Source organism: Curtobacterium sp. TC1, assembly GCF_019844075.1.
Classification (GTDB): domain Bacteria; phylum Actinomycetota; class Actinomycetes; order Actinomycetales; family Microbacteriaceae; genus Curtobacterium.
Genome location: NZ_CP081964.1, coordinates 2,105,455 through 2,336,140, shown reverse-complemented (window position 1 = coordinate 2,336,140; position 230,686 = coordinate 2,105,455). Strand labels below are relative to the sequence as shown.

Sequence of the window (230,686 nt, the reverse complement as noted above, 5' to 3'; positions counted from 1 at the left end):
TTCCGCGGTGACCGCGACCGCTGGAACCCGGAGGAACTCGTCGTCGCGGCGTTGGCCCAGTGCCACATGCTCAGCTACCTGCACGTCGCGGTCACCCAGGGCTTCACCGTCGTCGACTACCGTGACACGGCCACGGCGTCGCTGAACCTGAACCGCGACGGCTCGGGCGAGCTCACCGGGGCGACCCTGCACCCGGTCGTGACGATCCTCGAGGCCGACCGCGTCGCCGATGCCGAAGCCGCGCACGCCACCGCCAACCAGCTCTGCTTCATCGCGCGTTCCGTCGCCTTCCCGGTGCACCACGAGGCCGAGACGGTCGTCCGTGCCGCGACATTGGCAGGGGACTCTTCGGCACGTGGGGCAGACTAGGGTCCCGTGAAGCGTCTGCGCCTGCTCCCGATCGCCCTCGTCCCCGCCGTCGTGCTGGGACTCGCCGCATGCTCCGGCTCCGGTTCGGACGGGTCCACGGCGTCGCCGACCCCGACCGCCAGTGCCACCGCCTCGGCGATCACGTCCTGCCCGGACCCGGGCAAGTCGTCCGACGCGATCCGTGCGACCGGCTCGTTCGGCGGCGCGAAGGCCCCGACGGTCAAGTTCGAGGCCGGCCTGTCGGCGAAGACCCCGCAGGCCACCAAGCTCGTGACGGGCAAGGGCGCGTCGCTCGACGAGGGCGACTACGCCCAGGTGTCGTACACGGTCTACGAGGCGTCCGACGCCAAGAAGCTCGGTACCGTCGGCTTCGACGAGGGCAACCCGCAGGTCCTGTCCGTCGGCGGCTCGGGCTTCGGAGCCCTGCTCGCCTGCTCGAAGGTCGGCGACCGCGTCGCCGCGGTCGGCCAGTCGTCGGCGCTCGGGTTCAACACCGGCGGCGAGATCGTCGTGGTCGCGGACGTCGTCGCACAGACCCCCACCAAGGCGAACGGCACCCCGCAGGACCAGGATCCCGGCCTGCCGACGGTCAAGGACAAGGCGTCCGGCGAGCCGGAGATCACGATCCCCGACGGCGTGAAGGCCCCGACCAAGACGACCGTCGAGGTCCTCAAGCAGGGCGACGGCGCGTCCATCGCCGACGGCGACACCGCCCTCGTGCAGTACAAGGGCGTCGTCTACAGCACCGGCAAGGAGTTCGACTCCTCGTGGTCGAAGGGCGCCCCGACGACCTTCACGGTCTCCGAGAGCGCGCTCATCAAGGGCTTCGTCACCGGGCTCGTCGGCCAGAAGGTCGGTTCCCAGGTGCTGATCGTCGCCACGCCGGAGGACGCCTACGGTGCGAACCCGCAGGAGGGCTCGGGCATCCCGAAGAACGCCACCCTCGTCTTCGTGGTCGACATCCTCGCGAAGGGCTGACCGTGGCGCGGCGCCGCATCGTCGTCCTCGGCAGCACCGGCTCGATCGGCACGCAGGCGCTCGACGTCGTCGCCCGCAACCCCGACCGGTTCGAGGTCGTCGGCCTGACCGCCGGCAGCAACCGCGACCTGGTCGCCGAGCAGGCCGCCCGGTTCGGCGTGCGCGACACGGCGTTCGGGGCGCAGGACTCCGAGCAGCTCGTCCGCAGCGTCGAGGCCGACGTCGTCCTGAACGGCATCACGGGCTCGGTCGGCCTCGGGCCGACGCTCGCCGCACTCGAGACCGGCGCGACGCTGGCGCTCGCGAACAAGGAGAGCCTCATCGTGGGCGGTTCCCTGGTGCAGCAGGCTGCAGCGCCGGGCCAGATCGTCCCTGTGGACAGCGAACACTCGGCGATCGCGCAGGCGCTCCGCTCCGGTGCCGACACCGAGGCGCAGCGCCTCGTCCTGACGGCGAGCGGCGGACCGTTCCGCGGCCGCACCCGCGAGCAGCTCCGCGACGTCACCCCGGCGCAGGCGCTGGCACACCCGACGTGGCACATGGGACTCGTCGTCACGACGAACTCCGCCACGCTCGTCAACAAGGGCCTCGAGGTCATCGAGGCGCACCTGCTCTTCGGCGTGCCCTACGACCGCATCGACGTCACGGTGCACGCGCAGTCGATCGTGCACTCGATGGTCGAGTTCGTCGACGGTTCCATCATCGCCCAGGCGTCACCGCCGGACATGCGCCTGCCCATCGCGCTCGGTCTCGCCTGGCCCGACCGGGTGCCGGGGGTCGGCGTCCCGCTCGACTGGACCACGGCGAGCACCTGGACCTTCGAGCCGCTCGACACGGACGCGTTCGGCGCCGTCGCGCTCGCGAAGCGCGTCGGCGAACTCGGCGGGACCTTCCCGGCGGTGTTCAACGCCGCGAACGAACAGGCAGTGGCCGCGTTCCACGCGGGCGCCATCGGGTTCCTGGACATCGTCGACACGGTCGAGCGCGTCGTCGAGGAGCACACTGCGGGGGAGCCGTCACTCCACGGCGTGCTGGCTGCCGAGCATTGGGCCCGCGCCGCGGCGGACCGCGCGCTGACCCGCTGACGCGATCCGCGCCTCCCGTCGGTCGCTTGGTCACCACGTGACGGACTGGGCCCACACCGCCGGTCCCGGCGCGACGCGCCAGCGGCGGGACGGCCGTGCCGGTGGGGAGAGGCCCGTCCCACCTCTCAGACGGCGCTCGGCTCCGTCATGGCAACCGTCCCGTACCCTTTCCCGGTGACCGTCGAATCCGTCCTGCTCTTCGTCCTCGGCGTGGTCGTCTTCATCATCGGCCTGCTGGTCTCGATCGGACTCCACGAGCTGGGGCACCTGTCCTTCGCGAAGCTGTTCAACGTCAAGGTGACGCAGTACTCGCTGGGGTTCGGCAAGGCCATGTGGTCGTTCAAGCGGGGCGAGACCGAGTACGGCATCCGCCCGATCCTGCTCGGCGGGTACATCTCGATGGTCGGCATGCTCAAGCCGCGTGCCTCCGGCCGTCCGAGCGCGATCACGAACACCGGCATGTACGGGGCGTTCGTGCAGGACGCCCGCCAGGCCAGTGCCGAGCAGATCGCGGACTCGGGCGGCGACGACTCCCGCGCCTTCTACCGACTGACCCCCTGGAAGCGCATCATCGTGATGGTCGCGGGCCCCGCGATGAACCTGGTGATCGGCATCGTGCTGTTCGGCGTGCTGCTGTGCGGCTTCGGATCACCGACCACGACCTTCACGTCGAGCGTCGACTGCGTCCTGCCGACCAGCCAGGCGACCGAGTGCACCTCGGGCGACGCGGAGTCGCCCGCGAAACAGGCCGGCATCGCGTCCGGCGACGTCGTGCTCTCGGTGAACGGCGAGCAGGACCCGACCATCGCGCGGGTCTCCGAGGTCTTCCAGGAGTCCGCCGGCGAGCAGGTCACGGTCGTCGTCGAGCGCGACGGTGCTCGGAAGACGCTCGAGATCACCCCGACGACCGCCACCCGTGACGTCTACGACGCCGAGGGCAAGGTCGTCACGAACGACGACGGCACCACGAAGACCCAGCGGGTCGGTGTCGTCGGCGTCAGCATCGGGCAGTCGCTCGTGCGGCAGTCGCCGGCCGAGGTCCTGCCCGCGACGGGTGCGCAGATCGCCGCGTCGGCGCACCTCATCATCGACCTGCCGCAGCGCCTGGTGGCCGTCTGGAACGCGGCGTTCGGCGCACAGGAGCGGTCGCAGGACAGCCCCGTGTCGGTCGTCGGTGTCGGCCGCGCGATCGGCGAGGTCTCGTCGATGAGCGGCGTGCCGGTGGTCGACAAGGCGTACACGATCCTCGGGCTGCTGGCCTCGCTGAACATCGGCCTGTTCGTGCTGAACATGGTGCCGCTGCTGCCGCTCGACGGCGGGCACATCGCCGGCGCCCTGTGGGAGGCGATCAAGCGACGGTCCTTCACGCTCGTCGGCAAGGCGGACCCGGGCCCCATCGACCTGGCCAAGACGATGCCGCTCACGATGGTCGTCGTGGTGCTGCTGGCGGGGATGAGCGCGCTGCTGATCTACGCCGACATCGTGCGGCCCGTGAACCTGTTCGGGTAGTCGCTGCGGCGCTACGCTCAGCGGATGAGCACAGCGCCCACGAACTCCGGGCCCACCACCGCCGCGCCCGAGGTCCGCACCGTCGAACGGCAGGGTCTCGACGTCATCGCCGAGTCCGACCGCAAGGGCACCCCGCGGGGACTGTTCTGGCCGTGGTTCGCGGCGAACATCTCCGTCCTCGGCATCGCCTACGGGTCCTTCGTCGTCAGCTTCGGCATCTCGTTCTGGCAGGCCACCGTCGTCTCGGTCATCGGGGTGGTGTTCTCGTTCCTGCTGTGCGGCGTCGTCGCGATCGCCGGCAAGCGGGGGTCGGCTCCGACGATGGTGCTGAGCCGCGCGGCCTTCGGGGTCCGCGGCAACCGGGTGCCCTCGTTCCTCAGCTGGATCCTCACCGTCGGGTGGGAGACTTCGCTGGCCGCACTGGCGGTCCTCGCGACCTCGACGGTCTTCACCGAGCTCGGCTGGGACGGCGGGGTGCTGACGAAGGTCGTCGCCCTCGTCGTGGTCGCCGCGCTCGTGGTCGGGGCCGGCGTCGCGGGCTTCGACGTGATCATGCGCCTGCAGACCTGGATCACGGTCATCACGGGGGTGCTCACCGTCGTCTACGTCGTGCTCGCCGTGCCGTCCATCGACTTCGCCGCGGTCGCCGCGATGCCGACGGGCAGCAGCCAGCAGTTCATCGGTGCGCTCGTGCTCGTGATGACCGGCTTCGGGCTGGGCTGGGTGAACGCCGCGGCCGACTACTCGCGGTACCTGCCTCGGTCGTCGTCCACCGGGGGAGTCGTCGGGTGGACGACCTTCGGCGGTGCCCTCGCACCGGCGATCCTCGTGGTCTTCGGTGTCCTGCTCGCCGGGTCCTCGCCGGACCTGAACGTGGCGATCGGTGCCGACCCGATCGGCGCGCTCACCACGATCCTGCCGGTGTGGTTCCTGATCCCCTTCGCCCTCGTCGCGATCCTCGGGCTCGTCGGCGGCGCGGTGCTCGACATCTACTCGTCGGGCCTCGCGCTGCTGAGCGTCGGCGTGAAGATCCCGCGGCCGGTGGCCGCCGGGGTCGACGGTGTGTTCATGGTGGCGGGTGCGATCTACATCGCGTTCTTCGCGAAGGACTTCGTCGGTCCGTTCCAGGCGTTCCTCATCACCCTCGGCGTGCCGATCGCGGTGTGGGCCGGCATCTTCGTCGCGGACGTCCTGCTGCGTCGCGCGGCCTACGCAGAGGGCGAGCTCGACGACCGTCACGGCCGGTACGGCGACGTCCGGTGGGGCGCGATCGCCCTGGTCGCGGTCGGCACGGCGCTCGGATGGGGCCTCGTCACGCTGGCGTCACCGGCGTGGCTGTCGTGGCAGGGCTACCTGCTCGGGCCGTTCGGGCTCGGCGGACGCGACGGTGCCTGGGCCTACGCGAACCTCGGTGTGCTGGTCGCCCTGGTCGTCGGGTTCCTCGGCACCCTGCTGTTCGCCCGGGGCTCCGTCCGGCGCCAGGAAGCACAGCGGTGAGCGGAGCGGTGAGCACGTCGGGGAGCACGAGCGTCCCCGACGACGCCTGGCTCGTCGTCATCGACATGCAGCAGGTCTTCACGGGGGAGTCCCCGTGGGCGGCGCCGCGGTACGACCACGCCGGGGTCGGCATCGAACGCCTGCTGCCCCGGTTCACCGGACGCACGGTGTTCACCCGGTTCGTCGCGCCCCAGCGCCCGCGGGGCGCCTGGGTGCCGTACTACCGCGAGTGGCCCTTCGCCCTCGTGCCGGACGCCGACCCGCTCTACGCGCTGACCGAGCCCTTCGCGAGTGCGGCAGGGGACCGGAACGACCCCGTCGTGACCGAGCCGACGTTCGGCAAGTGGGGCACGGGCCTCCAGGCCGTCGTCGGTGACCACCCGCACCTGGTGCTGACGGGCGTGTCGACCGACTGCTGCGTGCTGTCGACCGCCCTGGCGGCGGCGGACGCCGGAGCGACCGTGACGGTCGTGGCGGACGCGTGCGCCGGGGCGAGCGACGCGGACCACGAGCGCGCGCTGGACGTGATGCGGCTGTACGCGCCGCTCATCACCGTGGTGGACGGCGCCTCGCGGCTCTGAACGTCCGGTGTGACCGGGGCTGGCCGATCAGAGCGAGCGCGTAGAGTGCTCACGTGCCCGCTGTGAACCTCGGTATGCCCAAGTCGCCCGAAACCCTCGCCCCCCGACGCAAGTCGCGCCAGATCCGGGTCGGCAAGGTGCTCGTGGGCGGCGACGCTCCGGTGTCCGTCCAGTCGATGACCACGACCCCGACGACGAACATCAACGCGACGCTGCAGCAGATCGCCGAGCTCACGGCCTCCGGCTGCGACATCGTCCGGGTCGCCGTGCCGACGCAGGAAGACGCCGACGCGCTGCCGATCATCGCGAAGAAGTCGCAGATCCCCGTCATCGCCGACATCCACTTCCAGCCGAAGTACGTGTTCCAGGCGATCGACGCCGGCTGCGCCGCGGTCCGCGTGAACCCGGGCAACATCCGCAAGTTCGACGACCAGGTCGGCGCGATCGCCGCCGCAGCGAAGGCCGCCGGGGTGAGCCTGCGCATCGGCGTCAACGCCGGGTCGCTCGAGCCGAGCCTGCTGCAGAAGTACGGCAAGGCCACGCCCGAGGCACTCGTCGAGTCGGCCGTGTGGGAAGCCAGCCTGTTCGAGGAGCACGACTTCCACGACTTCAAGATCTCGGTCAAGCACAACGACCCGATCGTCATGGTCAAGGCCTACCGACAGCTCGCCGCCGCCGGTGACTGGCCGCTGCACCTCGGCGTGACCGAGGCCGGCCCGGAGTTCCAGGGGACGATCAAGAGCGCCACCGCGTTCGGCATCCTGCTGGCCGAGGGCATCGGCGACACCATCCGCGTGTCCCTGTCCGCGCCGCCCGCGCAAGAGGTCAAGGTCGGCCTGCAGATCCTGCAGTCCCTCAACCTGCGCGAGCGCAAGCTCGAGATCGTCTCCTGCCCGAGCTGCGGCCGGGCCCAGGTCGACGTCTACCAGCTGGCGAACGACGTCACCAAGGGGCTCGAGGGCATGTCCGTCCCCCTGCGCGTCGCCGTCATGGGCTGCGTCGTGAACGGCCCGGGCGAAGCCCGCGAGGCCGACCTCGGCGTGGCGTCGGGCAACGGCAAGGGCCAGATCTTCGTCAAGGGCAAGGTCGTCAAGACGGTGCCGGAGCACGAGATCGTGCAGACGCTCATCGCCGAGGCGAACCGCATCGCCGACGAGATGGGCCCCGAGGCCGCGCTCGGCAGCCCCGAGGTCATCACCACCCCGTAGCGCGCTCCGGCACGGTGCGGATTCCGCCACCGTGTGCCGGGTTGACGGCTCGGTGCGGGGTCAGAGGGCGGCACGGTGCGGCTGAGGCCGCACCGGTCGGTGAACCTCGCACGGTGCGCGTCCGGCTGCGACGAGCGTCGCGGGCGTCCCGGACGGGAGGCCCGTGGCGGCGTGGCACCGGACGTCCCGGACGGGAGGCCCGTGGCGGCGTGGCACCGGGCGTCCCGTCCGCACCGTGCAGACTTCGCGAACCCGTGACGGGTCAGCAGTCCGGTGCGCGCCTGTGACACCGCACGGTGCGGCAGGCGCCGCACCGTGCGGCGAAGCTCGCACGGTGCGTGTCCGCCCGTGCCTCGCACCGTGCGGCGAACCTCGCACGGTGCGCGTCCGCCCGTGCCGCGCCGTCGGCGCACGCCGCTAGGCTGGCCCCGTGGTCACACGGCTTTCGCATCTGTTCCTCCGTACGCTCCGCGACGACCCCTCCGACGCCGAGGTGACGAGCCACAAGCTGCTCGTCCGCGCCGGGTACGTCCGTCGCCAGTCCCCGGGGATCTTCGCCTGGCTGCCGCTCGGTCTCCGGGTGCGCGCCAAGATCGAGGGGATCATCCGCGACGAGATGGTCGCCGCCGGTGCGCAGGAGGTCCTGCTGCCGGCGCTGTTGCCGCGCGAGCCGTACGAGGCGACGAACCGCTGGACCGAGTACGGCGACGGCATGTTCCGTCTGCAGGACCGCAAGGGTTCCGACTACCTGCTCGCCCCGACGCACGAAGAGATGTTCGCGCTGCTGGTGAAGGACCTGTACTCGTCGTACAAGGACCTCCCCGTCACGCTGTTCCAGATCCAGGACAAGTACCGCGACGAGGCCCGTCCCCGCGCGGGCTTGCTGCGCGGTCGCGAGTTCACCATGAAGGACGCGTACTCGTTCGACCTCACCGACGAGGGCCTCGAGCGCAGCTACCAGGTGATGCGCGACGCGTACGAGAAGATCTTCGCGCGCCTCGGCCTCGAGTACGTCATCGTCAAGGCGGACGCCGGCGCGATGGGCGGCTCCAAGTCCGAGGAGTTCCTGCACCCGATCGGCGTCGGCGAGGACACCTTCGTCCGCAGCGCGAACGGCTACGCGGCGAACGTCGAGGCCTACGTCACGCCGGTGCCCGCGTCGCTGCCGATCGAGGGCCAGCCCGACGCGGTGCTCCTGCCGTCGTCGGACACCCCGACGATCGACACCCTCGTCGCGCACGTGAACGAGGTCGCCCCCCGCGACGGCGCGCCCTGGACCGCCGCGGACACGCTGAAGAACGTCGTCCTCGCCCTGACCCACCTCGACGGCACGCGCGAGGTCGTGGTCGTCGGGCTCCCCGGTGACCGCGACGTCGACCTGAAGCGTGCCGAGGTCGCGTTCGCCCCGGCCGAGGTCGAGGCCGCAGGCGACGACGACTTCAAGAAGCACAAGGCCCTGGTCAAGGGGTACATCGGCCCGCAGGTCCTCGGTGCCGACAGTGCCACGGGTCTCCGGTACTTCGTCGACCCGCGTGTGGTCGACGGCACCGCCTGGATCACCGGCGCCAACGAGCGCGGCGTGCACGTCTCCGGCCTGGTCGCCGGCCGTGACTTCGTGGCCGACGGCGTCGCCGAGGTCTCCGACGTCCGTGCGGGGGACCCGTCGCCCGACGGCTCCGGCCCGCTCGAGACCGCCCGCGGCATGGAGATCGGGCACGTCTTCCAGCTCGGCCGCAAGTACGCCGAGGCCCTCGGCCTCAAGGTGCAGGACGAGAACGGCAAGCTCGCGACCGTCACGATGGGCTCGTACGGCATCGGCGTGACGCGCATCCTCGCGATCCTGGCCGAGGCCCACAACGACGAGAAGGGCCTGGCCTGGCCGAAGAACGTCGCGCCGTTCGACGTGCACATCGTCGCGACCGGCCGTGACCAGGTCGCCTACGACCTGGCGACGTCGATCGTCGCCGACCTCGAGGGCGAGCGGTTCGACGTGCTCTACGACGACCGTCCGAAGGTGTCGCCGGGGGTGAAGCTGCGCGACGCGGAGCTGCTCGGCATGCCGATCGTGGTCGTCGCCGGCCGCGGCGCCGCCGACGGCGTCGTCGAGCTGTGGAACCGGGCCAGCGGCGAACGCCGCGACGTGCCGGTCGCCGAGCTGCTCGACGCGGTCCGCGCGATCTAGCGGGTCGCGTCCTGGACGTGAGCACCTGACGGACGGGAGGCCCGTGGCGACGCCGCCACGGGCCTCCCGTGCATCCGTGCTCGGGTCCGCGAGCCGCAGTGCGGTACGCTTGTGGCCGACTTCTGCGACGGTTCCATCCGCAGGAGCGACTCATCTGAATACGGAGGCACCTCGGTGAAGATCGATCTCGCAGTCCTGCGACTCATGGAGCGCGAGCGGGAGATCCCGTTCGACGAACTGGTCCAGATCATCGAATCTGCCATCCTGACCGCCTACCAGAAGCACGCCGAGGAGAACGGCGAGCCGGCCCACGCGCAGTCGCGTGTCGAGCTCGACCGCAAGTCCGGCGAGGTCAGCGTCTACGTCCCCGAGCTCGACGACGAGGGCACCGTCATCGGTGAAGCCGTCGACCAGCCCAGCGACTTCGGCCGCATCGCGGCGTTCGCGGCGAAGCAGGTCATCAACCAGCGCCTGCGCGACATCGGCGACGACAAGATCCTCGGCGAGTTCCGCGGCAAGGAAGGCGACATCGTCGCCGGCGTGGTCCAGCAGGGACCGAACCCGCGCATGGTGATGGTCGACCTCGGCACGGTCGAGGCGATCCTGCCGCCGGAGGAACAGGTCCCCGGGGAGTCCTACGCCCACGGTTCCCGCATCCGCGTGTACGTGACGAGCGTGGCCCGTGGCAACAAGGGTCCGCAGATCACGGTGTCGCGCACGCACCCGGGCCTGGTCCGGAAGCTCTTCGCTCTCGAGGTGCCGGAGATCGCCTCGGGCGTCGTGGAGATCACGTCGCTCGCGCGTGAAGCCGGTCACCGCACGAAGATCGCGGTCAAGGCGAACGAGCCCGGCGTGAACGCGAAGGGTGCCTGCATCGGCGAGCTCGGCGCACGCGTCCGCGCCGTCACGAACGAGCTCGGCGCCGAGAAGGTCGACATCGTGGACTGGTCCCCGGACCTGTCGGCGTTCGTCGCGAGCGCCCTGTCGCCGGCCAAGGTGACGAGCGCCTTCGTGCTCGATGCATCGACCAAGGCCGTCCGCGCGCTCGTGCCCGACTACCAGCTGTCGCTCGCGATCGGCAAGGAAGGGCAGAACGCCCGCCTCGCCGCCAAGCTCACCGGGGCCCGGATCGACATCCAACCGGACTCCATCCTGGACGGCGACGACTAGGACGATTTCGCCGCCGGCGTGCCCAGAAGGGCGCGCCGGATCGCGCACGTCCGAGGCAAGGAGTAGAGTGGTTCCCGTCAGAACGTGCATCGGCAGTCGTCGTCGCGCTTCCCGATCCTCACTCCTCCGAGTCGTCGCCCTGAGCGATGGCCGCGTCGTGGCGGATCCGAAGGCAGTCATGCCGGGCCGGGGAGCATGGCTCACACCGACCGTCGATGCCTACGATCTGGCCGTCAAGCGCAGGGCTTTCCGCCGTGCGCTCCGGTTGGATCGCGATCCCGACACGTCCGCGGTGCTCGACCACATCGTCGGTCTCCCACAGGAGTCGACCGAGCGCCCGGACATGACAGAACAGGCTGAACGGCTTATGGACAACTGATGAGCGGCTCGAAATGAGACCCGTCATCCATTGAGTCCTGCCCTTTACGGGGTGGGACCCGTGAAGGAGAACAGTGGCTAAACCACGCGTACACGAGATCGCAAGCGAACTCGGCGTCGACAGCAAGACCGCACTCGAGAAGCTCAAGGAGCTCGGAGAGTTCGTCCGGGGTGCCAGCTCGAGCATCGAGCCCCCCGTCGCCCGGAAGCTCCGTGCCGCCCTGCAGGCGGACGGCGTCCCGGCGTCCAAGCCCGCAGCCTCGGCCCCCGCGCCGAGCACGCCGGCGAAGAGCAGCACGCCCGGGTCCGGCGCGCCGAAGCCCGGTGGCCCGCGCCCCGGCCCGGTCCGTCCGGCACCCGCTCCCGAGCCCGAGGTCCAGGCAGCACCTGCTGCCGAGGACGTCCCGACCCCGGCAGCACCGAAGTCCGTCGCCCAGCGACAGGCTGAGGCCGAGGCCGCACAGAAGGCCCGTGCCGAGAAGGCCGCCGCCGAGCAGCAGGCCGCCACGCAGCCGGCCGAGTCCGCCGGTGACGAGCCGAAGACCGACGCGGTGAAGCCCGGCTCGAGTGCCAAGCCCGCCGCTGCCGGTCCGAAGCCCGGTGGCCCCAAGCCCGGAGCCCGTCCGGGCAACAACCCCTACGCGTCGAACCAGGGCATGGGCTCGCGCCCGCCGCGCCCCGGCAACAACCCGTTCGCCTCGAACCAGGGCATGGGCCAGCGCCCTGCCGCTGGTGCCGGCGGAGCGGGCATCCCGCGTCCGCAGCCCCCGCGTCCCGGCGTCCCGCGTCCGGGTGCACCGCGTCCGGGTGGACCCGGTCAGGCGAACCGTCCCAACGGCTTCGGGCAGCGCCCGGGTCAGGGTGGCGGTCGTGGCGGCCCCGGTGGCGCCCGTCCGGGTGCCGGCGGCGGTGCTGGTGGCGGCTTCCCGCGTCCGGCCTTCAGCGGCCCGCGTCCCGCCGGTGGCGGTGGCCGTGGTCGTGGCCCCGGTGGCGGTACCGCTGGTGCGTTCGGTCGCGGTGGCGGCAAGAGCCGTGCCCGCAAGTCGAAGCGGACGAAGCGCGCCGAGTACGAGATGCGTCAGGCCCCGTCGCTCGGCGGTGTGCAGGTCCCTCGTGGTGACGGCAACACGGTCGTCCGACTCCGTCGCGGTGCGAGCATCTCGGACTTCGCGGACAAGATCGACGCCATGCCCGGCAACCTGGTCACGGTGCTGTTCCACCTCGGTGAGATGGCGACCGCGACCGAGTCGCTGGACGAGGCCACGTTCGAGGTCCTCGGTGACGAGCTGGGCTACAAGATCCAGATCGTCTCGCCCGAGGACGAGGACAAGGAGCTCCTCGAGGGCTTCGACATCGACATCGATGCCGAGTACGCCGACGAGGACGACTCCGTCCTGCAGGTCCGTCCCCCCGTCGTGACCGTCATGGGTCACGTCGACCACGGTAAGACGCGACTGCTCGACGCGATCCGGAACTCGAAGGTCGTCGAGGGTGAAGCCGGTGGCATCACCCAGCACATCGGTGCGTACCAGATCGTCACCGAGCACGAGGGCATCGAGCGTCCGATCACGTTCATCGACACCCCGGGTCACGAGGCCTTCACGGCCATGCGTGCTCGTGGTGCGCAGGTCACCGACATCGCGATCCTCGTGGTCGCGGCGGACGACGGCATCATGCCCCAGACGATCGAGGCGCTGAACCACGCGCAGTCGGCCAACGTGCCGATCGTGGTCGCGGTGAACAAGATCGACAAAGAAGGCGCGAACCCGGCCAAGGTCCGCCAGCAGCTCACCGAGTACAACCTGGTGGCGGAGGAGTACGGCGGAGACGTCATGTTCGTCGACGTCTCGGCTCGGCAGAACATCGGCATCCAGGAGCTCCTGGACGCCGTGCTGCTCACCGCTGACGCCGGGCTCGACCTGCGTGCGAACCCCGACAAGGACGCCCGCGGCGTCGCGATCGAAGCACGGCTCGACAAGGGCCGTGGTGCGGTGGCGACCGTCCTCATCCAGTCCGGAACGCTGCACGTCGGCGACGCCATCGTGGCGGGCACGGCCTACGGCCGAGTCCGTGCGATGACCGACGAGAACGGTGTCGCGGTCAAGGCCGCGACGCCGAGCCGCCCGGTCCAGGTGCAGGGTCTGTCCTCGGTGCCCCGCGCCGGCGACACGTTCCTCGTCACCGAAGAGGACCGCACGGCACGTCAGATCGCCGAGAAGCGTGAGGCCGCCGAGCGCAACGCCCAGCTGGCCAAGGCCCGCAAGCGCATCTCGCTCGAGGACTTCACCCGTGCACTCGAAGAGGGCAAGGTCGACTCGCTCAACCTCATCATCAAGGGTGACGTCTCCGGTGCCGTCGAGGCACTCGAGCAGTCGCTCCTGGACATCGAGGTCGACGACAGCGTCCAGCTCCGCATCCTCCACCGCGGTGTCGGTGCGATCACGGAGTCGGACATCGACCTCGCCACGATCGACAACGCCATCGTGGTCGGCTTCAACGTCCGTCCGGACGTCAAGGCCCGTGAGCGTGCGGCGCGCGAAGGCATCGACGTGCGCTTCTACTCGGTCATCTACAACGCACTCGACGACATCGAGCAGTCCCTCAAGGGCATGCTCAAGCCCGAGTACGAAGAGGTCCAGTCCGGTGTCGCCGAGATCCGAGAGGTCTTCCGCTCCTCGAAGTTCGGCAACATCGCGGGTGTCATCGTCCGCTCCGGCACGATCACGCGCAACGCCAAGGCGCGCGTCATCCGTGACGGTGTGGTCCTGGCCGACGGACTGGCGATCGAGTCGCTCCGTCGCTTCAAGGACGACGTCACCGAGGTCCGCACGGACTTCGAGGCCGGTATCGGTCTGGGCAAGTTCAACGACATCCAGATCGGTGACGAGATCGAGACCACCGAGCTCGTCGAGAAGCCGCGCGACTGATCGTGTGACCACCCTGGGCCCCGGCCTCCCCGTGCGGGAGGTGCGGGTCCAGATGGGCCCCGGCCTCCCGTTCCGGGAGGTCGGGGCCCGACCCCTTTCCACGCAGAACCACCGGCGGGAACCGTCCCGCCACTGCCTCAGGAGGCACCCATGGCCGATCCGCAGCGCGCACGCAAGATGGCGGACCGCATCAAGGAAGTCGTCGCACGCCGTCTCGACAAGGGTCTGCGCGACCCTCGTCTCGGGTTCGTGACGATCACCGACGTCCGCGTGACCGGAGACCTGCAGCACGCATCGGTCTTCTACACCGTGTACGGCACTGACGAGGAACGCGCCGACTCCGCTGCCGCGCTCAAGGCGGCGACCGGCATGCTCCGCTCCGAGGTCGGCAAGAACATCACGGCGCGGCTCACCCCGTCGCTCGAGTTCATCGCCGACGCGCTGCCGGAGACATCGGCGCACATGGAGGACCTGCTCGTGCAGGCCCAGGTGCGTGACGAGCAGGTGCGTGCCGCCTCGGTCGGCGCGACGTACGCCGGCGACGCCGACCCGTACAAGCGTGACGAGGACGAGGACGACGAGTCCGACGACGAGCAGGACGCCGAGCGGGCCTAGTCAGTGCGTGTCCGAACGCCCCGCTGCACCGCGTGCAGCGGGGCGTTCGTGCGTCCGGCGACTGTGGCCGGGCGGTCGTGCGTCAGGCGTCCGGCAGCCGGTACCCGGTGGTGTCGTCTCCGACCGCCAGCCCGTCGCGCAGCAGCGACGCGAGCGCCCGGCCCCGCTGCTCGGCGTCCGGCCAGACCAGTTCGATCTCGGACCGGGCGACCGGCACGTCGCTCGCCCGCAGCTCGGCCATGACGAGGCCGCGCACCTGCCTGTCGCTGCCGGCGAACTTCGCCTGCTTCGGGGCACGCGGCCCGTCGTGGTCGGGGTAGCCGGCGGCTCGCCAGGCGCAGCGGTCGGCGATCGGGCAGGCGTCACACGCGGGGGAGCGGGAGACGCAGACGAGCGCACCGAGTTCCATCACCGCAGCGTTCGTCGCAGCGGCGTCGTCGCGGTCGGCGGGCAGCACGGACTCCATCAGCGGCAGGTCGTCCTTCGCCTTCGCCGGCCCGGGTTCGCCCTGGCCGAGGAGCGCGCGCTTGAGCACCCGCCGCACGTTGACGTCCACGACCGGGTGCCGGTCGCCGTACGCGAACACCGCCACGGCGCGTGCCGTGTAGTCGCCGATGCCGGGCAGTGCGAGCAGCGCATCGACGTCCCGCGGCACGACGTTGCCGTGCTCGTTCGCTATCACGGTCGCGGCTGCGTGCAGCGCGAGCGCGCGTCTCGGGTAGCCGAGCCGGTCCCAGGCGCGCACCGCATCCGCCGGGGGTGACGCCGCGAGGTCCGCAGGCGTCGGCCAGCGGGTGAGCCACGCCTCCAGTCGGGGGACGACGCGCGCCACCTGCGTCTGCTGCAGCATGATCTCGCTGACCAGGGTGCCCCAGGCGGGGAAGCCGGGGCGACGCCACGGCAGGTCGCGGGCCTCCTGTCGGAACCACGCGACGAGCGGGGTCGCGATGTCGGGTCGGTCCCGCAGGCCGTCTCGCGTCGCCGGGTTGTCCACATTCTGTCTGGAGGCCCGACTCGCGTTCACCACGACAGCCTACGGTGGACGCATGGCACGCTGGGCACCCGAAGAGACCGACACGATGGCCGCGATCGCTGCGGAGGCGATCGCGCAGGTCGGCACGAACCGAACCGTGATCGGCCTCGACGGTCAGGACGGCACCGATCTCGAACACGTCGCCGCCGCGCTGGTGGCCGGGTTCCAGCAGCACGGGGTGTCCGCGATGGCCGCCGCCGCGCCGTCCAGCGACCCCGACACGCTGCGCGCCGAGGTGGTGACCCCGTTCCGCACCACCGGTGCCGGGGACGGCGTGCTGGTCGTGCACGGGCACGGCCTGTTGGCTCCCGGTGTCCGCGGTCTCTGGCGCTGGTCGCTGTGGGTCGAGCAGGAAGCGGGTCGGCTGGAACGCCGGGCGGACGTCAAGATCGCCGCCTCCGCCGTCCTCGACGTCACCGATCCCGAGCACCCCCGTCGCGAGTGGAACGACGCCTGCTGACCGGCGCTGGTAATCTCCTCTGGTGCTCGAAACCGTGCCGGACGGCATCCTCCTCGTCGACAAACCGCAGGGGATCTCCAGCCACCGCGTCGTGTCGATCGCCCGTCGCCGCCTCGGTCTGAAGAAGGTCGGGCACGCGGGGACCCTCGACCCGATGGCGACCGGGCTGCTGCTCCTGGGCATCGGGCACTCCACGCGGCTGCTCACCCACCTGGTCGGCCTCGGCAAGACCTACACCGCCACCATCCGGCTCGGCGTGTCCACGGACTCCGACGATGCCGACGGCACCCCGACCGCCGCGACCGGCGTCGCTGCCGCGGACGTCACGGACGAAGCCGTCGAACGTGCCGTCGCCCAGCAGCGCGGCCAGATCGACCAGGTCCCCTCCACCGTCAGCGCGATCAAGGTCGACGGGCGCCGTGCGTACGACCTCGCGCGCAAGGGCGAGACCGTCGAGCTGCAGTCCCGCACGGTCACCGTCTCGCGGTTCGACGTCACCGGCCGGAACGACCGCACCGTCACGGTCGACGGCGCCGAGGTGCCGGTCGTCGACCTCGACGTCGTCGTGACCTGCTCGTCCGGCACGTACGTCCGGGCCCTCGCGCGCGACGTCGGCGCGACCCTCGGCACCGGTGCCCACCTCACCGCGCTCCGCCGCACCCAGGTCGGTCCGTTCGACGTGGCCGACGCGATCGACCTCGAGGACGACGCGGTCGACGTCCGCGCTGCGCTCGCGCGTCCGGCCGACGTGGCGCGTCGCCTGTTCTCCTCGGTGTCGCTCGACGCGGCCGCGGCGAAGGACCTGACGGACGGCAAGCGCGTCGCGGCCGACCACCCGGACTCGGACGACCCGGTGGCCGCGGTGGCCGCCGACGACGACCGCCTCGTCGGACTGGTCTCGGTCCGGCGCGGACTGCTCCGGGTCATCACGAACTTCCCGGCGCCGGCTGCCGCTCCTGCGCCGGCTCCGCAGAACGGGGCGCACGCGTGATCGAGTGGTTCATGTGGGTCCAGCTCGTCGTCGCCGTCCTGGCCGGTCTGTTCGCCGTCGTGGTCGGGTTCATCGGCTGGAAGCCCAACGACTGCACCGTCGGGTCCCTCGCGCTCATCGAGGTCCTGCTCCTGGCGCAGGGCGTCATCTCGATCGTGCTCCCCGCGACGGGCAGCCCGCCGGACGGCAATGCCCTCGAGTTCGGGGTGTACGCGGTGTCGGTGCTCCTGGTGCCGCCGGCTGCCATCGTCTGGGCGCTCGTGGACCGCACGAAGTGGAGCACCGTCGTCCTCGGCGCCGGTGCGTTCACCGTCGCGGTCATGGTCTACCGGATGTACCAGATCTGGTTCGCCCTGAACTGACCCCGAGCGTCATGGTGGTCCCCGCACGTCGGTAGAATCGGTGCAATGGCGACCAGATCCTCACTCGCGACCGGCATCGGCCGCGTCCTCATCGCCGTGTACGGCATCCTCGCCCTGGCGGCGACGGGCCGGAGCGTCGTCCAGATCATCGAGAAGTTCTCGTTCGCGCCGTTCGCCTACACGGTGAGCGCCATCGCCGCCGTCGTGTACATCGTGGCGATGATCGCCCTGATCGTGCCCGGACGCTCCTGGTACCGGGTGGCCTGCGTGACGATCGTGTTCGAGATGACCGGTGTGCTCGTCATCGGCACGTTGTCGCTCTTCGACCGGCAGCTCTTCCCCGACGACACGATCTGGTCGTACTACGGCATGGGCTACGCCTTCGCACCGCTGGTGCTGCCGATCGCCGGTCTCTGGTGGCTCCGCAAGCACCACCGCACCGCGTCGGCCGAGCCGGTGGCCGCATCGACCACCGCCCCCGTGGGCGAGTAGGAGCAGCCGTGCAGTTCTACGACGACATCGCCGACGTGGCAGAGGGCTTCGGCCCGAGCGCCGTCACGATCGGCAAGTTCGACGGTGTGCACGTCGGGCACCGCGCGGTGATCGCGCACCTCGAGCGCGCCGCCCACGAGCAGGGCCTGGTCGCCACCGTGGTGACGTTCGACCGGCACCCGCTCAACGTCATCGACCCGCAGCACGTCCCGCCGGCGCTCACGAGCACGGCGCAGCGGCGCGAGCTCCTCGACGACGCCGGTGTCGACGCCACCCTCCTGCTCCGCTTCGACGAGCAACTGCAGTCGAAGTCGCCCGAGGCGTTCGTGTCCGAGATCCTCGTCGACACCCTGCACGCCCGGCTCGTCTTCGTCGGCAGCGACTTCCGCTTCGGGGCCAAGGGCGCCGGCGACGTCACCCTGTTGCGCGCCCTGGGGGAGCAGCACGGCTTCACGGTCGAGCTCATCGACGACGTCGACCTGGTGGACGATGTCCGACCCGACGGCGAGCGACGCGTCTCGTCGACGTGGATCCGCGAGCTCCTCGGCGAAGGGCGGGTGGCCGAGGCCGCTCGGCTGCTCGGTCGTGAGCACGCGGTCCGCAGCACCGTCGTACACGGCAACCAGCGGGGCCGGGCGATGGGGTACCCGACGGCGAACCTCGACCAGGCCTTCGAGGGCTTCGCGCCGGCCGACGGCGTCTACGCCGCCCGGGTGCTGCACGACGGCACGGTGTACCCGGCGGCCGTCTCGGTCGGCAACAACCCGACGTTCGAGGGCGTGCCGGCCAAGCAGATCGAGGCGCACCTGCTCGACGTCGACCTCGACCTGTACGGGGACCGCATCTCCGTGCTGTTCGTGTCCTACGTGCGCGGCATGGTGAAGTTCGACTCGATGGACGAGCTCGCCACGCAGATGCGCCAGGACGACCTCGACATCCGGTTGCTGCTGGGCCTGCCCACGCCGGTCTGACCTGCGACGCCACGCGCCGCGACTCCACGCCACGCGCCGACGCCCCCGTGACCGATCGGTCACGGGGGCGTCGTCGTCCGTCGATCAGCTGCCGAGGGCGTCGAGCCAGATCTTGCGGGCGTCGAGTGCTTCCTGCGCGTCCTTGATCTTGCGTGCGTCACCGGAGGCCTGCGCGTCGGCGAGCTCGGACTCGAGCTTGCCGATGGCGTCCTCGAGCTGGCTCGCGAGTCCGGTCTGCCGGGCCTTGCGCTCCGGGTTGGACTCCTTCCAGTGCGCGTCCTCGAGCCCACGCACGTGGTCCTCGATCGCCCGCAGGCGGTCCTCGATGCGGCGGACGTCCCCGCGGGGGACCTTGCCGATCTCGTCCCAGCGCCGCTGGATGCCGGTCAGGGTCTTGCGGGCGGCGACGCGGTCGGTCGCCGTGAGCAGCGGCTCGGCCTCGGTGAGCAGGGCCTGCTTCGCCTCGAGGTTGCCGGAGAACTCTTCGTCCTCGGCTGCGCTCTCGGCGTGGCGCTGCTCGAACAGGACGTCGCCGGCGGCCTTGAACCGCGCCCAGAGGGCGTCGTCGTGGCGCTTGCCGGCGCGCCCGGCGTTCTTCCAGTCGTCGAGGAGCTGACGGTAGTCCGGGATCGCGTCGGACCCGCGTGACGCGAGTGCCTCGGCCTGCGACACGAGCTCCTGCTTGCGGGTGCGGGCGTCGCGGTGCTGCGCGTCGAGCTCGGAGTAGAACGCGCGGCGGTGCTGGTCGACGGTGGACCGCGCTGCGCGGAACCGCTTCCAGAGTTCGTTCGCCTCGTTCTTGGGGATGCGCGGCCCGTCGTGCTGGTGCTGCTGCCACCGGGCGAACACGTCGTCGAGCTGCGCCGTGATCTGCTTCCACTGCGCGCGCGCCGGGTCGACCGCCGCGAGCGCCTCGGCCTCTTCGACCAGGGCGGCGCGGTGTGCCAGGGCGTCGTTCAGCGCCTGCTGCGCCTGCTCCGCCTGCTCCTTGGTGAGCGAGCCGAGCTGCTCGGTGAGCGCACCCACGCGGGTCTCGAGCGACTTGATGTCGCCGACGACGCGGGCTTCGGCCACCAGGGTCGTCAGGTGCTCGACCGTCCGGGCGACGTCGTTCGCCGACGCACCACGCTGGACGCGCTGCTCGGCGATCTTCACCTGCCCCTCGAGGTCGGCGTACTTCCGCGCGAAGTAGGCGAGGGCTTCTTCGGGGGTGGCGTCCGGGTACTCACCGACAGCACGTTCGGTCTCTTCGTACCGGACGTACACGGTCCCGTTCTCGTCGACCCGCCCCCAGGTCGTTGCTTCGTCAGATCCCACAGGTCTCGCCTCGATCGTGGTCGTGCATCGCCGACGTCACCGTCGGCACGGTCAGGTCGTCAGCCTATTGCACGGACGGGCTCCGCGGCCCGCTGTGCGCGTCGGCTTGTGGACTACTTCTCCTGCGCGATGGTCGCGTCGGTGATCTTCGTCGCCACCTTCGGCTCGCCGGTGCCGTCGTCACCGGGTGATGCGATGCCCTTGTCCGCGATCTTCGACTCGAGTTGGGACAGGCCGCTCGTGACCTTCCCGACGACCGTGTAGCCGCCGGTGGAGCCGTCGAGCGTGGTGTCGCCGTAGACGATGAAGAACTGCGTCGACTGCGAGTACGGCGAGCTCGACCGCGCGATCGCGATGGTGCCCTCGTCGTAGAGGCCGTCCTCCGGCACGTTCTCGAGCGGGCCGTACTCGAACCCGGCGTCGCCCGTGCCGTCACCGTTCGCCGAACCGCACTGCAGGAACTTCAGCCCGTCACTGTCGGCCAGCCGGTGGCAGGTGGTGCCGTTGTAGAACTGCTCCTTGATCAACGAGATCTCGACGCTCGCCGCCTGCGGGGCCTTCGCGCCGTCGAGCTCGATGCCGAGGTCGATCGACCCGTTGAGCGTCAGCGACCCCGTCCAGGTCGCGCCCTTCGCGATCTCCTTGCTCGGCACGTCGCCCGTGTTCGCCGCCGTGGCACTCGCCGAAGGCGTCGGTGTGGCCGTGGCGCTCGCACTGGCGTCCGCCGACCCGTTCCCCTGCGAGCCCGCGAAGGCGAGCTGCGACCCGGTGGCCAGTGCGGCGACCAGCACGAGCGCACCGGCGCCGACGAGGTTGTCACGCACCCGCCGGCGGCGCTGCCGGGCGTGGAGCCCCTGGCGGGCCTGGTAGAGACGGAGGCGCTCGCGCGCCTCGCGGTTGTCGCGCGCTGGGTTCTTCGGTGCCACGGTGCTGTTCTGCCCTCTCGTCGCAGTGTGCGACGAGCGTATCCGAGTCGTCACCGTCAACGGCCCGGGAGGCGCGGGGCTGTCAGCGGGTCGGCCTACGATTGCTGCATGGCAGCGGACCGTTCGAGCATGCGTGCGCCCACGACGGGCGGTCGCGCCGGGCTCGCGCAGGGGTCCGTCCCGCTCGCGGTCCGGATGCGCCCCACCAGTCTCGACGAGGTCGCGGGCCAGCAGCACCTGCTCGGTCGCGGTTCACCGCTCGTGCAGCTCGCCACCGGCACCCGCGACAACCCGGGTGGCGTCTCGGTCATCCTCTGGGGTCCTCCCGGCACCGGCAAGACGACGTTGGCGCAGGCCATCGCCCGTCAGTCGGGGCGCGAGTTCGTCGAGCTCTCCGCGGTGACCGCCGGCGTCAAGGACGTGCGCGAGGTCATGGAGAAGGCCCTCACCCACCGCGACCTCTACGGCTCCACGACGGTGCTGTTCCTCGACGAGATCCACCGGTTCAGCAAGGCACAGCAGGACGCCCTGCTGCCCGGTGTCGAGAACGGGTGGGTGATCCTCATCGCGGCCACCACCGAGAACCCGTCGTTCTCGGTCATCTCCCCGCTCCTGTCCCGGTCCCTGCTCCTGACGCTCAAGCCGCTCACCGACGCCGACCTCGGCATGCTCGTCGACCGTGCGGTGGAGGACCCACGCGGTCTCGGTGGTGCGGTCGTCCTCGGTGACGAAGCACGCGGGGCCATCGTCCGGTTGGCCTCCGGTGACGCCCGACGCGCCCTCACCGCGCTCGAGGCGGCTGCGGCGTCGGCCACCGCGGCCCAGGACGACGAGGACGACACCGTGCCGGTCGTCGACGCGGACACCGTCGCCGCGGCCGTCGACCGTGCGCTGCTGCGGTACGACCGACAGGGTGACGAGCACTACGACGTCATCAGCGCCTTCATCAAGTCGGTGCGGGGGAGCGACGTCGACGCCGCACTGCACTACCTCGCGCGGATGATCGAGGCGGGCGAGGACTCGCGGTTCATCGCGCGCCGGATCATCATCTCGGCGTCCGAGGACATCGGCATGGCCGACCCGCAGGCGCTCCCCATCGCCGTCGCGGCGGCGCAGGCCGTGCAGCTCATCGGGATGCCCGAGGGGCGCATCCCCCTGGCCGAGGCAGTGGTGTACCTGGCGACCGCGCCGAAGTCGAACGCCGCCTACAACGGCGTGAACGCAGCGATGGCGGACGTCAAGGCCGGCCGGATGGGCACCGTGCCGATGCACCTGCGCGACGCGCACTACGCCGGGGCCAAGCGACTCGGCCACGGCAAGGGGTACGTCTACTCGCACGACGCCGAGCACGGGGTCGCCGAGCAGCAGTACCTGCCCGATGCGCTCGAGGGCACCGAGTACTACACCCCGACCACGAACGGGTACGAGCGCGAGGTCGGTCCACGGCTCGAACGACTCCGGAAGATCACGCGCGGTCAGTAGGAGCAACGTCGAGTTCCTGCTAGCATTGCCGGGCCTACGTCCTGGTCCTCGAGCACGGCTGCGTCGAGGACAGAGTGCCACTCCGGTGGTACGGGGGCAGAGGTTCGGACTGTAGCCGTCCGATCCCACAGGCTCATCCCTCTGGATCCCGTCGTCGGGGCCACCAGCACTCGCGTGCCCGGCCTCCGGTGAGTATTCAGTTCGAACAGAGAAAAGGACCCTGTGTCTACCAAGTCACGTACCCGCAGCAAGACCCGCCTCTCGCGCGCACTCGGCATCCCGCTGACGCCGAAGGCGGCCCGTTACCTCGAGAAGCGCCCCTACGGCCCCGGTGAGCACGGCCGTACGCGCCGTCGTGCGGACAGCGACTACGCCGTCCGCCTCCGAGAGAAGCAGCGTCTGCGCGCCCAGTACGGCATCCGCGAGAAGCAGCTCCGCATCGTCTTCGAAGAGGCCCGCAAGACGAAGGGCCTGACCGGTGAGAACCTGGTCGAGCTCCTCGAGCAGCGCCTCGACGCCCTCGTGGTCCGTGCCGGCTTCGCCCGCACCACCGCGCAGGCCCGTCAGCTGATCGTGCACCGTCACCTGCTGGTCGACGGCAAGCTCGTGGACCGCCCCTCCTTCCGCGTCAAGGAGGGCCAGCTGATCCACGTCAAGCCGAAGTCCGAGTCGATGGAGCCCTTCCAGGTCGCCGCTGCCGGTGGCCACCAGGAAGTCCTGCCGAAGGTCCCGGGTTACCTCGAGGTCGAGATCGACAAGCTCCAGGCCCGCCTCGTGCGTCGCCCGAAGCGCGCCGAGGTCCCCGTGACCTGTGAAGTGCAGCTCGTCGTCGAGTACTACGCAGCTCGCTGATCCACTGATCACACCCGAACGGCGGGTCGTCCTCTCGAGGACGGCCCGCCGTTCGGCGTTCCGGCCCCGAAGTGCCCGGCGACTAAGCTTGTCCGGGCATGCACCGCCAGGGTGCACAGAGGGAGAGGCACCGTGAAGCAGCTGTTCTTCGTCGCGGTCGGCGTCGTCATCGGGTTCGCCGTGGCGCACCAGGTCGCCAGGACCCCCGGAGGCGCACGGCTCTTCGCCGTCGTCGACGCGAGCACGAAGGCCTTCACGGGCGCGGTCGCCGACGGGTACCGGTCCCGCGGGGCCGAGCTCCGCACCGACGTCTGAGTCGTCGAGCTCCACCGCGGTCCGGCCGCACCGTCGTCCCGCCTCCACCTCCCACCTCCGAGCTGAACCCAGGAAGCACCATGCAGACCGCAGAGATCCGCCGCCGTTGGCTCCAGTACTTCGGTGACCGCGGCCACACCGTCGTCCCGTCCGCGTCCCTCGTCTCCGACGACCCGTCGCTCCTCTTCACGGTCGCCGGTATGGTGCCGTTCATCCCGTACCTGACCGGGCTCGTCCCCGCGCCGTACCCCCGTGCCACGAGCGTCCAGAAGTGCATCCGCACGAACGACATCGAAGAGGTCGGCAAGACGCCTCGCCACGGCACGTTCTTCCAGATGAACGGCAACTTCTCGTTCGGCGACTACTTCAAGGAGCAGGCGATCCAGTTCGCCTGGGAGTTCCTGACGAACCCCGAGTCCGACGGCGGACTCGGCTTCTCGCCCGACGACCTCTGGGTGACGGTCTACGAGGACGACGACGAGGCGATCGCCTTCTGGAAGCAGCACTCCTCCCTGCCCGAAGAGCGCATCCAGCGCCTCGGCAAGGACACGAACTACTGGTCCACCGGCCAGCCAGGACCCGCCGGACCCTGCTCGGAGATCTTCTTCGACCGCGGGCCCGAGTACGGCATCGACGGCGGCCCGGCCACCGACGACGACCGGTACGTCGAGATCTGGAACCTCGTCTTCATGCAGTACCAGATCGCGGACGTCCGCTCGAAGTACGACTTCGAGATCACCGGCGAGCTGCCGAACAAGAACATCGACACCGGCATGGGGCTCGAGCGCGTCGCCTTCATCAAGCAGGGCGTCGACAACATGTACGAGATCGACCAGGTCCGCCCGGTCCTCGACCGCGCATCCGAGATCTCCGGCCGCCGCTACGGCGCCGTGCACGAGGACGACGTCCGCATGCGCGTCATCGCGGACCACGTGCGGTCCGCGCTCATGCTCATCGCCGACGGCGTGAGCCCGTCGAACGAGGGCCGCGGGTACATCCTGCGTCGTCTGCTGCGCCGCACGGTCCGTGCGATGCGCCTGCTCGGCGTCGAGACCGCGACCTTCCCGGAGCTGTTCCCGGCGTCCCGCGACGCGATGCGCGACGCCTACCCCGAGGTCTCCTCCGACTACGACCGCATCGCGCGGATCGCCTACGCGGAAGAGGAGACGTTCCTCCGCACGCTCGCGCAGGGCACCACGATCCTCGACGTCGCCGTCGAGCGCGCGAAGCAGGACGGTGCACCGTCCATCGGCGGGGACACCGCGTTCCTGCTGCACGACACCTTCGGGTTCCCGATCGACCTGACGATGGAGATGGCCGAGGAGGCCGGGGTCCACGTCGACCGGACCGCGTTCGAGACCCTGATGTCCGAGCAGCGTGCCCGGGCGAAGGCCGACGCGAAGAGCAAGAAGACCGCGATCGCCGACCTGAGCGTGTACAGCGCGTTCCGGGCGAAGGGCGAGACGGTCTTCCTCGGCTACGACGCGCTCGAAGCCGAGACGAACGTGCTCGGCATCATCGTCGGCGGCGTCAGCGTGGACCGTGCCGTGGCGGGCGACATCGCCGAGGTCATCCTCGGCGAGACGTCGCTGTACGCCGAGTCCGGCGGGCAGGACGCCGACCAGGGATCGATCGTCGGCAACGGCTTCGACCTCGAGGTCCTCGACGTCCAGCGTCCCGTCGCCGGCCTCTGGAGCCACACCGTCCAGGTCCGCTCCGGTGAGGTCGGCGTGGGCGACGCGGCGAGCACCGTCGTCGACGCCGAGTACCGCCGCGGCGCCACGCAGGCGCACTCCGCGACGCACCTGGTGAACGCCGCGCTCCGCGACATCCTCGGCCCCGAGGCTCTGCAGGCGGGGTCGTACAACAAGTCCGGGTACATGCGCCTCGACTTCTCGTGGTCGCAGCCGATCTCGCTCGCGACCCGTTCGGAGATCGAGGAGGTCGTCAACACCGCGATCCGCACCGACCTCGAGGTCTCGACCCGCATCATGCCGATCGACGAGGCGAAGGCACTCGGCGCACAGGCGCTCTTCGGCGAGAAGTACGGCGCCGAGGTCCGCATGGTCGACATCGGCGGACCGTGGTCCCGCGAGCTCTGCGGTGGCACGCACGTCGCGTCGAGCGCCCAGATCGGGCTCGTCAACCTGGTGGGGGAGTCGAGCGTCGGCTCGACCAACCGCCGTGTCGAGGCGCTCGTCGGGCTCGAGGGCTTCCGCGACCTCGCGGTCGAGCGGACCATCGTCTCGCAGCTCTCCAGCGCGTTGAAGGCGCCCCGCGCCGACCTGCCCACGCGCGTGCAGTCGCTCATGGAGGACCTCCGGACCGCGCAGAAGAAGATCGCCGAGTACGAGTCGGCGAACCTGCAGCAGCGGGTCCCGTCGATCGCGCGCACCGCGACGACCGTCGGGTCGACCACGGTCGTGGCCGAGACCGTCGACGGCCTGCAGTCCGGCGACGACCTGCGCTCCCTGGCGACCGGGGTGCGCGCGCAGCTCGGTGACGGCGCTGCCGTCGTCGTGCTCGGCGCCGTGGTGAGCGGGAAGCCGATCGTCATCGTGGCGACCAACGACGCGGCGCGCTCCGCCGGTGTCCAGGCGGGTCCGCTCGCCAAGGAGGCCGCCGGCGTGCTCGGTGGTGGCGGCGGCGGCAAGCCGGACCTGGCGCAGGGTGGCGGGACCGACCCGGCCGCGCTCCCGGCCGCGCTCCGTGCCGTGACCGCCCGGATCGCGGGCTGAGCGTGGCGATCCGGTCCGGGCGGCGGCTCGGCGTGGACGTCGGCCGCGCCCGGATCGGGATCGCCGTGTGCGACCGCGACGGGTTGCTGGCGACGCCGGTCGAGACCGTGCGTCGTGACGCCCCGTCCGACCTGCAGCGGATCCTCGAGATCGCCGACGAGTACGACGCCCTCGAGCTCGTCGTCGGACTGCCCTTGTCGATGTCCGGCGGCGACACCCCGTCCACGGACGACGCTCGGGCGTTCGCGGCCCGGATCGCCGAGCACCGTCCGGTCCGGCTGGTCGACGAACGGTTGTCCACCGTGACCGCCCAGCGTGGTCTGCACCAGGCCGGCAAGAACACGAAGAAGTCGCGCTCCGTGATCGACCAAGCGGCCGCTGTTATCATTCTGCAACACGCGCTCGACCACGAACGCAGTGCCGGTGCCCCTCCGGGCACCACGCTTCCCTGACAGGGCGACCCGCCGCGACCCGGCTGCCCTTCCGTCACCCGAGGACGACGGTGCCCAGGCGGAGTTCCCGACCGAGAGACCGAGAACCGTTGGCAGACGATCTGGACTGGAACGCGATCATCGCGCCCGGCAACGAAGCCGAGCGGCGGAAGACGACTTCCGACCGCGCAGCAGGTACCGATGACCGTGACGACTCCGTGCGGGTGGCCCCGCAGCCGGACCGTCCGATGTCCCGCCGCGAGGCCCGTGCACTCGAGGCGGAACGTGCTCGTCGCGACGCCGCCGCCGCGGGGGTCGAGCAGCCGGCGCCGGAGCCCGCGTCGCCGGAGCCCGCGTCACCGGAGCCCGCGTCACCGCAGCAGGCGGCCCCCGGACTCCACCCCGAGGTCGCCGCGCTCCTGACCGGCGAGGTGCCGTCAGCGGCCACGGCCGGCGGAGCCGGGTCCGACGGGCCCGACCGTACCGACGACGCCGGGCGCACCGGCGGCGGTGGAGCCGCGGGAGGCGGCGGCCGGGGCGGGCATGGCGGACGCGGTGGAGCCTCCAGGCCGCCGCGCGAACCGCGCCCGAAGCGCCGACGCGGGCCGCTCATCGCCGGCATCGTGATCGTCGCGGTGGTCGTGGCCGGCGGGGTGAGCGCGTACGCGTTCGCCGCGCCGAAGATCCAGCAGATCGTCGCCGCGGTCAGCGGGTCGAGCGAACCGGACGACTACACCGGGACCGGCAAGGCGAAGGTCACCATCACGATCAAGCAGGGCGACATCGGCGAGAACGTCGCCGCGACGCTGCAGCGCAGCGGCGTCGTGAAGGACTCGAAGGTCTTCTACAAGCTGCTGCTGGCCTCACCCGACGTCCAGTTCCAGCCGGGCTCGTACTCGCTGAAGAAGCAGATGAGTTCGAAGTCGGCGCTGGCGGCGCTGCAGGACGAGGACAACCGCGTGCAGGCCTCGATCGTGATCCCCGAGGGCACCGCGCTGGCGGACATCGAGGCCGGCATGGTCTCGAAGGCCGGCCTGACGAAGACCGAGGTCGCGAAGGCCGCGAAGAACCTGTCCGCGTACGACCTGCCGTCCGGCGTGACGACGCTCGAGGGCTGGCTGTTCCCCGCGACGTACCCGATCAACCCGGGCTGGAGCGCGGAGCAGTACTTCGGGTCGATGGTCGACACCATGAAGGAGCACCTGGCGGCCGCCGGCGTCAAGGAGGCCGACCAGGAGCGCGTCATCGTGTTCGCGTCGCTCGTGCAGAAGGAAGCCGGCCTCGCCGCCGACTACCCGAAGGTCGCACGGGTGTTCCAGAACCGGCTCGACCAGGGCATGCGCCTGCAGTCCGACGCCACGGTCGCCTACGGCACGGGCAACACGCACACCGTGACGACGACGGACGCCGAGCGCGCCGACGAGTCGAACCCGTACAACACCTACGTGCACGAGGGACTGCCGCCGGCACCGATCTCGAACCCCGGTGACATCGCGATCAAGGCCGTCACGAACGAGGCGCCGGGCAAGTGGCTCTACTTCGTGACGGTGAACCTGGAGACCGGTGAGACGGTGTTCTCGGACACCTACGACCAGCACCTCGTCGCCGTGGACCAGTTCCAGGCCTGGCTCCGGGCGCACCCCGACTACCAGTAGGCCGGCGACGTCGCACGTCGGTGCGCTGTGGGAGGATTGCAGCATGCTTCGTTGGTTGACTGCTGGTGAGTCCCACGGACCCGAACTGATCGCGATGCTCGAGGGCCTGCCCGCGGGTGTCCCGGTGTCGTTCGAGTCCATCCGCACCGATCTCGCGCGCCGCAAGCTCGGCTACGGTCGTGGCTCGCGCATGAAGTTCGAACAGGACGAGCTGCACGTGTCCGGCGGTGTCCGGCACGGGTACTCGCTCGGCAGCCCGATCGCGATCCGGATCGGCAACACCGAGTGGCCGAAGTGGGTCGAGGTCATGAACCCCGAGCCGGTCGAGTCCACCGAGATGTCGCGCGGCCGCAGCGCCCCGCTGACGCGCCCCCGCCCGGGCCACGCGGACCTGGTCGGCATGCAGAAGTACGGCTTCGACGAAGCCCGCCCGATCCTCGAGCGCGCGAGCGCCCGTGAGACCGCGGCCCGCGTCGCACTCGGCGCCGTCGCCAAGTCCTTCCTCGCCGAACTCGGCATGCGGTCGGTGGCGCACACCCTGCAGGTCGGTACGGTCCGCGTGCCGGACGGCACCGACCTGCCGCTGCCCGACGACGTCGACCGTCTCGACGACGACCAGTTGCGGTGCTTCGACGCGGACACCTCGGCCCGCATGGTGACCGAGGTCGAGGCCGCGAAGAAGGACGGCGACACCCTCGGTGGCGTCGTCGAGGTCCTGTTCTACGGCGTCCCGCCGGGGCTCGGCTCGCACGTGCAGTGGGACCGACGGCTCGACGCGCGTCTGGCCGCCGCCATCATGGGCATCCAGGCGATCAAGGGCGTCGAGGTCGGTGACGGCTTCGCGACCGCCGGTCGTCGCGGCTCCGCCGCCCACGACGAGCTCTACCGTGAAGACGGCGAGATCTACCGCACGAGCGACCGGGCCGGTGGCACCGAGGGCGGCATGTCCACGGGGACCGTCCTGCGGGTCCGTGCCGGCATGAAGCCGATCGCGACCGTGCCGCACGCGCTGCACACCGTCGACGTCGTGTCGGGCGAAGACGCCTCAGCGCACCACCAGCGTTCCGACGTCTGCGCGGTCCCGGCCGCCGGCGTCGTGGCCGAGGCGATGGTGGCCCTCGTGCTCGCCGATGCCGTGCTCGAGAAGTTCGGCGGCGACAACGTCGTCGAGACCAAGCGCAACCTCGACGCCTACCTCGCGTCGATCCCGGAGACGCTCCGCACCCGTCGGACGGAGCCGTCGGCACCGGCCGACGCGTCGTGACCGCGCGCGGCGGCGGTGCTGCGACCGGCGGCCCAGCACCCCGCGACGCTGCATCCGGCGGCGCGGCGCGGGGTCCAGCTGCGCCCGTCGTCGTGATCGGCCCGATGGGAGCCGGCAAGTCCAGCGTCGGCAAGCGCGTCGCCAAGGCGCTGGGGGTGCCGTTCACCGACACCGACCGGGTGATCGTCCGCGAGCACGGGCCCATCCCCGGCATCTTCGCTGACCGCGGTGAACCCGCCTTCCGCGCCCTCGAGGCCGATGCGGTCCGCACCGCACTCGGCACCGGGGGCGTCATCGCCGTCGGCGGGGGAGCCGTGACGCACGCCGCCACCCGCGAGGCACTGTCCGGTGCCCGCATCGTCCTGCTCACCGTCTCGCCCGAGGCCGTCGCCGAGCGGATCGCCGGCTCGGACCGGCCGCTGCTCGCCAGCGGCGGGATCGACGCCTGGCAGACGATCATGGACGAGCGCGCGGCGACCTACGCCGAACTCGCGCACGTCGTGGTCGACACCTCGCGCCGTCCGATGTCCCGGGTCGTCGACGAGGTCGTCACCTGGCTGCGCAGCGACAGCAGCGACAGCAGCGACAGCAGCGACGACACCAGCACCACCACCGAAGGAGCACCGTGACCGACCCGATCCTGCCTGCAGGGACCACCGAGATCCGCGTCGGCGGTGACGACGGCTACGTGGTGGCGGTCGGCTCGGGCCTGCTCGGCTCGCTCCCCGCGATCCTCGGCCCTCGCGTCGCCAAGGTCCTGATCGTGCACGCCCCGACCCTCGGTGCGCGGGCGAACGACCTGCGCGACCTGCTCGTCGACGCCGGCCTCGAAGCCCTCATCGCCGAGGTCCCCGACGCCGAGGGCGCCAAGCGCATCGAGGTCGCGTCGTTCTGCTGGCAGATCATGGGCCAGTCCGACTTCACCCGCACCGACGCGGTCATCGGCCTCGGCGGCGGCGCAGTCACCGACCTGGCCGGCTTCGTCGCCGCGACCTGGCTGCGCGGCGTGCCGTACGTGTCGGTGCCGACGAGCGTGCTCGGCATGGTGGACGCCAGCGTGGGCGGGAAGACCGGCATCAACACGAACGAGGGCAAGAACCTGGTCGGCGCCTTCTCCGCCCCCCGCGCGGTCGTGGCCGACCTCGACCTCGTCCGGACCCTGCCGCGCAACGAGATCCTGACCGGTTTCGCCGAGATCGTGAAGGCCGGGTTCATCGCCGTGCCGGAGATCCTCGACATCGTCGAGGCGGACGTCGACCGCGTCACGGACCCGACGACGCCGGAGTTCCGCCGGGTGGTCGAACTCGCCATCGCCCTGAAGGCCGAGGTCGTGTCGGACGACTTCACCGAGCAGGGTCGTCGCGAGATCCTGAACTACGGCCACACGCTCGGACACGCCATCGAGCACGCGGAGCGGTACCAGTGGCGCCACGGTGCTGCGGTGTCGGTCGGCATGGTCTTCGCCGCGGAGCTCGCACGTCTGACGGGGCACCTCGACGACGCGACCGTGGACCGGCACCGGGCGATCCTGGACTCCCTGGACCTGCCGACGTCGTACGGGATCGGCCGGTGGCAGGGGCTCCTCGCCGCGATGCGCCGCGACAAGAAGGCCCGTGCCGGCATGCTCCGGTTCATCATCCTCGACGGGGTCGGCAAGCCGGTGGTCCTCGAGGGGCCGGAGGACCACCTGCTCTTCACCGCGTACCAAGAGGTCGGCGTCTAGCACTTCCGCACCCCCAGGTGGTCGCGCAGGTGCTCCCCGGTGTAGTCGGTCCGGTGCAGCCCACGGCGCTGCAGCTCCGGCGCGACCTGCTGGGTGAAGTCCTCGACCTCGGCGGGGATGTGCATCGGCGTCCCTGACTGGCTCCGCGACGCGCACGCCCACGTCGGGCAGCGGCGCGTGCTGGTCGTGAACACCCAACCGCCCGGCGTCAGCGCAACACCCGCCGCGTCCGTCGCCACCACCACTTGACCTGCATCGACACGGTGAGGACGCCGGTCCGCTGCCATTCCCGGAACTCCGCGATCGTGGCACCGTTGTCCCACGCGAAGAGCACGTCGTCGTCCGCGTCCACGTCTGGCGCATCCGGCAAGGGTCGCAAGATCGGCATCAGGTGGGCTCCTCTTCCTCAGGGGGACGTGATCGGCGACGGTTCGCCTCCGGAGTGCACGAGCGGCGAGCCGTCGGTCCGCCTTCGACCACCACCGTACGGTTTCGAGTTCCCGGAGCACAGTCCTCGAAATGTCGTATGCACAGCCCCCTCGTGGCTGGGCGATCGACCACGTGAACCGCTTCCAGGCGTGCTCTCGATCGGTCGTCCGTCGGCTCTGGAACGCCGCGAACCAGCTGACGACCGCCGCCACGATCGCTGCGCCGGCGGCGATGCACGCCGCGACCAGTGCTGTCTCCATGGGGAGAGCCTGCGGCAGTGGGCGCAACCCGACGCGACACGCGAGGCGATCTGTGGATGCCGGACCGCGCCTCCCGGCCTGTGCAGGAGGACGCGTCCACCCGGCGGACCCAGCAGCGGGGAGCAGACTGACGACGTGCCCAACCCACCCCGCCTGAGCGACCTGTCCGGCTCGCAGGAGGCCGACACCGGCACCCTCCGGTCCCGCGGCCGCCGGTTCACCGAACTCCTGTCGATCGCCCGGCGCCACCGCCTCGTGCCGTTCCGCCGCCTCGACTTCTCGCACGACCCCGCCACCTCCGACCTGCGACGAAGCCAGGCCGAGCACCTGCGGCGTGCGCTCGAGGAGGCCGGCGGCGGGTTCGTGAAGATGGGGCAACTGCTGTCCACGCGCGACGACCTGCTCCCCGAGGAGTGGACCGAGGGACTCGCGCACCTGCAGCGCAACGTCACCGCCGCTCCCGCCGACCAGGTGCTCGCCCTGCTCGAACGGGAGCTCGGCGCCCCGGTCGACCAGGTGTTCGCCTCCTTCGACCCGGTGCCCGTCGCGGCGGCCTCGATCGCCCAGGTCCACCGCGCCCGCCTGCCCGACGGCACCGCGGTCGCGGTCAAGGTGCAGCGGCCCGGGATCGACGCCGCGGTGCGTCGTGACGTCGACATCGCGCTCCGCGTCGTCCGCTTCCTGGCGCGGTGGTCGACCGAGGCCCGGCAGGTCGGCGTGCAGGACGTGGCCGCGCAGTACGCCGACGACCTGGTCCGCCAGGTCGACTTCGTCTCCGAGCTGCGGAACCTCACCGCGCTGCGTGCGGCGCAGGCACGCAGCGCCCGTCCCGACGAGGTCCGGTTCCCGGACCCGTACCCCGAGCTGTCCGGACGCCGCGTGCTCGTGATGGAGTTCCTGGAGGGCGACACGCTCAGCGCGATCCGCGCCGAGCGCGCGGACCGCGACCTGGACGGCCCGATGCGCGCGATCCTGCGCGCGTTCCTGCGCCAGGTCGTCTTCGACGGCCTGTACCACGCCGACCTGCACCCGGGGAACGTCCTGGTGCTGCCCGACGGGCGGCCCGCGTTGATCGACTTCGGATCGGTCGGGAGGCTCGACCCGACCCTCAGGGACACGGTCCAGGACCTGCTGGTCGCCTACCTGCAGGACGACACGTCACGGATCGCCGATGCGGTCCTGCGGATGGCACCGGTGCGCGACGCGCACGACGAGCCCGACTTCCGTCGGGACATCGCGCGCTTCGTCGCCGACGAGCTCGGACCGGGCGCCCGCATCGGGGTCGAGACCGTGGACGACGCGGTCGAGGTCTTCGGGCGCTACCGGCTCAAGCCGCCGCCGGACTTCGTCGCCGCCGCGCGGGCCCTGGCGATCTTCGAGGGCACCCTCCGGACGCTCGCACCGTCGTTCGACCTGCTCGAGGAGTCCCGCGGGCTCGCCCGTGAGCAGATCACCGACCAGTTGCGCCCCGGCAAGCTCCGCGACCTGGCAGCCAAGGAACTCATCGGTGTCGTCTCCGCGGCACGACGGCTGCCGCGCCGGGTCGACCGGATCGGCGAGGCGATCGAGACCGGCAAGTTCACCGTGAACATCCGGCTGTTCGCGGACCGCCGCGACCGGGAGCTCGTGTCCGGCATGGTCCGGCGCATCCTGCTCGTGCTGCTCGGAGCCGGTGCCGGCATCCTGGCGATCGTGTACCTGGCGCTGCCCGCCCGACCCGACGCGGCGATCTCGACCGGGGTCGCCGGAGCCCTGCTCGGGGGAGCGGCCGTGGTGCTGCTCGGCTGGGCGGCGATCGACGCCTGGCGCGCCCGACGGCGACGCTGATGGCGACGGGCGGGCGTCCGCTACACTCGTCCGGGGCCGAGCGCGGCCCGAAGACCTTTCACAACACGACCGAACGGGACACCGAAGACTCATGGCCAGTACCACTGACATCAAGAACGGCGCCGTTCTCATCATCGACGGCCAGCTGTGGTCGGTCGTGGAGTTCCAGCACGTCAAGCCCGGCAAGGGTGGCGCGTTCGTCCGCACCAAGCTGAAGAACGTCGTCTCCGGCAAGGTCGTCGACCGCACCTTCAACGCCGGCGCGAAGATCGACACCGCCGTGGTCGACCGCCGTGACTACCAGTTCCTCTACGAGGACGGCGACTCGTACGTGTTCATGGACACCGACACCTACGACCAGATCCCGGTCTCGGCGACGGTCGTCGGCGACGCGAAGAACTACCTGCTCGAGTCCGCGATGGTCACCATCGCGATGAACGAGGGCAACCCGCTCTACGTCGAGCTCCCGACGTCGATCGTGACCGAGGTCGAGACCGAGCCGGGCCTGCAGGGCGACCGTTCCTCCGGTGGCACCAAGGACGCGACCATCATCGCGACCGGTCACCGCATCCAGGTTCCGCTCTACCTCGAGAGCGGTACCACGGTGAAGATCGACACGCGCGACGGCAGCTTCCTCGGCCGCGTCAACTCCTAGGCGACGTCCGTATGAGTGCTCGTTCGAAGGCCCGCAAGCGCGCCCTCGACATGCTGTACGTGGCGGAGGTGCGTGAGCTCCCGATCGCGGACGTGCTGGCCACCGAGACGGTCCGCCACCTGGACCAGCCCGAGCGCGCCTCGAGCTGGGACTACGCGCGGCAGATCGTGACGGGTGTCGACGACGCCCGTCACGAGATCGACTCCGTCATCGTCGACCACGCCCAGGGGTGGTCGATCGCCCGGATGCCGGTCCTCGACCGCTGCATCCTGCGGATGGCCGTCTGGGAGCTCCGGTTCAACCCGGAGGTGCCCGACGCGGTCGCGATCGCCGAGGCCGTCGAGCTCGCCCAGTCGCTCTCGACCGAGGACTCCGCGGGCTTCGTGAACGGTGTCCTCGGAGCTGTCGCCGGCGGCCGTGCACCGTCCGGTCGGACGGTCGCAGGGGACCAGGAGTCCCGCTAGGCTTGTCCCCGTCAGCATCCTTTAATGCCGTCCAGTGAGGCGGGGAAGGGGGTCGACGTGGGTACCAGAACGGTCCTGCAGCAACCCGACATCACGCGCGCTCTGACGCGCATCGCACACGAGATCCTCGAGGCCAACCACGGCGGCTCGGACCTCGTGCTCCTGGGGATCCCGACCCGCGGCGCGGTCCTGGCGGAACGGCTCGGCCGGATCCTGGCCGACATCGAGCCGGAGTGGGCCTCGGCCGCCGGCGGCATCGGGACCGAGCGTGTCGGCACGCTCGACGTCACGATGCACCGCGACGACCTCGGCCACGGCATCGGCCGCGCACCGCACCGCACCGTCATCCCCGCCGGCGGCATCGACGGCAAGGTCGTCGTGCTCGTCGACGACGTCCTGTACTCGGGCCGCACGGTCCGGGCAGCGCTCGACGCCCTGCAGGGGATCGGCCGCCCGCGTGCCGTCCGGCTCGCCGTGCTCGTCGACCGCGGCCACCGCGAGCTGCCGATCCGCGCCGACCACGTCGGGAAGAACCTGCCGACCGCGTCCGACGAGCGGGTCACCCTGCACCTGTCCGAGACCGACGGCGACGACACCGTGTTCATCGAGCAGGGGGTGGCGTGATGCGGCACCTGCTCTCCACCGCCGACCTGTCGCGCGACCAGGCCGTGCACATCCTCGACGTCGCCGAGGAGATGGCCGAGGTCAACACGCGCGAGGTCCGGAAGCTCCCGGCGCTGCGCGGCAAGACCGTCGTGAACCTGTTCTTCGAGGACTCGACGCGCACGCGCATCTCGTTCGAGGCCGCGGCGAAGCGCCTGTCGGCCGACGTCATCAACTTCGCGGCCAAGGGCTCGAGCGTCTCCAAGGGCGAGTCCCTGAAGGACACCGTGCAGACCCTCGGCGCCATGGGCATCGACGGGATCGTGATGCGGCACGGCTCGTCCGGTGCCCCGCGCGTGCTCGCCGACGCCGACTGGATCGACGTCCCCGTGGTGAACGCCGGCGACGGGACGCACGAGCACCCGACGCAGGCGCTGCTCGACGCCTTCACCATGCGCCGCCGCCTGCACGGTGCGGGGTCGCGCGGACAGGGCCTCGACGGCGTCCGGGTCCTGATCGTCGGCGACGTGCTGCACAGCCGCGTCGCCCGGTCGAACGCGTGGCTGCTCCGGACCCTCGGGGCGAGCGTGACCTTCGCTGCGCCGCCGACGCTGCTGCCCGCGACGACGACGCCGTTCGGGGCGGCCGTGCACCACGACCTCGACGCCGCACTGGCCGAGGACCCGGACGTCGTGATGACGCTCCGCATCCAGCAGGAGCGGATGAACGACGCGTTCTTCCCGAACCCGCGCGAGTACACGCGGCACTGGGGCCTGACGGCTGCGCGGTTCGCGCGACTGTCGGAGCGCACGCTGATCATGCACCCCGGTCCGATGAACCGCGGGCTGGAGATCGCGGGCATCGCGGCCGACGACCCGCGCTCGACGGTGGTCGAGCAGGTCGAGAACGGCGTCTCGGTCCGCATGGCGGTCCTCTACCTGGCCCTGACCGGCAGTGACGCGACCACCACCGAAGCGAAGGAGTCAGCCGCATGACCGCTCACCTGATCCGCGGCGCGCAGCTGGTCGACGGCTCGCGCGCCGACATCCGTCTGCAGGACGGCCGCATCACGGCGGTCGGGTCCGGTGTGGACGCGGGCGGCGCGACGGTCGTCGACGCCGACGGGCTCATCGCCCTGCCCGGCCTCGTCGACCTGCACACCCACCTGCGCGAGCCCGGGCACGAGGAGTCCGAGACGGTCCTGACGGGTTCGCGCGCCGCCGCGGCCGGTGGCTTCACCGCCGTGAACGCGATGGCGAACTCGAGCCCGGTCGCCGACACCGCCGGTGTCGTCGAGCAGGTCCAGGCGCTCGGCGACGACGCCGGCTACGTCACCGTCCGCCCGATCGGCGCGGTGTCGCAGGGGCTGCAGGGCACGCACCTGTCCGAGATCGGTGCCATGGCGACCTCGCGGGCGAAGGTCCGGGTGTTCTCGGACGACGGTTCCTGCGTCGCCGACCCGCTGCTCATGCGTCGCGCGCTCGAGTACATCAAGGGCTTCGGCGGTGTGCTCGCGCAGCACGCGCAGGAACCCCGCCTGACCATCGGCGCGCAGATGAACGAGGGCCGGCTGTCCTCGGAGCTCGGGCTCGCGGGCTGGCCGGCCGTGGCGGAGGAGGCGATCATCGCCCGTGACGTCCTGCTCGCCGACCACGTGGGCGCACGACTGCACGTCTGCCACGTGTCGACCGCCGGCAGCGTCGAGGTGATCCGCTGGGCCAAGTCCCGCGGCATCGACGTCACCGCCGAGGTCACGCCGCACCACCTCGTGCTCACCGAGGACCTCATCGCCGGGCACCACGGCGCCCCCGGGTACGACGCCCGCTACAAGGTGAACCCGCCGCTCCGCGCCCGCGAGGACGTCGACGCCCTGCGCGCGGCCCTGGCCGACGGCACCATCGACATCGTCGCGACCGACCACGCACCGCACACCGCCGAGGCGAAGTGCTGCGAGTGGCCGGCGGCGGCGAACGGCATGGTCGGCCTCGAGTCGGCGCTCAGCGTCGTGCAGTCCGCCGTCGTCGCGTCGGGCCAGCTCGACTGGGCCGACGTCGCACGGGTCCTGTCCGAGGCGCCCGCCCGGATCGGCCAGGTGGAGGGCCACGGCCAGCGACTCGCCGAGGGCGCACCCGCCGAGATCACGCTCTACGACCCGTCGGCCAGCCGCGAGTTCGCGGTCGCCGACCTCGCCGGACAGTCGCAGAACTCGCCGTACCTCGGCATGACCCTGCCCGGCCGGGTCGTCGCGACGTTCCACCTGGGCGCGCCGACGGTGCTCGACGGCCGCCTGGTGGACGCCGACACCGTGGCCGCGCACGCCGCGGCGCTCCGGACGGGGGCGCGCGCATGAGCGGCGACGCCGCGCGCTGGCTGCTCGGCGGGGTGATCCTGCTCGCGGTCGCCGCGCTGTTCGTCGCCATGGCGCGCACCTGGCGGACGCGGACCAGGAAGCAGGCGGAAGCCGTGCCTCCCGTCCCCGTCCCGACCACGGTCGGACCGGCGGCCGGGTCCTGGGACGGCTTCTCCGTCGCGACGACCCGCGCCGACCAGCCGCTGGAACGCATCACCGCCGGCGGACTCGGGTTCCGGGGCCGCGGTGGCGTGACCGTCCACGAGACCGGTGTGGTCCTGCGACTCGCCGGGGCGGACGACCGGTGGATCGAACGTGCTGCGGTCCGCGGTGCCGACCGCTCGACGTGGGCGATCGACCGGGTCGTCGAGCCCGGGGGACTGGTCCGTCTGCGATGGACGGCGACCGGCGCCGCAGGTGCGACGGACCTCGACACGTACTTCCGGTTCCCGGAGGGCGACGCAGCCGCGCTGCTCGCCCTGCAGGGACTGACCGAGACCGGGCCGCAGGCGACTGCGGCCGATGCCCCGCGAACCGCGGGCGAAGGGAAGAAAGCATGACACGCGAACGGGCCGTCCTGGTCCTCGAAGACGGCACCCGGTACGACGGCTGGGCCTACGGCGCCCGTGGGCGCACGCTCGGCGAGGTGGTCTTCGCGACCGGCATGACCGGGTACCAGGAGACGCTGACCGACCCCTCCTACGCCGGCCAGATCGTGGTGCAGACCGCGCCGCACATCGGCAACACCGGTGTGAACGACGAGGACCCCGAGTCCCGTCGCATCTGGGTCGCCGGGTACGTGGTGCGCGACCCCAGCCGCGTGGTGTCGAACCACCGCGCGAACGCGTCGCTCGACGACCACCTCGTGCGTGACGGCATCGTCGGCATCTCCGGGATCGACACCCGCGCCCTGACGCGCCGGATCCGCGACGCCGGGGCCATGAAGGGCGGCGTCTTCAGCGGTGCCGACGCGGCGCTGCCGGAGTCGGAGCAGCTGGACGCCGTCCGGTCGCAGGCCACGATGGCGGGTGCGAGCTTCTCGGCGATCGTGTCCACCCCCGAGACGTACGTGGTGCCGGCCGAGGGCGAGCAGATCGGCCGGCTGGCCGTGCTCGACCTGGGCGTGAAGGCATCGACCACCCGCTACCTCGCCCAGCGCGGGTTCGAGGTGCACGTGGTGCCGCAGGACATCAGCGCCGCCGACCTGGAAGCCCTGGCACCGGACGCGCTCTTCTACTCGAACGGCCCAGGGGATCCGGCCGCGTCGGACGCCCAGGTCGAACTGCTGCAGGAGAGCCTGCGGACCGGGCGCCCGTTCTTCGGCATCTGCTTCGGCAACCAGCTGCTCGGCCGCGCGCTCGGCTTCGGCACCTACAAGCTGCCCTTCGGTCACCGCGGCATCAACCAGCCGGTGCTCGACACCACCACGGGCAAGGTCGAGATCACGAGCCAGAACCACGGCTTCGCGGTCGACGCGCCCCTGGGGCAGGTCCTCGAGTCGCCGGCCGGCTTCGGCCGCGTGGAGGTCTCGCACTACTCGCTGAACGACGACGTGGTCGAGGGCCTGCGTGCGCTCGACGTCCCCGCGTTCAGCGTGCAGTACCACCCCGAGGCCGCCGCCGGTCCGCACGACAGCATGTACCTCTTCGACCGGTTCGCGGACCTGGTGCGCGCGCGACGTGACGGGGAGCCGCTCGACGCGGCCACCGCCGACGCGACCACTCCCGCAGCAGACATCACCAAGGAAGCGAACTGATGCCCAAGCGCGCAGACATCAACTCCGTCCTCGTCATCGGGTCCGGCCCGATCGTCATCGGTCAGGCCGCCGAGTTCGACTACTCCGGCACCCAGGCGTGCCGCGTCCTCCGTGCCGAGGGCGTCCGGGTCATCCTCGTCAACCCGAACCCGGCGACGATCATGACCGACCCCGACTTCGCCGACGCGACCTACATCGAGCCGATCACGAACGCGTGCCTCGAGGAGATCATCCGCATCGAGAAGCCGGACGCCGTCCTGCCGACGCTGGGCGGTCAGACCGCCCTGAACGCGGCGATCGCGCTCGACGAGGCCGGCATCCTCGCGAAGCACGGCGTCGAGCTCATCGGCGCCAAGGTCGAGGCGATCCAGCGTGGTGAGGACCGCCAGCTCTTCAAGGAGCTCGTGCTCGAGTCCGGCGCCGACGTGGCCCGCAGCCACATCGCCCACACGCTGGAAGAGGCGAAGGAGTTCGCGAAGGACCTCGGCTACCCGCTGGTCGTCCGCCCCTCGTTCACCATGGGCGGTCTCGGTTCGGGCTTCGCGTACGACGAGGCCGAACTCGTCCGCTTCGTCGGTGACGGGCTGCAGTCCAGCCCGACGACCGAGGTCCTGCTCGAGGAGTCGATCCTCGGCTGGAAGGAGTACGAGCTCGAGCTGATGCGCGACAACTACGACAACACCGTCGTCATCTGCTCGATCGAGAACGTCGACCCGGTCGGGGTCCACACCGGCGACTCGATCACCGTCGCTCCGGCGCTCACGCTCACCGACCGCGAGTACCAGAACATGCGCAACATCGGCATCGACATCATCCGTCGCGTCGGCGTCGACACCGGTGGCTGCAACATCCAGTTCGCCGTCGACCCGTCGAACGGCCGCCTGATCGTCATCGAGATGAACCCGCGTGTCTCCCGCTCGTCGGCCCTGGCGTCGAAGGCCACGGGCTTCCCGATCGCGAAGATCGCCGCGAAGCTCGCCATCGGGTACCGCTTGGACGAGATCCAGAACGACATCACGAAGGTCACGCCGGCCAGCTTCGAGCCGACGCTCGACTACGTCGTCGTGAAGACCCCGCGCTTCGCGTTCGAGAAGTTCCCCGCGGCGGACGCCACGCTCACCACGACGATGAAGAGCGTCGGCGAGGCGATGGCCATCGGCCGCAACTACGCGACGGCACTGCAGAAGTCGCTGCGCTCGCTCGAGAAGCGCGGGTCGAGCTTCCACTGGGACACGCCGGCGGCGGAACTCGACAAGGACGCCCTGCTCGCGAAGTCCTCCGTCCCCACCGACGGCCGGATCGTCACGGTGCAGCAGGCCCTGGTCGCCGGCGCCACCGCGGACGAGGTCTTCGAGGCCACGAAGATCGACCCGTGGTTCATCGACCAGATCGTGCTCATCAACGAGGTCGCGGCCGAGGTCGCTGCCGCCGAGGAGCTTGACGCGGACACCGTCCGCTGGGCCAAGGAGCACGGTTTCAGCGACACCCAGATCGCGGCGCTCCGCAGCACCCCCGAGCACCCCGTCAGCGAGCAGCAGGTCCGCGACGAGCGGCACGCCCTCGGCATCCGCCCCGTCTTCAAGACCGTCGACACCTGTGCCGGCGAGTTCCCGGCCCTGACGCCGTACCACTACTCGTCGTACGACGCCGAGACCGAGGTGGCCGCGAGCAACCGCAAGAAGGTCGTCATCCTGGGGTCCGGCCCGAACCGCATCGGTCAGGGCGTCGAGTTCGACTACTCGTGCGTGCACGCGTCGTTCGCGCTGAGCGACGCCGGGTTCGAGACGATCATGATCAACTGCAACCCCGAGACGGTCTCCACCGACTACGACACCTCGGACCGCCTGTACTTCGAGCCGCTCACGGCCGAGGACGTCCTCGAGGTCATCGAGGCCGAGGCGGCATCGGGGGAGCTGGTCGGCGTCGTCGTGCAGCTCGGCGGCCAGACCGCCCTGGGCCTGGCGAAGCCGCTCGAGGCCGCGGGGATCCCGATCCTCGGGACCAGCCCGACGGCGATCGACTCGGCCGAGGAGCGCGGGCAGTTCTCCGCCATCCTCGACGCCGCGGGGCTGCTCGCACCGCGCAACGGCACCGCCCACGACCTGGCGAGTGCGACCGCGGTGGCCGAGGAGATCGGCTACCCGGTCCTCGTCCGCCCGTCCTTCGTGCTCGGCGGCCGCGGCATGGAGATCCTGTACGACTCCCCGTCGCTCGCCGACTACTTCGACCGCATGGCAGACCAGGCGATCATCGGCCCGGAGCTCCCGCTCCTCGTCGACCGGTTCCTGGACGACGCGGTGGAGATCGACGTCGACGCGCTCTTCGACGGCGAGCGGCTCTACATCGGCGGCATCATGGAGCACCTGGAAGAAGCGGGCATCCACTCCGGCGACTCCGCGTGCACGCTGCCCCCGGTCGGCCTCGGCCGCGCCGAGATCCAGGGCGTCGTCGACGCGACCGAGAAGATCGCCCGCGGCATCGGCGTGCAGGGCCTGCTCAACGTCCAGTTCGCCATCGGTGCCGGTGTGCTCTACGTCCTCGAGGCGAACCCGCGCGCCAGCCGCACGGTCCCGTTCGTCTCGAAGGCGCTCGGCATCCCGCTGGCGAAGGCCGCGTCCCGCATCATGACCGGCACCAGCGTCGACGAGCTCGTCGCCGAGGGCATGCTGCCGGCCCGCGACGGGGCGTTCGTCCCGATGGAGGCCCCGGTCGCCGTCAAGGAGGCCGTGCTGCCCTTCCGCCGCTTCCGCACCCGCGAGGGCCAGGTCGTCGACTCGGTGCTCAGCCCCGAGATGCGCTCCACCGGCGAGGTCATGGGCATCGACCGTGACTTCCCACGGGCGTTCCTCAAGTCGCAGGACGCCGCGTACGGCGGGCTGCCGACCAGCGGCACGGTCTTCGTGAGCGTCGCGGACACCGACAAGCGCGCCATCGTGCTGCCGGTGCACCGTCTGCAGCAGCTCGGCTTCACGATCATCGCGACCGAGGGCACGGCGGAGATCCTCCGTCGCAACGGCATCGAGGTCGGCATCGTCGGCAAGTACAGCCAGGGCGGCGAGAGCGTCGTCGACCTGCTGACGCGCAACGAGGTCGACATCGTCATCAACACGCCGTCGGGTGCCGCCGGTCGTGCGGACGGGTACGAGATCCGTGCGGCCACGGTCGCCGCGGACAAGCCGTTGTTCACGACGATCGCGCAGATCGGTGCGGCGGTCGCGGCGATCGAGACGATCGGCACGCCGCTCAACGTCCGCAGTCTGCAGGACTACGCGCGGGAGCGCGCGACCTGGTGAGCGACGGACGGTCGGGAGGCCCGGCCTCCTTCGGCGATCGGCTCGCGTCCGCGATCGGCGAGCGTTCACCGCTCTGCGTCGGCATCGACCCCCACGCCACCACTCTGGCGGCGTGGGGGCTCGGCCGCGACGAGCAGGGGCTGACCGCCTTCGGCGCGGCCCTGGTCGACGCGGCCGCCGGCCGCGCGGCGATCGTGAAGCCGCAGATCGCCTTCTTCGAGGCGGCCGGGGTGGCGGGCTACCGTGCGCTCGACGCGACGATCCGTCGGGCACGCGATGCGGGCCTCCTGGTCGTCGCCGACGTGAAGCGGGGCGACATCGGGACCACCGGTGACGACTACGCGCTGGCGTGGCTGAACCGTGACGGGCCGTTCGCGGCCGACGCCATGACGGTGTCGCCGTACCTGGGGTACGGCTCGCTCCGGGGCACGATCGACGTCGCGCGCCGGAACGGTGCCGGGGTCTTCGTGCTCGCCGCGACGAGCAACCCCGAGGCCCGGGTGCTGCAGACCGCGGTGCTGGCGGAGGGACCGCGTACCGGCCGGACGGTCGCGGCCGGTATCGTCTTGGACGTGGCAGACGACAACCGGTCCGTGGGCGACCAGGCCCTGGGCGACGTCGGGCTCGTGCTCGGCGCGACCCTTCACCTCGACGACTTCGGCATCGACGCGGACGCGATCGGCACCGCACCGGTGCTCGCCCCGGGCTTCGGTGCCCAGGGGGCCCGGATCGAGGACCTCCGCGCGTTGTACGGCTCGCGTGCCGAGCAGGTGCTCGTGAGCGAGTCGCGGGGTCTGCTGACCGACGGTCCGGACGGGGTCGCAGCGCTCGTCGCCGACCGCGCCGACCGCATCGTCGCCGCACTCGGAGCAGCGGCATGACCGCTGACGGCACGGACCGTGGCGACCAGCCGGCCCACCGCACCCCACCGGAGGTCGACCGTGTCGCGGCCGCCCAGGCCGCGGTCGCCGCGCGACGCGCCCGAGCCGCTGTGAAGGCCGCGATCGCGTCGGAGGAGCGGTCGGCGCTCGAGGTCGCACGCTCGGCGTGGGACGACGCCCTGGTCGAGACGACCTCGGCGGAACGCTCGCTCCGCGTCCGCGACCTGCTCGTCAGCCTGCCCGGCATCGGCCCGGCCCGTGCCGAGTCGATCATGGGATTGCTGCGCATCGCGCCCTCGAAGCGTCTCGGGGGCCTCGGCAGCAGGCAGCGCACGGCCCTGGCCGACTGGCTCGCCGCTCGCGGTCGCAAGCGCGGTGCGTCGAAGCTCGTGGTGCTCGCCGGACCGACGGCCGTCGGCAAGGGCACGGTGAGCGCGTACATCCGCGAGCAGTACCCCGACGTCAACCTCAGCGTCTCCGCCACGACCCGCAAGCCCCGCCCGGGCGAGGTCGACGGCGTGCACTACTACTTCGTCGACGACGCCGAGTTCGACCGGATGATCCGCGAACGCGAGCTGCTCGAGTGGGCCACGGTGCACAACTCGTACCGGTACGGCACCCCGCGGCCGCCGATCGACCGCGCGCTCGACGCCGGCGAGCGGGTCATGCTCGAGATCGACCTGCAGGGTGCTCGTCAGGTCCGTGACGCCATGCCCGAGGCCGTCCTCGTGTTCCTGCTGCCCCCGACGTGGGAAGAACTGGTGCGCCGGCTGATCGGCCGCGGTACCGAGTCGCCCGAGGAACAGGCGCGTCGACTCGACACCGCGAAGGTCGAACTGGCCGCCCAGGACGAGTTCGACGTCCGCATCGTGAACTCCGATGTCGGCACCGCGGCACGACAGGTCGTAGACTTGTTCTCTGCGCCCTGACGGGTGCACCGACGACGAGGAGACTCCATGGCCAACCCCCAGGGCATCATCGACCCGCCCATCGACGACCTGCTCAGCAAGGTCGAGTCGAAGTACGCGCTCGTCATCTTCGCTTCCAAGCGCGCGCGCCAGATCAACGACTACTACGCCGACCTGCACGAGGGCTCGCTCTTCGACAACGTCGGCCCGCTCGTCGACTCGACGATCGACGACAAGCCGCTGTCCGTGGCTCTGCACGAGATCAACGAGGACAAGCTCACCGTCACCAAGCAGCAGCAGCCCTCCGACTGATCCCGGTGACTGCAGCTGCTCTGCGCCTCTTCACCTCCGAGTCGGTGACCGAGGGGCACCCCGACAAGATCTGCGACCAGATCTCGGACAGCGTCCTCGACGCGCTGCTCACGGTGGACCCGAACGCTCGGGTCGCCGTCGAGACGATGGTGACGACCGGCCTCGTGCACGTCGCGGGCGAGGTCACGACCTCGGGCTACGTCGAGATCCCCAAGCTCGTCCGTGACGTCATCACGGGCATCGGCTACAACTCGTCGGACGTCTCCTTCGACGGCGCCACGTGCGGCGTCGAGGTGTCGATCGGCGCGCAGTCGCCGGACATCGCGCAGGGCGTCGACGAGTCGCTCGACTCCCGCACCGGCGCCGTCGACCCGCTCGACCGCCAGGGCGCCGGGGACCAGGGCATCATGTTCGGCTTCGCGACGAACGAGACCCCCGAGTACATGCCGGTCGCGATCTGGCTGGCACACCGCCTGGCCGAGCGGCTGGCCGCCGTCCGCAAGTCCGGCGAGCTGTCGTTCCTGCGCCCGGACGGCAAGACGCAGGTCACCATCGGCTACGACGGCGTCGTGCCGAAGACCGTCGAGACCGTCGTGCTCTCCACGCAGCACTCGCCGAGCGTCACGCTCGACGAGCTCACCGCGGCGATCACCGAGCACGTGATCCGTCCGGTGCTCGACCTCGTCGACCTGGACTCGTCGCACGTCGACGTCATCGTGAACCCGACCGGCCGCTTCGAGATCGGCGGCCCGCAGGGCGATGCCGGACTCACCGGCCGCAAGGTCATCGTCGACACGTACGGCGGGGCCTCCCGTCACGGCGGCGGCGCGTTCAGCGGCAAGGACCCGTCGAAGGTCGACCGTTCGGCTGCGTACGCCCTCCGCTGGGTCGCGAAGAACGCGGTCGCCGCGGGGCTCGCCGACCGGCTCGAGGTGCAGGTCGCCTACGCGATCGGTCGCGCCAAGCCCGTCGGGCTCTACGTCGAGACGTTCGGCACCGGGCACGTCGACGACGCCACGATCGAAGCCGCGATCCGCCAGGTCTTCGACCTGCGTCCGGCCGCGATCATCCGCGACCTCGACCTGCTCCGTCCGGTCTACGCGCAGACCGCGACCTACGGGCACTTCGGTCGCGAACTGCCCGGGTTCACCTGGGAGCAGCTCGACCGCGTCGAGGAGCTCCGCGCCGCCGCAGGGCTCCTGACCGCCGCCGTCTGAGGCACCGCGTGACCACCGTCGCGCGCGTCGTCCTCGACTCGCCGCTCCCGCAGTTGGACCGTCTGTTCGACTACCGAGTGCCGGCCGAGCTCGAGGACGACTGCGTGCCGGGGGTCCGCGTGAAGGTCCCGCTCCGAACCGGGGCCCGGATGTCCGACGGCTACGTCGTCGAGATCGTCGACGAGGGCGACTACCCGGGCGAGCTCAGCGCGATCGAGACCCTGGTGTCACCCGTCCCGGTCCTCGCGCCGGAGATCTGGAAGCTCGCCCGCGCCGTGGCCGACCGCGCCGCCGGTGTGGCGTCCGACGTCCTCCGCCTGGCCGTGCCGACACGGCAGGTCCGGGCCGAGAAGGCCTGGCTGGCGCGCGACCCCTCGTGGTCGCCGCCGCCGGTGTCCGCCCCGCCGGTGACCGGCTACGCCGAGGGCATGCTCGAAGGGCTGATCGCGGAGCACGACCGCGCTGCGGTGGCCGCCGTGCCGCACCCCGTGGCGCTGCCCGGGCCCTCCGGCGAAGAGGGCGACGGCGATGGCGACGCGGACCCCGTCTGGGTTCCCGGGTGGGCCGCGACGCTCGCCCAGGCGGCCGCCCACACCCTCGCGGCCGAGCAGTCCGCCGTCATCGCCGTCCCGGACTTCCGCGACGTCATCGACCTCGAACGCGCCCTGCTCGCGGTGCTGCCACCGGAACGCGTCGTGCGCTTCGACGCCAAGCAGACGAACGGGCAACGGGCGAAGGCCCTGCTGCAGGCGCGCACGCACCCCGTCGTCGCCATCGGCAACCGCACGGCGGTGTACGCGCCGGCCACCGACCTCGGGCTCATCGCGATGTGGGACGACGGCGACGCCTCGTTCATCGAGCAGCGTGCCCCGTACGTGCACACGCGCGACGTCGCGCTGGTGCGCGCTGCGCAGTCTGGTGCTGCCCTGCTGTTCGTCTCGCACGCCCGCAGCACCGACGTGCAGCGGCTCGTCGAACTCCACTGGCTGCAGGACGTCACGCCGTTCCGGGTGAAGACCCCGAAGGTCATCCCGACCGTCCAGCAGACCTCGGCAGAGGGGTACGCCGCACAGGCACGCATCCCGAGCTCCGCCTGGCGTGCGGCGCGCGAGGCCAGCCAGCACGGCCCGGTGCTCGTGCAGGTCGCGAGCCCCGGGTTCGGCACCGGACTCGTCTGCGCCGAGTGCGGCGAACGGGCGCACTGCCGGATCTGCGGCGGCCCGCTCGGCAGTCCGCACCGCGGTGCCACCCCGCAGTGCCGCTTCTGCGGTGCACTCGCGGTCGGCTTCCGCTGCCCGACGTGCGGCAACGGCACCGTGAAGCCCGTGGGGCAGGGCGCCCAACGCACCGCGGACGAACTCGGGCGGGCGTTCCCCGGTACCCGGATCGTGGTGGCCGACGGCTCACGCCCGCTCGACGAGGTCCCGGCGAGACCGTCCGTCGTCGTCGCGACCCGTGGTGCCGAGCCGAGCGTGCCCGGTGGGTACGCGTGCGTACTGCTGCTCGACGGCGAGAAGATGCTCGCGCGCGAAGGGCTCCGCGTGCAGGAGGACGTGCTCCGGTTCTGGACCAACGCCGCCGCGAAGGGCGCTCCCGGGGCCGAGGCCTACCTGGTCGGCATCGGCGGCAAGCTCGCGACCGCGATGGCCCTGTGGCGGCTCGACGGCCCGGCGCACGACGAACTCACCGACCGCCGCGAACTGCACTTCCCGCCGGCGGTCCGCGTCGCGACGATGACCGGCACCGACGAGGCCGTGACCGCCGCGGTCGAGGCCCTCGAGGGGGCGACCGCCGGTCCGGTCCTCGGTCCGGTCCCGGTGGAGGACGATGCCCTGCCCGGCACGGTCCGGGCGATCGTGCGGTTCCCGTACGCCCACGGCGCCGAGGTCGCGGCGACCCTGAAGGCCGAGGTGATCCGACGCTCGTCGACCCGCCGGGTGCTCAAGGGCGGCAACCGGCGTCGGGCGGCACCGACGCTGCGGGTCCGGCTCGACGACGCCGAGCCGTTCAGCGAGGTCTGACCCGCCGGGTGCCGGACGGGACCTCCGCGGGGGAGCGGCGCCGCGCCTCCCGGACCGCATGCGTTCGCATCTTGCGACGTTCCACGCGTCGATCTCCTCGTGTTCTGTCGGCCGATGCGCACGCAACCGATGCGTGTGCACCTTCCGACGAATCACGTGTCGATCAACGAGTGGTTCGTCGGGAAACTCGCCCGCACCAGGGCCCGCCCGTCAGGCGCCGACCGGGCGAGGACGCTCGCGCGGGAACACCACGCCGAGCGCGACCATGCCGACCGCGAGCACGAGGTGCAGCCAGTTGTCCGCCCAGTTCAGCGGCACGAAGTTCGCGCCGCTGGAGTGCCCGGCCGTGAAGAGCCCGTAGACCCAGAGCACGAAGTAGACGACCCCGCCGAGCACCAGGTACATCCTCGAACCGGTGGCGTACCCGGCGGCGAGCACGCCGACGACCCCGAACAGCAAGTGCACGATGTTGTGCAGCACCGACACCTGGAAGAGCCCGAGCAGCATCGCCATCGAGCCGTGGCCGGCACCCCCGAGGTCGCCCGTGGTCAGCCCCGGCACGAAGCCGGCGATCCCGACGAGCAGGAACACGACGCCGACGAGCAGCGCGACCTTCTGGATGCTGGACCCGGCGAAGCGGTTGGTGGACGTGGTGACGTCGGACATGGGAACCCCTCTCGTGCTGTGCCGCAGACCGTACCCACCCGGCCGAGGCCCGGTTCGGGTCAGTCCGGCGAGCGCGCTCGTGGGAGGATCGAACCCATGCGTCTCGTCGTCGCCGGCAGCCCCGCTGCGGCCGTCCCCACCCTCCGTCGCCTGGCGGCGTCCGACCACGAGATCGCCGCGGTCCTCACGCGTCCGCCGACACCGCAGGGCCGGAAGCGCGTGCTGACGCCGACACCGGTCGCGCAGGTCGCCGCGGAGCTCGGACTGCCCGTCATCGAGGCCAGCCGCGTCGACGGCGCGGTGACCGCGCGCATCGCCGACCTCGACGTCGACCTCGGCGTCATCGTCGCGTACGGCGCGTTGCTCCGACGCCCCGCGCTCGACGCCCCGCGCCTCGGCTGGGTCAACCTGCACTTCTCCGACCTGCCGGCGTACCGCGGCGCCGCGCCGGTCCAGCGGGCCGTGATGGCGGGGGACACCCGCACCGCCGCGTCCGTCTTCCAGCTCGTCGAGGCGCTCGACGCCGGTCCGGTGTACGCCGCCGACCCGTTCGACATCGACCCGGAGGCGACCTCCGGCGAGGTCCTCGCCGCCATGGCCGAGTCCGGCGCCGAGACCGTCGCCCGGGTGGTCGACGACATCGCCGCCGGCGCGGCCGTCGCGACCGAGCAGGTCGGTGCGCCGACGCTCGCGCCGAAGCTCACGATCGACGACGGGCGCATCGACTTCGGTGCTCCGGCGACCGTCGTGCACGCCCGCCTGCGCGGGGTCACCCCCGAGCCCGGCGCGTACGCCCACCTCGGCGAGACCCGGGTGAAGCTGCTCCGCAGCAACCGGCTGACGGGAGGCGCGGGGGACCCCGCCCCGCAGCTCGCGCCCGGTGCGCTGGCTCTCCACGGCGGCCGGCTGCTGGTCGGGACCGCCGACACCCCGCTGGCGCTGCTCGAGGTGCAGCCGGCCGGCAAGAAGGCGATGGACGCCGCAGCCTGGGCCCGCGGCCTGGGTGAACTGGACGGGAAGGTCCTCGCATGAGCCAGCCGACGAACACCCGGGGCGCCCGCCGCGGCCCGCGCCCCGCGAACGCCCGACGTGTCGCGTTCGACGTGCTCCGTGCCGTCCAGGTCGACGACGCCTACGCGAACCTGCTGCTGCCGACCCGCATCCGCCGTGCCGGCCTCACCGCCCGCGACGCCGCGTTCGCGACCGAGCTCACCTACGGCTCGATCCGGATGCTCGGCCGCTACGACGTCATCATCGCGCTGGCCTCCGGTCGTCGGCCCGAGAACATCGAGGCTGACGTCCTCGACGTCATGCGGCTCGGCGCCCACCAGCTGCTCGCGATGCGCACCCCGACGCACGCCGCGGTCGACGCCACGGTCGAGCTCGCGCGCGAGGTCGGAGCCCGCCGCGCAACGGGCTTCGTGAACGCCGTGATGCGCAAGATCGCGGCGCGCACCGACGCGGAGTGGGACGCGCAGATCACCGCGGGCCGTGGTGGCGACGCGCTGCTCGCCACCCGGTGGTCGCACCCGGTCTGGGTCGTCTCGGCACTGCGCGACGCCCTGGCCGCCGAACGCTCGCGCGACGAGCTCGCCGCCCTGCTCGCCGCCGACAACGCCGCGCCCCGGGTGCAGCTCGCCGCGCTGCCCGGGCTCGCCACCGACGAGGACGTCGCCACCGCGACCGCGCGCACGGTGCCCGACGCCGACGAGGACGCCGATGCCGCGTTCGTCGACGCGACCGGTACGGACGACGTCCCCGCGGCCCTGGTGCCGGCCGACGACGAACCGGAGGCCGACGGCGCGACCGGCACCGTGCCTCCCGTCCGGACCGCCGACCCCGTGCCGGACGCCGACGCCCTGCCGGTCTCGCCCGTCGGGATCCGGGGCATCTCCGGTGACCCCGCTCGCGTGCCGGGCGTCGCCGCCGGTCGCCTGCGCGTGCAGGACGAGGGCTCGCAGCTCGCCGCCCTCGCGCTGAGCCGCTCGTCCGAGGTCCGCGCGGGGGAGCGCTGGCTCGACATGTGCGCCGGCCCCGGCGGCAAGGCCGCGCTGCTCGCCGCCGAGGCGCAGCAGGGCGGGGCGACCCTCGTCGCGAACGAGCTCGTGCCGGCGCGCGCCGGACTCGTGCGGAACGCGCTCGGCGTGTTCGGCGACCACGTCCGCGTCGTCGAGGGCGACGCGAGGCGCTACGGCCGTGACGGCACCGGGATGACGTTCGACCGCATCCTGCTCGACGCGCCGTGCACCGGCCTCGGCGCCCTGCGTCGTCGGCCGGAGGCGCGCTGGCGGAAGACCCCCGAGGACGTCCAGGAGCTCGCGGCGCTGCAGACCGAGCTGCTCGACGCCGCGGTCCGGGTGCTCGCACCGGGTGGGACGCTCGCGTACGTGACGTGCTCGCCACACCTGGCCGAGACGCGCGGGCAGGTCGACGCGCTGATGGGCCGGCACGGGGGAGTGCTCGAGCAGCTCGAGACCGCGTCGATCGTCCGCGGGGTCGCCGCTCGCGACCCGGAGATCGCGGACGGGAACACGGCGCAGCTCTGGCCCCACCGGGTCGGGACGGACGCGATGTTCATCGCGTTGTTCCGTCGTGTCGGCTGACCGCCCCGCCGACCGGGACGGGGCTCAGCGCGACCGTCGGTAGGCACTGCCGTCGCACGTGTGCACGGCCGTGTCGTCGAACAGGGTGCGCAGGTTGTACGCGGCGCAGTCCCGGAAGGTGCCGATGCTGATCCACCGCGCCGAGCGGCGCAGCTCGCCCTTGGAGGGGCCGTCCGAGCCGATGCCGGCGCGGTGGACCGTCCAGGCGATGTCCCGCGCCTCGGCGTCGAGGTAGCGCATCACCGACTCGTTGTCCGCGTGCTGCCCGATGTACTCCCGCGCGAGCGTCGACCGGACGAGGCGGAGCACGGGCGCGAGCCGCTTGCCGGGAGGCGCACTCAGCCCACCGGCCTGGTACAGCAGCCGCCGGGTGCCGCTCCGGCGCATGGCCGGCACGAGCGTGCGGACGAACGCGGTGTTGACCGGTCGCTCGCGCTGCGCGGCGACGTCCCCGAGCATCACGACCACGCCCGTCACGCCGTCGAGCAGCGCGTCGAGGTCGAGGCCGTCGGTGACCGAGCCCTGCACGACCTGCAGGTCGTCGTGCTGGACCGCCAGCTTCGACGGTGTCCGGACGACGGCGCGGACGCGGTGTCCGGCATCGAGCGCGAGCCGGGTGAGGTGCTGGCCGGTCTGTCCGGTGGCGCCGAACACGAGCAGGTGCTGTCGAGGTGTCATCCGCCCAATCTAGGCAGTGACTAGAAAATAGGCAATGCCTAGGGTCGCACTAGGCTGGTGCCATGCCGGAGCGTCCCTTCCACCACGGGAACCTGCGGACCGTGCTGCTCGACGAGGCCGTCCAGGTCCTGCGCGAGGACGGCGTCGACGGGTTGTCCCTCCGTGACCTGGCGCGGCGGGCCGGGGTCAGCCACGGTGCGCCGCGGAGCCACTTCGTCGACCGCCAGGCACTCCTCGATGCCCTCGCCGTGCTCGGCTTCGAACGACTGACCACCGCGGTGCGCCGGGCACTCTCCGGGTCTGGCGACCTCGACGACCGGTTCCGCCGGGTCGCCCTGGCGTACGTCGACTTCGCCGTCGACGACGCGGCGCTCATGGACCTCATGTTCCAGGCGTCGACGGCCGGCCGGTCGGGGCCCGTGCAGACCGCCGCCGAATCGCTGTTCGCCGTGCTCGACGGCGCGCTCGGTGCGTCCGCGCCGGAGCCCGGCGAGGACGCCCGGACCGTCTTCAAGCTTTTGTTCGCCGCGACCATGCAGGGGATCGCGGCCCTCGTCGTGGCGCGCCGGATCGACCGCCCCCAGGGCGAGCGGCTGGTCGACGCCGCCCTCGGGACGATGCTCCGGTCCGACCTCGGCACGCGCGCCCTCGGCGACGGCTGACCCCGCCCCCGGACGGCGCCACGCGCACCCGGGCAGCGCAGCCGGGCAGGCGCACGCCGGTAGGATCGTCGGGTGACGATCCGCATCTCGCCGAGCATCCTGTCCGCCGACTTCGCGAACCTCGAGCGTGAACTCCACCGCATCGAGACCGCCGACCTGGTGCACGTCGACGTGATGGACAACCACTTCGTACCGAACCTCACGCTCGGCCTGCCGATCGTCGAGCGCCTGCAGCAGGTGTCCCCGGTGCCGCTCGACGTGCACCTCATGGTGACCGACGCCGACGTCAACGCGCCGAAGTACGCCGAGACCGGTGCGTCGAGCGTCACGTTCCACTTCGAGGCAGCCGACGACCCGGTGGCGACCGCCGCCGCGATCCGGTCGAACGGTGCCCGCGCGGCCGTCGCCGTGAAGCCCGGCACCCCGATCACGCAGGTGCTGCACCACCTCGACGCCTACGACATGATCCTGCTCATGACCGTCGAGCCCGGGTTCGGCGGCCAGTCGTTCATGCCGTCCGTCATGCCGAAGCTCGCCGATGCCCGCGCGGCCGTCGACGCCTCCGGGCTCGACGTGTGGCTCGAGGTCGACGGCGGCATCTCGGTGGACACCGTGCCCGAGGCCGTGCGCAGCGGCGCCGACACGCTCGTCGCCGGGTCGGCCGTCTACGGCGGTGAGCCCGCCCAGCGCATCACCGACCTGCGCGAAGCGGCCGCCCGGGCGCGGGCATGAGCGCGACCCGTCCGGACGGTACGTCGGAAGCGTCAGCGGAGACCGGTAGCCTGGACCGCGTGAAGACGTTCGACGACCTGTTCCAGGAGCTCACCGAGAAGGCGCGCACGCGCCCCGAGGGCTCCGGCACCGTCGCCGAACTGGACGCCGGCGTGCACCAGATCGGCAAGAAGATCGTGGAAGAAGCGGCCGAGGTCTGGATGGCGGCCGAGTACGAGGGCGACGAGCGCACCTCGGAGGAGATCTCCCAGCTGATCTACCACCTCCAGGTGCTCATGGTCGCCAAGGGGCTCACCCCGGCGGACGTCTGGCGACATCTCTGATCCGCTGATCAGCCGCCGACACCCCTCCCAGAAAGCAGACCTCCTGATGCTCCGCATCGCCGTGCCCAACAAGGGTTCCCTGTCCGAGACCGCGTCCGACATGCTGCGCGAGGCCGGGTACGCCGGTCGGCGTGACCCGAAGGCACTGCACCTGCTCGACGAGCGCAACGGTGTCGAGTTCTTCTTCCTCCGCCCGCGGGACATCGCGACCTACGTCGGTTCCGGTGCGCTCGACGTCGGCATCACCGGGCGCGACCTGCTGCTCGACTCCGGATCCGAGGCGCACGAGGTCGACGCGCTCGGCTTCGCGGACTCCACCTTCCGGTTCGCCGGTACGCCGGGCCGCTTCAGCACCCTGCAGGACCTCGACGGGGTCCGCGTCGCGACGAGCTACCCGGGCCTGGTGGGGGACTTCCTCACCCGCCACGGCGTGACCGCCACGCTCGTCAAGCTCGACGGCGCGGTCGAGAGCGCCGTGCGCCTCGGGGTCGCCGACGCCGTGGCCGACGTCGTGTCGACGGGCAGCACGCTGCGACAGGCCGGCCTCGAGATCTTCGGCCCGGTCATCCTCGAGTCGACGGCGCTGCTGGTGTCGACCGACGAGACGATCCCCGGCATCGACGTGCTCCGTCGTCGGCTGCAGGGCGTGCTCGTCGCCCGCGGCTACGTGATGCTCGACTACGACATCCCGACCGCCCTGCTCGAGCAGGCGACGGCGGTCGCCTCCGGCATCGAGTCGCCGACGGTGTCGCCGCTGCACGGCCGCGACTGGTCCGCGGTGCGCGTGATGATCCCGCGCGACGACGCGAACCTGATCATGGACGCCCTGTACGACCTCGGCGCCCGTGCGATCCTCGTCAGCCCGATCCACGCGGCCCGACTGTGACCGCGGCAGCCACGGCGCTCGGCGGCGTGGCCGTCCGGGTCATCCCGTGCCTCGACGTCAAGGGCGGCCGGGTCGTCAAGGGCGTCAACTTCCTCGACCTGCAGGACGCCGGTGACCCGGTCGAGCTCGCCGCCCGCTACTACGAGCAGGGTGCCGACGAGCTGACCTTCCTCGACGTGGGCGCCACGGTCGAGAACCGCGCGACGATGTACGACACGGTCACCCGCACCGCCGAGCAGGTCTTCATCCCGCTCACGGTGGGCGGCGGCGTCCGCTCCGTCGACGACGTCTCCCGCCTACAGCAGTGCGGCGCGGACAAGATCGGCGTGAACAGCGCCGCGATCGCCCGGCCCGACCTGGTCGGCGAGATCGCCGACCGCTTCGGCGCGCAGGCCGTCGTGCTGTCGCTCGACGTCAAGCGCTCCGACCGGACCGCGTCCGGTTTCGTGGTCACCACGCACGGCGGCCGCACCGAGACGGACATCGACGCGATCGCCTGGGCGCGAGACGCCGTCGAGCGCGGCGCGGGCGAGCTGCTCGTCAACTCCATCGACGCGGACGGCACGAAGAACGGGTTCGACCTCGAACTCGTGACCGCGGTGCGCTCGGTCGCGCGCGTCCCGGTGATCGCCTCGGGAGGCGCGGGTCGGGTCGAGCACTTCGCCCCCGCCGTCGACGCGGGTGCGGATGCCCTCCTCGCCGCGTCCGTCTTCCACCGTGGCGAGATGACGGTGGGCGACGTCAAGGCCGCGCTGCGCGCGACCGGTCACGCCGTCCGCTGAAGCGCCGAACCGCCGCCTTCCGCCGATCCGCCGCCGTAGGCTAGGAGTCTCATGACCGACAGCACCAGCACCAGCACCGACACCGAGGCGGTCCTCGACCGCGCACGTTTCGGTGCGGACGGGCTGCTCCCCGCCATCGTGCAAGAGGAGTCGTCGAAGGACGTCCTCATGCTCGGGTACATGGACCGGGAAGCGCTCCGCCGCACCCTCACCGAGGGGCGCGTGACCTTCTGGTCGCGGTCGCGGAACGAGTACTGGCGGAAGGGCGACACCTCGGGGCACGCCCAGTACGTGCGCGGTGCCGCTCTGGACTGCGACGACGACACGCTCCTCGTCACGGTGCAGCAGGTCGGGGCCGCGTGCCACACCGGTGCGCACCGGTGCTTCGACGTCGACCCGCTGACGCCCGTGACCGCGTCTGCGCCGACGGACGCGACCGCGTCTGCCCCGGCCGAGACGGCAGTGGAGGCGACCCGATGACGACCGCGACGATCTCCGACGCGCCGCACACGACCTCCCGGCCGGAGTTCGACGCCCTGCTGGGCGACCACCGTGTCGTCCCGGTGGTGCGCGCGCTCTACGCCGACAGCGAGACGCCGGTCGGCGTCTACCGCAAGCTCGCCGACGGCCGTCCCGGGTCGTTCCTGCTCGAGTCCGCCGGCCAGGGCGGCCTCTGGTCGCGCTGGTCGTTCGTCGGCGTGCGGAGCTTCGGCGTCCTGACGCAGGACGGCGACCGCGCCGCCTGGATCGACACCGGCATCGACGCCGAGCGCGCCGTCGGCTCGCTCGACGGCGAACCGCTCGAGGTCCTCGCGCGCCTGCACGAGCGCTGGGCCACTCCGCGGGTGCCCGGCTCGCCGCCGCTCGTCGGCGGGACCGTCGGGTTCATCGGCTGGGAGGCCGTCCGCCAGCTGGAGCACCTGCCGAACGTGCCGCCGGCCGACTTCGACGTGCCCGGACAGGCGCTGTCGTTCGTCTCCGAGCTCGTCGCGCTCGACCACCGCACGGGGCTCGTCCTGCTCGTCGCGAGCGTGCTCAACGACGGCACCGACGACGCCGACACCCTGTGGGCCGACGCGCAGCGCCGCCTCGACCGCCTGCAGGCCGACCTGGTGCAGCCGAGCGTCGCGACCGTCGCCGAGGCCTTCGAGATCGCGGAGCCGACGCCGACGCACCGCTCCACGCCGGACGAGTACATGGCCGCGGTCGAGCGCTCCAAGGAGTTCATCCGCGACGGCGACGTGTTCCAGGTCGTCGTCTCGCAGCGGTTCGACCACGAGGTGACGGCCGACCCGCTCGACGTGTACCGCGTGCTCCGGACCCTGAACCCGAGTCCCTACATGTACTTCCTCGCCCTGGCGGACACCGCCGACGAGCGCTACTGGATCGTCGGCGCCTCGCCCGAGGCGCTGGTGAAGGTGCAGTCCGGCCGCGCCATCACGCACCCGATCGCCGGGTCGCGCCCGCGCGGTGCGACCCCGGAAGAGGACGTCCGGTTCGGCGACGACCTGCTCGACGACCCGAAGGAGCGCGCCGAGCACCTGATGCTCGTCGACCTGGCCCGCAACGACCTGCAGAAGGTCTGCGAGCCCGGCAGCGTCGCGGTCACCGAGTTCATGACGGTCGAGCGGTTCAGCCACATCATGCACCTGGTGTCGAGCGTCGAGGGTGCGGTGCGCCCGGGGATGACCGCCATCGACGTGTTCCGGGCGACGTTCCCGGCGGGCACGCTGTCGGGCGCGCCGAAGCCCCGCGCGCTGGAGATCATCGACGAGCTCGAGCCGGCGAAGCGCGGTGCCTACGCCGGGGTCGTCGGCTACTTCGACTTCGCCGGCGACGCGGACATCGCGATCGCGATCCGGACCGCCCTCATCGAGGACGGCGTGGCCCGCGTGCAGGCGGGCGCCGGCCTGGTGGCCGACTCCGACCCCGCGACCGAGCACGAGGAGACCATCAACAAGGCGGCCGCACCGCTGCGGGCCGTGGCCACGGCGAACCGGATGCGCGAGGTGCGCTCGTGAAGCGCTCGCGTCCGATCGTCGTCGTCGCCGGACTGCTCGTCGCCGGCGTCGTCATGCTCTCGTGGACGCAGACCTGGTTCACGGTGGACCTGCACGACGGTGCTGCGGTCACCTCGACGGTCGACGCCGACGGAGCCGCGGTGGTGCCGCAGTACACCGCCCTGGCGATCGCGAGTCTGGCGCTGTTCCTCGCGATGACGATCGCGGGCCGGGTCCTGCGCGTCGTGCTCGCGTGCGTCGAGATCCTGCTGGGCGTCGGCGTCGTGGTCAGCGGCATCACCGCCCTCGGTGACCCGATCGCCGCCGCGAAGGGTGCGGTCGGCGAGGTGGCCGGGGTCAGCGACCTGGCCGCCGTGCGCCGTGTCGTGTCCGGAGTGGACGTGTCGCTCTGGCCGGCCGTCGGGATCGTCGGTGGCGTGCTCGCCGTGCTGCTCGGCGTCGTCGTCATCGTGGTGCAGCGCGCCTGGCCAGGCCCGAGCCGGAAGTACGGCGCGGCCACGGCCGGCGCTGCGGCCGACGCCCGCGCGAAGGCACCGGTCGAGCGTGACGCCGTCGTGGACTGGGACGACCTCAGTGCTGGGGTCGACCCGACCGCCGGCACGGTAGGATCGGATGGGCGTCGGTCGACCGACGACGCCGGAGCAGAACGAGGAGCACCGTGAGCAACACTGAGCCCGCAGAACTCGGCGAAGGCCACTCGCCGGCCGCCTGGACCGCCGTCGTGATCATGCTGATCGGATTCGCGGCAGGCACGCTGTTCTTCTGGTTCGACCAGGCGTGGGGCGTCTGGGCCTCTGCTGCGGTCGTCGTCATCGGGCTGGTCATCGGCGCGGTCATGGCGAAGGCGGGCTACGGCGTCAACGGTCCGAAGTACGTCGCCAAGCACCACGCCGAGTAGGACTCGCATGCCGAACGTGCTCGAGACCCTCGTCGCGGGCGCGCTCGAGGACGCCGCCGCCCGTCGTGTCGACCGTCCCTACTCGGACGTCGAACGCGACCTCGACCGGGTGGCGTCGTCGCTCGACGCCCTCGCGTTCCTCGCCCCGGGCGACCGGGTGAAGATCCTCGCCGAGGTCAAACGCGCCAGTCCGTCGCGCGGCTCGATGGCCCCCATCGAGGACCCGGCCGCACTCGCTGCCGACTACGAACGCGGTGGCGCGTCGACGATCAGCGTCCTGACCGAGGGGCGCAAGTTCCTCGGCAGCCTCGCCGACCTCGAAGCCGTCAAGGCCCGTGTCGGCGTCCCCGTCCTGCGCAAGGACTTCATCGCCGACCCGTACCAGGTCGTCGAGGCACGGGCTGCCGGCGCCGACGTGGTGCTGCTCATCGTGGCGGCACTCGAGCAGCAGCAGCTGGTCGAGCTCCACACGCTGGCCGAAGAGCTCGGCATGCGTGTGCTCGTCGAGGCGCACTCCGCCGACGAGGTCTCCCGTGGCCTCGACGCCGGCGCGCGGATCCTCGGCGTCAACGCGCGCGACCTCACCGACTTCTCGCTCGACCGCGACCTGTTCGGGTCCCTCGCCGACCGCATCCCCGACGGGGTCGTGCGTGTCGCGGAGTCCGCCGTGGCGGGTCCCGACGACGTCGCCCACTACCGCGCCGCGGGTGCCGACGTCGTCCTGGTCGGGGAAGCGCTCGTCACCGGTGCCGACCCCGCCACCACCCTCGCGTCGTTCATCGAGGCCGCCGACCGCGGCTGAACGTTCCACCCGTCCGACCGCCGGCCCAGCCCGGTGCGTCGGACTCGTCCCGGGAAGACCCATCGTGACCTCACTCCGCGACCTGCACGGCCCCTACTTCGGTGACTTCGGGGGACGCTTCGTCCCCGAGTCGCTCGTCCTCGCGCTCGACGAGCTCGAGGCAGCCTTCCGCGCGGCCTGGGCCGACCCGGCGTTCCGTGCGGAACTCGACGAGCTCCAGCGCGACTACACCGGGCGTCCGTCGATCATCACCGAGGTGCCGCGGTTCGCGAAGCACGCCGGCGGTGCCCGGGTGATCCTCAAGCGCGAGGACCTCAACCACACCGGTTCGCACAAGATCAACAACGTGCTCGGCCAGGCGCTCGTGGCCCGACGGCTCGGCAAGACCCGCCTCATCGCGGAGACCGGTGCCGGCCAGCACGGCGTGGCCACCGCGACCGCCGCGGCGCTGTTCGGCATGGACTGCGTCGTGTACATGGGCGCCGTGGACACCGAGCGTCAGGCGCTCAACGTCGCCAGGATGCGGTTGCTCGGTGCCGAGGTGATCCCGGTCGAGACCGGATCGCGCACCCTCAAGGACGCCATCAACGAGGCACTCCGCGACTGGGTGGCGAACGTCGACTCGACCCACTACCTGCTCGGCACGGTCGCCGGCCCGCACCCGTTCCCGGAGATGGTGCGCGAGTTCCACAAGGTCATCGGCGAAGAAGCCCGCCAGCAGGTCCTCGACCGCGTCGGCCGTCTGCCGGACGCCGTCGCCGCGTGCGTCGGTGGCGGCTCGAACGCGATGGGCATCTTCGAGGCGTTCCTCGACGACGAGTCCGTCGCACTGCACGGCTTCGAGGCCGGCGGCGACGGCGTCGAGACCGGTCGGCACGCCGCGAGCATCACCCTCGGACGCGAAGGCGTCCTGCAGGGTGCGAAGTCGTACCTCATGCAGGACGAGGACGGCCAGACCATCGAGAGCCACAGCATCTCCGCCGGGCTCGACTACCCGAGCGTCGGGCCGGAGCACGCCTACCTGGCGTCGATCGGTCGTGCGAAGTACGCGCCGATCACCGACACCGAGGCGATGGAGGCGTTCCGTCTGCTCAGCCAGACCGAGGGCATCATCCCCGCGATCGAGTCGTCGCACGCCCTGGCGGGTGCGATCAAGCTCGGCAAGGAGCTCGGCCCCGAGGGCGTCGTGCTCGTGAACCTGTCCGGCCGTGGTGACAAGGACGTCGCGTCCGCCAGCCGCTACTTCGGCATCCTCGACGAGAACGCGGTGCAGCTGTGACCACGAACCAGACCGTCGCCACGACGATCGACACCGCCAACGCCGAGCGTGCCGGCGCCGTCGTCGGCTACCTGCCTGCCGGCTACCCCGACGTGCAGACCAGTGTCGACGCCGCCGTCGCCCTCGCCGAGAACGGCGTGGACGTCATCGAGCTCGGCCTGCCGTACTCCGACCCCGTCATGGACGGCCCCGTCATCCAGCGTGCGGCGGAGGAGAGCCTGGCGAACGGCTTCCGGGTCGCGCAGGTCTTCGACGCCGTGCACCAGATCACCGAGCGCGCGGACGTGCCGGTGCTCGTGATGACGTACTGGAACCCGGTGCTCCGCTACGGCGTGGACCGGTTCGCCGACGACCTCGTCGCCGCGGGTGCCGCCGGCCTCATCACGCCCGACCTGATCCCCGACGAGGCCACGGAGTGGATGTCGTCGTCGGAGCGGACCGGACTCGACCGTGTGTTCCTCGCGGCACCGTCCTCCTCCGACGCCCGGATGCAGCAGGCGGTGGCGGCGAGCCGCGGCTTCGTCTACGCCGTGTCGACGATGGGCGTCACCGGAGCGCGTGCCGGCGTCGACGTCGCTGCGCGCACCGTGGTCTCCCGACTCCGCGACGCCGGCGTCGCACGCACCTGCGTCGGGCTCGGCATCTCGACCGCCGAACAGGTCGCCGAGGTGCTTGAGTACGCGGACGGTGCGATCGTCGGCTCGGCGTTCGTCCGGGCCCTGGCCGACCTCGGCGTGCAGGGGGTCGCCGACCGTGCCGCCGACCTCACCACCGGCGCCCGCCGCTCCTAGTCCAGTTCCTGGCGGGCCCACGACCCGCGCTACAGTGAGCGGGGCCGACGACACGTCGACACCGCGCCCCGTCAGTTCCGAAAGGCGACCGTTCCTCCATGCCCCTCCTGAGCATCCCGAGCCCGAGCACCGCCTGGCAGTACTTCGACCTGACCGCCTGGCTGCGCGACGCGTTCGGTTGGTCGCTGCCGCTCGACTTCCGCATCCACGCCTACGCGATCTGCATCCTGCTCGGGATCGTCGCTGCGGTGCTGCTCGCCAACCGCCGCCTCAACGCACGCGGGGTGGAGCGCTGGATCATCATCGACATCGCGATCTGGGCGGTGCCCGCCGGGATCATCGGTGGTCGGCTCTTCCACGTGTTCACCCACGTGTCCGACTACTTCGGCCCCGGCATCGACCCGCTGTCCTTCCTGTACATCTGGGAGGGCGGGCTCGCCATCTTCGGTGCCCTGATCCTCGGGTCCGTCGGTGCGTGGATCGGCTGCCGACAGGTCGGTCTGCGCTTCACGTCCTTCATCGACGCGGTCGTGCCCGGGGTGCTGCTGGCGCAGGCGTTCGGCCGGCTCGGCAACTACTTCAACCACGAGCTCTTCGGCATGCCGACCAGCCTGCCCTGGGGCCTGCAGATCGAGTCGACCAACGCCGCGTTCCCGAAGGGCCTGCCCGAGGGCACGCTGTTCCACCCGACGTTCCTGTACGAGATCATCTGGAACGTCCTGGGCGTCGTCGTCATCCTGCTGCTCGACCGCAAGTTCACGCTGCAGTGGGGCAAGGTCCTCGCCCTGTACCTGATCTGGTACGGGGTCGGCCGGTCGTTCCTCGAGTCGATCCGCGTCGACACCAGCGAGACGTTCGCGGGCATCCGCACGAACGTCTGGATGTCGTTCGCCGCCATCCTGCTCGGCATCGTCGTCTTCATCGTGCAGTCCCGTCGGCACACCGGCAAGGAGCCGAGCCCGTACCTGCCCGGTCGCGAGCCGCGTCCGAAGTCCGATGTAGACTCCGACGACACCTTCTCGGAGCACGAGGGCGACGACGACGACCTCGTGGTCCAGGGCTCCGGAGCGGTCACGACTCCCACTGATCGCGCCTAGGAGCACCCTCCCCGCCACAAGCGGGGCACGGGCACCAGTCCCGCCCCGTCCGGGCGGAACGCACCACCGGGCCACCGCTGTCCCTGTTCCACTTCCTCGTGAGGACGGTTCCCCCATGGCGCTCCAGCCACTCCAGCCCTCGGCACCGAAGAACCTCGTGCCGGCGCACCGTCGGTTCTCGGCGATCCCCGACGCCACCGGCATGTACGACCCGGCGAACGAGAAGGACGCCTGCGGTCTCGCGATGGTCGCGACACTGCGCGGGACGCCCGGCCACGACATCGTCGACGCCGCGCTCGGCGCCCTCCGCAACCTCGAGCACCGCGGTGCCGTCGGCTCGGACGCGGGCACCGGCGACGGCGCAGGAATCCTGTGCCAGGTGCCGGACGAGTTCCTGCGCGCCGTGGTGCCGTTCGACCTGCCGGCGGCGGGGGAGTACGCGGTCGGCACCGCCTACCTGCCGAAGGACGAGGGCGACCGGCACGCGGCGAAGGGCGCCGTCGAGCGGCTCGCCCGCGAAGAGGGCCTGAAGGTCCTCGGCTGGCGCGAGGTCCCGGTGCGCCCCGACGTGCTCGGCACCCTGGCCCGTGCCGCCATGCCCGCGTTCGAGCAGCTGTTCGTCGCCTCGGTGCGGCACGACGTGCACGGCGCGTCGTGGAGCGGCATCGCCCTGGACCGCCAGACCTTCCGTCTCCGCAAGCGCGCCGAGCACGCGAACGACCTGTACTTCATGTCGCTGTCGAGCCGCACCATGGTCTACAAGGGCATGGTCACGACGCTGCAGCTCGAGCCGTTCTACCCGGACCTCAGTGACGATCGCTTCGCGTCGAAGCTCGCGATCGTGCACTCGCGCTACTCCACCAACACCTTCCCGTCGTGGCCTCTCGCCCAGCCGTTCCGGACGATCGCGCACAACGGCGAGATCAACACGGTGCGCGGGAACCGCAACTGGATGCGCGCACGGCAGTCCCAGCTCGAGAGCGAACTGCTCGGCGACATGGCTCCGCTGCTGCCGATCGTGAGCCCCGGTGCGAGCGACTCGGCGTCGTTCGACGAGGTCCTCGAGCTCCTCACCCTGACCGGCCGGACGTTGCCGCACGCGGTGTCGATGATGGTGCCGGAGGCCTGGGAGAACCAGGTCGGGATGGACCCGCAGCTCCGCGCGTTCTACGAGTACCACTCGATGCTCATGGAGCCGTGGGACGGTCCGGCCGCCATCACGTTCACCGACGGTTCGCTCGTCGGCGCGACGCTCGATCGCAACGGGCTGCGCCCCGGACGCTTCCTCGTCACCGACGACGGCCTCATCGTCATGGGGTCCGAGACCGGTGTCATCGACGTGCCCGCCGCGAAGGTCGTCCGCAAGGGGCGTCTGCGCCCCGGCCGGATGTTCCTGGTGGACACCGAGGCCGGCCGCATCATCGAGGACGACGAGGTCAAGCAGGGTCTGGCGTCGTCCGGGCCGTGGGGCGAGTGGCTCGACGAGGGCCGCATCAACCTGAACGACCTGCCCGACCGTGAGCACATCGTGCACACCCCGGCATCGGTCACCCGTCGGCAGCGTGCGTTCGGGTACACCGAAGAAGAGGTCCGCATCCTGCTCCGCCCGATGGCGCAGGCCGGCGCGGAACCGCTCGGCGCGATGGGCTCCGACACCCCGATCGCCGTGCTCTCCCAGCGGCCGCGGCTGCTGTTCGACTACTTCACGCAGCAGTTCGCGCAGGTGACGAACCCGCCGCTCGACTCGATCCGCGAGCAGGTCATCACCTCGATGGGCATGGGCCTGGGTCCGGAGCGCAACCTCCTGTCGGCCGGGCCCGAGCACGCGAAGCAGATCACGCTCGACTTCCCGGTGATCGACAACGACCAGCTCGCCAAGGTGCAGCACTTCGAGACCGAGTCGGGTCGGCACCTGACCGTCACGATCAAGGGCCTGTACCGCGTCGACGCCGGCAAGAAGGCGATGCAGAAGCGCATCGCCGCGGTGTGCGACGAGGTCGACGCCGCGATCGAGTCGGGCAAGCAGTTCATCGTGCTGTCCGACCGCGACGGCAACGCCGAGCAGGCACCCGTGCCGAGCCTGTTGCTCCTCGCGGCCGTCCACCACCACCTGATCCGCACCGAGCAGCGCATGAAGGTCGGTCTGATCGTCGAGGCCGGCGACGTGCGCGAGGTCCACCACGTGGCCACGCTCATCGGGTACGGCGCCTCTGCCATCAACCCGTACCTCGCGATGGAGACCTGCGAGAACCTGGTCCGGGCCGGCATGATCACCGGGATCACCCCGGAGCAGGCCGTCAAGAACGTGATCAAGGCGCTCGGCAAGGGCGTCCTCAAGATCATGTCGAAGATGGGCATCTCGACCGTGTCGAGCTACGCCGGTGCGCAGGCGTTCGAAGCAGTCGGGCTCAGCCAGGAGTTCGTCGACAAGTACTTCACCGGCACGTCGTCGATCCTCGGCGGCGTCGACATCGACGTCATCGCGAAGGAGAACGCCGAGCGGCACGCCCAGGCGTACCCGCAGGACGGCGCGGTGCTCTCGCACGAGCGGCTGCAGACCGGCGGCGAGTACCAGTGGCGTCGCGAGGGACCCCCGCACCTGTTCAACCCGGACACCGTCTTCCGGCTGCAGCACGCCACCCGTGCGCGCCGCTACGACATCTTCCGCGAGTACTCGAGCGCCGTGGACGACCAGTCCGAGGAGCTCATGACGCTCCGTGGGCTGTTCCGGTTCAAGCACGGGCTCCGCAAGCCCGTCGCGCTCGACGAGGTCGAGTCGATCGAGTCCATCGTCAAGCGCTTCAACACCGGCGCGATGTCGTACGGCTCCATCTCGAAGGAAGCCCACGAGACCCTCGCCATCGCGATGAACCGTCTCGGTGGTCGCTCGAACACGGGCGAGGGCGGCGAGGACGTCGACCGGCTGCTCGACCCCGAGCGCCGCAGCGCGATCAAGCAGGTCGCCTCCGGACGGTTCGGCGTGACGAGCATGTACCTCACCCACGCCACCGACATCCAGCTGAAGATGGCGCAGGGTGCGAAGCCGGGCGAGGGCGGCCAGCTGCCCCCGCAGAAGGTGTACCCGTGGGTCGCCCGTACCCGGCACGCCACGGCCGGCGTCGGCCTCATTTCGCCGCCGCCGCACCACGACATCTACTCGATCGAGGACCTCAAGCAGCTGATCTTCGACGTGAAGCGCGCCAACCCGGCCGCCCGCGTGCACGTCAAGCTCGTGAGCCAGTCCGGCATCGGTGCGGTCGCGGCCGGCGTGACGAAGGCCCTGGCCGACGTCGTGCTCGTGTCCGGCCACGACGGTGGCACGGGCGCGTCCCCGCTCAACTCGCTCAAGCACGCCGGTACCCCGTGGGAGATCGGTCTCGCCGAGACGCAGCAGACGCTCATGCTCAACGGGATGCGCGACCGCGTCGTCGTGCAGGTCGACGGTCAGATGAAGACCGGGCGCGACGTCGTCGTGGCGGCGCTCCTCGGCGCCGAGGAGTACGGCTTCGCCACGGCCCCGCTCGTCGTCGAGGGCTGCATCCTGATGCGGGTCTGCCACCTCGACACCTGCCCGGTGGGCGTCGCGACGCAGAACCCCGAGCTCCGCAAGCGTTTCTCCGGCAAGCCCGAGTTCGTCGTGAACTTCTTCGAGTTCATCGCGCAGGAAGTGCGGGAGCTCCTCGCCGAGCTCGGGTTCCGCACGCTCGACGAGGCGATCGGCCAGTCCGACGCGCTCGACGTCGACCGTGCCCTCGAGCACTGGAAGGCGTCCGGGCTGGACCTCGCCCCGGTGCTCGCGGGCCCGCACTTCGAGGCCACCGAGCCGCGTCGCCACCAGCGCGAGCAGGACCACGAGCTCGAGCAGCACTTCGACGTGAGCCTGATCCAGCAGACCGCCGACGTGCTCGACCACGGCGGCTCGATCGCCCTCGACCTGCCCATCCGCAACACCGAACGCGCGGTCGGCACGATGCTCGGCCACGAGGTCACGAAGCGGTACGGCGAGCACGGGCTGCCCAGCGGCTCGATCGACGTCACGCTGCGCGGTTCAGCCGGACAGTCGCTCGGCGCGTTCATGCCGGCCGGCATCACGCTGCGACTCGTCGGTGACAGCAACGACTACGTCGGCAAGGGCCTGTCCGGCGGCGAGATCATCGTGCGCCCCGACGCCGGCTCCGGCTTCGACCCGGCGCAGAACGTCATCGCCGGCAACGTGATCGGCTACGGCGCGACCCAGGGCAGCATGTTCATCCGCGGCATCGTGGGCGAGCGGTTCCTGGTGCGCAACTCGGGCGCGACCGCGGTGGTCGAGGGTGTCGGCGACCACGCGCTCGAGTACATGACCGGCGGCCTCGCGCTCATCCTGGGCGAGACCGGCCGCAACCTCGGCGCCGGCATGTCCGGCGGCACCGCGTACGTCCGCGGTCTGCGCGAGGAGCACGTCAACACCGACGCGCTCGCGACCGGGGAGCTGCGACTCGAGGCACTGGACAGCGCCGACGTCGAGATCGTCACCGACCTGCTCACCCGGCACGCCGAGGAGACCGGTTCGACGCTGGCATCCGACCTGCTCGAGTCCGGCGACCTGAGCGACTTCGTCAAGGTGCTGCCGCGGGACTACGCAGCGGTGCTCGAGACCCGCCAACGCGCCGTCGACGAGGGGCTCGACCCCGACGGCGACATCGTGTGGAACCGAATCATGGAGGTGACCGGTGGCTGAGCGTCACGCACGTCCGGAACAGGCAGCGCCCAACACGACCTCGGAGGTGACCGGTGGCTGACCCCAAGGGATTCCTCAAGGTCCAGGAACGCGAGCTCCCGGCACGGCGACCCGTGCCCGTCCGGCTCATGGACTGGAAAGAGGTCTACGAGCAGCAGGAGTCCGGCGCCCTCAAGCGCCAGGCCGGCCGCTGCATGGACTGTGGCGTGCCGTTCTGCCACCAGGGCTGCCCGCTCGGCAACCTGATCCCGGAGTGGAACGACCTCACCTGGCGCGGTGAGGGCCGGCAGGCCATCGAGCGGCTGCACGCGACGAACAACTTCCCGGAGTTCACGGGCCGGCTGTGCCCCGCCCCGTGCGAGTCCTCGTGCGTGCTCGGCATCAACCAGCCGCCGGTGACGATCAAGCAGGTCGAGGTCTCGATCATCGACGACGCGTTCCAGAACGGTTGGGTCACCCCCCACCCGCCGGAGCGTCTGACGGGCAAGACCGTCGCCGTCGTGGGGTCCGGCCCCGCCGGGCTCGCCGCCGCGCAGCAGCTCACGCGCGCCGGGCACACCGTCGCCGTCTACGAGCGCGACGACCGCATCGGCGGGCTGCTCCGCTACGGGATCCCCGACTTCAAGATGGAGAAGCGCCAGATCGACGCGCGCCTCTCCCAGATGCAGGCCGAGGGCACCCGCTTCCGTGCGGGCGTCGAGATCGGCCGCGACATCACCTGGGACGACCTGAAGTCGCGCTACGACGCGGTCGTGGTCGCCACCGGCGCCACGGTGCCGCGTGACCTGCCCATCCCGGGGCGCGACCTCGAGGGCGTGCACTTCGCGATGGACTACCTCGTCCAGCAGAACAAGGCGAACGCCGGCACCCGGGTCGACAACCAGCTGACCGCCGAGGGCAAGCACGTCGTCGTCATCGGCGGCGGTGACACCGGGGCGGACTGCATCGGTACCGCACACCGACAGGGAGCGCTGAGCGTGACGAACCTGGCGATCGGCAAGCAGCCGCCGCTGGAGCGTCCGTCCGAGCAGCCGTGGCCGATGTTCCCGACCGTGTTCGAGGTCACGAGCGCCCACGAAGAGGGCGGCGAGCGGCACTTCCTCGCCTCGACCGTCGAGTTCCTGGCGAACGAGGCCGGCGAGGTCCGTGCCCTCCGTGTCGCCGAGACCGAGTACCTCGACGGCCGTCGCGTGCCGAAGGCCGGCTCCGAGCGCGAGATCCCCGCAGACCTCGTCCTCGTCGCGATGGGCTTCACCGGCCCCGAGGCGGACACGATCGAGCCGCAGCTCGGGCTGCCGACCACGGTGTCCGGTGCGCTCGACCGCCGTGCCGACTACACGACGAACGAGGCGGGCGTGTTCGTCGCCGGCGACGCCGGTCGCGGGCAGTCCCTGATCGTCTGGGCGATCGCCGAGGGGCGAGCCGCGGCGGCGAAGGTGGACGAGTACCTCGAGGGCTCGACGATCCTGCCCGCGCCGGTGAAGGCGACGGACCGCGCGATCTCGATCTCGTGACCGAGGGGCCACCCGCACTCGATAAGGTGCTGGTGGCCTCGCTTCGTTCCGCGCGGCCCCACAGCGCGGAAACCCAAGCACCATCCACCACCACGAAGGAATCCATTGAGACGCGCAAAGATCGTTTCGACGCTCGGACCGGCAACGTCGGACTACGAGACCGTCAAGGAGATCATCGAAGCGGGCGTCGACGTCGCCCGACTCAACCTCAGCCACGGTGACTACAGCGTCCACGAGGCCAACTACGTGAACGTCCGTCGCGCGGCCGAGGAACTCGGCAAGCCCGTCGCGATCCTCGTCGACCTGCAGGGTCCGAAGATCCGTCTTGCCAAGTTCGCCGACGGCCCGCACGACCTCGCGGTCGGCGACGTGTTCACCATCACGACCGAGGACGTCCCCGGCTCCAAGGAGATCTGCGGCACGACGTTCAAGGGCCTGCCCCAGGACGTCAAGCCCGGCGACCCGCTGCTCATCGACGACGGTCGCGTCCGCCTGCGCGTGCTCGACACCGACGGCGTCCGCGTCCGCACCGAGGTCGTCGTCGGCGGCACGGTGTCGAACAACAAGGGCATCAACCTGCCCGGCGTCGCCGTCAACGTCCCCGCACTGAGCGAGAAGGACGAGGCCGACCTCCGGTGGGCGATCCGTCAGGGCGCCGACCTCATCGCGCTGTCGTTCGTGCGCAACGCCGCCGACGTCGACCGTGCCCACGAGATCATGGACGAGGAGGGCAAGCGCCTGCCCGTCATCGCCAAGGTCGAGAAGCCGCAGGCCGTCGACGCGCTCGAGGAGATCATCGACGCCTTCGACAGCATCATGGTCGCCCGCGGTGACCTCGGCGTCGAGCTGCCGCTCGAGGCCGTCCCGATCGTGCAGAAGCGCGCCGTGGAGCTGTCCCGCCGCATGGCGAAGCCGGTCATCGTCGCGACGCAGATGCTCGAGTCGATGATCTCGTCGCCGATCCCGACGCGCGCGGAGACCTCCGACGTCGCGAACGCCGTGCTCGACGGCGCGGACGCCGTCATGCTCTCGGGTGAGACGAGCGTCGGTGAGTACCCGGTGCAGACGGTCCGCACGATGGCCCGCATCGTCGAGTCGACCGAGGACCACGGCCTCGAGCGCATCGCGCCGCTCGGCACCAAGCCGCGCACCCTCGGCGGTGCGATCACGCTCGCCGCGGTCGAGATCGCGGAGTTCACCGAGGCCTCGTACCTCTGCGTGTTCACCGAGTCCGGCGACTCCGCGCGACGCATGTCGCGTCTGCGCCACGCCCTGCCGATCATCGCCTTCACGCCGAACGAGGCCACACGTCGCCGCATGGCGCTCACGTGGGGTGTCCGGTCGTTCCTCGTCGAGCGCAAGACCCACACCGACGAGCTCTTCTCGCAGGTGGACGACGTCCTGCTCGAGAACGGCCTGGCCGCCCCCGGCGACCGCGTCATCGTGACGGCCGGTTCCCCTCCCGGGATCGAGGGCTCGACGAACGACCTGCGCGTGCACCGGGTGGGCGACGCCCACGCCGAGGCCGCTCCGGCCTACGTGCGGGACTGATCCGCAGGATCCCGACGCCGACAGGGCGCGGACGGGAGGCCCGGCGCACGAACACGCGTCGCCTCCGGTCCGCGCCCTGCCGCGTTCCCCCGGGCCGTGGTGGTGACCGCCTGTCGGCCGGAGGCGGCAGGATGGCTGCTGTGAGCCTCCCGTCCGCATCCACGGCGCCGCGCGCCGACGTCCGCCGCTGGCGCCGCTACCTGGCCGACGAGCGTGCGGAGGCGGCGGTCTACCGCAACCTCGCCGCGCGGCGGTCCGGCGAGGAACGCGAGATCCTCGCGGCGCTGGCCGAGGCCGAGGGACGGCACGAGCAGCACTGGCTCGACCTGCTCGGCGACGACGTCGGGCGTCCGCAGCGCGGCAGCCTGCGCACCCGCGTCCTCGCGACGCTGGCCAAGCGGTTCGGATCGGTCTTCGTCCTCGCGTTGATGCAGCGCGCCGAGGACCGCTCGCCGTACGCCGACGACGACGATGCGACCGCGAGCATGGCGGCCGACGAGCGCATCCACGGCGAGGTCGTCCGCGGGCTGGCGAACCGCGGCCGCATGCGGCTGTCCGGCACGTTCCGCGCGGCGGTCTTCGGCGCCAACGACGGACTCGTGTCGAACCTGGCGCTCATCATCGGCATCAGCGCCTCGGGCGCGGACCGGCACTTCGTCCTGCTGAGCGGCATCGCCGGCCTGCTCGCCGGCGCCCTCTCGATGGGCGCGGGGGAGTACGTCTCGGTCCGGTCGCAGCGTGAACTGCTCGAGGCGTCCGCACCGCACCCCGAGGCGGGACGTGCCGTGGCGGACCTCGACGTCGACGCGAACGAGCTGGCCCTGGTGTACCGGGCCCGCGGCATGTCCGAGGCCGAGGCGACCGAGCACGCCGCCCACATGCTGTCCGGCTTCGGCGAGCGTCGTCCGGCGACCGGCCCGGTGCCCGTCGCCGACGACCACGAGGCGGTCGGGAACGGCTTGAGCGCCGCGGTGTCGAGCTTCCTGTTCTTCGCCTCGGGCGCGATCATCCCGGTGTTGCCGTTCCTGTTCGGCATGCAGGGGTGGGCGGCGATCGCGGTGGCCGGCACGCTCGTCGGGCTCGCGCTGCTCGGTACCGGAGCGGTCGTCGGGGTCCTCAGCGGGGCGCCGCCGGGCAAGCGGGCGTTCCGGCAGCTCGCGATCGGGTTCGGTGCCGCGGTGGTGACCTACGCGCTCGGACTGCTGTTCGGGACGGGTGCGGCCTAGCGGCGGAGGGCGGCGCGTGGTGGCAGCAGCAGCAGGGCCGCGGCGCCGACGACGATGAGGGCGATGCCCGCGAAGACCATGAACACGGTGAGCGCGAGGCCCGGCGAGACGAGCACGACCACACCGCCGAGGATCGAGAGCACTCCGCTCACCAGGGTCGGCACGCGGGACGAACCCGGGTGGCCGACGAAGCCCCCGACGATCGAGACGATGCCCTCGACGACGAAGCCGACCCCGGCGAGCACGGCGTAGACGACCAGGGGGATCGCCGGATCGAGCAGCGCCACCAGACCGGCGACCGCGACGAGCGCACCCACCACGCCGGACGTCCACCGCCAGACCGTCGGCGTCCCGTGCCCCCGCACCGACGCCACGACCCGCAGGGCGCCGGCGACGACGAGGTAGACGCCGAACAGCAGTGCGACGACGACGAGCGACGGCCGCGGCCACGCGATGGCGACGATCCCCAGGGCGATCGCGACGACCGCGGTGACGACGACGAACACCCGGAACGTGCGGACGGCACGAGAATCCACGGACACTCCTCCTGATCGGACCCGCTGGAGTCCCGAACGCTACCCGGCCGTCGGCGAGCCGGTGCAACCGGATGCAACCCCCGCCGACGTACCGTGCGAGCAGGCACGCGATCCGAACGTGCCCCGACAGCGTCGTCGAAAGGCCATCACCATGACCATCGCACCATCGCCCACCACCTACGCGGCACCCGGTGAACCGGGTTCCCTCGTCCAGTACCGGTCGCGGTACGACCACTTCATCGGCGGCGAGTACGTCCCCTCGGCGAGTGGGCAGTACTTCGAGAACCCGACCCCCGTCACCGGCAAGGTCTTCACCGAGGTCGCCCGCGGGGACTCCACCGACGTGGACCGTGCGGTGGCAGCGGGCTGGAAGGCGTTCCCGAGCTGGGGGAGGACGAGCGCCGCCGAGCGCGCGGTCGTCCTCAACAAGATCGCCGACCGGATGGAGGAGCACCTCGAGATGCTCGCCGTCGCCGAGACGTGGGAGAACGGCAAGCCGATCCGCGAGACCCTCGGTGCCGACATCCCGCTCGCGATCGACCACTTCCGCTACTTCGCCGGGGCGATCCGCGCGCAGGAGGGCTCGGCCGGCGAGATCGACCACGACACCGTGGCGTACCACTTCCACGAACCCCTCGGCGTCGTCGGACAGATCATCCCGTGGAACTTCCCGATCCTGATGGCCGTGTGGAAGCTCGCGCCGGCCCTGGCCGCGGGCAACTGCGTCGTGCTGAAGCCCGCCGAGCAGACCCCGGCCTCGATCCACGTGCTCGTCGAGCTCATCCGCGACCTGCTGCCCGCCGGCGTCCTCAACGTCGTCAACGGGTTCGGCATCGAGGTCGGTGCGCCGCTCGCCCAGCACCCGGACATCCGGAAGATCGCGTTCACCGGCGAGACCACCACCGGTCGCTTGATCATGCAGTACGCCTCGCAGAGCCTCATCCCGGTGACGCTCGAGCTCGGCGGCAAGAGCCCGAACGTGTTCTTCCCCGACGTCGCCGACGACAAGGACTCGTTCTACGACAAGGCGCTCGAGGGGTTCACCTTCTTCAACCTCAACCAGGGCGAGGTCTGCACGTGTCCGTCCCGGGCGCTCGTGGCGAAGGAGATCTACGACGGGTTCGTCGCCGACGGCCTCGACCGGGTGCGCGCCGTGAAGCAGGGGCACCCGCTCGACCTCTCCACGATGATCGGCGCGCAGGCGTCGAACGACCAGCTCGAGAAGATCCTGAGCTACATCGACATCGGCAAGCAGGAGGGCGCGAAGCTGCTCACCGGCGGGGAACGCGCGGACCTCGGTGGCGAGCTGTCCGGCGGGTACTACGTCACGCCGACGGTGTTCGAGGGCGTCAACTCGATGCGGATCTTCCAGGAGGAGATCTTCGGTCCGGTCCTCGCGCTGACGTCCTTCAGCGGCTACGACGACGCGATCGCCACGGCCAACGACACCCTGTACGGACTCGGCGCCGGCGTGTGGAGTCGCGAGGCCACGACCCTGTACCGCGCCGGTCGGGACATCCAGGCCGGACGGGTGTGGTCGAACACGTACCACCAGTACCCCGCGGGTGCGGCCTTCGGCGGGTACAAGCAGTCCGGCATCGGGCGGGAGAACCACAAGATGATGCTCGACCACTACCAGCAGACGAAGAACCTGCTCGTGTCCTACGCGGACGGTCCGATGGGCTTCTTCTGATGCCCGACACCGCACGCGTGGCGGTCACGCCGGCGGCGGGGGAGCTGCTGCGCACCCTCGCCGCCCGGCACGGCCCCCTGATGTTCCACCAGTCGGGCGGCTGCTGCGACGGATCGAGCCCGATGTGCTAGCCGGTCGGCATGTTCCGGACCGGTTCCGGCGACGTGTTGTTGGGGGCGCTCCAGGTGGACGGCATCGACCCCGTCGAGGTCTACATGTCGGTGTCGCAGTTCGAGTACTGGAAGTACACGCACCTCACCATCGACGTCGTCGACGGGCGCGGCGGCGGGTTCTCGGTGGAGAGCCCCGAGGGCAAACGGTTCCTGACCCGGTCGCGGATGTTCGACGACGCCGAGCTGGCGGATCTCGGCCTGGTCCCGGTCGCACACCGGACGTAGGCTGGCCGTACTCGTCGCGACGGTGCGGCGAGTGGGGTCGATCGGAGGACGCATGCGCGCACCCGACCGGCTCCGGCCACTCGTCGCCGCGTCCTGGCGTCGGTCCGCGGCGGTCGACCCGGACGCGGTCCCCGCACTCGCCCTCGGCGACGACGAGCTCGACGCCGCCCGCCGTGACGGCCCGCTGGCCACCCTGCTGCCCGTCGTCCGGCACCTCCTGCTCGACGACACCCGCTCCGCCGGGTGCGTCCTGGCGGTCGGTGACGCCTCCGGCCGGCTCGTGTGGGTCGACGGCGCGCGGACGGCCCGACGAGCGGCAGAGGACATGGGCTTCGTCCCCGGGGCCGACTGGGCCGAGGACCGCGTCGGCACGAGCGCACCCGGCACCGCCCTGCGTCTCGACCGGCCGGTGCAGATCCGCTCCGACGAGCACTACGCCAACGCCGTGAAGCCGTGGTCGTGCACCGCCGTCCCCGTGCACGACGCCCACGGGTCCATCGTCGGTGTGCTCGACCTGACGGGCGACGACCGGGCGGTCGAACGGCACACCCTCTCGCTCCTCGCCGCCACGGTCGCCGCCGCCGAGGCACGGCTCGCCCTCGCCGAGAGCCGGATCCCCGGACCCGCCGTGTCGACGCCGGCCGCGCCCGGCGCGGAACTGACGGTCCTCGGCACCGACACCGCCGTCCTGCGCATCCGCGACCGCCGGGTGCAGCTGTCCGCGCGGCACTCCGAGCTCCTGGTCGTCCTCGCCGCCCACCCCGACGGGTTGGCGGCAGCCGACCTCGCGCAGGCGGTGTACGGCGACGCCGGTGCCGTCGTGACGCTGCGCGCCGAGGTGGTGCGGCTCCGTCGGGTCCTCGCGGAGCACGCATCGGGCGTGACCGTGACGTCGCGTCCGTACCGGGTGACGGGGATGGCGACCGACGTCGACACCGTGCTGTCCGCGCTCGACCGCGGGGCGCGCCTCCAGGCCGTCGACCGGTACACCGGGCCGGTCCTGCCGGGGTCGGCTGCGCCGGGGGTGGACGCCGTGCGCGACCTGGTGCGCGGTCGGTTCCGCGAGTCGGTCGTCGCGGACGGCAGTGTCGAGGCGCTGCTCGCGTGGGCACGGACGCCCGACGGCGCAGCGGACGGCCGCGTGCTCCGCGCGCTGCTCGCGGTCCTGCCGCGGCGGTCGCCGCGGCGGGCTGGTCTCGTGGCGGCGATCGAGGCGCTCGAGGGTCCCTGAGTCGGTCGGGACGACCCGGCCTGGAGGCGCGCCCCGCGCGGTCGAGATCGCCGACGGCGCGCGCCTCCCGGCCTGGTGATCAGGAACCGGAGGTCGGCGCCGGCGTGGTGGTCGCGTCGGGCGCCGGCGGGGTGGGTGCCGTGCCCTTCGCACCGTCCTTCGGCGGGGTCGGTGCCGTGCCCTTCGCACCGTCCTTCGGCGGGGTCGGTGCCTTCCGCTCGTCGCCCTTCGGCGGCGCCGGCACCGTCGCGTGCTCGCCGGCCTTCGGCGGTGCCGTGCAGCCGGGCGCCGTCGCGGGGCCGCCCTCGGGCGGTGCGGGCACCGTCGCGGTGTCGCCGTCCGACGGAACCGGGGCCGGTGTGGCCGCGCCGGTCGACGCGCCGGTCGGGGCGCTCGGCGCCGGGGTGGTCGTCGCGGCGTTCGCCGTGGCGATGCCGAACCCGCCGAGCACCAGCACCGCGGCCGCGGCCGTGCCGATCCCGACCCGTCGCAGGAGTGCGCCGCGTCGCGGGGTGGTGGTGGTCGAGTCGTCTCGTTCGTCGAACATGGTGGTTCCGTTCCGTGACCGGGCAGATCCGGGTGATCCGCCGCTGGAGACGACGCTCGAGTCCGAATCTGAAGCATGCCTGAAGCACAGGGGTTCTCCAGCGTCCTCCATGCTCGGTGGCTGCCGGAGCGCCCTACGGTGTCCGCCGTGCCTGTTCCCGCTCGAATCCTGGTCGTCGACGACGACGACTCCATCCGGACGTCCGTCGCGACGACCCTGCGTGCCGAGGGCTTCACCGTCGCCGAGGTGTCCGACGGACGCGACCTCGTCGAGGACCTCCGCCGCGCCGCACCCGACCTCGTCCTGCTGGACTGGATGCTGCCCGGGCCGAGCGGCATCGTGCTCGCCGGACGGGTGCGCTCCACCTCGGACGCCGCCGTCGTGATGATGACCGCGCGGGACGAGCTCGACGAGCGGTTGCGCGGCTTCGCCGAGGGCGCCGACGACTACGTGGTGAAGCCGTTCGCGATGGCCGAGTTGGTGGCGCGGGTGACGGCGGTGCTCCGGCGGCGGGGGCGGATCCCGTCGGTCGTCGAGGTCGGCGACCTCGTCCTCGACCCGGACGCCGCCACCGCCCGGCGTGCCGGGGTCCTGCTCGACCTCACCGCGACGGAGTTCCGCCTGCTCCGGTTCCTCGCCGAGAGCCGGGGTCGTACCGTGTCGAAGGGGCAGATCACGACGCAGGTGTGGGGCTACGACGACGTCGCGGCGAACGTCGTCGAGGTCCACCTCAGCGCCCTCCGACGGAAGATGGAGGCGCACGGGCCGCGGCTCGTGCACACCGTCCGCGGCATCGGGTACCGGCTGAGCGACGAGCGGACGGCGGCGTGACGGGCGACAGCGGCCCGCTCCGGACGACCTCGTTGCGGCTGCGCACGGTCGTCGCGATCGTGGTCCTGCTCGCGGTCCTGCTCGCCGGACTGGCGGTCGCCGTCGAGGTGCTGCTCGGCATCCGGCTGCGCGCCCAGGCCGAGGACCGGCTCCGCGACCGGGCATCGGCCGCCGCCGCACTCGTCGGGACCGTCGACGCCGAGGACCTCGCCGACCGGCTCTCCGCGCAGGGGCTGTCGGTGCGCATCGTCGGGCCGGACGGCGGGGCCGTCGACGCCGGTCCGACGCCGGACCAGCTGCGGACGGGCCCGCCGGATCCAGGCGGCCTGCCGGCGACCGTACCGCGCGGCAGCGGACTCGTCGGTGGGACCGCGCCCACGGCCGCGGCGACGCCGACGACCACCGCGGACGGCGCCACGATCTCGTCGTCGACCGTGCGCGAGGGCGACGGGGTGCTCACCCTCGTGAGCCGGCTCGACGACGGCACCCGCATCACGCTGACCGTCGGCACCCGCGACGTGCAGGACACCCTGGTGCAGCTCGGCTGGGTGATGGGCGGTGCCTCCGCGGCGTTCCTCGGGGTCGCCGTCCTCGGTGTGGTGCTCGTCGTCCGTCGGTCCCTGCGGCCGCTCGACGAGATGGCGACGACCGCGCGGTCGATCGCGGGCGGCGACCGCGGCCGGCGACTCCGACCCTCGCGGCAGGACACCGAGATCGGTCGCGTCGCCGTCGCCATGGACGAGATGCTCGACGCCGTCGAGGGCGCGGAGCGCGAGGCCGTCGCCGCTGAGGGACGGGTCCGCTCGTTCCTCTCCGACGCCGCGCACGAGCTGCGCACGCCGGTCGCCGGGGTCCGTGCGGCGGCCGACACGCTCGTGCGCGGCGTCGGCGACGTCGCCACGCGCGAGGTGCTCGCCGTGCACGTCGTCCGCCAGGCAGACCGCGCCGCGCGGCTCGTCGAGGACATGCTCACGATGGCCCGGCTCGACCGGGGGATCGAACTCGACCGACGACCGGTGGACCTCGGCGCCGTCCTCGTGGCGGAGGGCGACCGGCTGCGGTTGCGGCTGCCGTCCGTCGCGCTCGAGGTCGTGGTGCCCGAGCGGCCCGTGTGCGCCGACGTCGACGCCGAGCGGCTCGCCCAGGTCGTCGCCAACCTCGTCGACAACGCCGCCCGCGCTGCCGGACCCGCGGGCAGGATCGTCGTCTCGCTCGACGACCGGGGAGCGGGCCCCGTGGTCCGGGTGGAGGACGACGGTCCGGGCATCCCGGTGCAGGACCGCGTGCGGGTCTTCGACCGACTCGTCCGGCTCGAGGCCGCTCGCGACGCCCGTTCCGGCGGGGCCGGACTGGGACTGCCGATCGCACGGGGCATCGCGGAGGCGCACGGCGGGTCCCTGCAGCACGCCGAGGACGGCGGAGGCCACGAGGTCGGCCTGCTCGGCGGTGCGGTGTTCGAGCTGCGGCTGCCGGCGGCGGTCGAGGGGCGGGGGTCCTGCTAGCCTGGAGGCCTCGCGAGTGTGGTGGAATCGGCAGACACGGGGCACTCAAAATGCTCTGCCTCACGGCGTGCGGGTTCAAGTCCCGCCACTCGTACAACGCATGCTCACGGCGCGCGGGGCTGTTCCGGCCCCGTGTCCCGCCACTCGTACAACGCAACATCCGGCGTCTAGTAGGCTTGCCGCTGTGAGTGACACAGAAGCAACTGCAACAGCACCCCGTCGCGTCGTCGTCGCCGAGGACGAGTCGCTCATCCGCCTCGACATCGTCGAGATCCTGCGCGACAACGGGTTCGACGTGGTCGGTGAGGCCGGCGACGGCGAGACTGCCGTGCAGCTCGCCACCGACCTCCGCCCCGACCTCGTCGTGATGGACGTCAAGATGCCCCAGCTCGACGGCATCTCCGCAGCCGAGAAGCTGTCCAAGAACCACATCGCTCCGGTGGTCCTCCTCACGGCGTTCAGCCAGAAGGACCTCGTCGAGCGTGCCACCGAGGCCGGTGCGCTGGCCTACGTGGTCAAGCCGTTCACCCCGAACGACCTGCTCCCCGCGATCGAGATCGCCCTCTCGCGGCACCAGCAGATCATCACGCTCGAGGCCGAGGTCGCCGACCTGGTCGAGCGCTTCGAGACGCGCAAGCTCGTCGACCGTGCCAAGGGCCTGCTCAACGAGAAGATGGGCCTCACCGAGCCCGAGGCGTTCCGCTGGATCCAGAAGGCCTCGATGGACCGCCGCCTGACCATGCACGACGTCGCCAAGGCGATCATCGAGCAGCTCAGCGCCAAGAAGTAGCACCACCCGTCGCTCACACCAGCGCCGCCGGACCACGGTCCGGCGGCGCTGCTGCGTTCCCTGGCGCCTGGGGCACTCGGTGCGTGTGCATGTTCCGACACGACACCGGTCGATCGACGCGTGTTCCGTCGGAGTGTGCGGGCGCATCGTCTGCGTGTGCATGTTCCGACACGACTCCGGTTGATCGACGCGTGTTCTGTCGAAGTGTGCGGACGCATGTGCTCGTGAGGACGAAGGGTGGGGCGGTGGAGGCGACCACCTGGCAGGCTGGACCCGTGGACGACGTGGTGATCCGGGCCTCCCGGCCTGACGACATGCCGGTGGTGGCCGACCTGCGGTGGCGGTGGAGCGTCGGCGAGGGTGGCGCCGAGCCGGCTGCGACGCCGGACGACTACCGTGCGGCGATGGCGGCCTTCGCCCTGGAGCACCCGGACACGCACCGGTGCGTGGTCGCGGAGCGCGACGGCTCGGTGCTCGGGATGGCGTGGCTCGGACTCGTCGCCCGGCCGCCGACCCCGGACCGGCCGGGGCGACGCCTGACCGCCGACGTGCAGACCGTCTACGTGCACCCCGACCTGCGCGGGCTCGGCGTCGCCGGACGACTCGTCACGGCACTGCTCGACATCGCCGACGACCTCGGTGTGGAGCGGACCTCGGTGCACTCGAGCGTCGACGGCGAGCGGCTCTACCGGCGCCTCGGCTTCGGCGATGCGCGCCTGTTGCTGCAGCGTCCGCCCGAGGACTGACGACGGTTCAGCGTGCCTCGCGGATGAGGTTGGTGATGCGGACGGTGGAGCAGCGCCGCCCCTGGTCGTCCGTGATGACGATCTCGTGCGTGGTGAGCGTGCTGCCGAGGTGGATCGCGGTGCAGACGCCGGTGACGGTGCCGGACGTGGCGCTGCGGGTGTGCGAGGCGTTCAGCTCGATGCCGACGGCGTAGCGGCCCGCGCCGGCGTGCACGTTCGCGGCCATCGAACCGAGGCTCTCGGCGAGGACGACGTAGGCGCCCCCGTGCAGCAGGCCGACCGGTTGGCGGTTGCCCTCGACCGGGATGCTGCCGACGGCACGGTCGGCCGACATCTCGGTGATGACCATGCCCATCTTGTCGGCGAGCTCACCCATCCCGCGGGCCGCGAGGCGCTCGTCGACGTTCCCGGTGATGGTGGCTTCGTCGGTCACGCGCTCGAACTCCCGTGTCGGATGGCGTCGGTAGGCTGTCCGGGTGTCGGACTCCGCAAAGCCTACCCTCATGGTCATCGACGGCCACTCGCTCGCCTTCCGGGCCTTCTACGCACTGCCGGTCGACAGTTTCGTGAACCGCGACGGGCAGCACACGAACGCCATCCACGGCTTCATCTCGATGCTGCTCATGCTCCTGCAGCGCGAGAAGCCGACCCACCTGGCGGTCGCGTTCGACATCTCCCGGTTCTCGTTCCGCACCCGTGAGTACGAGGCGTACAAGGGCACCCGCTCCGAGACCCCGGCCGAGTTCAAGGGCCAGATCCCGCTGCTGCAGCAGGCGCTCGAGGCGATGGGCATCACCACGGTGACGAAGGAGGACTACGAGGCCGACGACATCCTCGCGACCCTGTCGTCCCAGGGTGCCGCGCAGGGGTACCAGGTCTACGTGGTCTCCGGCGACCGCGACGCGATCCAGCTCGTCAACGACGACGTCACGCTGCTCTACCCGTCGGTCCGCGGCGTGTCCGAACTGACCCGGTACGACCGCGACAAGGTGTACGAGCGCTACGGCATCGAGCCGCACCAGTACCCCGACATCGCGGCCCTCGTGGGCGAGACCAGCGACAACCTGATCGGCATCGACAAGGTCGGCGAGAAGACCGCGGTCAAGTGGGTCACCCAGTACGGCTCGCTCGATGGCGTCCTCGAGCACGCCGACGAGATCAAGGGCGTGGTCGGCAACAACCTGCGCGAGCAGCAGGACCGGGCCGTCCGGAACCGCCGGCTGAACCGTCTGGTCACGGACGTCGAACTGCCGGTGGGCCCGGCCGACGTCGCGCTCCGGCCCCTCGACGAGGCCGCCGTGCGTGAGCTGTTCGCCAAGCTGCAGTTCCGCACGCTGCTCGACCGCGTCTTCAAGGTCGCCGGCTCGGGCGAGCCGTCCGAGCAGCCGGCCGAGGGCGGGGTGACGGACGGGGCCGCGACCCCGCCGTCGGTCAAGACCCTGATCGACGAGGAGCTCGGCTACTGGCTCGAGCGGCGCAACGCGTCCGAGGCGGCGAACGGCTACGGCGTCGCCGTCGAGGTCATCGACGGCCGGCTCAGCACCATCGGCATCGCGACCCACGACGACGCCGTCCAGGTCCCGGGCGGCAGCGGCGCGAAGGACTACGAGCAGCTGTCGGCGTGGTTCGCCTCCGACGCCCCGAAGCACTTCCACGACGCCAAGGCGGCGATCAAGGCGCTCGCGACCGCCGGCTTCGTGGTGAACGGCGTCGCCGGTGACGCCCGCATCACGGGGTGGCTCGCCCAACCCGGCAAGCAGGGGCAGCCGCTGGCCGACCTCGTCTACCAGGAGCTCGGCGAAGAGCTCCCCACCGCCGACCCGAACCAGCTCGTGCCGGAGACCGACCCGGTGAACGTCGGGGTGCACGCGTGGTTCGTCCTGCGGGTCACCACGGCGCTCCGTGCCCGGCTCGACGAGTCGTCGCTCACGGTCCTCGACGACATCGAGCTCCCGCTAGTGTCGGTGCTCGCGAGCATGGAGACCATCGGCGTCGGGATCGACCGTCCGGTGCTCACGGGGCTGTCGAAGGAACTGGGGGAGCGTGCCGCCGAACTGGCGCAGCAGGCGTTCGCCGAGATCGGACACGAGGTGAACCTCGGCTCCCCGAAGCAGCTGCAGGAAGTCCTGTTCACCGAGCTCGCGATGCCGAAGACCCGCAAGACGAAGACCGGGTTCTCGACCGACGCCACCAGCCTGGCGGACCTGCAGGAGCAGCACCCGCACCCGTTCCTCGGGCTGCTGCTGCAGCACCGCGACGCCACCAAGCTCCGCCAGATCGTCGACACGCTCGACGCGGCGATCGTCGACGGGCGCATCCACACCCGGTACGAGCAGACGGGCAGCAGCACCGGCCGCATCTCGTCGACCGACCCGAACCTGCAGAACATCCCGGTGAAGACCGCCGTGGGGCGCCGGGTCCGGTCGGCGTTCGCCGTCGCGGAGCCGTACACGACGCTCATCACGGCCGACTACTCGCAGATCGAGATGCGCATCATGGCGCACCTGTCGGGCGACCCGGGGCTCATCCAGGCGTTCAACGAGGGTGAGGACCTGCACCGGTTCGTCGGCGCCCGGGTGTTCGGCGTCGAGCCGGCCGAGGTGTCCGCCGAGATGCGCACCAAGGTCAAGGCGATGTCGTACGGCCTGGCCTACGGGCTGAGCGCGTTCGGGTTGTCGAAGCAGCTGCGGATCGAGCAGTCCGAGGCCCGGACGCTCATGACCGAGTACTTCGCTCGGTTCGGCGCGGTGCGCGACTACCTGCGCAACGTCGTCGAGCAGGCGCGCGAGGACGGCTACACCGAGACGATCTTCGGCCGTCGCCGCCCGTTCCCGGACCTGAAGAGCCCGAACCGCGTCCTGCGCGAGAACGCCGAGCGCGCCGCGCTGAACGCGCCGATCCAGGGCTCGGCTGCCGACATCATGAAGATCGCGATGCTCGGCGTCGACGAGGACCTGCGCGACGGCGGCCTCGAGTCGCACCTGCTGCTCCAGGTGCACGACGAGCTCATCCTCGAGGTCGCGCCCGGCGAGCAGGAGCGCGTCGAGGAGATCCTGCGCACCCGGATGGGCAACGCCGCCGAGCTCACCGTGCCGCTCGACGTCTCGGTCGGTGTCGGCGCGAACTGGGAGAGCGCGGCGCACTGACCGCGTGCCGGAGGGCGCTGGTGGATAGGGTCGGAGCATGAGCGAAGCGCGTCCCGTCCGTCAGCAGACCGCCGTCGACCACGTGGCCGAGGGATGGGTCGCCACCCTCGTCGACCTCGACCCGACGACGGCGACCTACATCGGCGTGCCGGGTCGGACGGGGGAGTACGGCGACACCTCGCCCGCCGGAGCAGCCGCCCTGGCCGACGCGGCGCGGTCGACGAAGCGCGCCCTCGACGCCGCTGCGGCGGTCGACCCGGTCGACGAGGTCACGAAGGCCGACCTCGGCGCCGAACTCGACCTCGTGCAGGAGTCGTACGAGCGAAAGCTCCACCTGCGCGACCTCAACGTGATCGCGAGCCCGGCGCAGTCCGTCCGCGAGATCATCGACCTGATGCCGACGGCGACGGAGGCGGACTGGCAGGACGTCGCCAGCCGGCTGCACGCGCTGCCGGACGCGCTCGAGGGCATCCGCGAGACCCTGCTCGAGGGCACACGCGAGGACGTCACGCCGGCGAAGCGGCAGGTCGCCCTGGTCGCGGAGCAGGCCGCCCGCAACGGCGCGGAGGACGGCTTCTTCCGCCGCCTGGCCGAGGGCGCGGCGTTCGACGACGGCTCTGCCGTGCCGGACTCGCTCCGCGCCGAGCTGACCCGCGGCGCCGAGGTCGCGTCGGCCGCGTACCGGAGCCTCGGGCAGTTCCTCGAGCACGAACTGCTGCCGCTCGCCACCCCGGTCGACGCCGTCGGGCGCGAGGCGTACGAGCTGCACTCCCGCCGGTTCCTCGGCGCCGTCGTCGACCTCGACGAGACGTACGCGTGGGGCCTCGAGGAACTCGCCCGCATGCGCGACGAACAGGAGCGCATCGCGGACCGGATCGAGTCGGGCGCGAGCGTGGCCCGGGCGATCGAGGTGCTGGACACCGATCCCTCCCGGATCCTGCACGGCACGGACGCCCTGCAGCGGTGGATGCAGGAGACGAGCGACGCTTCGATCGCGGCGATGGCCGGCACCTACTTCGACATCCCGGAACCGATCCGCCGCCTCGAGTGCCGGATCGCCCCCACGCAGGAGGGCGGGATCTACTACAGCGGTCCGTCGGACGACTTCTCGCGCGCCGGCCGGATGTGGTGGTCGGTGCCCGAGGGCGTCACCGAGTTCGGCACCTGGCGTGAGAAGACGACGGTGTACCACGAGGGCGTCCCCGGTCACCACCTGCAGATCAGCCAGGGCGTCTACAACCGCGGCGAGCTCAACACGTGGCGCCGCCAGCTGTCCGGCTCGTCGGGCCACGTGGAGGGCTGGGCGCTCTACGCTGAGCGCCTGATGGAGCAGCTCGGGTTCCTCGACGACGACGGCGACCGGCTCGGCATGCTCGACGGGCAGCGCATGCGTGCCGCCCGCGTGGTGCTCGACATCGGTGTGCACCTGCAGAAGACCAACCCGGACGGCGGCGGCTGGACGTGGGAGTACGCCCTCGACTTCATGCGCGAGAACGTGAACATGGACGACGCGTTCGTGCAGTTCGAGGTCGCGCGGTACTTCGGGTGGCCCGGCCAGGCGCCGTCCTACAAGGTGGGCCAGCGCGTGTGGGAGTCGATCCGCGACGAGGTCGCCGCCCGCGAAGGCGCCGACTTCGACCTGAAGGCGTTCCACCGTCGTGCGCTCGCGCTCGGCAGCATCGGTCTCGACACCCTGCGCAGCGCCCTGCTCCGCTGACGCGCCGCCGACACGCCCGGTTGTGGGGGCTCGGCCGGTGCGGTTAGACTTGTGCGGCGCAATCCGCGCCACTCAATCAATCGCCACGGCGGAGCACCACGGGGGTCTCGACTCCCCGCACGCCACGGCCCGACTCATGTCCGTTCGGAGCAATCTCTACATGACAACCACTACGACCAAGGCTCCTAAGCAGGTCGCCATCAACGACATCGGTTCGGCTGATGACTTCCTGGCCGAGGTCGAGAAGACCCTGAAGTTCTTCAACGACGGTGATCTCATCTCCGGCACCGTCGTGAAGATCGACCGCGACGAGGTCCTCCTCGACGTCGGTTACAAGACCGAGGGCGTCATCCCCTCGCGCGAGCTCTCGATCAAGCACGACGTCGACCCCAACGAGGTCGTCAAGGTCGGCGACGAGGTCGAGGCCCTGGTTCTCCAGAAGGAGGACAAGGAAGGCCGCCTCATCCTGTCGAAGAAGCGTGCGCAGTACGAGCGCGCATGGGGCGACGTCGAGAAGATCAAGGAGTCCGACGGCGTCGTGACCGGCACGGTCATCGAGGTCGTCAAGGGCGGCCTGATCGTCGACATCGGTCTCCGTGGCTTCCTCCCCGCGTCGCTCATCGAGCTCCGTCGCGTCCGCGACCTCACGCCGTACCTCGGCCAGGAGATCGAGGCGAAGATCCTCGAGCTCGACAAGAACCGCAACAACGTGGTCCTGTCGCGCCGTGCGCTCCTCGAGCAGACGCAGTCCGAGTCCCGGACCACGTTCCTCAACAACCTGCACAAGGGCCAGGTCCGCAAGGGCATCGTCTCCTCGATCGTCAACTTCGGTGCGTTCGTGGACCTCGGTGGCGTCGACGGTCTCGTCCACGTCTCCGAACTCAGCTGGAAGCACATCGAGCACGCCAGCGAGGTCGTCGAGGTCGGTCAGGAAGTCACCGTCGAGATCCTCGAGGTCGACCTGGACCGCGAGCGCGTGTCGCTCTCGCTCAAGGCGACGCAGGAGGACCCGTGGCAGGTCTTCGCCCGCACCCACGCGATCGGCCAGATCGCACCGGGCAAGGTCACGAAGCTCGTCCCGTTCGGTGCCTTCGTCCGCGTTGCCGACGGCATCGAGGGCCTGGTGCACATCTCGGAGCTCTCGAACAAGCACGTCGAGCTCGCCGAGCAGGTCGTCTCGGTCAACGACGAGGTCTTCGTCAAGATCATCGACATCGACCTCGACCGTCGCCGCATCTCGCTCAGCCTCAAGCAGGCGAACGAGGGCGTGGACCCCGAGGGCACCGAGTTCGACCCGGCGCTCTACGGCATGCCGACCGAGTACGACGACAAGGGTGACTACAAGTACCCGGACGGCTTCGACCCGGAGACGAACGAGTGGCTCGAGGGCTACGACACCCAGCGCACCGAGTGGGAGGGCCAGTACGCGGCCGCCCAGGGTCGTTGGGAAGCCCACAAGGCGCAGGTCGCGAAGACCATCGCCGACGAGGAAAAGGGTGGCTTCGACCTCCCGGCCGGCGCGTCGTCGTCGTCCGCTTCCTCTTCGTCGTCGTTCTCGAGCGAGACCGGTGGCGCGAGCCCCCTCGCCGACGACGCTTCGCTGGCGGCGCTCCGCGAGAAGCTCAGCTCGACCAACTGATCGAGCGAGTCGCACTGACCGGAAGCCCGGCATCCCCCAGGGGGTGCCGGGCTTCCGGCGTTTCCACGCCGCGGGTCGTTAGCCTGTCCGCGTGCGCATCATCGGTCTCACGGGCGGCATCGCCGCGGGCAAGTCGACGGTCTCCAGGCGTTGGGCGGAACACGGCGGGATCGTCGTCGACGCCGACCGGCTCGCGCGGGACGCCGTCGCGCCGGGCAGCCCCGGTCTCGCGCAGGTCGCCGAGCGGTTCGGCCCGACGGTGATCGCAGCGGACGGTTCGCTCGACCGTCCGGCGCTCGGGGCGATCGTGTTCTCGGACTCGGCGGCCCGGAAGGACCTCGAGGCGATCACCCACCCCGAGGTCTGGCGGCTCGCCCAGCGTGCCTTCGACGCGGCCGAGACCGCCGATCCGGACGCCGTCGTCGTGTACGACGTGCCGCTCCTCGCCGAGGCCCGCGGATCCCGCCCGCTCCGGTTCGACGCCGTCGTGGTGGTCGACGCCCCGGCCGCACAGCGCATCGAGCGGCTCGTGGCCCACCGGAACATGCCCCGGGACGAAGCCGAGCGCCGCGTGGCCGCACAGGCGAGCGACGCCGACCGGTTGGCCCTCGCCGACCACGTCGTCGACGCGACGGGTTCGCTCGACCAGACCGTTCGATCGGCCGACGAGGTGTGGTCGCGGATCACCTCGTGAAGCACCGTCTGCTGCTGGTCCTCGCCGCGATCGTGCTCGTCGCGATCAGCGGCGGAGCACTGGTCGCCGCGAACCTGCTCGGCGCCCAGCGCATCGAGGACGAGGGGCGGGCACCGACGTCCGATCGTTCGCACGCCGACGAGGCACCGTCGGGCGACGAGCGTGGCCCCGACGGGGAGTTCCACCGGTTCCGACTCGGCACCGTGAACGGCGAGCGGCTCACCCCCAACCGTGACGACTTCGCCGCCCGCACCTCGGTCGACGGCCCCCTGCTGCTGTTCCTGCCCGCGACGCGGTCCCGCCCGGCCGAGTACCAGCGGTTCCTCGGACAAGCTCTCGCGGACGGCTACCACGTGCTCGGGCTCGACTACTGGAACCTCGGTCGCACCCTGTCCGGTACCTGCGAGGCCGACGCCCGCTGCTACGGCATGGTGCAGCGCAACCGGTTCGACGGCACCCGTCCGTCCGAGTTCAGCTCCGTGACGCCCGCCGGGTCGATCGTGTCGCGCTTCCGCGACGCCGTCGCGTACCTGGACGACCACGACCCCGACGGCGGATGGGGCCGCTTCGTGCAGGGCGACGACGACATCGCCTGGCAGGACATCGTCGTGGCCGGACACTCCCAGGGCGGCGGCGAAGCGGCGTACATCGCGCACATCCGGTCCGTCCGCGGGGCGCTGATGTTCTCGTCGCCGGTCGAGTCGCGGGGGCCGTCGCACGCGGCGTGGATGGACCGCCCCGGCAAGACCCCCGTCGCACGGATGTACGCCGTCGACGACGTCCGCGACGCCTTCGGGCCGCGGATCACCGGGTCGTGGACGGTGCTCGGGCTCGACGGCGTCGACGGACCCTTCCGGACGGACACCGCCCCACCGCTCGCCGGCGCAGACCCGCACGCGATCCTGACCGACGTCCGGGGCCGGGGGAAGGCGCACTCGCTCATCATCAAGGACTCCACGCCGCTCGGACCGGACGGCGAACCCCGGATGTCGGCGCTCTGGCAGTGGATGCTGCACCGCTTCCCGACGACGGCCGGGAGCGCTGCTCCCTCCGACGGCGCTGCTCCCTCCGACGGCTCATAGGCTCCCGCAATAGCCTCTGCTGGTGCAGCCCGTCGACGGAGAACCCGACCTGCGCTCGCTCATCCGCGATCGTGCGGCGGAGAGCCCCGAGCGCCCGTACCTGGAGGACGCCCGCTCCGCGCGCGTCCTGAGCTACCGCGCCCTCGAGGACGCGGTGACCGCCTGGTCCGCAACGTTCGACGCGATCGGCGTCCCGGCTTCCGGAGCCGTCCTCGTCGACGTGGGCGACCCCCTCTGCTTCGCCGTGGTGCACCTGTCCGCAGTCGCGACCGGGCGGCGGGCGGTCCCGGTGGACACCGGTCAGCCGGCGACCGAGCCGGCCCGGCTCGCGGACCTGATCGGCGGGGCGTCGATCGTGGTGTCGGACCGTGCCGTGGAGGGGGCCGTCCCCGGGGCGCCCGCGAGCGGGATCGACGCGGCCACGTTCCTCCCGGCCGCCGTCCGCGACGGTGACGTGCCCACGCAGAGCCCGGACGCACCGGGCGAGGGATCCGTGGTGCTGTTCACGTCCGGGTCGACCGGCGCGCCGAAGGGCGTCGAACTGCCGGAGTCGCAGCTGCTGTTCGTCGCGCGTGCCGTCGCACGGCACAACGGGTTGACCGACCGCGACCGCGGCTTCAACTCGCTGCCGCTGTTCCACGTCAACGCCGAGGTCGTCGGCCTGCTGGCGACGCTCGTCGCCGGGGCGACGCTCGTGCTCGACCCGCGCTTCCGGCGGACCGGGTTCTGGGAACTGCTCGCCGAACGGCGCGTCACCTGGCTGAACGCCGTGCCGGCGATCCTGGCCGTGCTCGCGAAGACCGGCCCACCGGACTTCCCGGAGGGCCTCCGGTTCGTCCGGAGCGCCTCGGCGCCGCTGCCGGACCCGGTACGCGCGGCGCTCGGGGACGTCCCACTCGTCGTGAGCTGGGGGATGACCGAGGGGGCGTCCCAGATCACCGCGACGCCGTTGGACGCGCCTGCCCGCCCTGGGACCGTCGGCGTGCCGGTCGGGTCCGAGGTGCAGGTGCGCGACGAGGACGGCACCCCGCTGCCCGCCGACGAGGTCGGTGCGCTGTGGGTGCGCGGGCCGGGGATCGTCGGGCGCTACCTGTTCGGGCGTGCGGCGGACCGCTTCGACGCCGACGGGTGGCTCAGCACCGGCGACGTGGGGTCCGTCGCAGCGGACGGGTGGGTCTCGCTCGCCGGACGCTCCGACGACGTCATCAACCGGGGCGGCGAGAAGGTCTACCCCGCCGAGGTCGAGGACGTCCTGCTCGGTGACCCCCGGGTGCTCGAGGCCGTGGTCGTGGGGCGGCCGGACGACGTGCTCGGGGCCGTCCCGGTGGCGTACGTGATCCTGCAGCAGGACGCAGCAGCGCCGGTCGACGCCGCCGCGCTCGTCGCTGACCTCACCGCGCGCGCCGAGGCCCACCTGACCCGCTTCCGCCGACCCGTCGAGATCATCGTCGTCCCCGACCTGCCGCGGGCTCCCACCGGCAAGGTGCAGCGGGCGAAGGTCCGGACGATGGCGCAGCCGTCGTGACCGGCGCCCAGCCGCAGGTCCAGACCCCGACCCGCACCGCGGCGGGCAAGCCACGCCACCTGTACGAGGTCGACGTCCTCCGGATCCTGACCTTCGCCTGCGTCATCGGCGTGCACACCACGAGCCACACGGCCGCGTCCGACGACGTCGGCCTGAACGCGCTCCTCGCCCTGCTGCACTTCACCCGGCTCGTCTTCTTCTCGTTGACCGCCTTCGTGCTCGTCTACAGCTACACGGTGCGTCCGCGGCCGATGGCGCAGTTCTGGCCCAAGCGGTTCCTGCTCGTGGGGGTGCCGTACCTGGCGTGGTCGTTCGTGTACGTCGGGTCCAGCTGGCTCCTCAGCAGTACCCGTCGGGGTGACGTGCCCGACCTGGTGCGCACCCTCGCGGAGGGCATCGTCACCGGCACGTCCTGGTACCACCTGTACTTCCTGCTCGTGACCATGCAGGTGTACCTGCTGCTGCCCGTCATCGTGTGGCTCGTCCGGAAGACCCGTGGGCACCACGTGACGACGCTCGTCGTGGCGCTGGTGGTGCAGCTCGTGGTGTTCGCCGGCTACAAGTACTTCCCGGCGAGCGACGCCTGGTTGCACGGCTACCAGAAGCAGTTCTTCTTCTCGTACGTGTTCTTCATCGTCTCCGGGGCGATCGCCGCCGACCACGCCGATGCGTTCCTGCGGTTCATCCGGGTGCACCGACGGGCCGTGCTCTGGGCCTTCGCCGGCGTCGGCGCACTGACGCTCGGCGTCTGGGCGCTGCAGGGCGCCCTCGGCCAGTCGCTCTACGCCGCGGGGACGCCGCTGCAGCCGATCGAGGCCGTGTGGAGCACCGCGGTCTTCGTCGGCTTCCTGGCGATCGGTGCGCGTTGGGCGGATCGTCGGCGCCCCGGCAGCCCGGTCGCGCGGTTCGTCGACTACGCCTCGGACCGGTCGTTCGGGATCTTCCTCAGCCACCCGTTCCTGATCTGGATCCTGCTCTACGGCGACAGTTGGCTCGAGGCCGTGGTGCCGCGGCCGTGGCTGACGCTCGTGACGTACCTGCTCGTGGTGGTGCTGTCCGTGGCGGTGACCGAGGCCTTCCGGTGGACCCCGCTGAGCGTGCCGCTCACGGGCCGGCCGTCGCTCGCGTCGCGCGTGAGACGTCAGCCGCGCAGCCAGCAGCGCTGACCCCTGCGTTCCGGGCGTACCTGGTCGCTTCTTCCGACCAGGTACGCCCGTTCCTGCTTGCTGTGCGCGGCGGTGGACGCGTGGTGCGGCGGACGGGAGGCGCGGGGCGGGCTGGACCCGGGCCTCCCGTCCGGCGGGTGGGGACCACCAGGGCCCCGCACGCGCCCGGCGGTTCGAACCGCGTGCGTCAGGCGGCGCGCTGCTCCGCGGCGGGGGTGCCGACCTCGAGGACGCCGTTCGTCGACGTGAGCCGCTGCGGCTTCATGCACCACGCGACGACCGCCGCGGCACCGAGCAGCACGCACGACAGGGCGAAGGGCAGCTGCCAGCCCGACGCGTCGATGAGCAGGCCGAAGACGATCGGGGAGACCACGCCGGCGATGCCGAAGCCGGTGTTCATGAACCCGGACGCGGTGCCGGACCACTGTGGGGCGACGTCCATCGGGATCGCCCAGAGGTTCGCGTTGCAGAGCTCTAGGAAGAAGAACGACAGCGCCAGCGAGATCGTCGCGACGAGCAGGCCCTGCCCGATCACGAGGGGGATGAGGCAGACCAGCGAGCCGCCGAGTCCGATCACCAGGACCGTCCGGCGGGCGTTCCGGGTGTTGCCGCCGCGGTGGATGATCCGGTCGCTCAGCATGCCGCCGACCGTGTCCCCGACGACGCCGGCGAGCAGGATGAGGGTGGTGAACAGCGCGAAGTCGCCGATCTCGAGCCCGTACGTCGAGCTGAGGAAGGTCGGCAGCCAGGTGAGGAACACCCAGAGGGTCCAGCCGTAGCCGAAGTCGACGAACGTCACCGGCAGGATCTGCCGCGCCATCTGGCGCCACGGCACCGGCGGGCGGGTGGCACGGGTCTCGACGGGCGGGAGCTCGTCGATCTCGACCTGCGTGATGCCCTTCGTGGACTCGGGCCGGTCGCGGAACCAGACGAACCAGACGATGCCCCAGGCGAAGGACAGGACCGCCGTGGCGAAGAACGCCCACCGCCAGCTGCCCGTCGAGCCGATGACCCAGGCGACGAGCAACGGAGCCAGTGCGTTGCCGAGCCGGGCCGCGGAGTGCACGACGCCCTGCGCGAAGCCGTTGCGGTCGCGGGGGATCCAGCGGGTCATGGCCTGGGTGGCGGTCGGGAACGCCGCGGCCTCGCTGAGCCCGAGGAGCGCACGGGCGGCGAACAGCGTCCAGAAGCCGACGGCGAAGCCGGTCCACAGCGTCGCGACGCCCCAGACCACGGTGATGACGAAGAGGGCCTTGCGCGGCCCGAACTTCTCGCTGATCGTGCCGCCGAACACCTGCAGCAGGGCGTAGGGCAGCGAGAACGCGGACACGATCAGGCCGGCGGTGGCCTCGTTGAAGCCGAACTCCTCGGTGATGTGCGGCAGCGCGGTCGAGATGTTCGTGCGGTCGATGTACGAGATCGCGTACATGCAGCAGAGGAGGACGAGCACTCGTCCGCGGATGCGACCGCGGAACGGGGTGCCCTTCGTCGCTGCGGCGGGGGTCGCCGTCGTCATGGGGCCTCTTCGGGTGTGGCTCGTGCTGGCTCGTCGGGGACGTGCGGAGCGATCGGGTTGCTGAACGGACCGGACGCTATGCCCGCTGGTTATCAGCGGACTTGGAGGCTGCTTGGCGAGGACGATACGCCGAGGGCGAGCAGTGGCGCCGGTGTCAGGGGTGCCGACTACCGTTGCGGACATGGGTGTTGCGATCGAACCGACCCGAGCGGTACGTCCGTTCGAGGTCATCAGCGAGTACACGCCGAGTGGCGACCAGCCCGCGGCCATCGCGGAACTCGCCGGGCGGATCAACGCCGGTGAGACCGACGTCGTGCTGCTCGGTGCGACCGGTACGGGCAAGTCGGCGACGACCGCGTGGCTCATCGAGCAGGTGCAGCGGCCGACGCTCGTGCTCGCGCACAACAAGACCCTCGCCGCGCAGTTGGCGAACGAGTTCCGCAGTCTGATGCCGAACAACGCGGTCGAGTACTTCGTGTCGTACTACGACTACTACCAGCCCGAGGCGTACGTCCCTCAGACGGACACCTTCATCGAGAAGGACTCCTCGGTCAACGCCGAGGTCGAGCGGCTCCGGCACTCGACGACGAACTCGCTGCTCAGCCGGCGCGACGTCGTCGTGGTGTCGACGGTGTCCTGCATCTACGGCCTCGGCACGCCCGAGCAGTATATGAACGCCTCGGTGGCGCTGCACGTGGGGCAGACGATCTCGCGCGACCAGCTCGTGCGCAAGTTCGTCTCGATGCAGTACCAGCGCAACGACGTCGACTTCGCCCGCGGCACCTTCCGCGTGCGCGGCGACACCATCGAGATCATCCCGATGTACGAAGAGCACGCCATCCGGATCGAGATGTTCGGCGACGAGATCGAAGCGCTCTCCTCGCTGCACCCCCTGACCGGCAACGTGATCGACGACCTGCCGGCCGTGTCGATCTTCCCGGCGTCGCACTACGTCGCGGACACCGACGTGATGCACCGCGCGATCGCCGACATCAAGGTCGAACTCGCCGAGCGCCTGGCCGAGCTCGAGGGACAGGGCAAGCTGCTCGAGGCCCAGCGGCTCCGCATGCGCACCACGTTCGACATCGAGATGATGGAGCAGATCGGCTTCTGCTCGGGCATCGAGAACTACTCGCGCCACATGGACGGCCGCGTCGCGGGCGAGGCCCCGCACTGCCTCATCGACTACTTCCCCGACGACTTCCTGATCGTCATCGACGAGTCCCACGTCACCGTGCCGCAGATCGGCGCGATGTACGAAGGCGACGCCTCGCGCAAGCGCACCCTGGTCGACCACGGGTTCCGGCTGCCGAGCGCGCTCGACAACCGTCCGCTGCGGTGGGAGGAGTTCCTCGACCGCGTCGGGCAGAAGGTCTTCCTGTCGGCGACGCCCGGTCGGTACGAGCTCGGCATCACGGACAGCGTCGTCGAGCAGATCATCCGCCCGACCGGCCTGGTCGACCCCGAGATCGTGGTGAAGCCGAGCGACGGCCAGATCGACGACCTGCTCGAGGAGATCAAGCAGCGCGTCGACAAGGACGAGCGTGTGCTCGTCACCACCCTGACGAAGCGCATGGCGGAAGAGCTGACCGACTTCCTCGGCAACGCCGGCGTACGGGTGCGCTACCTGCACTCCGACGTCGACACCCTGAAGCGCGTCGAGCTGCTCACCGAACTGCGACAGGGCGTCTACGACGTGCTCGTCGGCATCAACCTGCTGCGAGAGGGCCTCGACCTGCCCGAGGTGTCCCTCGTGGCCATCCTCGACGCCGACAAGGAGGGCTTCCTGCGGTCCTCGACGTCGCTCATCCAGACGATCGGTCGCGCGGCCCGCAACGTGTCGGGCCAGGTCCTCATGTACGCCGACAAGATGACCGACTCGATGAAGACCGCGATCGAGGAGACCGACCGCCGTCGCGAGAAGCAGGTCGCGTACAACCTGGAGCGCGGTATCGACCCGCAGCCGCTCCGCAAGAAGATCGCCGACATCACCGAGGTGCTGCAGCGCGAGAACGACGACACCAAGGCGCTGCTGCAGGGCCGTCCCGGTGCCGACGGTCGCCGCTCGCCCACGCCGAACCTGAAGCGCGGCGGCATCGCGGGCGAGGGCGCGACCCAGCTCGGGGCGACGATCGGCGACCTCAACGACCAGATGCTGCAGGCCGCGGCCGAGCTGAAGTTTGAGCTCGCCGCGCGCCTCCGTGACGAGGTGCAGGACCTCAAGAAGGCGCTGCGGCAGATGGAGTCGGCCGGGCATGTCAGCTGACGGTCGCCGCACGGTCGTCGTCACCGGGGCGAGCGCGGGCCTCGGGTACCACGCGGCCGAGCAGCTCGCCGCGTCCGGGCACCGGGTCGTGCTCGCCACCCGCGACCGTGCTCGGGCGGCAGCGGCGGAGCAGAGCATCCGCCGCCACGTGGACGGTGCGTCGTTGGCGCACGTGCACCTCGACCTCGCCGACCTCGACTCCGTCCGTGTCGCCGCCGCCGAGCTCGCGGCCCTCGAACCGGACGGCGTCGACGCGGTCGTGAACAACGCCGGGGTCGTGGGTGCCTCGACCGCGAGCAGAACCGCACAGGGCACCGAGCTGCAGATCGGCACGAACCACCTCGGGCACTTCGCCTGGACGGCGCTGACGATGCCGCTGCTCGAACGGCGTGCCGGCCGCGTCGTGCACCTCGGGTCCATCGCGCACCGGTGGGCCCGGCTCGACCCGGCCGACCCGTTCCGCGTCGGCCGGTACTCCAGCTACCGGCAGTACGGCCGCAGCAAGCTCGCCGTGATGCTGTTCGGCTTCGAACTGGCCCAGCGGCTGGCGGACGCCGGCTCGTCCGTCGCCAGCGTCGTGGCGCACCCCGGGCTGTCGCTCGACGCGCTCTCTCCGGAGCGACCGGACATCGCGCCGTCCCGTCCGGAACCCGCGTGGACCCGGCCGGCACAGCGGCTGTACGCGCAGGGGAAGGACGCCGGCGCCGAACCCCTCGTGCACGCCGCGGTCGCCACGGGTGTGCGCTCAGGGGAGTACTGGGGCCCGGCCGGGTGGATGCAGCTGCGCGGATCCGCAGCCGTGGTCCGTGCCGAGCCGCGCGCGCACGACCGGACCGCTGCAGCGCAGCTCTGGACGGCCAGCGAGCGTCGTTCCGGGGTCGCGTTCGCTCTCGACGCACTCGTCTGACCACCGACTCGCGGGCGGATGTCGGACCCCTTTCGTACAATCGACGGCGATGACAATCACCTCTGACCGCGGCACCGCGACCTCGGGCCGGAACGCCTTCGGCGAGCCGACCGACCCCCCCCTCCCCGGCGTGACCGTCCCGACCGGCTCCTCGACGCTCAGCGTCCGCGGGGCCAGGGTGCACAACCTCCGGAACGTCGACCTCGAGATCCCCCGTGACTCCCTCGTGGTGTTCACCGGCCTGTCCGGATCCGGCAAGTCGTCGCTGGCCTTCGACACGATCTTCGCCGAGGGGCAACGACGCTACGTCGAGTCCCTGTCCGCGTACGCGCGACAGTTCCTCGGCCAGGTCGACCGCCCCGACGTCGACTTCATCGAGGGGCTGTCGCCCGCGGTGTCGATCGACCAGAAGTCGACCAACCGCAACCCGCGGTCGACGGTGGGCACGATCACCGAGGTCTACGACTACATGCGTCTGCTCTGGGCGCGCATCGGGGTGCCGCACTGCCCGACGTGCGGCGAGGTCATCAGCAAGCAGACCGTGCAGCAGATCGCCGACCAGCTCATGGAGTTCGAGTCCGGCACGCGCTTCCAGGTGCTCGCCCCCGTCATCTCCAAGAAGAAGGGCGAGTTCGTCGACCTCTTCCAGGAACTCGCGGCCTCCGGCTACGCCCGCGCGATCGTCGACGGGGAGCGGATCCAGCTCAGCGACCCGCCGAAGCTCAAGAAGCAGGTCAAGCACGACATCTCGGTGATCGTCGACCGTCTGGTGTCGAACGACGACATCCTCGGTCGACTCACCGACTCGCTCGAGACGGCACTGCGCCTGACCGGTGGCACCGTCGGCATCGACCTGGTCGACCACGACGGCCCCGGCGCCGTCCGCACTTACTCCGAGAACCTGTCGTGCCCGAACAACCACCCGCTGGCGCTGACCGAGATCGAGCCCCGCACGTTCTCGTTCAACGCACCGTTCGGCGCCTGCCCGGAGTGCTCCGGGCTCGGCACGCGGATGTCGGTCGACCCGGACCTCGTGCTCGGCGACCCCGACGCCTCGCTGCGCGACGGCGTCCTGCTGCCCTGGACCGGAGCGAGCGGGCTGTACTCGTACTTCGAGAAGCTCCTCGCCGGCCTCGGCAAGGACCTCGGCTTCACGCTCGACACCCCGTGGAGCCAGCTCGACGCCTCGGTGCAGGCCGCGATCCTGACGGGCAAGGACTTCCAGGTGTCGGTGTCCTGGCGCAACCGGTTCGGCCGCGAGATGCGCTACACCAGCGGGTTCGAGGGCGTCATGCCGTACATCGAGCGGAAGTTCGCCGAGGCCGAGTCGGACTCGCAGCGCCAGCGGTTCCAGGGCTACCTGCGCGAGGTCCCGTGCCCGGTGTGCGAGGGCACGCGCCTCAAGCCCGAGGTCCTGGCGGTCACCGTCGACGGCCGCAGCATCGCCGACGTCACCGACATGTCGCTCGACAACGCGTACTCGTTCATGGACACCCTGACGCTCACCGACCGCGAAGCGCACATCGCCGCAGCGGTCCTGCGTGAGATCCGGGCGCGCCTCGAGTTCCTGCTCGAGGTCGGCCTGAACTACCTGACGCTCGCGCGCGGTGCCGGCGGGCTCTCCGGCGGCGAGGCACAGCGCATCCGTCTGGCGACCCAGATCGGCTCCGGTCTGACCGGCGTGCTGTACGTGCTGGACGAGCCGAGCATCGGTCTGCACCAGCGGGACAACCGTCGCCTCATCGACACCCTGGTCAAGCTCAAGGACCTCGGCAACACGCTGATCGTCGTGGAGCACGACGAGGACACCATCCGCACCGCCGACTGGGTCGTCGACATCGGCCCCGGAGCCGGCGTGAACGGCGGCAACGTCGTGCACTCGGGTTCGTACGAGGGCATCATCGCGAACCGCGAGTCGGTGACGGGGGACTACCTCGCCGGCCGTCGTGCGATCGAGGTCCCCGCCGAGCGACGCAAGGTCAACCTGAAGCGCGCGATCACCGTGCAGGGCGCTCGGGCGAACAACCTCAAGACGATCGACGCCGACTTCCCGCTCGGGGTGTTCACCGCGGTCACGGGCGTGAGCGGGTCGGGCAAGTCGACCCTGGTCAACGACATCCTGTACAAGGTGCTCGCCAACCAGCTCAACGGTGCCCGGCACATCGCCGGCAAGCACACCCGTGTGAAGGGCCTCGACCAGCTGGACAAGGTCGTGCACGTCGACCAGGCGCCGATCGGCCGCACGCCGCGGTCCAACCCGGCGACCTACACGGGCGTGTTCGACCGGATCCGTCAGCTGTTCGCCGAGACGCCCGAGGCGAAGACCCGCGGCTACCAGCCCGGTCGGTTCAGCTTCAACGTCAAGGGCGGTCGGTGCGAGAACTGCTCCGGCGACGGCACGATCAAGATCGAGATGAACTTCCTGCCCGACGTGTACGTCGCGTGCGAGGTCTGCGGCGGTGCGCGATACAACCGCGAGACCCTGCAGGTCCACTACAAGGGCAAGAGCATCTCCGAGGTCCTGGACATGCCGATCAGCGAGGCGGCCGAGTTCTTCGAGCCGATCTCGGCGATCCACCGCTACATGGCGACGCTCGTCGACGTGGGCCTCGGCTACGTCCGTCTCGGCCAGAGCGCGACCACGCTCTCCGGCGGCGAAGCGCAGCGCGTCAAGCTCGCGACCGAGCTGCAGCGGCGCTCGAACGGCCGGACCGTGTACGTGCTCGACGAGCCGACGACGGGTCTGCACTTCGAGGACGTCCGCAAGCTGCTCCTGGTGCTGCAGAGCCTGGTCGACAAGGGCAACACCGTCATCACGATCGAGCACAACCTCGACGTGATCAAGTCGGCCGACTGGGTCATCGACATGGGGCCAGAGGGCGGCGCCGGCGGCGGGACGGTCCTCGCCACCGGCACCCCGGAGCACGTCGCCGACGTCCCGGAGAGCCACACCGGTGTCTTCCTGCGCGAGATCTTCGACGCCCAGGACGCCCGCGTCGGCAAGCAGCAGGCGGTGGAGGCCCGCACGGCGAGCCAGCCGGGGAAGTCGACCAAGCAGAAGGCGGGTGCACGGTAGGTGGCGGACACCGTTCCGTGGCGTCCGAAGGCAGGGGAGATCCCGACCGACCCGGGCGTCTACCGATGGCGTGACGAATCCGGGCGGGTGCTCTACGTCGGCAAGGCGAAGAACCTCCGCGCCCGGCTGAGCAACTACTTCGCGCCGCTGCCGACACTGCACGAACGCACCCGTCGGATGGTGCTGACGGCCCGCAGCGTCGAGTGGACGACGGTCGGCTCCGAGATCGAGGCACTGCAGCTCGAGTACACCTGGATCAAGGAGTTCGACCCGCCGTTCAACGTCAAGTTCCGCGACGACAAGTCGTACCCGTACATGGCGATCACCATGGCGGACGAAGCGCCTCGGGTGATGGTGACGCGGAACCGGAAGATCAAGGGTGCGAAGTACTTCGGGCCGTACCCGAAGATCTGGGCGGTGCACGACACCATCGACCTGATGATCAAGGTGTTCCCGATCCGCACCTGTTCGGACTCGTCGTACAAGCGCGCGATGCAGACGGGCAAGCCCTGCTTCCCCGGGCAGATCGGCAAGTGCGGCGGGCCGTGCTCGCAGCGCGTCACCATCGAGGAGCACCGGGCGCTCGTCGAGGAGTTCGTGCGGTTCATGAACAGCTACGACCGCCGGGTGATCACCGAGCTGCGCCAGCGCATGGGGGCCTCGGCCGACGCCATGCAGTACGAGCAGGCCGCGAAGTTCCGCGACCAGGTCGAGGCGCTCGAGGCCGTGCTCGAGAAGTCCGCCGTGGTGCTCCGCGACTCGGTGGACCTCGACCTGTTCGGCATCGCCGAGGACGAGCTCGCCGCCGCCGTGCAGCTGTTCTCGGTGCGTGGCGGACGCATCCGCGGTGTCCGCGGGTGGGTGGTCGACAAGGAGCTCGACATCTCGACGGGTGACCTGGTCGAGCAGATCGTGCAGGGCGTGTACGCCGACAACGAGCTCACCCCGGCCGCCGTCGCCGAGGAGCCCCCGCGCGAGGTGGTCGTGCCGACCCTGCCCGAGGACGCCGAGGCGCTGCAGCAGTGGCTCAGCGAACGGCGGGGCGGCCGCGGCACGAAGCTCAGCACGGCGCAGCGCGGCGACCGGGCCGGTCTGGCCCGGACGGCGGCGCAGAACGCGGCCCAGGCGCTGATGCTCTACAAGACGAAGCGCTCCGCCGACTACACGACGCGCTCGGCGGCCCTCGCCGACATCCAGGACGCCCTCGGCATGACCGAGGCCCCGCTCCGCATGGAGTGCTACGACATCTCGCACCTGCAGGGCACGAACGTCGTGGCGTCGATGGTGGTGTTCGAGGACGGTCTGCCCCGCAAGGACCAGTACCGCCGCTACACGATCGCCGAGACCACGGACGACACCGACAGCATGTACCAGGTCCTCACCCGGCGTCTGGCGCGTCTCGACGAGGACGCCGACCTGCCGGACGTCCCCGACGTCACGAGTGACGAGGTGGTCGAGGGCTCGAAACCCTCGAAGCGGTTCGCGTACCGCCCGCAGCTGCTCATCGTCGACGGTGGACAGCCGCAGGTGCAGGCGGCGAAGCGCGCGTTGGACGAAGCCGGCGTGCGGGACATCGCATTGGTCGGCATCGCGAAGCGGCTCGAGGAGCTCTGGCTGCCCGACGACGACTTCCCGGTGATCATGCCGCGCAACTCCGAGGCGCTCTTCCTGATCCAGCGGATCCGCGACGAGGCACACCGCTTCGCGATCACGCACCAGCGCACGCGGCGCAAGCGCGACGTGCGGTCCAGGCTGTCCGAGATCCCCGGGCTCGGGCCGAGCCGTGTGAACGCGCTGCTGAAGCACTTCGGTTCCGTCGCGCGTCTGCGTGAGGCCACCGCCGAGGAGATCAGCGAGGTCAACGGCGTCGGGCCGGCGACCGCTGCGGCGGTCGTCACGAAGCTCCAGCAGACCCCGACCAGCGCGCCGGACGCCGAGACGGACGCTGCGGACGCCGAGCCGGTCCCAGGAGGCCCGGTGCGGGTCCCGGAAGTGACCCACGACGGTCCGCAGCTGCCGTCGTGACGCATCCCGTGCCTCCCGACACGTGTCGGGCGATACCCTGGACTCGCAGCCGAGACCTCCCCGGGCGACGCGCCCGGGCCGCCACGACGGAGCCCACTCCCAGATGACCGACAGCGCCACGACGACCCCGCACGGGTCGCAGCACGACATCCTCATCGTCACCGGCATGTCCGGGGCCGGGCGCTCGACGGTCGGCAAGGCCCTCGAGGACCTCGGCTGGTACGTCGTCGACAACCTGCCGACGCAGATGCTGGCCCCGCTCACCGAGCTGGCCGACCGCGCCGGCGAGAAGATCCCGAAGATCGCCACGGTCGTCGACGTCCGCGGCGGACGGTTCTTCACCGACCCGGAGCACGCGGTCGAACAGGTGCGGTCGACCACGTCCGCGCGGGTCCGGGTGCTGTTCCTCGAGGCCACCGACGCCGTCCTGGTCCGGCGCTTCGAGCAGGTCCGGCGACCCCACCCGCTGCAGGGCGAGGACACCCTGCTCGACGGCATCGCGCGCGAGCGGACGCGGCTGGCCGGACTGCGCGAGGCGTCTGACATGGTCATCGACACCTCGGACCTCAACATCCACCAGCTCGCCAACACCGTCACCGAACAGTTCGCCGACGATCACTTCGTGGGTGTTCAGGTGACGCTCATGAGCTTCGGGTTCAAGTACGGACTGCCCGCCGACGCCGACATGGTCGCCGACGTCCGGTTCCTCCCGAACCCCTACTGGGTCCCGGAACTCCGGGCCCACACGGGCCTCGACCAGCCCGTCTCGGACTACGTCCTGGCCCAGGCCGGAGCCCGTCCGTTCGTCGACCGGTACGTCTCCGTGCTGGAGCCGGTGCTCGAGGGGTACCAGCGCGAGAACAAAAGACACGCTACGATCGCCATCGGCTGTACCGGCGGGAAGCACCGCTCGGTCGCCATCGTCGCCGAGTTGGCGAACCTCCTCCGCGGGATGCCTGGCGTCGCCGTGCGTGTGAAGAACCGAGATCTCGGCCGGGAGTGACCGTCCCTCCGGCCGCTCCCCACGCACGTGCCGCCGGAATCGCGGGACCACCAGATGAACGTTAGGAATGATGCTGTGCCGTTGACTGCCGAGGTCAAGGACGAACTGGCCAGGGTCGCCGTGAACCGCAACACGGTCCGCGCCGCCGAACTGGCCACGATCCTCCGGTTCGCTGGTGGCCTGCACGTCATCTCGGGCCGCATCGCGGTCGAGGTGGAGCTCGACACCCGGATCATCGTGCACCGGGTCCGCAAGGACCTCGCCGAGCTGTACGGCGTCCGCAGCGAGGCGTCGGTCGGGTCGTCGGCGTCGTCCCGTCGCGGCACCCGCTACCTGGTCCGCGTGCTCGAGGCGGGGGAGACCCTCGCGCGCCAGACCGGTCTGATGGACGCCCGTCGTCGCCCCGTCCGCGGCCTGCCGAACCGGCTCACCACGGGCAACCGCGAGGACCTCGCCGCGATCTGGCGCGGTGCGTTCCTCGCCTCCGGCACCCTGACCGACCCGGGCCGGGCCGCCGCGCTCGAGGTCACCTGCCCCGGCAACGAGGCCGCCATGGCGCTCGTCGGTGCCGCGTCCCGCCTCGGAGTCGCCGCGAAGGGCCGCGAGGTCCGTGGCGTGCACCGCGTCGTCATCCGCGACGGCGAGGCCATCGGCCAGATGCTCACGGTGATGGGTGCCGCCCGCACCACCGCCGACTGGGAGGAGATGCGGCAGCGTCGCGAGGTCCGTGCGACCGCGAACCGCCTCGTCAACTTCGACGACGCCAACCTCCGCCGTTCGGCGCAGGCCGCCGTCGCCGCCTGCGCCCGGGTCGAGCGCGCGCTCGAGATCCTCGGCGACGAGGTCCCCGACCACCTGCAGTACGCCGGCGCGCTGCGCCTGCAGCACCGCGACGCGTCCCTCGACGAGCTCGGCCAGCACGCGGACCCGCCCATGACGAAGGACGCCATCGCCGGTCGCATCCGCCGGCTGCTCGCGATGGCCGACAAGCGGGCGTCGGACCTCGGGATCCCCGGGACGGAAGCGAGTGTCCCCGAGGAGCTCGAGGGCGTCTGAGACGGGTCGTCCGACCTGCCTGACGGGAGGCGCGGTGCCAGCCGGCACCGCGCCTCCCGTCCGTTTCCGGACCCGTTCTCGGACCCGTCCCCGGCCTGGTCGGTGACCGTCCGGACGGACCGTCATCCCGCGCGGTCTGGCAGTGTCCGACTGCTAGGGTCGTTACGGCGACGTTACGGGGCGTATCGTCCACCACACGCGGGCCCGCCAGGGTGCGCGACTCCCGAAAGCAGCGCCCCCTGGGCGCTCCACACTCACCAGGAGATCCATTGACCGTCAAGATCGGTATCAACGGCTTCGGCCGTATCGGCCGCAACTTCTTCCGGGCCGCCCTCGCGAAGGGCTCGGACCTCGAGATCGTGGCGGTGAACGACCTCACCGACAACGCCGCACTGGCGAACCTGCTGAAGTTCGACTCCATCACGGGTCGTCTCGGCGTCTCCGTCGAGCTCGACGGTGACAACATCGTCGTCGACGGCAAGGCGATCAAGGTCCTGGCGGAGCGCGACCCCGCCAACCTCCCCTGGGCTGAGCTGGGCGTCGACATCGTCATCGAGTCGACCGGGTTCTTCACCAAGGCCGCCGACGCGCAGAAGCACATCGACGCGGGTGCCAAGAAGGTCATCATCTCCGCCCCGGCCACCGGTGACGACGTCACCATTGTGCTCGGCGTGAACGAGGACCAGTACGACCCGGCGAACCACAACATCATCTCGAACGCGTCGTGCACCACGAACAGCCTCGCGCCGCTCGCCAAGGTCTTCCACGACAAGTTCGGCATCGAGCGTGGCCTCATGACCACGGTCCACGCCTACACCGCCGACCAGAACCTGCAGGACGGCCCGCACAAGGACCCCCGTCGTGCCCGCGCGGCCGCGCTGAACATCGTCCCGACCTCGACCGGTGCAGCCAAGGCCATCGGCCAGGTCATGCCGGAGCTCGCCGGCAAGCTCGACGGCTTCGCACTCCGCGTCCCGGTCCCGACCGGCTCGATCACCGACCTCACCCTCGAGACCAAGTCCGAGGTCACCGTCGACGAGATCAACGCCGCCTACAAGGAGGCCGCAGAGGGCCCGCTCAAGGGCATCCTGCTCTACAGCGAGGACCCGCTGGTGTCGACCGACATCACGACGGACCCGCACTCCTCGATCTACGACTCCGGCCTGACCAAGGTCATCGGCGGCCTCGTGAAGATCACCTCGTGGTACGACAACGAGTGGGGCTACTCGAACCGTCTGGTCGACCTGACCGAGTACGTCGGCGAGCGTCTGTAGCACATGGCTCTCCGCACCCTCGAGGACCTCGGCGACCTCGCCGGCAAGCGCGTCGTCGTCCGTTGTGACCTGAACGTCCCGCTCAAGGACGGCACGATCACGGACGACGGCCGCGTGCGGGCGTCGCTGACGACCCTGAACACCCTCATCACCGCCGGCGCGCGCGTCATCGTGATCTCCCACCTGGGCCGCCCCGACGGGGAACCCAAGCCGGAGTTCTCCCTCGCGCCGGTCGGCCAGCGGCTCTCCGAGCTGCTCGGCAAGGAGGTCACGTTCGTCGGCGAGACCGTCGGCGACGAGGCGACCGCGGCCGCTGAGGCCCTCGAGGACGGCGACGTCCTGCTGCTCGAGAACCTCCGGTTCAACCCGGAGGAGACCTCGAAGGACGCCGCCTCGCGCAGCGCGTTCGCGGACCGCATCGCGGCACTCGGCGACGCCTTCGTCTCCGACGGCTTCGGTGTCGTGCACCGCAAGCAGGCCTCGGTCTACGAACTCGCGTCCGCGCTGCCCAGTGCAGCCGGTTCGCTGATCGAGACCGAGCTGCGTGTGCTCGAGCGTCTGACCACCTCACCGGAACGGCCGTACACGGTCGTGCTCGGTGGTTCCAAGGTCAGCGACAAGCTCGGTGTCATCGACCACATCCTGCCGAAGGTCGACACCCTCTGCATCGGTGGCGGCATGCTATTCACATTCCTGGCGGCCCAGGGCCACGGGGTCGCGAAGTCCCTGCTCGAAGCCGACCAGCTCGACGTCGTCCGCGAGTACCTCTCGCGGGCGAAGGAGCTCGGCGTGACGATCGACCTGCCGACCGACGTCGTGGTGGCCTCCGGGTTCTCCGCCGACGCTGCGCACGAGACGGTCGCGGCCGACGCGATCGAGTCGTCGTCGTTCGGCACGGACGGCATCGGCCTCGACATCGGCCCGGAGACGGCTGCGCGGTTCGCGTCGGCGGTGTCCGGCTCGAAGACGGTGTTCTGGAACGGTCCGATGGGCGTGTTCGAGTTCCCGGCGTTCGCCGCCGGCACGAAGACCGTCGCGAAGGCCCTGACCGAGGTCGACGGCCTCGGTGTGGTCGGCGGTGGCGACTCCGCCGCTGCGGTTCGGTCGCTCGGGTTCTCGGACGACCAGTTCGGGCACATCTCGACCGGCGGTGGTGCGAGCCTCGAGTTCCTCGAGGGCAAGTCGCTCCCCGGTCTCGAAGCGCTGGGGTGGTCCGCATGACCCGCACGCCGTTGATCGCCGGCAACTGGAAGATGAATCTCGATCATCTCCAGGCCATCGCCACTGTGCAGAAGCTCGCGTGGACCCTGAAGGACGCCCGCCACGACTTCGACGACGTCGAGGTCGCGGTGTTCCCGCCCTTCACCGACCTGCGGAGCGTGCAGACGCTCATCTCGGCCGACAAGCTGCCGATCCACTTCGGCGCGCAGGACCTGTCGCAGTACGACTCCGGTGCCTACACCGGCGACGTCTCCGGCGCGTTCCTGTCCGCGCTCGACGCGCAGTACGTCATCGTCGGCCACTCCGAGCGGCGCACGCTGCACGGTGAGACCGACGAGGCCGTCGCCGCGAAGACCGCAGCGGCCGTCAAGCACGGTCTCGTTCCCGTGGTCTGCGTCGGCGAGACCGGCGAGCAGCGCGAACAGCGTGGTGCCGGCGTCGTGCCGGTCGAGCAGCTCCGCGTCGTGCTCGACGCGGTCAAGCCCGCCGACATCGTCGTGGCGTACGAGCCCGTCTGGGCCATCGGCTCCGGCCAAGCAGCCACCGCCGAGCAGGCACAGGACGAGTGCGCGGCCATCCGACGTGGCATCGCCGCAGCCTGGGGCGACCAGGCTGCCGCCGACACCCGTGTCCTGTACGGCGGCTCGGTCAAGTCCGGCAACATCGCCGGCTTCCTCCGCGAGCCCGACATCGACGGCGCCCTCGTCGGCGGCGCATCCCTCGACGTGCAGGAGTTCGCGGCGATCGCCCGGTTCCGCCAGCACGTCGGGCTGTAGTCGTCACCGACTGCCGTCGATGCGGGCTCTCGTCCGCACCACTCCCGTCCAGGTACCGGCCGTGCTCCGCGCGGCCGGTACACTGGTACGGCTGACTGACACGAAAGGTACGTCGTGGCGATACTCTCCGTCGTGCTGCAGGTCCTGCTCGCAATCACGAGCCTCCTGCTCACGCTCCTCATCCTCCTGCACAAGGGCCGCGGTGGCGGCCTCTCCGACATGTTCGGTGGCGGCGTGACGAGCAACCTCGGGGCGTCCGGCGTCGCCGAGCGCAACCTCAACCGCATCACGGTGATCCTCGGTCTGGTCTGGATCGTCTCCATCATCGTGCTCGGTCTCATCAACAAGTTCACGGCGGGGGTCTGATCCATGGCTAGCGGAGGCAGTGCAATCCGAGGGTCTCGCGTCGGCGCGGGACCGATGGGCGAACAGGACCGCGGGGTCCAGGCCGAGCGTGTGGCGATCTCCTACTGGGACGCCCTCGGCAACGAGGTCGTGCGGTACTTCGCCGCGAACCTCCCGGACGAAGAGATCCCCGAGACGGTCGATTCGCCGTCGAGCGGTCTCCCCGCCGGGCGCGACAAGGAGAACCCGCCCGTGGTCTCCAAGACGGAGCCCTACAAGACGCACCTCGCGTACGTGAAGGAACGTCGCACCGAGGAAGAGGCAGCGCAGCTCCTCGAGGACGCGCTCCAGCAGCTTCGCGAGCGTCGCGGAACCGCCGCCAAGAAGGCGTGACGCAGACACACTGACGAAGGCCCCCGCACCGAGATGGTGTGGGGGCCTTCGTGTTTCGTGGAGGGCGGGCGTCCCGTCCGAGGTGTGCCACGACACGCCACGTGCGGTTCGCCGAGGTTCCACGACACGCCGCGTGCGGTTCGCCGAGGTTCCACGACACCCCGCGTGCGGTTCGCCGAGATTCCACGGACGGCCGACGCGCGCGCCCAGATGCCGATATTTCGGAACCTGGAGGGGCGGTGGACGAGGGGGAAGACGGACGGGAGGCCCGTCTAGTACGTCGACGCGATGAGGTTCTCGGGGACGTCGCGCGCGGCGTCCTGGTCCACGAAGAACACGGTGCGCTTGCGGCCCTGCACGCCACCGACCGGGACGTCCTCGACCGAGGCGCCGGCCAGGGCGAGCCCGAGGACCGACGCCTTCTCCGCACCGGACAGGATGACCCACACGCGCTGCGAGGCGTTGATCACCGGGTAGGTGACCGTCAGACGCTGCGGCGGCGGCTTGGGGGAGTCGTCGACGGACACGACGGCGCGGTCGGTGACCGTGAGCTGCGGGAACTCCGGGAAGAGCGATGCGGTGTGCCCGTCGGGGCCGACACCGAGCAGCGTGATGTCGAAGCGGGGAGCGACGGCGCCTTCGTACGCGGCGTCCTGCAGCTCGCGCTCGTACCGCAGTGCGGCTTCCTCGATGTCGATGCCGGCGTCGGACGCGGGCATCGGGTGGATGTTCGACTCCGGGATGTCGACGTGGTCGAAGAAGTCGGTCTGCGTCCCCGTGGTGTTGCGGTCGGCGTCACCGGCCGGCACCCAACGCTCGTCGACCCACCAGACGTGGACCTTCGACCAGTCGACGCTCTCGCGCGCCGGGGACTGGCCGATCGCGGCGAGGACGAGGGACGACACCGAGCCACCGCTGATCGCGATGTCGGCACGCTCCTGCTCGTCGAGCACGTCGATGATCTTCGTGATGAAGCGTGCGGCGACCGAAGCGCCGAGGGCCTGCTTGTCCGGGTGCACGAGCACCCGCCGTTCGTTGGTCACGTGACTCCCGTGTTCGTGGCGGCCGACCGGTCGTACGACCGCCTTCGGTCCGATCGGGCTGCCTGCACCAGACAGGCGGCCCGACCGTTGTGGGGTGCTCAGCGGGCGATGGTCTCGCGCAGCTGGGGTACCCCGTGCTTGACGACGTCTCCGAAGAGGACGTCCGGGTCGAGTCTACGGAGTTCCTCGGCCAGGCAGTCACGCAGGTTGCGGCGTGGCAGCGACAGGTCGTGCGTGGGCTGACCGGGCATCGAGAGCGTCGCGACGTCCACCAGGGAACGCTCGAGGTCGATGGTGCCCGACTCGCGCACGAGCTTGACGCCGTGGATCCCGCTCGACCCGGTCGCACGCGGCGACGTGGTGACCGTGACCGGCACCTCGAGCTGGAGCTGCAGCCAGGCGGCGAGCAGGATCGTCGACGGGCTGTCCGACGCGCCCGTCACCTCGACGCTGGTGATGGGCTCGTACGGCGGCTGGTCGAGTGCCGCGGCGAGCTGGTTCCGCCACAGGGTCAGACGCGTCCACGCGAAGTCGGTGTCGCCCGGCACGTACGAGGCACCGAGGGCCTCGATCGCGCCGTTCGGGTTCTTCTGCGCGGCCGCGTCGGTGATCCGGCGCTGGGCGATGCGGCCCAGTGCCGAGGCCGACGGTTGCGACGGCGCGGTCTGCGGCCACCAGGCCACGACGGGGGCGTCCGGCAGGAGCAGGCCCGTGACCAGGCTCTCCTCGTCGGTCGCGGTCTCGCCGTAGGCGCGGAGGACGATGACCTCGCTGGCGCCCGCGTCGCTGCCCACGCGGATCTGCGCGTCGAGACGACCCGGCGACTTCGTGTCGCCGTCGTTCTTCGACACGATGATCACGCGCATCGGGTGCTCGCGGGACGCCTCGTTCGCCGCCTCGATCGCTTCTTCCTCGTGGCCGAGGGCCGTCGAGATGATCAGCGTGAGGACGCGTCCGAGGGCGACGGCGCCGCCCTCTTCTCGGATGTGGACGAGCTTCTTCTGGATCTTCGAGACCGTGGTGTTCGGCATGTCGATCTTCATGGACGCCTCCAGGTCCGGCCGTCGCGGGCGAGCAGGGCATCGGCGGACGCCGGGCCCCACGTGCCGGGACGGTACTGCTCGGGCTGGCCCTGCGTGGCCCAGAACTCCTCGATCGGGTCGAGGATCTTCCAGGACAGCTCGACCTCCTGGTGCCGCGGGAACAGCGGCGGGTCACCGAGGAGCACGTCGAGGATGAGTCGCTCGTACGCCTCGGGGGACGCCTCGGTGAAGGCGTGGCCGTAGCCGAAGTCCATCGTCACGTCGCGCACCTGGGTGCCGACGCCGGGGACCTTCGAGCCGAACCGGAGCGTGACGCCCTCGTCCGGCTGCACACGGATGACGAGCGCGTTCTGGCCGAGGGGCGACTGCGAGTTGCCGTAGACGTCCTCGGGGACACGCTTGAAGACGATCGCGATCTCGGTGACGCGACGGCCGAGCCGCTTGCCGGCACGCAGGTAGAACGGGACGCCCTGCCAGCGACGGGTCGCGATGTCGAGCTTGATCGCCGCGTACGTCTCGGTGCCGGACTCGGGGTTCATCCCGGCCTCGTCGAGGAACCCGAGCACCTTCTCGCCGCCCTGCCAGCCGCCGGCGTACTGTCCGCGCGCGGTGGCGGTCGACAGGTCCTCGGGCAGGCGCACGGCGGAGAGCACCTTCTCCTTCTCGGCACGCAGGTCTGCGGCCTTGAACGAGACGGGTTCCTCCATCGCAGTGAGCGCGAGGAGCTGCAGCAGGTGGTTCTGGATGACGTCGCGCGCCGCGCCGATGCCGTCGTAGTACGCGGCACGTCCGGCGACGCCGATGTCCTCGGCCATCGTGATCTGCACGTGGTCGACGTAGTTCGAGTTCCAGATGGGTTCGTACATCTGGTTCGCGAACCGGAGCGTCAGCAGGTTCTGGACGGTCTCCTTGCCGAGGTAGTGGTCGATGCGGAACACGTCGTCGGGCGCGAAGACGCTCTCGACGATCGCGTTCAGCTCGCGTGCCGTGCGGAGGTCGGAACCGAACGGCTTCTCGACGACCACGCGGCTCCACGAGCCCTCGCGCTTCTCGGTGAGCCCGGACAGCTTCAGCTGCTCGGTCACCACCGGGAACATCTTCGGCGGGATGGACAGGTAGAACGCGTGGTTGCCGAGCGTCCCGCGCTCGGCGTCCAGCTCGTCGACGGTCTGCTTGAGCTGCAGGAACGCCTCGGGGTCGTCGAACGAGCCCTGGACGAAACGGATGCCCTGTTCGAGCTGACGCCAGACGTCCTCGTCGAACGGTGTGCGGGAGTGTTCCTTGACGGCGTCGTGCACGAGCTGGGAGAAGTCTTGGTCCTCCCAGTCGCGCCGGGCGAAGCCGACGAGCGCGAACCCCGGGGGCAGCAGCCCCCGGTTGGCCAGGTCGTAGACCGCCGGCATCAGCTTCTTGCGTGACAGGTCGCCCGTCACGCCGAAGATGATGAGCGTGCTCGGTCCCGCGATCCGGTTCAGTCGACGATCCGTCGGCAGCCGGAGCGGGTTGTGCTCCGGGGTGATTGCCACCGGTGACATGAGTCGGTGAACTCCTTACGAGTCAGTGGGAGACGGCGGAGGCGATGGCCGCTGTGGCGGCGCGCACGTCCGACGTCGTGAGGGTGAGGACCGGGCGGCCGTGCTGCGCGAGGACACTCGCGTCACCGGCTGCCTGGGCCCGGAGGAGCTGCCCGAACGTGAACGGCCGGCCCGGGATCGCCAGGTCGTCCGGTTCGTCGGCCACGATCTGGAGGAACACTCCGGTGGCGGGGCCGCCCTTGTGGTACTGCCCGGTCGAGTGCAGGAACCGCGGGCCGTACCCGAAGGTGACCGGACGGCGCGTGCGCGCCGCCAGGGCGTCGCGGACCGTCTCGAGGTCACGGTTCGTGGTGCGGTCGACGTACGCCTGCACTGCCACGTAGCCGGTGGCGCCCAGTTCGGACAGGAGGCCCGTCACGGCTTCTGCGAGCGTCGTCCCGACCGGCAGTCCCGGCGTCGCGGAGACGGCGATGCCGTCCTCGGTGAACGCGGGCACGGCAGCCGTGGGACGGTCGTCGAGCAGCGCACGGGTCGCGACCTTGGCGGCCTCGACGTCGGGCTGGTCGAACGGGTCGATGCCGAGCAGGCGCCCGGCGACCGCGACGGCGTACTCCCAGACGAGGATCTGGCCACCGAGCGTCCCGGTGATCTCGACCTCGCCCTCGGCCACGTGGCGCTCGTCCTCGCGCGAACCGACCAGGCGGATGACCTGGACGTCGGGCAGCGCTGCGGAGACCTCGGGGGAGTCGGCGTGCAGCACGACCGGCAGCAGGCCACGTCCGCTCTTGCCGGTCGACTCCGCGATCAGCTGCTCCACCCAGTCGCCGAACCCGACGATGTGGGTGCCGTCCGGCACGATCGCGATCTTGTCGCGCAGCGGGTCGGTCCCCGCGAGCACCGCGCCGAGCACGAGCCCGGGGTTCTCGTCGAGGTCGACCGACAGCAGCGCGGAGATGGCGTCGGCCTCGTCCAGCAGCTCGGCGATGTCCGCCCCGGCGAGACCGGAGGGGACGAGCCCGAACGCGGTGAGGGCCGAGTAGCGGCCGCCGACGGTCGGGTCGGCGGTGAAGACACGGTAGCCCGCGTCGGTCGCGGCGGCCTCGAGCGCGGAGCCCGGGTCGGTGACGACGACGATGCGGCGGGCGGGGTCGATGCCGGCGTCGCGGAACGCCTGCTCGTAGACCCGACGCTGTGAGTCGGTCTCGAGCGTGGAACCGGACTTCGACGAGACGACGAGCACGGTGCGCTCGAGGTCGGTCGAGACGGCGGCGCGGACCTGCGCGGGGTCGGTCGAGTCGAGGACCGTCAGCGGCACACCGGCGGTGCGCGTGATCACCTCGGGAGCGAGCGACGAGCCGCCCATGCCGGCGAGGACGACGTGGTCGACCCCTTCGGCACGGAGCGACTCGCGCAGCGCGGTGATCTGGGCGACGAGCGGGCGGGAGACCGAGACGGCCTCCACCCAGCCGAGGCGCTTCGACGCCTCGGCCTCGGCGTCCGGTCCCCACAGCTCGGGGTCCTGGGCGGTGATGCCCGAGGCCACCAGGTCAGCGACGAGCCGCGGGACCACCGAGTCGATGGCCCGCGCGGCATCGCCGCTGGCAGCGATGGAAACCGTCACTACTTGGCGCCCTCGAGCGCGGTCTTCACGGTGTCGACGAGCTCGCCCCACGAGACGTTGAACTTGTCCACGCCCTCCTTCTCGAGCAGCGCCACGACGTCGTCGTAGTCGATGCCCTGCGCTGCGAGCTGGTCGAGGACCTGCTGCGCGGCGTCGAAGGTGCCGGCGATCGCGTCGCCGTGGATCTCACCGTGGTCGAACGTGGCGTCGAGCGTCTTGCCCGGCATCGTGTTGACGGTGTTCGGGGCGGCGAGCTCGGTCACGTAGAGCGTGTCCGGCAGCGACGGGTCCTTGACGCCGGTCGAGGCCCAGAGCGGACGCTGCGTGTTCGCGCCGGCCTCGAGCAGGCCGAGGGCACGCTCGGAGGCGAACGCCTCGGTCCAGACCTGGTAGGCGAGCTGCGCGTTGGCGATGCCGGCCTTCGACTTCAGGGCCTTGGCCTCGTCGGTGCCGACGGCGTCCAGGCGCTTGTCGATCTCGGAGTCGACGCGCGACACGAAGAACGAGGCGACCGAGTGGATCTTCGACAGGTCGTGCCCGGCGGCCTTGGCCTTCTCGAGCCCACCGAGGTAAGCGTCGATGACGGCGCGGTAGCGCTCGAGCGAGAAGATCAGGGTGACGTTCACCGAGATGCCGGCGCCGATGACCTCGGTGATGGCCTCGAGGCCCTCGACCGTCGCCGGGATCTTGATGAGGACGTTCTCGCGACCGACCTTCTCGAACAGGAACTTGGCCTGCTCGATGGTCTTGGCGGTCTCGTGCGCCAGGCCCGGCTCGACCTCGATCGACACGCGGCCGTCGAAGCCCTTCGTCGAGTCGTAGATCGGCTTGAACAGGTCGGACGCGTTGGCGACGTCCTGCGTGGTGATCTCGAAGATCGCGTCGGTGAGCTCGGTGCCGGCGGCGGCCAGCTCCTTGACCTGGGCGTCGTAGCGCTCGCCCTTGGCGAGGGCCGAGGCGAAGATGGTCGGGTTCGTGGTCACGCCGACGACGTTCTTCTGCTCGATGAGCTCGGTGAGCTTGCCGGTCTCGAGGAGCTCGCGGGACAGGTCGTCGAGCCAGATGCTCACGCCGACCGCGGAGAGGGCGGCAGTGGGGGTGTTCTCAGCCATGTGTTTCTCTTCTTTCCTTCATCGGCCTGGTGGCCGGGGTCTGGGGGACCGGGGGCGCGTGGCGGGGCCGAACCGCGCCTCCCGGCAGAAGGGCCGGATCCGGCGAACCGGACCCGGCCCCTGTGGGTCAGGAAGCCGCGATCGATTCCTTCGCGGCGGCCACGACGTGCTCCGTCGTGAAGCCGAACTCCTTGAAGAGCGTCTGGTAGTCGGCCGAGGCACCGAAGTGCTCGATCGAGACGCTGCGGCCCTTGTCGCCGACGATGTCGCGCCAGCTCATGGCGATGCCGGCTTCGACCGACACGCGAGCGGTGACGTCCTTCGGGAGCACCTGGTCCTGGTAGTTCTCGGACTGGGCGCGGAACCACTCGATGGACGGGGCGCTCACGACGCGGGCGTTGATGCCCTCGCCCTTGAGCTGTTCGCGGGCCTCGACGGCGATCTGGACCTCGGAACCGGTCGCGATGAGGATCACGTCCGGGGTGCCGTTCGGCGCCTCGGCCAGGATGTACGCGCCCTTGGCGACGTTCTTCGCCGAGGCGAAGACCTCACCCGAGGCGTCGCCCTCGCCACGCTCGAAGACCGGCAGGTTCTGCCGGCTCAGTGCGATGCCGGCCGGACGGTCGGTGTGCTTGAGCATCTCGAGCCACGCGTAGGCGACCTCGTTGGCGTCGGCGGGGCGGACCACGTCGAGACCCGGGATCGCGCGGAGCGACGAGACCTGCTCGATCGGCTGGTGCGTCGGGCCGTCCTCGCCGAGGGCGATGGAGTCGTGGGTCCAGACGTAGATCGCCGGCGCGCCCATGAGTGCGGCGAGACGGACCGCCGGACGCATGTAGTCGCTGAAGATCAGGAACGTGCCACCGAAGGGGCGGGTGTTCCCGTGCAGGACGATGCCGTTGAGGATCGAGCCCATCGCGTGCTCGCGGATGCCGAAGTGCAGCACGCGGCCGTACGGGTCGGTGCTCCACGTCGACGTCGAGGCCTCGGCCGGACCGAAGGACTTGGCGCCCTCGATCGTGGTGAGGTTCGACTCGGCGAGGTCGGCCGAACCGCCCCAGAACTCGGGCATCAGCGGCGCGATGGCGTTGATGACCTTGCCGGAGGCGGCACGGGTCGAGACGGCCTTGTCGGTCGGGAAGACCGGCAGTGCCGCCTCGAGGCCCTCGGGGAGCTCCTTGGCGTTGACCCGGTCGAACAGCGCCTTCTTGTCGGCGTTGGCGGCAGCCCACGCGTCGAAGCTCTTCTGCCACTCGGCGTGCTGCGCCTGGCCCTTGGCGACGGCGCCGCGGGTGTACTCGAGGACCTCGGGGGCGACCTCGAAGGTCTTCGCGGTGTCGAAGCCGAGGACCTCCTTGAGGCCCTTGATCTCGTCGGCGCCGAGCGCCGAACCGTGGATCTTGCCGGAGTTCTGCTTGGTCGGCGACGGCCAGCCGATGATCGTCTTGAGGACGATGAGCGACGGCTTGTCGGTGACCTGCTGGGCGGCCTCGATCGCGGCGTGGAGTTCCACGGCGTCCTCGGAGTACTCGCCGGTCTTCTTCCAGTCGACGATCTGGACGTGCCAGCCGAGTGCCTCGTAGCGCTCGGGGACGCTCTCCGAGAAGGCGATGTCGGTGTTGTCCTCGATCGAGATCTGGTTCGAGTCGTAGAACGCGATCAGGTTGCCGAGCTGCTGACGACCGGCGAGCGAGCCCGCCTCGTTCGTCACGCCCTCCTGCATGTCGCCGTCACCGGCGATCACGTAGGTGAAGTGGTCGAAGGGCGACTGGCCGGCCGGGGTCTCCGGGTCGAACAGGCCGCGCTCGAAGCGCTGGGCGTAGGCGAAGCCGACCGAGGACGCGAGGCCCTGGCCGAGCGGGCCGGTGGTGATCTCGACACCGTCGGTGTGGCCGTACTCCGGGTGACCCGGGGTCTTCGAGCCCCACTTGCGCAGGTGCTGGAGGTCTTCGAGCTCGAGGCCGTAGCCGTGCAGGTAGAACTGCACGTACTGCAGGATCGAGGCGTGACCGGCGGACAGGATGAAGCGGTCGCGGCCGATCCAGGTGGAGTCGCTCGGGTCGCGACGCATCACCTTCTGGAAGAGCAGGTGTGCGAGCGGCGCGAGGCTCATCGCGGTGCCGGGGTGACCGTTGCCGGCGGCCTCGACCGAGTCGGCGGCGAGAACGCGGGCCGTGTCGACGGCCTTCCGGTCGATGGCGTCCCAGGTGAATTCAGCCACTTGGATTTTGACCCTTCTTGATGCGACATGTGCGAGGGCTCGTGCCATCGCACGGACATGTGGCCATCCCGGGGCCGAGTCGTGTCGCCGTCTAGCGGCGGCCGACCGGCTCATCGCGGCCGACGTCATCGGGGCGCGCACTCTGGGAGGGCAGGTCCAGCATAGTGACCAGCCACTCAGAAGGGGTTCAGGTGACGCCCGATGTTCATAAGTCGAGTCGTCGAGGCCCCGTCTGCCGGGCGTGTCGTGCTCCGTGGCCCGTCGTTCGGCGCGGGATGGGCGAGCGGGGCATCGTCGCGGCGCTTCCATCCCGTAAACTGATCGGGACCCGTGGACATTCCGGGTCAGCGCATGCCCGGACGCCGCCGCAGTCGTCCACCGAGTGTGCGAGCTGATGCGAACAGACTGAGGTTCCCTTGCCGACTGCCACCGTGACCAGGCCCGACACCGATCGACCCCGATCGCCGCTGTCCCGCAAGGTCCGTGCGTACGTCTCGTTGACCAAGCCGCGGGTCATGGAGCTGCTGCTCGTGACCACGGCGCCGACGATGTTCCTGGCCGAGCGCGGCGTGCCGGACCTGTGGCTCGTCTTCTGGACGATGCTGGGCGGCGCGATGTCCGCCGGTTCGGCGTCGGCGTTCAACTGCTACATCGACCGCGACATCGACCGCCTGATGAAGCGGACGAGCACGCGCCCGCTGGTGACCGGCGAGCTCTCCGACCGCGAGGCCCTGGTGTTCTCGTGGGTCCTGGGCGTCCTGTCGACGGCGGTCCTCGGGTTCCTGGTGAACTGGCTCGCGGCCGCCCTGAGCGTCATCGCCATCCTCATCTACGTGTTCGTCTACACGCTCTGGCTCAAGCGCCGCACCCCGCAGAACATCGTGTGGGGCGGCTCGGCCGGCTGCATGCCCGTGCTCATCGGCTGGGCGGGCGTCACCGGGTCGCTCACCTGGGCCCCGGTCATCCTGTTCATGGTGATCTTCCTCTGGACGCCGCCGCACTACTGGCCGCTGTCGATGAAGTACCGCGACGACTACGACGCCGCCGACGTCCCCATGCTCGCCGTGGTCCGCGGTCGCACCGTCGTCGGCCTGCAGGTCGTGCTGTACGCGTGGGCCACCCTGGTCTGCTCGCTCCTCCTCATCCCCGTTGCGCACATGGGACCGCTGTACACGGTGGTCGCACTGGCCGGTGGCATCTGGTTCGTCGTCGAGTCGCACCGGCTGTACTCGCGGGCGATCCAGCACGTCGAGCACGTGCAGCCGATGCGCGTCTTCCACAGCTCGATCACGTACCTGACGCTGCTCTTCATCGCCGTGGGCATCGACCCGCTGCTGCCGCAGGTCTTCACCTTCTAGGCCACTGGGCGACGTCGTACGACGATCTCGATGTCGTACGACGTCGCCTTCGTCGTTCCAGGTCGCCGTCGGGTGCGCGCCCTGTGCGTCCGTGGGCGCGGGGCGCACGCGTTCTGCGACGATCCACCGGTCGATCGTCGCGTGGACTGTCGGACCATGCGCCCGCACCCGATGCGGGTGCAACGAACGACACCCCACGAGTCGATCGACTCGTGGGGTGTCGCAGGCCGGGCGTCGGTCGGGCGCCGAGCGCGCGACGCGCCCGGGCGTCAGGCGTCGAGTGGTTCGCGCACGGCCGCGCGACCGGCGCTGGCGCGCGTGGCGAGCACGACCGCCGTGGTGGCTCCGACGAGCAGCCCGGCGAGCACCATGTGCGTGCCCACCAGCCCGACGGGCAGCCCGGTGCGGGCCTGGGTCAGGCCGACGGCGATCTGCAGGAACTCGACGACGAGCAGCAGGAGCGCCCACTTGCTCGAGATCCGGAGGCGGACGGCGCCGACCACGAGGACGAGCGTCAGCGCGAACAGCGTGTAGGCGGGCCAGGCGTGCAGGTGTTCCATGACCGCGGGGTCGAAGCCCGTGCGGTGCAGCATGCCGCCGTCCACGGCCTCGTCGGCGCCGGCGTGCGGGCCGCTGCCGGTGGTGAGGATGCCGACCAGGACGGTGACCACGACCGCGGCGACCGTGCCACGGACGACACCGGTGTACCAGCCGGGCACCACGCGACGGCTGGTGCGGGGGCCGTGCATCGTCCGGTAGACCAGGGCCGCGGTGACCGAGGTCAGGGCGGCGGACACGACGAAGTGCAGCCCGACGACGAAGGGGTTGAGGTTCGTGAGCACGCTCAGCCCGCCGATGACGGCCTGCACCGGGATCGCGACGCCCTGAGCGAACGCGAGCCAGAACAGTTCGGGGCGCGTGCGGAGCATCCGGACGACCGCCAGGAACATCGCGATCGCCACGATGACGAGCACGAAGGTGAGCAGTCGGTTGCCGAACTCGATGATCCCGTGCACGCCCATCTCGGGCGTCGACACGAGCGAATCCGCCGTGCACTTGGGCCAGGTGGGGCATCCGAGGCCCGACGCGGTCAGCCGGACGAGGCCGCCGGTGCCGATCAACACGACCTCGACCACGAACGAGGCCCACGCCAGTGCGATGACCCGACGGTCGACGACCCGGGGGAGCGACCACCACCGTGCGGTCCGGAGATCCTGGTCGACGGGGGGTCCGACGCGAGTCACGAGGGTGGTGCCTTCCTGTTGTTCCGTGCAGCGAACCTGTAGGATTCGAGGGTTCAGCAGCAGTCAAGTCTAGGCAGGCGCTGGCTCCGAATGGGCCGAGATCGCCGATCACTCCACGGACTGCGTGGAACCATTGTCGTTGCGAGGGAGCAGCACCGTGACCGCTTGTCAGCGGTCTGCGGTGGAATGGCGTCCAGACGCCACGGGTTCACACCTGAAGACGCTGTCCCGCGAGAAGGAAACGAGGAGACCATGTCCGACGTGCTCATCGACCGTCCCGAGCTCGAAGGGCTCGGGCAATACGAGTTCGGCTGGTCCGACTCCGACTCCGCCGGGGCCTCGGCCCGCCGTGGTGTCTCGGACGAGGTCGTCACCGACATCTCGAACCTCAAGCACGAGCCCGAGTGGATGCTCAAGAACCGGCTCAAGGGCCTGCAGCTCTTCGGCCGCAAGCCGATGCCGACGTGGGGTGCCGACCTGACGGGCATCGACTTCGACAACATCAAGTACTTCGTGCGCTCCACCGAGAAGCAGGCGCAGTCGTGGGAGGACCTCCCCGAGGACATCCGCGCGACCTACGAGAAGCTCGGCATCCCCGAGGCCGAACGCCAGCGCCTCGTCGCCGGCGTCGCCGCGCAGTACGAGTCCGAGGTCGTGTACCACCAGATCCGCGAGGACCTGGAGCAGCAGGGCGTCATCTTCATGGACACCGACACGGCGCTCCGCGAGCACCCTGAGCTCTTCCAGGAGTACTTCGGCACCGTGATCCCGGCCGGCGACAACAAGTTCGCCGCGCTGAACACGGCGGTCTGGTCCGGCGGCTCGTTCGTCTACGTCCCGAAGGGCGTCCACGTCGAGATCCCGCTGCAGGCCTACTTCCGGATCAACACCGAGAACATGGGCCAGTTCGAGCGGACGCTGATCATCGCGGACGAGGACTCCTACGTCCACTACATCGAGGGCTGCACGGCGCCGATCTACAAGTCGGACTCGCTGCACTCGGCCGTCGTCGAGATCATCGTGAAGAAGAACGCCCGCGTGCGCTACACGACGATCCAGAACTGGTCGAACAACGTCTACAACCTCGTGACCAAGCGTGCGATCGCGCACGAGGGCGCCACGATGGAGTGGATCGACGGCAACATCGGCTCCAAGGTGACGATGAAGTACCCGTCGATCTACCTCGCCGGTGAGCACGCCAAGGGCGAGACCCTGTCCGTCGCTTTTGCCGGCCCCGGCCAGCACCAGGACGCCGGCGCGAAGATGATCCACATGGCGCCGTACACGACGTCGTCGATCGTCTCGAAGTCGATCGCCCGCGGTGGCGGTCGTGCTGGCTACCGCGGCGAGGTCCGGGTCGACCCGGCCGCGCACCACGCGGCCAACACCGTCCGCTGCGACGCGTTGCTCGTCGACACGATCAGCCGGAGCGACACGTACCCGGCGATCGACATCCGCGTCGACGACGTCCAGCTCGGGCACGAGGCCACGGTCTCGCGCGTGAGCGAGGAGCAGCTCTTCTACCTGATGTCCCGCGGCATGGCCGAGGACGAAGCGATGGCGATGATCGTCCGTGGCTTCATCGAGCCGATCGCCCGCGAGCTCCCGATGGAGTACGCGCTCGAACTCAACAAGCTCATCGAGATGAGCATGGAAGGATCCGTCGGCTAGATGTCCAGCACCACCCCTCCCCACATCGACCAGCCGATCGAGCCCGCGGCAGCCGCCCAGGGTGCCGACCAGCACGGCGCCGGAGCCCACTCCGACGGCGGCTGGGACGCCCCCGACAAGAAGATCCCGGTCCAGACCCGCTCCGAGCGGTTCCAGTCCGGCGACCTCGGGGCGTTCCCGACCGTCACCGGGCGCGAGGTGAACTGGAAGTTCGCGCCCCTGGCGAAGCTCCAGCCGCTGCTCGACGGCGGTCTCGACGGATCCGCCTACCGGTTCCTCGCCCGGCAGTCCGACGGTGCCGACGTCGAGTGGGGTCGCAGCGACGACCCCCGCGTCGGTACCGCCGGTCTGCCGGAGGACCGCGCGGCAGCCGCGGCCTGGACCGCGCGTGACGCGGTCCTCGCCGTCACCGTGAAGGCGACCGAGGCGCACGAGTTCATCACCATCACGCGCTCCGACTTCGGCACGCAGCCCCGCGCGGCGCACACGGTCATCACCGCTGAGCCGCACGCCCAGGGCATCGTCGTGCTCGACAACCGTGGCAGCGCACTGCTCAGCGAGAACATCGAGATCGTCGTGCAAGAAGGCGCACGCCTGACGGTCGTCAGCCTGCAGGACTGGGACGACGACGCAGTGCACGTCTCGACGCACTTCGCCGAGGTCGGCCGTGACGCCTTCCTGAAGCACGTCGTGGTCTCGCTCGGCGGCGACGTCATCCGGGTCAACCCCTCGACGCACCTCGGTGCACAGGGCGCCGACACCGAGATGTACGGCGTGTACTTCGCCGACGCCGGTCAGTACATCGAGCAGCAGGTCTACGTGAACCACGACGCGCCGAACACGCGCGGTCGGGTCAACTACAAGGGCGCGCTGCAGGGCAAGGGTGCGCACACCGTGTGGATCGGTGACGTGCTCATCGGCCGCGCCGGTGACGGCACCGACTCGTACGAGCAGAACCGCAACCTCGTGCTGACCGACGGCACCCGCGCGGACAGCATCCCGAACCTCGAGATCGAGACGGGCAACATCGAGGGCGCCGGCCACGCGAGTGCGACCGGTCGATTCGACGACGAGCAGCTGTTCTACCTGCAGGCCCGCGGCATCCCCGAAGAGGAAGCGCGTCGTCTCGTCGTGCTCGGCTTCCTGGTCGAGGTCATCCAGAAGATCGGTGCGCCCGAGCTCGAGGAACGACTCATCGCCGCGGTCGAGCAGGAGCTCGCCGAGGGCCGCTCGGCGATCGTCGCGCCGGCGGAGGCCGACGCCTGATGCCCACGAAGGTCTGCGCGGAGTCCGAGATCGCGGTCGACAGCCCGATGCGTGCCGTCGTCGACGGCACCGCGGTGGCCATCGTGAAGGACTCCTCCGGCACCGTGCACGCCATCGGCGACACCTGCACCCACGGGGACATCTCGCTGGCCGAGGGGTTCATCGAGGGCGACACACTCGAGTGCTGGGCGCACGGCTCCCGGTTCTCGCTCGCCACGGGGAAGCCGCAGAACTTCCCGGCGTACGAGCCCGTCCCGGTGTTCCGGGTCGAGGTGCGCGAGGGCGACGTCTACGTCGACGTGCACGATCCCGTCCCGGTCGACTGACACCGCCTCCCGGCCCCCACACTTTCCGCGGCCCGTCCGCGACACGACAGAAAACCAAAGGAACCCACGCAATGTCCACTCTGGAAATCCGCGACCTCCAGGTCTCGATCGACACCGATCAGGGCACCAAGGAGATCCTCAAGGGTGTCGACCTCACGATCAACGAGGGCGAGATCCACGCGATCATGGGGCCGAACGGCTCCGGCAAGTCCACGCTGGCGTACACGATCGCCGGTCATCCCCGGTACAACGTCGTCGGCGGCTCGATCACCCTCGACGGCGAGGACGTCCTCGCGATGAGCGTCGACGAGCGCGCCCGTGCCGGCATGTTCCTGGCGATGCAGTACCCGGTCGAGATCCCCGGCGTGACGGTGTCGAACTTCCTCCGCACCGCCAAGACGGCGATCGACGGCGAGGCCCCGGCCCTGCGCGGCTGGATCAAGGAGCTCCGCCAGTCGATGGCCGACCTCAAGATGGACTCGTCGTTCGCCGAGCGCAACGTCAACGAGGGCTTCTCCGGTGGCGAGAAGAAGCGCCACGAGATCATGCAGCTCGAGCTCCTCAAGCCGCGCTTCGCCGTCCTCGACGAGACCGACTCCGGCCTGGACGTCGACGCGCTGAAGATCGTGTCCGAGGGCGTGAACCGCGCCAAGGCCGCGACCGGTCTCGGTGTGCTGCTCATCACGCACTACACGCGCATCCTCCGCTACATCAAGCCGGACTTCGTGCACGTGTTCGTCGCCGGCAAGGTCGCCGAGCAGGGCGGCCCGGAGCTCGCCGACCGCCTCGAGAACGAGGGCTACGACCGCTACGTGCAGGCCGCCGCGGCGTCTGCTGCCGAGGCGCAGGCCTGATGATCGCGGCACTCGCGCCGGACAAGTTCGACGAGGTCGTCGAGGGGCTGAAGGAGGTCCAGGACCCGGAGCTCGGCGTCAACATCGTCGACCTCGGCCTGATCTACGACCTCGCCTGGGACGACGAGGCCTCGGCGCTCGTGATCAGCATGACGCTGACCAGTGCCGGCTGCCCGCTCACCGACGTCATCGAGGGCGACACCGCGAACGCCCTCGACGGCATCGTGGACGCCTTCCGCATCAACTGGGTCTGGATGCCGCCGTGGGGTCCGGAACGGATCACCGACGACGGACGCGAGATGATGCGCGCGCTCGGGTTCGCGATCTAGTCGCGACGGCCTGACGGACGGGAGGCCCGGTGCCAGCTGGCACCGGGCCTCCCGTCCGTCTGTGGTCGCGCTGCGCGCGGGGCGCGACACGCTGCTCACGTTCGCCGAGGTTCCACAAACGGATGCGAAAGCGGCCGGGGTTCCGAGATTTCGGAACCCCGGCCGCAAGAGCCGCGCGAGTCAACCGTGTCGACCGCAGCCGACGGGTGCGCGTCAGCGGCGGCCGACGGCCTTCCACGCGAGCGGCAGGATGCCCGCGGCGATGAGCGCCTTCGCGATGCCGCCGAGGATGAACGGGTACAGGCCGGCGGCGAGCACCGACTGCAGGTCGTTCGGGGCACCGAGCTGACCGAGCACGATCGCCAGGTAGGGCAGGCCGGTCACGAACGGGATGGCGCTCGCGAGCAGCATCGCCACCGCGGCGCGTCCGACGTGACGGTCCCAGTTGCGGCGCGCGAGCCAGCCGACGACACCCGCGGCGGGGATGAACCCGATGACGTACCCGAAGCTCGGCACGGCGAGGGCCTGCAGGCCACCGGTCATGTCGGCGAAGAACGGTGCGCCCGCCAGGCCGGCGACGGCGTAGACGAGCAGTGAGAGCATGCCGCGGCGGGCACCCAGCGTCGCGCCGACGAGCACGACGGCGAGCGTCTGACCCGTGATCGGGACCGGCCACATCGGGACCTCGAGCTGTGCCATCGCAGCGGTGAACAGGGCTCCGCCGGCGACGAGGGCGGCGTTCGTGGCCAGCCCGTGCGTCCGCAGACGGTCGGCGAGGACTGCGCGGGGAGCGAACCCGGTGGCGTTCGTCATGGATTCTCCTAGAATGGACTGCTGGTCCCGTTCGGAACCATCGGTCCCGTCAGCGTAGCGGTGCACCTCACGCACACGTCGTTGTGCAAACCCACCAACTGATTGGACGTCCACTGTGCTTGCCGTGCACGAACTCGAGATCCGCGTCGGAGCTCGTCTCCTCATGGAGGACGTGTCCTTCCGTGTCGAGAAGGGTGACAAGATCGGACTCGTCGGCCGCAACGGCGCGGGGAAGACGACGATGACCAAGGCCCTCGCGGGCGAGACGCAGCCCACGGGCGGCAAGATCGACCGCGGTGGTGAGATCGGCTACCTGCCGCAGGACCCACGATCGGGCGACCCGGAGGAGACGGCGCGGAAGCGCATCCTCGACGCCCGCGGGCTCGGCGAGCTGGTGGAGGGCATCCGCCTCGCCACGCTCGACATGGCGAGTGACGACCAGGCCGTCGCCGAGAAGGCGATGCGCCGGTACAGCCGGCTCGACGACCAGTTCAACGCGCTCGGCGGCTACGCGGCCGAGGCCGAAGCGGCCTCGATCGCGTCGAACCTCAAGCTGCCGGACCGCATCCTCGACCAGCAGCTGAAGACCCTGTCCGGTGGGCAGCGGCGTCGCATCGAGCTCGCCCGGATCCTGTTCTCGGACGCCGAGACGATGATCCTCGACGAGCCCACGAACCACCTCGACGCCGACTCGGTCGTGTGGCTGCGTGAGCACCTGAAGACCTACCCCGGCGGCGTCATCATCATCTCCCACGACGTGGAGCTCGTCGACGAGGTCGTCAACCGCGTGTTCTACCTCGACGCGAACCGCCAGACCATCGACATCTACAACATGGGCTGGAAGCTGTACCAGCGCCAGCGCGTCGCCGACGAGGAGCGTCGCCGCAAGGAGCGCGCGGGCGCCGAGAAGAAGGCCGCGACACTCAAGGACCAGGCCGCTCGCTTCGGTGCGAAGGCCTCGAAGGCCGCGGCTGCGCACCAGATGGTCGCGCGGGCGGACAAGCTGCTCGCCGGACTCGAGGACGAGCGCGTCGCCGACCGGGTCGCCAAGATCCGCTTCCCCACGCCGGCCCCGTGCGGCCGCACCCCGCTCATGGCGGAGGGGCTGTCGAAGTCCTACGGCTCGCTCGAGATCTTCGCGGGCGTCGACCTGGCGATCGACCGCGGTTCGCGCGTCGTGATCCTCGGGTTCAACGGTGCCGGCAAGACGACGCTGCTCCGGATCCTCGCGGGGGCCGACCTGCCCGACACGGGCGAGATCCAGCCCGGCCACGGCCTGCGCATCGGCTACTACGCGCAGGAGCACGAGAACATCGACGTCAACCGCACGGTGATCGAGAACATGGTGTCGGCGTCGACCGACCTCAACGAGACCGAGGCCCGTCGGGTGCTCGGGTCGTTCCTGTTCACCGGCGACGACGGCTACAAGAAGGCCGGGGTCCTGTCCGGCGGTGAGAAGACGCGTCTGTCGCTCGCGATGATCGTCGTCTCCGGCGCCAACGTCCTGCTGCTCGACGAACCGACGAACAACCTCGACCCGGCCTCGCGCGAGGAGATCCTGAACGCGTTGGCCGGCTTCGAGGGCGCGGTCGTCCTGGTGTCCCACGACGCCGGTGCGGTCGAGGCGCTCAACCCGGAGCGCGTGCTGCTGCTGCCGGACGGCACCGAGGACCACTGGAACAAGGACTACGCGGAGCTCATCGAGCTCGCCTGACGCGGGTCGGTCGGGCGGGCGGCCGGGCGGAGCCCGTCCGCACGGTGCCGGGTTCGCGGTCCGGTGCGGCGGAACGTGCTGGGTGCGCGCTTGTAGCGGGGGCAGGGCGCGCGGAAGCTCGCACGGGGTTGTGAGGTGCGCGCGGTGCGGCCTGGAGGCGCGGTGCCGGTCGTGCACCGCGCCTCCTGTCCGCACGGTGCCGGGTTCGCGGTCTGGTGCGGTGTTGCGGGCTGGGTGCGCGCTTGTAGCGGGGCACGGTGCATGGAAGCTCGCACGGGGTTGTGAGGTGCGCACGGTGCGGCCTGGAGGCGCGGTGCCGGTCGTGCCCCGCGCCTCCTGTCCGCACGGTGCCGGGTTCGCGGTCCGGTGCGGCGTTGCGTGCTGGGTGCGCGCTTGTAGCGGGGCACGGTGCGCGGAAGCCCGCACGGGGTTGCGAGGTGCGCACGGTGCGCACGGTGCGCACGCGCACACGAGCACGCGTACACACGCGCCACCGGTCAGCGACGGGACGCGATCAGGTCGTCCTCGATCTCGGCGTCGGTCTTCGGCTTGGCGTCCTTGCGGCGCTGCCGCTCCTGGGCGCGCTCGCGTTCCTCCGGGTCGTCCTGGTTGAGGTTCCGGTACTCCTGCACCATCACGTAGGCCAGGAACCCGAAGCCGCCGGCCGCGAACAGGAACCACTGGATGAAGTAGCTCAGGTGCAGGCCGGTGTCGGCGGTGGGCCGTTCCCAGCCGAGCGGGCGGGCCTCGGTCGGGGCGGGGGACTCGGACGCGAGTTCGCCGTACGCGCCGGTCCAGATCGGGGTGTCGACCTTCTTCGCGACGTCCGCCAGGGTGACCGACTGCACCTGGTCGGTGTGCGCGGGGTCGGAGCGGCCGGGGATCCGGGGCTCGCTCTGCTGCAGGCGGACGATCGCCGTCACCTCACCCGACGGGGGAGCGGGCACGTGGTCGGGGGCGTCCTGCGCGTTGCCGGTGGGGACCCAGCCGCGGTCCACGATGAACGCCCGGCCGTCGTCGGTGACCAGCGGGGTGAGGACCTCGAAGCCGGGTTGGCCGTTGTGCACGCGGTTGCGCACGAGCAGCTGCGCGTCGACGTCGTACCGGCCGGTCACGGCGACCCGGAGCCACTCCTGCTCGTCTTGCCAGCTCGAGGCCGTCGGCAGCGCCTGGTCGAGGGGCACGGGGGTGTGGTCGTAGTTCTGGGCGACCTGCTCGTTCTGGCGGACGGCCTCGTTCCGGCGGTCCCACTGCCACATGCCGAACAGCGCGCAGACGATCGCGAACGCCACGGCGATCGCGAAGTACCCGAGCCAGCGACGACTGCGGACGAAGTGCCAGCCGACGAAGGGCTCGTCCGGGTCCTGGGCGGGACGGTCGTCGGCCGGCACGGACCGACGGGCGTGGTCGGCGGCGCGCTGCAGCTTGGCTGCGTGCTTCCGGCCGTACCGGGAGTGCGGGTCGAAGTCGTCGGTCATCGACCGGTGCCGGTGGAGCGCACCCCGACGTCGTTCTTCGGCGACGATGCCGGGTCGCGTTCGTCGTCGAGCCGGTCGACGTCCTCGTGCATGCCGGTGACGCGCACCGGGAAGGTACGGGACCGCAGGTAGTCGGCGAGGAAGTCGCGGTGCTCCTCGCACGCCGCCCAGATCTTCACGCGGTCGGCGGAGTGGATCCGGGGGTTGCGCCAGTTGACCCGCCACGCAGCGGTGTTCGAGCAGCCGGCACGCGAGCACACGGGGGTCGAGCCCGGCTCGGTGTGCAGGTCGAACGTGGCCCCCATCAGCGGTGCCCCCACATCTTCGAGCGATCGCCGTTGCGCTGCCACTCGTCCTGCGCGTGCTGCGCCTGCTGCCGGAGGCGGTCCTGCTCGTCGCGGTAGGCCTGGGCGCGGTCCTCTTCCTGCTGCTCCCGGAGGCCGGGGTCGACCGCGTCGTAGAGCTGCATCGCACCGGCGGGGGAGATCATGTCGCTCTCGGTCCGGCTGCCCGCGTTCGCGACGATGACGGCGACCCAGGGGATCACGGCGGCGAGGACGATCGGCACGACGGCGATCCAGGAGTGCCAGATGGAGTAGACGAGCACGGCCACGACGAACAGGACGACGCGGATCGCCATCTGCCACACGTAGCGGGACAGGCGGTGCGCCCGGTCCAGCTCCGGCGAGTCCGGGAGCGTGGTGATGCTGGTGTGCGTGCTCTTCATACAGATGGTCTCCGTCTACCCGTGGTCAAGCCTAAGCCTCCGCGACCGATCGTGGGTGCGCCGCGCGCGAACGGGCTGTCGTGGTGGCTCCGGTACGCTCGTCCGGGCGTGTCCGCCGACCCGTCGGCACGACACGACCGCACACCACCACCGAACGGAGCGACCATGAGCACCCCCCGTACCGTCCTGATCACCGGCGGCAACCGCGGCATCGGCCACGCCCTCGCCGAGCGCTTCGTCGCCGCAGGGCACCGCGTCGCGGTCACGTCGCGGAGCGGACAGGGCGGACCCGAGGGTGCCCTCACCGTGCAGGCCGACATCACCGACACGGCGTCGGTGGACGCCGCCTTCACGCAGGTCGAGGCCGAACTCGGCCCGATCGAGGTGCTCGTCGCGAACGCCGGCATCACGAACGACCAGCTGCTGCTCCGCATGTCCGAAGACGACTTCACGAGCGTCGTCGACACCAACCTGACCGGCACGTTCCGCGTCGTCAAGCGCGCCACCAAGGGCATGATGAAGGCGAAGTTCGGCCGCATCGTGCTCATGTCGAGCGTCGTCGGCGCCTACGGCCAGATCGGCCAGGTCAACTACGCGTCGTCGAAGGCCGCCCTGGTCGGCATGGCCCGCTCGATCACCCGCGAGCTCGGCTCGCGCGGCATCACCGCCAACGTCGTCGCACCCGGGTTCATCCAGACCGACATGACGGCCGCGCTGTCCGACGAGCTGCAGGCCGAGTTCAAGAAGGCGATCCCGGCGGCCCGCTACGGCACCGTCGACGACGTCGCCGACGCCACGCTGTTCCTGGCGAGCGACGGGGCCGGGTACGTCTCGGGTGCGATCATCCCGGTCGACGGCGGCCTCGGGATGGGCCACTAGCCGCCCGGCCTGGCCGGCCTGGCCCGAGTCTCGGCCTGAGCGACACTGCTCGGGCCGCGCGGGCCGAGAAGTGTCGCCGTGCGCGAGACTCGGCTGCGAGGAGCGGACGGGTCAGCCGCGCAGGCCGAGCGTCGCGAGCACGGCGGACAGGTCGCGGTCCACGACCGCGACGTCCGCCTGCTCCCGCACGCGCGGCTTCGCGTCGAACGCCACCGCCAGGGCGGCGACGCGCATCATCTCGAGGTCGTTCGCCCCGTCGCCGACCGCGACGGTGCGGGACGCGTCGACGCCGTCCGCGGCCGCCCACTCGCGCAGGGCGACGGCCTTCGCGTGCGCGTCCACGACGTCGCCGAGGACGCGTCCTGTCAGAACGCCGTCGGTCACCTCGAGCCGGTTCGCCCGGCAGTGGTCGAGGCCGAGCTGCTCGGCGAACGGGTCCAGGACCTCGTGGAACCCGCCCGACACGACACCGACGGTCCCGCCGGCGGCGTGCACGCCGCGGACGAGCTGGTCGGCTCCCCGCGTCACGCGGACCGCCTGCTGTGCGCGTCGGAAGACGTCGACCGGGAGGCCCGCCAGGGTCGCGACACGCTCCCGGAGGCTCTCGGCGAAGTCGATCTCCCCGCGCATGGCGCGCTCCGTGATCGCCGCGACCTGTGGCCGGGTCCCGGCGGTGTCCGCCAGGAGTTCGATCACCTCGTCCTCGAGGAGGGTGGAATCGGCATCGAGGACGACGAGGAAGCGGGGCACGCACCAACGGTACCGACAGGAGGACGCACGGCCCGCGTCCGTGACGCGAGCCGTGCCTCCTGACCGTCCGTTCGTCGGTGTCGACGTGACCGGCCGACGCTACGCGTCGACGCGGACGCCCTTGCCGACCACCGTGATGCCGGACTCGGTCACGGTGAAGCCGCGAGCCTCGTCGGCCTCACGGTCGACGCCGACCTGCGCGCCCGGTGCGATGACGACGTCCTTGTCGAGGATCGCCCGGTTCACGACCGACCCCGCACCGATCGTCGCCCGCTCGAACACGATCGAGTCGAGGACCTTCGCACCGGAGTCGATCCCGCACCACGGGCCGATCATGCTGCGCTCCACCTGCGCACCCGACACGAGGCAGCCGAGCGACACGAGCGAGTCGACCGTGGAGCCGGTGTTGCCGTTCGCGTCCCGCACGAACTTCGCCGGCGGCAGGTTCGTCTGCTGGTTGAAGATCGGCCAGTCCTGGTTGTACAGGTTGAACACCGGCACCGGGGCGATGAGGTCCATGTGGGCGTCGAAGAACGAGTCGATCGTCCCCACGTCGCGCCAGTAGTACTTGTCGCGGTCGGTGGAACCGGGGACCTCGTTGCGCTGCAGGTCGTACACGCCGGCGTCGCCGCGGTTCACGAAGTCGGGGACGATGTCGCCGCCCATGTCGTGCGCCGAGGTCTCGAGCTGGCCGTCGCGCAGCACCGCGTCGACGAGGGCGTCCGCGTTGAACACGTAGTTGCCCATCGACGCGAGGACCTCGCCGGGGGAGTCGGCGAGCCCGACGGGGTCCTTCGGCTTCTCGAGGAAGGCGTCGATCTTCGTCGGGTCGTCGGGGTCCACCTGGATGACGCCGAACTGGTCGGCCAGTTCGATGGGCTGCCGGATCGCCGCGACGGTGGCGCTGCGGCCCGAGGCGATGTGCGCCTCGACCATCTGGTGGAAGTCCATCCGGTACACGTGGTCGGCGCCGACCACCACGACGATGTCGGGGCGCTCGTCGCGGAGCAGGTTGAGCGACTGCAGGATCGCGTCGGCCGACCCGGCGAACCAGCGCTTGCCGAGCCGCTGCTGCGCGGGGACCGACGCCACGTAGGACCCGAGCAGGCCCTCCATGCGCCAGGTCTCGGCGACGTGCCGGTCGAGACTGTGCGACTTGTACTGGGTGAGGACGACGATCTTCTGCAGACCGGAGTTCACCAGGTTCGACAGCGCGAAGTCGATGAGACGGAAGTTCCCGCCGAACGGGACTGCGGGCTTCGCCCGGTCGGCCGTGAGCGGCATGAGCCGTTTCCCCTCGCCGCCAGCGAGCACGATGCCGAAGACCTTCTTTGGAGCCATGCCGCTCACAGTAGGCGTCAGCACTGGGAACCGGTTACGTTGATCCAGTGCGAGTCGATCTGCTGACCAGGGAGTATCCGCCGGAGGTCTACGGCGGTGCGGGTGTCCACGTGTCCGAACTCACCGCTGCGCTGCGGTCGGGGACGGACACCGACGTCCGTGTCCGGGCGTTCGGGGCCTTCCGCGACGAAGCCGACGTCTGGGGGTACCGGACGCCGGCCGGTCTCGAGCAGGCGAACGGCGCGCTGCAGGCGCTCGGCACCGACGTGGCCATCGCTGCCGACGTCGAGGGTGCCGATCTCGTGCACTCGCACACCTGGTACGCGAACTCGGCGGGCCGGATCGCGCAGCTGACGTACGGCATCCCCCACGTCGTCACCGCGCACAGCCTCGAGCCGCTCCGTCCGTGGAAGGCCGAGCAGCTCGGTGGCGGCTACCGCCTGTCGAGCTGGATGGAACGCGAGGCGTTCGAGAACGCCGACGGTGTCATCGCGGTGTCGAAGGCCATGCGCGCCGACATCCTGCGCTCGTACCCGTCGATCGACCCGTCGAAGGTGCACGTCGTCTACAACGGCATCGACATCGACGCCTGGAAGCCGCAGGTCGACGAGGACGCCGTCCGTGCCCTCGGTGTCGACCCGTCGCGTCCCAGCGTGGTGTTCGTCGGCCGGATCACCCGTCAGAAGGGGCTGCCCTACCTGCTCCGCGCCGTGGCCTCGCTCCCCGAGGACGTCCAGATCGTGCTCTGCGCCGGCGCGCCGGACACCCCCGAGATCCTCGCCGAGGTCACCGGGCTGGTCGAGGGCCTCCGCGAGCAGCGCGAGGGCGTCGTCTGGATCGACCGGATGCTCGCGCACGAGGAGATCGTCAACGTGCTGTCCTCGGGCACCGTGTTCGTGTGCCCGTCGATCTACGAGCCGCTCGGCATCGTGAACCTCGAGGCCATGGCCTGCGGGATCCCCGTCGTCGGCACCGGCACCGGGGGCATCCCCGAGGTCGTCGCGGACGGGTTCACCGGCCGCATCGTCCCGATCGACCAGGCGCAGGACGGCACGGGCACCCCGACCGACCCCGACCAGTACGTGGCGGACCTGGCGGCGACCCTCAACGAGGTGCTCGCCGACGAGGGGCTCGCGAAGCTCATGGGCCGCGCCGGACGCCTGCGCGTCGAGTCGGAGTTCACCTGGGACGCGATCGCCACCAGGACACGGCAGGTCTACGACGAGGTGCTCGGCCGGAACCCGTAGGCTGGTCGCATGCCCTCGGTCGTGCGCTTGTCAGACGTCTCCGTGGTCCGCAACGGGGCCACCATCCTCGACTCGATCTCGTGGGAGGTGCAGGACGACGAACGCTGGGTCGTGCTCGGCGCGAACGGTGCCGGCAAGACCACGTTGCTGCAGGTCGCCGGCGCGCAGACGTTCCCGACCTCCGGTGACGTCGAGGTGCTCGGCACCGAGCTGGGCGGCGCCGACCTGTTCGAGCTCCGCCCGCGCATCGGCTTCGCCTCGACCGCACTGGCCCGCCGCATCCCGGTGACCGAGAAGGTCATCGACGTCGTGCTGACGGCCGCGTACTCGGTCACGGGTCGCTGGAACGAGGAGTACGAGGAACTCGACGTCCGCCGTGCCCAGCGCGTGCTCGAGGAGTGGGGCCTGGGCTCCTTCACCGACCGCACCTTCGGCGAGCTGAGCGACGGCGAGCAGAAGCGCGTCCAGATCGCCCGCGCCGTCATGACCGACCCGGAGATCCTGTTCCTGGACGAGCCGGCCGCCTCGCTCGACCTCGGCGCCCGCGAGAGCCTCGTCCGCACCCTCGGTGGCTACGCCCAGAGCGCCGACTCACCGGCCATCGTGATCGTCACCCACCACGTCGAGGAGATCCCCGCAGGGTTCACCCACGCCCTGGTGCTCGCCGACGGCCACGTGCAGGCCGCCGGACCGATCGACGAGGTCCTGACCGACGAGACCCTGACCGAGGCGTTCGGCATCGCGCTGTCCGTCACGAAGGACGCCGGCCGCTACACGGCGCGCGCGTCGTAGCGCTGCGATCGTGCCGTCCGTCTGGTAACGTTGACGGCTGGCGCAAGCCGATGACTTCCCGCGCATCTCGCGCAATCCCACCACCGCTACCGCTATCGAGGAAACTCCATGAAGACCGACACCCACCCCGAGTACCGCGCCATCGTCTTCCGTGACCTGGCCTCCGGTGAGACCTTCCTGACGCGTTCGACCGCGAACAGCGACAAGACGATCGAGCTCGACGGTGCCACCTACCCGGTGATCGACGTCGAGATCTCGTCCGCTTCGCACCCGTTCTACACGGGCAAGCAGCGCATCCTCGACTCGGCCGGTCGCGTCGAGAAGTTCAACCAGCGCTTCAAGGGCTTCTCCAAGTAAGCAGACCCACAGCACGTCGGAACGGGCGGTCCTCCTTTGGGAGGGCCGCCCGTTCATCCTCGGTGGAGCAGGAGCAGGAGCAGGAGCAGGAGCGGGAGACGCAGACCAGCAGGAGACCGGGATCAGCTGGCGGGTACCGGTACGTCGGCGACGGCACGTGCGGCGAGGCCGATGATCTCCTCGCCGGCCAGGACCCCTGACGACCGCGTGACGAGCAGGTGCGGCGCCGTCCACCCCGCCGCGTGCAGCTCACCGTGGGCCGGCCGGATCGCGACGTCGGCTGCGGCGAGCATGTCGCGATCGAGCAGTGAGTCGCCTGCCGCGACGACCCGGGTGGCGCCGAGCCGCTCCGCGACGGCCGCCAGGGCCCGCTCCTTCCGGATCGCGACCGGGACCGCGTACAGCTTCCGACCCTGCACCGACACCGTCCAACCCTGCTCGGCGAGGGTCGCCGCCAGGTCGGACACCGCGTGGTCCGGGAGTTCCGTCCGCTCGAGCACGGCGTAGACGAAGAGGTCCTCGGCGCGGTGGTTGCGGAGCAGTGCCGCCGCGGGGAGCCCGGCGAGCACGAGCGCCTCGGCCGTCTCGAGCGGAGCCGAGGTCGCGTCGATCTCGTCCCGGAGCGCAGCCGTCCAGTCGTCGTCGGGCCTGCCGTCGTGGAGCAGGACCGCGCCGTTCGTCGTGACGGCCCATCCGGCGGCAGGCAGCGGGAGCCGGATGCGCCGGTACTGCGCGACCGTCCGGGTGGTGACGGGCACGACCGCGGCGCGCTCGGCGAGTGCGGCGAGGGCGGTGTCGGCGGCCCGGGTCATGAACGACAGCGGCGCGTGCCGGTAGACCTCGGTCACGACGAGCGCCGGAGCGGTCTCGTCCGGTCCGTCGAGCAGCAGTGCCGCGGCCGAGTAGACGAGCGTGCGGTCCAGGTCGAAGCCGACCAGCGCGGTCACGCCGCACCACCCGTGGCGGCGTCGGCGACAGCGGTCCGTACCGTGGAACCGGCCACCCGGCTGCCGAGGGGGTGGATGAGCCCGACGCAGCTGTAGGCCAGGTCCGGCCGGGTCAGGACGGGGACGCCGCGCTCCCGTGCGAGGGCGACGACGTGGGCGATGTCGAGGTCGTCCGGGTCGCGGACGAGCACCTGCCACGGCACCCGGCGGAGCAGCACGCGCGTGGTCTCGCCCACACCCGGCTTCACGAGGTGCAGGTCGTCGATGCCGAACTCCGACCCGATCGCCTCGACGGTGCGCATGCCACGCCAGTCGACCTCCTGCGAGCCATCGGTTGCACGGGTGGCCACCACCGCGTCGACGCGGTCGCGGACGGCGTCGAACTGCTCGGCGATCGCGGCGACGAAGGCGCGGGAGTGGTCGCGGGGTGCGAGGTCGCGGTACTGCTTGGCGCCGTGGAAGGTGCCGTCGGGGGTCAGGGTGGGGTTGCGCACGGTGCGGGACACCAGCCCGGACACCGTCGAGTTGAGACAGGCCGACGGGACGAGGTAGTCGTCACGGGTGCCGTGCAGGGGCGTGCAGCCCGCGGGGTCTGCCAGGACGGCGAGGTCGTCGGGGAAACGGACACCGTCCGAGGCCGCGAAGCGGTCCAGGGCCTCGGTGAGCTCGCGGGTGATGGCGCCCTTGCCCGTCCACCCGTCGACGAAGACGACCTGGCTCGGGTCGTGGTGGGCTGCGAGCCAGCGGAGCGCGGTCTCGTCGACGCCGACGCCGCGCACAATGCTCGCCGTGTAGTGGGGGAGGCGCAAGCCGTGGTGTACCTCGGCCCAGCGGCGCACCAGGATGCCGATCGGGGTCCCCGCCCGTGCCAGGGACACGAGCACCGGCTGTGACCGGCCGCGCAGGATCAGCTCGGTGACGATCCCCACGGCCTCGGCGATGCGTGCAGCGGACCGGTCGAGGGCGTCGCGGTAGAGCGCCTCGTACTCGTCCGACGGGACGTACTCGACGGGCAGCGACTCGGCGTAGTTCGCGCCCTCGAGCTGGATGGCCCGCTCGCGGTCCGCCGTGTCGGCCTCGAGTGCCGCGCCGGCCAGGTCCTGGAGCAGCCACGTGACGTCGTCGGGTTCGTACGAGCCGAAGGACGGCCCGGTGAGCGGCCGCGGGACGCGGGAGCCGTCGTGCAGCTCGAGCGGCGCGCTCACGAGGACGACGGTGGGCGCCGCGGTCAGCAGGGCGGCGAGGAGGCCGTCCGGTCCGTCGAGCAGGCTGCGTTCGGTCCCGGGTTCGGGCAGGACCACGATCGCGTCGAAGCCGTGCACGTTGTACGCGAACCGTTCACCGGGTCCGTCGACGGTGGCGTCGTGCGACCGGAAGCGGACCCCGGATCGGATCGGCCAGGCCGGGTCGTCGAGGACGGCGACCGGGGACCTCGTGGTGGTCGAGAACCGCACGTCGGCGTCGGACTGCCGCCGGATCGCGTCTGCGACCACGAGCGGCGTGTGCATGTGCTCCTCGGTGCCGAGCACCAGGACGCGACGCGGAGCGTCGCCGGGGTCTCCGAGCGCCGCGACGACGTCGCGTGCGATCCCCTCGACGTCGGTGCGGGGGAGCCGGACGCGGCGTGCCGGCGTGCCGGCACGGTCGACGGCGGTCGGCGGTGCGGTCACGATGGTGACCGTGGTCGGACGGGAGGCGCGGGTCGGGGCCGCCACGGGCCTCCCGTCCGACACCCCACCGGTCTCGGTCCGCGGCGCCTCGGACCGGTGCCGTGCGTCCGTCGGTGCGAGCGCGTGGGCCGCGACGACCGCGGAGGCGGTGCGGGCGAGGTCGGCCGGCAGCACGGCGTCGCCGCGGCCGAGCGCGACCACCGTGACGGGCGTCCCGATCTCGGCCGCGAGGGCCTCGGTCGCCGCGACGTCCGCCGCAGAGCGGAGGTCGATGAGACCGGCGACCACCCAGCGCCGCTGCGGGGCGAGGGCGTGCAGTGCGCGGATCGTCGCGCGCGCGGTGGCACCGGTGCTCAGCTCGTCGTCGACGAGCACCACCGTGCCCGCACCGGGCAGCCAGTCGGGGTCGGTGGGCAGCAGGCGGTGTGCGGTCGCGTGGGAGTGGGCCTCGTCGAACCCGGCGGCGGGCACCGCGCCCGGCGGGTCGTGCCGGGTGGAGTGCAGGTACGCGGCTCCGAGCGCCTCGGCGACCATCGCGCCGAGCGCGGTCGCCGTCTCGGCGAAGCCCAGGACGAGCGCGTCCGGGTGCTCGGGGCGCAGCGCCGCGAGGTCCGTCCGGAGGGTGGTCGCGGCGTGGTGCACCGCGAGGGTGCCGTGGTCCTCGCCCCCGGAGCCCGCGCCGGGGGCCGTCGCGCGGTCCGGTCCGTCGGCGGCCGCGGCTGCGCGGACGACGCGCTCGAGCCGGGCGGCGGCGGTGGTGTCCCAGCGCGACCCGCCGTCGAGGACGTCGGCGACCCGTGCGGCCAGGGCCTCGCCCGCCGCCAGGGCGACCGCGGGGACGGTGGGCAGGTGCTTCGCGAGCACTGTGGAGACGAGCAGGTGCGCTCGCTGCGGGTTCCGACGCAGTGCGATCCGGGCGAGGGCGCCGAGCGGCACGGACGGAGCGGCCGCCGTCGCCGGGGCGTCGGCGAGGGCGACACCGAGGTCGGCGGGGGAGGGCGGGGCGTCGGTCACGGCAGGCTCCGTTCGAGCACGTCGACGAAGGTCACGTCGGGGTTGGCGACACCGAACGCCCGGGCGCGCAGGACCGTGCGTTCGGCCCAGTCGTGGTGCGGTTTCATCTCGTTCATCTTGTTGCCGTAGCGCGAGGCGGCGACACCACCGTCGACGTTCGCGAGGACGTCGGTCGCGTCCGAGAACTCCTCGTCGCTGACCACCGACATCGCGTGCACCAGGGGCACGTGCCGGGGGTGGATGACGGTCTTGCCGGTCAGTCCGTTCGCGCGGTCGAGCGTGACCTCGCGGAGCAGGCCGTCGAAGCCCTCGAGCAAGAGCTGACGGCGGAGCGCGAGGTCGCCGGCGACCTCGAACGGCGTCGCCCGCAGCTGGGTGCGGAACACGCGGTCGGAGTCGGGGTAGTGCTCCCACACCGGGCCGCTGACGACGAAGCCGTCGCGGGCACGGCCGAGGACGTTGACCACGTCACCGATGACCGAGGCGAGCACCTGCACCTCGTACGCGGTCAGGTGGGACGGGCGCCGCAGGCCGAACACGCTCGACAGGTCCGTGGCGCCGATGCGCAGCGCCAGGACGTCGCGGCGGCGCGCCAGGAGCAGGTCGCGGAGGGCGGCGAGCGCCTCGGTGCGGGTCTCGCGGTGCATGATCGACGGTGACTCGAGGATCGGCATGACCAGCAGGCGGCGGTGTTCGGGACGGCCGGCGTTCAGGTCGTCGAGCACGTCGAAGTAGCGGGATCCGCTGTCCGGGGAGTCCTCGAACTTCGGCAGGACGAAGCCCGTGAGCACGTCGAGCAGACGGTCGCCGAAGCGGTCGGTCAGTCGTCGGAGGTGTCCGGGGTCGCGGACCCGCAGGAAGAGCTGGGGGAGCGTGGCGTCGTCCGCGTCCTCCTGCAGGGCGCGCAGGGCGTCCTCGACGTGGGTCTCGGCGACGGGGAGGTCGGCGTCCGCGACGGAGTCCTCGAGGCAGAGCACGATCGACCCGGCGCCGAGCGCGGTCTGGCGCCGCACGTCGTGCACCAGGTCCGGGCGGATCGCCGGCGTGTAGAGCGTGGCGCCGAGGGCGACCGCCCGCAGGCCCTGGTCGCTGTCGCGGCGGACGTCCTCCGGCGGGTGCAGGAACAGTTGGTCCTGTCCGTCGAGGTGGGCGAAGTGGCGCATGGGTCAGACCCCCGGGACCGGAGTGGACAGGACGAACCCGAAGGCGGCGAACACGTCGCCGTCGTGGGTCGCGCGAGCGAAGGGCTCGGCGCGGAGTTCGAGCTCCCCGTCGACGACGGAGAGCGCGAGCACGGTCATGGTGTCGGGGGTGCCCTCGGCGACGCCGACCGTGGTGCCGTCGTGCAGGGAGACGACGAGCCGTTCCGTGCCGCGGGCCATGAACAGCGCACGTCGGAGCTGTCGGACGTGTCGGAGGGACACGAGTGCGGTGCCGTCCTCGAACCCGACGAGGGGGCGGTTGCCCGCCGTGACGACGCGACGGCCCGCTTCGGCGCCGGCGGCGGTGGTCGCGCCGACGGTCCAGTCGACGGTCTCCCAGGCCGCGCTCGTGCAGCCGGTGACGGTGAGCGCACCCACGGCGGACCGGCGGCGGTCGATGCGGACCACGGGGTCGTCCGGGCCGAGCAGGCGGACGGCCCGGGGATCAGGGGCGGGGAACGGGCGGACACGACGTGCGAGCTCGGCGCGGCGGCGGAGCACCCGCTCGGACGGGCCTGCGGGCGCTGCGGAGCCCGCAGGGGCTGCGGTGCCGACGGGGGTGGACGGTCCGGCGGGCCGTGGTGCCGTGCCCGCCGCCGGTGCCGCGGGCGCGGCCGACGTGCGCGGGGGCAGCACCGTCGACGTGTGGCTCGGTGTCGCCGAGCGACCGGGGGCGGTCGTCGTCCCAGTGGACGCGGCCTCGGCCACGGGTCGCCGCCGTCGCCGCAGGTACGGGTGCCCGGACGTCATCGGGCGCGGCCGATGCCGTGGTCGGTGCGCAGCCCCGTCAACCCCGTCGTGTAGCCCTGGCCGACCGCGCGGAACTTCCACTCGGACCGGTGGCGGTACAGCTCGCCGAGGATCACCGCGTCGATGGTGTGGTTCCGATCGGAGGGCAGGTCGAAGCGGACGAGTTCACGGCCGTCGGACGATCCGACCCGGATGGTCATCGAGCGGACCGAGCCGAGGTCGCGAGGGGAGCGCGGGTCCGGGTCCAGGTAGACGGCGAAGACGATCTTGTCGACGGCGTCCGGCACACTGACGAGGTCGACGTCGATCTCCTCGTCGTCGGAGTCGTCGAGGAACCGCACCGACGCGTCGGCGCCGTCGAGCTGGTTGAAGAACACCAGGTCCTCGTCGGAGAGCACCTTGCCGTCGTCGCCGCAGACGATCGCCACCGGGACGAGTTCGGCGGACGGGCCCCGGCTCGCGATCTGGTCCCAGGCGATGCCCACGACGACCGCGTCCAGACCGGGGTTCTCGGCCGTCAGCGCCGCGTTCGCGCCCGGCACGAGCCGCCCGGTCACGAGTCCGCTCCGCGGAGTCGGAGACCCGGGTCGCCGTCGCCGAGACGGTCACGGAGGAACCGTCCGTGGGTGGAGAGCTCTGCGATGGCTCCGCTCCTGATCTGTTCGTGCATGTCGTCGACGGTCTCGGCGACGACGTCGAGCTGTTCGGTGAGTGTGCGGGTCGCCGCGCTGTCCTCGGTGCGGTCGTCGTCCGGCAGGGACCGGTAGGTCCGGACCGGGGTGGGCAGGTAGTCGTCCACGATGGCCTGGAAGAGGAACCGCTGTTCGGTCGAGGCCCCGCGTGCCACCACCGTGCCGGCCGCCTCGCGGAGCAGGTCCTCGACGTGTCGGATCCGTGACGACACGACCGTGGGCAGCTCGGCCCCGGCGGCCCGGACGAAGGCGCGGAGGTCGTCGAGCCCCGCCGCAGCCGCGGCGTCGTCCGACTGCCCGCCGGCTCCGCGGACGTCGATGCGCGCAGCAGCGGCGGCAGCCACCGACGCCGGTGTGGCATCGGTGGCCGTCGGTTCGCGATCGTCGTCGCGGCCGAACAGCGCGCGCAGACGGTCACGCACCGTGGTCGGCCGTTCGGGTCATCGGCTGATCGAGCGCGGGTCGTCGCCGGACTGTCGCGCGCGCTCCAGGTAGGGCTTCGCACGCTGGATGCCGGACTCGAGCGCCGTCACCGTCGAGGCCATGTTCTGTGCGGCTTCGGAGCGGAACGAGTCGATCGCGTCCATCGTCTGGAAGACGTTGTCGAACGCACGCTCCAGCGTCTCGACGCTGACGCCGGAGTTGGTCGCCTGCTGGTGGATCCGCGTGGTCTGATCGCGCAGCATCTCGCTGGTCTGCAGGATCATCGCGTTCGTGGTGTTGTTCACGGCGTCGATCTGGTCGAGCACCATCCGCTGGTTCGCGAGCGCCTGGGCGACCACGACGGCAGTCCGGAGCGCCGCGATGGTCGTGGTCCGCGCACGCTCGACACCCTTGATGAGCTCGGTGTTGTTCTTCCGGACCAGGTCCATCGCGAGGTAGCCCTGCACCGAGACGGCGAGCTGCGTGAGGATGTCCTGGTGGCGCTGGCGCACCGGGAAGAGGACGTCGGACTCGAGCTTCTGCGCTTCGTCGACGCGACCGCCGTTCCGCAGGGACTCGACCTTCGTCACCGTCGCCGCGTCGAGCGCCTTCGCGAAGACGGCGTACTCGCTCAGCTGCTGCATGGTCTCCCACAGCTGGACCTTCTCGTCCGCCAGGGTGGCGTTGTCCTTGCGGAGCTCGTCCTGGCCGGCCATGAGCGACTTGATGATGTGGTCGAGCTGCGTCTGCGCCGACTCGTACTTCTGGAAGTACTTCGCCAGCTTGTTGCCGCCGGGGATGAGCCCGAGGATCTTGCGACCGGTGCTGAGGTCGGCCTGGTTCGGCGTCAGGTCCTCGACGGTGGAACGCAGGTCACCGAGCGTCGTCGCGACCTTGACCTGCGCGCTGTCACCGGTCCGCTTGGCACCGGCGACCGACGTCTGCGAACGCTCGAGCATCCGTGACGAGAACCCGCCGGACCGGGCGATCTCGACGCCGCCGATCGAGGTGATGCCGTCGACCTTCTCGGTGAACGCCGGCGAACGCGGGTCGAGCGAGGCGACCTCGTCGACGAACTCCCGCGCCTGGGCGGCGATCTGGGACTGCCGCTCCGGGTCGACCGGCACCATGCCCGGGGCGTCGTCCGGGGTCACGACCTCGGCGGATGCTGCTGGGCGGAGGACGAGGGCGTCCTCGGTCGGGTCGGTCGGTTCCGGCGGAGCGAGCGGTCCGGGCATGGCTGGTTCTCCTGGTCTGGGTGCGGTCGTCGGCGTCGGCGGGTCAGCCGAGCTGGATGCCGAAGTCGGTGGCGATCCCGGCGAGGCCCGTGGTGTAGCCCTGCCCGACGGCGCGGAACTTCCACTCGGCACCGTTCCGGTAGATCTCCGAGAAGATCATCGCCGTCTCGGGGGCGGCGTCCTCGGAGAGGTCGAACCGCACGATCTCGGTGCCGTCCTGGTCGAGCACCCGCGAGTACGCGCTGCGGACCTGGCCGAAGTTCTGACCGCGGGCCTCGCCCTGGTCGATCGACACGACGATGACCACGCGGTCCACGTCGGCGGGCAGCGACGTCAGGTCGATGCTGATCTGCTCGTCGTCGCCGTCACCCTGGCCGGTACGGTTGTCGCCCTTGTGCTCGACCGATCCGTCGGCGCTGCGCGGCTGGTTGTAGAAGATGAAGTCGGCGTCCGAGCGCACCTTGCCCGACGCGCTCAGCAGCAGTGCCGAGGCGTCCAGGTCGAACTGCTCGCCCGTGGTCGTGCGGGGGTCCCAGCCGAGACCGACGGTGGCGACCGTCAGACCGGGGCTGGTCTTCGTGAGCGAGAGGTTGTTGCCCTTGGTGAGGGTCAGTCCTGCCATGGTCGTGCCTTTCAGTCGGTGGGGACGGTCAGTCGAGGACGACGCCGTAGTCGGTCGCCACGCCGCGGAGGCCGGAAGCGTACCCCTGGCCGACGGCGCGGAACTTCCACTCCCCGTTGTACCGGTAGATCTCCGAGAAGATCATGCCGGTCTCGGATGCGGCGTCCTCGGTCAGGTCGAACCGCACGACCTCGTTCGCGGTCTCGTCGTTGACGACCCGGCAGAACGCGCCACGCACCTGTCCGAAGTTCTGGTGGCGGGCCTCCGCCTGGTCGATCGTGACGACGATCACGACGCGTTCGACGTCCGGAGCGACGGCGTCGAGGTCGATGAGGATCTGTTCGTCGTCACCGTCGCCGTCGCCCGTGCGGTTGTCGCCCTGGTGGACGACGGAACCGTCGACCGACTGCAGCTGGTTGTAGAAGATGAAGTCGTCGTTCGACCGCACGCGGCCGTTCGCACCGACCAACAGCGCCGAGGCGTCGAGGTCGAACTGCTCACCCGCGGTGGTGCGGGGATCCCAGCCGAGGCCGATCATGGCCCGTCGGAGGCTCGGGTCCGTCTTGGTCAGGGAGAGGTTGTTGCCCTTGGAGAGGGAGAGGGTCGCCATGTGCGGTGTGTCCTTCCCGCTCAGAGCGCGGCGGACGCCGGTGCGACGAGGTCCTGCACGGTCCGGCCGTTCGCGCGCTCACCGATGGCGCTGAAGGACCATCCGGTCCCGACGCGGGACACCTTGGCCATGACCATCGCGGTGTGCGGCCCGGAGTCGGTCAACTGGTAGCGCGCGACCTCGGGGGTACCGGCCGTCGAGTCGTCGACCACCCGGCAGAAGGCGTTCTGCACCGTGTCGAACGTCTGGCGGCTGTAGCTGCTGATCACGAAGACGATCTGCGCGACCGAGGCGTGGACCGCCGACAGGTCGATGCGGATCGTCTCGTCGTCACCGTCCCCGGCACCCGTGAGGTTGTCACCGGTGTGCTGGGCCGAGCCGTCCTTGCTGCGCAGCTGGTTGAACCAGACGTAGTCGATGGGCGCGCCCTGCACGTCGAAGAAGATCGCCGACGCGTCGAGGTCGACCTCGGCCTCCTTGCGGCCGCCGAACAGCCCCCGCTTCGTCGCGACGGCGTCCCAGCCGAGCGCGAGGCGGACGCGGGACAGCGCGCTGCCGTCCTGTTTCGTCAGTGAGAGCGACTGACCCTTCTGGAGGCTGAGACCCATGGCGGTGACCCTTTCGTGGCGTGCTGGAGTGGGGGTTTCGTGTGTCGGACCGGGTCAGCGCGAGAGCATCGCCGGCTCCGCGGGAGTGGGGTGGTCGGCCTTGCGACGGTTGCGGACGATCGACGACACGAAGGCCGCGAGGATGAAGACGACGCCGATGAGCCCGGTCACGATCTCGTTGACCTCGGTCGTGATGGTGACGAGCAGGATCACGGCGAGCGCACCGATGGCCCAGTGCGCGCCGTGGTCGAGGTACTCGAACTCGTCGAGCGTGCCCTGTCGCACGAAGAACACCGTGAGCGACCGGACGAACATCGCGCCGATCAGCCCGAGACCGAGCGCGATGATGATCGGGTCGGCGGTGATGGCGAACGCGCCGATGACCCCGTCGAAGGAGAACGACGCGTCGATGACCTCGAGGTACAGGAAGAGCAGGAACGCGGCACGACCGGTCACGTGGCCGAGCCGGCGCTTCGAGACGATGCGACCCGCTTCGGCGTCCATCTCGTCGGCGCTCTCGAACGAGTTGCCGTCGTCGTCCGGGTCGCCGACGTCGAACAGGCCGCCGAGGCCCGTGACGAGGAAGTACGTCACCAGCCCGGCGATCCCGGAGACGAGGACGATCGCCTGGTGGTCGCCCGACGTGACGCCGAACAGGGCGAGGAGTGCGAGGGCGACCACGACGTTCACCATCGGCAGACGGCCGAGGAAGTGCAGCGGGCGCTCGAGCCACTTGAGCCAGAGGATGTCGCGGTCCTCGAACATGAAGTCGAGGAAGATCATGAGCAGGAACATCCCACCGAAGGCGGCGATCTGCGGGTGCGCCTCGTGGAGCAGGTAGGCGTAGGTGCCCGGCTCGTCGATGGGGCCCTTCTCGAGCGCGAGCTGGATCGACTCGACCGGGCTGAGGTGTGCCGTGACGGCCACGATGAGCAGCGGGAAGACCACGCGCATGCCGAACACGGCGATGACGATGCCGACCGTCAGGAACATCTTCTGCCAGAACGGGCTCATCCGCTCGAGGATGCGGGCGTTGACCACCGCGTTGTCGAAGCTGAGGCTGATCTCGAGCACGCCGAGGATCAGCGTGATGACCACTGCGCTCCAGCTGCCGTAGATCAGCGCCGTGGCGAGGGCGAGGACGGTGATCACGAGTGACCACCCGAAGGTCTTCAAGAACACGTGTGCTGATCTCCTGTTGGTGCTTCGTCCTGCATCGGTGCGGGACGGATACCGTGATCTGCCCCCGCTGAGATGCTACATGCCCGCGGAGGCGTTCCGGTGGGGCCAGCGACCATCAGCCACGAACGAGGGGTCGCGCTTCTTGCGCATGTACTCCTGGAACGAGCTCGCCTGCTCAGCGCACCACCCGACCTGCTTGCGGTGGAGCTCTTCGGCCGAGATGCCGAGTTCGTCCTGGTACTTGCCGGCGATGGCCTGGGCGACCCGCCCGGCCGCGATCGCGTCCGCACCCGCGTCGTGGGCGTCGTCGAGGGTGACGCCGTACAGCTCGGACGCCGCCTCGAGCGTGCGCTTGCCCTTGCGGAACGTGTCGAGGGCCTTGTCGATGACGAGCGGGTCGACGACGTTGCCGATCACGGGGGACGCGAAGCCGTGCCGTTTTGCCTCGCGGTCGAGGACCGTCAGGTCGTACGGCGCGTTGTAGATCACCAGCGGGATCCCGCGGGCGAACACGGCCTCGATCGCAGCGATGACCTCGGCGACGACCTCGGCGGCGGGACGCCCCTGGGCCTGGGCGCGCTCCGTGGTGTAGCCGTGCACGGCCGCGGCGCCCTCGGGGATCGCGATTCCCGGGTCGGCGATCCACGCGCCCTCGGCGATGGAGGTTCCGGTCATGTCGATGAGGCCGACGTGCGCCGTGACGATCCGCGCCGTCTCGACGTCGACACCGGTGGTCTCGAGGTCGAAGACGCCGAGGGCGTGCCACCAGGGTCGCCCGGAGAGGTCCTGCGCCGGGGCGGGCGTTTCGAGCTGTGCTGTGGGGAACGTCACGCGGTCAGGCTAACGGGACGCACCGACACCACCCGCGCTACCCGACCGGCGCGCCGACGTGCAGCCAGTAGAACGACTGCGTCCCGAGGGTCAGGGTGACCGTGCCGTCCTCGTCGAACGCGGGGAACGAACCACCGCCGAACAGGTCGTAGAGCGGACGACCGGCGAACTCCGGGGCCGACACCGTGACGGACGTCGGGTTCGTGGCGAACGAGAACACGCACAGGACGTCCTCCGCAGACGGCCCGAACTGCTGCCCGGACCCCTCCCACGAGCGCACGAACGCCAGCACCGACTCGTTCGAGGTCTCCTGCACGTGCAGCGTGCCCAGCCCGAAGACCGGGTGGGCCTTCCGCACGTGGATGACGTTGCGGATCCAGTGCAGCAGCGAGCGCGACTGCGCGAGCTGCGCCTCGACGTTGACCTGCGCGTAGTTGTAGACGAGCGACTGCACGACGGGCAGGTAGAGCTTGCCGGGGTCCGCGGTCGAGAACCCGGCGTTGCGGTCGGGGGTCCACTGCATCGGCGTGCGGGACGAGTCGCGGTCGGGCAGCCAGATGTTGTCGCCCATGCCGATCTCGTCGCCGTAGTACAGGAAGGGCGACCCCGGCAGCGAGAACAGCAGCGCGTGGATGAGCTCGAGCTCGGCGCGCGAGTTGTCGAGCAGGGGAGCGAGGCGGCGCCGGATGCCGATGTTGGACCGCATCCGGGGGTCGTAGCCGTACCACCCGTACATCGCCTGCCGGTACTCCTCGCTGACCATCTCGAGCGTGAGCTCGTCGTGGTTGCGCAGGAACACGCCCCACGCGGCGCTGTCCGGCACGTCGAGCGTCTCGGACAGGATCGCCGCGAGCTCCTTCGCGTGCTGGGCACGGAGCGAGTAGAAGATGCGGGGCATCACGGGGAAGTCGAACGCCATGTGGCACTCGGGCTCCTCGTCGGTGCCGAAGAACGCGGCGGTCTCGCGCGGCCACTGGTTCGCCTCGGCGAGCAGCACGCGGCCGGGGTACTCGTCGTCGACCATCGCGCGGAGCTTCTTGAGGAATTCGTGCGTCTCCGGCTCGCCCTCGCCGTTGCCTTCTTCGGAGGCGAACAGGTACGGAATCGCGTCGAGGCGCAGGCCATCGACGCCCAGGTCGAGCCAGTGCCGCACGACGTCGTACACGGCCTCGACCACTGCCGGGTTCTCGAAGTTGAGGTCGGGCTGGTGCGAGAAGAACCGGTGGAAGAAGAACTGACGGCGGACCGGGTCGAACGTCCAGTTCGACTCCTCGGTGTCGACGAAGATGATCCGGATGTTCGAGAACTCCTCGTCGGTGTCCCGCCAGACGTAGAAGTCGCCGTAGGGGCCGTCTGGGTCCTCGCGGGACTGCTGGAACCACTCGTGCTGGTCGCTGGTGTGGTTGATCACCATGTCGATGACGATGCGCATGTTCCGCTCGTGCGACTTCGTGACGAGTTCACGGAAGTCATCGAGCGTGCCGAACTCGGGCAGGATCGCCTTGTAGTCACCGATGTCGTAGCCACCGTCGCGCATCGGCGACTGGAAGAACGGCGGCAGCCAGAGCGCGTCGACGCCGAGCCACTGCAGGTAGTCGAGCTTGCCGATCACGCCCTGCAGGTCACCGATACCGTCGCCGTTCGAATCGACGAACGAGCGGATCATGCACTCGTAGAAGACCGAGCGCTTGTACCACTGCGGGTCGAGCGTCAGGCCGGGCAGCTGGATCGGGGCTGTGAAGGTCACCGTGCTCCTCGTCGAAGGTCCACGGGCCTCGTCGAGAGCCCGCCCCGGACACGATAGGCGCGCGATGCTCCGGGTGTCCGGGGTTTCGTGCGGATGTCTTCGTAGACTGGCGCCGATGCAACCGCCCGTGCTCTCCCCGTACCAGTCGCTCATGGCCGCCACGCCGGTGGTCCACCGGTCCGTGCAGGTCGACGGCCGCACCACGCACTACTGGGAGTACGGGCCGTCGGACGCGACGCAGACCGTCCTGGCGGTGCACGGCTTCCGTGGCGACCACCACGGCCTCGAGACCATCGCCGCGCACCTGGGGGGCGTGCGGGTGATCGTCCCCGACCTGCCCGGCTTCGGCGTGTCCGACCCGTTGCCGGTGTCCGGCATCGAGTCGTACGTCGCCTGGTTGACCGCGTTCCACGCGGCGCTCGGGCTCGGGCGCGACGCCGTCGTGCTCGGTCACTCGTTCGGTTCGATCGTGGTGTCCGCCACCGTCGCCGCGGGGCTCGACACCCGGCTGCTCGTCCTCGTGAACCCGATCGCCGCCCCCGCGCTGCAGGGACCCCGGGCGGTCGGCACCGGGATCGCGATCGGCTACTACCGGGCCGGCGCGGTGCTGCCGAAGCCGATCGGGCTCGGCATCCTGCGGAACGCCGCCATCGTGCGGGTGATGAGCATCGCGATGCTCAAGTCCCACGACCGCGGGATGCGCCGCTGGGTGCACGACCAGCACGACCGCTACTTCTCGGCCTTCGCGAACCGTACGAGCGTGCTCGAGGCGTTCCGCACCTCGGTCAGCCACGACGTGTCCGAGTACGCGGACCGCATCGAGGTGCCGGTCCTGATGATCGCCGCCGAGCACGACGACATCACGGCGGTGCCGGAGCAGCGCGCCCTGGCCGCACGCCTGCACGATGCCGAGCTCGTGGTCATCCCCGGCGTCGGGCACCTGGTGCACTACGAGACACCGGCACCGGCCGCCGCCGCCGTGCTGCGCCGGATGGCGGACACACCGGCGCGCCCTGGACGCGGCCGCGCTGCCAAGGCGGGCCGACCGGCGGGCGCGGGACGGGCCTCCAGGGCGACCGCGACGACGGCCGGCGCGACCGAGGAGATCGACGCGTGACGCGCCTGCGCATCGGCATCGACTGCCGCTACGTCCGCATCGGCCGCCACGACGGCATCAGCCGGTTCACCGCCGGGGTCGCCTGGAACCTGCCCGACCGGCACGACTTCGTGCTGCTCGTCCACGACGAGCGCCAGCTCGAGTCCCTGCCGCGCGACCTGCCGTGGGAGCTGCTGCCGGCGCCGACCGACGCGGGGGAGCCGCTCGTCGCGCGACGGGTGAACCGGCTCGGCCTCGACGCGGTGTTCTCGCCGATGCAGACGATGGGCTCGCGGGGGCGCGACTACGCGCTCGTGCTGACGCTGCACGACCTGATCTACTACCGGAACCGCACGCCGCCGCGGGAGTTCTCGTGGCCGCTCCGGCTCGGGTGGCGCGCGTTCCACCTGTCGTGGGTGCCGCAGCGGTTCCTGCTGAACGGTGCCGACGGGGTCGTCACCGTGTCGGAGACGACCGCCGGGCTCATCGCCGAGCACCGGCTGACGAGGCGTCCCGTGACGGTGGCGTACAACGCCGCCGACCCGGCCACACCGCGGGTGGCCGGCGCACCGCGCGACCGCTCGCTCGTCTACATGGGTTCGTTCATGCCCTACAAGAACGTCGAGACACTGGCGGCCGCGCTGCCGCTGCTCGGGGCGGACTGGACCCTGCACTGCATGTCACGGGTCTCGGACGCCGACCGCGCACGGCTCGAGGGGCTCGCACCGGCCGGCGCGATCGTGTTCCACGACGGTGCGACCGACGAGGAGTACCTGTCCGTGCTCCGGTCGGCGACTGCCCTGGCGACCGCGTCGTACGACGAGGGCTTCGGCATCCCGCTGGTCGAGGCGATGGGCGTCGGTACCCCGGTCGTGGTGAGCGACATCCCGATCTTCCGCGAGATCGGCGGCGGTGCGGCCGAGTACTTCGACCCGGCCTCGCCGTCGGCGGTCGCTGCTGCGGTGCGGCGGGTCGAGGAACGGTGGGACGAGGCCTCGGCGCAGTCGGTCGAGCGGGCGGCGCGGTTCCGGTGGCAGGACTCGGCGGAGCAGGTGGTGCGGGCGGTCGAGCGGGCCGTGGCCGACCGGCGCGCGCGGTAGCGAGGCGCGTCGGTCGATGCGACACGACATCGTCGATGTCGTGCGACATCGGATTCGTCGTTCTGCGTCGGCCACACGACCGGCCGACCGCTACTTCGCCGCGACCACCTCGACGCTCGCCCCGGGGAACACCTTGTGCGTCTCCTCGGTCACCCGCGCCACGATCGGTGGGACGGCAGCCCCTCGTCCCGGGGTCTCGACGGTGATCGACTGGTCGGCGGCGCGGTCCGACGGGGTGCCACCGCGTTCCCACGAGCAGCGGACGGCCGTGACCCCGCCGATGTGGTCGAGCGTGTCCGCCAGCACCAGGCGCTTCGCCGTGACCGCACGGGAGTCGGAGACACCCACCTCGAGCGTGCCGAGGTCGGCGATCGCGACGACCCGGACGCCGTTGCCGCCAGCCGAGTCGGTCGCACGGCTCAGGGCGTCGACGAGGTCGGTCCGGGCGGCGGCGTCCAGCGACGGGTCGGCCGTGATCGTCGCGGTGGCGTCGTAGCTCGCGAAGCCGGTCTTCTCGGCCCGGTGGTGGCGGACCTTGGTGACGCCCGGCACGTCGGCGAGCCGGTCGTCGAGCCGGTCGAGGGCCATGTCCGGCCGGGGGAACACGCCACCGATGCCGTTCTGCACGCTGCCGATGATGGTGCCGAGCACGAGGGCGATCACCCCGGCGACGACGACGGTGCTGCCGCCGATGACGAGCCAGGTGCGGGCCCGTTGTCCCATCGTGCGGGTCTGCACGCTGGCGGTCTCGGGGCCGAAGGCACGGTCGAGGTCGTCGTCCTGCTGGTCGGCTTGCCAGCCACCCGTGTCGGTTCCGTCGGTCACCATGTCGCCCCCTGGTTCGGGTGCGTCGGAGCCTAGTCGCAGGACGGCCGTACCGTCCGCGCACTGCGTTGCCCGGAGCCCGACCAGCGTGCCGTCCGCGGCAGGCGCTCGCACAGCGCGCCGTCGGGACGCTGCGGCCGGCGCTCGCTCAGCCCCGGCGTTCCAGCGGGTTCTGGTAGTCGAACGCGTACCGCCCGGGCCCGTCCGAGACGTCGTCGATCGGGTCGTCGAACCGGACGAGCTCCGCGTGGAAGCGCTCGGGGTCCCAGCGGAACGAGTGGATCGAGCCGTTGCGGATCGGGGTGGCGTGCCGATCGGCGGTGCCGGGCGCCGCTTCGTTCACCACGCTCCGGATCACCGCACCGTGGGTGGCGACGACCACGACCCCGCCGTCGAAGCGCACCGCGATCTCGCCGAGCGTCTCGGTGATGCGGGCGAGCAGCGCCGACCGGGACTCGCGCCCCGGGATGTCGTCGTGCGGGTACCGGGCCGTGACCTCGGTGTCGGTGAGTCCCTCGGCCTCGCCGTACGAGCGTTCCGCCAGCCCGGGGTACGTGGTGGGCGCTGCCAGTCCGAGGCGGTCGGCGATGATCGCCCCGGTCTCGGCGGCGCGGGACAGCGGTGAGGCGACGACGGCGTCGAACCGCCGGCGGGCGAGGAGCTCGGCGGCGTCGGCGGCCTGTCGCCGTCCGGTGTCGTTGAGCGGGATGTCGGTGGAACCCTGGATGCGGCGCTGCGCGTTCCAGTCGGTCTCACCGTGCCGGACCAGGTACAGGAGCGTCGTCACCCGTCGATCATCCCAGACGGCTGAGCGGACCCCGCGGGCGCGGACCCCGCCGCCCCCAGCCGTTCGGCCAGGTGCACCAGCGTCTCGGTCGTCCCGCCGTCGAGCTTCACGGCTGCGCGGCGGTCGCTGCGGGTGGCACCGCGATTCACGATGACCACGGGGTTCTTGCGGCGGGCAGCGTGGTCGACGAGCCGCACGCCGGAGTTCACGGTCAGCGACGACCCCACCACGAGCAGCGCTTCGGCGTCGGCGACGATCGACACGGCCTCGTGGAACTTCTCGGTCGGCACGAACTCGCCGAAGAACACGACGTCCGGTTTGAGCATCCCGCCGCACACCGAGCAGTCGGGCACCACGAACCGTTCGACGTCGGTGATCTCGACGTCGCCGTCGGGCTGCAGCTGCACCGAGCCGGGCTCGTCGATCCACGGGTTGGCGCGGTCGATCGTCGTGGCGAGGTCGGCGCGCGAGAACACCTGCCCGCACGTCAGGCAGAGGGCGCGGTCCATCGACCCGTGGATCTCGACGACGCGGCGCGATCCGGCACGGAGGTGCAGACCGTCGACGTTCTGGGTGATGACCCCGGTGACGACACCCGCCTGCTCGAGCGCGGCGAGTGCCCGGTGTCCCTCGTTCGGCCGGGCAGCGGCGAAGCTGCGCCAGCCGAGGTGCGAACCGGCCCAGTACCGCTGCCGCTTGGCGGCGTCCGATCGGAACTCCTGGAACGTCATCGGCTTGCGCACGACGCGTCCGGCGCCGCGGTAGTCGGGGATGCCGGAGTCGGTGCTCAGGCCGGCGCCGGAGAGCACGGCGAAGCGCTTGCCCGCGAGCACCTCGACCACGCGGTCGAGGTCCGCTGCGGTCGGCGGACCGGTCGGCGCCCCGGTGGGCGGTCCGGTCGTCGACGCAGCATCATCCAGCACCCTGTTCACGGTACCCTCAACAGCCGACCGTCCCGGTCGCTTCCCGACCGGCACGCCAGTCGCGACGCCAGCCGCGACGCCAGCCGCGAAGGCAGCCGCCACACCGGCCGCGACGCCAGCCGCGACACCAGCGCGTCACCGGCCGGCCCACCACCTGCGCCACACCGAAACGAGCCCCGTGCACCCTGTCCGCATCGACTCCCTCGACGACCCCCGCCTCGACGACTTCGCCCGTCTGACCGACGTGGCCCTCCGCCGGGTGAGCGAACCGGAGGGCGGCCTGTACATCGCCGAGTCGAACACGGTCATCGAGCGCGCGGTCCGTGCCGGGCACGTCCCGCGGAGCATCCTGGTGCAGGAGAAGTGGCTCGACAGCGTCCTGCCGCTGGTCGCCGACCACGACGGCCCGGTCTTCGTCGGTCCCGATGCCCTGCTCGAGGAACTCACCGGCTTCCGCATGCACCGTGGCGCGATCGCCGCGGTGCAGCGTCCTGAGCTGCCGACGGTCGCCGAGGTGGTGCGGGGCGCGAAGCTCGTCGTCGTGCTCGAGGACATCGTCGACCACACGAACGTCGGAGCCGTGTTCCGCAGCGTCGCCGGTCTGGGCGCCGACGCGGTCCTGGTCAGCCCGCGGTGCGCCGACCCGCTGTACCGCCGGAGCGTCCGGGTGAGCATGGGCACGGTCCTGCAGATCCCGTGGACCCGGATCGGCGAGTGGCCGGCGGCGGGCGAGGAACTGCGTGCGCAGGGCTTCCACCTCGCCGCGATGGCGCTCACCGACGAGTCCGTCGACCTGGCCGAGTTCGCCCGCGACGTCCCGGGCAAGGTGGCGCTCGTCATGGGCACCGAGGGGCAGGGGCTGACGCCCGCCGCGATCGCGTCGGCCGACACGACGGTGCGCATCCCGATGGCGCACGGCGTCGACTCGCTCAACATCGCCGCGGCGAGCGCCGTCGGACTGTGGGCGGTCACCCAGGCCCAGCGGCTCGCCTCCTAGCGCCGCGACGAGCGGACCGGGAGGCGCGGCTCGCGTCAGTGCTGCAGCATCCGTCCGGCACGGATCACCAGGGCACGGTCGGTGCCCGGTCCGCCGACCAGGCACACGCCGACGGGTGCGCCGTCCACGGTGAGGGCGGGAGCGCTGACCGCCGGCAGGCCGCCGACGCTCGCGAGGCTCGTCATCGCCGTCGTCGCGGTCCGGGTGCGTTCGAGCGCCGTGGTGTCGGCGGCGATGAGCGGTGCGGGCCCCGGGACGGTCGGGAAGAGGAGCGTCCGGTCGGCGAGCGCCGTGCGGATCGTGGCCCGGACGTCGTCGAGTCGCGCGACGGCGTCGGCGGTGGCGGCGGGGTCGTTCGCCCGGGCGGCGGCGAACCGGTCGCCGACGACGGCGCTCAGGGCGCCGGGGTGGGCGTCGATCCAGGCACCGTGGGCGGCGACGGCCTCGGCGGCCTGCACGAGGCGCAGGAGTTCGCGCAGGTCCTCGAGCGGCGGGACCCCGAGGTCGGTGAGCCGCACGGAACCGATCGGTGCGTCCTGTCCGGCGACGAACGCAGCGAAGGCCTGAGCGACGGCGGGCTCGACGAGGTCCACCAGCTCAGCGGGCACGAGCAGCTCGGTCGGCTCGTCCGACGCCGCGGCCGACGCGGTCGCCGACACTGACGGCGTACTGGCGTCGAGCGCCGCGAGCAGGACGTCGGCGCTCCGGGTGAGCCACCCCACCGTGTCGAAGGACGGCGCCAGCGGGAGCAGGCCCTGTCGGGAGACCGCGCCGTGGCTCGTCCGGAGGCCCCACAGCCCCTGGTACGAGGCGGGGACCCGCACCGATCCCGCGGTGTCCGTGCCGATCCCGATCTCGGCCATCCCGAGACGGACGGCCGATGCGGATCCGCTGGACGAACCTCCCGGCAGTCGGGTCGGGACCGCCCCGTTGGGCGGGGTGCCGTGGTGTTCGTTGCGACCCGTCAGGTTGTACGCGAACTCGTCGGTGCGCGCGATGCCGCGGATCGACGCGCCGGCGTCGAGGAGCGCGGCGACGGCGGCAGCCGGCGTGGCCTGGACGGGGGACTCGCGCAGGTACGCGGGGTTGCCGGCGCCGACGGGCTGGCCGGGGACGGCGTAGAGGTCCTTCACCGCGACGGTGCGTCCGTCGAGCGGTCCGGACGCGGTGGGGGCGACCAGCGGGTCCCCGACGGCCCGCCAGATCGTGGTGTCGAACGCCTTGGGGCGGCCGGTGACGTGGGCGGCCTCGATGCGCCAGCGCGGTGGGGTGCCGGTGCCGGACCCCGTGCGGGTGCCCGTGTCGCCGTCGCGGCGCCACAGCTGGGTCTGGAGGCCCTGCCCACCCGCCGCGAACTCGGACACCGACACGACCAGGGCGAGTCCGTCGGCCAGGGAGCGGACCTCGACGCGCGTCAGCGAGCGGGCCTGGACCCCGCCCCGTGCCCCGCGGAACGCGCTGATCGCGTCGTGCCCGACGAGCAGGCCGCGGTCGTCCCCGCGCATCGTGCCGGGCGCGTCGACGAACGCGGCGTCGAGGGCCTCGAGGTCGTTCGCGGCGAGGGCGGCCTCGTACGCGTCGAGGGCGTCGAGCAAGCCCTCCGGCGCTCCTGTGGTCATCGGGCGGGCTCCTCGAAGTCGGCCTTGCGGATGCGGGCGTGTGCGCCGGTGACCAGGTCGACCACCTGCGAGATGTTGAAGTCCGTCGCGGCCGACAGGTACGCGTACGCCAGGTGCGGCTCCATGCCCCAGCGGGCACCGAGGATCGCGACGGCGTGCCGGACGCAGGCGCGGACGGCCTCGTCGAGGTCCGGGTCCATGCCGGTCGGCACGAGGAACTCGTGGGTCTCGACGAGCGGCCAGACCAGGTCACCGAACTCCTGCGCGGCCTCGGCGGCGGGCGTGACGTCGAACCGGACGGTCGCACGGAGCGATGCCTCCATCGCCGTCAGGGCGACCTCACCGTCACCCTGCGCGAAGTGCGGGTCGCCGACGTAGGCGAGCGCCCCGGGCACCAGGACCGGCAGGTGCAGCTGCGCGCCGACCTGCAGCAGGTTCACGTCGACGTTGCCGCCGTGTCGGCCCGGTGGCACCGAGTGCAACCGCTCGCCGGGCGTGGCGACGCCCATGATGCCGAGGAAGGGGGCCAGCGGGAAGTGCGCGAAGCGGTCGCGGGCCCCGGTCAGGGGGATGCGGCCCCGCCGGCCCTCGGCCGTGTCGACCACGTCGGCGAAGACGCTGACCGTGGTGCCGTCGACCGGGTACTCGCCGTGCAGGGCACCACGGCCGTGCCGGTTCGAGACGACGCCGTAGTGCACGCGCGGCAGCGTCTCGAGCACCGTCATGGTCAGGACGTCGCCCGGTTCGGCACCCTCGACGGCGATCGGGCCGGAGACCACGTGCGGGCCGTCGGTGGCTGGGTCCCGGTGGCCGCTCCTGGCGATCGCGACGGCGTCGTCCAGCACGTGCTCGGGGGCGACCCCGTGCGACCCGAAGTACGCCAGCGGATCGCTGCCCTGGTCGGGCAGGATGCCCTCGTGGCTGACGGTGTCGATCGTCACGTCGTCGCCGGGCGCGATCGTGATCGCGGGCCGGTCGTCGCCGTTCGGCAGTCGACCCCAGAGGACCGTGTCGGGGTCGACGGGCAGGTAGCGCGCCGAGCGGACGGGGCCGGCGCCGGGCTGCAGGGTCGGGATCGCGGGAGTCGTCATCGCGGTCTACTCTGGCACGGCCGACACGGCGGCTTCCTCGCAGGCGCGCGGGAACCGCCCCCGGTACGCTCGGTTCCCGTGTCACGAGTCGTCCGCCGCCCCCGCTCCGCCGTCCGGAGGCCCGTGACGATCTCCGTCGTCGCGGTCCTCGTGCTCGTCGCCGGGTACCTCGTGGCCGCGGCCGTCGTGCCGTTCGGCCCGGCGAGCGCCTCGACCACCACGTACTCGGCCCCGACGTCGAGCGTGCCGGCCCTGAGCTTCCCCGGCTACGGCGCCACCGCGGTCGAGGCCACCGACTTCCCGGAGAGCCTGCGCACCAGCGGTGACACGAAGCCCCGGTCGATCGCGAGCATCACCAAGATCGTCACGGCGCTCGTGGTGCTCGACGAGAAGCCGATGGCGGCGGGGGAGTCCGGCCCGGCGATCACCTTCACGCCGAAGATGGAGTCGCTCTACGCCAAGTACGCGGCGATGAACGGCGAGGTCGCGCCGATGCCCGCCGGCCTGAAGCTCACCGAGCATCAGGCGTTCCAGGTGATGCTCATGAAGTCGGCGAACAACTACGCCGGCGCCCTCGCCATCTGGGCGTTCGGGTCGATCGCCGAGTACGAGCAGGCGGCGACGAAGTGGCTCGAGGAGCACGACCTCGACGACACCACGATCCACGAGCCGACCGGTCTCGACCCGCAGAACACCTCGACCGCCACCGACCTGGTCGACCTCGGCCAGCTCGCGCTCGCGGATCCGGTGGTCAAGGAGATCGTCGGCACGAAGGACGTCACGATCCCGACGGTCGGCGAGATCGAGAACTCGAACAAGCTGCTCGGTCTGGACGGCATCGAGGGCATCAAGACCGGCACCCTCGACGAGGCCGGCGCCTGCCTGCTGTTCGCGGCGACCTACGAGCGCGGCGGCCGCGACGTCACAGTCATCGGTGTGATGCTCGGCGGGGTCGACCACGACTCGCTCGACGTCGACGTGCAACGGCTGCTCCGGTCGGTCGCGGACAACTTCCAGGTCGTGCCCCTCACCCACGCCGGCCAGACCTTCGGCACGTTCTCCACCCCCTGGCAGGACGAGGCCGACGCGGTCACCGCGAAGGCGGCCGAGGTCCTGGTCTGGGGGAAGACGAAGGTGCGGGCGACGGCGCACCTCGACGAGGTCACCCTCGGGACGAAGGGCGAGCGGGTCGGGACGGTCCGCTTCACGGTCACGGACCACGACCCGGTCACGGTGCCGCTCGTGCTCGAGCGCACGATCGACGACCCCGGCGTCTGGTGGCGCTGGACGAACCCGTTCCAGGGCTGACGGTGCTCGCGCGCTGACGCGCACCACCCGGAGTCCGTACTGTCGGACGGGTGACGACGACGAAGACGTTCCCCCGGACCACCCCCTCCGCCCTCGACATCGACGCCCGCGGTGTGCTCGCGTTCGTCGACGCCCTCGAGTCGACCGCCGGTGTCGAGCCGCACAGCCTGATGCTGCTCCGCCACGGCCAGGTCGTCGCCCAGGGGTGGTGGCAGCCGTACGCGGCCGACCGGGTGCACCTGCTCTACTCGCTGAGCAAGAGCTTCACCGCGGCGGCGGTCGGCATCGCGGTCCGTGAGGGCCTCATCGACCTCGACGCCACCGCCCTGTCGTACTTCCCCGAGCTCGACGCCGAGATCACGGACGAACGCAGCCGCCGCATCCGGGTCCGGCACCTGCTCGCGATGGCGAGCGGCCACCGCGAGGAAGCACTCGACCGCGCTCGCGCCGCCGACCCGACGAACACCGTCCGGGGCTTCCTGCTCACCCCGCCGGACGAGGAGCCCGGCTCCGTCTTCGCCTACAACCAGCCCTGCACGTACACGCTCGCGAGCATCGTGCGACGGGTCAGCGGCGGACCGCTCGTCGAGTACCTGCGGCCGCGGTTGCTCGACCCGCTCGGCATCGACGACCTCGCCTGGCGACGCGACGAGACGGGCGCCGAGCTCGGGTTCAGCGGGTGCTACGCCCCGACCTCGGCGATCGCCGCGCTCGGCCAGCTCTACCTGCAGCGCGGGGTGTGGGACGGCGAGCGGATCCTCGACGAGGACTGGGTCGCCGCCGCCACGAGGACCCAGGTCGAGAACCCGGGGGAGGAGAACCCGGACTGGTCCCAGGGCTACGGCTTCCAGTTCTGGATGGCCCGCCACGGCTTCCGCGGCGACGGCGCCTACGGCCAGTTCTGCGTCGTCCTGCCCGAGCAGGACGTCGTCCTCGCGATCACGGGACAGAGCCTCGACATGCAGGCGGTCCTCGACGCGGCCTGGCAGCACCTGCTGCCCGCCGTCGACCGTCCGTCCGACACGGGTGCGGACTCCGCCCTGGAGGCCCGACTCGCCTCCCTGGGGCTGCCCGCGGTGCGCGGCGGCTCGCTCCAGGGCCTCGTCGACGTCGGCCCGTTGGCCCACGACGACGCGGGGTGGCGGCTCACGCTCGACGTCGACGGGGGGACGCTCTCCGTGCCGGTCGGCGAGGGGGAGTGGCTCGTCGAGGGACCGCTCGCGGCGAGCGGCGCCCTCGCCGCCGACGGCCGGACCGTGCTCGTCGACGTGCGGTTCGTCGAGACCCCGCACCTGGCGCACGTCCGGATCGACCGGCAGACCGGCACCGCCACCACCGTGTGGGAGACCGAGCCGCTGCACGACGGCCCGCTCACGCTCCGCCGGCCCGCCGACTGACCTGCGCCGACCACAGAGTGCGCACGACCCGGTTCGCGGTGTGCGCACGACCCGATTCGCGCCCCCGTGCGGTCAACGCGCCCCGGGGAGTCGGGGCGCGATGACCGTGGTGGGGTGCGGCTGCGGAGGCGTGCGGACGAGGACGGGCGTCGTTCGGCTACGGGGTGTCGGACCGGTGCTCGACGACGTCCTGCAGCTCGGGGCGCTTGGCCGAGACGCCGTCGCCCGACGACGTGTGCTTGATGCGCCGGACGACCCACGGCACCAGGTACTCCTTCGCCCAGCCGAGGTCCTCGGCACGGGCTTCGCGCCAGGGCCGCGCCTCGAGCGGATCCGGGTTGAACGGCTCCAGCCCGTGCGGCACCCCGAGGGTGTCGAGCACCGCCGCGGCGATCGTGGAGTGGCCCATCGGGGAGTGGTGCAGTCGGTCCGGCGCCCACATGCGCGGGTCGCGGAGCACCCGGAGCGCCCACATGTTCGCCACCAGGGCGCCGTGCTTCAGGGCGATGGCGTGCAGGTTCTCGTTGTAGATCGCCGTCTTGCCGCGCACCATGCCGAGCACCGGCGTCATGCCGACGTCGGGGCCGGTGAAGAGCACCACGGTGGCACCGTCGCTCCGCAGTCGCGACACCATCGCGTCCACCCGTTCGGCGAGCTCGTCCGGATCGGAGCCCGGCCGGATGATGTCGTTGCCCCCGGCGGACACCGTGACCAGGTCCGGGCGGAGCGCGAGCGCCGGTTCGACCTGCTCGTCGATGATCTGCTGCAGCAGCCGGCCGCGGATCGCCAGGTTGGCGTACGCGAAGTCGTCGGACCCGTGCGCGAGCACCTCGGCGACCCGGTCCGCCCAGCCCCGGTTTCCACCGGGGACGGTGGGGTCGGGGTCGCCGATCCCCTCGGTGAACGAGTCACCGATCGCGACGTACCTGGACCAAGGATGACGATCTGACACGCTCCGGACCCTAGTCTCGTGCCATGACGAAGGCCAACACGGACGCCGGCACGGACGCGGCACCCTGGACCGTGCCGGACGACCTGCTCGCCCGCATCGCCGACCGGGCCCCCGGGTACGACGCCGCGAACGCCTTCTGCGCCGAGGACCTCGACGAGCTCCGCTCCGCCGGCTACCTGCGCATCGGGGTCCCGGTGGCCCAGGGCGGCTCCGGACTCGGCCTCCGCGCCACGGCCGCCGTCCAGCGCACCCTCGCCCAGGCCGCGCCGGCGACGGCACTCGGCCTCGGCATGCACCAGGTGTGGGTGCAGGCGGCGCGCGCCGTGCGTGCGCGAGGCGGGTCGTTCCTCCAGGCCGTCACCGACCACGCTGCGGACGACCAACTCCTGGCATTCGGGGTGAGCGAACCCGGCAACGACGCCGTCCTGTTCGACTCGTCGACGACGGCGGAGCCGGACGGCGACGGCGGGTACCGCTTCACCGGCACCAAGGTGTTCACGTCCCTCGCGCCGGCGTGGGACCTGCTGAGCGTGTTCGGCAAGGACGAGACGGGGCCGGAACCGCGGCTCGTGCACGGCTTCGTGCTCCGGTCCGACGGCGACGTCGAGCACCTGGACGACTGGGACACCCTCGGCATGCGGGCCACGCAGAGCCGCACGACGAAGCTGCACGGCGTGCACGTGCCCGCCGACCGCATCGTCCGGTCGCTGCCCGTCGGACCGAACCAGGACCCGCTCGTGTTCGGGGTCTTCGCGGCGTTCGAGCTGCTCATCGCGTCGGTGTACGTCGGCGTCGCCGAGCGGGCCATCGCGCTGGCGGTCGACGCCGTCGGGCGACGCGCGGCGGCCGACGGCTCGCCCCGGTCGCAGGACCCCGACGTCCGTCGTGCCCTCGCGGACCTGCGCGGTGCCGTCGACGCGATCACCCTGCAGGTCGACGCCCTCGCCCGCTCGGTGGACGAACGCGACGAGCTCGGCGCCCGGTGGTTCCCGCTGCTCGTCGGCACGAAGGCGCGGGCGGTGGACACGGCGCAGCACGTGGTGGACGAGGCGATGCGGGTCGTCGGGGGCTCGGCGTTCCGGTCGTCGAGCGAGCTCGCCCGCCTGGCGCGCGACGTGCGGGCCGGGCAGTACCACCCGTCGTCGCGGGACTCGGCGGCGCGCACCCTCGCGATGTCATTGCTCGGTCCGCCCGCCTGACGCGGCACCCGCGCGCGCCGGGCGCCGGGCGCGCGAGCACGGTGCGGGACTTGTGGGCTGGTGCGAGGTTGCCCGCTCCGTGCGGCCTTGCAGCGCCGCACCGAGCGATCAACCCGGCACGGATCGACGAAGGTCGCACGGTGCTCTCGGCGCAGAGCGACCTCCGCACGCCGAGCCGGGCGGCGATGTCGGTGGTGCCTGGCATCATCTCGGTGTGAGCAAGCAGGACGGTAGCAACCGGCTCGTCTCCGACGCCCCGGTGGACGACATCTCGGCGACGGTGCTGCACGTCGACATGGACGCCTTCTTCGCGTCCGTCGAACTGCTCGACCGGCCCGACCTGGTGGGGTTGCCGGTCATCGTCGGCCACGACTCCGACCGGTCCGTGGTCACCGCGGCGACGTACGAGGCCCGCAAGTACGGGGTGAACTCCGCGATGCCGATGGCCATCGCGAAGCGCCGCTGCCCGAACGCGATCATCGTCGAGCCGCACTTCGAGAAGTACCGCGACAAGTCCGCCGCGGTGATGGCGGTCTTCGACCGGTTCACCCCGCGGGTCGAGCGGCTCGGCATCGACGAGGCGTTCCTCGACGTCGCCGGTGCGCTCCGGCTGTACGGCACGCCGTGGGAGATCGGTCGGGCCATCCGACGCACGGTCCACGCCGAGACGGGCCTGCACTGTTCGGTCGGCGCCGCATCGACCAAGTTCGTGGCGAAGCTCGCGTCGAGCCGGTCCAAGCCGGACGGGCTGCTCGTCGTCCCCGGAGCCGACACCATCGCGTTCCTGCACCCGCAGCCGGTCTCGGCGCTCTGGGGTGTCGGCGGCAAGACGCAGGAGACCCTCGAGCGCCGTGGCATCCGGACCGTCGGCGACCTGGCGAACACGCCCCTCGGGTCGCTCGTGTCCGCCCTCGGGCCCGCTGGTGGCCAGCGCCTGCACGACCTGTCGTGGGGGCGCGATCCCCGCGTCGTCGACACCGGCGTCGGCGAGAAGTCCATCGGACACGAGGTCACGTTCGGCCACGACCTGACCGAGCGGGACGACGTCGCGCGTGAACTCCTGCGCCTCGCCGACAAGGTCGCCGTCCGCCTGCGTCACGCGGACGTGCAGGCCCGCACCGTCGCGCTCAAGGTCCGCTACACCGACTTCACCACCCTGACCCGCTCGCGGACCCTCGCCGAGCCCACCGACGTCGCCAAGCGGCTGCACCGTGAAGCCGTCGAGCTGTACGACGTGCTGCACCGGCCGGGCAACCGGATCCGGCTCATCGGGGTCCGCGGCGAGAACCTCGTGCCGGCCGCGGCGAGCAACGCGCTCTGGGACGACGACGCGCCGTGGCGCGAGACCGAGACCACGGTGGACGCGGTCGCCGCGCGGTTCGGCGCAGGCGTGCTGCGACCGGCATCCCTGGTCCGCCGGACCCCCGACGGCCACGTCCCGCACGCCAGGCAGGACTGACGGTGGCGGTAGAATCAGGTCCAGTGAGCGCAGCGGAGTACGAACAGCAGCAGCCCGCCACGCTGTGGGCCGAGTCGGGGGACGACCGGGCCGGAGACGGCGCCGCGGGGTCGACCGACACGTCGTCGGGCGCATCGTCGTCCGCGCACGCCGACGCGGTGGCGCGCGACGAAGCCGACGCGGCCGCCCTGGCCGAAGCAGCCGGCAACTCGGCCGTCCAACACCTGTCCCCGGCGTTCCCGGACCGCGCTGCGTGGGGGACCGCGTCGAAGCTCCGCGCCTGGCAGGTCGAAGCCCTCACGAAGTACTTCGAATCCGAGCCGCGCGACTTCCTCACGGCAGCGACGCCCGGCGCCGGCAAGACGACGTTCGCGCTGCGCCTGGCCACCGAGCTGCTCGCGCGCGGCACCGTCGACCGCATCGTGGTCGTCGCCCCCACCGAGCACCTCAAGCGGCAGTGGGCCGACTCCGCCGATCGCGTGGGCATCCGGATCGACCCGATGTTCAAGAACGGCGACGGCATGTTCGGCCGGCACTACCAGGGCGTCGCGATCACGTACGCCCAGGTCGGCATGAACCCCGAGGTGCACAAGAAGATCACCGAGGGCGGGCGCACCCTGGTCGTCCTCGACGAGGTCCACCACGGCGGCGACGCACTCACCTGGGGCGACGGCATCAGAGAAGCGTTCTCCGGCGCCACCCGACGACTCTCGCTGTCCGGCACGCCGTTCCGCTCCGACACCGCGCCGATCCCGTTCGTCCAGTACGCACCCGACGAGCAGGGCATCCGCACCTCGATCTCCGACTACAACTACGGCTACGGCCGTGCGCTGAAGGACGGCGTCGTCCGGCCCGTGCTGTTCATGGCCTACGCCGGCCAGATGCGCTGGAAGACCCGGATGGGCGACGAGATGTCGGCCTCCCTCGGCGAACAGGTGACGAAGGACATCACCGCCCAGGCGTGGCGCACCGCGCTGTCTCCCGAGGGCGAGTGGATGCCGGCCGTGCTGTCGGCAGCCGACAAGCGCCTGACCGAGGTGCGCCGTGGTGTGCCCGACGCCGGCGGTCTGGTGATCGCGACGGACACCACCACGGCACGCGCGTACGCCCGGATCCTGCAGCAGATCACCGGGGAGCGGCCGACCGTCGTCCTGTCCGACGAAGCCGCCGGGTCCAGCCGGATCAGTGCGTTCGCCGACGACACCTCGCGGTGGATGGTCGCCGTCCGCATGGTGTCCGAGGGGGTCGACGTCCCGCGGCTCTGCGTCGGGGTCTACGCCACGAGCGCCAGCACCCCGCTGTTCTTCGCCCAGGTGATCGGCCGCTTCGTGCGTGCTCGCCGCCGTGGGGAGACCGCGTCGGTGTTCCTGCCCAGCGTGCCCGGCCTGATGGCGCTGGCCGCGACCCTCGAGCTCGAACGCGACCACGCCCTCGACCGTCCCAAGGACGCCGACGACGGCATGTACAACCCCGAAGACGCGATGGTCGCCGAGGCCAACAAGGAAGACCGGGCGTCCGAGAGCCTGCTCGAGGTCCAGCCGTTCGAGGCGCTCGACTCGCAGGCGTCGTTCGACCGCGTCCTGTACGACGGCGGCGAGTTCGGCACCGGCGGCGAGGTCGGGTCGCTCGAGGAACTCGACTTCATCGGCATCCCCGGGCTGCTCGAACCCGACCAGGTGCGCGACCTGCTCCGGGCGCGCCAGGCGACCCAGGCGAAGCGCTCCAAGGGCCGCACCGTCAAGGACGGCCTGCCGAAGGCCGCCGAGCCCGAGAACCGTCCGATGTACATGACGATCAAGGAGCAGCGCACCGAGCTCGCCCGGCTCGTGTCGATCTGGTCGCGGCACTCGAACGAGCCGCACGGCGCCATCCACGCCGAACTCCGGCGGATCAGCGGTGGTCCGGCGGTGGCCCAGGCGAGCATCGAGCAGATCCAGAAGCGCATCGACGTCCTGCGCTCCCGCATCGGCGGGCGCCGGTGACGGGTGCGGTCCGGGCGGTCCGCCCGTGATCGAGTCCGTCGACGACCGCACCTGGTACGTCAAACGCGACGCGGAGTCCTCTCCCGAGGCGATCATCGACCGGTTCGGGGGCGGCTACCGGCTGCGACGGTTCTCGCTGACCGAGTCCCGACGGACCCCGCACGGCGTCTACACGGGTGTCGACCTGGCGGAGACGGCCTGGTGGCGGCTGCGCGACAGGCCGCGCAGCTCATGACGCGCCAAGCCAAAGTCCGGTAGACCGGAGGAATGGCAGACTCGATCCCTCACGTCCTCGTCCTCGGCGGCGGCTCCGCTGGCTACAGCACCGTCAAGCAGCTGCAGAAGCACGCAGCGACCGTGCCCATGCGCATCACGCTCGTGGACCAGAACACCTACTACACGTACCTGCCGTTCCTGCCCGAGGTCGCCGGCGGCCACATCGCCCCGAAGGACGTCACCGTCGAACTGCGCCGTGCGCTGCGCAAGACCCGCGTCATCCAGGGCAAGGTCACCGGGATCTCGTCGGCGGACAAGACCGTCTCGATCGCGACCGCCGGTGGCGACGACCGCACGCTCGGCTACGACCAGCTCGTCGTCGCGCTCGGCTCGGTCACCCGCACCTTCCCGACCCCCGGGCTCGAGGAGTACGGCGTCGGCTTCAAGAGCGTGGAAGAGGCCGCCTACGTGCGCGCCAAGCTCCTCGACAACATCGCGAAGGCCGCTGCCACACGTGACGAGGACGAACGTCGTCGTCTGCTCACCAGCGTCTTCGTCGGCGGTGGCTACACCGGTGTCGAGGCGATCGGCGAGCTCTTCGACGTCTCGCAGGCCGCCATCAAGACGTACCCGTCGCTCGCGGGGGAGCAGCCCCGCTGGATCCTCATCGACGCGCTCGACCGTGTCGCGCCCGAGGTCGGCCCGGAGCTGTCCAAGTGGACGCTCGAGTCGCTCCGCGCCCGCGGCATCGACGTGCGTCTGAAGACCACCATGCCGAGCGCCGAGGACGGCATCGTCAAGCTCTCCGACGGCGACGAGATCCCGACCGGGCTGCTCGTGTGGACCGCTGGCGTCAAGCCGAACCCGCTGCTCGACGCCTCCGACCTGCCCCGCGGACCGAAGGGGCACCTCGCCGCCAACGCGAAGCTCCAGGTCGAGGCAGAGGACACGCACGAGGTCGTCCCCGGTGTCTGGGGCCTCGGTGACGTCGCGCAGGTGCCCGACCTGACCGCCGACAAGCAGCCGGCGTTCTACCCGCCGAACGCGCAGAACGCCGTGCGCCAGGCCGTCGTGGCGGCGGACAACGTCGTCGCGACGATCACCGGCAAGCCCCTCGAGGAGTACCGCCACCCCTCGATCGGCACGGTCGCCTCGTACGGTGTCGCCAAGGGTGCCGCGAACATCAAGGGCATCAAGATGACGAACCTGCTGGCGTGGCTCGCCCACCGCGCGTACCACGTGTACGCGATGCCGACGCTGAACCGCAAGGCGCGCATCGTCATCGGCTGGGTCACCGGCGCCGTCTCGGGCCGCGACGCGACCTCGCTCATCAAGGAGACGGACCCGCGTCGCAACTTCGTCGAGGCGTCGAAGAGCTAGACGCAACCACCTGACGGACAGGAGGCGCGGTGCCAGCTGGCACCGCGCCTCCTGTCCGTTTGTGCGCACGCTGCAACCCGCGCTCCGGCCCGACCCGGAACGACACCATCGACGTCGTACGACGTCGACTCTGTCGTCGGCGCGCGCCGGCAACCGTTGTGCCGGCGCCGTTGCGACAGCATCGATGTCGTACGACGTCGATCTTGTCGCCCGTCCGCGAGCGCAGCGATGGCGGCACTCGCCGGGAGGCGCAACAGAAAATGCCCCCGGACCGAAAGGTCAGGGGGCACCGCATGTTTCTGTGTCCGAAGGGGGACTTGAACCCCCACGCCCTAATACGGGCACTAGCACCTCAAGCTAGCGCGTCTACCAATTCCGCCATCCGGACTGGATGTGTGGCGATTTCCCCGGGTTTCCCCGGCGTCCCTGCCGAGAGAAAACACTAGCACGGGTCTGATCGCCCGATGAACACGGCCGCGCATCCCGGGCGCGTCCAGCACGCGGCGTCTCCGGGCCGAGCAGCGTCGGTGCGCACCGATACCGTGGTGGCATGACGAACCCGGAGTCGACCGCGACCGAGCTCGAGGCCACCGCGGCGATCGCGCGTGACCTCATCCGCATCGACACGACGAACTGGGGCGAGGGGAAGTCGCGCGGTGAGACCGAGGCGGCGCACTACGTCGAGGACAAGCTGCGCACGTTGGGCCTCGAGCCGCAGCTGTTCGAGTCCGAGCCGGACCGCGTGAGCGTCGTGGCACGCGTCCCTGGTCGGAACCGGGACAAGCCGGCACTGGTGGTGCACGGACACCTCGACGTCGTGCCGGCCGACCCGGCGAACTGGTCGGTCGACCCGTTCGGCGGCGTGGTCAAGGACGGGTCGCTGTGGGGGCGGGGCGCCGTCGACATGAAGAACATGGACGCGATGATGCTCACGTCCCTCTCGGACGTCATCGAGCAGCACGGGGCTCCCGAGCGCGATCTCGTGATCGCGTACTTCGCCGACGAGGAAGCCGGGGGAGTCCTCGGCTCGCACCACGTCGTCGAGCACCACCCCGAGGTCTTCGCCGGGGCCAGCGCCGCCATCAGCGAGGTGGGCGGGTACTCGATCACCCTCGGCGACCGCCGCGCCTACCTGCTGCAGACGGGTGAGAAGGCGCTGATGTGGATCAAGCTCGTCGCGCGCGGCACGGCGGCACACGGTTCCCACGTCATCCGCGACAACGCCGTGACGAAGCTCGCCGCGGCCGTCGCCCGGATCGGCAGCGAGGAGTGGCCGGTGCGCCTGTCGGCCACGACCGACGCGATGGTCGCCGAGGTCGCTCGGTTCCTCGGCGTGGACCCGACGGTGACCGGCCCGGACGAGGTCGCTCTTGCGACGGGGTCGGCCTCGCGGTTCATCCACGCCGCCTTGCACACCACGACGAACCCGACGGTCCTGACCGCGGGCTACAAGCACAACGTGATCCCGGACACGGCCGAGGCCCTCGTCGACATCCGTTGCCTGCCCGGTGACGAGGAGTCGGTCCTCGCTCGCGTGCGGGAGCTCGCCGGCGACGAGGTCGAGGTCGTGATGTCCTTCCGCGACATCGGTCTCGAGCAGGACTTCGGCGGACCGCTCGTCGACGCCGTCCGCGACGTCCTCGGTCGGCACGACCCGGGCGCCCCGGTGCTGCCCTACCTGCTGTCGGGCGGCACCGACAACAAGGCGCTGTCGACGCTCGGGATCGCGGGGTACGGCTTCGTGCCGCTCCAGCTGCCTGCAGGGGTGGACTTCCCGGCGATGTTCCACGGCGTCGACGAGCGGGTGCCGCTCGACTCACTGGCCTTCGGTCGGCGCGTCCTCGGGGACCTCCTGGCCACGTACTGATATTGTTCATGGTCGCCTCCGTGGCGGTGTCCTGACCGACCTCCCCCGAAAGGCCCGTGCGTGCACATCCTCGAGGCGATCTTCCTCGGCTTCGTCCAGGGGCTCACCGAGTTCCTGCCGGTGTCCTCCAGCGCGCACCTGCGCATCGTCGGGCTGTTCCTGCCCGACGCGAAGGACCCGGGCGCGGCCTTCACCGCGGTGACGCAGCTCGGCACCGAGACCGCGGTGCTCATCTACTTCTGGAAGGACATCACCCGGATCATCGGACGGTGGTTCCGTTCGGTGTTCCGGCGCGACGTCCCGAAGGGCGACCCCGACGTGCGGCTCGGGTGGCTCGTGATCCTCGGGACGATCCCGATCGGCATCGCGGGGCTCCTGTTGAAGGACTCCATCGAGACCACGTTCCGCTCGCTGTGGATCGTCGCGATCGTGCTCATCGTCTTCGGCATCGTGCTCGGCGTGCTCGACGTCGTCGGCCGCAAGGAGCGCCGGATCGAGCACATGACCTTCGGTGGCGGCATCCTGATCGGGCTCGCTCAGGTGCTCGCGCTCGTCCCCGGGGTGTCCCGCTCCGGCGCGACCGTGTCGATGGGGCTCGCGCTCGGCTACACGCGACCGGCTGCCGCGCGGTTCGCGTTCCTGCTGGCGGTGCCGGCCGTGTTCCTCTCCGGTCTGTACGAGGCCGCGACGAGCCTGGGCGACCACGGAGCGCCGTTCGGACTCGCCGACACGCTCATCGCGACGGTCGTGGCGTTCATCGTCGGGTTCGTGGTGATCGCGGCGTTCATGAACTACATCAGCAAGCGCAGCTTCATGCCGTTCGTCGTCTACCGCATCGCACTCGGTATCGTTCTCATCGTGTTGTTGTCGTTCGGAGTGATCCAGCCATGAGGGCCTGGCAGGCCCCGTCCGTCCCCGACGTCCCCGGCGCAGCGCCGCGGCCCGTCGTGCACGACACCGCCACCGGGAAGCCGGTCGACCCGACGCACGGCGACGAACGCGCCGCGCTGTACGTGTGCGGGATCACCCCGTACGACGCCACGCACCTCGGCCACGCGGCGACGTACCTGGCGTTCGACACGCTGGGCCGCGCCTGGCGCGACGCCGGCCTCGACGTCGAGTACGCGCAGAACGTCACCGACGTCGACGACCCCCTGCTCGAGCGCGCCACCCGCGACGGCGTCGACTGGCGCGAGCTCGCCGCCTCGCAGATCGACCTGTTCCGCCGCGACATGGAGTCGCTCCGGATCCTGCCGCCCGACGACTTCGTGGCCGTCACGGACGAGGTCGACCGGGTTGCCGAGGCCGTCGCGTTCCTGCAGGAGACCGGCTCCGCCTACGAGGTCCCCACCCCGGACGCCGAGGGCGACGACCTCTACTTCGACGTGAACCACCCCACCGACGCGTGGTCGCTCGGCGACGAGAGCGGCCTGGACCGCGAGACCATGCTCACGCTCGCCGCCGAGCGTGGCGGCGACCCGGAGCGCCCCGGCAAACGCGACCCCCTCGACCCGCTGCTCTGGCGCGCGGCCCGCGACGGCGAGCCGAGCTGGGACTCCGAGATCGGTCCCGGCCGGCCCGGCTGGCACATCGAGTGCAGCGTCATCGCCGGCGACCGCCTCGGCCTCCCGATCAGCGTGCAGGGCGGTGGCAGCGACCTCGTCTTCCCGCACCACGAGATGAGCGCAGGACACGCAGCCGCGCTGGCGCACCAGCCCCTGGCACACGCGTTCGTGCACACCGGCATGATCGCCTACCAGGGCACGAAGATCTCGAAGTCCCTCGGCAACCTCGTCACGGTGCGTGGGCTGCTCGACGACGGCGCGGACCCCCGCGCGATCCGGCTCGCACTGCTCTCGCACAAGTACTCCGACGACTGGGAGTGGTTCGACGCCGAGCTCACGAGTGCCTCGACGCGGCTCGCGACCTGGGACGCATGGGCGTCGGGTGCTCCCGCCGGGCACGCTGACGACGCGGCTGACGTCGCATCGCGGATCCGGGCGCGGGTGTCCGACGACCTCGACACGCCGGGCGCGGTCGCCGCGGTCGACACGGCCATCGCCGGCGGGACGGCGTGCACGTCGGAGCTCGCCGACCTGATCGACGCCCTGCTCGGCATCCGCCTGGGCTGACGCGGGCCGCGGGGCGGGGGCTGTCCCCACGCTCGGCCGCGTGCGACTCGTCGAGGTTCCACGACATGCCGCGCGCGTGCCGCCGAGGTTCCACGGAGAGCCGCGCGCGGCCGCGAGATGCCGAGATCTCGGAACCTCGGCGATCGCGGCCAGGCGCGTTGGACGCGACCGTCGGGGGACGGGAGGCCCGTGGCGGGCTGGCACCGTGCCTCCCGTCCGTCGACCGGTCGTGACGGGCCCTGTGCCCGCTGCCGGCAGATGGCGACCGCTCGACGGGCGCGAGCCGCGCGACACGCCGTGGGCGTCGCGCGCAGGTTCCACGGACGGCAGCGTGCGGCGGCGACATGCCGAGATTTCGGAACCTCGGCGAACGGGTCCGGGCGCGCCGGGTCTGGGCGCGCCCGCCCCGCGCCGCGCCTGCGCCCTACTGCTGGGGCGGCTGCGGGGGACGCCAGGGCCCCTCGCCGCCGGCGGTGCCGCCGTCCTTGCCGTCCTTGTGCTCGCGGCGCCGCAGGTACTGCTCGAACTCCTGCGCGATCGCGTCGCCCGAGGCCTCGGGGGAGTCGACGGTGTCGCGGGCCTGCTCGAGCTGCCCGATGTACGACGCCATGTCCTCGTCGTCGGCGGCGAGGGCGTCGATGCCGTCCTCCCACTCGGTGGCGTCGTCGAGCAGCGTGCCGCGGGGCACGGTGACGTCGGTGAGCTCCTCGATCTTGTCGAGCAGCGAGAGCGTGGCCTTGGGCGACGGCGAGTTGTGCACGTAGTGCGGGACCGAAGCCCAGAGCGACAGCGTGGTCAGCCCGGCCTTGTCCATTGCGTCGGCCAGGACGCCGAGGATGCCCGTCGGACCCTCGTACGACGACTTGTCGACGTCGAACGCGTTGCGGACGCCGGCGTTCTCGCTCGACACGAAGACCGAGATCGGTCGGGTGTGCGGGACGTCGGCGAGCATCGCGCCCACGAAGACGACGGCGTCGATCGAGTACACGTCGGCGAGGTCGATGATCTCCGCGCAGAAGCCGCGCCAGGTGCGCGAGGGCTCCGGCCCGACGAGCACGAACACGTCGCGGTCGGTCGGGGAGCCGGTGGCGCCGATCACGGGCCGGCCCTCGGCGCCGGGGCCGTGCAGCACGATGCGGGGCCACTGCACCCCGCGGGCGCCGGTCTCGTCGGACCCCATGGTCGGACGGTTGAACTGGTAGTCGACGTACCGCTCCCCGTCGAGCTCACGCAGCTCGTCGAGCCCGAGCGACTCGACGATGCGTCGGGCGAGTCCGCTCGCGGCTTCGCCGGCGTCGTTCCAGCCCTCGAAGGCGACGACGAGCAACCGGCCGTCGCTGAAGGGGGAGTGCTGTGGCACGGAGCGGACCTCCTGGTGGTGGAGCGGAGCGGGGCGGGTGCGACGTGGCACCCGGCCGGACACGATTCAGGCATCCACTGTAGGCCCCGCCAGCGCTCCCGCACGTGCGCGTCCGCGCCCAGCGGAACGCCCCCGGTAGACTCGTCGCCCGTGACCGCGCATCCTCCTGCCCTCGTCCCGCCCGCAGCCGTGCTGTGGGACATGGACGGCACGATCATCGACACCGAGCCGATCTGGCAGCGCTCCCAGGTCGACCTGACGAACCGCTACGGCGCCGAGTGGACCCACGAGGACGGCCTGTCCCTGGTCGGCTCCGGTCTCGAGCGCTCCGGCGAACTCCTGCGCGCCAAGGGCGTCGACATGGAGGTCGAGGAGATCATCCAGTGGATGACCGACTACGTGATGGAGCACCTGCGCGCCGGCGAGCTGCCGTGGCGTCCGGGTGCCCGCGAACTCGTCGAGGAGCTCCACGCCCGCGGGATCCCCACCGCCCTGGTCACCATGTCCCGCCGCAAGATGGCGCTCGTCGCCGCCGAGGCACTGGGCGAGCGCGGGTTCCGCGTCGTCGTGGCCGGTGACGACGTCGACCGTCCGAAGCCGTTCCCGGACGCCTACCTCTCCGCCGCCGCCCAGCTCGGCGTCGAGCCCACCGCGTGCGTCGCGATCGAGGACTCCGCCACCGGCGTCGCGTCGGCCGTCGCCTCCGGCGCCGTCACGATCGCCGTCGAGCACATCGTCCCGCTGTCCGAGATCGCCGGCGGTGACGTGCACCTGACCACCCTGTCGGGTGTCGACGTCGACCGCCTGGTCGAGTTGACGACGCCGGCACTGGCTGCGCGCGCGCTCGACACGGGAGGCGCGGTGCCGGACCCGGCACACGCGGCGGACACCGAGGGGGCCACCCGATGAACCACACCGACGACCCGACCGCGGCGCTCCCGCACACCGCCGGAGGCGCACCGCACACGCCGCCGCGCGGCCCGTTCCGGGCCGGCGACCGCGTGCAGCTGACGGGTCCGAAGGGCAAGCTCACGACGCTGTCCCTCGAGACCGCCGGCGAGTACCACACGCACCGCGGGGTGCTCCGGCACGACGACGTCATCGGTCAGCCGGACGGCTCGGTGATCCGCGCCAGCACGGGTGACGAGTACCTGGCGCTCCGCCCGCTGCTCAACGACTACGTGATGTCGATGCCGCGCGGCGCCGCGATCGTCTACCCGAAGGACGCCGCCCAGATCGTGGCGTTCGCGGACGTCTTCCCGGGCGCCCGGGTGGTCGAGGCCGGCGTCGGTTCCGGCGCCCTCTCGCTGTTCCTGCTGCGGGCGATCGGCCCGACCGGGCAGCTGCAGTCCTTCGAACGTCGCGAGGAGTTCGCCGCGATCGCGCAGGGCAACGTGGGCACGTTCCTCGGCGCCGTCCCGGACAACTGGTCCGTGACCGTCGGCGACCTGGTCGAGGAGCTGCCCGGCGCCGTCCACGAGCAGAGCGTCGATCGCGTCGTGCTCGACATGCTCGCGCCCTGGGAGTGCGTCGACGCCGCAGCCGACGCCCTCGTGCCCGGCGGGCTCATCGTCTGCTACGTCGCCACCGTCACCCAGCTGTCCCGCACGGCCGAGGCCCTGCGCGACACCGGCCGCTTCACCGACCCGATGCCGAGCGAGACGCTGGTGCGCACCTGGCACGTCGAGGGCCTCGCCGTCCGCCCGGACCACCGCATGGTCGGGCACACCGGGTTCCTCATCACGGCCCGTCGACTGGCTGACGGCACGGTCCTGCCGAACCTGAAGCGCCGAGCGGGCAAGGTCGAGTTCTCCGACGAGGACATCGAGGCCTGGACCCCGGGCGCCGTCGGCGAACGGGCGACGAGCGACAAGAAGCTGCGCAAGGTCGCACGGCAGTCGGCGGCGCAGGCACGCAAGGTCGCCGCTGCCGAGGCCGGGTCCGCAGCCGCCGCCGCCGAGGGGGCCGGGGCACCGTCCGAGCTCGTCGGCGACGCGTCCGAGCTGGCCGACGGCGACCGGTAGGCTGGCGGTCGTGCCCGTCCTGCATCGAACGGAAAGAGGGTCCGTGCGCACCATCCCCGCACTCCTGGTCACCATCGGTCTCGTGGCGTCGCTCACGGCGTGCGCCTCGAACGGCGCCGGCACCACCCCCTCGAGCTGTGCCGCACCCGGCAAGGCGTCCGAGGCGGTGACCGCGACCGGCGCGTTCGGCAAGGAGCCGAAGGTGTCGATCCCGAGCGGGCTCACGACGAAAGGCACGCAGGTCTCCGTCCTGGAGCAGGGCGACGGCCGCACCATCGAGGACGGCACCCCCGTCCTGATCGAGTACACGCTCGTCGACGGCGCCACCGGCGAGGTCGCGCAGACGAGCGGCTACTCCGGGCAGACGGCCCCGATCACCGCCGGCGCGAGCAACTACGGTGCCCTCGGCGAATCGCTCGAATGCGCGCAGGTCGGCGACCGCCTGGCCGTCGCGCTGCCGAAGAGCGCCCTCAGCAGCTCGGACGCGAGCGCCACCACCGACAGCGGCTCGTCGACGAAGACCGAGGACGCCGTCATCGCCGTCGTCGACGTCAAGCGCGCCTTCGACGCCCGTGCGACCGGTACGCCGCAGCTCGCCGGCGACAAGATGCCCGCCGTCGTGCTCGCACCGTCCGGCGCCCCCGGCATCACGATCCCGTCGTGGAACGCGCCGAAGTCGAACCAGACGCACCTGCTCCGCAAGGGATCCGGTCGCGTGCTCACCGCGAAGGACACCGCGGTCATCAAGTACACCGCCGTGACGTGGGGCGCGGACCCGTCCGTGGCCGGTTCCAGCTGGACCGACGGCTCGGGTGCGCAGACCGTGCCGCTCGCCAAGGGCCAGGTCGACGAGGGTGTGCGCACCGCCATCGTCGGGCACCGTGTCGGCGACCAGGTCCTGGCCGTCGTGAACCAGCAGGGCACCGCCTACGCGTACGTCATCGACGTGCTCGGAGCGATGTCGAGCTGACGCGCACACACCGTCCACCGACCGCGGCGCGGGTGCACTCCGGTGCACCCGCGCTGCCGTAGGATCGGCTCGTGCCAGCGACCCGTGTGCCCCGTGTGCCCGCAGAGGAGCGGCTGTTCAGCCTCGTGCTCGCGCTGCTCTCGACGGAGTCCGGGCTGACCAAGGCGGAGATCCTGACCAACGTGCAGGGCTACCGCCAGCGGTTCACGCCGGGCGGGGACAACGCCTCGCTCGAGCGGCAGTTCGAGCGTGACAAGGACGACGTCCGCGAGCTCGGCATCCCGCTCGAGACCATCGAGACACCGGGCGCCGCCGGCAACAACCAGACGCTGCGCTACCGGATCCCGAAGGGCGAGTACGACCTCCCCGTCGACGTCCGTTTCACCCCGGACGAATCGGCTCTGCTGTCGCTGGCCGCCATGGCCTGGCGCGAAGGAGCCCTGTCGGCCGACTCGCGCCGAGGGCTGCTCAAGGTCCGGTCCGCGGGCTCGGAAGACGACGACGGCGCACTCCAGCTCGGCGTCGACGCGTACGCCCCGCGGCTCCGGGCACGTGACGCGGCGTTCGAGCCGCTCCGCTCCGCCCTCGACCGCGGTGCCGCCGTCCGGTTCGACTACATCACCCCCGGGCAGCACGAGGCCCGCCGTCGCGAGGTCGCGCCGCTCGCCCTCGTGCAGCACGGCGGCCGCTGGATGCTCGCGGCCCACGAGTTCGCCACGGACTCGGACAAGAACTACCTGCTGTCCCGCATCGTCGGGACCGTCACGCAGTACGAGGTCGGGCAGCACACCGCACCGGTGGGCGCGGGGGAGCGCACGCTCGCCGAGCTCGAGCGGATCTGGTCCGCCCGCACGGCGCGCATCGCGGTGACCCCGGGTTCCGACGCCGAACGACGGCTCACCCGGCGCCGCGACACCGAGACCGACGCCGACGGCGCACTCGTGCTGCACCACGTCGACCCGCAGATCCTGGCCGAGGAACTCGCCGCGTTCGGACCCGAGGTCCGGGTGCTCGAGCCGGAGGACCTGCGGCTGCGGGTCGTCGAGCGGCTCCGGGCGCTCGTGCGGGACCACAGCGACGGAGAGGAGCCCGCCCGTGGCTGACGCCCAGCCCCTGCAGGCGCAGGACAAACTCGCGTTCCTGCTCGCCCTGGTGCCGTACCTGATCGACCGCGAGCGCGTCTCGGTGGCCGAGGCCGCACGCCACTTCGGCGTCCCCGAGGCCCGTATCCGCCGCGCCGTGGAACTCATCGCGGTGTCGGGTGTCCCCGGCGAGACGATGCAGTACCAGCACGGCGACCTGTTCGACATCGCCTGGGACGACTTCGACCAGAACGAGATGATCGTCCTGACGAACCTCGTCGCCATCGACGACTCACCGCGGCTGTCCGCGCGTGAGGCCTCGGCGCTCATCGCGGGGCTGCAGTACCTCTCCGCGCTGCCCGAGGCCGCCGACCGCGACGCCATCCGCGCGCTCATGGCGAAGCTGTCACGCGGTGCCGGCGGTGCCGCCTCGACGGTCGCCGTCGGACAGGACCTGCACGACGTCGCCCTCGCCACGATCCGTCGCGCGATGGCCGACGGTCGTGGGCTGTCGTTCGAGTACGCCGGCCCGCGCACCCAGGGTGGCACCCGCCGGGTCGACCCGCTGCGCGTCGAGTCGATCGACACGGACTGGTACCTCCGCGCCTGGGACCTCGACCGGCAGGCGCTCCGGACCTTCCGCCTCGACCGGATGTCCGGCGCACGCGTCGACGACCGTGCGGTCGAGAAGTCGGTCGACCAGGTGGTGATCCCGGACACGCTGTTCCAGCAGTCCGCAGAGGACGTCATCGTCACCGTGGAGCTCGACTCGTCGTCGCTGCCGCTCGTGGCCGACTTCCTCGCCGACACCGCCGACGCCCCCGACGCCGAGGCGCGCGTGCGCATCCGGCTCGCGGCGTCGAACGGTTTCGACGGCGTGGTCCGGCTCGTCGCGGGGCTGCCCGGCCGTGCCGTGGTGCTCGACCCGCCGGCGGCGCGGGACGCGGTGCGCGACTTCGCAGCCGCCGCCCTCGCCGCGGGCTGACGAGTCCTGCATGTGCGTTCGCACGGAGCGCGCCGAACTGTCGGTTCCCACCCCGTAGGATCGACCCATGGCTTCCACGACCGCGCGCGGGCGAGCGAGGCGGCAAGGGCGCCAGGACAACGACGCCGAAGGCCGCATGTCGCTCGGGCAGCACCTCATCGAGCTGCGCAACCGCCTGTTCCGCGCAGTGCTCGCCGTGGTCATCGCCGCGGTCGGTGGATGGTTCCTCACCCCGTTCGTGCTCGACTCGCTCCGGCAACCGGTGGCCGAGCTCGCCAAGGTCGGCGGGCACACGGCCGAGCTGAACTTCCCGATGATCACGGGGGCGTTCGACCTCAAGCTGCAGATCGCGATCACGATCGGTATCGTCATCTCGAGCCCGGTCTGGCTCTACCAGATCTGGGCGTTCATCGTGCCCGCCCTGGTGCGGCGCGAGAAGCAGTACGTGTGGGGCTTCCTCGGCACCGCCATCCCGCTGTTCTTCGCCGGCTGCTACTTCGGGTGGTACATCCTGCCCCACGTGGTCGGCATCCTCGGCAGCTTCGTGTCGAGCCAGGACACCTCGATCGTCGACGCGAAGGCCTACTACGACTTCGTCATCAAGCTCATCGTCGCGGTCGGCATCGCCTTCGTGCTGCCGGTGTTCATCGTCCTGCTGAACTTCGTGGGGGTCCTGTCGGCGTCGGCGATCATCAAGTCGTGGCGCATCGCGGTCGTGTGCATCCTGGTCTTCTGCGCGATCGTCACCCCGAGCGCCGACGTCATCTCGATGTTCCTGCTGGCGATCCCGATGGTCGTGCTCTACATCGCAGCGTGCTTCGTCGCGTGGCTGCACGACCGCAGGGTGGCGAAGAAGCAGGCCAAGCTCGACGAAGAGTACGGCCTGTGACCGCGGACCTCAGTGCGGCCGAGCGCTTCGCCGCCGCCAAGGTCCGGAACCGCTCCCGCAACCTGGAGCTGTTCCGCTCTGACCTGCGCTTCGACCTCGACCCGTTCCAGTTCGCCGCCTGCGACGCGCTCGACCAGGGCCGCAGCGTCCTCGTCGCCGCGCCGACCGGTGCCGGCAAGACGATCGTCGCCGAGTTCGCGATCTGGCTGGCGATGCGGCAGCCGACGGCGAAGGTGTTCTACACGACGCCGATGAAGGCGTTGAGCAACCAGAAGTACGCCGAGCTGGTCGAGGTCTACGGCGAGTCCGAAGTGGGCCTGCTCACCGGTGACACGAACGTGAACCCACGGGCGCGGGTCGTCGTGATGACGACCGAGGTCCTGCGGAACATGATCTACGCGGACTCCGACCTGCTCGACGACCTGGCCTGGGTGGTCCTCGACGAGGTCCACTACCTGGCCGACCGCTTCCGCGGGGCCGTGTGGGAAGAAGTGATCCTGCACCTCCCGACCGAGGTCCGGCTCGTCTCACTGAGCGCCACGGTCTCCAACGCCGAGGAGTTCGGCGACTGGCTGCAGACCGTCCGCGGCGACACGGACGTCATCGTGTCCGAGGACCGCCCGGTGCCGCTCGAGCAGCACGTCCTGGTCGGGTCGAAGATGGTCGACCTGTTCGACTCCAGCGGCGCGGCGGCGACGAACCGCGTCAACCCGGAGCTGCTCCGCATGGTCGGCGGTGCGTCGCGCAGTGAGCGGCACGGTGGCGGACACCGCGGTGGGCGCGGACGCGGCGGGTACCACGACCGCCGTGGGCCGCGCACCGAGAAGCTGCACCGCGAGCGCATCGCGCACATGCTCGACGAGCGGATGCTGCTGCCCGCGATCTTCTTCGTGTTCAGCCGCGCCGGGTGCGACCAGGGCGTCCGGAACGTCCTGCGGTCCGGGCTGTCGCTCACGACGGTGCCGGAGCGCAACGAGATCCGCGAGACCGCGGAGTACCACTGCCGCACCCTGCCGGACGAGGACCTCGCCGTCCTCGGCTACTGGGAGTTCCTCGAGGGGCTCGAGCGCGGGGTCGCGGCGCACCACGCGGGCATGCTGCCCGCGTTCAAGGAAGTGGTGGAGAACCTCTTCCAGCGCAAGCTGCTCAAGGTCGTGTTCGCCACCGAGACCCTGGCGCTCGGCGTGAACATGCCGGCCCGCACGGTGGTGCTCGAGAAGCTCGAGAAGTTCAACGGCGAGGCCCGTGTCCCGATCACCCCGGGGGAGTACACCCAGCTCACCGGTCGGGCCGGGCGCCGGGGCATCGACGTCGAGGGGCACTCGGTCATCCAGTGGACCGACGGGCTCGACCCGCAGGCCGTCGCCTCACTCGCCAGCCGTCGCACGTACCCGCTGAACTCGTCGTTCAAGCCGACGTACAACATGGCCGTCAACCTGATCGACCAGTTCGGCCGGCAGCGCACGCGCGAGGTCCTCGAGACGTCGTTCGCGCAGTTCCAGGCCGACCGGTCCGTGGTGGACCTGGCCCGCAAGGTGCGGTCGCAGCAGGAGTCGCTCGAGGGGTACCGCGAGGCGATGCAGTGCCACCTCGGCGACTTCACCGAGTACGCAGCGCTCCGCCGGGAGCTCTCCGACCTGGAGCGGACGAACGTGCCCGGTGGACGCGAGGCCTCGCACGGCGCACGGCAGGAACGGCAGGCCGCGATCACGGCGGTCCGTCGCCAGATGCAGCGTCACCCCTGCCACGCCTGCCCCGACCGCGAGGCGCACGCCCGCTGGGCGGAGCGCTGGTGGAAGCTCAAGCGCGTCAACGACAAGCTGCTTCAGCAGATCCGGTCCCGCACCGGTGCCGTGGCGACCACGTTCGACCGGGTCACCGACGTGCTCCTGCAGCTCGGGTACCTGGTCGATGCCGGCAACGGCGAGGCCACCGTGGCCGCCGGCGGCCGTCGCCTGCAGCGCATCTACGGCGACCGCGACCTGCTCGTCGCCGAGTGTCTCGAGGCGGGGGTCTGGAAAGACCTCACCCCGGCGCAGCTCGCCGCGATGGCCGCCACGATCATCTACCAGCCCCGTCGCGACGACGCCCCCGGGACCGAGCACGCGCTGCCCCGCGGTGCGTTCCGCCCGGCCCTCGACGAGACCCTGACGATCTGGTCGCGCCTCGACGACATCGAGCGTGACGCCCGTCTGGCGGGTTCGCTGCCGCCCACCCCGGCGATGGCGGTCGGCATGTTCCGCTGGGCGTCCGGATCGGCGCTGGACGACGTCCTCCGCACCCTCGACCTGCCCGCCGGTGACTTCGTGCGCTGGTCGAAGCAGGTCATCGACCTGCTCGACCAGATCCGGAACGCCGGGGACGACGACCTCGCCCAGACCGCCCGACGTGCGACGGACGCGGTCCGCCGCGGCATCGTCGCCTACGCAGCGGTCTGACGGGAGGCACGGTGCGGGTTCCGGAGACCGGTGTGCGTGGGGTGCCCGCGCGCGTGGGCCGCGGTGCGGTCGCGGACGGCCCGTTCGCGGCGCTCCCGCTGGGCACCGCGCTGCCCCTTGCCGTCGTCGGCGGGGTGCTGTTCGCGCTCGCGTTCCCGTCGCCCGGCTGGTGGTTCCTGGCCTTCCCGGCGCTGGCGTGCATGCTCCTCGCGGTGATGGGCCAGCGCGCCCGCAGGGCCGCGTGGGTGGGGTACGTGGCCGGTGCCGCGTTCTGGATCCCCGCCATCTCGTGGGCCGGGCGCTACCTGGGCCCCGTCCCGTGGTTCGCACTGGCGTTGTTGGAGGCGGCGTTCTTCGCCCTCGGCAGCGTCGCGATCGCCCTCGCGTACCGGTGGGTGGCGCGCGTGGTGCCTTCGACTGCCGGACGCGTGTGGGGCCTCCCGGCCGTGGTCGCCGCACTGTGGACCGGACGCGAGTGGTTCTCGGGGAGCTGGCCGTACGGCGGCTTCGCCTGGGGGCGCGTCGGCCTGTCGCAGTCGCAGGGGCCGTTCACACACCTCGCCGCGTACGTGGGCGTGCTCGGCGTGACGTTCGTGGTCGTCTACTGCGTGGCGGTCGTCGTGTCGCTCGCCCTCGTGTCCCCGCGGGCACCGGGCGCGACCCTGCGGCTGCCGGTCCGGGTCGCGACCGCCGGTCTGCTCGTCGCCGCGGTGCTCGCGGTGCCGGCCTGGCCGACCGCGACCTCCGGCACCATCCGGATCGAGTCCGTGCAGGGCAACGGGCCGGCCGGGTACTTCGACCGTGCTGCGCCGGGTGAGGTCCTGGCGGCACAGGTCGCGGCGACGGACGTCGACGCGAAGGACGTCGACCTCGTCGTCTGGCCCGAGGCCTCGGCGGAGTTCGACCCGCGCCAGCAGCCCGTGATCGCTTCGTCCCTCGACGCCGTCGTCGATTCGGTCGGTGCGCCGCTGGTCGCCGGAGCCATCACGCAGACCCCGTCCGGGGTGCTGCACAACACCTCGTTCGTGTGGACGGCCGATGGCTGGCAGTCGTCCTACGACAAGAAGCGACCGGTGCCCTTCGGCGAGTACGTGCCGGACCGCTGGTTCTTCTCGAAGCTCGCGCCGTCGCTGATCGGCTTGCTGCAGCGCGACTACACGCCGGGGACGAAGCCGAACGTCCTGCCGGTGGCGGGGATCCGGGCGGGCATCGCGATCTGCTTCGACATCGTCGACGACGGGCTGACCCGCGACATGGTGCGTGGGGGAGCGCAGGTGATCCTCGCGCAGACGAACAACGCGGACTTCTCCGGCACCGACGAGAACCTGCAGCAGCTCGAGATCGCACGGATGCGGGCGATCGAGACTGGCCGGTCCCTCGTCAACATCTCGACCGTCGGCGCTTCCCAGGTCATCGACCCGTCCGGCCGCACGATCGACCGGGTCCCGGAGTACACCGCGACCTCGATGGTGACCGACGTGCCGCTCGGCACCTCGACCACGCCGGCGTCGCTGGCGTCGGGATCGATCGTCCTCGTGCTCTCGCTCGGTGGGCTCCTCGTGCTGCTGGCCTGCGCGCCGTGGGGACGCCGGAACCGCTCCTGAACCGCGGCCGGGTCCAGGTGTTCCCGACGCCGTGATCCGGTGCAGCAGGGGCACGCACTGGGAACGGACTGTGAATGCGCCCAGTCGGGAACGACGGCGCGTGGGACAGTGTTGTGGAGGGCAGACGAGCGAGAGGAGCACACACATGGCTGATCGGAGTCTCCGCGGCATGCGGCTCGGGAGTCAGAGCCTCCAGAGCGAAGAGGGCGTCGAGCTCTCGGACCGCAAGCGCGCGGTCTACCAGACCGATTCGGGGGAGACCTTCGACATCGTCTTCTCCGCTGACGCAGACGTGCCCCAGACCTGGTCGGAGCCACGCTCCGGCCGCGAAGGACGGCTGCTCGGTGACGACGGCATCCCCGTCGAGGTCGCAGCAGAGGACGTCAAGGCGCCCCGAACCCATTGGGACATGCTGCTCGAGCGTCGCTCGCGCGAGGAACTCGAGGAGCTCCTCGAGGAGCGCCTGCAGGTCCTCCGTGCACGACGCGGTGCCTGACCCCACCACCTGACGAACGACGATGCCCGCCCCGGTTCCCCGGGGCGGGCATCGTCGTTCGTCGTGGCGCCGGTCAGCGCCGTCCGGAGCCGTCGCTGGTGCGGTGCCCCGACGCTTCGTCGTTCGGGTGCTGCGCGGTGTCGACGACCGGCGCCGGTGCATCGTCGACCTGCTGTGCGGTCGCGTCGTCGGCGGCTGCGAGGTGCGCGTCGACGCTCCGGTTCGACTCGGCCAGCCGGGCGTCGAGGTCGGACTCGGGGACGATGTCCGCCGCGGTGGCGTCCGCACGCGGCATCGATGCGCCGGCCGAGTCGGCGGCCGCGGTGTTCGCGAGGCTCTCGTTCGCGAGCTTGGAGATGCGGGAGAGGAAGTCCCCACCCGTGCCGGCGCCGGCGACCGGACCGCTGCCGTTCCGTCCGCCCGAGAAGCCCTTCGCGATGCCGGACAGTGCCTCGGTGAACTCGCTCGGGATCATCCAGAGCTTGTTCGCGGTGCCCTCGGCGATCTTGGGCAGCATCTGCAGGTACTGGTACGACAGCAGCTTGTCGTCCGGGTCGCCGGTGTGGATGGCCTCGAACACCGTGGCGATCGCGGACGCCTCACCCTCGGCGCGGAGGACCTGGGCCTTCGCGTCACCTTCTGCGGCGAGGATGGCGGCCTGCCGCTGCCCCTCGGCCTCGAGGATCTGGGACTGCTTGGTGCCCTCGGCCTGGAGGATCGCGGCACGACGGCTCCGCTCGGCACGGAGCTGCTGCTCCATCGCGTCCTGGATGGACACGGGCGGCTCGATCGCCTTGAGCTCGACACGGCCGACGCGGATGCCCCACTTGCCGGTCGCCTCGTCGAGGACGACACGGAGCTGACCGTTGATGTTGTCGCGGCTGGTCAGGGCCTCTTCGAGGTTGAGGCCACCGACGACGTTGCGGAGCGTGGTGGTGGTGAGCTGTTCGACCGCGCCCAGGTAGTTCGCGATCTCGTAGGTCGCCGCACGGGCGTCGGTGACCTGGAAGTAGACCACGGTGTCGATGGAGACCACGAGGTTGTCCTCGGTGATCACCGGCTGCGGCGGGAAGGACACGACCTGCTCGCGCATGTCGAGCAGCGGACGCAGACGGTCGATGAACGGCACGAGCAGGTTCAGGCCCGGCGAGAGCGTCTTGTGGTACTTGCCGAGGCGTTCGACGATGCCGGCGGTGGCCTGCGGAACGATGCGGATCGCCTTCGCCAGGACGACGATCACGAAGATGACGACGACGAGGATCAGGACGAGCAGTGCGATCGTCCCGGGTGTGATGGTCACGAGGTGGCCCTTTCTGCGAGGCGCACGACCGCGGTCGACCCCTCGATCGACTCGACGACCACGGGGGTGCCGAGTGGCGGTGTGCGGTCGACGGCGCCCACGGCGAACCGTGCGCTCCAGGTCTCGCCGTTGGCCAGGCGGACCTGGCCGGGAGCAGAGGATGTGAACGCGACGGCGACGGTGCCGGGGAGCCCGATGAGCCCCTCGATGTTCGTGCGGTGCGGGTCGGCGCCGCGGCCGAGCATCAGCAGCAGACGCGGTCGGACGAGCGAGAGCAGCACGAGCGCGAGCACGGCCGAGATGATGGCCGACAGCCACCACGGGGCGCCGAGCAGGGCGGCGATCAACCCGCCGGCGGCTCCGGCCGCGAGCATGATGAAGATGAAGTCGAGGGTGAAGATCTCGACCACTCCCAGCAGCAACACCAGTCCGATCCAGACGATGGTCTGGATCCAATCGATTCCGTTCACGCGATCTCCCTCCCTCGGTCGCGCGCCGTGGCTCGCAGCGTCGCGACGGCCGGTACAACTCCGTTCAACATATCAGGAGGGTCCGACGGTCGCGCAGGCGATTGGTAGGCTCGGTGCGGCCGACCGGCCGGAACCCGACCTGGAGAACACACGACTGTGAGCAACCCCCTCGCCCCCGGATCCCTCACCGACACGCGCGCCGTCGTGACCGGCTCGTCGCGCGGCATCGGCGCCGACACCGTCGGGTACCTGGCCGAGGCCGGCGCCAAGGTCGTCGTGAACTACCGCAACAAGGCCAAACGCGCCGAGCAGATCGCCGAGAAGGTCGTCGCTGCCGGCGGCTCCGCCCTGGCCGTCGGCGCGGACCTGACCGACCACGAGTCCGTGCAGGCACTCGTCGACACCGTCGTGCAGGAGTGGGGCGGCATCGACCTGCTGGTCCTGAACGCCTCGGGCGGCATGGAGTCCGGCCTCGGAGAGGACTACGCGCTCCGCCTGAACCGCGACGCCCAGGTCGACATGCTCCAGACCGCCGTGCCGCACATGCCCGCCGGCTCCCGCGTCGTGTTCGTCACGAGCCACCAGGCCCACTTCGTCGAGACCGCCGAGACGATGGACGAGTACGTCCCCGTCGCGAAGAGCAAGCGCGCCGGCGAACTCGCCCTCCGTGAGCTCATCCCGCAGCTCGAGGCCGCCGGCATCGAGTTCGTCGTCGTCTCGGGCGACATGATCGAGGGCACGATCACCGCGACCCTGCTGAACCGCCTGAACCCCGGCGCGATCGAGGGCCGCCGGCAAGAGGTCGGCAAGCTCTACAGCGTGTCGGAGTTCGCCGCCGAGATCGCCCTCGCCGCGATCGAGCCGATTCCCGCCGACCACACCAAGCTCGTCGGCGACGTCAGCGGCTTCGTCGGCTAGCGTCGGACGGGTGACCGCCAAGCCCGGCCTGCGCCGAACCTCCCGCATCATCCTGCTCGACCCCGAGGGTCGCGTGTTCCTGATGGACACGAACTCACCGTCCTCGGACGGCGCGCACCGGTGGATCACACCGGGTGGCGGGGTCGACCCCGGCGAGGACCACCGCGACGCCGCGATCCGCGAGCTGCGCGAGGAGACCGGCATCGTCATCGACGACCCGGGCGAGCCGGTGTGGTCGTGGGACTTCACCGTCGAGTGGGACCTCGCCGACCACGACCGTGGCCACAGCGAGTTCTACGTCGTGCGCACGCCGGGCTTCGAGCTGTCGGACGCCGAGTGGACGGACGACGAGCGGGTCGACATCCTGGCGTCACGGTGGTGGACGGCCGACGAGCTCGACGCCACCGACGAGGTCTTCGAACCGGCCGAGCTGCCCGACCTGGTCCGCCGCTTCACCTCCGCCTGACCCGTTCACCCGGTGTCGTGTCCGGTCGCGTGCGCGTGCGCGTGCGCGTGCGCCGCACGGTGCCGCGTCCGTCGGTTGGTGCAGGGTTGGTGGCGTGGTGCGCGCTTGTGGCGCTGCACGGTGCGCGCAACCGCGCACGGGGTGAGAAAGTGCGCACGGTGCTGACGGGAGGCGCGGTGCGGCCTCGACCCGTTCCTCCCGTCCGGTGGTGTGGCGCGTCCACCGCACGGTGCCGTGTCCGTCGGTTGGTGCAGGGTTGGTGGCGTGGTGCGCGCTTGTGGCGCCGCACGGTGCGCGTAACCGCGCACGGGGTGAGAAGGTGCGCACGGTGCTGACGGGAGGCGCGGTGCGGCCTCGACCCGTGCCTCCCGTGCGGTGGTGGGTTGCGTCCACCGCACGGTGCCGTGTCCGCCGGTCGGTGCAGGGTTGGTGGCGTGGTGCGCGCTTGTGGCGCTGCACGGTGCGCGAAACCGCGCACGGGGTGAGAAGGTGCGCACGGTGCTGGGTCTGCTGGTGGGTGCCGGGGCGCCTTGTCGGTGTCGGTACCCGTCGGTACCCTGATCGACATGCACATCAGTTCCGGTGACGGCGCCGCCCCGAGCCTGAGCGTGCACGCCGCCGACGGCCACGACCGCATCCGCGTGCGCGGCGCTCGGGCGAACAACCTGCGGGGCATCGACGTCGACCTCCCCAAGCGTCGGCTGACGGTCTTCACCGGGGTGTCCGGCTCCGGCAAGAGCTCGCTCGTGTTCGGCACCGTCGCCGCCGAGTCGCAGCGGATGATCAACGAGACGTACAGCGCCTTCGTGCAGGGCTTCATGCCGTCGCTCGCGCGCCCGGACGTCGACCTGCTCGACGGCCTGACCACCGCGATCGTCGTCGACCAGGAGCGTATCGGCGCCGATCCGCGGTCGACCGTCGGCACCGCCACCGACGCGAACGCGATGCTGCGGGTCCTGTTCAGCCGACTGGGCAACCCGCACGTCGGCGGTCCGAACGCGTTCTCGTTCAACCTGGCGACGGTCACCGCCGGGGGAGCGATCACGGTGCAGAAGGGCAAGGACGCCAAGGCCGAGAAGGTCTCGTTCACCCGACTCGGCGGCATGTGCGCCGACTGCGAGGGGCGCGGGCTCGTGGACGACATCGACCTGACGCAGCTGTTCGACGACGCGAAGGCGCTCGGCGACGGGGCGATCACGATCCCCGGCTACGGCACCGACGGGTGGAACGTCCGCATGTACGCCGAGTCCGGGTACTTCGACAAGGACACCCCGATCCGCGACTTCACCGAGCAGGAGCCCGCCGACTTCCTGTACCGCGAGCCCACCAAGCAGAAGATCGCCGGCATCAACATGACGTACGAGGGGCTCGTGCCGCGGGTGCGCCGCTCGTTCCTGCAGAAGGACCGCGAGGCGATGCAGCCGCACATCCGCGCCTTCGTGGACCGCGCGGTGACCTTCACGACGTGCCCGGCGTGCGGCGGCACCCGGTTGAACGACGTCGCTCGCTCGTCGAAGATCGGTGGCAAGAGCATCGCCGACGTCTGCTCGATGCAGATCACCGACGTCCTCCCGTGGCTGCGGGCGATCGACGATCCGGGTGTCGCGCCGCTGCTCGACGGCCTCCGCGACCTGCTCGAGTCGTTCGTCGAGATCGGCCTCGGCTACCTCTCGCTCGACCGTCCCACCGGCACGCTGTCCGGGGGAGAGGGGCAGCGGGTCAAGATGGTGAAGCACCTCGGGTCGTCGCTCAGCGACGTGACCTACGTCTTCGACGAACCGAGCACCGGCCTGCACCCGCACGACATCGAGCGGATGAACGGCCTGCTGCTGCGGCTGCGCGACAAGGGCAACACCGTGCTGGTCGTCGAGCACAAGCCCGAGGTGATCGCGATCGCCGACCACGTCGTCGACCTCGGCCCGGGCGCTGGCTCCGGCGGGGGCACGCTCTGCTATCAGGGACCCGTCGACGGGTTGCGGGGGAGCGGGACCATCACCGGTCAGCACCTCGACGACCGCGTCTCGGTGAAGGCCGACGTCCGCCGGTCCGACGGGGAGATCGCGATCCGCGGTGCCTCGGCCCACAACCTGCACGACGTCGACGTGGACGTCCCCACCGGGGTGCTCTCCGTCGTGACGGGCGTCGCCGGGTCCGGCAAGAGCACGCTCATCCACGGCTCGCTCGCGGAGCGCGACGGTGTCGTCGCCATCGACCAGAGCGGCATCCGCGGATCCCGGCGCAGCAACCCGGCCACGTACACCGGGCTGCTCGAGCCCATCCGCAAGGCGTTCGCGAAGGCCAACGGCGTCAAGCCCGCGCTGTTCAGTGCGAACTCCGAAGGCGCGTGCCCCGCGTGCAACGGCGCCGGCGTCGTCTACACCGACCTGGGGATGATGGCGGGCATCGCCGCCCCGTGCGTGGAGTGCGACGGGAAGCGGTTCGACCAGTCGGTGCTCGGTTACCACCTCGGCGGCAAGGACATCAGCCGGGTGCTGGGCATGTCTGTCTCCGATGCCGTGGCGTTCTTCTCCGACGGCCCCGCGAAGCTCCCAGCTGCGCACACGATCCTGTCGCGTCTGGCCGACGTCGGTCTCGGGTACCTGACGATCGGGCAGCCGCTGACGACGCTGTCGGGCGGGGAGCGTCAGCGGCTCAAGCTCGCGACGCACCTCGGTGAGCCGGGTGGCATCGTGGTCCTCGACGAACCGACGACCGGACTGCACCTGGCGGACGTCGCCCAGCTGCTCGGTCTGCTCGACCGCCTGGTCGACTCGGGCAAGACCGTCGTGGTGATCGAGCACCACCAGGCGGTGATGGCCCACGCGGACTGGATCATCGACCTCGGGCCCGGCGCGGGGCACGACGGCGGTCGGATCGTGTTCGAGGGGACACCCGCCGAGCTCGTCGCAGCCCGCTCGACCCTGACCGGACAGCACCTCGCCGCCTACGTCGGTGCCTGAGGCAGGGGACAGGTTCGCGGACGGAACCTGAACGTTGCCGGTGTTCTTCGGATAGCGTCTGATCGACGCTCACGATCGGCTGCCCGGCCTGGATCGGCGTCCTGATCAGAAGGAGCCCCAATGTCCACGAACGGATACCCGCCCGCTCAGAACGGTTCGGCGCCCGCCACGAGCGGTGGCAACGGCCTCGCCATCGGCGCGCTCGTCCTCGGCATCGTCGGGGTCGTCTTCTCGTTCCTCTTCGTGTGGATCGGACTCATCGCCAGCATCATCGGCCTCATCCTCGGCATCGTCGCGCGTCGTCGCGGTGTCGGTACCCGCGGCATGGTGCTCGCCGCGATCATCCTGAGCGTGATCGGCCTCGTGCTGTCGATCGTCTTCATCATCATCGCGCTGGCCATCGTCGTGCCGGCAGTGACGAACTGAGCCCAGTCGACTGCCGACGGGAGGCGCGTGGCGGCATCGCCACGCGCCTCCCGTCTGTCCACGGGGCATCCGCAAATCTCCGCGTGCGCCCTCAGCGCGGTCGGCGTACCGTCCGGCGCATGAGCTACAGCCAGCCCGACCCAGCCGAAGAGACCACCCAGAGCGAGACGCCGGAGCAGCCGGACACCGACCAGGCCGACCTGCACGAGCAGGGTGAGGAATCGGCCGCGCTCGAGATCGACAAGGACGACGTCCCGCACGAGTCTGTGGACTGAGGTCGTCTCCGGACGATGTCGTTCCGTGAGCAGAAGAGGTCGGATCCCGAATGGGGACCCGACCTTTTCTGCTCACGGAGTCCTCGCTCCGCTTGTTACGTGTGCGCCGATAATGCATATTATGTCAACTCAGATCCGGACAGGTGCTCCCCGTGCGTGAACTCGTGCTGAAGATGTCGATGTCGCTGGACGGTTTCGTGGCTGGTCGTCGTGCCGACTCCGACGGTGCGCTCGGGCTGGTGTACCGTCCGACGACGCGGTGACCGCCGAGACGCCGACGGCGTCGCCTGCGTAGCGTCGTCGCCATGACACTCACCGATGCCCAGATCGGCCGGAACCTCCGGGGCGTCCGCGAACGACTGGCCGGTTCCGATCCTGACGACCTGGCCCTCCGGATGCGGCTGCGCGGCTGGCGCTGGGACGCCGCGACCGTCGACTCGATCGAGGACGGCGCACGTCCACTGCTCCGGTCCGAAGCCGACGACCTCGTCGGGGTCCTCGGGTACTCGGACGGCTTCCTGACGGCCGAGACCGACGCTGAGCACGAGGCCGACATCACCGATCAGATGGTCCGTCGAGCCGAGGGGCACCTGCGACGGGCGACCGAGTGGTGGCAGGAGGTCGCCGACCGCTACCGGATCTCAGGGCTGACTCCCCCGATCGACATCGACACGGTCGTGGCAGAGGCGCACCGCGCCCACCGCGACCCCGACGCCGCACTGGGTGTCCCCCTGAGCGACGACCGCACGACGCACCTGGCGGACTGGGCGAACCGACCGGAGCGGCCCCTGCACCCCCTCGACGCCGTCGAGGCCGGTGCGGTGTGGACCGACGAGCAGATCGCGATGCAGCTCGACCACGACCTGCGCGAGGCATCGGACGCCGTCCGGTACGCCACCGTGCAGCTGCTCCGCGTCAGCGCGGACGGCTAGAAGACGGCGACGGTCATCCCGGCCGACGTGGCGGGACGATCCATCGCCACGATGGCGTCCGGCAGGTCGTCGAAGCCGATGGTCCGGCCGATCGATTCGTCCGGACGCAGCGTGCCCGTGACGACGTCGGCGAGCATGGCGGCGTACTCCCCGACCGAGATCCCGTGGCTGCCGAGCAGTTCGAGCTCGTCGGCGATCACGTGCCCCATCGGGATGGCCGGTTCTGCTTCGTCGTCGAGCAGCAGGCCGACCTGCACGTGACGGCCCCGGGGGCGCAGGGACGCCACCGCTGCGACGGACGTCGCGCGGCTGCCGAACGCGTCCACCGAGACGTGTGCTCCGCCGTCGGTCCGGGCGCGGATCGCTGCGACGGCCTCCGCGTCCATCGGCACCGCGACGGCGCCGAGTGCCGCAGCACGTTCGAGCGCCGCCGGAGAGACGTCCACCGCGATCACCCGGGCACCCGCAGCGACCGCGACGATGATCGTCGACAGGCCGACGCCGCCGCAGCCGAACACGACCACCCACTCCCCTGCCGTGACCCGACCTCGGGCGTGCAGGGCGTGGTACGCCGTGCCGAACCGGCAACCGAGTGCCGCGGCCTCCGCGAACCCCACGGCGTCGGGCAGTGCGACCACGTTGACGTCCGCGTGCGGGATGACGACCGACTCGGCGTAGGACCCGGGCAGGGTGAACCCCGGTTGCTGCTGACGCGTGCACACCTGGGTGGCGCCGTCGGCACACTCGGGGCACGTCCCGCAGGCGAACACGAAGGGCGCGGTCACACGGTCACCGACCGAGACGCGGGTCACCGACGACCCGACGGCCGTCACGACACCGGCGAACTCGTGCCCGGGGACGTGCGGCAGCGAGACGGAGTCGTCGTGCCCCTTCCAGGCGTGCCAGTCACTGCGGCACACTCCGGTGGCAGCGACCCGGACGACGACCCCGTGGTCCGGCGCCACGGGATCGGGCAGGTCGACGATCGACGGGGCGGATCCGAAGTGGTCGTACTGGACTGCGCGCATCCCGCCATCGTCCCAGACGGTGCTGTCGTGTTGTCCACAGACGACGGATTGGCCGTTGCCCGCCGCGGGCGACCGCCGGTTCACTGGTGCGATGGACGAACCGACCGCACTGCACTTCTCCGCCGACCCCGCCGACCTCGACGTCGACCGCGTGCACCGCTGGCTCAGCGAGCAGTCCTACTGGGCACGGGGTCGCAGTCGAGCCACCCAGGACGCGATCATCGCCGGGTCCCGCAACTTCGGCGTGTACGACACCGCGACGGGTGCGCAGCTCGGGTACGCCCGGGTGATCACCGACGGGGTGACGTTCGGCTGGCTGGCCGACGTGTTCGTCGATCCCGACGCTCGTGGCCGCGGCGTCGGCGTCGCCCTCGTGCAGGGCGTGACCGAGGCGATCGAGCCGCTCGGCCTCAAGCGGTTCGCGCTCTTCACCGCCGACGCCCACGGCCTGTACGAACGGTTCGGGTTCCGTCCGCTCCCCGACCCGGAGGGATGGATGATGCGCCCCGGGCCGGGGTTCGGTGCCGATGTGCACGACTGAAGCGGATACCGCGACCGTCCGCGCCCAGCGAGCGTCAGTACTCGATGCGGCCGTCCCGGTTGTGGAACTCCCCCGTGGGCCCGTCCGGCCCGACGGTCGCGAGCGCGACGGTCGCGTCGGTGCCCTCGGTGATCGTCTGGTGCCCGCCGAAGCCGTTGAACTCGGTGGCGGTGTACCCGGGGTCGCTCACGTTGATCCGGAACTCCGGCAGGTTCTTCGCGTACTGCACGGTCAACGCGATCACCGCGGCCTTCGACGCGGCGTAGGGCACAGCGGGCACCGGGTACTCGTCGTGGCCGGGGGTCGTCAGCCACCGGGCGAACCCGACGCCCGAGGCGACGTTCACGATCACCGGGTTGTCGGACCGCCGCAGCAGCGGGAGCGCCGCCTGCGTGACCCGGACGATGCCGGTGACGTTGGTGTCGAGCACAGCGGACATCGCGGCGGCGTCGAGGTCGTCGACGCCGAACGACGTCCCGAGGATGCCGGCGTTGTTCACGAGCACGTCGAGGGCGGGGATGGTGGCGATCGCGGCGTCGATGCTGTGCTGGTCGGTCACGTCGAGCTGGACGACGTGGGCGCCGAGCGCCCGCGCCTCGCCGCCCGTGGCGGGGTCGCGCATGCCGGCGTACACGGTGTGGCTCGCGTCGACCAGGCGGCGGACGGTCTCGAGCCCGAGGCTGCGGTTTGCTCCGGTGATGAGTGTCGTTGTCATGCCCCCACTCTCCGCCCCTGTGGCTGACTCCCCCAGGCACCGTGCGACGGTGGGACCACCAGTACCAGGAAGGACAGGAGGCGCGGGGCGAGGATGGTGGACATGAGCGAGTTCGCGAGTGTGTTGCGTTCCTGGCGCGACCGCGTCCGTCCCGAAGAGGTCGGCCTGCCGGCCGGACCCGGCCGACGGACCCCGGGTCTCCGACGCGAGGAGCTCGCCGCGCTCGCCGGGGTGAGCGTCGACTACGTCGTCCGCCTCGAGCAGGGCCGCGCGCTGAACCCCTCACCCCAGCTGCTCGGTGCCCTCGCCACGGCGCTCCGGCTCACCGCGGCCGAGCGCGACCACCTGTGCCGCGTCGCCGGCGTCGCTCCCCCGTCGCGCCAGGTCGTCCCACGGCACATCACACCCGGGGTGCAGCGGCTCGTCGACCGGCTCGGCGACGTCCCGATCGCGGTCTTCACGGCGACGCACGACATCGTGTTGTGGAACGACCTGTGGGCGGCGTTGAACGGTGACCCCTCGCGGTACGTCGGGATGGAACGGAACCTGGTGTGGCGGCACTTCATGCACGCACACGACGGCGTCGAGTGGGACGACGAGCACCAGGAGGAGTTCTCGAGCGACCTCGCTGCGGACCTCCGGCAGGCGTCCGGCCGGTACCCCGCCGACCGTGACCTGGCCGAACTCGTGGCGCGGCTCCGGCGGGAGTCGCCCGAGTTCGACCGCCGCTGGGACACCGGTCGCATCGCCGAGCACCGGGCGAGCCGCAAGCAGGTGCACACGCCCGTCGGCCCCATCGAGATCGACTGCGACGTGCTGACCGTGCCGGGCGGCGACCTGCGGATCGTCGTCTACACCGCGGTCCCCGGCACCGAGGACGCCGCCAAGCTCGACCTGCTGCGCGTCACCGGCCTCCAGCAGTTCACACCGGCGCCGTGAGCGACGCCGTGGGTGCCACCAGCCGCTGGGTCGCCCGGGTAGTCCCGCAGACGGCGGACTAGCTCCCGCTCAGCGCTCCCTCGTCCGCCGCGACGTCCTTCTGCACGGCGAACTGGGTCCGGTGCAGCTCCTCGTACCGCCCGCCCACGGCCAGCAGCTCCTCGTGCGTCCCGCGCTCCACGATCGAGCCGTCCTCGACCACGAGGATGAGGTCCGCGCTCCGGATGGTGGAGAGCCGGTGCGCGATCACCATCGCCGTCCGCCCCTCGAGCGCCTCGCTGAGCGCTGCCTGCACGGCGGCCTCGGACGTCGAGTCCAGCGCCGCGGTGGCCTCGTCGAGGATGACGACGCGCGGCTGGGCGAGCAGCAGTCTCGCGATGGTCATCCGCTGACGCTCACCGCCGGACAGCCGGTAGCCACGCTCCCCGACCATCGTGTCCAACTGGTCCGGCAGGGACCGGATGAGCGGTTCGAGCCGCGCACGGCGGACGGCGTCCCAGACCTCGTCCTCGGTCGCTTCGGGTCGCGCGAGCCGCAGGTTGGACCGGATGGTCTCGTGGAACAGGTGGCCGTCCTGGGTGACCATGCCCATGGTGTGCCGCATCGAGGCGAATGTGACGTCGCGGACGTCCGCCCCGGCCAGGCGGACGGCACCGCTGTCGACGTCGTACAGGCGGGAGAGGAGCTGCGCGATCGTGGACTTGCCGGCACCGGAGGTTCCGACGAGCGCGACGGTCTGCCCCGGCTCGATCCGGAAGGAGACACCGTGCAGCACCTCGTCACCGCCTCGGGTGTCCAGTGTGGAGACCTCTTCGAGCGAGGCCAGGGACACCTTGTCGGCGGACGGGTAGGCGAAGCGGACGTCGTCGAACTCGACCGCCACTGGGCCGTCGGGGACGGTGGCGGCGTCGGGCTTCTCCTGGATGAGCGGCTCGAGGTCGAGGACCTCGAAGACACGCTCGAAGCTGACCACGGCACTCATGATCTCCACCCGGGCGTTCGCGAGGCTGGTCAGCGGCGCGTACAGGCGGGTGAGCAGGAGGGCCAGCGTCACCACGTCGCCGGTGTTCAGCTGGCCACCGAGTGCGAGGGCACCGCCGACCCCGTAGACGAGCGCGAGGGCGAGGGCGGAGACCAGGGTGAGGGCAGTGACGAAGACGAACTGCAGCAGGGCACTCCGCACCCCGATGTCGCGGACGCGGGCGGCGCGCACCCGGAACTCCTCGGCCTCCTCCTCGGGGCGGCCGAACAGCTTCACGAGGGTGGCGCCGGGCGCGGAGAAGCGCTCGGTCATCTGCGTGCTCATGGCAGCGTTGTGGTCGGCCGCTTCGCGACGCAGCGCGGCGAGGCGGCTGCCCATGCGGCGCGCGGGGACGAGGAAGACCGGGAGCATCACGATCGCCAGGACCGTCACGAGCCAGGACGTGCTGAGCATGACGGTCAGGGTGAGGATCAGCGCCACGAGGTTCGTGACCACGCCGGACAGCGTGCCGCTGAAGGCCTGCTGCGCGCCGATCACGTCGTTGTTGAGGCGGCTGACGAGCGCGCCGGTCCGCGTGCGCGTGAAGAAGGCGATCGGCATCTTCTGCACGTGGTTGAAGACGGCGGTGCGGAGGTCGAGGATGACGCCCTCGCCGATCCGTGCCGAGAACCAGCGCGTCGCGAGTGACACGGCCGCGTCGCCCACGGCGACCAGGGCGATGACGACCGCGAGCCAGACGATCGTGCTGAGCGCGCCCCGAGCGACGATGACGTCGACCACCCGGCCCGCGAGGACCGGTGTCGCGACCGCGAGGACCGCGCCCACGACGGAGAGCGCGATGAAGACCACCAGCTTGGCCCGGTAGGGCACGGCGAACGTCATGATCCGCCGCACGGACTCGCGTGAGATCCCGTGCTTGCCGTCCTTGGCGGTGGAGATCTTGTACAGCGAGCTCCAGGCCACGCCTTCCATGCTCATGGCAGTCAGGATACGTCGGTCCCTGTGCCCCTCAGACCGCGGTGAACACCAACGACGCGTTCTGTCCACCGAACCCGAACGAGTTGTTCAGCGCGGCACGCACGGTCGCCGTCCGGGCTGCCCCCACCACCACGTCCAGGTCGATCGCCGGGTCCTGGTGTTCCAGGTTCAGTGTCGGCGGCACGATCCCGGTCTCGAGCGCCCGGACCGTCAGGATCGCCTCGACCGCTCCCGCCGCACCGAACATGTGCCCGATCGCGCTCTTCGGCGCCGTCACGACCGCACCGCTGCCCACTGCACGAGCGATGGCGGCAGCCTCACCGACGTCGCCGACCGGGGTCCCGGTGGCGTGCGCGTTGACGTGGTCGATGTCCGTCCCGGTGAGCCCGGCCATCCGGATTGCGGCCGTCATCGCGCGCTCCTGCTCGCTGCCGTCCCCGAGTGGGGCGGTGATGTGGAAGGCGTCCGACGTGATCCCCCACCCGGCGAGCGTGCCGTGCGACCGCTGTGCGCGGGCGGCGGCGTGCGAGGCCCGCTCGAGGACGACGAAGCCGGCGCCCTCGCCGAGCACGAACCCGCGGCGGTCGGCGTCGAACGGGCGCGACAGTGTGGCGGGGTCGCCGCCGTCGGGCTTCGCGAGGGCCTGGGACTGCGCGAACGAGGCCATGGTCACCGGGGTGACCGCTGCTTCGGTGCCGCCGGCGATGACGACGTCGGCCTCCCCCGTGACGACGAGGCGCGCTGCGATCGCGATCGCCTCGGCGCCGGACGCGCACGCCGAGACGGTCGTGTAGGCGCCGGCACGGGCGCCGTACTCGATGCTGATCTGCGCCGCGGCCCCGTTGGCCATGAGCATCGGGACGGTCCGGGGCGACACCCGGCGGGCACCCGAGGCACCGAGCACGTCGTGCGCGTCGAGCAGGGTCTCCACTCCCCCGATGCCGGTCCCGACGACGACGGCCAGGCGGTCGCCCGCGACGGTGGGAGCGCCGGCGTCGGCCCAAGCCTCGGCGGCGGCGACGAGGGCGAGCTGCTGACTGCGGTCGAGTCGGTTCGCCCGGACGCGACCGAGTACGGACTCGGCGTCGAGTGCTGCGTCGGCACCGACCATGATCGGCACCTGTTCCCAGAGCTGCCCGTCGCGGTGCAGCTCGTGCACGCCGGAGCGCCCGGCGACCAGGGCGTCCCACAGCGGCGCGACACCGTGGCCGAACGGCGAGACGGCGCCGTAGCCGGTGATGGAGATGTCCACGAGTGCTCCTTCTTGTACGTTGAACAAGTGGAGTTGTACCACGTACAATTCAGAGATGGCAACCACCGACGGCGCCGGGACGACCCGCGGCGCAGCGACCCGGGCGAGGATCCTCGCCGCGACCGCCGGACTCCTCAGCGCAGGGGCGGCCGGCGACGCGGGCGGAGCGAGCACCGCACGCCACGCCGTCACGGTCAGCGAGATCGCCCGTGCGGCCGGGGTCTACCCGAACCAGATCACGCACCACTACGGCTCGAAGGACCGCCTCGTCCTCGACGCCGCCTTCGCGCTCTTCCTCCGCGACACCACACGACTGCAGGCCGCCGGTCGGCGCGCCGGGTCCGCCGACGCGTTCCGCCAGGTGCTCGCGCGCACGGCGCTCGCGATGCCGTCGACGCCGCTCGTCGTGCGTGCGCTGGCCGCCGCCGGTGACGACGACGCCCAGCGCGAGCGCGTGCGTCTCCTGCTCGCGGTCCTGTTCCGGCAGTCGGAGCGCTACCTCGAGCGTGTCGTCGCCGAGCACGGCTGGACGAGTCCGAGCGGCGTCGGCCGCGATGCCCGGACGTTCTGGAGCGCGGTCTTCGGCGCCACGCTCCTCGCGGACGCGGGCGTCACCGGCGGGCCGTCCGACCTCGACCTGGCCAGCACGGTGTCCATCCGCTGAACACGGGACGGCGAGCGGCGACGCCTACTCGCCGAAGCCGCTCCGCACCAGCTCCGCGAGCGCGTCCACCGCGGCCTGCGCGTCCGCACCGGTCGCCTCGATCGACACGGTCGCACCCTTCGGCAGCGCGAGCGCCATGATCGCCAGCAGGCTCTTCGCGTCCACGCCGTTCACGCGCACCGCTGCGTCGTACCTGGCCGCCGTCTTGACGAACTCCGCCGCGGGGCGGGCGTGCAGGCCGGTATCGTTGACCAGCTCGACGCTCTCGGACGCGGCCACGTCGTCGACGCTGGCGGCCCCGTCACCCGGCCCCGTGCCTCCCGGCTGGTCACCGGACGGACGGGAGGCGCTGCTCGCGTCGTCCGCGGTCCCTGCGGCGGACGCCGCTGCGGCGAGCACTGCCTCGGCGTCACCACCCGTCTGGGCCGCGACGGCCGCGGCGACCGCGCCCTCGACGAGGGGAGCCCGGGAGACGTGCACGCGTGCGCGGACATCGTCGTCGAGGAAGTCGAGCGCCGTGTCGGTGGTCAGGTAGGCCGATCCGAGGTCGCACAGGACCACGACGGCGTCCGCCTCCGAGAGCTCCTCGATGCCGGCGGTGATCGCCTCGAACGACGTCCCGATGCCGCCGTCGTCGGTCCCGCCGGCAGCGACGAGCCGGACGTCCGCGGCCATCTGGCGGGCGAGCTCGACCGTGCCGGTGGCGATCGCGGCGCTGTGCGACACGATGAGGATGCCGACGGTCACGCGGCGGCGCCCGTCGTCGCCTCCACTGCGGCACGCAGGATGTACGCGGTCGACTGCGCACCCGGGTCGCGGTGCCCGACCGCGCGTTCGCCGAGGTAGCTCGCACGGCCCTTGTGGGCGACGAGCGGTTCGGTGGCCTCGGCGCCCGAGGCGGCGGCGTCGGCCGCGGCGGCGAGCACGGCTGCCGGGTCGGCACCGGCTGCCGCTGCGGCGGTGGCGGCGTCGACCGCCGGGCCCCACGCGTCCACCATCGTCTTGTCGCCGACCGAGGCCTTGCCGCGTGAGACCACGCCGTCACGGGCTGCGGCGAGCACGGCGACGAGCGTGTCGGCGTCGAGCTCGGACGCGTCGCCGGCGGCCTGGGCTGCCTTCAGGTACGCGGTGCCGAACAGCGGACCGGCGGCGCCGCCGACGGTCGAGATGAGCTTGGTCGCGACCGTCTTCAGCACGGCGCCGGGCGTGTCGAACGAGGCGCCGTCGACGGCCTCGAGCACGGCGCGGAAGCCGCGGTCGAGGTTCTCGCCGTGGTCGCCGTCACCGATCTCGCGGTCGAGCGTGACGAGCTCGGCCCGGTGTTCGTCGATCGTCGCGGCGGTGCGACGGACCCAGTCGATGGCCCATGCGGTGTCGAGCGCCAATGCGGTTCCCTTCGTGTGTCCGGCCCGGTGGGCTCGGTGTCGTGGTCGGTGGTCGAGCGGCCGGATCCGGCCGCTCAGCGTCCCCAGCGCAGTGCCGGGGTCTCCACCGGTGCGTCCCAGAGTGCGGTGAGTTCGTCGTCGAGCACCGTGACGGTGAGCGAGAACCCCTGCATCTCGAGGGATGTGACGTAGTCGCCCACCAAACTACGCGTGACGTCGTACCCGCGGTCCATCAGCACCTCGGCGGCGCGTCGGTAGGCGATGTACAGCTCGGACAGCGGGGTGCCGCCCATGCCGTTCACGAGCAGGAGCAGCTTCGAGCCGGCCGGTGCGTCGAGGTCGGTGAGGATCGGTTCGAGCACGCGGTCGACGAGCTGGTCGGCCGGCGCCATCGGGATGCGCTCGCGTCCGGGCTCGCCGTGGATGCCGATGCCGAGCTCGACCTCGTCGTCCGCGAGCGTGAAGGACGGCTCCCCCGCGTGCGGCACGGTGCCGGACGCCAGGGCCAGGCCCATCGACCGCGTGACGTCGTTGACGTGGCGGGCGACCGCGGCGACGGCGTCGAGGTCGTCACCGCGCTCGGCCGCGGCACCGGCGCACTTCTCCACGACGACGGTGCCGGCCACGCCGCGGCGACCGGCGGTGTAGAGCGAGTCCTGCACGGCGACGTCGTCGTCGACCACGACGGCCTCGACGCGGATGTCGTCCATCTCGGCGAGCTCGGCGGCGGTCTCGAAGTTCAGGACGTCGCCGGTGTAGTTCTTCACGATGTGCAGGACGCCCGCGCCGCCGTCGACGGCCTTGGTGGCCGCGACGATCGGGTCCGGGGTCGGACTCGTGAACACCGGGCCCGGGACGGCGGCGTCGAGCATGCCGTACCCGACGAAGCCCGCGTGCAGCGGCTCGTGTCCGCTGCCGCCGCCGCTGATGATGCCGACCTTGCCGGCGACGGGAGCGTCGGCGCGGTGCAGGTGGATCGGGTCCTCGACCAGGACCACGTGACCGGCGTGTGCCCGGGCGAAGCCCCGGACGGTCTCGTCGACCACGGCCTGCGGGTCGTTGATGAGCTTCTTCATGCGCGTGCCTCCACGGGTACGGGGCCGAACCGAGGCGAACTGCACACCGCCGTCGTCGACCGGAGTGCGCCCAATCTACATCCGACGCCCGGGCGCTCGTTCGTCCGGTCTGCACGTTCGTGCACTGCGACGGGGACGCGTCACCGGCTCGCGATCCCCCACAGCGCACGGCGCTTGCACGTTCGTGCACGATCGCGGACTTCCCTCAGGAATTCATCGCCCCGTCGTTCTCGGCGTCACTATGCTCGGCCTCAATCACTCAACGGGGAGTGCGGCGCAGCACCACCGGACCCCCACCTCACGCACTGGAGGTCACCGATGGACGACATCGGCGTCAAGTTCCTGTCCGAGCTCGTCGGCACGGCGATGCTCATCATCCTGGGTGGCGGTGTCGTCGCCGCCGTCTCCCTCACGAAGTCGAAGGGCTTCGGGGCCGGCTTCCTCATGGTCACGATCGGCTGGGGCTTCGCGGTCTTCGCCGGCGTCACCGTGTCCTACAAGTCGGGCGGCCAGCTCAACCCGGCCGTCAGCCTCGCACAGGCCATCCTCGGCAACATCACCGTCGGCGCGATGCTGCTGTTCTGGCTCGCCCAGCTCATCGGCGCGGTCATCGGTGCCGTGATCGTCTGGCTCGCCTACAAGCAGCACTTCGACGAGGAGCCCGACGCGGCCGCCAAGCTCGGCGTCTTCTCCACCGGCCCCGCGATCCGTTCGTACGGCTGGAACCTCGTGACCGAGATCATCGGCACATTCGTGCTGGTGTTCGTCGTCATCGCCTTCACCAACGGCCAGACCCCGTCGGAGCTCGGCGCGATCCCCGTCGCCTTCCTCGTGATCGCGATCGGTGTCAGCCTCGGTGGCCCGACCGGCTACGCCATCAACCCCGCCCGTGACCTCGGCCCGCGCATCGCGCACGCCCTCCTTCCCATCAAGGGCAAGGGCTCGAGTGACTGGGCCTACGCCTGGGTGCCCGTCGTCGGACCGCTGCTCGGTGGCGCCATCGCCGCCGGCCTGTCCTACGCGCTGCTGCCCGTCGTCAGCTGAACCAACCCAACCCCGGGGTGAGCGGCCCGTCCGCACGGGCCGCTCACCGCACCGAACACCCGTAAGGAGCACCAATGGCCGACTACATCGTCGCCATCGACCAGGGCACGACCTCCACCCGAGCGATCGTCTTCGATCACTCCGGCTCGATCATCTCGACCGGGCAGAAGGAACACGAGCAGATCTTCCCGCGCGCCGGGTGGGTCGAGCACGACCCCGCCGAGATCTGGGACAACACCCGCGAGGTGATCGGTCAGGCACTGTCGCGTGCCGACATCACGCGTCACGACGTCGCCGCCGTGGGCATCACGAACCAGCGCGAGACCGCCGTCGTCTGGGACAAGACCACCGGCAAGCCGATCTACAACGCGATCGTCTGGCAGGACACCCGCACGCAGTCGATCGTCGACAAGCTCGCCGAGGGGGACACCGACCGCTACAAGGCGATCGTCGGCCTCCCGCTCGCGACGTACTTCGCCGGCACCAAGATCATGTGGATCCTCGAGAACGTCGAGGGTGCGCGTGAGAAGGCCGAGGCCGGGGACCTGCTCTTCGGCACCACCGACACCTGGGTCCTCTGGAACCTGACCGGTGGCGTCGACGGCGGCGTCCACAAGACCGACGTCACGAACGCGTCCCGCACGCTGTTCATGGACCTCGAGACGCTCCAGTGGCGCGACGACATCCTCGCCGACTTCGGTGTGCCGAAGTCGATGCTCCCGGAGATCGTCAGCTCCTCCGAGGTCTACGGCCACGTCGAGTCGTCGAACCTGCTCCGCGAGGTCCCGATCGCGGGCATCCTCGGCGACCAGCAGGCCGCGACCTTCGGCCAGGCGGCGTTCGACCAGGGCGAGTCGAAGAACACCTACGGCACCGGCAACTTCCTCATCTTCAACACCGGTACCGAGATCGTCCGCTCCGAGAACGGCCTGCTCACCACCGTCGGCTACAAGCTCGGCAACCAGGAGACGCACTACGCGCTCGAGGGCTCGATCGCGGTCACGGGCTCGCTGATCCAGTGGCTCCGTGACAACCTCGGTCTCATCGGCAGTGCCCCGGAGGTCGAGGCGCTGGCCAAGACCGTCGAGGACAACGGCGGCGTGTACTTCGTGCCGGCCTTCTCCGGGCTGTTCGCGCCGTACTGGCGTCCGGATGCCCGCGGTGCCATCGTCGGCCTGACCCGCTACGTCAACAAGGGGCACATCGCACGTGCGGCGCTCGAGGCGACGGCGCTGCAGACCCGCGAGGTCCTCGACGCCGTCAACGCCGACTCGGGCGTGGACCTGACGGAGCTCAAGGTGGACGGCGGCATGACCGCCAACAACGAGCTCATGCAGTTCCAGGCCGACATCCTCAACGTGCCGGTGGTGCGTCCGGTCGTCGCCGAGACGACGGCGCTCGGCGCGGCCTACGCGGCCGGTCTCGCGGTCGGCTTCTGGGCCAACCTCGACGAGCTCCGTGCCAACTGGCAGGAGGACAAGCGCTGGGAGCCGCAGCTCGACGCCGCGGAGCGCGAGCGCACGCTCCGCCTCTGGAAGAAGGCCGTCACGAAGACCTTCGACTGGGTCGACGAGGACGTCCAGTAACGACGCGGGCGCACGCTGACCGCGTGCACTGAACGCACCGACGGGAGGCCCGGTGCCGGTTCCAGGAACCGGCACCGGGCCTCCCGTCGTGTTGCGTCTCCTGCGCGTCCGTCACGGGGTCCGGTCGGCGGGTGGTGGTGGGGTTGTGGCCGGCCCGGCACGGTGCGGGTTTGTTCGCCGGGTGCGGCGGTGACCGCCGGGTGCGCGTTTGTGGCGCTGCACCGAGCCGCCGGGCTCGCACCGGGTGACGCACCGCGCACGGTGCGGCTCGCGCGGAAGCGGCACGGGATCGCGGACCGCGCACGGTGCGGACTGGAGGCGCGGTGCGGGCCCGCCGCGGGCCTCCCGTCCGGCACGGGGTTGCTGGCGCGGCACGGTGCGGGTTTGTTCGCCGGGTGCGGCGGTGGCCGCCGGGTGCGCGCTCGTGGCGCTGCACCGAGCCGCCGGGCTCGCACCGGGTGACGCACCGCGCACGGTGCGCGGGGCGGCGTGGACTACGCGGCGGGACCTTCGCCGACCCAATCAGCCAGCTTGCGGGCGCCGGCGCCCGAGTCGATCGCCTCGGCGGCGACCGCGAGCTGCTCCCGGAACCGCTGCAGGATCGGGCGGTCGGACTGGGCCGGGTCCTGCGCGAGCCGGAAGGACACCAGGCCGGCAGCGGCGTTCAGGAGCACGATGTCGCGGACCGGGCCGGTCTCCCCCGCCAGGACGCGGTGCACGACGCCGGCGTTGTGCTCCGGGTCGCCACCGAGCAGGTCTTCCGTGCGGGCACGGGCGATGCCGAGGTCACGCGGGTCGAGGTCGTGCTCGGTGATGCGCCCGCCGGTGACCTCCCAGATGTGGCTGTGCCCGGTGGTCGTGAGCTCGTCGAGACCGTCGTCACCGCGGAACACCAGGGCGGTCGCGCCGCGGGTCTGGAACACGCCCGTGATGATCGGCACGAGCTCGAGCTGGGCCACTCCGACGGCGTTGGCCTCGCACCGTGCGGGGTTGACGAGCGGTCCGAGGAAGTTGAAGACCGTCGGCACGCCGATCTCGCGCCGGACCGGCCCGGCGTGGGCGAAGCCGGGGTGGAACGCGTTGGCGAACGCGAAGGTCAGCCCGACACGCCGGAAGGTGTCCGCGACACGCGCGGCGTCCATCGTGAGATCGAGGCCGAGTGCGGCGAGTACGTCGCTCGACCCGGACTTCGAGGAGCTGGCCTTGTTGCCGTGCTTGACGACCGGCACCCCGGCGGCGGCGATGACGATCGCGGCCATCGTCGACACGTTCACGGTACCGACGACGTCACCGCCGGTGCCGACGATGTCGAGGGCCATCGGGTCGACGTCCAGCGGAACCGCGGCGTCGAGGATCGCGTCGCGGAACCCGACGACCTCGTCGACGGTCTCGCCCTTGGCTCGGAGGGTCACGGCGAACGCCGCGATCTGCGCTTGAGTGGCGCGCCCGTGCACGATCTCCTCCATGGCCCATGTGGATTGCCTGATCGTCAGGTCCTCGCGCGCCATGAGCGCGCTGATCACTGCGGGCCAAGAGAGTGCTTCAGGCATGGCTCGATCGTAGTGAATTCGAGAGACCCGCCAGTCTCCTGCGAAAACACTGTCGGGGGTTTCGGCCATAATGGAGGACGTGACTAGCACCTCTCTCTCCCGATCCGCCAGCGGTCCGGCCCTGAACAGGCCGAACGCCGTTGCCGTGGGGACGATCGTGTGGCTGGGCAGCGAGGTCATGTTCTTCGCCGGCCTGTTCGCGATCTACTTCACGCTGCGCAGCACGTCCCCCGAGCTCTGGGCGGCCGAAACCTCCAAGCTCGAGGTGCCGTTCGCCTCGGTGAACACGATCATCCTGGTGCTGTCCAGCTTCGCGTGCCAGTTCGCGGTGTTCGCAGCGGAGCGCTTCCAGGTGCACCGCACGAGCTGGAACCCGCGCCACTGGGGTATGACGGAGTGGTTCTTCGTCACCTACGCGATGGGCGCGATCTTCGTCTGCGGCCAGATCTTCGAGTACGCCAACCTCTGGCACGAGGGCGTCACGCTCTCCTCGAGCGCCTACGGATCGGCCTTCTACATGACGACCGGGTTCCACGGCCTCCACGTCACGGGTGGCCTCATCGCCTTCCTGCTGACGCTCGGCCGCGGCTTCGCCGCGAAGAACTTCGGTCACAAGGAAGCGACCACCGCCATCGTCGTGTCGTACTACTGGCACTTCGTCGACGTCGTGTGGATCTTCCTCTTCGCCGTCATCTACCTTCTCAAGTAGGAACTGGACACCCCCCAGCACATGTTCAACAGAACCAAGTCCAAGAAGGGCCGCCGCTCTCCGATGGCGACCGTCTCGCTCATCGTCGTGGGTCTCATGACCACCGGCGGTGCGTACGCGCTGTTCAGCTCCACGGCGAACGCGGACGACAGCACGACCACCGTCGCAGCGACCAGCCAGTCGAAGGTGAACGAGGGCCAGAAGCTCTTCGCCTCGAACTGCGCGACCTGCCACGGCCTCTCCGCCCAGGGCACGAGCGAGGGTCCGTCCCTCATCGGTGTCGGCGCCGCCTCGGTCGACTTCCAGGTCGGCACCGGCCGCATGCCGATGGCCGCCCAGGGCCCGCAGGCTGAAGAGAAGCCCGCGCAGTTCACGGACGAGCAGGTCGACGCCCTCGCCGAGTACGTCGCCTCGCTGGGCCCCGGCCCGGCCGTCCCCTCGACCGAGCTCACCAACGGTGAGGACGGCGACGCGGCCGAGGGTGCAGAGCTCTTCCGCATCAACTGCGCCATGTGCCACAACGTGGCCGGCGCCGGCGGCGCTCTGACCGAGGGCAAGTACGCCCCGAACCTGTCGACGGTCTCCGGCAAGCACATCTACGAGGCCATGCAGACCGGCCCGCAGAACATGCCGGTCTTCAACGACCTCAACCTCACGCCGGAGCAGAAGGCCGACATCATCACGTACCTCAAGTACGTGCAGGACAACAAGTCGCCCGGCGGGTTCGCACTCGGCTCCCTGGGCCCGGTGGCCGAGGGTCTGTTCATCTGGATCTTCGGACTCGGCGCGGTCGTTGCGATGACCGTCTGGCTGACCGCGAAGTCCAACTGATCGTCCGTGTCGAACGACACTGAAGGGAACACCATGGCAGAGCACGACGACGAGACGCTGAACTCGTCCTCGGCTGTCGAGAAGCACGGCACGACCACCTCCCCCGGGATCGCGGTGCTGCCCGCCGACCCGTTCGAGAACCCGGGTGAGCCGCCGCACCGCGCGCGCCGCACCGACGTCGACCCGAAGAAGCAGCGTCTGGCCGAGCGCCAGGTCGCGACCTTCTTCTACCTCTCGATCGTCGGCAGCGTCCTCTCGATCGCGGCCTACGTCGCCTTCCCGATCGACTCGAACAACTTCGGGACGGTCCGCACCGCGAACCTCTTCCTCGGCCTGTCGATCGCCCTCGCACTCATCGCGCTGGGCCTCGGTGCGGTCTACTGGTCGAAGTCGCTCGTCGTCGACCGCGAGATCACCGAGCTCCGCCACGGCACCCGCGGCACCGACGCGACCCGCGCCAAGGCTGTCGAGGCCTTCCAGCTGGCCGACAAGGAGTCCGGCTTCAGCCGACGCAAGCTGATCCGCAACTCGATGATCGGCGCGCTGGCCGCGTTCCCGCTGCCGGGCATCGTCCTGGTCCGCGACCTCGCTCCGGCCGAGGACCCGAACGAGCTCCTCCGCCACACCTTCTGGAAGCAGGGCCTGCGCCTGACGAAGGACCCGACGGGTCTGCCGATCAAGGCCTCCGACGTGACCATCGGTTCGGTGTTCCATGTCATCCCGGACGGCATGCTCGACTCCGAGCACATGCTGGAAGAGAAGGCCAAGGCCTCCGTCCTCCTCATGCGTCTCGACCCGAAGGACCTCAACCCCGCCAAGGGCCACGAGAACTGGGGCTACGACGGCATCGTCGCGTACTCCAAGATCTGCACCCACGTCGGATGCCCGGTCGCGCTCTACGAGCAGCAGACGCACCACCTGCTGTGCCCGTGCCACCAGTCCACCTTCGATGTCTCGAACAACTGCGAGGTCATCTTCGGTCCGGCCGCACGCCCCCTCCCCCAACTTCCGATCGCGATCGACGACGACGGCTACCTGGTTGCCCAGAGCGACTTCCACGAGCCGGTCGGACCGTCCTTCTGGGAGCGTGAACGCTGATGACCAGCACCCCCACCACCACGGCACCGAGCAGCACGGCGAACAAGCCGGCTCCGGAGCGCGGATCCCGCATCATCGGCGGGGTCGCCAACTACATCGACGAGCGCACCAGCATCTCGGGGCTCGTCAAGGAAGTCGGCCGGAAGATCTTCCCGGACCACTGGAGCTTCATGCTCGGCGAGGTGGCGCTGTACAGCTTCGTCGTCGTCCTGCTCTCCGGCACGTTCCTGACGTTCTTCTTCCAGGCCTCCATGGCCGAGGTCGTCTACAACGGCTCGTACGTCCCGCTCAAGGGCGTCGAGATGTCGACGGCCCTGCAGTCCACGCTGGACATCTCGTTCGACATCCGCGGCGGGCTGTTCGTCCGCCAGGTCCACCACTGGGCAGCCCTGCTGTTCGTGGCGTCGATCATGCTGCACATGGCCCGCGTGTTCTTCACCGGTGCCTTCCGCAAGCCGCGTGAGCTCAACTGGGTCTTCGGCTTCCTGCTGTGGGTCCTCGCCATGGGTGAGGGCTTCACCGGCTACTCGCTCCCCGACGACCTGCTCTCCGGCAACGGGCTGCGGATCATCGTCGGCATGATCGAGGGTGTCCCGGTGATCGGCGTCTGGATCGCCTACCTGCTCTTCGGTGGCGAGTTCCCGGGGACCGACATCGTCGGCCGCCTCTACACGCTGCACATCCTGCTGCTGCCGGCGATCCTCGTCGCGGTGCTCGGTGTCCACCTCGTGCTCGTCGTCATCAACAAGCACACCCAGTTCGCCGGACCGGGCAAGACCAACGACAACGTCGTCGGTGTCCCGATCCTCCCGGCGTTCGCCGCCAAGGCCGGTGGGTTCTTCTTCATCGTCGCGGGCATCATCGCCCTCATCGCCTCGATGTTCACGATCAACCCGATCTGGAACTACGGCCCGTACGACCCCTCGCCGGTCTCCGCCGGTACCCAGCCCGACTGGTACATCGGCTTCGCCGACGGCGCACTGCGTCTGGTGCCGCCGCACTGGGAGGTCGTGTGGTTCGGCTACACGGTGTCGTTCAACATCCTGGCGCCGATCGCGGTCCTGGTGCTGCTCATCCTCGCGATCCTGCTGTACCCGTTCCTCGAGTCGTGGATCACCGGCGACAAGCGCGAGCACCACATCCTGGACCGCCCGCGCAACGCCCCGACCCGCACGGCGATCGGTGCCGCCGGCATCACGCTCTACGCCAGCCTCTGGGCTGCGGCGTCGTCGGACATCATCGCGACCCACTTCCTGGTGTCGATCGAACACGTGATCCACGTGATCCAGGCCACGACGGTCCTCGGCCCGTTCGTCGCCTTCTGGATCACGAAGCGCGTGTGCCTCGCACTCCAGAAGAAGGACCGTGAGATCGTCCTGCACGGCTACGAGTCCGGTCGCATCGTCCGACTCCCCCACGGTGAGTACATCGAGGTGCACGAGCAGCTCGACGAGTACGAGCGGTGGAAGCTCCTGCAGTTCAACGAGTACAAGCCGCTCATGATCCGCCCGAACGCCAAGGGGCAGATCACCGTGGTCCAGAAGGCCCGCGCGAGCATCTCCCGCTTCTTCTTCGAGGACCGCATCGAGCCGGTCTCGAAGGCCGAGCTCGAGGCAGCGCACGCCGCCCACCACGGCCCGGACCTCGCTGGAGGCCACCAGGCTCCGCAGGTCGGCCCCGGGGATCACTGATCCGAGGCACACGAGGAAACCCCCGTCACGATGTGGCGGGGGTTTCCTCGTGTACGGGGCAACACGCCGCCCCCAGTTCACGGCTGGTTCACCGACACGTGCTGGACTCGTCCAGGACGGTGTGGCAACGTGTTGCACCACGCATCCGCCAACGGAATGAGACCCCGATGGACAGCCGGACGGCCGAACACCCCAGGCCGAACCACTTCCTCCTCCACCTCAGCGACACCCACCTCGTCTCCGGCGACGGTGATCTGTACGGCGGAGTCGACTCCGCCGCACGGCTCACCGAGATCGTCGCGGACATCGAAGCATCCGGAACCCGGCCAGAGGCCATCGTCGTCACGGGCGACGTGGCCGACAAGGGCGAACCGGGGGCCTACGCTCGCGTCCGCGAGATCGTCGAACCGGCTGCCCGCCGGATCGGCGCGCAGGTCATCTGGGCGATGGGCAACCACGACGAGCGCGGCGCCTTCCGCCAGGAGCTCTTCGGCCTCCAGCCCACCGACCGCCCGGTCGACTTCGTCTACGACGTCAACGGTCTCCGGGTCATCACCCTCGACACGAGCGTCCCCGGCCGCCACCACGGCGAGGTCTCCCCCGAGCAGCTCGACTGGCTCGCCGAGGTCCTCTCCGAGGCGGCTCCGCACGGCACCATCCTGGCGATGCACCACCCGCCCGTCCCGAGCGTGCAGGACCTGACCGTCCTCGTCGAGCTCCGCGACCAGCAGGCACTGGCCGAGGTCGTCGAGGGCAGTGACGTGCTGGCCATCATCGCCGGGCACCTGCACTACTCGACGAGTGCGGTCTTCGCCGGCATCCCCGTGTCGGTCGCCAGCGCCACCTGCTACACGCAGGACCTCACCGAGTTCCAGGGCGGCACCCGCGGGCGCGACGGCGCACAGTCGTTCAACCTGGTGCACGTCTACGGTCGCAACGTCGTGCACTCGGTCGTCCCGATCGGGCACTACTCCACGGTCGGCGAGCCCGTGTCGGCGGTCGAGACCGAGGCCCGCCTCGCAGCGCACGGAGTCACGATCCCGCCCGCGGTCGAACCGGCTCCCGTCACCTCGAGCATCCCCGTCTTCACGCTCGACTCGGTGCCGGTCTCCCCCATCCACCGGTAGGCCGCTACTCTTCGTGAACAGGAATGGTCGGGTCCCGTCTGGGGACCCGACCATTCCTGCTCACCACGCGCGAGAGGCGTGCGCCCGAGGCGGACGGGAGGCGCGTGGCGGGGCCGCTCCGGGCCTCCCGTCCGGCTGTGGTCGCGACCACGGCGCGTGGCGAGGGTCGGCGGCGTGCTCGCCCGGAGCGCGTGGCCGGGTCTCGGCGCCGGGCTCGCAGGCTCGCCCGGAGCGCGTGGCCGGGTCTCTGCGCCGGGCTCGCAGCCTCGCCCGGAGCGCGTGGCCGGGTCTCTGCGCCGGGCTCGCAGCCTCGCCCGGAGCGCGTGGCCGGGTCTCGGCGCCGGGCTCGCAGGCTCGCCCGGAGCGCGTGGCCGGGTCTCTGCGCCGGGCTCGCAGCCTCGCCCGGAGCGCGTGGCCGGGTCTCTGCGCCGGGCTCGCAGCCTCGCCCGGAGCGCGTGGCCGGGTCTCGGCGCCGGGCTCGCAGCCTCGCCCGGAGCGCGTGGCCGGGTCTCGGCGCCGGGCTCGCAGGCTCACCCGGAGCGCGACAGCAGAACGCTGGCGCGTTCTAGACGCTGTCGCGCTCCCACGGCGCGGGGAAGGGGAAGTAGCGCTCGAGGAAGTCCGTGACGCGCTGCGTGCGCTCCTCGTCGCTGACCTCGGGGAAGCTGCCGTCGTTCAGGCAGAAGAAGTCCGCGTTCCGCTTCTTCAGCAGCTCGTCGAGGGACCGCAACCCGGACTGCATCGTGGTGTCGATGTAGCGGACGTCCGCGTTCTCCTGCACGATCGCCCGGCCGGTGAGCAACGAGTAGTAGTGGTACAGCGAGTTCGTCACCGAGATGTTCTCGGCAGCGCGGAAGCGGGACGCCGCAGTGGCGCGGAACTCGTCGGCGAACTCGTGCTCCATCTCCGTCATGATCGACGCTCGGAGCGGGGTGGGCGCGTGCTCGAGGTGCCGCGTGGTGACCGCACCGAACCGCTGCTGCAGCAACCGGCGGTTCACGCGCGCCGAGTTCTCGAACCCGCTGCGCGCGGCGTTGTTCACACCGAGCCCGATGCGGGTGGTGGCGAGGATGAACTTCGTCACCGACCCCGGGCTGAAGAACACCGACGGGTCGACGGTGCGGCCGAAGAACATGTCGTCGTTCGAGTAGATGAAGTGCTCGCTGATTCCCGGGATGTGGTGCAGCTGCGACTCGACCGCCTGGGAGTTGTGCGTCGGCAGCACGGACGGGTCGGCGAAGAACTCCTCGCTGCGCACGATGCGGACCTTGGGGTGGTCGGCGAGCCAGTGCGGCGCGGGCGAGTCGGTGGCGATGTAGATCTGACGGATCCACGGTGCGAACGTGTGCACGGAACGCAGCGCGTACTTCAGCTCGTCGATCTGCCGGAACCGGGCGGGGGCGTCATCGCCCTCGCCCAGGACGGCCGTGGCCTGCGCTGCCTGGCGGGCGCGCTGGTACTCGATGGCGTTGCCGTCGACCCACGAGAAGACGATGTCGATCGGGAACCGGATGTCGGAGACGTGGTCGTCGAACATGTGCTCGACGGTGCGCCAGGTGCGGCCGTAGCGCTCGATGTCGACGAGCACGAACTCCTCGACCGGCAGGCTGCGGCGCATCAGGGCGTTCTCGACGGGTGCGAGCACCTCGGTGTCGGTGAGTCGCCAGAACTCGAGTTGGACGCTCGTCTCGGCGCCGTAACGCAGACGGCCGAGCGGCTCGAGGCGCGGGCGGAACACACGCAGCACCGGTTCGTCGACGGGCCCGAGCCCGTCGTCCTGCACGAGGACGGCCGGCTGACCCGGCGGCTTCGCGTAGAAGGGCTCGTTGACGGCGGCGGCCATCACGGCGCTCTCCGCACGTTGCCGGTCGCGCTCGTCGATCGCGATGACCGGACGCTCGTCGTTGCCGCGGATGAGCAGGTGGTCGACGTCGGCCTCGGTGAGCGCGTCGTCGAGGAACAGCAGGTCCTCGATCATCGACTGCTGCGGCGTCAGGTGGCCGTTGAGCAGCGTCAGGCGCCCCTTGCGGACGACGACGTCGGGCCGGTCGAGACCGCCGGAGGACGGTCGAGGGTTCAGCAGAGGACTCTCGGTCACCGGCTCGGTCTCGTCGTTCATCCATGCCCTTCGGGTCGCGCTGCCGGGTCCTGTACCCGACCCTGCGATCCTACCGTCCGCCCGCCCGCTCGGTTCCGCAGGCGGCCACCCGAGCCGTTCAGGAGGCCCGGGGAGCGTCCGCCTCGCGCGGCACCTTGACGGCGATGCCCACGACGATGAACAGCGCGGCGACCAGGATCTGCAAGGCCGCCCACACCTGACCGGGGATCGGCACCGTGACCAGGGGGTTCCAGCAGACGGCGACGGCGGCCATGAGCAGCGCAGCCCACCACGTCTTGCCGCGGACGGCGAAGACCAGCACGATGAGGGCCAGGACCGTGACGCCCCAGCGGGCGAAGACGAATCCGGACGAGTCGATGATCGCCACGCAGGCGAGCAGGACGATCGCGGCGATGAGCGACGGCGCGAGCGCCGGCCGGCTGAACCCGGGGGTCGCACGGGTGCTCGTCGCGCCCGCGGCCGGTCGGACCGGGGCGGCGGGCACGCCGTGCTGCGACGACCCCACCGGGGGTCGCCCCTTGCGGGCAGCCATCAGGCGGGGGCCTCGTCGAGGTCGATGGCGGTGAAGGACCGGGACATCGGCGGGAGACCCCGCACACGCTCGAGCGCGGGGACCAGCTCGCCGAGGTACGCCCGGTAGCCCTCGTCGGTGAGGTGCAGTCCGTCGTCGGTGAAGCGGTCGTCGAGGTGGTCGCCGTCGGCCAGCGCGGGCCAGGCGTCGAGGTACTGCGCGTGGCAGGTCGCGACGAACTGGCGCAGGTGCCGGTTCGCCTCCTCGATCTTCGTCGTGTACTCGGCCTGGCGCGGCAGGACGGAGACGAGCAGCAGGCGCACGCCCGGCAGCTCGCGCCGGAGCGTGACGAGGATGGTCTCGACGTTGCGGACGACGTGTTCGGCGCTCGCCCGGTGGTTGCCGAAGTCGTTCGTGCCGATGAGCAGCACGATCACCTCGGGCTGTTCGGCGACGACGGCCTCGAGGCGCGCGAGCACGCCGTCGGTCGTGTCGCCGCTGACGCCCTGGTTCAGCGTGTGCTCGTCGGGGAGCCAGGTGTCCCACGACCCCTGGGCCGTGATGCTGTCGCCCAGGAACAGGACGGGACTGCGTTCCTCGGTCATGCTGCCTCCTCGTTCGCCGGTTCCGGACTCCCATTGTGCTGGGTCCGGTTGCGCTGCGTCGACTCGGTGTTGTCCGACTCGCGCTCGGCGGCCGCGGTGATGCGTTCGACCATGCCGGGGAAGATGATCCCGTGGAAGGGCAGGATCCCGTACCAGTACAGGCGTCCGGGGAGGCCCTGCGGGAAGTAGATCGCCCGCTGGTGGTAGTCGCTGCCGCCCTCGGGGTTCGGGGTGACGGTCATCTCGAGCCAGGCGCGTCCCGGGGACTTGAACTCTGCCCGGAGCCGCAGGTACCGGCCGCGTTCGAGTCGTTCGACGCGCCACCAGTCGAGCGCGTCGCCCTGCTCGAGCCGGTCCTGGTCACGGCGCCCACGGCTGAGCCCGACGCCGCCGGCGACCTTGTCCATCCACCCGCGCGCGACCCAGGCCAGCGGGAACGAGTACCAGCCGTTCTCGCCGCCGATCGACTCGACGACGCGCCAGACGTCCTCGGCCGAGGCGCTCGAGTGCCGCTTCCGGTCGTCGACGTAGACGGTGTGGCCGGCCCAGTCCGGGTCGTTCGGCATCGGGTCGGCCGAGGCACTCGACAGCGTGGCGCTCCGCCAGCTCGTCTCGACCTGGCCCGAGCGCATCTTGTTCAGGGCGAGGCGGACGGCTCGGCGGTACGAGGTGAGCCCTCCCTCGGGCTGCGGCACGACGTCGTCGATGTCGTGCTCGCGCTGGACGCACTCGAACTGCAGCGACTCGATGATCGGGGTCGCGAGCTTGCGCGGGATCGGGGTGACGGCGTTGAACCAGTGCGCCGCGAGTCGCGGGGTGAGCACCGGCAGGACCGTGATGGGGCGCTGCCGGAGCTTCGCCTCGACCGCGTAGCCGTTGAGCATCTGGCCGTAGCGGAGCACGTCCGGACCGCCGATGTCGAAGGTGCGGTTGACGTCCGCGGGGACGTCGAGCGCCGCGACCAGGTAGTGGAGGACGTCGCGCACGGCGATCGGCTGGATGCGGTTGCGCACCCACCGCGGTGCCGGCATCCAGGGCAGGACGTCGGTCAGGTGCCGGATCATCTCGAACGAGGTGCTGCCGGAGCCGATGACGACACCCGCCTGGTAGGCGACGGTCGGCACGCCCGATCCGAGCAGGATCTCCCCCACCTCCTTGCGGCTGCGCAGGTGCTTCGACAGGTCGCCGTCGGGGTGCAGCCCGCCCAGGTAGACGAACCGGCTGACACCGGCGCGCTTCGCCTCGTGTGCCATCGTCTCGGCGGCCTGGCGTTCGGCGGACTCGAAGTCGCCGTCGGCGCCCATCGCGTGGGCGAGGTAGTACACGGCCTCGACGCCGTCGACCGCGGCACGGACCGCGTCGGCGTCCTGCAGGTCCCCTTCGGCGATGTCGACGTCGCTGCTCCACGGGACGTCCTGGAGCTTGCGGGGGTTGCGCACGAACACGCGCACGGAGTGTCCGGCTTCGAGGAGACGGGGGACGAGACGACCGCCGATGTACCCGGTGGCGCCGGTGACGAGGACCTGCATGCCCCGAACGCTACGCGGCACGCCTGACGGGTAGGCTTGCCGGGTGGACAACGCAGCCTTCCCCGTCACCGCCGATGCCGTCCGCGGCCTCATCGACCACGCGATCCTGAAGCCCGAGCTCACCCGCTCGGACGTCGACGCCCAGCTCGACGAAGCCGCCGCGTACCGGGTCTTCAGCGTGTGCGTCCGGCCGAGCGACGTGGCGTACGCCGTCGAGCGCCTGCAGGGCACCGGCGTCGGCGTCGGCACGGTCATCGGCTTCCCGCACGGCACCACGTCCACCGCGGCCAAGGTCGCCGAGTCGCTGCAGGCGCTGGCCGACGGTGCCTTCGAGCTCGACATGGTGCAGAACATCGGTGCCGCGAAGTCCGGCGACTGGGAGCGAGTCGAGCAGGACGTCCGCGCGGTGGTCGACGCCGCCGGGTCCACCGTCGTCAAGGTGATCCTCGAGACCGCGTTCCTGACCGACGACGAGATCGTCGCGGCGTCGCGTGCCGCGCAGTCGGCGGGTGCCGCGTTCGTGAAGACCTCCACCGGGTTCGCCGGCGGCGGAGCAACGGCCGAGCACATCGCCCTGATGCGCCGCACCGTCGGTGCCGACACCGGGGTGAAGGCCTCGGGCGGCGTCCGCGGGCTCGACACCCTGCTCGAGATGGTGGACGCGGGAGCGAACCGCATCGGCACGAGCGCCTCCGCGCGCATCCTCGACGAGGTCGCGCACCGCGTCGAGACCGGGGTCGCGTCGTCGCAGGGCGACGACACCAGCTCCTACTGATCCACCGCGACACGACCTGATCCACCGCACGACGACCTGACCCACCGCACGACGACCTGACCCGACCGACCCACCACCTGCCAGGCCGGGGCCCACCGGACGCGACGACGCGTCCGGGGGCCGCGCCGGGCCTCCAGACCGCCGCATCGGAGCGCGCATGTCCAGCACCGCACCCCAGTCCCTCGCCCTCGCCCTCGCCGTCGACCTCGGCGGCACCAAGGTCGAAGCCGCCCTCGTCACCGACCAGGGCGTCGTCCTGCCGGGCACGCGTTTCCGCAGCCCCACCGGGCCGCAGCGCACGTCCGACGAGCTGCAGGCGGCCGTCGACGAGGTCGTGACGAGCGCGCTCGGCACGGTCCCGACCGACGCGACCCTGGTCGGCGTCGGGGTCGGCTCGGCCGGCCCCGTCGACGAGGAGCACGGCCTCGTCTCCCCCCTCAACATGCCGGTGTGGCGCGGCCACCCGCTGCGAGACCGCATCGCGGCGCTCGTGCCCGAGGGCGTGCCGGTCACGCTGCGCATGGACGGCCTGGCGATCACGCTGGCCGAGCACTGGGTCGGGGCGGCCCAGGGGTACGACCACGTCATGGGCATGATCGTCTCGACGGGTGTCGGCGGCGGCCTCATCCTGCACGGCCGCACCGTCAGCGGCCCGACCGGCAACGCCGGGCACATCGGCCACGTGGAGTGCGGCGGCTACGACGACCCGTGCGCCTGCGGGGGAACCGGCTGCCTCGAAGCGATCGCCAGCGGCCCGAAGACCGTCGCCTGGGCGCAGCGGCACGGGTTCGCCGGGTCCACGGGCGAAGAGCTGTCGGCGGCGTACGCAGCCGGCGACGAGATCGCGGTCGCGGCGGTCCAGCGCAGCGGCCGGGCCCTCGGTCAGGCGATCGCCGCGGCGACGAGCCTCGTGGACCTCGAGGTCGTGGCGATCGGCGGCGGGTTCTCGCACGTCACGCCGGACCTGTTCGAGTACGCACGCGAAGCGGTGGCGGAGCGCGTCGAGTTCGGGTTCGTGACGAAGGTGCGCATCGTGCCGACGGCGCTGTCGCAGGACGGCCCGCTCATCGGGGCCGCCGCGCTGGTGCACCGCGCCGACGTCCTGCGCTGAAACTGACGCCGGCGTCCGGGGTGTCCGGGCGCTGGGCGTCCGAGCGTCCGGGTTGTCCTGGCTGTCCACAGGGGGTGTCGGCGGGGCGCCGGTGTCCGGCAGGATGACGAGGTGCCCGGTTCCCGTCTCCTGACCACGGACGACTGGCCCGAGGCGGAACTGCGCGCAGCGGTACTGGCCGGGGAGCTGGTCCCCGTCGGGCCGTGCTGGGCCTCACCCGCGACCCCGCAGGACCCGGCGCTCCGAGCGACCGCAGCCGCCTGGGTCCTCGGCGATGCCCGGCTGGTCGCCGCCGGCCGCACCGCCGCGTGGATCTGGGGCGCGACGTCCCGTCCGCCGGACCCGTTCGAGGCGAGCGTCCCGCCGCAGCTGCGCATCGCCGCCGGGCCGGCCCTGCACCTGCGCGAGGTGGCGCTCGAGCCCGTCGACGTGGTCCGGCTGGGATCGGCGCAGACCACGGTGACGACACCGGCGCGCACCGCGGTCGACCTGCTGCGCACGCCCGGGCCGACGAACCCGTTGCGCATCGACGCCGTCGCCGGGTTGCTCGCGATCGGTGCGGTGACAGGCGACGAGTTGCGGGAGCGCCTGAGCGCCCTCGGGACCATCCCGATGGTGCGCCAGGCCGAACGTCGTCTGCGCGCGCTGCTCAGCGAGCGGTGACCGGTCGGACTGTCGGCTCAGCCCGCGGTGACGGGTCCGCCCGCCCGGTCAGCCGGCGCTGACGGGTCTGCCCGATCGCTCAGCCCGCGCTGACGCGGTAGACGTCGTAGACGGCGTCGATGCGTCGGACCGCGTTCAGCACCCGGTCGAGGTGGATGGTGTCGCCCATCTCGAACACGAACCGACTGAGCGCCAACCGGTCGGACGAGGTCGAGACCGTCGCCGACAGGATGTTGACGTGGTGGTCGGTGAGCACCCGGGTGACGTCGCTCAGCAGGCCCGACCGGTCGAGCGCCTCGATCTGGATCTGGACGAGGAACACCGACTTCGACGACGGCGCCCACTCGACCTCGATCATCCGGTCCGGCTCGTTCATCAGGGACTTGACGTTCGTGCACGACGACTGGTGCACCGAGACGCCCTGGCCTCGGGTGATGAACCCGACGATCTGGTCGCCCGGCACCGGGGTGCAGCACTTCGCGAGCTTCACGAGGATGTCCGGCGCACCGCGCACCAGCACGCCGCTGTCACTCGTGCGGAGCTGGCGGCTCGTGACCTGGCGGGGGAACGTGAGCTCCGGCTCGTCGGTCTCGGTGTCGCTCTGGACGCTGCCCAGGACCTTCTCGATGACCGACTGGGTCGACACGTGCCCTTCGCCGACCGCGGCGTACAGGGCCGAGACGTCGTCGTACCGCATCGACGAGGCGACCTCGGCGATGGTGTCCTGGCTCATGATCCGCTGGAGCGGCAGGTTCTGCTTGCGCACGGCGCGGGCGATTGCGTCGCGCCCCTGCTCGACCGCCTCTTCGCGACGCTCCTTGGTGAACCACTGCTTGATCTTGTTGCGGGCCCGCGGGCTCTTGACGAACTTCAGCCAGTCCTGCGACGGGCCGGAGTCGGGGTTCTTCGACGTGAAGATCTCGACGACGTCACCGCTCGACAGCGAACTCTCGAGCGGCACCAGTCGACCGTTGACCTTGGCGCCCATGGTGCGGTGCCCGACCTCGGTGTGGACCGCGTACGCGAAGTCGACCGGGGTGGCGCCGGCGGGGAGTCCGATGACCTTGCCCTGCGGCGTGAAGACGTAGGTCTCCTTCGCGCCGATCTCGTAGCGGAGGGAGTCGAGGAACTCCCCCGGGTCACTCGTCTCCGCCTGCCAGTCGGTGATGTGGGCGAGCCACGCCATGTCCTGGTCGTCGGTGGTCGACGAGGTGCCGACGTCGCGGCCGGCGGCGCGCTGCTTGTACTTCCAGTGCGCGGCGACACCGAACTCGGCACGCTGGTGCATCTCGTGCGTGCGGATCTGGATCTCGACGGGGCGCCCCTGCGGCCCGAGCACGCTGGTGTGCAGCGACTGGTACAGGTTGAACTTCGGCGTCGCGATGTAGTCCTTGAACCGGCCGGGCAGCGGCGTCCACCGGGCGTGCACCGAGCCGAGCATCGCGTAGCAGTCGCGCACCGTCGGCACGAGCACCCGGATGCCGACGAGGTCGTAGATCTCGTCGAACTCGCGACCCCGCACGATCATCTTCTGGTAGATCGAGTAGTACTGCTTCGGCCGCCCCATGACCTCGCCGCGGACCTTCGCGGCCTTCAGGTCCTTCTTGAGGGTGCCGATGACGTTCTGGACGAACTGCTCGCGCTTCGGCTGCCGTTCCTTGACCAGGCTGTCGATCTCGACGTAGAGCTTCGGGTGCAGGACCGCGAACGACAGGTCCTCGAGCTCGAGCTTGATCATCTGGATGCCGAGCCGGTGCGCGAGGGGCGCGTAGATCTCGAGCGTCTCCTTCGCCTTGCGGGTGGCGGAGGTGGACTCGACGAAGCCCCAGGTGCGGGCGTTGTGCAGTCGGTCGGCGAGCTTGATGACGAGCACGCGGATGTCCTTCGACATCGCGATGACCATCTTGCGGACGGTCTCGGCCTGGGCGCTGTCGCCGTACTTGACCTTGTCGAGCTTCGTGACGCCGTCGACGAGCATGGCGATCTCGTCGCCGAAGTCGACCTGCAGCTGGTCGAGCTGGTAGTCGGTGTCCTCGACGGTGTCGTGCAGCAGCGCCGCAGCGATCGTGATCGGCCCGATGCCGAGGTCGGCGAGGATCTGGGCGACGGCGACCGGGTGCGTGATGTACGGCTCGCCGGACTTGCGCTTCTGACCGTCGTGCGCGCGCTCGGCGACCGAGTAGGCGCGCTCGATGAGGGTGACGTCGGCCTTCGGGTGGTGCGACCGCACCGTGCGGATCAGGGTGTCCACGGCACCTGCAGGCTGGGCACGCGAGAACAGGCGCGGGAGCAGCGAGCGGAGGGAACCGAGGTTGCCCGTCGTGTTCGGGCCGAGGGGGCTGGTCGGGCGCTGTGCGGAGCCGGGGCGACTCGGCGCAGACGGCTCTTCGCGGGTGTCCGTCATGATGCGCCTCCCAGGACTCGGTCCGAGAGCTCGATCCGAGCTCGATCCGACAACACTACGCGCGTCCGGTCAGTGCTCGTGACCCGGTTCGCCCTGGGCGTCGCGGACCACCGGGGCGCCGGACTGCTCCCAGGCGACCATGCCGCCGGTCAGGTTGACCGCGGAGACGCCGGACTGCTCGAGGGCTGCGACCACGCGTGACGAGCGGGCGCCCGAGTGGCAGACGATGATCGCCGGCTCGTCGCCGCCGTCGATCTCCTGCCACCGGTTCACCAGCTCGGACATCGGCACGAGCGTGGCCTGCGGCGCGTGGACCTCGTCCCACTCCCCCTGCTCACGGACGTCGAACAGTCGTGCGCCGGACGCCAGTCGACGTCGCGCCTCCGCGACGTCGACCTCGGTGATCTCGATCGGCATCAGACGTCCGCCGTGGCCGCGGCGTCGACCTCGCGCTGGCGCTTGGCCGCCGCTTCGGTCTTCTTCGCGTCGGCCTGCTTGATCTTCGGCTCGTTCTCGCGCAGGTGGGCGTACATCGGCGACGCGATGAAGATCGTCGAGTAGGTCCCGACGATGATGCCGATGAACAGTGCGAGCGAGATGTCGCGGAGGGTCCCCGCGCCGAGCACGTACGACCCGATGAACAGGATCGCCGCGACGGGCAGCAGTGCCACGACCGAGGTGTTGATCGAGCGGACGAGCGTCTGGTTCACCGCGAGGTTCACGGACTGCTTGAAGGTCCGGATCGACTCCTGCGCGGTGTTCTCGCGCACCTTGTCGAACACCACCACGGTGTCGTAGAGCGAGTAGCCGAGGATCGTCAGGAATCCGATCACGGCTGCGGGCGTGACCTCGAGCCCGACGATGCCGTAGACGCCCGCCGTGATCAGCAGGTCGTGCAGCAGGGCCGCCATCGCGGACAGCGACATCTTCCAGGTGCGGAAGTACAGCGTCATGAACACGGCGGCCAGGGCGAGGAAGATCACCAGACCGCGGATGGCCTGGGCCAGCACGTCGGCACCCCACGTGGCACCGATGAAGGTCGCGGCGACCTGGCTCTCCGGCACGTCGTACGCCTCGGCCAGGGCGTCCTGCACCTCGGTCGTCTGGCGGTCGGTGAGCTGGCCGGTCTGCACGCGGATGCCGTGCGTCCCGAGCTGGGAGACGCGCGGGATCTCGTCCGAGACGACCCGCTCGACGGTGTCGGTCGCGATGCTCTGGTCGGTGTTCTTGACGTCCGACAGGGTGAACTCGGAGCCGCCGGTGAACTCGATGCCGAGCTGGTACCCGCCGCGCAGCCACGGGGTGGCGAGCGAGATCACGATCATGATGAGCGCGATGAGGTACCAGGTCTTGCGTCGTCCGATGATGTCGTACGACCGCTTGCCCGTGTAGAGGTCGCTGCCGAACTGGCTGAAGCTGGCCATCAGTCGTCCTTCCCGTCCGGCGTGGAGCCGTTGTCGCCGGAGGCCTGCTGGGCCTTCCGCTCCGCGATCGTCTGTCGGCGCTGCGCCTCACCGGCGCTGCGCTGGCGCTTGCCGTCCACCACGGGAGCGCGGAACTGCGCGCGCCCCTTGTAGACCGCACCGAGCGCCGCCGGGTCGAGCCCGCTGAACCTGTGCCCCTCGCCGAAGAACCGGCTGCGGGAGATGAGCTGCATCATCGGGTGGGTGAAGAGCGCGACCACCACGATGTCGATCAGCGTCGTGAGGAGCAGCGTGAACGCGAAGCCCTTCACGTCGGCGACGGCGAGCACGTACAGGGTGACGGCTGCGAGCAAGTTCACCGCGTCGGACGCCAGGATCGTGCGGAGTGCGCGCTTCCAGCCGGACTCGACCGCGCTCTCGAGGGCACGGCCGTCGCGGAGTTCGTCACGGATGCGTTCGAAGTACACGATGAACGAGTCCGCCGTGATGCCGATCGCGACGATCAGACCCGCCACACCCGCCAACGACAGGCGGTAGTCGACGCGCCAGGACATGATCGCGATGACCAGGTAGGTCAGCACCGCGGCGACCCCGAGTGACAGCACCGTGACGAACGCGAGCGCCCGGTACTGGATGACGGAGTAGATGATCACCAGGACGAGCCCGATCAGGCCCGCGACGAGACCACCGATGAGCTGGGCGGTGCCGAGCGTCGCCGAGATGTTCTCGTTCGACTGCACCTGGAAGTTGATCGGCAGCGCGCCGTACTTGAGCTGGTCGGCGAGGGTCTTCGACGACTCGGCCGTGAACGAACCGGTGATCTGCGCCTTGCCGTTGGTGATGGCGGAGTTCGTGGACGGGGCCGTGATGACCGAGCCGTCCAGCACGATCGCGAACTGGTTCTGCGGCGCCTGCAGCGACACGAGACGGTTCGTGACGGTGCGGAAGTCCTTCGTGCCCTGTCCGTCGAAGGTCAGGTTGACGGCCCACTGGCCCGTCGAGGTGCCCTGCGAGTCGGTGGCGAGACCCGAGGTGGCGTTGCTGATGTTCGCACCCGAGACCTCGACCGGGCCGAGGATGTACTTCGCGGCACCGTCGGCGTCACAGGTGACGAGGGGCTCGTCGTCCGGAGCCGTGGTGACGTCGTCCGGAGCCGCGCAGTTGTAGTTCGTGTAGAGGTCCTGCAGCGCCGGGGTCACCCAGTTGACGTCGCTGCCGTTCGTCGGCTTCGCGCTCGGCGTTGCCGCGAGCGAGGCGGGCGGCGAGTACGGCGTCGGCGAAGCGGTGGACTTCCCGTCGTCACCGACGGCGGAGTTCGTCGCGGCCTCGGTGAACAGCACCGGGCGGAACGTCAGCTTCGCCGCTGCCTCGATGCGGTCGATCGTGGCCTTGTCGGGCCGACCGGGGATCGACACGACGATGTTGTTCGCACCCTGCGTGTTGATCTCGGTCTCGGAGACGCCGGTGGCGTTGATGCGCTGGCGGATGATCTCCACCGCCTGCTGCAGCTGCTGCGAGGTGACCGAGTCGCCCTCGGTGTTCTGTGCCGCCAGGGTCAGCTGCGTGCCGCCCTGCAGGTCCAGTGCGAGCTCAGGGACCCAGCTCGCGCCCTGGTACCACTCGTCCGTGTCGTCCTTCGAGCTGCCGGCGAGGATCGACGCGGCGGTGTTCAGGCCGGCGAGGATCGCCATCAGGATCACCAACCAGGTGAGCGAGCGCAGCGCCTTCTTGACGGGTGTCGATCGTGCCACCGGTCGTCTCGTCTTTCTGTTCAGGACCATCGGCACTCACGCGCGACGGCAGAGGGAAGCCGCCGGGTCAGACGACCCGGCGGCCGAGGGCGTCAGTCGTCGGACTTGCGCTTCGTGGCGTCGGTCTCGTCGAGGCGGTCGTTGTCGACCCGCTCGCCGTAGACCGGCTCCCCGTTGAGTTCGGCGACGGGCTTGGCCTCGTCCTCCGGCGTCGCGGTGGTCTCGATGTCCGAGGCGTTGTCGTCGACGACGCGCGACAGGGTCTGACGGTGCACCGTGACGACCGTGCCCGGTGCGATCTCGACGTCGGCGGTGACCTTCTCGTCGTCGACCGAGAGGAGCGTGCCGTAGAGGCCGAAGGACAGCATCACGCGAGCACCCGGCACCATCTTGGTGGCGAGCTCGCCCTGCTGCTTCTTGCGCTTGCGGCTGTTGTAGAACATGAAGGCCGCGAACGCCACGACGATGACGATGAGGATGACTTCTTGACCCATGATGCAGTTGCCTTCTCTGGTTGCTCGGTTTCGGGCCGTAGCAGTCTAGGGCACGCCACTGTGCGTGGCATGTCACCCGACCGATCGGCCGCTAGTCGGTGGTGTCGGAGTCGTCGAACAGTCCCGGGAGCGGTCCGACGCCCTGCCCCGGGGTGAGGCCGAGGTGCCGCCACGCGACCGGTGTCGCGATGCGGCCGCGCGGGGTGCGCGTGACCAGACCGACCCGGACGAGGAAGGGTTCGACGACCGACTCGATGGTCTCGGACTCTTCGCCGACCGACACCGCGAGGGTGTTCAGTCCCACCGGTCCGCCGTCGAAGCGGGTCAGCATGATCTCGACCACGGCGCGGTCGAGGCGGTCGAGGCCGAGCTCGTCGACGTCGTAGAGGTCGAGCGCGCCCTGGACGGCAGCCATGCCGTCGGTGGTGCGGTGCACGAGGGCGTAGTCACGGACCCGGCGGAGCAGCCGGTTCGCGATGCGCGGGGTGCCGCGGGAGCGCCCGGCGATCTCGCGCAGCGCGGACCGGTCGATGTCGAGTTCGAGCAGGTGGGCGGCGCGGATCAGGACCTGCTCGAGCTCGTCCTTCTCGTAGAACTCGAGGTGCGCCGTGAAGCCGAAGCGGTCACGGAGCGGGTTCGGCAGCAGGCCGGCGCGGGTGGTGGCGCCGACCAGGGTGAACGGTGCGAGGTCGAGCGGGATGCTCGTCGCGCCGGCGCCCTTGCCGACCATGACGTCGATCCGGAAGTCCTCCATCGCCAGGTAGAGCATCTCCTCTGCCGAGCGTGCCATCCGGTGGATCTCGTCGATGAACAGGACCTCGCCCGGCACGAGTGAGGACAGCACGGCCGCGAGGTCGCCGGCGTGCTGGATCGCGGGCCCGCTCGACATCCGCAGGGGACGACCGGTCTCGTGCGCGACGATCATCGCGAGTGTGGTCTTGCCGAGGCCGGGAGGACCCGCCATCAGGATGTGGTCCGGGGTGCGGTCCTGCATGCCGGCGGCCTTGAGCAGCAGGTCGAGCTGCCCGCGCACCTTCCGCTGCCCGACGAACTCGTCGAGCGACCGCGGACGGAGGGCCCCCTCGAAGGCGAGTTCCTCCTGCGACTCGGCTCCGGCTGACGTGATGCCGCTCATCGACCGGCACCGGCGGGCCGGAGCGCACCGAGCGCGGCGCGGAGCAGCGCCTGCGTGCCCATGGCCGCGGCCCCGGGCTCGTTCGCGACGGTCTCGTCGACGGCGGTCTGGGCGGCGTCCTCGCGCCAGCCGAGGCCGATCAGTGCGGAGACGACGTCGGTGGCTGCCGGGTGCGCGGCGGTACCCCGACCGGCGGTGACGACGGCGGCCTGCTCGAACGCGGCGAGCTTGCCGGTGAGCGCGAGGATGATGAGCTTCGCGGTCTTCGGGCCGATGCCGGAGACCTTGCGGAAGGCACCGTCGTCGTCCTTCGCGACGGCGTTGGCGACCTGCGACGGGTCCATGTGGGCGAGGACGCCCATCGCGGACTTCGGCCCGACGCCCGTGACGCTGCGCAGCAGGTCGAAGACCTGGAGGGCGTCGGTCGACTCGAAGCCGAAGAGCAGGTGCTCGTCCTCGCGCACGATCATCGCCGTGCGGACGAACACCTCGGCCCCGTGGCGCATCGTCAGCGCGTGGGCCGGGGTCACGGTGACGGCGTACCCGACTCCCCCGGCCTCGATCACCACGGCGGAACCGGCGATGTCGATGCAGGTACCCCGGAGACTCGCGATCATGCCCCGAGCCTACGGCTGCCCACCGACGCGGCCGACGAGCCACGCGGTCGTGCCGCGGCAGCGGCCGCACGGGCGAGCGGGGAGTCGACGTTGCCGCCCTGTGCATCGCGCCAGGCGCGCTGTGCCGGGGTGAGGTTCGTGGCACGCTCGCCGGCGACGTCAGGTGATCCGAGCCTCCAGGCATGGCACACGGCCAGCGCGAGCGCGTCGGCGGCGTCGGCCGGCTTCGGGGCCTCGTCCAGACCGAGGACGCGCGCGATCATGGTCTGTACCTGGCGCTTGTCGGCGTTGCCGTAGCCGGTGACGGCCGCCTTGACCTCGGACGGCGTGTGCAGGCCGACCGGCAGCCCGCGCGCCGCGGCGGCGTGCAGGGCCAGACCCGCCGCCTGGGCGGTTCCCATCACAGTGCGGACGTTCGCCTGGGCGAACACGCGCTCCACGGCGACCGCGTCCGGGTGGTGCTCGTCGATCTCGGCGGCGATGCCGTCGGCGATGCGGAGCAGCCGCTGTTCGAGCGGCATGTCCGCCGGGGTGCGCACGACCGTCACGTGGACGAGCCGTGCGCGCCGGTTCGGTGCGACCTCGACGACGCCGACGCCGCACCGGGTGAGCCCGGGGTCCACCCCGAGCACACGGAGCACGGCTACTCGCCCTCGTCCTCGTCGAGCTCGGCCTGGACGTCCGCCGGCACCTCGAAGTTCGCGTAGACGTTCTGCACGTCGTCGCTGTCCTCGAGCGCGTCGATCAGGCGGAAGACCTTGCGGGCGGTCTCGGCGTCGACCGGCACCTTGAGGCCGGGCACGAACTCGGCGTCGGCCGAGTCGTAGTCGATGCCGGCGTCCTGCAGCGCGGTGCGGGCCGCGACGAGGTCGCTGGCCTCGGTGATGATCTCGAAGCCGCCGCCCTGGTCGATGACGTCCTCGACACCGGCGTCGAGCACGGCGGTCATGACGGTGTCCTCGTCGAGGCCGTCGACCTTCGTGACCGAGATGACGCCCTTGCGCGAGAAGTTGTAGGCGACGCTGCCCGGGTCGGCCATCGTGCCACCGTTGCGGGACATCGCCGTCCGGACCTCGGCCGCCGCGCGGTTCTTGTTGTCGGTGAGGCACTCGATCAGCATCGCGACGCCGTTCGGGGCGTAGCCCTCGTACATGATCGTCGTGTACTCGATCGACTCACCGGTCAGGCCGGCACCGCGCTTGACGGCACGGTCGATGTTGTCGTTCGGGACCGAGGTCTTCTTGGCCTTCTGGATCGCGTCGACCAGCGTCGGGTTGCCCGACAGGTCGGCGCCACCCATCTTCGCGGCGACCTCGATGTTCTTGATGAGCTTGGCGAACGACTTGGCACGGCGGCCGTCGATGACGGCCTTCTTGTGCTTGGTCGTCGCCCACTTGGAATGCCCGGACACGGTTCTCCTTGCGTCTTGCGGAAAGTCGGGGTCAGTTTACCCAGCCGGGAGGCCCGGTGCCTCCCCGCCCCGCCGGTGCTGGCGCGCAGGCGGCCGGGCCCAGGGCGCGCGGCTCGCGTCAGGCGCTGCGCACCATGGCGAGGAAGCGGCGGTGGAAGCGGTCCTCGCCGGCGACCTCGGGGTGGAACGCACTCGCGAGCACGTTGCCCTGCTGCACCGCGACGACCTGCCCGTCCGCCAACGCACCGAGGACCTGGACGCCGGGTCCGTGCTGCTCGACGACGGGGGCACGGATGAAGACCGCGTGCACCGGCGCGTCGCCGAGCTCGGGCATCGGGACGTCGACCTCGAACGAGTCGTTCTGGCTGCCGAACGCGTTCCGTCGCACCGTGGTGTCGAGCACGTCGAGGGTCTGCTGCCCGCTGATGCCGTCGGTGATCCGTGACGACAGCATGATCATGCCGGCACAGGTCCCGTACGTCGGCAGGCCCCCACGGATCGCCTCGGCGAGGGGCTCGGCGACGCCGAACGCCCGGGACAGCTTGTCCATCACGCTCGATTCACCGCCGGGGATCACGACGCCGTCGAGGGCCGCGATCTCCTCCGGTCGACGGAGCGGCACGACGTCGGCGCCGAGCTCCGTCAACGAGGCGATGTGTTCGCGGAAGTCACCCTGCAGTGCCAGGACCCCGATGCGGGGCCGAGCGCCGCCCGTCGTGCTACCAGCCACGCTCGGCGAGGCGGTGCGGTGCGGGGACGTCGGCGACGTTGATGCCGACCATCGCCTCGCCCAGGCCACGTGAGACCTCGGCGATGACCTTGGGGTCGTCGTGGAACGTCACGGCCTTGACGATCGCCGCGGCACGCTTCGCCGGGTCGCCGGACTTGAAGATGCCGGAGCCGACGAACACGCCGTCCGCGCCGAGCTGCATCATCATCGCGGCGTCGGCCGGGGTGGCGACGCCACCTGCGGTGAAGAGCACGACGGGGAGCTTGCCGGTGCGGGCGACCTCGCGCACGATCTCGAACGGCGCCTGCAGTTCCTTGGCGGCGACGTAGAGCTCGTCCTCCTTGAGGTGGCGCAGTGCCGCGATCTCCTTGTTGATCGTGCGGATGTGCTTCGTGGCCTCGGACACGTCACCCGTGCCGGCCTCGCCCTTGGAACGGATCATCGCGGCGCCCTCGGTGATGCGACGGAGCGCCTCGCCCAGCTCGGTGGCACCGCAGACGAACGGCGTGGTGAAGTTCCACTTGTCGATGTGGTTGACGTAGTCGGCGGGCGAGAGCACCTCGGACTCGTCGATGTAGTCGACGCCGAGCTCCTGCAGCACCTGCGCCTCGACGAAGTGGCCGATGCGGGCCTTCGCCATGACGGGGATCGACACGGCGGCGATGATCTCCTCGATCATCGACGGGTCGGACATGCGGGCGACGCCGCCCTGTGCGCGGATGTCGGCGGGGACGCGCTCGAGGGCCATGACCGCGGTCGCGCCGGCTTCTTCCGCGATGCGGGCCTGCTCGGCGTCGACGACGTCCATGATGACGCCGCCCTTGAGCATCTCGGCGAGGCCGCGCTTGACGCGGTCGGAGCCGGTGATCGAGGTGCCAGGGGTGCCGGAGGTGCTGGTGCTGTCGCTCATGATGCCGATCAGTCTAGTCCGCTGCAGGCCAGCCCTCGGCGACCAGTCGGCGGGTGTCCCCGAGCATCTGGGACATCGACTTCGTCCGCGCGATGATCGGGAAGAAGTTCGCGTCGGACTGCCACCGCGGCACGATGTGCTGGTGCAGGTGCGCGGCGATACCGGCCCCAGCGACCTCGCCCTGGTTCATCCCGATGTTGAAGCCGTCGCAGTGCGACACGGCACGCAGGACCCGCATCGCGGTCTGGGTGAGTTCGCCCATCTCGCGGAGCTCGTCCGGTGTGGCCTCGTCGTAGAGCGGCACGTGGCGGTACGGGCAGACGAGCAGGTGTCCGTTGTTGTAGGGGAACAGGTTGAGCAGCACGTAGGCGTGCTCGCCCCGCGCGACGATGAGAGCGTCCTCGTCGGACTTCCGCGGTGCCTCGCAGAACGGGCAGTCGTCGGCGTGCCCGCGACCCGTGCCCTCGCGCCCGGCGTCGATGTACGCCATCCGGTGCGGGTTCCACAGGCGCTGGAAGGCATCCGGGACGGCCGCTCCGGTGGCGGCGTCCCGGATGACCAGCGGGTCCTGCTCGTCCGTCATCAGACCTGCGCGCGCTCGCGGATCGCCGTCAGGATGCGGTCGACCGCCTCGTCCACGGGCACGGCGTTGTCCTGCCGTCCGTCGCGGAAGCGGAACGACACCGCCCCGGCGTCGCGGTCGTCGCCGCCCGCGATGAGCTGGAACGGCACCTTCGCCTTGGTGTGCGTGCGGATCTTCTTCTGCATGCGGTCGTCCGAGTGGTCGACCTCGGCACGGACGCCGTGCGACCGGAGCTTCGCGACGACCTCGTCGAGGTAGTCGCCGTACTCGGCCGCGACGGGGATGCCGACGACCTGCACCGGGGACAGCCAGGCCGGGAACGCGCCCGCGTAGTGCTCGGTCAGCACCCCGAAGAACCGCTCGATCGAGCCGAACAGTGCGCGGTGGATCATCACCGGGCGCTGACGGGACCCGTCTGCCGCGGTGTAGTCGATGCCGAAGCGCTCGGGCAGGTTGAAGTCGAGCTGGACGGTCGACATCTGCCACGTGCGGCCGATGGCGTCACGCGCCTGCACCGAGATCTTCGGGCCGTAGAAGGCGGCACCGGCGGGGTCGGGCACGAGTTCCAGGCCGGATTCCTCGGCGACCTCGCGCAGGGTGTTCGTGGCGACGTCCCAGACCTCGTCGTCGCCGACGTACTTCTCCGGGTCCTTCGTCGAGAGCTCGAGGTAGAAGTCGTCGAGACCGTAGTCGCGCAGCAGCGAGAGCACGAACTCGAGGGTCGTGGTCAGCTCCTCCTTCATCTTCTCCTGCGTGGTGAAGATGTGGGCGTCGTCCTGGGTCATGCCGCGCACGCGGGTGAGGCCGTGGATGACGCCGGACTTCTCGTTGCGGTAGACCGTGCCGAACTCGAACATGCGCAGCGGCAGGTCGCGGTAGGAGCGCGGCTGCGACCGGTACGCCAGGATGTGCATCGGGCAGTTCATCGGCTTGAGGTAGTAGTCGGCACCCTGCCGCGTGACGTTGCCGTCCTCGTCCTTGGCCTCGTCCATGTGCATGGCCGGGAACATGCCGTCCTTGTACCAGCCGAGGTGCCCGGAGGTCTCGAACAGGTCGCCCTTGGTGATGTGCGGCGTGTAGACGAACGAGTAGCCGTTCTCCTCGTGCCGGCGACGCGAGTAGTCCTCCATCTCGCGGCGGATGATGCCGCCCTTGGGGTGGAAGATCGCCAGGCCGGAACCGATCTCGTCGGGGAACGAGAAGAGGTCGAGCTCGGCACCGAGCTTGCGGTGGTCGCGCTTCGCGGCTTCCTCGAGGCGGACGAGGTACGCCTTGAGCTGGTCCTTGTCGGGCCAGGCGGTGCCGTAGATGCGCTGCAGCTGCGGGTTCTTCTCCGAGCCGCGCCAGTACGCGGCGGCGACGCGCATGAGCTTCGCGGCGTTGCCGATCCACCGGGTGTGCGGCACGTGCGGACCGCGGCAGAGGTCCTGCCAGACGACCTCGCCCGACTTCGGGTCGACGTTCTCGTACACGGTGAGCTCGCCGGCGCCGACCTCGACGTTCTCGCCGGAGTCGCCGTCCGTCGCCGCGCCCTTCAGCCCGATGAGCTCCTGCTTGTACGGCTCCCCCGCCATCAGTTCGCGCGCCTGCTCGTCGGTGACGACCACGCGGCGGAAGCGCTGGGCCTGCTTGACGATGCGGTCCATGCCCTTCTCGATCGCCTTGAGGTCCTCGGGGGTGAAGGGCTCGGCGACGTCGAAGTCGTAGTAGAAGCCGTCGGTGACGGGCGGACCGATGCCGAGCTTGGCGTCGGGGTTGATCTGCTGGACGGCCTGCGCCAGCACGTGTGCAGCCGAGTGACGGAGGATGTCGAGCCCGTCCTGCTCCTGCAGGGTGACGGCCTCGGCGGTCTCGCCGGCCTGGACGTCGGCAGCGAGGTCCTTCAGGACACCGTCGACACGGATCGCGACGACGCCGCGCTCACCGTCGAAGAGCTCGGTGCCCGTCGTGGTGGTCGTCGCGGTCCGGGGCTCGGGTGCCTGGGGAAGCTCTGCGGGCGCGGGTGCGACTGACTCGGTCACGATGATGGGACTCCTCGATCGAAATGGTGCGTCAAGACTAGTGCGCGCGCGGCGGTTAGGCGGGCACGGCGCCGAGCGTGGTGACGGGCAGTCGGGGCTCGAGCCGCTCGCGTCCGTCCAGCCCGTCGAGCTCGAGCAGCGCGGCGAACCCGACGGCCTGGTACCCGGCGCGTTCGAGCAGCGTGATGGTCGCTGCTCCGGTACCGCCGGTGGCCAGGACGTCGTCGACGACGAGGACCCGGGTGCCCGCGGGCAGCTGGCCCGGGCGCAGCTCGAGCTCGGCCTCGCCGTACTCGAGCGCGTACTGCTCGCTGAGGACCTCGCCGGGCAGCTTGCCGGCCTTGCGCACGGTGAGCACGCCGACCTGGTGCCGGGCGGCGATGCCACCGGCGAGGGCGAAGCCACGGGCCTCGATGCCGGCGACGGCGTCGAACCCGGCGCCGACCGCGAACGGCGCGGCGAGTGCCTCGCACACGCGGCCGAACGCCACGGCGTCCGAGAACACCGGCGTCACGTCACGGAACAGCACCCCCGGCTTCGGGAAGTCCGGGACGACGGCGGTCAGGCGTTCGACGAGTGCAGCTGCGGTTTCGGTCACCCACCAACGGTACGGGAGGCCCGGGGTGCGTCCGGACGCCCCGCACGGTGCGAGGTCGGTCGCGCCGTGCCGGGTCGTCGGTGCGGCGCACGGTGTCGTCGGTACGGCGCACGGTGCGGGTTGCGTCGGCCGGTGCGCCGACGGTGGCTCGGTGCGGGGCTGTCCCCCCGCACCGAGCCACCAAGCGGGCACGGGACGGCGACGGTCGCACGGTGCGACGGTCGGGTGTCCGATCCGGCTCAGCGCCAGGCGCGCATGAGTGCGGCCTGCAGGAGCAGGTCGTTCTCGCGCTGCTGCCGCTCGCGGTCGAGCTGCAGGCGTGTTCCGTGGTCGATCACCAGACGGACCCGGCGGGTGCGGCGACTCCAGATGATGAGCGACATGCCGATGCGCAGCGCGACGCGGTCGGTGAAGGAGACCCGGCGGCGCGGCGCGCGGGTATCGGGAGGACGGGTGGCGGTCTTCGATGACACGGTGATCCCTTTCAGGGCATGACGGAATTGCCCGGCACGCGGGCAGGAGTGGATTGCCCGGCACGCGGGCGGGGGTAATGAATGCGTGAGAATGCATTCCGCGGTGGTCGGAGGAATGTCCGACGACGAGTTGCGGAATGCCTTCCGGTACCGAGAGCGCCACACCGACCGCCGACGTTCTCCGGCGACGATCGAGACGGTCCGACCGCGTGCACGGAACACGCGGATCGGGACCGATCGGCGATCGTCGGAGCCGGTTCGCCGCGAGCCTGATCGGCTCAGCGCGAGGTGTCAGGCGACGAACTCGTCACGTGACGAGCACTTCGAACGACACAGATGTCGGAGGAAAGTGGAACGCTCCGGGTCAGCGGACGCGGAACGGGGTGCCGACGCGTCCGCGGATTCCACGGAACGGAATGGTTGCGGTGATCATCATGGTCGGCCCCCTTTCGGTCTCGAGCTGTCGGAGTCGTCCCCCGGCTGCCATGCAGCGGTTCGCGACGAGTGAACACTATCGGCACCGCAATTCGCAGCGCAACCCCTTTTCTCGATTTCTCCGGAATTGCATTCCCGAACAGGTTCCGCACGGTGCGAGGTTCGTGGTCTCGCGCCGCTGTGCGCGCTGGGTGCCGAGGTCTTGTCGGTCACCGAGCGGTCGATCCCGTACCGGGTGGCGGGGCGTGCACCGTGCGCCGACGACGGGCGTGCGGAGATGTGCGCGACCGGCACCGGGCCTCCAGGCTGCACGGTGCGACGTTGGCGGACCGGTGGCAGTCTGCGTGCTCGGTGCGGGGCAGCAAGCGCGCCCGGTGCGGTCAACCTCGCACCGGGTGGTGGAGCACGCACCGTGCGCAGGGCGCCGCACCCGCACCGCACCCGCACCGCACCCGCACCCGGGCGCGACGAAGGCCCGGTACCGAACCGGTACCGGGCCCTCGTCGTCCGACGGCTGCTACAGCGTCGCGGGTTCCACCACGGCCGCCGTCAGCACGTCGTCCACGACGTCGATCCGCACGGTGTCCCCGGCGGTCGCGCCACCGTCGACCACGAGCGTCGCGATGCGGTCGTCGACCTCGCGCTGGATGAGCCGACGGAGCGGACGGGCGCCGTACTCGGGTTCGTACCCGTGCTCGGCGAGCCAGTCGACCGCGGCGTCCGACACGGAGAGCACCATGTCCTGCGCGACGAGCCGCAGCGCCGTGTCCTGCAGCAGCAGCGACACGATCGACGCGATCTGCGACCGGTCGAGCTTGCGGAAGAGCACGATCTCGTCGATGCGGTTGATGAACTCCGGCCGCATCGCCTCGCGCAGCTTGCCCATCACGCGGGCACGGAGGTCGTCCTCGCCGTAGCCGTCGGTCGTGCCCACCGGCGCGAACCCGAGGGCGCCCGACCGCGAGGCCAGGAACTCCGAGCCGATGTTCGACGTCATGATGACGACGGTGTTGCGGAAGTCCACCGTGCGCCCCTGGCCGTCGGTCAGTCGACCGTCGTCCAGCACCTGCAGCAGCAGGTTGAACACGTCGGGGTGGGCCTTCTCGACCTCGTCGAGCAGGATGACCGAGTACGGGTTGCGGCGCACACGCTCGGTGAGCTGCCCGGCCTCGTCGTACCCGACGTACCCG

The 230,686-nt window shown here is 70.9% G+C and carries 209 protein-coding genes, 2 tRNA genes and 1 pseudogene (2 of these 212 running past the window's edge); 137 read left to right on the top strand and 75 right to left on the bottom strand.

Annotated elements, in window-relative coordinates; translation table 11 throughout:
* From KZI27_RS12150 to rbfA, 12 genes are all read left to right on the top strand, one after another.
* A protein-coding gene (locus KZI27_RS12150; protein WP_261783885.1) for an OsmC family protein crosses the window boundary here: on the top strand, window positions 1-369 show its 3' portion. 141 nt of this gene lie to the left of the window's left edge; the window shows 369 of its 510 coding nt (coding positions 142-510); the start codon falls outside the window, past its left edge; its stop codon occupies window positions 367-369.
* Window positions 370-375: 6 nt separating this feature from the next.
* On the top strand, window positions 376-1,347 hold the full coding sequence (locus KZI27_RS12145) for an FKBP-type peptidyl-prolyl cis-trans isomerase (protein WP_222657829.1): 972 nt from the start codon (window positions 376-378) through the stop codon (window positions 1,345-1,347).
* Window positions 1,348-1,349: 2 nt separating this feature from the next.
* The gene (gene dxr, locus KZI27_RS12140; protein ID WP_222657828.1) at window positions 1,350-2,432 is read left to right on the top strand and encodes a 1-deoxy-D-xylulose-5-phosphate reductoisomerase; all 1,083 of its coding nucleotides are present in this window, start codon (window positions 1,350-1,352) and stop codon (window positions 2,430-2,432) included.
* A gap of 174 nt (window positions 2,433-2,606) precedes the next feature.
* The gene (locus KZI27_RS12135) at window positions 2,607-3,941 is read left to right on the top strand and encodes a M50 family metallopeptidase (protein WP_222657827.1); all 1,335 of its coding nucleotides are present in this window, start codon (window positions 2,607-2,609) and stop codon (window positions 3,939-3,941) included.
* A gap of 24 nt (window positions 3,942-3,965) precedes the next feature.
* Window positions 3,966-5,438 carry a purine-cytosine permease family protein gene (locus tag KZI27_RS12130; protein ID WP_222657826.1) on the top strand — a complete coding sequence of 491 codons (1,473 nt, stop codon included), beginning with the start codon at window positions 3,966-3,968 and terminating at the stop codon, window positions 5,436-5,438.
* Window positions 5,435-6,019 carry a cysteine hydrolase family protein gene (locus KZI27_RS12125; protein ID WP_261783884.1) on the top strand — a complete coding sequence of 195 codons (585 nt, stop codon included), beginning with the start codon at window positions 5,435-5,437 and terminating at the stop codon, window positions 6,017-6,019. Before KZI27_RS12130 ends, KZI27_RS12125 begins: the two co-directional genes overlap by 4 nt.
* A gap of 74 nt (window positions 6,020-6,093) precedes the next feature.
* Window positions 6,094-7,227: a flavodoxin-dependent (E)-4-hydroxy-3-methylbut-2-enyl-diphosphate synthase gene (ispG, locus tag KZI27_RS12120; RefSeq protein ID WP_111083888.1), complete on the top strand. Its 1,134-nt coding sequence runs from the start codon at window positions 6,094-6,096 to the stop codon at window positions 7,225-7,227.
* Between the two features lie 430 nt (window positions 7,228-7,657).
* On the top strand, window positions 7,658-9,409 hold the full coding sequence (locus KZI27_RS12115; RefSeq protein ID WP_222657825.1) for a proline--tRNA ligase: 1,752 nt from the start codon (window positions 7,658-7,660) through the stop codon (window positions 9,407-9,409).
* Between the two features lie 174 nt (window positions 9,410-9,583).
* Window positions 9,584-10,579 (top strand): transcription termination factor NusA, encoded by a 996-nt coding sequence (gene nusA / locus KZI27_RS12110; protein WP_111083890.1) that lies wholly within the window; start codon window positions 9,584-9,586, stop codon window positions 10,577-10,579.
* Window positions 10,580-10,646: 67 nt separating this feature from the next.
* Window positions 10,647-10,958: a YlxR family protein gene (locus tag KZI27_RS12105; RefSeq protein WP_221180542.1), complete on the top strand. Its 312-nt coding sequence runs from the start codon at window positions 10,647-10,649 to the stop codon at window positions 10,956-10,958.
* A gap of 73 nt (window positions 10,959-11,031) precedes the next feature.
* Entirely contained in the window at window positions 11,032-13,884 is a 2,853-nt protein-coding gene (gene infB, locus KZI27_RS12100; RefSeq protein ID WP_222657824.1) for a translation initiation factor IF-2, read from the top strand.
* Between the two features lie 150 nt (window positions 13,885-14,034).
* Window positions 14,035-14,499: a 30S ribosome-binding factor RbfA gene (gene rbfA, locus KZI27_RS12095; RefSeq protein ID WP_123312419.1), complete on the top strand. Its 465-nt coding sequence runs from the start codon at window positions 14,035-14,037 to the stop codon at window positions 14,497-14,499.
* 82 nt (window positions 14,500-14,581) lie between these two features.
* Here the strand turns inward: rbfA and KZI27_RS12090 are convergent, their stop codons facing one another.
* Window positions 14,582-15,466, bottom strand: a complete 885-nt coding sequence (locus KZI27_RS12090; protein WP_222661359.1) for an A/G-specific adenine glycosylase — start codon at window positions 15,464-15,466, stop codon at window positions 14,582-14,584.
* A 79-nt stretch (window positions 15,467-15,545) separates the two neighbouring features.
* Between KZI27_RS12090 and KZI27_RS12085 the strand changes: the two genes are divergently transcribed.
* The 5 genes from KZI27_RS12085 to KZI27_RS12065 are packed head-to-tail and all read left to right on the top strand — an operon-like array spanning window position 15,546 to window position 18,808.
* Entirely contained in the window at window positions 15,546-15,992 is a 447-nt protein-coding gene (locus KZI27_RS12085) for a hypothetical protein (protein WP_222657823.1), read from the top strand.
* A 22-nt stretch (window positions 15,993-16,014) separates the two neighbouring features.
* Window positions 16,015-16,983 (top strand): tRNA pseudouridine(55) synthase TruB, encoded by a 969-nt coding sequence (gene truB / locus KZI27_RS12080; RefSeq protein WP_222657822.1) that lies wholly within the window; start codon window positions 16,015-16,017, stop codon window positions 16,981-16,983.
* Window positions 16,980-17,345 carry a hypothetical protein gene (locus tag KZI27_RS12075; protein ID WP_222657821.1) on the top strand — a complete coding sequence of 122 codons (366 nt, stop codon included), beginning with the start codon at window positions 16,980-16,982 and terminating at the stop codon, window positions 17,343-17,345. The genes truB and KZI27_RS12075 overlap by 4 nt, the downstream gene beginning before the upstream one ends.
* 45 nt (window positions 17,346-17,390) lie before the next feature.
* A complete protein-coding gene (locus tag KZI27_RS12070; RefSeq protein ID WP_123312425.1) occupies window positions 17,391-17,837 on the top strand; it encodes a hypothetical protein in 447 nt (148 codons plus the stop codon).
* An 8-nt stretch (window positions 17,838-17,845) separates the two neighbouring features.
* Window positions 17,846-18,808, top strand: a complete 963-nt coding sequence (locus KZI27_RS12065; protein ID WP_222657820.1) for a bifunctional riboflavin kinase/FAD synthetase — start codon at window positions 17,846-17,848, stop codon at window positions 18,806-18,808.
* Between the two features lie 84 nt (window positions 18,809-18,892).
* On the opposite strand, the gene KZI27_RS12060 is transcribed toward KZI27_RS12065, so the two are convergent.
* Both KZI27_RS12060 and KZI27_RS12055 read right to left on the bottom strand, forming a co-directional pair.
* Entirely contained in the window at window positions 18,893-20,125 is a 1,233-nt protein-coding gene (locus KZI27_RS12060) for a DUF349 domain-containing protein (RefSeq protein WP_222657819.1), read from the bottom strand.
* Between the two features lie 113 nt (window positions 20,126-20,238).
* On the bottom strand, window positions 20,239-21,051 hold the full coding sequence (locus KZI27_RS12055; RefSeq protein ID WP_222657818.1) for a peptidylprolyl isomerase: 813 nt from the start codon (window positions 21,049-21,051) through the stop codon (window positions 20,239-20,241).
* A gap of 108 nt (window positions 21,052-21,159) precedes the next feature.
* On the opposite strand from KZI27_RS12055, the gene KZI27_RS12050 reads away from it, so the two are divergent.
* The 9 genes from KZI27_RS12050 (at window position 21,160) to aroB (ending at window position 31,511) form a co-directional block, all read left to right on the top strand.
* Window positions 21,160-22,533 (top strand): replication-associated recombination protein A, encoded by a 1,374-nt coding sequence (locus KZI27_RS12050; protein ID WP_410003999.1) that lies wholly within the window; start codon window positions 21,160-21,162, stop codon window positions 22,531-22,533.
* A 222-nt stretch (window positions 22,534-22,755) separates the two neighbouring features.
* Entirely contained in the window at window positions 22,756-23,385 is a 630-nt protein-coding gene (gene rpsD / locus KZI27_RS12045; RefSeq protein ID WP_111083900.1) for a 30S ribosomal protein S4, read from the top strand.
* Between the two features lie 132 nt (window positions 23,386-23,517).
* Window positions 23,518-23,700, top strand: a complete 183-nt coding sequence (locus tag KZI27_RS12040) for a hypothetical protein (RefSeq protein ID WP_111083901.1) — start codon at window positions 23,518-23,520, stop codon at window positions 23,698-23,700.
* Between the two features lie 80 nt (window positions 23,701-23,780).
* Window positions 23,781-26,438: an alanine--tRNA ligase gene (gene alaS, locus KZI27_RS12035; protein ID WP_222657817.1), complete on the top strand. Its 2,658-nt coding sequence runs from the start codon at window positions 23,781-23,783 to the stop codon at window positions 26,436-26,438.
* Window positions 26,439-26,446: 8 nt separating this feature from the next.
* Window positions 26,447-26,890 carry a Holliday junction resolvase RuvX gene (gene ruvX / locus KZI27_RS12030; protein ID WP_222661356.1) on the top strand — a complete coding sequence of 148 codons (444 nt, stop codon included), beginning with the start codon at window positions 26,447-26,449 and terminating at the stop codon, window positions 26,888-26,890.
* An 89-nt stretch (window positions 26,891-26,979) separates the two neighbouring features.
* Window positions 26,980-28,524 (top strand): endolytic transglycosylase MltG, encoded by a 1,545-nt coding sequence (gene mltG / locus KZI27_RS12025; RefSeq protein WP_261783883.1) that lies wholly within the window; start codon window positions 26,980-26,982, stop codon window positions 28,522-28,524.
* Between the two features lie 43 nt (window positions 28,525-28,567).
* Window positions 28,568-29,788 carry a chorismate synthase gene (aroC, locus tag KZI27_RS12020; protein ID WP_222657816.1) on the top strand — a complete coding sequence of 407 codons (1,221 nt, stop codon included), beginning with the start codon at window positions 28,568-28,570 and terminating at the stop codon, window positions 29,786-29,788.
* 92 nt (window positions 29,789-29,880) lie between these two features.
* On the top strand, window positions 29,881-30,417 hold the full coding sequence (locus tag KZI27_RS12015) for a shikimate kinase (protein WP_410004034.1): 537 nt from the start codon (window positions 29,881-29,883) through the stop codon (window positions 30,415-30,417).
* A complete protein-coding gene (gene aroB, locus KZI27_RS12010; RefSeq protein WP_222657815.1) occupies window positions 30,414-31,511 on the top strand; it encodes a 3-dehydroquinate synthase in 1,098 nt (365 codons plus the stop codon). The genes KZI27_RS12015 and aroB overlap by 4 nt, the downstream gene beginning before the upstream one ends.
* On the opposite strand, the gene KZI27_RS20270 is transcribed toward aroB, so the two are convergent.
* Together KZI27_RS20270 and KZI27_RS12005 are read right to left on the bottom strand one after the other, a co-directional pair.
* Entirely contained in the window at window positions 31,508-31,636 is a 129-nt protein-coding gene (locus KZI27_RS20270; RefSeq protein ID WP_261783882.1) for a hypothetical protein, read from the bottom strand. The two genes, aroB and KZI27_RS20270, sit on opposite strands and share 4 nt — an antisense overlap.
* Before the next feature lie 83 nt (window positions 31,637-31,719).
* Window positions 31,720-31,899 carry a hypothetical protein gene (locus KZI27_RS12005; protein WP_222657814.1) on the bottom strand — a complete coding sequence of 60 codons (180 nt, stop codon included), beginning with the start codon at window positions 31,897-31,899 and terminating at the stop codon, window positions 31,720-31,722.
* A gap of 436 nt (window positions 31,900-32,335) precedes the next feature.
* Between KZI27_RS12005 and KZI27_RS12000 the strand changes: the two genes are divergently transcribed.
* From KZI27_RS12000 to KZI27_RS11935, 14 genes are all read left to right on the top strand, one after another.
* Entirely contained in the window at window positions 32,336-34,027 is a 1,692-nt protein-coding gene (locus KZI27_RS12000; RefSeq protein ID WP_222657813.1) for an ABC1 kinase family protein, read from the top strand.
* Between the two features lie 91 nt (window positions 34,028-34,118).
* Window positions 34,119-34,682 (top strand): elongation factor P, encoded by a 564-nt coding sequence (efp, locus tag KZI27_RS11995; protein WP_111083909.1) that lies wholly within the window; start codon window positions 34,119-34,121, stop codon window positions 34,680-34,682.
* Window positions 34,683-34,693: 11 nt separating this feature from the next.
* A complete protein-coding gene (nusB, locus tag KZI27_RS11990; protein WP_027465744.1) occupies window positions 34,694-35,146 on the top strand; it encodes a transcription antitermination factor NusB in 453 nt (150 codons plus the stop codon).
* 24 nt (window positions 35,147-35,170) lie between these two features.
* Window positions 35,171-35,770, top strand: coding sequence for a bifunctional pyr operon transcriptional regulator/uracil phosphoribosyltransferase PyrR (gene pyrR / locus KZI27_RS11985; protein ID WP_123312441.1), 600 nt, complete (start codon window positions 35,171-35,173; stop codon window positions 35,768-35,770).
* Window positions 35,770-36,744: an aspartate carbamoyltransferase catalytic subunit gene (locus tag KZI27_RS11980; protein WP_222657812.1), complete on the top strand. Its 975-nt coding sequence runs from the start codon at window positions 35,770-35,772 to the stop codon at window positions 36,742-36,744. Before pyrR ends, KZI27_RS11980 begins: the two co-directional genes overlap by 1 nt.
* Window positions 36,741-38,099, top strand: coding sequence for a dihydroorotase (locus tag KZI27_RS11975; protein ID WP_222657811.1), 1,359 nt, complete (start codon window positions 36,741-36,743; stop codon window positions 38,097-38,099). Before KZI27_RS11980 ends, KZI27_RS11975 begins: the two co-directional genes overlap by 4 nt.
* Entirely contained in the window at window positions 38,096-38,659 is a 564-nt protein-coding gene (locus KZI27_RS11970) for a hypothetical protein (protein ID WP_222657810.1), read from the top strand. The genes KZI27_RS11975 and KZI27_RS11970 overlap by 4 nt, the downstream gene beginning before the upstream one ends.
* On the top strand, window positions 38,656-39,855 hold the full coding sequence (carA, locus tag KZI27_RS11965; protein ID WP_222657809.1) for a glutamine-hydrolyzing carbamoyl-phosphate synthase small subunit: 1,200 nt from the start codon (window positions 38,656-38,658) through the stop codon (window positions 39,853-39,855). Before KZI27_RS11970 ends, carA begins: the two co-directional genes overlap by 4 nt.
* Window positions 39,855-43,148 carry a carbamoyl-phosphate synthase large subunit gene (gene carB, locus KZI27_RS11960; RefSeq protein WP_222657808.1) on the top strand — a complete coding sequence of 1,098 codons (3,294 nt, stop codon included), beginning with the start codon at window positions 39,855-39,857 and terminating at the stop codon, window positions 43,146-43,148. Before carA ends, carB begins: the two co-directional genes overlap by 1 nt.
* Entirely contained in the window at window positions 43,145-44,029 is an 885-nt protein-coding gene (gene pyrF / locus KZI27_RS11955) for an orotidine-5'-phosphate decarboxylase (protein ID WP_261783881.1), read from the top strand. The genes carB and pyrF overlap by 4 nt, the downstream gene beginning before the upstream one ends.
* Complete coding sequence (gene gmk / locus KZI27_RS11950; protein WP_222657807.1) at window positions 44,026-44,958, top strand: guanylate kinase; 933 nt, start codon at window positions 44,026-44,028, stop codon at window positions 44,956-44,958. Before pyrF ends, gmk begins: the two co-directional genes overlap by 4 nt.
* 27 nt (window positions 44,959-44,985) lie before the next feature.
* Window positions 44,986-45,249, top strand: coding sequence for a DNA-directed RNA polymerase subunit omega (gene rpoZ / locus KZI27_RS11945; protein ID WP_114849971.1), 264 nt, complete (start codon window positions 44,986-44,988; stop codon window positions 45,247-45,249).
* A gap of 5 nt (window positions 45,250-45,254) precedes the next feature.
* Window positions 45,255-46,466, top strand: coding sequence for a methionine adenosyltransferase (metK, locus tag KZI27_RS11940; protein WP_222657806.1), 1,212 nt, complete (start codon window positions 45,255-45,257; stop codon window positions 46,464-46,466).
* Between the two features lie 8 nt (window positions 46,467-46,474).
* Window positions 46,475-48,487, top strand: a complete 2,013-nt coding sequence (locus KZI27_RS11935) for a primosomal protein N' (protein WP_222657805.1) — start codon at window positions 46,475-46,477, stop codon at window positions 48,485-48,487.
* Window positions 48,488-48,697: 210 nt separating this feature from the next.
* Here the strand turns inward: KZI27_RS11935 and KZI27_RS11930 are convergent, their stop codons facing one another.
* Window positions 48,698-49,153: a DUF4383 domain-containing protein gene (locus KZI27_RS11930; RefSeq protein WP_123312459.1), complete on the bottom strand. Its 456-nt coding sequence runs from the start codon at window positions 49,151-49,153 to the stop codon at window positions 48,698-48,700.
* 96 nt (window positions 49,154-49,249) lie between these two features.
* Between KZI27_RS11930 and KZI27_RS11925 the strand changes: the two genes are divergently transcribed.
* Complete coding sequence (locus tag KZI27_RS11925; protein ID WP_222657804.1) at window positions 49,250-50,185, top strand: methionyl-tRNA formyltransferase; 936 nt, start codon at window positions 49,250-49,252, stop codon at window positions 50,183-50,185.
* Window positions 50,182-51,756, top strand: coding sequence for an RsmB/NOP family class I SAM-dependent RNA methyltransferase (locus KZI27_RS11920; RefSeq protein WP_261783880.1), 1,575 nt, complete (start codon window positions 50,182-50,184; stop codon window positions 51,754-51,756). The genes KZI27_RS11925 and KZI27_RS11920 overlap by 4 nt, the downstream gene beginning before the upstream one ends.
* Window positions 51,757-51,780: 24 nt before the next feature.
* On the opposite strand, the gene KZI27_RS11915 is transcribed toward KZI27_RS11920, so the two are convergent.
* Window positions 51,781-52,434 carry an NAD(P)-dependent oxidoreductase gene (locus tag KZI27_RS11915; RefSeq protein WP_222657803.1) on the bottom strand — a complete coding sequence of 218 codons (654 nt, stop codon included), beginning with the start codon at window positions 52,432-52,434 and terminating at the stop codon, window positions 51,781-51,783.
* Between the two features lie 62 nt (window positions 52,435-52,496).
* Between KZI27_RS11915 and KZI27_RS11910 the strand changes: the two genes are divergently transcribed.
* The 17 genes from KZI27_RS11910 (at window position 52,497) to KZI27_RS11830 (ending at window position 71,718) form a co-directional block, all read left to right on the top strand.
* Window positions 52,497-53,096: a TetR/AcrR family transcriptional regulator gene (locus KZI27_RS11910; protein WP_222657802.1), complete on the top strand. Its 600-nt coding sequence runs from the start codon at window positions 52,497-52,499 to the stop codon at window positions 53,094-53,096.
* A gap of 72 nt (window positions 53,097-53,168) precedes the next feature.
* Window positions 53,169-53,828: a ribulose-phosphate 3-epimerase gene (rpe, locus tag KZI27_RS11905; protein ID WP_123312466.1), complete on the top strand. Its 660-nt coding sequence runs from the start codon at window positions 53,169-53,171 to the stop codon at window positions 53,826-53,828.
* Between the two features lie 59 nt (window positions 53,829-53,887).
* Window positions 53,888-54,151 carry a phosphoribosyl-ATP diphosphatase gene (locus tag KZI27_RS11900; RefSeq protein WP_027465728.1) on the top strand — a complete coding sequence of 88 codons (264 nt, stop codon included), beginning with the start codon at window positions 53,888-53,890 and terminating at the stop codon, window positions 54,149-54,151.
* 46 nt (window positions 54,152-54,197) lie between these two features.
* Window positions 54,198-55,037 (top strand): ATP phosphoribosyltransferase, encoded by an 840-nt coding sequence (hisG, locus tag KZI27_RS11895; protein ID WP_123312468.1) that lies wholly within the window; start codon window positions 54,198-54,200, stop codon window positions 55,035-55,037.
* Window positions 55,034-55,819 carry an imidazole glycerol phosphate synthase subunit HisF gene (gene hisF, locus KZI27_RS11890; RefSeq protein ID WP_260233020.1) on the top strand — a complete coding sequence of 262 codons (786 nt, stop codon included), beginning with the start codon at window positions 55,034-55,036 and terminating at the stop codon, window positions 55,817-55,819. Before hisG ends, hisF begins: the two co-directional genes overlap by 4 nt.
* Window positions 55,820-55,870: 51 nt before the next feature.
* A complete protein-coding gene (gene hisI / locus KZI27_RS11885) occupies window positions 55,871-56,299 on the top strand; it encodes a phosphoribosyl-AMP cyclohydrolase (RefSeq protein WP_222657801.1) in 429 nt (142 codons plus the stop codon).
* Window positions 56,296-57,840, top strand: coding sequence for an anthranilate synthase component I (locus KZI27_RS11880; protein WP_222657800.1), 1,545 nt, complete (start codon window positions 56,296-56,298; stop codon window positions 57,838-57,840). The genes hisI and KZI27_RS11880 overlap by 4 nt, the downstream gene beginning before the upstream one ends.
* Complete coding sequence (locus tag KZI27_RS11875; RefSeq protein ID WP_222657799.1) at window positions 57,837-58,502, top strand: Trp biosynthesis-associated membrane protein; 666 nt, start codon at window positions 57,837-57,839, stop codon at window positions 58,500-58,502. Before KZI27_RS11880 ends, KZI27_RS11875 begins: the two co-directional genes overlap by 4 nt.
* Window positions 58,499-58,738: an HGxxPAAW family protein gene (locus KZI27_RS11870; RefSeq protein ID WP_185021341.1), complete on the top strand. Its 240-nt coding sequence runs from the start codon at window positions 58,499-58,501 to the stop codon at window positions 58,736-58,738. Before KZI27_RS11875 ends, KZI27_RS11870 begins: the two co-directional genes overlap by 4 nt.
* A gap of 16 nt (window positions 58,739-58,754) precedes the next feature.
* On the top strand, window positions 58,755-59,540 hold the full coding sequence (gene trpC, locus KZI27_RS11865; RefSeq protein WP_222661346.1) for an indole-3-glycerol phosphate synthase TrpC: 786 nt from the start codon (window positions 58,755-58,757) through the stop codon (window positions 59,538-59,540).
* A gap of 64 nt (window positions 59,541-59,604) precedes the next feature.
* Window positions 59,605-60,819, top strand: coding sequence for a tryptophan synthase subunit beta (gene trpB, locus KZI27_RS11860; protein ID WP_222657798.1), 1,215 nt, complete (start codon window positions 59,605-59,607; stop codon window positions 60,817-60,819).
* Complete coding sequence (gene trpA / locus KZI27_RS11855) at window positions 60,816-61,610, top strand: tryptophan synthase subunit alpha (protein WP_123312477.1); 795 nt, start codon at window positions 60,816-60,818, stop codon at window positions 61,608-61,610. Before trpB ends, trpA begins: the two co-directional genes overlap by 4 nt.
* A 98-nt stretch (window positions 61,611-61,708) precedes the next feature.
* Entirely contained in the window at window positions 61,709-62,707 is a 999-nt protein-coding gene (gene lgt / locus KZI27_RS11850) for a prolipoprotein diacylglyceryl transferase (RefSeq protein WP_261783879.1), read from the top strand.
* A gap of 202 nt (window positions 62,708-62,909) precedes the next feature.
* Window positions 62,910-67,427 (top strand): glutamate synthase large subunit, encoded by a 4,518-nt coding sequence (gene gltB / locus KZI27_RS11845; RefSeq protein ID WP_222661344.1) that lies wholly within the window; start codon window positions 62,910-62,912, stop codon window positions 67,425-67,427.
* A 53-nt stretch (window positions 67,428-67,480) separates the two neighbouring features.
* A complete protein-coding gene (locus KZI27_RS11840; RefSeq protein WP_123312479.1) occupies window positions 67,481-68,941 on the top strand; it encodes a glutamate synthase subunit beta in 1,461 nt (486 codons plus the stop codon).
* Window positions 68,942-69,046: 105 nt separating this feature from the next.
* Entirely contained in the window at window positions 69,047-70,492 is a 1,446-nt protein-coding gene (pyk, locus tag KZI27_RS11835) for a pyruvate kinase (RefSeq protein ID WP_222657797.1), read from the top strand.
* Window positions 70,493-70,623: 131 nt separating this feature from the next.
* Window positions 70,624-71,718 carry a VIT1/CCC1 transporter family protein gene (locus KZI27_RS11830; protein WP_222657796.1) on the top strand — a complete coding sequence of 365 codons (1,095 nt, stop codon included), beginning with the start codon at window positions 70,624-70,626 and terminating at the stop codon, window positions 71,716-71,718.
* Here the strand turns inward: KZI27_RS11830 and KZI27_RS11825 are convergent.
* Entirely contained in the window at window positions 71,715-72,254 is a 540-nt protein-coding gene (locus KZI27_RS11825) for an HdeD family acid-resistance protein (protein ID WP_222657795.1), read from the bottom strand. The genes KZI27_RS11830 and KZI27_RS11825 overlap by 4 nt on opposite strands.
* A gap of 151 nt (window positions 72,255-72,405) precedes the next feature.
* Here KZI27_RS11825 and KZI27_RS11820 point away from each other — a divergent pair, with 151 nt between their 5' ends.
* The 3 genes and pseudogenes from KZI27_RS11820 (at window position 72,406) to KZI27_RS11810 (ending at window position 75,576) form a co-directional block, all read left to right on the top strand.
* The gene (locus KZI27_RS11820; protein ID WP_222657794.1) at window positions 72,406-73,947 is read left to right on the top strand and encodes an aldehyde dehydrogenase family protein; all 1,542 of its coding nucleotides are present in this window, start codon (window positions 72,406-72,408) and stop codon (window positions 73,945-73,947) included.
* Window positions 73,947-74,345 (top strand): annotated as a pseudogene (locus KZI27_RS11815) (DUF779 domain-containing protein). The gene KZI27_RS11820 and the pseudogene KZI27_RS11815 overlap by 1 nt, the downstream one beginning before the upstream one ends.
* Before the next feature lie 52 nt (window positions 74,346-74,397).
* On the top strand, window positions 74,398-75,576 hold the full coding sequence (locus KZI27_RS11810) for a GAF domain-containing protein (RefSeq protein ID WP_222657793.1): 1,179 nt from the start codon (window positions 74,398-74,400) through the stop codon (window positions 75,574-75,576).
* A gap of 79 nt (window positions 75,577-75,655) precedes the next feature.
* On the opposite strand, the gene KZI27_RS11805 is transcribed toward KZI27_RS11810, so the two are convergent.
* Window positions 75,656-76,123: a hypothetical protein gene (locus KZI27_RS11805; RefSeq protein WP_222657792.1), complete on the bottom strand. Its 468-nt coding sequence runs from the start codon at window positions 76,121-76,123 to the stop codon at window positions 75,656-75,658.
* A 147-nt stretch (window positions 76,124-76,270) separates the two neighbouring features.
* On the opposite strand from KZI27_RS11805, the gene KZI27_RS11800 reads away from it, so the two are divergent.
* From KZI27_RS11800 to KZI27_RS11780, 5 genes are all read left to right on the top strand, one after another.
* Window positions 76,271-76,954, top strand: coding sequence for a response regulator (locus tag KZI27_RS11800; RefSeq protein WP_261783877.1), 684 nt, complete (start codon window positions 76,271-76,273; stop codon window positions 76,952-76,954).
* Complete coding sequence (locus KZI27_RS11795; protein WP_222657791.1) at window positions 76,951-78,456, top strand: sensor histidine kinase; 1,506 nt, start codon at window positions 76,951-76,953, stop codon at window positions 78,454-78,456. Before KZI27_RS11800 ends, KZI27_RS11795 begins: the two co-directional genes overlap by 4 nt.
* A 12-nt stretch (window positions 78,457-78,468) precedes the next feature.
* A tRNA-Leu gene (locus tag KZI27_RS11790) sits at window positions 78,469-78,550 on the top strand.
* 90 nt (window positions 78,551-78,640) lie between these two features.
* Complete coding sequence (locus KZI27_RS11785; RefSeq protein ID WP_022905562.1) at window positions 78,641-79,246, top strand: ANTAR domain-containing response regulator; 606 nt, start codon at window positions 78,641-78,643, stop codon at window positions 79,244-79,246.
* A gap of 245 nt (window positions 79,247-79,491) precedes the next feature.
* Window positions 79,492-79,992: a GNAT family N-acetyltransferase gene (locus KZI27_RS11780; protein WP_222657790.1), complete on the top strand. Its 501-nt coding sequence runs from the start codon at window positions 79,492-79,494 to the stop codon at window positions 79,990-79,992.
* A gap of 7 nt (window positions 79,993-79,999) precedes the next feature.
* Here the strand turns inward: KZI27_RS11780 and KZI27_RS11775 are convergent, their stop codons facing one another.
* The gene (locus KZI27_RS11775; RefSeq protein WP_261784233.1) at window positions 80,000-80,368 is read right to left on the bottom strand and encodes a PaaI family thioesterase; all 369 of its coding nucleotides are present in this window, start codon (window positions 80,366-80,368) and stop codon (window positions 80,000-80,002) included.
* Window positions 80,369-80,468: 100 nt separating this feature from the next.
* On the opposite strand from KZI27_RS11775, the gene polA reads away from it, so the two are divergent.
* From polA to KZI27_RS11740, 7 genes are all read left to right on the top strand, one after another.
* On the top strand, window positions 80,469-83,138 hold the full coding sequence (polA, locus tag KZI27_RS11770; RefSeq protein ID WP_222657789.1) for a DNA polymerase I: 2,670 nt from the start codon (window positions 80,469-80,471) through the stop codon (window positions 83,136-83,138).
* A gap of 37 nt (window positions 83,139-83,175) precedes the next feature.
* The gene (locus tag KZI27_RS11765; RefSeq protein ID WP_222657788.1) at window positions 83,176-84,855 is read left to right on the top strand and encodes a DUF885 domain-containing protein; all 1,680 of its coding nucleotides are present in this window, start codon (window positions 83,176-83,178) and stop codon (window positions 84,853-84,855) included.
* A gap of 160 nt (window positions 84,856-85,015) precedes the next feature.
* Window positions 85,016-86,494: a 30S ribosomal protein S1 gene (gene rpsA, locus KZI27_RS11760; RefSeq protein WP_123312516.1), complete on the top strand. Its 1,479-nt coding sequence runs from the start codon at window positions 85,016-85,018 to the stop codon at window positions 86,492-86,494.
* Window positions 86,495-86,585: 91 nt separating this feature from the next.
* Complete coding sequence (coaE, locus tag KZI27_RS11755; protein WP_222657787.1) at window positions 86,586-87,188, top strand: dephospho-CoA kinase; 603 nt, start codon at window positions 86,586-86,588, stop codon at window positions 87,186-87,188.
* Window positions 87,185-88,270, top strand: a complete 1,086-nt coding sequence (locus KZI27_RS11750; RefSeq protein WP_222657786.1) for a BPSS1187 family protein — start codon at window positions 87,185-87,187, stop codon at window positions 88,268-88,270. Before coaE ends, KZI27_RS11750 begins: the two co-directional genes overlap by 4 nt.
* A 22-nt stretch (window positions 88,271-88,292) precedes the next feature.
* Window positions 88,293-89,795 carry a class I adenylate-forming enzyme family protein gene (locus KZI27_RS11745; protein WP_222657785.1) on the top strand — a complete coding sequence of 501 codons (1,503 nt, stop codon included), beginning with the start codon at window positions 88,293-88,295 and terminating at the stop codon, window positions 89,793-89,795.
* Window positions 89,792-90,961, top strand: coding sequence for an acyltransferase (locus KZI27_RS11740; RefSeq protein WP_222657784.1), 1,170 nt, complete (start codon window positions 89,792-89,794; stop codon window positions 90,959-90,961). Before KZI27_RS11745 ends, KZI27_RS11740 begins: the two co-directional genes overlap by 4 nt.
* A 187-nt stretch (window positions 90,962-91,148) precedes the next feature.
* On the opposite strand, the gene KZI27_RS11735 is transcribed toward KZI27_RS11740, so the two are convergent.
* On the bottom strand, window positions 91,149-92,477 hold the full coding sequence (locus KZI27_RS11735) for an MFS transporter (RefSeq protein WP_222657783.1): 1,329 nt from the start codon (window positions 92,475-92,477) through the stop codon (window positions 91,149-91,151).
* Window positions 92,478-92,670: 193 nt separating this feature from the next.
* Between KZI27_RS11735 and uvrB the strand changes: the two genes are divergently transcribed.
* From uvrB to KZI27_RS11680, 11 genes are all read left to right on the top strand, one after another.
* Window positions 92,671-94,743 (top strand): excinuclease ABC subunit UvrB, encoded by a 2,073-nt coding sequence (uvrB, locus tag KZI27_RS11730; protein ID WP_315971214.1) that lies wholly within the window; start codon window positions 92,671-92,673, stop codon window positions 94,741-94,743.
* Entirely contained in the window at window positions 94,733-95,650 is a 918-nt protein-coding gene (locus KZI27_RS11725) for an SDR family NAD(P)-dependent oxidoreductase (protein WP_222657781.1), read from the top strand. The genes uvrB and KZI27_RS11725 overlap by 11 nt, the downstream gene beginning before the upstream one ends.
* 49 nt (window positions 95,651-95,699) lie before the next feature.
* The gene (uvrA, locus tag KZI27_RS11720; RefSeq protein WP_261783876.1) at window positions 95,700-98,726 is read left to right on the top strand and encodes an excinuclease ABC subunit UvrA; all 3,027 of its coding nucleotides are present in this window, start codon (window positions 95,700-95,702) and stop codon (window positions 98,724-98,726) included.
* Window positions 98,727-100,751 carry an excinuclease ABC subunit UvrC gene (uvrC, locus tag KZI27_RS11715; RefSeq protein WP_222657780.1) on the top strand — a complete coding sequence of 675 codons (2,025 nt, stop codon included), beginning with the start codon at window positions 98,727-98,729 and terminating at the stop codon, window positions 100,749-100,751.
* Window positions 100,752-100,854: 103 nt separating this feature from the next.
* The gene (gene rapZ, locus KZI27_RS11710) at window positions 100,855-101,754 is read left to right on the top strand and encodes an RNase adapter RapZ (protein WP_222657779.1); all 900 of its coding nucleotides are present in this window, start codon (window positions 100,855-100,857) and stop codon (window positions 101,752-101,754) included.
* 75 nt (window positions 101,755-101,829) lie between these two features.
* Window positions 101,830-102,810 carry a DNA-binding protein WhiA gene (gene whiA / locus KZI27_RS11705; protein ID WP_111083957.1) on the top strand — a complete coding sequence of 327 codons (981 nt, stop codon included), beginning with the start codon at window positions 101,830-101,832 and terminating at the stop codon, window positions 102,808-102,810.
* A 269-nt stretch (window positions 102,811-103,079) separates the two neighbouring features.
* The gene (gene gap / locus KZI27_RS11700) at window positions 103,080-104,084 is read left to right on the top strand and encodes a type I glyceraldehyde-3-phosphate dehydrogenase (protein ID WP_222657778.1); all 1,005 of its coding nucleotides are present in this window, start codon (window positions 103,080-103,082) and stop codon (window positions 104,082-104,084) included.
* A gap of 3 nt (window positions 104,085-104,087) precedes the next feature.
* A complete protein-coding gene (locus tag KZI27_RS11695) occupies window positions 104,088-105,305 on the top strand; it encodes a phosphoglycerate kinase (protein ID WP_222657777.1) in 1,218 nt (405 codons plus the stop codon).
* On the top strand, window positions 105,302-106,081 hold the full coding sequence (tpiA, locus tag KZI27_RS11690) for a triose-phosphate isomerase (RefSeq protein WP_222657776.1): 780 nt from the start codon (window positions 105,302-105,304) through the stop codon (window positions 106,079-106,081). The genes KZI27_RS11695 and tpiA overlap by 4 nt, the downstream gene beginning before the upstream one ends.
* Before the next feature lie 114 nt (window positions 106,082-106,195).
* Window positions 106,196-106,447 (top strand): preprotein translocase subunit SecG, encoded by a 252-nt coding sequence (gene secG / locus KZI27_RS11685; RefSeq protein ID WP_017887256.1) that lies wholly within the window; start codon window positions 106,196-106,198, stop codon window positions 106,445-106,447.
* 3 nt (window positions 106,448-106,450) lie between these two features.
* On the top strand, window positions 106,451-106,819 hold the full coding sequence (locus tag KZI27_RS11680; protein WP_027465686.1) for an RNA polymerase-binding protein RbpA: 369 nt from the start codon (window positions 106,451-106,453) through the stop codon (window positions 106,817-106,819).
* Window positions 106,820-107,091: 272 nt separating this feature from the next.
* Here KZI27_RS11680 and pgl read toward each other — a convergent pair whose 3' ends face one another.
* From pgl to tkt, 6 genes are all read right to left on the bottom strand, one after another.
* Window positions 107,092-107,862, bottom strand: coding sequence for a 6-phosphogluconolactonase (gene pgl, locus KZI27_RS11675; RefSeq protein ID WP_222657775.1), 771 nt, complete (start codon window positions 107,860-107,862; stop codon window positions 107,092-107,094).
* A 98-nt stretch (window positions 107,863-107,960) separates the two neighbouring features.
* Entirely contained in the window at window positions 107,961-108,905 is a 945-nt protein-coding gene (locus KZI27_RS11670) for a glucose-6-phosphate dehydrogenase assembly protein OpcA (RefSeq protein WP_222657774.1), read from the bottom strand.
* Window positions 108,902-110,440, bottom strand: coding sequence for a glucose-6-phosphate dehydrogenase (gene zwf, locus KZI27_RS11665; protein WP_123312542.1), 1,539 nt, complete (start codon window positions 110,438-110,440; stop codon window positions 108,902-108,904). The genes KZI27_RS11670 and zwf overlap by 4 nt, the downstream gene beginning before the upstream one ends.
* 22 nt (window positions 110,441-110,462) lie before the next feature.
* Window positions 110,463-112,061, bottom strand: a complete 1,599-nt coding sequence (locus KZI27_RS11660; protein WP_222657773.1) for a glucose-6-phosphate isomerase — start codon at window positions 112,059-112,061, stop codon at window positions 110,463-110,465.
* Window positions 112,061-113,173, bottom strand: a complete 1,113-nt coding sequence (gene tal, locus KZI27_RS11655; RefSeq protein ID WP_123312546.1) for a transaldolase — start codon at window positions 113,171-113,173, stop codon at window positions 112,061-112,063. The genes KZI27_RS11660 and tal overlap by 1 nt, the downstream gene beginning before the upstream one ends.
* 127 nt (window positions 113,174-113,300) lie before the next feature.
* The gene (tkt, locus tag KZI27_RS11650; RefSeq protein ID WP_222657772.1) at window positions 113,301-115,394 is read right to left on the bottom strand and encodes a transketolase; all 2,094 of its coding nucleotides are present in this window, start codon (window positions 115,392-115,394) and stop codon (window positions 113,301-113,303) included.
* A gap of 431 nt (window positions 115,395-115,825) precedes the next feature.
* Here tkt and KZI27_RS11645 point away from each other — a divergent pair, with 431 nt between their 5' ends.
* A complete protein-coding gene (locus tag KZI27_RS11645) occupies window positions 115,826-116,752 on the top strand; it encodes a heme o synthase (protein WP_222657771.1) in 927 nt (308 codons plus the stop codon).
* A 269-nt stretch (window positions 116,753-117,021) separates the two neighbouring features.
* Here KZI27_RS11645 and KZI27_RS11640 read toward each other — a convergent pair whose 3' ends face one another.
* Window positions 117,022-117,996 carry a COX15/CtaA family protein gene (locus KZI27_RS11640; RefSeq protein WP_123312550.1) on the bottom strand — a complete coding sequence of 325 codons (975 nt, stop codon included), beginning with the start codon at window positions 117,994-117,996 and terminating at the stop codon, window positions 117,022-117,024.
* A 252-nt stretch (window positions 117,997-118,248) separates the two neighbouring features.
* Between KZI27_RS11640 and sufB the strand changes: the two genes are divergently transcribed.
* From sufB to KZI27_RS11615, 5 genes are all read left to right on the top strand, one after another.
* Complete coding sequence (sufB, locus tag KZI27_RS11635) at window positions 118,249-119,667, top strand: Fe-S cluster assembly protein SufB (protein ID WP_111083968.1); 1,419 nt, start codon at window positions 118,249-118,251, stop codon at window positions 119,665-119,667.
* Window positions 119,668-120,933, top strand: a complete 1,266-nt coding sequence (gene sufD / locus KZI27_RS11630) for a Fe-S cluster assembly protein SufD (protein ID WP_261783875.1) — start codon at window positions 119,668-119,670, stop codon at window positions 120,931-120,933. It abuts the gene before it with no gap.
* Entirely contained in the window at window positions 120,933-121,259 is a 327-nt protein-coding gene (locus tag KZI27_RS11625) for a non-heme iron oxygenase ferredoxin subunit (RefSeq protein ID WP_111083970.1), read from the top strand. Before sufD ends, KZI27_RS11625 begins: the two co-directional genes overlap by 1 nt.
* A 71-nt stretch (window positions 121,260-121,330) precedes the next feature.
* Complete coding sequence (gene sufC / locus KZI27_RS11620; RefSeq protein WP_111083971.1) at window positions 121,331-122,113, top strand: Fe-S cluster assembly ATPase SufC; 783 nt, start codon at window positions 121,331-121,333, stop codon at window positions 122,111-122,113.
* Window positions 122,113-122,442 carry a metal-sulfur cluster assembly factor gene (locus tag KZI27_RS11615; protein WP_123312556.1) on the top strand — a complete coding sequence of 110 codons (330 nt, stop codon included), beginning with the start codon at window positions 122,113-122,115 and terminating at the stop codon, window positions 122,440-122,442. The genes sufC and KZI27_RS11615 overlap by 1 nt, the downstream gene beginning before the upstream one ends.
* Before the next feature lie 213 nt (window positions 122,443-122,655).
* Here the strand turns inward: KZI27_RS11615 and KZI27_RS11610 are convergent, their stop codons facing one another.
* Entirely contained in the window at window positions 122,656-123,255 is a 600-nt protein-coding gene (locus KZI27_RS11610; RefSeq protein WP_222657770.1) for a biotin transporter BioY, read from the bottom strand.
* Between the two features lie 115 nt (window positions 123,256-123,370).
* On the opposite strand from KZI27_RS11610, the gene KZI27_RS11605 reads away from it, so the two are divergent.
* The gene (locus KZI27_RS11605) at window positions 123,371-124,969 is read left to right on the top strand and encodes an ABC-F family ATP-binding cassette domain-containing protein (RefSeq protein ID WP_222657769.1); all 1,599 of its coding nucleotides are present in this window, start codon (window positions 123,371-123,373) and stop codon (window positions 124,967-124,969) included.
* A gap of 497 nt (window positions 124,970-125,466) precedes the next feature.
* On the opposite strand, the gene KZI27_RS11600 is transcribed toward KZI27_RS11605, so the two are convergent.
* From KZI27_RS11600 to KZI27_RS11590, 3 genes are read right to left on the bottom strand one after another with little or no spacing between them, the layout of a single operon-like run.
* The gene (locus KZI27_RS11600) at window positions 125,467-126,447 is read right to left on the bottom strand and encodes an SURF1 family protein (protein ID WP_222657768.1); all 981 of its coding nucleotides are present in this window, start codon (window positions 126,445-126,447) and stop codon (window positions 125,467-125,469) included.
* The gene (locus KZI27_RS11595) at window positions 126,444-126,752 is read right to left on the bottom strand and encodes a hypothetical protein (protein WP_374114431.1); all 309 of its coding nucleotides are present in this window, start codon (window positions 126,750-126,752) and stop codon (window positions 126,444-126,446) included. The genes KZI27_RS11600 and KZI27_RS11595 overlap by 4 nt, the downstream gene beginning before the upstream one ends.
* Window positions 126,752-127,174 carry a DUF3099 domain-containing protein gene (locus KZI27_RS11590; RefSeq protein ID WP_123312561.1) on the bottom strand — a complete coding sequence of 141 codons (423 nt, stop codon included), beginning with the start codon at window positions 127,172-127,174 and terminating at the stop codon, window positions 126,752-126,754. Before KZI27_RS11590 ends, KZI27_RS11595 begins: the two co-directional genes overlap by 1 nt.
* A 165-nt stretch (window positions 127,175-127,339) precedes the next feature.
* On the opposite strand from KZI27_RS11590, the gene fabG reads away from it, so the two are divergent.
* Window positions 127,340-128,053 carry a 3-oxoacyl-ACP reductase FabG gene (fabG, locus tag KZI27_RS11585; protein WP_027465673.1) on the top strand — a complete coding sequence of 238 codons (714 nt, stop codon included), beginning with the start codon at window positions 127,340-127,342 and terminating at the stop codon, window positions 128,051-128,053.
* A 111-nt stretch (window positions 128,054-128,164) separates the two neighbouring features.
* Here the strand turns inward: fabG and serB are convergent, their stop codons facing one another.
* Window positions 128,165-128,803, bottom strand: a complete 639-nt coding sequence (gene serB / locus KZI27_RS11580) for a phosphoserine phosphatase SerB (RefSeq protein WP_222657767.1) — start codon at window positions 128,801-128,803, stop codon at window positions 128,165-128,167.
* 99 nt (window positions 128,804-128,902) lie between these two features.
* On the bottom strand, window positions 128,903-130,144 hold the full coding sequence (gene glgC, locus KZI27_RS11575) for a glucose-1-phosphate adenylyltransferase (RefSeq protein ID WP_222657766.1): 1,242 nt from the start codon (window positions 130,142-130,144) through the stop codon (window positions 128,903-128,905).
* Window positions 130,145-130,191: 47 nt separating this feature from the next.
* Between glgC and glgA the strand changes: the two genes are divergently transcribed.
* From glgA to KZI27_RS11560, 3 genes are all read left to right on the top strand, one after another.
* Window positions 130,192-131,391, top strand: a complete 1,200-nt coding sequence (gene glgA, locus KZI27_RS11570) for a glycogen synthase (RefSeq protein WP_222657765.1) — start codon at window positions 130,192-130,194, stop codon at window positions 131,389-131,391.
* Between the two features lie 9 nt (window positions 131,392-131,400).
* Entirely contained in the window at window positions 131,401-132,183 is a 783-nt protein-coding gene (locus tag KZI27_RS11565) for an ABC transporter ATP-binding protein (RefSeq protein ID WP_123312566.1), read from the top strand.
* A 108-nt stretch (window positions 132,184-132,291) separates the two neighbouring features.
* Window positions 132,292-132,540, top strand: coding sequence for a type B 50S ribosomal protein L31 (locus tag KZI27_RS11560; RefSeq protein WP_017887280.1), 249 nt, complete (start codon window positions 132,292-132,294; stop codon window positions 132,538-132,540).
* A 122-nt stretch (window positions 132,541-132,662) separates the two neighbouring features.
* Here the strand turns inward: KZI27_RS11560 and KZI27_RS11555 are convergent, their stop codons facing one another.
* The 13 genes from KZI27_RS11555 to treS form a co-directional block, all read right to left on the bottom strand.
* On the bottom strand, window positions 132,663-133,487 hold the full coding sequence (locus KZI27_RS11555; RefSeq protein ID WP_222657764.1) for an HAD family hydrolase: 825 nt from the start codon (window positions 133,485-133,487) through the stop codon (window positions 132,663-132,665).
* Entirely contained in the window at window positions 133,484-136,171 is a 2,688-nt protein-coding gene (locus KZI27_RS11550; RefSeq protein WP_222657763.1) for a phosphoribosyltransferase domain-containing protein, read from the bottom strand. Before KZI27_RS11550 ends, KZI27_RS11555 begins: the two co-directional genes overlap by 4 nt.
* A complete protein-coding gene (locus KZI27_RS11545; protein WP_222657762.1) occupies window positions 136,168-137,334 on the bottom strand; it encodes an HpcH/HpaI aldolase/citrate lyase family protein in 1,167 nt (388 codons plus the stop codon). Before KZI27_RS11545 ends, KZI27_RS11550 begins: the two co-directional genes overlap by 4 nt.
* Before the next feature lie 3 nt (window positions 137,335-137,337).
* Entirely contained in the window at window positions 137,338-138,123 is a 786-nt protein-coding gene (locus KZI27_RS11540; RefSeq protein WP_222657761.1) for a hypothetical protein, read from the bottom strand.
* On the bottom strand, window positions 138,120-138,680 hold the full coding sequence (locus KZI27_RS11535) for a TerD family protein (protein ID WP_222657760.1): 561 nt from the start codon (window positions 138,678-138,680) through the stop codon (window positions 138,120-138,122). The genes KZI27_RS11540 and KZI27_RS11535 overlap by 4 nt, the downstream gene beginning before the upstream one ends.
* Window positions 138,677-139,237 (bottom strand): hypothetical protein, encoded by a 561-nt coding sequence (locus KZI27_RS11530; RefSeq protein ID WP_222657759.1) that lies wholly within the window; start codon window positions 139,235-139,237, stop codon window positions 138,677-138,679. Before KZI27_RS11530 ends, KZI27_RS11535 begins: the two co-directional genes overlap by 4 nt.
* A gap of 18 nt (window positions 139,238-139,255) precedes the next feature.
* Window positions 139,256-140,476, bottom strand: coding sequence for a toxic anion resistance protein (locus tag KZI27_RS11525; protein WP_222657758.1), 1,221 nt, complete (start codon window positions 140,474-140,476; stop codon window positions 139,256-139,258).
* 43 nt (window positions 140,477-140,519) lie between these two features.
* Complete coding sequence (locus KZI27_RS11520; protein WP_194651331.1) at window positions 140,520-141,098, bottom strand: TerD family protein; 579 nt, start codon at window positions 141,096-141,098, stop codon at window positions 140,520-140,522.
* Between the two features lie 28 nt (window positions 141,099-141,126).
* Window positions 141,127-141,708, bottom strand: a complete 582-nt coding sequence (locus tag KZI27_RS11515; protein WP_222657757.1) for a TerD family protein — start codon at window positions 141,706-141,708, stop codon at window positions 141,127-141,129.
* Between the two features lie 20 nt (window positions 141,709-141,728).
* Window positions 141,729-142,316: a TerD family protein gene (locus KZI27_RS11510; RefSeq protein ID WP_222657756.1), complete on the bottom strand. Its 588-nt coding sequence runs from the start codon at window positions 142,314-142,316 to the stop codon at window positions 141,729-141,731.
* Window positions 142,317-142,370: 54 nt separating this feature from the next.
* Window positions 142,371-143,498, bottom strand: coding sequence for a DUF475 domain-containing protein (locus tag KZI27_RS11505; RefSeq protein ID WP_222657755.1), 1,128 nt, complete (start codon window positions 143,496-143,498; stop codon window positions 142,371-142,373).
* A gap of 75 nt (window positions 143,499-143,573) precedes the next feature.
* Entirely contained in the window at window positions 143,574-144,329 is a 756-nt protein-coding gene (locus KZI27_RS11500; RefSeq protein ID WP_222657754.1) for a 3'-5' exonuclease, read from the bottom strand.
* Between the two features lie 37 nt (window positions 144,330-144,366).
* Window positions 144,367-146,076, bottom strand: coding sequence for a maltose alpha-D-glucosyltransferase (treS, locus tag KZI27_RS11495; RefSeq protein ID WP_222657753.1), 1,710 nt, complete (start codon window positions 146,074-146,076; stop codon window positions 144,367-144,369).
* Between the two features lie 115 nt (window positions 146,077-146,191).
* Here treS and KZI27_RS11490 point away from each other — a divergent pair, with 115 nt between their 5' ends.
* Window positions 146,192-147,193, top strand: a complete 1,002-nt coding sequence (locus tag KZI27_RS11490; RefSeq protein WP_222657752.1) for an alpha/beta fold hydrolase — start codon at window positions 146,192-146,194, stop codon at window positions 147,191-147,193.
* Between the two features lie 5 nt (window positions 147,194-147,198).
* On the top strand, window positions 147,199-148,272 hold the full coding sequence (locus KZI27_RS11485) for a glycosyltransferase family 4 protein (RefSeq protein WP_222661335.1): 1,074 nt from the start codon (window positions 147,199-147,201) through the stop codon (window positions 148,270-148,272).
* 90 nt (window positions 148,273-148,362) lie between these two features.
* On the opposite strand, the gene KZI27_RS11480 is transcribed toward KZI27_RS11485, so the two are convergent.
* From KZI27_RS11480 to KZI27_RS11470, 3 genes are all read right to left on the bottom strand, one after another.
* Entirely contained in the window at window positions 148,363-149,100 is a 738-nt protein-coding gene (locus tag KZI27_RS11480) for a hypothetical protein (RefSeq protein WP_222657751.1), read from the bottom strand.
* 145 nt (window positions 149,101-149,245) lie between these two features.
* A complete protein-coding gene (locus KZI27_RS11475) occupies window positions 149,246-149,884 on the bottom strand; it encodes a histidine phosphatase family protein (protein WP_222657750.1) in 639 nt (212 codons plus the stop codon).
* Window positions 149,881-150,807: a Sir2 family NAD-dependent protein deacetylase gene (locus KZI27_RS11470; protein WP_222657749.1), complete on the bottom strand. Its 927-nt coding sequence runs from the start codon at window positions 150,805-150,807 to the stop codon at window positions 149,881-149,883. The genes KZI27_RS11475 and KZI27_RS11470 overlap by 4 nt, the downstream gene beginning before the upstream one ends.
* 178 nt (window positions 150,808-150,985) lie before the next feature.
* Here KZI27_RS11470 and KZI27_RS11465 point away from each other — a divergent pair, with 178 nt between their 5' ends.
* Window positions 150,986-151,804 carry a TrmH family RNA methyltransferase gene (locus KZI27_RS11465; RefSeq protein ID WP_222657748.1) on the top strand — a complete coding sequence of 273 codons (819 nt, stop codon included), beginning with the start codon at window positions 150,986-150,988 and terminating at the stop codon, window positions 151,802-151,804.
* Window positions 151,805-151,839: 35 nt separating this feature from the next.
* Here the strand turns inward: KZI27_RS11465 and KZI27_RS11460 are convergent, their stop codons facing one another.
* The gene (locus KZI27_RS11460; RefSeq protein WP_222657747.1) at window positions 151,840-153,423 is read right to left on the bottom strand and encodes an AtzH-like domain-containing protein; all 1,584 of its coding nucleotides are present in this window, start codon (window positions 153,421-153,423) and stop codon (window positions 151,840-151,842) included.
* A complete protein-coding gene (locus KZI27_RS11455; protein WP_222657746.1) occupies window positions 153,420-154,514 on the bottom strand; it encodes an acetamidase/formamidase family protein in 1,095 nt (364 codons plus the stop codon). The genes KZI27_RS11460 and KZI27_RS11455 overlap by 4 nt, the downstream gene beginning before the upstream one ends.
* Before the next feature lie 78 nt (window positions 154,515-154,592).
* On the opposite strand from KZI27_RS11455, the gene KZI27_RS11450 reads away from it, so the two are divergent.
* Window positions 154,593-155,822: a D-alanyl-D-alanine carboxypeptidase family protein gene (locus tag KZI27_RS11450; RefSeq protein ID WP_123312583.1), complete on the top strand. Its 1,230-nt coding sequence runs from the start codon at window positions 154,593-154,595 to the stop codon at window positions 155,820-155,822.
* Between the two features lie 50 nt (window positions 155,823-155,872).
* On the top strand, window positions 155,873-157,219 hold the full coding sequence (locus KZI27_RS11445) for a serine hydrolase domain-containing protein (RefSeq protein WP_222657745.1): 1,347 nt from the start codon (window positions 155,873-155,875) through the stop codon (window positions 157,217-157,219).
* 157 nt (window positions 157,220-157,376) lie between these two features.
* Here the strand turns inward: KZI27_RS11445 and KZI27_RS11440 are convergent, their stop codons facing one another.
* Entirely contained in the window at window positions 157,377-158,171 is a 795-nt protein-coding gene (locus KZI27_RS11440) for an SGNH/GDSL hydrolase family protein (protein WP_222657744.1), read from the bottom strand.
* A 23-nt stretch (window positions 158,172-158,194) separates the two neighbouring features.
* Between KZI27_RS11440 and KZI27_RS11435 the strand changes: the two genes are divergently transcribed.
* The 5 genes from KZI27_RS11435 (at window position 158,195) to KZI27_RS11415 (ending at window position 164,407) form a co-directional block, all read left to right on the top strand.
* The gene (locus KZI27_RS11435; protein WP_222657743.1) at window positions 158,195-159,370 is read left to right on the top strand and encodes an acyl-CoA dehydrogenase family protein; all 1,176 of its coding nucleotides are present in this window, start codon (window positions 158,195-158,197) and stop codon (window positions 159,368-159,370) included.
* Window positions 159,371-159,584: 214 nt separating this feature from the next.
* Window positions 159,585-160,829, top strand: coding sequence for a DNA polymerase IV (gene dinB, locus KZI27_RS11430; protein ID WP_222657742.1), 1,245 nt, complete (start codon window positions 159,585-159,587; stop codon window positions 160,827-160,829).
* Window positions 160,830-161,017: 188 nt separating this feature from the next.
* Entirely contained in the window at window positions 161,018-162,811 is a 1,794-nt protein-coding gene (locus tag KZI27_RS11425) for a DEAD/DEAH box helicase (protein WP_123313104.1), read from the top strand.
* Window positions 162,812-162,836: 25 nt separating this feature from the next.
* On the top strand, window positions 162,837-163,046 hold the full coding sequence (locus KZI27_RS11420; RefSeq protein ID WP_222657741.1) for a hypothetical protein: 210 nt from the start codon (window positions 162,837-162,839) through the stop codon (window positions 163,044-163,046).
* A 32-nt stretch (window positions 163,047-163,078) separates the two neighbouring features.
* On the top strand, window positions 163,079-164,407 hold the full coding sequence (locus tag KZI27_RS11415) for an NAD(P)/FAD-dependent oxidoreductase (RefSeq protein WP_222657740.1): 1,329 nt from the start codon (window positions 163,079-163,081) through the stop codon (window positions 164,405-164,407).
* Between the two features lie 302 nt (window positions 164,408-164,709).
* On the opposite strand, the gene KZI27_RS11410 is transcribed toward KZI27_RS11415, so the two are convergent.
* Window positions 164,710-164,795: transfer RNA gene (locus tag KZI27_RS11410), tRNA-Leu, on the bottom strand.
* Between the two features lie 162 nt (window positions 164,796-164,957).
* Between KZI27_RS11410 and KZI27_RS11405 the strand changes: the two genes are divergently transcribed.
* From KZI27_RS11405 to mshC, 3 genes are read left to right on the top strand one after another with little or no spacing between them, the layout of a single operon-like run.
* Complete coding sequence (locus KZI27_RS11405; RefSeq protein WP_222657739.1) at window positions 164,958-166,274, top strand: M20/M25/M40 family metallo-hydrolase; 1,317 nt, start codon at window positions 164,958-164,960, stop codon at window positions 166,272-166,274.
* 60 nt (window positions 166,275-166,334) lie between these two features.
* The gene (locus tag KZI27_RS11400) at window positions 166,335-167,165 is read left to right on the top strand and encodes an undecaprenyl-diphosphate phosphatase (RefSeq protein ID WP_222657738.1); all 831 of its coding nucleotides are present in this window, start codon (window positions 166,335-166,337) and stop codon (window positions 167,163-167,165) included.
* On the top strand, window positions 167,162-168,406 hold the full coding sequence (gene mshC, locus KZI27_RS11395; RefSeq protein ID WP_222657737.1) for a cysteine--1-D-myo-inosityl 2-amino-2-deoxy-alpha-D-glucopyranoside ligase: 1,245 nt from the start codon (window positions 167,162-167,164) through the stop codon (window positions 168,404-168,406). Before KZI27_RS11400 ends, mshC begins: the two co-directional genes overlap by 4 nt.
* Window positions 168,407-168,830: 424 nt before the next feature.
* Here the strand turns inward: mshC and KZI27_RS11390 are convergent, their stop codons facing one another.
* Window positions 168,831-169,766, bottom strand: coding sequence for a proteasome assembly chaperone family protein (locus KZI27_RS11390; protein WP_222657736.1), 936 nt, complete (start codon window positions 169,764-169,766; stop codon window positions 168,831-168,833).
* A gap of 150 nt (window positions 169,767-169,916) precedes the next feature.
* On the opposite strand from KZI27_RS11390, the gene KZI27_RS11385 reads away from it, so the two are divergent.
* The 9 genes from KZI27_RS11385 (at window position 169,917) to KZI27_RS11345 (ending at window position 180,254) form a co-directional block, all read left to right on the top strand.
* On the top strand, window positions 169,917-170,675 hold the full coding sequence (locus KZI27_RS11385; RefSeq protein WP_261783873.1) for an HAD family hydrolase: 759 nt from the start codon (window positions 169,917-169,919) through the stop codon (window positions 170,673-170,675).
* The gene (locus KZI27_RS11380; protein ID WP_261783872.1) at window positions 170,672-171,790 is read left to right on the top strand and encodes a tRNA (adenine-N1)-methyltransferase; all 1,119 of its coding nucleotides are present in this window, start codon (window positions 170,672-170,674) and stop codon (window positions 171,788-171,790) included. Before KZI27_RS11385 ends, KZI27_RS11380 begins: the two co-directional genes overlap by 4 nt.
* Before the next feature lie 43 nt (window positions 171,791-171,833).
* A complete protein-coding gene (locus KZI27_RS11375) occupies window positions 171,834-172,760 on the top strand; it encodes a hypothetical protein (RefSeq protein ID WP_222657735.1) in 927 nt (308 codons plus the stop codon).
* Window positions 172,761-172,831: 71 nt separating this feature from the next.
* Entirely contained in the window at window positions 172,832-173,863 is a 1,032-nt protein-coding gene (locus KZI27_RS11370; RefSeq protein WP_222657734.1) for a helix-turn-helix transcriptional regulator, read from the top strand.
* Entirely contained in the window at window positions 173,856-174,827 is a 972-nt protein-coding gene (locus tag KZI27_RS11365; protein ID WP_123312596.1) for a helix-turn-helix transcriptional regulator, read from the top strand. The genes KZI27_RS11370 and KZI27_RS11365 overlap by 8 nt, the downstream gene beginning before the upstream one ends.
* Before the next feature lie 136 nt (window positions 174,828-174,963).
* Entirely contained in the window at window positions 174,964-175,716 is a 753-nt protein-coding gene (gene tatC / locus KZI27_RS11360) for a twin-arginine translocase subunit TatC (RefSeq protein WP_222661329.1), read from the top strand.
* Window positions 175,713-178,154: a DEAD/DEAH box helicase gene (locus KZI27_RS11355; RefSeq protein ID WP_222657733.1), complete on the top strand. Its 2,442-nt coding sequence runs from the start codon at window positions 175,713-175,715 to the stop codon at window positions 178,152-178,154. The genes tatC and KZI27_RS11355 overlap by 4 nt, the downstream gene beginning before the upstream one ends.
* A gap of 32 nt (window positions 178,155-178,186) precedes the next feature.
* Entirely contained in the window at window positions 178,187-179,758 is a 1,572-nt protein-coding gene (lnt, locus tag KZI27_RS11350; RefSeq protein WP_222657732.1) for an apolipoprotein N-acyltransferase, read from the top strand.
* A 145-nt stretch (window positions 179,759-179,903) separates the two neighbouring features.
* Entirely contained in the window at window positions 179,904-180,254 is a 351-nt protein-coding gene (locus tag KZI27_RS11345) for an RNA polymerase-binding protein RbpA (RefSeq protein ID WP_111084006.1), read from the top strand.
* A 73-nt stretch (window positions 180,255-180,327) separates the two neighbouring features.
* Here KZI27_RS11345 and KZI27_RS11340 read toward each other — a convergent pair whose 3' ends face one another.
* Complete coding sequence (locus tag KZI27_RS11340) at window positions 180,328-181,554, bottom strand: SPFH domain-containing protein (RefSeq protein ID WP_222657731.1); 1,227 nt, start codon at window positions 181,552-181,554, stop codon at window positions 180,328-180,330.
* Complete coding sequence (locus KZI27_RS11335) at window positions 181,551-182,024, bottom strand: NfeD family protein (protein WP_261783871.1); 474 nt, start codon at window positions 182,022-182,024, stop codon at window positions 181,551-181,553. The genes KZI27_RS11340 and KZI27_RS11335 overlap by 4 nt, the downstream gene beginning before the upstream one ends.
* Window positions 182,025-182,180: 156 nt before the next feature.
* Between KZI27_RS11335 and KZI27_RS11330 the strand changes: the two genes are divergently transcribed.
* From KZI27_RS11330 to KZI27_RS11305, 6 genes are all read left to right on the top strand, one after another.
* Window positions 182,181-182,942, top strand: coding sequence for an SDR family oxidoreductase (locus KZI27_RS11330; RefSeq protein ID WP_123312601.1), 762 nt, complete (start codon window positions 182,181-182,183; stop codon window positions 182,940-182,942).
* 10 nt (window positions 182,943-182,952) lie between these two features.
* The gene (locus KZI27_RS11325; protein WP_123312602.1) at window positions 182,953-183,408 is read left to right on the top strand and encodes an NUDIX hydrolase; all 456 of its coding nucleotides are present in this window, start codon (window positions 182,953-182,955) and stop codon (window positions 183,406-183,408) included.
* 566 nt (window positions 183,409-183,974) lie between these two features.
* Window positions 183,975-186,368 (top strand): ATP-binding cassette domain-containing protein, encoded by a 2,394-nt coding sequence (locus KZI27_RS11320; RefSeq protein ID WP_222657730.1) that lies wholly within the window; start codon window positions 183,975-183,977, stop codon window positions 186,366-186,368.
* A 120-nt stretch (window positions 186,369-186,488) separates the two neighbouring features.
* Window positions 186,489-186,794 carry a hypothetical protein gene (locus tag KZI27_RS11315; RefSeq protein WP_222657729.1) on the top strand — a complete coding sequence of 102 codons (306 nt, stop codon included), beginning with the start codon at window positions 186,489-186,491 and terminating at the stop codon, window positions 186,792-186,794.
* A gap of 119 nt (window positions 186,795-186,913) precedes the next feature.
* Complete coding sequence (locus KZI27_RS11310) at window positions 186,914-187,069, top strand: hypothetical protein (RefSeq protein ID WP_222657728.1); 156 nt, start codon at window positions 186,914-186,916, stop codon at window positions 187,067-187,069.
* Window positions 187,070-187,374: 305 nt separating this feature from the next.
* On the top strand, window positions 187,375-188,001 hold the full coding sequence (locus tag KZI27_RS11305; protein ID WP_222657727.1) for a hypothetical protein: 627 nt from the start codon (window positions 187,375-187,377) through the stop codon (window positions 187,999-188,001).
* On the opposite strand, the gene KZI27_RS11300 is transcribed toward KZI27_RS11305, so the two are convergent.
* Window positions 187,998-189,029 (bottom strand): alcohol dehydrogenase catalytic domain-containing protein, encoded by a 1,032-nt coding sequence (locus KZI27_RS11300; RefSeq protein WP_222657726.1) that lies wholly within the window; start codon window positions 189,027-189,029, stop codon window positions 187,998-188,000. The genes KZI27_RS11305 and KZI27_RS11300 overlap by 4 nt on opposite strands.
* A gap of 91 nt (window positions 189,030-189,120) precedes the next feature.
* Here KZI27_RS11300 and KZI27_RS11295 point away from each other — a divergent pair, with 91 nt between their 5' ends.
* Entirely contained in the window at window positions 189,121-189,570 is a 450-nt protein-coding gene (locus KZI27_RS11295) for a GNAT family N-acetyltransferase (RefSeq protein WP_123938006.1), read from the top strand.
* Between the two features lie 34 nt (window positions 189,571-189,604).
* Here the strand turns inward: KZI27_RS11295 and KZI27_RS11290 are convergent, their stop codons facing one another.
* On the bottom strand, window positions 189,605-190,285 hold the full coding sequence (locus KZI27_RS11290; RefSeq protein WP_222657725.1) for an SDR family NAD(P)-dependent oxidoreductase: 681 nt from the start codon (window positions 190,283-190,285) through the stop codon (window positions 189,605-189,607).
* 102 nt (window positions 190,286-190,387) lie between these two features.
* Between KZI27_RS11290 and KZI27_RS11285 the strand changes: the two genes are divergently transcribed.
* Complete coding sequence (locus tag KZI27_RS11285) at window positions 190,388-191,224, top strand: helix-turn-helix domain-containing protein (RefSeq protein ID WP_222657724.1); 837 nt, start codon at window positions 190,388-190,390, stop codon at window positions 191,222-191,224.
* Between the two features lie 58 nt (window positions 191,225-191,282).
* Here KZI27_RS11285 and KZI27_RS11280 read toward each other — a convergent pair whose 3' ends face one another.
* Together KZI27_RS11280 and KZI27_RS11275 are read right to left on the bottom strand one after the other, a co-directional pair.
* The gene (locus KZI27_RS11280) at window positions 191,283-193,184 is read right to left on the bottom strand and encodes an ABC transporter ATP-binding protein (protein WP_222657723.1); all 1,902 of its coding nucleotides are present in this window, start codon (window positions 193,182-193,184) and stop codon (window positions 191,283-191,285) included.
* Between the two features lie 31 nt (window positions 193,185-193,215).
* The gene (locus tag KZI27_RS11275; protein ID WP_222657722.1) at window positions 193,216-194,436 is read right to left on the bottom strand and encodes a beta-ketoacyl-[acyl-carrier-protein] synthase family protein; all 1,221 of its coding nucleotides are present in this window, start codon (window positions 194,434-194,436) and stop codon (window positions 193,216-193,218) included.
* Between the two features lie 55 nt (window positions 194,437-194,491).
* On the opposite strand from KZI27_RS11275, the gene KZI27_RS11270 reads away from it, so the two are divergent.
* Window positions 194,492-195,100: a TetR/AcrR family transcriptional regulator C-terminal domain-containing protein gene (locus KZI27_RS11270; protein ID WP_222657721.1), complete on the top strand. Its 609-nt coding sequence runs from the start codon at window positions 194,492-194,494 to the stop codon at window positions 195,098-195,100.
* Between the two features lie 24 nt (window positions 195,101-195,124).
* Here the strand turns inward: KZI27_RS11270 and dhaM are convergent, their stop codons facing one another.
* From dhaM to dhaK, 3 genes are all read right to left on the bottom strand, one after another.
* Window positions 195,125-195,847, bottom strand: a complete 723-nt coding sequence (gene dhaM / locus KZI27_RS11265) for a dihydroxyacetone kinase phosphoryl donor subunit DhaM (protein WP_222657720.1) — start codon at window positions 195,845-195,847, stop codon at window positions 195,125-195,127.
* Entirely contained in the window at window positions 195,844-196,485 is a 642-nt protein-coding gene (gene dhaL, locus KZI27_RS11260; protein ID WP_222657719.1) for a dihydroxyacetone kinase subunit DhaL, read from the bottom strand. Before dhaL ends, dhaM begins: the two co-directional genes overlap by 4 nt.
* Before the next feature lie 74 nt (window positions 196,486-196,559).
* A complete protein-coding gene (gene dhaK, locus KZI27_RS11255) occupies window positions 196,560-197,561 on the bottom strand; it encodes a dihydroxyacetone kinase subunit DhaK (RefSeq protein ID WP_222657718.1) in 1,002 nt (333 codons plus the stop codon).
* 318 nt (window positions 197,562-197,879) lie between these two features.
* On the opposite strand from dhaK, the gene KZI27_RS11250 reads away from it, so the two are divergent.
* Complete coding sequence (locus tag KZI27_RS11250) at window positions 197,880-198,605, top strand: MIP/aquaporin family protein (RefSeq protein ID WP_222657717.1); 726 nt, start codon at window positions 197,880-197,882, stop codon at window positions 198,603-198,605.
* Between the two features lie 74 nt (window positions 198,606-198,679).
* Window positions 198,680-200,191 (top strand): glycerol kinase GlpK, encoded by a 1,512-nt coding sequence (gene glpK / locus KZI27_RS11245; protein WP_222657716.1) that lies wholly within the window; start codon window positions 198,680-198,682, stop codon window positions 200,189-200,191.
* Between the two features lie 494 nt (window positions 200,192-200,685).
* On the opposite strand, the gene trpD is transcribed toward glpK, so the two are convergent.
* Window positions 200,686-201,741, bottom strand: coding sequence for an anthranilate phosphoribosyltransferase (trpD, locus tag KZI27_RS11240; RefSeq protein WP_222657715.1), 1,056 nt, complete (start codon window positions 201,739-201,741; stop codon window positions 200,686-200,688).
* Window positions 201,742-201,811: 70 nt separating this feature from the next.
* Here trpD and KZI27_RS11235 point away from each other — a divergent pair, with 70 nt between their 5' ends.
* The 5 genes from KZI27_RS11235 to KZI27_RS11215 all read left to right on the top strand — a co-directional run bounded on the left by KZI27_RS11235 (window position 201,812) and on the right by KZI27_RS11215 (window position 207,197).
* Window positions 201,812-202,450 (top strand): heme-copper oxidase subunit III, encoded by a 639-nt coding sequence (locus KZI27_RS11235; RefSeq protein WP_123312617.1) that lies wholly within the window; start codon window positions 201,812-201,814, stop codon window positions 202,448-202,450.
* Between the two features lie 21 nt (window positions 202,451-202,471).
* Complete coding sequence (locus KZI27_RS11230) at window positions 202,472-203,281, top strand: cytochrome c (RefSeq protein WP_123312618.1); 810 nt, start codon at window positions 202,472-202,474, stop codon at window positions 203,279-203,281.
* A gap of 33 nt (window positions 203,282-203,314) precedes the next feature.
* Window positions 203,315-204,379: a ubiquinol-cytochrome c reductase iron-sulfur subunit gene (locus KZI27_RS11225; RefSeq protein ID WP_222657714.1), complete on the top strand. Its 1,065-nt coding sequence runs from the start codon at window positions 203,315-203,317 to the stop codon at window positions 204,377-204,379.
* A complete protein-coding gene (locus tag KZI27_RS11220) occupies window positions 204,379-206,070 on the top strand; it encodes a cytochrome b (RefSeq protein ID WP_123312620.1) in 1,692 nt (563 codons plus the stop codon). The genes KZI27_RS11225 and KZI27_RS11220 overlap by 1 nt, the downstream gene beginning before the upstream one ends.
* Before the next feature lie 167 nt (window positions 206,071-206,237).
* Window positions 206,238-207,197 carry a phosphodiesterase gene (locus KZI27_RS11215; protein ID WP_222657713.1) on the top strand — a complete coding sequence of 320 codons (960 nt, stop codon included), beginning with the start codon at window positions 206,238-206,240 and terminating at the stop codon, window positions 207,195-207,197.
* A gap of 565 nt (window positions 207,198-207,762) precedes the next feature.
* Here the strand turns inward: KZI27_RS11215 and KZI27_RS11210 are convergent.
* The 4 genes from KZI27_RS11210 to KZI27_RS11195 all read right to left on the bottom strand — a co-directional run bounded on the left by KZI27_RS11210 (window position 207,763) and on the right by KZI27_RS11195 (window position 211,961).
* Entirely contained in the window at window positions 207,763-209,316 is a 1,554-nt protein-coding gene (locus tag KZI27_RS11210; RefSeq protein WP_222657712.1) for a stealth conserved region 3 domain-containing protein, read from the bottom strand.
* A 97-nt stretch (window positions 209,317-209,413) separates the two neighbouring features.
* Window positions 209,414-209,848, bottom strand: coding sequence for a DUF6804 family protein (locus tag KZI27_RS11205; protein WP_222657711.1), 435 nt, complete (start codon window positions 209,846-209,848; stop codon window positions 209,414-209,416).
* Window positions 209,848-210,432: a GDSL-type esterase/lipase family protein gene (locus KZI27_RS11200; RefSeq protein ID WP_123312624.1), complete on the bottom strand. Its 585-nt coding sequence runs from the start codon at window positions 210,430-210,432 to the stop codon at window positions 209,848-209,850. The genes KZI27_RS11205 and KZI27_RS11200 overlap by 1 nt, the downstream gene beginning before the upstream one ends.
* Window positions 210,429-211,961 carry an SDR family oxidoreductase gene (locus KZI27_RS11195; protein ID WP_222657710.1) on the bottom strand — a complete coding sequence of 511 codons (1,533 nt, stop codon included), beginning with the start codon at window positions 211,959-211,961 and terminating at the stop codon, window positions 210,429-210,431. Before KZI27_RS11195 ends, KZI27_RS11200 begins: the two co-directional genes overlap by 4 nt.
* Window positions 211,962-212,004: 43 nt before the next feature.
* Here KZI27_RS11195 and deoC point away from each other — a divergent pair, with 43 nt between their 5' ends.
* The 3 genes from deoC to KZI27_RS11180 all read left to right on the top strand — a co-directional run bounded on the left by deoC (window position 212,005) and on the right by KZI27_RS11180 (window position 214,510).
* A complete protein-coding gene (deoC, locus tag KZI27_RS11190) occupies window positions 212,005-212,736 on the top strand; it encodes a deoxyribose-phosphate aldolase (protein WP_222657709.1) in 732 nt (243 codons plus the stop codon).
* A 157-nt stretch (window positions 212,737-212,893) separates the two neighbouring features.
* Window positions 212,894-213,847, top strand: a complete 954-nt coding sequence (locus KZI27_RS11185) for an ROK family protein (protein ID WP_222657708.1) — start codon at window positions 212,894-212,896, stop codon at window positions 213,845-213,847.
* Window positions 213,848-213,958: 111 nt separating this feature from the next.
* A complete protein-coding gene (locus tag KZI27_RS11180) occupies window positions 213,959-214,510 on the top strand; it encodes a type IV toxin-antitoxin system AbiEi family antitoxin (protein ID WP_222657707.1) in 552 nt (183 codons plus the stop codon).
* 79 nt (window positions 214,511-214,589) lie between these two features.
* Here the strand turns inward: KZI27_RS11180 and KZI27_RS11175 are convergent, their stop codons facing one another.
* The 16 genes from KZI27_RS11175 to KZI27_RS11100 form a co-directional block, all read right to left on the bottom strand.
* Window positions 214,590-216,914, bottom strand: coding sequence for a RelA/SpoT family protein (locus KZI27_RS11175; protein WP_260233029.1), 2,325 nt, complete (start codon window positions 216,912-216,914; stop codon window positions 214,590-214,592).
* 69 nt (window positions 216,915-216,983) lie between these two features.
* Window positions 216,984-217,331, bottom strand: coding sequence for a rhodanese-like domain-containing protein (locus KZI27_RS11170; protein WP_222657706.1), 348 nt, complete (start codon window positions 217,329-217,331; stop codon window positions 216,984-216,986).
* Window positions 217,331-218,338 (bottom strand): protein translocase subunit SecF, encoded by a 1,008-nt coding sequence (secF, locus tag KZI27_RS11165; RefSeq protein ID WP_222657705.1) that lies wholly within the window; start codon window positions 218,336-218,338, stop codon window positions 217,331-217,333. The genes KZI27_RS11170 and secF overlap by 1 nt, the downstream gene beginning before the upstream one ends.
* Window positions 218,338-220,089, bottom strand: coding sequence for a protein translocase subunit SecD (gene secD, locus KZI27_RS11160; RefSeq protein ID WP_222657704.1), 1,752 nt, complete (start codon window positions 220,087-220,089; stop codon window positions 218,338-218,340). Before secD ends, secF begins: the two co-directional genes overlap by 1 nt.
* Before the next feature lie 92 nt (window positions 220,090-220,181).
* Window positions 220,182-220,583, bottom strand: coding sequence for a preprotein translocase subunit YajC (gene yajC / locus KZI27_RS11155; RefSeq protein WP_222657703.1), 402 nt, complete (start codon window positions 220,581-220,583; stop codon window positions 220,182-220,184).
* Between the two features lie 91 nt (window positions 220,584-220,674).
* Complete coding sequence (gene ruvB, locus KZI27_RS11150; protein WP_222657702.1) at window positions 220,675-221,718, bottom strand: Holliday junction branch migration DNA helicase RuvB; 1,044 nt, start codon at window positions 221,716-221,718, stop codon at window positions 220,675-220,677.
* Window positions 221,715-222,335, bottom strand: a complete 621-nt coding sequence (gene ruvA, locus KZI27_RS11145) for a Holliday junction branch migration protein RuvA (protein ID WP_222657701.1) — start codon at window positions 222,333-222,335, stop codon at window positions 221,715-221,717. Before ruvA ends, ruvB begins: the two co-directional genes overlap by 4 nt.
* Window positions 222,332-222,976, bottom strand: coding sequence for a crossover junction endodeoxyribonuclease RuvC (gene ruvC / locus KZI27_RS11140; RefSeq protein ID WP_222657700.1), 645 nt, complete (start codon window positions 222,974-222,976; stop codon window positions 222,332-222,334). The genes ruvA and ruvC overlap by 4 nt, the downstream gene beginning before the upstream one ends.
* Before the next feature lie 2 nt (window positions 222,977-222,978).
* Window positions 222,979-223,746, bottom strand: a complete 768-nt coding sequence (locus KZI27_RS11135; protein WP_123312636.1) for a YebC/PmpR family DNA-binding transcriptional regulator — start codon at window positions 223,744-223,746, stop codon at window positions 222,979-222,981.
* Window positions 223,747-223,864: 118 nt separating this feature from the next.
* Complete coding sequence (gene pdxT, locus KZI27_RS11130; RefSeq protein WP_123312637.1) at window positions 223,865-224,476, bottom strand: pyridoxal 5'-phosphate synthase glutaminase subunit PdxT; 612 nt, start codon at window positions 224,474-224,476, stop codon at window positions 223,865-223,867.
* Entirely contained in the window at window positions 224,466-225,386 is a 921-nt protein-coding gene (pdxS, locus tag KZI27_RS11125; protein WP_111084046.1) for a pyridoxal 5'-phosphate synthase lyase subunit PdxS, read from the bottom strand. Before pdxS ends, pdxT begins: the two co-directional genes overlap by 11 nt.
* Window positions 225,387-225,399: 13 nt before the next feature.
* A complete protein-coding gene (locus KZI27_RS11120) occupies window positions 225,400-225,969 on the bottom strand; it encodes an HIT family protein (RefSeq protein ID WP_123671781.1) in 570 nt (189 codons plus the stop codon).
* Window positions 225,969-227,990 carry a threonine--tRNA ligase gene (gene thrS, locus KZI27_RS11115; RefSeq protein ID WP_222657699.1) on the bottom strand — a complete coding sequence of 674 codons (2,022 nt, stop codon included), beginning with the start codon at window positions 227,988-227,990 and terminating at the stop codon, window positions 225,969-225,971. The genes KZI27_RS11120 and thrS overlap by 1 nt, the downstream gene beginning before the upstream one ends.
* A gap of 55 nt (window positions 227,991-228,045) precedes the next feature.
* Window positions 228,046-228,588 (bottom strand): adenine phosphoribosyltransferase, encoded by a 543-nt coding sequence (locus tag KZI27_RS11110; protein ID WP_222657698.1) that lies wholly within the window; start codon window positions 228,586-228,588, stop codon window positions 228,046-228,048.
* A 239-nt stretch (window positions 228,589-228,827) separates the two neighbouring features.
* The gene (locus KZI27_RS11105; RefSeq protein WP_222657697.1) at window positions 228,828-229,061 is read right to left on the bottom strand and encodes a hypothetical protein; all 234 of its coding nucleotides are present in this window, start codon (window positions 229,059-229,061) and stop codon (window positions 228,828-228,830) included.
* Between the two features lie 952 nt (window positions 229,062-230,013).
* Window positions 230,014-230,686 carry the final stretch of an ATP-dependent Clp protease ATP-binding subunit gene (locus KZI27_RS11100; protein ID WP_222657696.1) on the bottom strand. 1,991 nt of this gene lie beyond the right edge of the window, so 673 of the gene's 2,664 nt are visible here — the last part of the coding sequence; its start codon lies off the right edge, out of view; its stop codon occupies window positions 230,014-230,016.

What these genes read in the sequence shown, in the direction of transcription:
- rpoZ (WP_114849971.1), top strand. Translation starts at nt 44,986, where the DNA reads ATGGCCAACCCCCAGGGCATCATCGACCCGCCCATCGACGACCTGCTC.
- KZI27_RS11200 (WP_123312624.1), bottom strand. Translation starts at nt 210,432, where the DNA reads ATGACCGAGGAACGCAGTCCCGTCCTGTTCCTGGGCGACAGCATCACG.
- carA (WP_222657809.1), top strand. Translation starts at nt 38,656, where the DNA reads ATGACACGCGAACGGGCCGTCCTGGTCCTCGAAGACGGCACCCGGTAC.
- uvrA (WP_261783876.1), top strand. Translation starts at nt 95,700, where the DNA reads ATGACAATCACCTCTGACCGCGGCACCGCGACCTCGGGCCGGAACGCC.
- KZI27_RS11480 (WP_222657751.1), bottom strand. Translation starts at nt 149,100, where the DNA reads ATGGTGACCGACGGAACCGACACGGGTGGCTGGCAAGCCGACCAGCAG.
- glgC (WP_222657766.1), bottom strand. Translation starts at nt 130,144, where the DNA reads ATGGCTCCAAAGAAGGTCTTCGGCATCGTGCTCGCTGGCGGCGAGGGG.
- KZI27_RS12005 (WP_222657814.1), bottom strand. Translation starts at nt 31,899, where the DNA reads ATGCCGATCTTGCGACCCTTGCCGGATGCGCCAGACGTGGACGCGGAC.
- KZI27_RS11460 (WP_222657747.1), bottom strand. Translation starts at nt 153,423, where the DNA reads ATGACCACAGGAGCGCCGGAGGGCTTGCTCGACGCCCTCGACGCGTAC.
- rpsA (WP_123312516.1), top strand. Translation starts at nt 85,016, where the DNA reads ATGACAACCACTACGACCAAGGCTCCTAAGCAGGTCGCCATCAACGAC.
- KZI27_RS11680 (WP_027465686.1), top strand. Translation starts at nt 106,451, where the DNA reads ATGGCTAGCGGAGGCAGTGCAATCCGAGGGTCTCGCGTCGGCGCGGGA.
- KZI27_RS11185 (WP_222657708.1), top strand. Translation starts at nt 212,894, where the DNA reads ATGTCCAGCACCGCACCCCAGTCCCTCGCCCTCGCCCTCGCCGTCGAC.
- fabG (WP_027465673.1), top strand. Translation starts at nt 127,340, where the DNA reads ATGAGCACCCCCCGTACCGTCCTGATCACCGGCGGCAACCGCGGCATC.
- KZI27_RS11670 (WP_222657774.1), bottom strand. Translation starts at nt 108,905, where the DNA reads ATGAAGATCGACATGCCGAACACCACGGTCTCGAAGATCCAGAAGAAG.
- KZI27_RS11980 (WP_222657812.1), top strand. Translation starts at nt 35,770, where the DNA reads ATGCGGCACCTGCTCTCCACCGCCGACCTGTCGCGCGACCAGGCCGTG.
- hisI (WP_222657801.1), top strand. Translation starts at nt 55,871, where the DNA reads ATGACCGACAGCACCAGCACCAGCACCGACACCGAGGCGGTCCTCGAC.
- KZI27_RS11775 (WP_261784233.1), bottom strand. Translation starts at nt 80,368, where the DNA reads ATGGGTGAGCTCGCCGACAAGATGGGCATGGTCATCACCGAGATGTCG.
- KZI27_RS20270 (WP_261783882.1), bottom strand. Translation starts at nt 31,636, where the DNA reads ATGCACATCCCCGCCGAGGTCGAGGACTTCACCCAGCAGGTCGCGCCG.
- KZI27_RS11305 (WP_222657727.1), top strand. Translation starts at nt 187,375, where the DNA reads ATGACACTCACCGATGCCCAGATCGGCCGGAACCTCCGGGGCGTCCGC.
- yajC (WP_222657703.1), bottom strand. Translation starts at nt 220,583, where the DNA reads ATGGGTCAAGAAGTCATCCTCATCGTCATCGTCGTGGCGTTCGCGGCC.
- KZI27_RS11290 (WP_222657725.1), bottom strand. Translation starts at nt 190,285, where the DNA reads ATGACAACGACACTCATCACCGGAGCAAACCGCAGCCTCGGGCTCGAG.
- KZI27_RS11595 (WP_374114431.1), bottom strand. Translation starts at nt 126,752, where the DNA reads ATGGGGGCCACGTTCGACCTGCACACCGAGCCGGGCTCGACCCCCGTG.
- ispG (WP_111083888.1), top strand. Translation starts at nt 6,094, where the DNA reads ATGCCCAAGTCGCCCGAAACCCTCGCCCCCCGACGCAAGTCGCGCCAG.
- KZI27_RS11175 (WP_260233029.1), bottom strand. Translation starts at nt 216,914, where the DNA reads ATGACGGACACCCGCGAAGAGCCGTCTGCGCCGAGTCGCCCCGGCTCC.
- KZI27_RS11915 (WP_222657803.1), bottom strand. Translation starts at nt 52,434, where the DNA reads ATGACACCTCGACAGCACCTGCTCGTGTTCGGCGCCACCGGACAGACC.
- KZI27_RS11735 (WP_222657783.1), bottom strand. Translation starts at nt 92,477, where the DNA reads ATGACGACGGCGACCCCCGCCGCAGCGACGAAGGGCACCCCGTTCCGC.
- KZI27_RS11195 (WP_222657710.1), bottom strand. Translation starts at nt 211,961, where the DNA reads ATGCAGGTCCTCGTCACCGGCGCCACCGGGTACATCGGCGGTCGTCTC.
- dhaK (WP_222657718.1), bottom strand. Translation starts at nt 197,561, where the DNA reads ATGAAGAAGCTCATCAACGACCCGCAGGCCGTGGTCGACGAGACCGTC.
- KZI27_RS11345 (WP_111084006.1), top strand. Translation starts at nt 179,904, where the DNA reads ATGGCTGATCGGAGTCTCCGCGGCATGCGGCTCGGGAGTCAGAGCCTC.
- KZI27_RS11490 (WP_222657752.1), top strand. Translation starts at nt 146,192, where the DNA reads ATGCAACCGCCCGTGCTCTCCCCGTACCAGTCGCTCATGGCCGCCACG.
- tatC (WP_222661329.1), top strand. Translation starts at nt 174,964, where the DNA reads ATGTCGCTCGGGCAGCACCTCATCGAGCTGCGCAACCGCCTGTTCCGC.
- KZI27_RS11830 (WP_222657796.1), top strand. Translation starts at nt 70,624, where the DNA reads ATGGCTGCTGTGAGCCTCCCGTCCGCATCCACGGCGCCGCGCGCCGAC.
- KZI27_RS11695 (WP_222657777.1), top strand. Translation starts at nt 104,088, where the DNA reads ATGGCTCTCCGCACCCTCGAGGACCTCGGCGACCTCGCCGGCAAGCGC.
- KZI27_RS11320 (WP_222657730.1), top strand. Translation starts at nt 183,975, where the DNA reads ATGCACATCAGTTCCGGTGACGGCGCCGCCCCGAGCCTGAGCGTGCAC.
- KZI27_RS11310 (WP_222657728.1), top strand. Translation starts at nt 186,914, where the DNA reads ATGAGCTACAGCCAGCCCGACCCAGCCGAAGAGACCACCCAGAGCGAG.
- KZI27_RS11880 (WP_222657800.1), top strand. Translation starts at nt 56,296, where the DNA reads ATGACGACCGCGACGATCTCCGACGCGCCGCACACGACCTCCCGGCCG.
- KZI27_RS12130 (WP_222657826.1), top strand. Translation starts at nt 3,966, where the DNA reads ATGAGCACAGCGCCCACGAACTCCGGGCCCACCACCGCCGCGCCCGAG.
- KZI27_RS11625 (WP_111083970.1), top strand. Translation starts at nt 120,933, where the DNA reads ATGCCCACGAAGGTCTGCGCGGAGTCCGAGATCGCGGTCGACAGCCCG.
- rapZ (WP_222657779.1), top strand. Translation starts at nt 100,855, where the DNA reads ATGACCGACAGCGCCACGACGACCCCGCACGGGTCGCAGCACGACATC.
- KZI27_RS11510 (WP_222657756.1), bottom strand. Translation starts at nt 142,316, where the DNA reads ATGGGTCTCAGCCTCCAGAAGGGTCAGTCGCTCTCACTGACGAAACAG.
- tpiA (WP_222657776.1), top strand. Translation starts at nt 105,302, where the DNA reads ATGACCCGCACGCCGTTGATCGCCGGCAACTGGAAGATGAATCTCGAT.
- KZI27_RS11380 (WP_261783872.1), top strand. Translation starts at nt 170,672, where the DNA reads ATGAACCACACCGACGACCCGACCGCGGCGCTCCCGCACACCGCCGGA.
- gmk (WP_222657807.1), top strand. Translation starts at nt 44,026, where the DNA reads ATGACCGCTGACGGCACGGACCGTGGCGACCAGCCGGCCCACCGCACC.
- sufB (WP_111083968.1), top strand. Translation starts at nt 118,249, where the DNA reads ATGTCCGACGTGCTCATCGACCGTCCCGAGCTCGAAGGGCTCGGGCAA.
- KZI27_RS11205 (WP_222657711.1), bottom strand. Translation starts at nt 209,848, where the DNA reads ATGGCTGCCCGCAAGGGGCGACCCCCGGTGGGGTCGTCGCAGCACGGC.
- KZI27_RS11610 (WP_222657770.1), bottom strand. Translation starts at nt 123,255, where the DNA reads ATGACGAACGCCACCGGGTTCGCTCCCCGCGCAGTCCTCGCCGACCGT.
- hisG (WP_123312468.1), top strand. Translation starts at nt 54,198, where the DNA reads ATGCTCCGCATCGCCGTGCCCAACAAGGGTTCCCTGTCCGAGACCGCG.
- zwf (WP_123312542.1), bottom strand. Translation starts at nt 110,440, where the DNA reads ATGTCACCGGTGGCAATCACCCCGGAGCACAACCCGCTCCGGCTGCCG.
- KZI27_RS11225 (WP_222657714.1), top strand. Translation starts at nt 203,315, where the DNA reads ATGGCAGAGCACGACGACGAGACGCTGAACTCGTCCTCGGCTGTCGAG.
- alaS (WP_222657817.1), top strand. Translation starts at nt 23,781, where the DNA reads ATGCAGACCGCAGAGATCCGCCGCCGTTGGCTCCAGTACTTCGGTGAC.
- KZI27_RS11920 (WP_261783880.1), top strand. Translation starts at nt 50,182, where the DNA reads ATGAGCCAGCCGACGAACACCCGGGGCGCCCGCCGCGGCCCGCGCCCC.
- KZI27_RS11210 (WP_222657712.1), bottom strand. Translation starts at nt 209,316, where the DNA reads ATGAACGACGAGACCGAGCCGGTGACCGAGAGTCCTCTGCTGAACCCT.
- pdxS (WP_111084046.1), bottom strand. Translation starts at nt 225,386, where the DNA reads ATGAGCGACAGCACCAGCACCTCCGGCACCCCTGGCACCTCGATCACC.
- KZI27_RS11435 (WP_222657743.1), top strand. Translation starts at nt 158,195, where the DNA reads ATGACGAAGGCCAACACGGACGCCGGCACGGACGCGGCACCCTGGACC.
- KZI27_RS11515 (WP_222657757.1), bottom strand. Translation starts at nt 141,708, where the DNA reads ATGGCGACCCTCTCCCTCTCCAAGGGCAACAACCTCTCCCTGACCAAG.
- KZI27_RS11280 (WP_222657723.1), bottom strand. Translation starts at nt 193,184, where the DNA reads ATGAGCATGGAAGGCGTGGCCTGGAGCTCGCTGTACAAGATCTCCACC.
- trpD (WP_222657715.1), bottom strand. Translation starts at nt 201,741, where the DNA reads ATGCCTGAAGCACTCTCTTGGCCCGCAGTGATCAGCGCGCTCATGGCG.
- KZI27_RS11285 (WP_222657724.1), top strand. Translation starts at nt 190,388, where the DNA reads ATGAGCGAGTTCGCGAGTGTGTTGCGTTCCTGGCGCGACCGCGTCCGT.
- KZI27_RS11455 (WP_222657746.1), bottom strand. Translation starts at nt 154,514, where the DNA reads ATGACGACTCCCGCGATCCCGACCCTGCAGCCCGGCGCCGGCCCCGTC.
- KZI27_RS11300 (WP_222657726.1), bottom strand. Translation starts at nt 189,029, where the DNA reads ATGCGCGCAGTCCAGTACGACCACTTCGGATCCGCCCCGTCGATCGTC.
- KZI27_RS11315 (WP_222657729.1), top strand. Translation starts at nt 186,489, where the DNA reads ATGTCCACGAACGGATACCCGCCCGCTCAGAACGGTTCGGCGCCCGCC.
- rbfA (WP_123312419.1), top strand. Translation starts at nt 14,035, where the DNA reads ATGGCCGATCCGCAGCGCGCACGCAAGATGGCGGACCGCATCAAGGAA.
- KZI27_RS11250 (WP_222657717.1), top strand. Translation starts at nt 197,880, where the DNA reads ATGGACGACATCGGCGTCAAGTTCCTGTCCGAGCTCGTCGGCACGGCG.
- KZI27_RS11975 (WP_222657811.1), top strand. Translation starts at nt 36,741, where the DNA reads ATGACCGCTCACCTGATCCGCGGCGCGCAGCTGGTCGACGGCTCGCGC.
- KZI27_RS11725 (WP_222657781.1), top strand. Translation starts at nt 94,733, where the DNA reads ATGTCAGCTGACGGTCGCCGCACGGTCGTCGTCACCGGGGCGAGCGCG.
- KZI27_RS11120 (WP_123671781.1), bottom strand. Translation starts at nt 225,969, where the DNA reads ATGACGGACGAGCAGGACCCGCTGGTCATCCGGGACGCCGCCACCGGA.
- KZI27_RS11235 (WP_123312617.1), top strand. Translation starts at nt 201,812, where the DNA reads ATGGAGGACGTGACTAGCACCTCTCTCTCCCGATCCGCCAGCGGTCCG.
- nusB (WP_027465744.1), top strand. Translation starts at nt 34,694, where the DNA reads ATGAGTGCTCGTTCGAAGGCCCGCAAGCGCGCCCTCGACATGCTGTAC.
- KZI27_RS11405 (WP_222657739.1), top strand. Translation starts at nt 164,958, where the DNA reads ATGACGAACCCGGAGTCGACCGCGACCGAGCTCGAGGCCACCGCGGCG.
- KZI27_RS11220 (WP_123312620.1), top strand. Translation starts at nt 204,379, where the DNA reads ATGACCAGCACCCCCACCACCACGGCACCGAGCAGCACGGCGAACAAG.
- sufC (WP_111083971.1), top strand. Translation starts at nt 121,331, where the DNA reads ATGTCCACTCTGGAAATCCGCGACCTCCAGGTCTCGATCGACACCGAT.
- KZI27_RS11810 (WP_222657793.1), top strand. Translation starts at nt 74,398, where the DNA reads ATGCGCGCACCCGACCGGCTCCGGCCACTCGTCGCCGCGTCCTGGCGT.
- KZI27_RS11820 (WP_222657794.1), top strand. Translation starts at nt 72,406, where the DNA reads ATGACCATCGCACCATCGCCCACCACCTACGCGGCACCCGGTGAACCG.
- KZI27_RS11230 (WP_123312618.1), top strand. Translation starts at nt 202,472, where the DNA reads ATGTTCAACAGAACCAAGTCCAAGAAGGGCCGCCGCTCTCCGATGGCG.
- gltB (WP_222661344.1), top strand. Translation starts at nt 62,910, where the DNA reads ATGTACGACCCGGCGAACGAGAAGGACGCCTGCGGTCTCGCGATGGTC.
- KZI27_RS11615 (WP_123312556.1), top strand. Translation starts at nt 122,113, where the DNA reads ATGATCGCGGCACTCGCGCCGGACAAGTTCGACGAGGTCGTCGAGGGG.
- KZI27_RS11415 (WP_222657740.1), top strand. Translation starts at nt 163,079, where the DNA reads ATGGCAGACTCGATCCCTCACGTCCTCGTCCTCGGCGGCGGCTCCGCT.
- KZI27_RS11540 (WP_222657761.1), bottom strand. Translation starts at nt 138,123, where the DNA reads ATGACGTCCGGGCACCCGTACCTGCGGCGACGGCGGCGACCCGTGGCC.
- KZI27_RS11805 (WP_222657792.1), bottom strand. Translation starts at nt 76,123, where the DNA reads ATGTTCGACGAACGAGACGACTCGACCACCACCACCCCGCGACGCGGC.
- tal (WP_123312546.1), bottom strand. Translation starts at nt 113,173, where the DNA reads ATGGCTGAGAACACCCCCACTGCCGCCCTCTCCGCGGTCGGCGTGAGC.
- KZI27_RS11765 (WP_222657788.1), top strand. Translation starts at nt 83,176, where the DNA reads ATGAGCGAAGCGCGTCCCGTCCGTCAGCAGACCGCCGTCGACCACGTG.
- ruvA (WP_222657701.1), bottom strand. Translation starts at nt 222,335, where the DNA reads ATGATCGCGAGTCTCCGGGGTACCTGCATCGACATCGCCGGTTCCGCC.
- mshC (WP_222657737.1), top strand. Translation starts at nt 167,162, where the DNA reads ATGAGGGCCTGGCAGGCCCCGTCCGTCCCCGACGTCCCCGGCGCAGCG.
- KZI27_RS12050 (WP_410003999.1), top strand. Translation starts at nt 21,160, where the DNA reads ATGGCAGCGGACCGTTCGAGCATGCGTGCGCCCACGACGGGCGGTCGC.
- glpK (WP_222657716.1), top strand. Translation starts at nt 198,680, where the DNA reads ATGGCCGACTACATCGTCGCCATCGACCAGGGCACGACCTCCACCCGA.
- KZI27_RS11170 (WP_222657706.1), bottom strand. Translation starts at nt 217,331, where the DNA reads ATGCCGATCGAGATCACCGAGGTCGACGTCGCGGAGGCGCGACGTCGA.
- KZI27_RS11525 (WP_222657758.1), bottom strand. Translation starts at nt 140,476, where the DNA reads ATGCCCGGACCGCTCGCTCCGCCGGAACCGACCGACCCGACCGAGGAC.
- KZI27_RS11520 (WP_194651331.1), bottom strand. Translation starts at nt 141,098, where the DNA reads ATGGCAGGACTGACCCTCACCAAGGGCAACAACCTCTCGCTCACGAAG.
- sufD (WP_261783875.1), top strand. Translation starts at nt 119,668, where the DNA reads ATGTCCAGCACCACCCCTCCCCACATCGACCAGCCGATCGAGCCCGCG.
- carB (WP_222657808.1), top strand. Translation starts at nt 39,855, where the DNA reads ATGCCCAAGCGCGCAGACATCAACTCCGTCCTCGTCATCGGGTCCGGC.
- ruvB (WP_222657702.1), bottom strand. Translation starts at nt 221,718, where the DNA reads ATGAGCGGCATCACGTCAGCCGGAGCCGAGTCGCAGGAGGAACTCGCC.
- KZI27_RS11930 (WP_123312459.1), bottom strand. Translation starts at nt 49,153, where the DNA reads ATGTCCGACGTCACCACGTCCACCAACCGCTTCGCCGGGTCCAGCATC.
- aroC (WP_222657816.1), top strand. Translation starts at nt 28,568, where the DNA reads ATGCTTCGTTGGTTGACTGCTGGTGAGTCCCACGGACCCGAACTGATC.
- lgt (WP_261783879.1), top strand. Translation starts at nt 61,709, where the DNA reads ATGCCCCTCCTGAGCATCCCGAGCCCGAGCACCGCCTGGCAGTACTTC.
- efp (WP_111083909.1), top strand. Translation starts at nt 34,119, where the DNA reads ATGGCCAGTACCACTGACATCAAGAACGGCGCCGTTCTCATCATCGAC.
- KZI27_RS11545 (WP_222657762.1), bottom strand. Translation starts at nt 137,334, where the DNA reads ATGCGCCACTTCGCCCACCTCGACGGACAGGACCAACTGTTCCTGCAC.
- KZI27_RS11970 (WP_222657810.1), top strand. Translation starts at nt 38,096, where the DNA reads ATGAGCGGCGACGCCGCGCGCTGGCTGCTCGGCGGGGTGATCCTGCTC.
- KZI27_RS11295 (WP_123938006.1), top strand. Translation starts at nt 189,121, where the DNA reads ATGGACGAACCGACCGCACTGCACTTCTCCGCCGACCCCGCCGACCTC.
- secF (WP_222657705.1), bottom strand. Translation starts at nt 218,338, where the DNA reads ATGGCCAGCTTCAGCCAGTTCGGCAGCGACCTCTACACGGGCAAGCGG.
- KZI27_RS12070 (WP_123312425.1), top strand. Translation starts at nt 17,391, where the DNA reads ATGGCGACCAGATCCTCACTCGCGACCGGCATCGGCCGCGTCCTCATC.
- KZI27_RS11565 (WP_123312566.1), top strand. Translation starts at nt 131,401, where the DNA reads ATGCCCTCGGTCGTGCGCTTGTCAGACGTCTCCGTGGTCCGCAACGGG.
- KZI27_RS11215 (WP_222657713.1), top strand. Translation starts at nt 206,238, where the DNA reads ATGGACAGCCGGACGGCCGAACACCCCAGGCCGAACCACTTCCTCCTC.
- KZI27_RS11270 (WP_222657721.1), top strand. Translation starts at nt 194,492, where the DNA reads ATGGCAACCACCGACGGCGCCGGGACGACCCGCGGCGCAGCGACCCGG.
- KZI27_RS11910 (WP_222657802.1), top strand. Translation starts at nt 52,497, where the DNA reads ATGCCGGAGCGTCCCTTCCACCACGGGAACCTGCGGACCGTGCTGCTC.
- KZI27_RS11560 (WP_017887280.1), top strand. Translation starts at nt 132,292, where the DNA reads ATGAAGACCGACACCCACCCCGAGTACCGCGCCATCGTCTTCCGTGAC.
- KZI27_RS11925 (WP_222657804.1), top strand. Translation starts at nt 49,250, where the DNA reads ATGCGTCTCGTCGTCGCCGGCAGCCCCGCTGCGGCCGTCCCCACCCTC.
- pyrR (WP_123312441.1), top strand. Translation starts at nt 35,171, where the DNA reads ATGCCGTCCAGTGAGGCGGGGAAGGGGGTCGACGTGGGTACCAGAACG.
- KZI27_RS11600 (WP_222657768.1), bottom strand. Translation starts at nt 126,447, where the DNA reads ATGACCGACGACTTCGACCCGCACTCCCGGTACGGCCGGAAGCACGCA.
- KZI27_RS12085 (WP_222657823.1), top strand. Translation starts at nt 15,546, where the DNA reads ATGGCACGCTGGGCACCCGAAGAGACCGACACGATGGCCGCGATCGCT.
- KZI27_RS11590 (WP_123312561.1), bottom strand. Translation starts at nt 127,174, where the DNA reads ATGAAGAGCACGCACACCAGCATCACCACGCTCCCGGACTCGCCGGAG.